This window comes from Methylotenera sp. E1MeOHC1 (assembly GCF_058745595.1).
In genome coordinates this window covers 980,413-1,211,098 of record NZ_CP196025.1, presented here as the reverse complement: position 1 = coordinate 1,211,098, position 230,686 = coordinate 980,413, and the positions used below count along the sequence as shown (strand labels likewise).

The 230,686-nt window shown below is 44.5% G+C and carries 194 protein-coding genes, 2 tRNA genes, 2 other RNA genes and 2 pseudogenes (1 of these 200 cut by a window edge); 125 read left to right on the top strand and 75 right to left on the bottom strand.

What is annotated here, in order from left to right; all coding sequences use genetic code 11:
- From ACSSU7_RS05460 to ACSSU7_RS05425, 8 genes are all read left to right on the top strand, one after another.
- Nucleotides 1-9,091, top strand: the 3' portion of a protein-coding gene (locus ACSSU7_RS05460) for an Ig-like domain-containing protein (RefSeq protein WP_492517698.1). The gene continues 7,109 nt to the left of window position 1, outside the view; the window shows 9,091 of its 16,200 coding nt (coding positions 7,110-16,200); its start codon lies beyond the left edge, outside the window; its stop codon occupies nucleotides 9,089-9,091.
- A 512-nt stretch (nucleotides 9,092-9,603) separates the two neighbouring features.
- The gene (locus ACSSU7_RS05455; protein WP_492517697.1) at nucleotides 9,604-11,514 is read left to right on the top strand and encodes a TolC family outer membrane protein; all 1,911 of its coding nucleotides are present in this window, start codon (nucleotides 9,604-9,606) and stop codon (nucleotides 11,512-11,514) included.
- Nucleotides 11,515-11,807: 293 nt separating this feature from the next.
- Nucleotides 11,808-11,894 (top strand) — tRNA-Leu (locus tag ACSSU7_RS05450).
- Between the two features lie 223 nt (nucleotides 11,895-12,117).
- The gene (locus ACSSU7_RS05445) at nucleotides 12,118-13,260 is read left to right on the top strand and encodes an efflux RND transporter periplasmic adaptor subunit (RefSeq protein ID WP_492517696.1); all 1,143 of its coding nucleotides are present in this window, start codon (nucleotides 12,118-12,120) and stop codon (nucleotides 13,258-13,260) included.
- A gap of 3 nt (nucleotides 13,261-13,263) precedes the next feature.
- On the top strand, nucleotides 13,264-13,992 hold the full coding sequence (locus tag ACSSU7_RS05440; RefSeq protein WP_492517695.1) for an ABC transporter ATP-binding protein: 729 nt from the start codon (nucleotides 13,264-13,266) through the stop codon (nucleotides 13,990-13,992).
- Entirely contained in the window at nucleotides 13,979-15,187 is a 1,209-nt protein-coding gene (locus ACSSU7_RS05435) for an ABC transporter permease (RefSeq protein ID WP_492517694.1), read from the top strand. Before ACSSU7_RS05440 ends, ACSSU7_RS05435 begins: the two co-directional genes overlap by 14 nt.
- Before the next feature lie 62 nt (nucleotides 15,188-15,249).
- Nucleotides 15,250-16,452, top strand: a complete 1,203-nt coding sequence (locus ACSSU7_RS05430; RefSeq protein ID WP_492517693.1) for an ABC transporter permease — start codon at nucleotides 15,250-15,252, stop codon at nucleotides 16,450-16,452.
- Between the two features lie 123 nt (nucleotides 16,453-16,575).
- Nucleotides 16,576-18,387, top strand: coding sequence for a GGDEF domain-containing protein (locus tag ACSSU7_RS05425; RefSeq protein WP_492517762.1), 1,812 nt, complete (start codon nucleotides 16,576-16,578; stop codon nucleotides 18,385-18,387).
- Between the two features lie 23 nt (nucleotides 18,388-18,410).
- On the opposite strand, the gene ACSSU7_RS05420 is transcribed toward ACSSU7_RS05425, so the two are convergent.
- The gene (locus tag ACSSU7_RS05420) at nucleotides 18,411-18,785 is read right to left on the bottom strand and encodes a DUF779 domain-containing protein (RefSeq protein WP_492517761.1); all 375 of its coding nucleotides are present in this window, start codon (nucleotides 18,783-18,785) and stop codon (nucleotides 18,411-18,413) included.
- Nucleotides 18,786-18,895: 110 nt separating this feature from the next.
- Nucleotides 18,896-20,416 (bottom strand): acetaldehyde dehydrogenase ExaC, encoded by a 1,521-nt coding sequence (gene exaC / locus ACSSU7_RS05415; protein WP_492517692.1) that lies wholly within the window; start codon nucleotides 20,414-20,416, stop codon nucleotides 18,896-18,898.
- Between the two features lie 399 nt (nucleotides 20,417-20,815).
- Between exaC and ACSSU7_RS05410 the strand changes: the two genes are divergently transcribed.
- The 6 genes from ACSSU7_RS05410 to cysK all read left to right on the top strand — a co-directional run bounded on the left by ACSSU7_RS05410 (nucleotide 20,816) and on the right by cysK (nucleotide 24,973).
- Nucleotides 20,816-22,063: an adenylate/guanylate cyclase domain-containing protein gene (locus tag ACSSU7_RS05410; RefSeq protein ID WP_492517691.1), complete on the top strand. Its 1,248-nt coding sequence runs from the start codon at nucleotides 20,816-20,818 to the stop codon at nucleotides 22,061-22,063.
- Nucleotides 22,064-22,126: 63 nt separating this feature from the next.
- A tRNA-Ser gene (locus ACSSU7_RS05405) sits at nucleotides 22,127-22,216 on the top strand.
- A gap of 308 nt (nucleotides 22,217-22,524) precedes the next feature.
- Nucleotides 22,525-22,830 carry a hypothetical protein gene (locus tag ACSSU7_RS05400; protein ID WP_492517690.1) on the top strand — a complete coding sequence of 102 codons (306 nt, stop codon included), beginning with the start codon at nucleotides 22,525-22,527 and terminating at the stop codon, nucleotides 22,828-22,830.
- 176 nt (nucleotides 22,831-23,006) lie between these two features.
- A complete protein-coding gene (gene pqqA / locus ACSSU7_RS05395; RefSeq protein ID WP_012777389.1) occupies nucleotides 23,007-23,078 on the top strand; it encodes a pyrroloquinoline quinone precursor peptide PqqA in 72 nt (23 codons plus the stop codon).
- Between the two features lie 234 nt (nucleotides 23,079-23,312).
- Complete coding sequence (locus ACSSU7_RS05390; RefSeq protein WP_492517689.1) at nucleotides 23,313-23,795, top strand: ASCH domain-containing protein; 483 nt, start codon at nucleotides 23,313-23,315, stop codon at nucleotides 23,793-23,795.
- Nucleotides 23,796-23,995: 200 nt separating this feature from the next.
- Nucleotides 23,996-24,973: a cysteine synthase A gene (gene cysK / locus ACSSU7_RS05385; protein WP_492517688.1), complete on the top strand. Its 978-nt coding sequence runs from the start codon at nucleotides 23,996-23,998 to the stop codon at nucleotides 24,971-24,973.
- A gap of 215 nt (nucleotides 24,974-25,188) precedes the next feature.
- On the opposite strand, the gene ACSSU7_RS05380 is transcribed toward cysK, so the two are convergent.
- Entirely contained in the window at nucleotides 25,189-26,187 is a 999-nt protein-coding gene (locus ACSSU7_RS05380) for a sulfate ABC transporter substrate-binding protein (RefSeq protein ID WP_492517687.1), read from the bottom strand.
- A gap of 289 nt (nucleotides 26,188-26,476) precedes the next feature.
- Between ACSSU7_RS05380 and epsC the strand changes: the two genes are divergently transcribed.
- From epsC to ACSSU7_RS05365, 3 genes are read left to right on the top strand one after another with little or no spacing between them, the layout of a single operon-like run.
- Nucleotides 26,477-27,412 (top strand): serine O-acetyltransferase EpsC, encoded by a 936-nt coding sequence (gene epsC, locus ACSSU7_RS05375; RefSeq protein ID WP_492517686.1) that lies wholly within the window; start codon nucleotides 26,477-26,479, stop codon nucleotides 27,410-27,412.
- Nucleotides 27,413-27,436: 24 nt separating this feature from the next.
- On the top strand, nucleotides 27,437-28,354 hold the full coding sequence (locus tag ACSSU7_RS05370) for a family 2A encapsulin nanocompartment shell protein (protein WP_492517685.1): 918 nt from the start codon (nucleotides 27,437-27,439) through the stop codon (nucleotides 28,352-28,354).
- Complete coding sequence (locus ACSSU7_RS05365; RefSeq protein ID WP_492517684.1) at nucleotides 28,341-30,206, top strand: family 2A encapsulin nanocompartment cargo protein cysteine desulfurase; 1,866 nt, start codon at nucleotides 28,341-28,343, stop codon at nucleotides 30,204-30,206. Before ACSSU7_RS05370 ends, ACSSU7_RS05365 begins: the two co-directional genes overlap by 14 nt.
- A gap of 83 nt (nucleotides 30,207-30,289) precedes the next feature.
- Here the strand turns inward: ACSSU7_RS05365 and ACSSU7_RS05360 are convergent, their stop codons facing one another.
- Together ACSSU7_RS05360 and ACSSU7_RS05355 are read right to left on the bottom strand one after the other, a co-directional pair.
- Entirely contained in the window at nucleotides 30,290-30,631 is a 342-nt protein-coding gene (locus tag ACSSU7_RS05360) for a DUF2325 domain-containing protein (RefSeq protein ID WP_492517683.1), read from the bottom strand.
- Nucleotides 30,632-30,744: 113 nt separating this feature from the next.
- On the bottom strand, nucleotides 30,745-30,939 hold the full coding sequence (locus ACSSU7_RS05355) for a YezD family protein (protein WP_492517682.1): 195 nt from the start codon (nucleotides 30,937-30,939) through the stop codon (nucleotides 30,745-30,747).
- A gap of 417 nt (nucleotides 30,940-31,356) precedes the next feature.
- Between ACSSU7_RS05355 and ACSSU7_RS05350 the strand changes: the two genes are divergently transcribed.
- From ACSSU7_RS05350 to parC, 3 genes are all read left to right on the top strand, one after another.
- Nucleotides 31,357-32,268 carry an ATP-binding protein gene (locus ACSSU7_RS05350; protein ID WP_492517681.1) on the top strand — a complete coding sequence of 304 codons (912 nt, stop codon included), beginning with the start codon at nucleotides 31,357-31,359 and terminating at the stop codon, nucleotides 32,266-32,268.
- Between the two features lie 363 nt (nucleotides 32,269-32,631).
- Entirely contained in the window at nucleotides 32,632-34,617 is a 1,986-nt protein-coding gene (locus ACSSU7_RS05345) for a DNA topoisomerase IV subunit B (protein WP_492517680.1), read from the top strand.
- A gap of 11 nt (nucleotides 34,618-34,628) precedes the next feature.
- Entirely contained in the window at nucleotides 34,629-36,902 is a 2,274-nt protein-coding gene (gene parC / locus ACSSU7_RS05340) for a DNA topoisomerase IV subunit A (RefSeq protein ID WP_492517679.1), read from the top strand.
- 125 nt (nucleotides 36,903-37,027) lie between these two features.
- Here parC and ACSSU7_RS05335 read toward each other — a convergent pair whose 3' ends face one another.
- The 3 genes from ACSSU7_RS05335 to ACSSU7_RS05325 are packed head-to-tail and all read right to left on the bottom strand — an operon-like array spanning nucleotide 37,028 to nucleotide 38,576.
- Entirely contained in the window at nucleotides 37,028-37,447 is a 420-nt protein-coding gene (locus ACSSU7_RS05335; RefSeq protein ID WP_492517678.1) for a DUF6691 family protein, read from the bottom strand.
- A 3-nt stretch (nucleotides 37,448-37,450) separates the two neighbouring features.
- Nucleotides 37,451-37,876: a YeeE/YedE family protein gene (locus ACSSU7_RS05330; protein ID WP_492517677.1), complete on the bottom strand. Its 426-nt coding sequence runs from the start codon at nucleotides 37,874-37,876 to the stop codon at nucleotides 37,451-37,453.
- 4 nt (nucleotides 37,877-37,880) lie between these two features.
- Nucleotides 37,881-38,576, bottom strand: a complete 696-nt coding sequence (locus ACSSU7_RS05325) for an MBL fold metallo-hydrolase (protein WP_492517676.1) — start codon at nucleotides 38,574-38,576, stop codon at nucleotides 37,881-37,883.
- 83 nt (nucleotides 38,577-38,659) lie between these two features.
- On the opposite strand from ACSSU7_RS05325, the gene ACSSU7_RS05320 reads away from it, so the two are divergent.
- Nucleotides 38,660-38,980, top strand: coding sequence for an ArsR/SmtB family transcription factor (locus ACSSU7_RS05320; RefSeq protein ID WP_492517675.1), 321 nt, complete (start codon nucleotides 38,660-38,662; stop codon nucleotides 38,978-38,980).
- A gap of 65 nt (nucleotides 38,981-39,045) precedes the next feature.
- Nucleotides 39,046-39,861 carry a sulfite exporter TauE/SafE family protein gene (locus ACSSU7_RS05315; RefSeq protein WP_492517674.1) on the top strand — a complete coding sequence of 272 codons (816 nt, stop codon included), beginning with the start codon at nucleotides 39,046-39,048 and terminating at the stop codon, nucleotides 39,859-39,861.
- Between the two features lie 526 nt (nucleotides 39,862-40,387).
- On the opposite strand, the gene ACSSU7_RS05310 is transcribed toward ACSSU7_RS05315, so the two are convergent.
- Entirely contained in the window at nucleotides 40,388-43,057 is a 2,670-nt protein-coding gene (locus ACSSU7_RS05310; protein WP_492517673.1) for an Rne/Rng family ribonuclease, read from the bottom strand.
- 814 nt (nucleotides 43,058-43,871) lie between these two features.
- On the opposite strand from ACSSU7_RS05310, the gene ACSSU7_RS05305 reads away from it, so the two are divergent.
- Genes ACSSU7_RS05305 through ACSSU7_RS05290 form a run of 4 tightly spaced genes read left to right on the top strand, consistent with a single transcriptional unit; the run spans nucleotide 43,872 to nucleotide 46,988 of the window.
- On the top strand, nucleotides 43,872-44,894 hold the full coding sequence (locus ACSSU7_RS05305) for an RluA family pseudouridine synthase (protein WP_492517672.1): 1,023 nt from the start codon (nucleotides 43,872-43,874) through the stop codon (nucleotides 44,892-44,894).
- Nucleotides 44,895-44,900: 6 nt separating this feature from the next.
- Nucleotides 44,901-45,557, top strand: coding sequence for an HAD-IIIA family hydrolase (locus ACSSU7_RS05300; protein WP_492517671.1), 657 nt, complete (start codon nucleotides 44,901-44,903; stop codon nucleotides 45,555-45,557).
- Nucleotides 45,558-45,569: 12 nt separating this feature from the next.
- Entirely contained in the window at nucleotides 45,570-45,932 is a 363-nt protein-coding gene (locus ACSSU7_RS05295; RefSeq protein ID WP_492517670.1) for a Rieske (2Fe-2S) protein, read from the top strand.
- A gap of 24 nt (nucleotides 45,933-45,956) precedes the next feature.
- Entirely contained in the window at nucleotides 45,957-46,988 is a 1,032-nt protein-coding gene (locus ACSSU7_RS05290; protein ID WP_492517669.1) for a S49 family peptidase, read from the top strand.
- Here ACSSU7_RS05290 and ACSSU7_RS05285 read toward each other — a convergent pair.
- The 3 genes from ACSSU7_RS05285 to glgB form a co-directional block, all read right to left on the bottom strand.
- A complete protein-coding gene (locus ACSSU7_RS05285; protein WP_492517668.1) occupies nucleotides 46,985-47,797 on the bottom strand; it encodes a polyphosphate kinase 2 family protein in 813 nt (270 codons plus the stop codon). The genes ACSSU7_RS05290 and ACSSU7_RS05285 overlap by 4 nt on opposite strands.
- 166 nt (nucleotides 47,798-47,963) lie before the next feature.
- Nucleotides 47,964-49,622 (bottom strand): glucose-6-phosphate isomerase, encoded by a 1,659-nt coding sequence (gene pgi / locus ACSSU7_RS05280; RefSeq protein ID WP_492517667.1) that lies wholly within the window; start codon nucleotides 49,620-49,622, stop codon nucleotides 47,964-47,966.
- 27 nt (nucleotides 49,623-49,649) lie between these two features.
- Complete coding sequence (gene glgB, locus ACSSU7_RS05275; RefSeq protein ID WP_492517666.1) at nucleotides 49,650-51,872, bottom strand: 1,4-alpha-glucan branching protein GlgB; 2,223 nt, start codon at nucleotides 51,870-51,872, stop codon at nucleotides 49,650-49,652.
- A gap of 181 nt (nucleotides 51,873-52,053) precedes the next feature.
- On the opposite strand from glgB, the gene glgC reads away from it, so the two are divergent.
- The 4 genes from glgC (at nucleotide 52,054) to ACSSU7_RS05255 (ending at nucleotide 57,703) form a co-directional block, all read left to right on the top strand.
- Nucleotides 52,054-53,346 carry a glucose-1-phosphate adenylyltransferase gene (gene glgC / locus ACSSU7_RS05270; protein ID WP_492517665.1) on the top strand — a complete coding sequence of 431 codons (1,293 nt, stop codon included), beginning with the start codon at nucleotides 52,054-52,056 and terminating at the stop codon, nucleotides 53,344-53,346.
- Between the two features lie 67 nt (nucleotides 53,347-53,413).
- On the top strand, nucleotides 53,414-55,147 hold the full coding sequence (locus ACSSU7_RS05265) for a glycoside hydrolase family 57 protein (protein ID WP_492517664.1): 1,734 nt from the start codon (nucleotides 53,414-53,416) through the stop codon (nucleotides 55,145-55,147).
- Nucleotides 55,148-55,193: 46 nt separating this feature from the next.
- Nucleotides 55,194-56,696, top strand: coding sequence for a 4-alpha-glucanotransferase (gene malQ / locus ACSSU7_RS05260; protein ID WP_492517663.1), 1,503 nt, complete (start codon nucleotides 55,194-55,196; stop codon nucleotides 56,694-56,696).
- Between the two features lie 5 nt (nucleotides 56,697-56,701).
- A complete protein-coding gene (locus ACSSU7_RS05255; protein ID WP_492517662.1) occupies nucleotides 56,702-57,703 on the top strand; it encodes an ROK family protein in 1,002 nt (333 codons plus the stop codon).
- Between the two features lie 57 nt (nucleotides 57,704-57,760).
- On the opposite strand, the gene queG is transcribed toward ACSSU7_RS05255, so the two are convergent.
- The gene (gene queG, locus ACSSU7_RS05250; RefSeq protein WP_492517661.1) at nucleotides 57,761-58,837 is read right to left on the bottom strand and encodes a tRNA epoxyqueuosine(34) reductase QueG; all 1,077 of its coding nucleotides are present in this window, start codon (nucleotides 58,835-58,837) and stop codon (nucleotides 57,761-57,763) included.
- Here queG and tsaE point away from each other — a divergent pair.
- Genes tsaE through ACSSU7_RS05235 form a run of 3 tightly spaced genes read left to right on the top strand, consistent with a single transcriptional unit; the run spans nucleotide 58,836 to nucleotide 62,163 of the window.
- A complete protein-coding gene (tsaE, locus tag ACSSU7_RS05245) occupies nucleotides 58,836-59,324 on the top strand; it encodes a tRNA (adenosine(37)-N6)-threonylcarbamoyltransferase complex ATPase subunit type 1 TsaE (RefSeq protein WP_492517660.1) in 489 nt (162 codons plus the stop codon). The two genes, queG and tsaE, sit on opposite strands and share 2 nt — an antisense overlap.
- A 3-nt stretch (nucleotides 59,325-59,327) precedes the next feature.
- Nucleotides 59,328-60,752 carry an N-acetylmuramoyl-L-alanine amidase gene (locus ACSSU7_RS05240; RefSeq protein ID WP_492517659.1) on the top strand — a complete coding sequence of 475 codons (1,425 nt, stop codon included), beginning with the start codon at nucleotides 59,328-59,330 and terminating at the stop codon, nucleotides 60,750-60,752.
- 49 nt (nucleotides 60,753-60,801) lie between these two features.
- Nucleotides 60,802-62,163, top strand: coding sequence for an MBL fold metallo-hydrolase RNA specificity domain-containing protein (locus tag ACSSU7_RS05235; RefSeq protein WP_492517658.1), 1,362 nt, complete (start codon nucleotides 60,802-60,804; stop codon nucleotides 62,161-62,163).
- A 7-nt stretch (nucleotides 62,164-62,170) separates the two neighbouring features.
- Here ACSSU7_RS05235 and ACSSU7_RS05230 read toward each other — a convergent pair whose 3' ends face one another.
- Nucleotides 62,171-63,709: a helicase-related protein gene (locus ACSSU7_RS05230; protein WP_492517657.1), complete on the bottom strand. Its 1,539-nt coding sequence runs from the start codon at nucleotides 63,707-63,709 to the stop codon at nucleotides 62,171-62,173.
- A 219-nt stretch (nucleotides 63,710-63,928) separates the two neighbouring features.
- On the opposite strand from ACSSU7_RS05230, the gene ACSSU7_RS05225 reads away from it, so the two are divergent.
- The gene (locus tag ACSSU7_RS05225; protein WP_492517656.1) at nucleotides 63,929-64,636 is read left to right on the top strand and encodes a type IV pili methyl-accepting chemotaxis transducer N-terminal domain-containing protein; all 708 of its coding nucleotides are present in this window, start codon (nucleotides 63,929-63,931) and stop codon (nucleotides 64,634-64,636) included.
- Nucleotides 64,637-65,084: 448 nt separating this feature from the next.
- The gene (mutL, locus tag ACSSU7_RS05220; protein WP_492517655.1) at nucleotides 65,085-66,917 is read left to right on the top strand and encodes a DNA mismatch repair endonuclease MutL; all 1,833 of its coding nucleotides are present in this window, start codon (nucleotides 65,085-65,087) and stop codon (nucleotides 66,915-66,917) included.
- Between the two features lie 49 nt (nucleotides 66,918-66,966).
- On the opposite strand, the gene ACSSU7_RS05215 is transcribed toward mutL, so the two are convergent.
- Both ACSSU7_RS05215 and ACSSU7_RS05210 read right to left on the bottom strand, forming a co-directional pair.
- A complete protein-coding gene (locus ACSSU7_RS05215) occupies nucleotides 66,967-68,667 on the bottom strand; it encodes a potassium channel family protein (protein ID WP_492517654.1) in 1,701 nt (566 codons plus the stop codon).
- A gap of 26 nt (nucleotides 68,668-68,693) precedes the next feature.
- Complete coding sequence (locus ACSSU7_RS05210) at nucleotides 68,694-69,068, bottom strand: DUF6394 family protein (RefSeq protein WP_492517653.1); 375 nt, start codon at nucleotides 69,066-69,068, stop codon at nucleotides 68,694-68,696.
- Nucleotides 69,069-69,275: 207 nt separating this feature from the next.
- Here ACSSU7_RS05210 and miaA point away from each other — a divergent pair, with 207 nt between their 5' ends.
- The 3 genes from miaA to ACSSU7_RS05195 are packed head-to-tail and all read left to right on the top strand — an operon-like array spanning nucleotide 69,276 to nucleotide 71,783.
- Nucleotides 69,276-70,232, top strand: coding sequence for a tRNA (adenosine(37)-N6)-dimethylallyltransferase MiaA (gene miaA, locus ACSSU7_RS05205; protein WP_492517652.1), 957 nt, complete (start codon nucleotides 69,276-69,278; stop codon nucleotides 70,230-70,232).
- Nucleotides 70,233-70,253: 21 nt separating this feature from the next.
- Nucleotides 70,254-70,844, top strand: a complete 591-nt coding sequence (locus tag ACSSU7_RS05200; protein ID WP_492517651.1) for a hypothetical protein — start codon at nucleotides 70,254-70,256, stop codon at nucleotides 70,842-70,844.
- Between the two features lie 9 nt (nucleotides 70,845-70,853).
- Nucleotides 70,854-71,783, top strand: coding sequence for a DUF2157 domain-containing protein (locus ACSSU7_RS05195; RefSeq protein WP_492517650.1), 930 nt, complete (start codon nucleotides 70,854-70,856; stop codon nucleotides 71,781-71,783).
- Between the two features lie 70 nt (nucleotides 71,784-71,853).
- Here the strand turns inward: ACSSU7_RS05195 and dapC are convergent, their stop codons facing one another.
- Nucleotides 71,854-73,056: a succinyldiaminopimelate transaminase gene (gene dapC, locus ACSSU7_RS05190; RefSeq protein WP_492517649.1), complete on the bottom strand. Its 1,203-nt coding sequence runs from the start codon at nucleotides 73,054-73,056 to the stop codon at nucleotides 71,854-71,856.
- Nucleotides 73,057-73,070: 14 nt separating this feature from the next.
- On the opposite strand from dapC, the gene ACSSU7_RS05185 reads away from it, so the two are divergent.
- Entirely contained in the window at nucleotides 73,071-73,967 is an 897-nt protein-coding gene (locus tag ACSSU7_RS05185; RefSeq protein ID WP_492517648.1) for a DMT family transporter, read from the top strand.
- Nucleotides 73,968-74,047: 80 nt separating this feature from the next.
- On the opposite strand, the gene ACSSU7_RS05180 is transcribed toward ACSSU7_RS05185, so the two are convergent.
- Nucleotides 74,048-76,174: an EAL domain-containing protein gene (locus tag ACSSU7_RS05180; protein ID WP_492517647.1), complete on the bottom strand. Its 2,127-nt coding sequence runs from the start codon at nucleotides 76,172-76,174 to the stop codon at nucleotides 74,048-74,050.
- Between the two features lie 349 nt (nucleotides 76,175-76,523).
- On the opposite strand from ACSSU7_RS05180, the gene ACSSU7_RS05175 reads away from it, so the two are divergent.
- A complete protein-coding gene (locus ACSSU7_RS05175) occupies nucleotides 76,524-79,064 on the top strand; it encodes a chemotaxis protein CheW (RefSeq protein ID WP_492517646.1) in 2,541 nt (846 codons plus the stop codon).
- A gap of 113 nt (nucleotides 79,065-79,177) precedes the next feature.
- Here the strand turns inward: ACSSU7_RS05175 and ACSSU7_RS05170 are convergent, their stop codons facing one another.
- From ACSSU7_RS05170 to ACSSU7_RS05065, 22 genes are all read right to left on the bottom strand, one after another.
- Nucleotides 79,178-80,281, bottom strand: coding sequence for a PilT/PilU family type 4a pilus ATPase (locus ACSSU7_RS05170; RefSeq protein WP_492517645.1), 1,104 nt, complete (start codon nucleotides 80,279-80,281; stop codon nucleotides 79,178-79,180).
- Nucleotides 80,282-80,401: 120 nt separating this feature from the next.
- Nucleotides 80,402-82,510 carry an O-linked N-acetylglucosamine transferase family protein gene (locus ACSSU7_RS05165; RefSeq protein ID WP_492517644.1) on the bottom strand — a complete coding sequence of 703 codons (2,109 nt, stop codon included), beginning with the start codon at nucleotides 82,508-82,510 and terminating at the stop codon, nucleotides 80,402-80,404.
- A 9-nt stretch (nucleotides 82,511-82,519) separates the two neighbouring features.
- Nucleotides 82,520-83,758, bottom strand: a complete 1,239-nt coding sequence (gene mnmC1 / locus ACSSU7_RS05160; RefSeq protein ID WP_492517643.1) for an FAD-dependent 5-carboxymethylaminomethyl-2-thiouridine(34) oxidoreductase MnmC1 — start codon at nucleotides 83,756-83,758, stop codon at nucleotides 82,520-82,522.
- Nucleotides 83,751-84,491: a tRNA (5-methylaminomethyl-2-thiouridine)(34)-methyltransferase MnmC2 gene (gene mnmC2 / locus ACSSU7_RS05155; RefSeq protein WP_492517642.1), complete on the bottom strand. Its 741-nt coding sequence runs from the start codon at nucleotides 84,489-84,491 to the stop codon at nucleotides 83,751-83,753. Before mnmC2 ends, mnmC1 begins: the two co-directional genes overlap by 8 nt.
- Nucleotides 84,492-84,601: 110 nt before the next feature.
- A complete protein-coding gene (locus ACSSU7_RS05150) occupies nucleotides 84,602-85,894 on the bottom strand; it encodes a class I SAM-dependent methyltransferase (protein ID WP_492517641.1) in 1,293 nt (430 codons plus the stop codon).
- Between the two features lie 16 nt (nucleotides 85,895-85,910).
- Nucleotides 85,911-86,705 carry a DUF1365 domain-containing protein gene (locus ACSSU7_RS05145; protein ID WP_492517640.1) on the bottom strand — a complete coding sequence of 265 codons (795 nt, stop codon included), beginning with the start codon at nucleotides 86,703-86,705 and terminating at the stop codon, nucleotides 85,911-85,913.
- Nucleotides 86,692-87,945 carry an NAD(P)/FAD-dependent oxidoreductase gene (locus ACSSU7_RS05140; protein ID WP_492517639.1) on the bottom strand — a complete coding sequence of 418 codons (1,254 nt, stop codon included), beginning with the start codon at nucleotides 87,943-87,945 and terminating at the stop codon, nucleotides 86,692-86,694. Before ACSSU7_RS05140 ends, ACSSU7_RS05145 begins: the two co-directional genes overlap by 14 nt.
- A 99-nt stretch (nucleotides 87,946-88,044) precedes the next feature.
- Nucleotides 88,045-89,001: an acyl-CoA desaturase gene (locus ACSSU7_RS05135; RefSeq protein WP_492517638.1), complete on the bottom strand. Its 957-nt coding sequence runs from the start codon at nucleotides 88,999-89,001 to the stop codon at nucleotides 88,045-88,047.
- Between the two features lie 62 nt (nucleotides 89,002-89,063).
- Nucleotides 89,064-89,570, bottom strand: coding sequence for a lipocalin family protein (locus ACSSU7_RS05130; protein ID WP_492517637.1), 507 nt, complete (start codon nucleotides 89,568-89,570; stop codon nucleotides 89,064-89,066).
- A 38-nt stretch (nucleotides 89,571-89,608) separates the two neighbouring features.
- The gene (locus ACSSU7_RS05125) at nucleotides 89,609-90,256 is read right to left on the bottom strand and encodes a DUF6134 family protein (protein WP_492517636.1); all 648 of its coding nucleotides are present in this window, start codon (nucleotides 90,254-90,256) and stop codon (nucleotides 89,609-89,611) included.
- 25 nt (nucleotides 90,257-90,281) lie between these two features.
- Complete coding sequence (locus ACSSU7_RS05120) at nucleotides 90,282-91,055, bottom strand: DUF1295 domain-containing protein (RefSeq protein WP_492517635.1); 774 nt, start codon at nucleotides 91,053-91,055, stop codon at nucleotides 90,282-90,284.
- Between the two features lies 1 nt (nucleotide 91,056).
- A complete protein-coding gene (locus ACSSU7_RS05115; RefSeq protein ID WP_492517634.1) occupies nucleotides 91,057-91,569 on the bottom strand; it encodes a DUF2878 domain-containing protein in 513 nt (170 codons plus the stop codon).
- Nucleotides 91,570-91,587: 18 nt separating this feature from the next.
- Entirely contained in the window at nucleotides 91,588-92,661 is a 1,074-nt protein-coding gene (locus ACSSU7_RS05110) for an SAM-dependent methyltransferase (RefSeq protein WP_492517633.1), read from the bottom strand.
- A gap of 205 nt (nucleotides 92,662-92,866) precedes the next feature.
- Nucleotides 92,867-94,021: a cardiolipin synthase ClsB gene (clsB, locus tag ACSSU7_RS05105; protein ID WP_492517632.1), complete on the bottom strand. Its 1,155-nt coding sequence runs from the start codon at nucleotides 94,019-94,021 to the stop codon at nucleotides 92,867-92,869.
- Between the two features lie 6 nt (nucleotides 94,022-94,027).
- Complete coding sequence (locus ACSSU7_RS05100) at nucleotides 94,028-94,783, bottom strand: endonuclease/exonuclease/phosphatase family protein (RefSeq protein ID WP_492517631.1); 756 nt, start codon at nucleotides 94,781-94,783, stop codon at nucleotides 94,028-94,030.
- Nucleotides 94,784-94,806: 23 nt separating this feature from the next.
- Nucleotides 94,807-95,481, bottom strand: a complete 675-nt coding sequence (locus ACSSU7_RS05095) for a hypothetical protein (protein ID WP_492517630.1) — start codon at nucleotides 95,479-95,481, stop codon at nucleotides 94,807-94,809.
- Nucleotides 95,482-96,411, bottom strand: coding sequence for an oxygen-dependent tRNA uridine(34) hydroxylase TrhO (trhO, locus tag ACSSU7_RS05090; RefSeq protein ID WP_492517629.1), 930 nt, complete (start codon nucleotides 96,409-96,411; stop codon nucleotides 95,482-95,484).
- A gap of 142 nt (nucleotides 96,412-96,553) precedes the next feature.
- A complete protein-coding gene (locus tag ACSSU7_RS05085) occupies nucleotides 96,554-97,363 on the bottom strand; it encodes a formylmethanofuran dehydrogenase subunit C (protein ID WP_492517628.1) in 810 nt (269 codons plus the stop codon).
- Nucleotides 97,360-98,268 (bottom strand): formylmethanofuran--tetrahydromethanopterin N-formyltransferase, encoded by a 909-nt coding sequence (fhcD, locus tag ACSSU7_RS05080; RefSeq protein ID WP_492517760.1) that lies wholly within the window; start codon nucleotides 98,266-98,268, stop codon nucleotides 97,360-97,362. Before fhcD ends, ACSSU7_RS05085 begins: the two co-directional genes overlap by 4 nt.
- 6 nt (nucleotides 98,269-98,274) lie before the next feature.
- Nucleotides 98,275-98,934: a pyridoxamine 5'-phosphate oxidase family protein gene (locus ACSSU7_RS05075; RefSeq protein ID WP_492517627.1), complete on the bottom strand. Its 660-nt coding sequence runs from the start codon at nucleotides 98,932-98,934 to the stop codon at nucleotides 98,275-98,277.
- Nucleotides 98,935-98,960: 26 nt separating this feature from the next.
- The gene (locus ACSSU7_RS05070) at nucleotides 98,961-100,637 is read right to left on the bottom strand and encodes a formylmethanofuran dehydrogenase subunit A (RefSeq protein ID WP_492517626.1); all 1,677 of its coding nucleotides are present in this window, start codon (nucleotides 100,635-100,637) and stop codon (nucleotides 98,961-98,963) included.
- Nucleotides 100,634-101,905 (bottom strand): formylmethanofuran dehydrogenase, encoded by a 1,272-nt coding sequence (locus ACSSU7_RS05065; protein WP_492517625.1) that lies wholly within the window; start codon nucleotides 101,903-101,905, stop codon nucleotides 100,634-100,636. The genes ACSSU7_RS05070 and ACSSU7_RS05065 overlap by 4 nt, the downstream gene beginning before the upstream one ends.
- A 139-nt stretch (nucleotides 101,906-102,044) precedes the next feature.
- Here ACSSU7_RS05065 and ndk point away from each other — a divergent pair, with 139 nt between their 5' ends.
- From ndk to der, 12 genes are all read left to right on the top strand, one after another.
- Entirely contained in the window at nucleotides 102,045-102,452 is a 408-nt protein-coding gene (gene ndk / locus ACSSU7_RS05060) for a nucleoside-diphosphate kinase (RefSeq protein ID WP_036303551.1), read from the top strand.
- Between the two features lie 77 nt (nucleotides 102,453-102,529).
- Entirely contained in the window at nucleotides 102,530-103,633 is a 1,104-nt protein-coding gene (gene rlmN / locus ACSSU7_RS05055; protein WP_492517624.1) for a dual-specificity RNA methyltransferase RlmN, read from the top strand.
- A gap of 16 nt (nucleotides 103,634-103,649) precedes the next feature.
- Nucleotides 103,650-104,447 (top strand): type IV pilus biogenesis/stability protein PilW, encoded by a 798-nt coding sequence (gene pilW / locus ACSSU7_RS05050; RefSeq protein WP_492517623.1) that lies wholly within the window; start codon nucleotides 103,650-103,652, stop codon nucleotides 104,445-104,447.
- Nucleotides 104,448-104,449: 2 nt separating this feature from the next.
- The gene (locus ACSSU7_RS05045) at nucleotides 104,450-105,466 is read left to right on the top strand and encodes a RodZ domain-containing protein (RefSeq protein ID WP_492517622.1); all 1,017 of its coding nucleotides are present in this window, start codon (nucleotides 104,450-104,452) and stop codon (nucleotides 105,464-105,466) included.
- Between the two features lie 15 nt (nucleotides 105,467-105,481).
- Complete coding sequence (gene ispG, locus ACSSU7_RS05040; protein ID WP_492517621.1) at nucleotides 105,482-106,774, top strand: flavodoxin-dependent (E)-4-hydroxy-3-methylbut-2-enyl-diphosphate synthase; 1,293 nt, start codon at nucleotides 105,482-105,484, stop codon at nucleotides 106,772-106,774.
- 18 nt (nucleotides 106,775-106,792) lie between these two features.
- On the top strand, nucleotides 106,793-108,058 hold the full coding sequence (gene hisS / locus ACSSU7_RS05035; protein WP_492517620.1) for a histidine--tRNA ligase: 1,266 nt from the start codon (nucleotides 106,793-106,795) through the stop codon (nucleotides 108,056-108,058).
- 53 nt (nucleotides 108,059-108,111) lie between these two features.
- Nucleotides 108,112-108,864, top strand: coding sequence for an SIMPL domain-containing protein (locus tag ACSSU7_RS05030; protein WP_492517619.1), 753 nt, complete (start codon nucleotides 108,112-108,114; stop codon nucleotides 108,862-108,864).
- A gap of 3 nt (nucleotides 108,865-108,867) precedes the next feature.
- On the top strand, nucleotides 108,868-109,758 hold the full coding sequence (locus tag ACSSU7_RS05025; protein ID WP_492517759.1) for an ATP-binding cassette domain-containing protein: 891 nt from the start codon (nucleotides 108,868-108,870) through the stop codon (nucleotides 109,756-109,758).
- Nucleotides 109,755-110,558, top strand: coding sequence for an ATP-binding cassette domain-containing protein (locus ACSSU7_RS05020; protein ID WP_492517618.1), 804 nt, complete (start codon nucleotides 109,755-109,757; stop codon nucleotides 110,556-110,558). The genes ACSSU7_RS05025 and ACSSU7_RS05020 overlap by 4 nt, the downstream gene beginning before the upstream one ends.
- 46 nt (nucleotides 110,559-110,604) lie before the next feature.
- Nucleotides 110,605-111,228: a tetratricopeptide repeat protein gene (locus ACSSU7_RS05015; protein ID WP_492517617.1), complete on the top strand. Its 624-nt coding sequence runs from the start codon at nucleotides 110,605-110,607 to the stop codon at nucleotides 111,226-111,228.
- 6 nt (nucleotides 111,229-111,234) lie between these two features.
- The gene (bamB, locus tag ACSSU7_RS05010; RefSeq protein WP_492517616.1) at nucleotides 111,235-112,413 is read left to right on the top strand and encodes an outer membrane protein assembly factor BamB; all 1,179 of its coding nucleotides are present in this window, start codon (nucleotides 111,235-111,237) and stop codon (nucleotides 112,411-112,413) included.
- 104 nt (nucleotides 112,414-112,517) lie between these two features.
- A complete protein-coding gene (gene der, locus ACSSU7_RS05005) occupies nucleotides 112,518-113,972 on the top strand; it encodes a ribosome biogenesis GTPase Der (protein WP_492517615.1) in 1,455 nt (484 codons plus the stop codon).
- 231 nt (nucleotides 113,973-114,203) lie between these two features.
- Here der and ACSSU7_RS05000 read toward each other — a convergent pair whose 3' ends face one another.
- From ACSSU7_RS05000 to ACSSU7_RS04990, 3 genes are all read right to left on the bottom strand, one after another.
- On the bottom strand, nucleotides 114,204-117,278 hold the full coding sequence (locus ACSSU7_RS05000) for a methyl-accepting chemotaxis protein (protein WP_492517614.1): 3,075 nt from the start codon (nucleotides 117,276-117,278) through the stop codon (nucleotides 114,204-114,206).
- A gap of 590 nt (nucleotides 117,279-117,868) precedes the next feature.
- Nucleotides 117,869-118,201 (bottom strand): hypothetical protein, encoded by a 333-nt coding sequence (locus ACSSU7_RS04995; RefSeq protein ID WP_492517613.1) that lies wholly within the window; start codon nucleotides 118,199-118,201, stop codon nucleotides 117,869-117,871.
- A 36-nt stretch (nucleotides 118,202-118,237) separates the two neighbouring features.
- Complete coding sequence (locus ACSSU7_RS04990) at nucleotides 118,238-119,041, bottom strand: outer membrane protein assembly factor BamD (RefSeq protein WP_492517612.1); 804 nt, start codon at nucleotides 119,039-119,041, stop codon at nucleotides 118,238-118,240.
- A gap of 38 nt (nucleotides 119,042-119,079) precedes the next feature.
- Here ACSSU7_RS04990 and rluD point away from each other — a divergent pair, with 38 nt between their 5' ends.
- From rluD to rimO, 4 genes are all read left to right on the top strand, one after another.
- Nucleotides 119,080-120,189: a 23S rRNA pseudouridine(1911/1915/1917) synthase RluD gene (gene rluD, locus ACSSU7_RS04985; protein WP_492517611.1), complete on the top strand. Its 1,110-nt coding sequence runs from the start codon at nucleotides 119,080-119,082 to the stop codon at nucleotides 120,187-120,189.
- 21 nt (nucleotides 120,190-120,210) lie between these two features.
- Nucleotides 120,211-121,005: a peptidoglycan editing factor PgeF gene (pgeF, locus tag ACSSU7_RS04980; RefSeq protein ID WP_492517610.1), complete on the top strand. Its 795-nt coding sequence runs from the start codon at nucleotides 120,211-120,213 to the stop codon at nucleotides 121,003-121,005.
- A 33-nt stretch (nucleotides 121,006-121,038) separates the two neighbouring features.
- On the top strand, nucleotides 121,039-121,941 hold the full coding sequence (locus ACSSU7_RS04975) for a ZIP family metal transporter (protein WP_492517609.1): 903 nt from the start codon (nucleotides 121,039-121,041) through the stop codon (nucleotides 121,939-121,941).
- Nucleotides 121,942-122,140: 199 nt separating this feature from the next.
- On the top strand, nucleotides 122,141-123,496 hold the full coding sequence (gene rimO / locus ACSSU7_RS04970; protein ID WP_492517608.1) for a 30S ribosomal protein S12 methylthiotransferase RimO: 1,356 nt from the start codon (nucleotides 122,141-122,143) through the stop codon (nucleotides 123,494-123,496).
- Between the two features lie 14 nt (nucleotides 123,497-123,510).
- On the opposite strand, the gene ACSSU7_RS04965 is transcribed toward rimO, so the two are convergent.
- Nucleotides 123,511-123,834 carry a hypothetical protein gene (locus ACSSU7_RS04965; protein ID WP_492517607.1) on the bottom strand — a complete coding sequence of 108 codons (324 nt, stop codon included), beginning with the start codon at nucleotides 123,832-123,834 and terminating at the stop codon, nucleotides 123,511-123,513.
- 73 nt (nucleotides 123,835-123,907) lie between these two features.
- A complete protein-coding gene (locus ACSSU7_RS04960; protein ID WP_492517606.1) occupies nucleotides 123,908-124,531 on the bottom strand; it encodes a TetR family transcriptional regulator in 624 nt (207 codons plus the stop codon).
- A gap of 180 nt (nucleotides 124,532-124,711) precedes the next feature.
- Here ACSSU7_RS04960 and ACSSU7_RS04955 point away from each other — a divergent pair, with 180 nt between their 5' ends.
- The 3 genes from ACSSU7_RS04955 to ACSSU7_RS04945 are packed head-to-tail and all read left to right on the top strand — an operon-like array spanning nucleotide 124,712 to nucleotide 130,605.
- Nucleotides 124,712-125,965: an efflux RND transporter periplasmic adaptor subunit gene (locus tag ACSSU7_RS04955; protein ID WP_492517605.1), complete on the top strand. Its 1,254-nt coding sequence runs from the start codon at nucleotides 124,712-124,714 to the stop codon at nucleotides 125,963-125,965.
- Between the two features lie 45 nt (nucleotides 125,966-126,010).
- The gene (locus ACSSU7_RS04950) at nucleotides 126,011-129,166 is read left to right on the top strand and encodes an efflux RND transporter permease subunit (RefSeq protein ID WP_492517604.1); all 3,156 of its coding nucleotides are present in this window, start codon (nucleotides 126,011-126,013) and stop codon (nucleotides 129,164-129,166) included.
- Nucleotides 129,163-130,605: an efflux transporter outer membrane subunit gene (locus ACSSU7_RS04945; RefSeq protein WP_492517603.1), complete on the top strand. Its 1,443-nt coding sequence runs from the start codon at nucleotides 129,163-129,165 to the stop codon at nucleotides 130,603-130,605. Before ACSSU7_RS04950 ends, ACSSU7_RS04945 begins: the two co-directional genes overlap by 4 nt.
- A 29-nt stretch (nucleotides 130,606-130,634) precedes the next feature.
- Here ACSSU7_RS04945 and ACSSU7_RS04940 read toward each other — a convergent pair whose 3' ends face one another.
- Nucleotides 130,635-132,338, bottom strand: coding sequence for a cyclic-di-GMP receptor FimW-related protein (locus tag ACSSU7_RS04940; protein WP_492517602.1), 1,704 nt, complete (start codon nucleotides 132,336-132,338; stop codon nucleotides 130,635-130,637).
- A gap of 216 nt (nucleotides 132,339-132,554) precedes the next feature.
- On the opposite strand from ACSSU7_RS04940, the gene gltX reads away from it, so the two are divergent.
- From gltX to ACSSU7_RS04860, 16 genes are all read left to right on the top strand, one after another.
- Nucleotides 132,555-133,949: a glutamate--tRNA ligase gene (gltX, locus tag ACSSU7_RS04935; protein WP_492517601.1), complete on the top strand. Its 1,395-nt coding sequence runs from the start codon at nucleotides 132,555-132,557 to the stop codon at nucleotides 133,947-133,949.
- A gap of 118 nt (nucleotides 133,950-134,067) precedes the next feature.
- On the top strand, nucleotides 134,068-134,304 hold the full coding sequence (gene hfq / locus ACSSU7_RS04930) for an RNA chaperone Hfq (RefSeq protein ID WP_135277501.1): 237 nt from the start codon (nucleotides 134,068-134,070) through the stop codon (nucleotides 134,302-134,304).
- Nucleotides 134,305-134,316: 12 nt separating this feature from the next.
- Nucleotides 134,317-135,444 carry a GTPase HflX gene (gene hflX, locus ACSSU7_RS04925; RefSeq protein ID WP_492517758.1) on the top strand — a complete coding sequence of 376 codons (1,128 nt, stop codon included), beginning with the start codon at nucleotides 134,317-134,319 and terminating at the stop codon, nucleotides 135,442-135,444.
- A gap of 107 nt (nucleotides 135,445-135,551) precedes the next feature.
- Nucleotides 135,552-136,760, top strand: a complete 1,209-nt coding sequence (hflK, locus tag ACSSU7_RS04920) for an FtsH protease activity modulator HflK (RefSeq protein WP_492517600.1) — start codon at nucleotides 135,552-135,554, stop codon at nucleotides 136,758-136,760.
- A gap of 9 nt (nucleotides 136,761-136,769) precedes the next feature.
- Nucleotides 136,770-137,642, top strand: coding sequence for a protease modulator HflC (gene hflC, locus ACSSU7_RS04915; protein WP_492517599.1), 873 nt, complete (start codon nucleotides 136,770-136,772; stop codon nucleotides 137,640-137,642).
- A gap of 42 nt (nucleotides 137,643-137,684) precedes the next feature.
- Entirely contained in the window at nucleotides 137,685-137,837 is a 153-nt protein-coding gene (locus ACSSU7_RS04910; RefSeq protein WP_492517757.1) for a DUF2065 domain-containing protein, read from the top strand.
- A 9-nt stretch (nucleotides 137,838-137,846) separates the two neighbouring features.
- Nucleotides 137,847-139,010 (top strand): ATP phosphoribosyltransferase regulatory subunit, encoded by a 1,164-nt coding sequence (locus tag ACSSU7_RS04905; protein ID WP_492517598.1) that lies wholly within the window; start codon nucleotides 137,847-137,849, stop codon nucleotides 139,008-139,010.
- 71 nt (nucleotides 139,011-139,081) lie between these two features.
- On the top strand, nucleotides 139,082-140,413 hold the full coding sequence (locus tag ACSSU7_RS04900; RefSeq protein WP_492517597.1) for an adenylosuccinate synthase: 1,332 nt from the start codon (nucleotides 139,082-139,084) through the stop codon (nucleotides 140,411-140,413).
- A gap of 174 nt (nucleotides 140,414-140,587) precedes the next feature.
- Complete coding sequence (locus ACSSU7_RS04895) at nucleotides 140,588-141,145, top strand: flavoprotein (protein WP_492517596.1); 558 nt, start codon at nucleotides 140,588-140,590, stop codon at nucleotides 141,143-141,145.
- A gap of 1 nt (nucleotide 141,146) precedes the next feature.
- Complete coding sequence (locus ACSSU7_RS04890; RefSeq protein WP_492517595.1) at nucleotides 141,147-142,562, top strand: DUF6513 domain-containing protein; 1,416 nt, start codon at nucleotides 141,147-141,149, stop codon at nucleotides 142,560-142,562.
- A 65-nt stretch (nucleotides 142,563-142,627) separates the two neighbouring features.
- The gene (locus ACSSU7_RS04885) at nucleotides 142,628-143,203 is read left to right on the top strand and encodes a DUF447 domain-containing protein (RefSeq protein ID WP_492517594.1); all 576 of its coding nucleotides are present in this window, start codon (nucleotides 142,628-142,630) and stop codon (nucleotides 143,201-143,203) included.
- A 53-nt stretch (nucleotides 143,204-143,256) separates the two neighbouring features.
- On the top strand, nucleotides 143,257-143,943 hold the full coding sequence (locus ACSSU7_RS04880; protein WP_492517593.1) for a (5-formylfuran-3-yl)methyl phosphate synthase: 687 nt from the start codon (nucleotides 143,257-143,259) through the stop codon (nucleotides 143,941-143,943).
- 125 nt (nucleotides 143,944-144,068) lie between these two features.
- A complete protein-coding gene (locus ACSSU7_RS04875; RefSeq protein WP_492517592.1) occupies nucleotides 144,069-145,163 on the top strand; it encodes an outer membrane beta-barrel protein in 1,095 nt (364 codons plus the stop codon).
- Between the two features lie 59 nt (nucleotides 145,164-145,222).
- Nucleotides 145,223-146,575, top strand: coding sequence for a TRZ/ATZ family hydrolase (locus ACSSU7_RS04870; protein ID WP_492517591.1), 1,353 nt, complete (start codon nucleotides 145,223-145,225; stop codon nucleotides 146,573-146,575).
- Nucleotides 146,542-147,270, top strand: coding sequence for a bifunctional 2-polyprenyl-6-hydroxyphenol methylase/3-demethylubiquinol 3-O-methyltransferase UbiG (ubiG, locus tag ACSSU7_RS04865; protein ID WP_492517590.1), 729 nt, complete (start codon nucleotides 146,542-146,544; stop codon nucleotides 147,268-147,270). Before ACSSU7_RS04870 ends, ubiG begins: the two co-directional genes overlap by 34 nt.
- A 2-nt stretch (nucleotides 147,271-147,272) precedes the next feature.
- Nucleotides 147,273-147,935, top strand: a complete 663-nt coding sequence (locus ACSSU7_RS04860) for an HAD family hydrolase (RefSeq protein ID WP_492517589.1) — start codon at nucleotides 147,273-147,275, stop codon at nucleotides 147,933-147,935.
- A gap of 161 nt (nucleotides 147,936-148,096) precedes the next feature.
- Here ACSSU7_RS04860 and recR read toward each other — a convergent pair whose 3' ends face one another.
- The 5 genes from recR to ACSSU7_RS04835 all read right to left on the bottom strand — a co-directional run bounded on the left by recR (nucleotide 148,097) and on the right by ACSSU7_RS04835 (nucleotide 152,067).
- Nucleotides 148,097-148,699 (bottom strand): recombination mediator RecR, encoded by a 603-nt coding sequence (gene recR / locus ACSSU7_RS04855; RefSeq protein ID WP_492517588.1) that lies wholly within the window; start codon nucleotides 148,697-148,699, stop codon nucleotides 148,097-148,099.
- Between the two features lie 20 nt (nucleotides 148,700-148,719).
- Nucleotides 148,720-149,028 (bottom strand): YbaB/EbfC family nucleoid-associated protein, encoded by a 309-nt coding sequence (locus tag ACSSU7_RS04850; protein WP_492517587.1) that lies wholly within the window; start codon nucleotides 149,026-149,028, stop codon nucleotides 148,720-148,722.
- Nucleotides 149,029-149,047: 19 nt separating this feature from the next.
- On the bottom strand, nucleotides 149,048-150,706 hold the full coding sequence (dnaX, locus tag ACSSU7_RS04845) for a DNA polymerase III subunit gamma/tau (protein WP_492517586.1): 1,659 nt from the start codon (nucleotides 150,704-150,706) through the stop codon (nucleotides 149,048-149,050).
- A 90-nt stretch (nucleotides 150,707-150,796) separates the two neighbouring features.
- An RNA gene (ffs, locus tag ACSSU7_RS04840) (signal recognition particle sRNA small type) lies at nucleotides 150,797-150,893 on the bottom strand.
- Nucleotides 150,894-150,996: 103 nt separating this feature from the next.
- Entirely contained in the window at nucleotides 150,997-152,067 is a 1,071-nt protein-coding gene (locus tag ACSSU7_RS04835; protein WP_492517585.1) for an HD domain-containing phosphohydrolase, read from the bottom strand.
- 252 nt (nucleotides 152,068-152,319) lie between these two features.
- Between ACSSU7_RS04835 and ACSSU7_RS04830 the strand changes: the two genes are divergently transcribed.
- From ACSSU7_RS04830 to ACSSU7_RS04740, 19 genes and pseudogenes are all read left to right on the top strand, one after another.
- The gene (locus ACSSU7_RS04830; protein WP_492517584.1) at nucleotides 152,320-153,819 is read left to right on the top strand and encodes a sensor histidine kinase; all 1,500 of its coding nucleotides are present in this window, start codon (nucleotides 152,320-152,322) and stop codon (nucleotides 153,817-153,819) included.
- Between the two features lie 33 nt (nucleotides 153,820-153,852).
- Complete coding sequence (locus tag ACSSU7_RS04825; RefSeq protein ID WP_492517583.1) at nucleotides 153,853-154,503, top strand: response regulator; 651 nt, start codon at nucleotides 153,853-153,855, stop codon at nucleotides 154,501-154,503.
- Between the two features lie 203 nt (nucleotides 154,504-154,706).
- Complete coding sequence (locus ACSSU7_RS04820) at nucleotides 154,707-159,698, top strand: tetratricopeptide repeat protein (protein WP_492517582.1); 4,992 nt, start codon at nucleotides 154,707-154,709, stop codon at nucleotides 159,696-159,698.
- Nucleotides 159,699-159,756: 58 nt separating this feature from the next.
- Nucleotides 159,757-159,957, top strand: a pseudogene (locus ACSSU7_RS04815) (N-acetyltransferase); the annotation flags it as partial.
- Between the two features lie 138 nt (nucleotides 159,958-160,095).
- A pseudogene (locus ACSSU7_RS04810) lies at nucleotides 160,096-160,194 on the top strand (N-acetyltransferase); the annotation flags it as partial.
- A gap of 27 nt (nucleotides 160,195-160,221) precedes the next feature.
- Complete coding sequence (locus ACSSU7_RS04805) at nucleotides 160,222-163,074, top strand: glycosyltransferase 61 family protein (protein WP_492517581.1); 2,853 nt, start codon at nucleotides 160,222-160,224, stop codon at nucleotides 163,072-163,074.
- A gap of 3 nt (nucleotides 163,075-163,077) precedes the next feature.
- Entirely contained in the window at nucleotides 163,078-164,604 is a 1,527-nt protein-coding gene (gene asnB, locus ACSSU7_RS04800) for an asparagine synthase (glutamine-hydrolyzing) (RefSeq protein ID WP_492517580.1), read from the top strand.
- A complete protein-coding gene (locus ACSSU7_RS04795; protein ID WP_492517579.1) occupies nucleotides 164,598-165,017 on the top strand; it encodes an FAD synthase family protein in 420 nt (139 codons plus the stop codon). The genes asnB and ACSSU7_RS04795 overlap by 7 nt, the downstream gene beginning before the upstream one ends.
- 56 nt (nucleotides 165,018-165,073) lie before the next feature.
- Entirely contained in the window at nucleotides 165,074-165,484 is a 411-nt protein-coding gene (locus tag ACSSU7_RS04790; protein ID WP_331018898.1) for a sugar 3,4-ketoisomerase, read from the top strand.
- Nucleotides 165,485-166,609 carry a DegT/DnrJ/EryC1/StrS family aminotransferase gene (locus tag ACSSU7_RS04785; protein ID WP_492517578.1) on the top strand — a complete coding sequence of 375 codons (1,125 nt, stop codon included), beginning with the start codon at nucleotides 165,485-165,487 and terminating at the stop codon, nucleotides 166,607-166,609.
- A gap of 52 nt (nucleotides 166,610-166,661) precedes the next feature.
- Entirely contained in the window at nucleotides 166,662-167,690 is a 1,029-nt protein-coding gene (locus ACSSU7_RS04780) for a methyltransferase domain-containing protein (RefSeq protein WP_492517577.1), read from the top strand.
- Between the two features lie 41 nt (nucleotides 167,691-167,731).
- Nucleotides 167,732-169,816, top strand: a complete 2,085-nt coding sequence (locus tag ACSSU7_RS04775) for a tetratricopeptide repeat protein (RefSeq protein ID WP_492517576.1) — start codon at nucleotides 167,732-167,734, stop codon at nucleotides 169,814-169,816.
- A gap of 334 nt (nucleotides 169,817-170,150) precedes the next feature.
- Nucleotides 170,151-170,948 (top strand): flagellin N-terminal helical domain-containing protein, encoded by a 798-nt coding sequence (locus tag ACSSU7_RS04770; RefSeq protein WP_135277445.1) that lies wholly within the window; start codon nucleotides 170,151-170,153, stop codon nucleotides 170,946-170,948.
- 72 nt (nucleotides 170,949-171,020) lie between these two features.
- Nucleotides 171,021-171,395 (top strand): flagellar protein FlaG, encoded by a 375-nt coding sequence (locus tag ACSSU7_RS04765; protein WP_492517575.1) that lies wholly within the window; start codon nucleotides 171,021-171,023, stop codon nucleotides 171,393-171,395.
- Nucleotides 171,396-171,541: 146 nt separating this feature from the next.
- Nucleotides 171,542-173,227, top strand: a complete 1,686-nt coding sequence (gene fliD, locus ACSSU7_RS04760; protein ID WP_492517574.1) for a flagellar filament capping protein FliD — start codon at nucleotides 171,542-171,544, stop codon at nucleotides 173,225-173,227.
- A gap of 21 nt (nucleotides 173,228-173,248) precedes the next feature.
- Complete coding sequence (fliS, locus tag ACSSU7_RS04755) at nucleotides 173,249-173,728, top strand: flagellar export chaperone FliS (protein WP_492517573.1); 480 nt, start codon at nucleotides 173,249-173,251, stop codon at nucleotides 173,726-173,728.
- A 15-nt stretch (nucleotides 173,729-173,743) separates the two neighbouring features.
- On the top strand, nucleotides 173,744-174,067 hold the full coding sequence (locus ACSSU7_RS04750; RefSeq protein WP_492517572.1) for a flagellar protein FliT: 324 nt from the start codon (nucleotides 173,744-173,746) through the stop codon (nucleotides 174,065-174,067).
- 11 nt (nucleotides 174,068-174,078) lie between these two features.
- Nucleotides 174,079-175,047: a flagellar hook-length control protein FliK gene (fliK, locus tag ACSSU7_RS04745; RefSeq protein WP_492517571.1), complete on the top strand. Its 969-nt coding sequence runs from the start codon at nucleotides 174,079-174,081 to the stop codon at nucleotides 175,045-175,047.
- Nucleotides 175,040-175,399, top strand: a complete 360-nt coding sequence (locus tag ACSSU7_RS04740) for an EscU/YscU/HrcU family type III secretion system export apparatus switch protein (RefSeq protein WP_492517570.1) — start codon at nucleotides 175,040-175,042, stop codon at nucleotides 175,397-175,399. The genes fliK and ACSSU7_RS04740 overlap by 8 nt, the downstream gene beginning before the upstream one ends.
- Here the strand turns inward: ACSSU7_RS04740 and fliE are convergent.
- The gene (gene fliE / locus ACSSU7_RS04735) at nucleotides 175,396-175,755 is read right to left on the bottom strand and encodes a flagellar hook-basal body complex protein FliE (protein WP_492517569.1); all 360 of its coding nucleotides are present in this window, start codon (nucleotides 175,753-175,755) and stop codon (nucleotides 175,396-175,398) included. The genes ACSSU7_RS04740 and fliE overlap by 4 nt on opposite strands.
- Before the next feature lie 204 nt (nucleotides 175,756-175,959).
- Here fliE and fliF point away from each other — a divergent pair, with 204 nt between their 5' ends.
- The 13 genes from fliF to fliR all read left to right on the top strand — a co-directional run bounded on the left by fliF (nucleotide 175,960) and on the right by fliR (nucleotide 187,173).
- Nucleotides 175,960-177,603 carry a flagellar basal-body MS-ring/collar protein FliF gene (gene fliF, locus ACSSU7_RS04730; protein ID WP_492517568.1) on the top strand — a complete coding sequence of 548 codons (1,644 nt, stop codon included), beginning with the start codon at nucleotides 175,960-175,962 and terminating at the stop codon, nucleotides 177,601-177,603.
- A gap of 6 nt (nucleotides 177,604-177,609) precedes the next feature.
- Nucleotides 177,610-178,608, top strand: coding sequence for a flagellar motor switch protein FliG (gene fliG / locus ACSSU7_RS04725; protein ID WP_135277427.1), 999 nt, complete (start codon nucleotides 177,610-177,612; stop codon nucleotides 178,606-178,608).
- An 11-nt stretch (nucleotides 178,609-178,619) separates the two neighbouring features.
- Nucleotides 178,620-179,291: a flagellar assembly protein FliH gene (locus tag ACSSU7_RS04720; protein WP_492517567.1), complete on the top strand. Its 672-nt coding sequence runs from the start codon at nucleotides 178,620-178,622 to the stop codon at nucleotides 179,289-179,291.
- Complete coding sequence (gene fliI, locus ACSSU7_RS04715; RefSeq protein WP_492517566.1) at nucleotides 179,288-180,736, top strand: flagellar protein export ATPase FliI; 1,449 nt, start codon at nucleotides 179,288-179,290, stop codon at nucleotides 180,734-180,736. Before ACSSU7_RS04720 ends, fliI begins: the two co-directional genes overlap by 4 nt.
- Before the next feature lie 42 nt (nucleotides 180,737-180,778).
- Nucleotides 180,779-181,225, top strand: coding sequence for a flagellar export protein FliJ (fliJ, locus tag ACSSU7_RS04710; RefSeq protein WP_492517565.1), 447 nt, complete (start codon nucleotides 180,779-180,781; stop codon nucleotides 181,223-181,225).
- A gap of 109 nt (nucleotides 181,226-181,334) precedes the next feature.
- A complete protein-coding gene (locus tag ACSSU7_RS04705; protein ID WP_492517564.1) occupies nucleotides 181,335-182,636 on the top strand; it encodes a flagellar hook-length control protein FliK in 1,302 nt (433 codons plus the stop codon).
- 163 nt (nucleotides 182,637-182,799) lie between these two features.
- Entirely contained in the window at nucleotides 182,800-183,291 is a 492-nt protein-coding gene (fliL, locus tag ACSSU7_RS04700; RefSeq protein WP_492517563.1) for a flagellar basal body-associated protein FliL, read from the top strand.
- A gap of 19 nt (nucleotides 183,292-183,310) precedes the next feature.
- A complete protein-coding gene (fliM, locus tag ACSSU7_RS04695) occupies nucleotides 183,311-184,315 on the top strand; it encodes a flagellar motor switch protein FliM (protein WP_492517562.1) in 1,005 nt (334 codons plus the stop codon).
- On the top strand, nucleotides 184,305-184,778 hold the full coding sequence (gene fliN, locus ACSSU7_RS04690) for a flagellar motor switch protein FliN (RefSeq protein WP_492517561.1): 474 nt from the start codon (nucleotides 184,305-184,307) through the stop codon (nucleotides 184,776-184,778). The genes fliM and fliN overlap by 11 nt, the downstream gene beginning before the upstream one ends.
- 42 nt (nucleotides 184,779-184,820) lie before the next feature.
- Nucleotides 184,821-185,291 (top strand): flagellar biosynthetic protein FliO, encoded by a 471-nt coding sequence (gene fliO, locus ACSSU7_RS04685; protein WP_492517560.1) that lies wholly within the window; start codon nucleotides 184,821-184,823, stop codon nucleotides 185,289-185,291.
- Nucleotides 185,284-186,039, top strand: a complete 756-nt coding sequence (gene fliP, locus ACSSU7_RS04680; RefSeq protein ID WP_492517559.1) for a flagellar type III secretion system pore protein FliP — start codon at nucleotides 185,284-185,286, stop codon at nucleotides 186,037-186,039. The genes fliO and fliP overlap by 8 nt, the downstream gene beginning before the upstream one ends.
- 43 nt (nucleotides 186,040-186,082) lie before the next feature.
- Nucleotides 186,083-186,352, top strand: a complete 270-nt coding sequence (gene fliQ, locus ACSSU7_RS04675) for a flagellar biosynthesis protein FliQ (RefSeq protein ID WP_019898894.1) — start codon at nucleotides 186,083-186,085, stop codon at nucleotides 186,350-186,352.
- A gap of 29 nt (nucleotides 186,353-186,381) precedes the next feature.
- Nucleotides 186,382-187,173, top strand: a complete 792-nt coding sequence (gene fliR / locus ACSSU7_RS04670) for a flagellar biosynthetic protein FliR (protein WP_492517558.1) — start codon at nucleotides 186,382-186,384, stop codon at nucleotides 187,171-187,173.
- 159 nt (nucleotides 187,174-187,332) lie between these two features.
- Here fliR and flgL read toward each other — a convergent pair whose 3' ends face one another.
- From flgL to flgB, 11 genes are all read right to left on the bottom strand, one after another.
- Complete coding sequence (gene flgL / locus ACSSU7_RS04665) at nucleotides 187,333-188,244, bottom strand: flagellar hook-associated protein FlgL (RefSeq protein WP_492517557.1); 912 nt, start codon at nucleotides 188,242-188,244, stop codon at nucleotides 187,333-187,335.
- 21 nt (nucleotides 188,245-188,265) lie between these two features.
- Entirely contained in the window at nucleotides 188,266-190,239 is a 1,974-nt protein-coding gene (gene flgK / locus ACSSU7_RS04660) for a flagellar hook-associated protein FlgK (RefSeq protein ID WP_492517556.1), read from the bottom strand.
- Between the two features lie 84 nt (nucleotides 190,240-190,323).
- Entirely contained in the window at nucleotides 190,324-191,310 is a 987-nt protein-coding gene (gene flgJ, locus ACSSU7_RS04655; protein WP_492517555.1) for a flagellar assembly peptidoglycan hydrolase FlgJ, read from the bottom strand.
- A 13-nt stretch (nucleotides 191,311-191,323) separates the two neighbouring features.
- Nucleotides 191,324-192,496 carry a flagellar basal body P-ring protein FlgI gene (locus tag ACSSU7_RS04650; RefSeq protein WP_492517554.1) on the bottom strand — a complete coding sequence of 391 codons (1,173 nt, stop codon included), beginning with the start codon at nucleotides 192,494-192,496 and terminating at the stop codon, nucleotides 191,324-191,326.
- A gap of 7 nt (nucleotides 192,497-192,503) precedes the next feature.
- Complete coding sequence (locus ACSSU7_RS04645) at nucleotides 192,504-193,286, bottom strand: flagellar basal body L-ring protein FlgH (protein WP_492517553.1); 783 nt, start codon at nucleotides 193,284-193,286, stop codon at nucleotides 192,504-192,506.
- A gap of 120 nt (nucleotides 193,287-193,406) precedes the next feature.
- Complete coding sequence (gene flgG / locus ACSSU7_RS04640; protein WP_135277399.1) at nucleotides 193,407-194,189, bottom strand: flagellar basal-body rod protein FlgG; 783 nt, start codon at nucleotides 194,187-194,189, stop codon at nucleotides 193,407-193,409.
- 94 nt (nucleotides 194,190-194,283) lie between these two features.
- Nucleotides 194,284-195,024 (bottom strand): flagellar basal body rod protein FlgF, encoded by a 741-nt coding sequence (locus tag ACSSU7_RS04635; RefSeq protein ID WP_492517552.1) that lies wholly within the window; start codon nucleotides 195,022-195,024, stop codon nucleotides 194,284-194,286.
- A gap of 27 nt (nucleotides 195,025-195,051) precedes the next feature.
- On the bottom strand, nucleotides 195,052-196,302 hold the full coding sequence (flgE, locus tag ACSSU7_RS04630; protein ID WP_492517551.1) for a flagellar hook protein FlgE: 1,251 nt from the start codon (nucleotides 196,300-196,302) through the stop codon (nucleotides 195,052-195,054).
- 56 nt (nucleotides 196,303-196,358) lie between these two features.
- The gene (locus ACSSU7_RS04625; RefSeq protein ID WP_492517550.1) at nucleotides 196,359-197,033 is read right to left on the bottom strand and encodes a flagellar hook assembly protein FlgD; all 675 of its coding nucleotides are present in this window, start codon (nucleotides 197,031-197,033) and stop codon (nucleotides 196,359-196,361) included.
- Between the two features lie 60 nt (nucleotides 197,034-197,093).
- Nucleotides 197,094-197,501 carry a flagellar basal body rod protein FlgC gene (gene flgC, locus ACSSU7_RS04620; RefSeq protein WP_135277390.1) on the bottom strand — a complete coding sequence of 136 codons (408 nt, stop codon included), beginning with the start codon at nucleotides 197,499-197,501 and terminating at the stop codon, nucleotides 197,094-197,096.
- 55 nt (nucleotides 197,502-197,556) lie between these two features.
- A complete protein-coding gene (gene flgB / locus ACSSU7_RS04615; protein WP_492517549.1) occupies nucleotides 197,557-197,964 on the bottom strand; it encodes a flagellar basal body rod protein FlgB in 408 nt (135 codons plus the stop codon).
- Between the two features lie 245 nt (nucleotides 197,965-198,209).
- Between flgB and flgA the strand changes: the two genes are divergently transcribed.
- From flgA to ACSSU7_RS04600, 3 genes are all read left to right on the top strand, one after another.
- Nucleotides 198,210-199,007: a flagellar basal body P-ring formation chaperone FlgA gene (flgA, locus tag ACSSU7_RS04610; protein ID WP_492517548.1), complete on the top strand. Its 798-nt coding sequence runs from the start codon at nucleotides 198,210-198,212 to the stop codon at nucleotides 199,005-199,007.
- Between the two features lie 159 nt (nucleotides 199,008-199,166).
- Nucleotides 199,167-199,505, top strand: coding sequence for a flagellar biosynthesis anti-sigma factor FlgM (flgM, locus tag ACSSU7_RS04605; RefSeq protein WP_492517547.1), 339 nt, complete (start codon nucleotides 199,167-199,169; stop codon nucleotides 199,503-199,505).
- A 7-nt stretch (nucleotides 199,506-199,512) separates the two neighbouring features.
- Nucleotides 199,513-199,986, top strand: a complete 474-nt coding sequence (locus ACSSU7_RS04600) for a flagella synthesis protein FlgN (RefSeq protein WP_492517546.1) — start codon at nucleotides 199,513-199,515, stop codon at nucleotides 199,984-199,986.
- A gap of 101 nt (nucleotides 199,987-200,087) precedes the next feature.
- On the opposite strand, the gene recQ is transcribed toward ACSSU7_RS04600, so the two are convergent.
- From recQ to guaB, 6 genes are all read right to left on the bottom strand, one after another.
- Nucleotides 200,088-201,923 (bottom strand): DNA helicase RecQ, encoded by a 1,836-nt coding sequence (recQ, locus tag ACSSU7_RS04595; protein ID WP_492517545.1) that lies wholly within the window; start codon nucleotides 201,921-201,923, stop codon nucleotides 200,088-200,090.
- 39 nt (nucleotides 201,924-201,962) lie between these two features.
- A complete protein-coding gene (locus ACSSU7_RS04590) occupies nucleotides 201,963-203,558 on the bottom strand; it encodes an ABC-F family ATPase (RefSeq protein ID WP_492517544.1) in 1,596 nt (531 codons plus the stop codon).
- 102 nt (nucleotides 203,559-203,660) lie between these two features.
- Entirely contained in the window at nucleotides 203,661-204,263 is a 603-nt protein-coding gene (locus tag ACSSU7_RS04585) for a nitroreductase family protein (RefSeq protein WP_492517543.1), read from the bottom strand.
- On the bottom strand, nucleotides 204,260-204,766 hold the full coding sequence (locus ACSSU7_RS04580) for a GreA/GreB family elongation factor (protein WP_492517542.1): 507 nt from the start codon (nucleotides 204,764-204,766) through the stop codon (nucleotides 204,260-204,262). The genes ACSSU7_RS04585 and ACSSU7_RS04580 overlap by 4 nt, the downstream gene beginning before the upstream one ends.
- A 16-nt stretch (nucleotides 204,767-204,782) precedes the next feature.
- Nucleotides 204,783-206,390, bottom strand: coding sequence for a glutamine-hydrolyzing GMP synthase (gene guaA / locus ACSSU7_RS04575; RefSeq protein WP_492517541.1), 1,608 nt, complete (start codon nucleotides 206,388-206,390; stop codon nucleotides 204,783-204,785).
- A 91-nt stretch (nucleotides 206,391-206,481) separates the two neighbouring features.
- A complete protein-coding gene (gene guaB, locus ACSSU7_RS04570) occupies nucleotides 206,482-207,942 on the bottom strand; it encodes an IMP dehydrogenase (protein ID WP_492517540.1) in 1,461 nt (486 codons plus the stop codon).
- Between the two features lie 172 nt (nucleotides 207,943-208,114).
- Between guaB and ACSSU7_RS04565 the strand changes: the two genes are divergently transcribed.
- Nucleotides 208,115-208,645, top strand: a complete 531-nt coding sequence (locus tag ACSSU7_RS04565; RefSeq protein WP_492517539.1) for a DUF4124 domain-containing protein — start codon at nucleotides 208,115-208,117, stop codon at nucleotides 208,643-208,645.
- 87 nt (nucleotides 208,646-208,732) lie between these two features.
- Here the strand turns inward: ACSSU7_RS04565 and ACSSU7_RS04560 are convergent, their stop codons facing one another.
- Nucleotides 208,733-209,056, bottom strand: coding sequence for an RnfH family protein (locus tag ACSSU7_RS04560; RefSeq protein WP_492517538.1), 324 nt, complete (start codon nucleotides 209,054-209,056; stop codon nucleotides 208,733-208,735).
- 12 nt (nucleotides 209,057-209,068) lie between these two features.
- Nucleotides 209,069-209,503 (bottom strand): type II toxin-antitoxin system RatA family toxin, encoded by a 435-nt coding sequence (locus ACSSU7_RS04555; RefSeq protein ID WP_492517537.1) that lies wholly within the window; start codon nucleotides 209,501-209,503, stop codon nucleotides 209,069-209,071.
- Between the two features lie 143 nt (nucleotides 209,504-209,646).
- Between ACSSU7_RS04555 and smpB the strand changes: the two genes are divergently transcribed.
- From smpB to ACSSU7_RS04535, 4 genes are all read left to right on the top strand, one after another.
- Nucleotides 209,647-210,096 carry an SsrA-binding protein SmpB gene (gene smpB / locus ACSSU7_RS04550; protein ID WP_492517536.1) on the top strand — a complete coding sequence of 150 codons (450 nt, stop codon included), beginning with the start codon at nucleotides 209,647-209,649 and terminating at the stop codon, nucleotides 210,094-210,096.
- A 113-nt stretch (nucleotides 210,097-210,209) separates the two neighbouring features.
- Nucleotides 210,210-210,574, top strand: a transfer-messenger RNA (tmRNA) gene (ssrA, locus tag ACSSU7_RS04545).
- Between the two features lie 162 nt (nucleotides 210,575-210,736).
- Nucleotides 210,737-211,753 (top strand): phage/plasmid replication protein, II/X family, encoded by a 1,017-nt coding sequence (locus ACSSU7_RS04540; RefSeq protein ID WP_492517535.1) that lies wholly within the window; start codon nucleotides 210,737-210,739, stop codon nucleotides 211,751-211,753.
- Between the two features lie 18 nt (nucleotides 211,754-211,771).
- Complete coding sequence (locus tag ACSSU7_RS04535) at nucleotides 211,772-212,620, top strand: hypothetical protein (protein WP_492517534.1); 849 nt, start codon at nucleotides 211,772-211,774, stop codon at nucleotides 212,618-212,620.
- A 191-nt stretch (nucleotides 212,621-212,811) separates the two neighbouring features.
- On the opposite strand, the gene ACSSU7_RS04530 is transcribed toward ACSSU7_RS04535, so the two are convergent.
- Nucleotides 212,812-213,168 carry a DUF6804 family protein gene (locus tag ACSSU7_RS04530; protein WP_492517533.1) on the bottom strand — a complete coding sequence of 119 codons (357 nt, stop codon included), beginning with the start codon at nucleotides 213,166-213,168 and terminating at the stop codon, nucleotides 212,812-212,814.
- Nucleotides 213,169-213,287: 119 nt separating this feature from the next.
- On the opposite strand from ACSSU7_RS04530, the gene ACSSU7_RS04525 reads away from it, so the two are divergent.
- The 5 genes from ACSSU7_RS04525 (at nucleotide 213,288) to ACSSU7_RS04505 (ending at nucleotide 219,747) form a co-directional block, all read left to right on the top strand.
- Nucleotides 213,288-213,620, top strand: coding sequence for a hypothetical protein (locus ACSSU7_RS04525; protein WP_492517532.1), 333 nt, complete (start codon nucleotides 213,288-213,290; stop codon nucleotides 213,618-213,620).
- Entirely contained in the window at nucleotides 213,617-213,790 is a 174-nt protein-coding gene (gene xisR, locus ACSSU7_RS04520) for an excisionase family protein (protein ID WP_492517531.1), read from the top strand. Before ACSSU7_RS04525 ends, xisR begins: the two co-directional genes overlap by 4 nt.
- Nucleotides 213,772-214,914, top strand: a complete 1,143-nt coding sequence (locus ACSSU7_RS04515; protein WP_492517530.1) for a tyrosine-type recombinase/integrase — start codon at nucleotides 213,772-213,774, stop codon at nucleotides 214,912-214,914. The genes xisR and ACSSU7_RS04515 overlap by 19 nt, the downstream gene beginning before the upstream one ends.
- A gap of 610 nt (nucleotides 214,915-215,524) precedes the next feature.
- Nucleotides 215,525-216,790 (top strand): HD-GYP domain-containing protein, encoded by a 1,266-nt coding sequence (locus ACSSU7_RS04510; RefSeq protein WP_492517529.1) that lies wholly within the window; start codon nucleotides 215,525-215,527, stop codon nucleotides 216,788-216,790.
- A 110-nt stretch (nucleotides 216,791-216,900) separates the two neighbouring features.
- Entirely contained in the window at nucleotides 216,901-219,747 is a 2,847-nt protein-coding gene (locus ACSSU7_RS04505; protein WP_492517528.1) for a sensor domain-containing diguanylate cyclase, read from the top strand.
- Between the two features lie 105 nt (nucleotides 219,748-219,852).
- Here ACSSU7_RS04505 and ACSSU7_RS04500 read toward each other — a convergent pair whose 3' ends face one another.
- A complete protein-coding gene (locus ACSSU7_RS04500) occupies nucleotides 219,853-222,039 on the bottom strand; it encodes a putative bifunctional diguanylate cyclase/phosphodiesterase (protein WP_492517527.1) in 2,187 nt (728 codons plus the stop codon).
- A 239-nt stretch (nucleotides 222,040-222,278) separates the two neighbouring features.
- Nucleotides 222,279-223,166, bottom strand: coding sequence for a LysR family transcriptional regulator (locus tag ACSSU7_RS04495; RefSeq protein WP_492517526.1), 888 nt, complete (start codon nucleotides 223,164-223,166; stop codon nucleotides 222,279-222,281).
- Between the two features lie 102 nt (nucleotides 223,167-223,268).
- Between ACSSU7_RS04495 and metE the strand changes: the two genes are divergently transcribed.
- Nucleotides 223,269-225,560 carry a 5-methyltetrahydropteroyltriglutamate--homocysteine S-methyltransferase gene (metE, locus tag ACSSU7_RS04490; RefSeq protein WP_492517813.1) on the top strand — a complete coding sequence of 764 codons (2,292 nt, stop codon included), beginning with the start codon at nucleotides 223,269-223,271 and terminating at the stop codon, nucleotides 225,558-225,560.
- Between the two features lie 243 nt (nucleotides 225,561-225,803).
- Here the strand turns inward: metE and ACSSU7_RS04485 are convergent, their stop codons facing one another.
- A complete protein-coding gene (locus tag ACSSU7_RS04485; protein ID WP_492517525.1) occupies nucleotides 225,804-228,017 on the bottom strand; it encodes a PAS domain S-box protein in 2,214 nt (737 codons plus the stop codon).
- Nucleotides 228,018-228,204: 187 nt separating this feature from the next.
- On the opposite strand from ACSSU7_RS04485, the gene ACSSU7_RS04480 reads away from it, so the two are divergent.
- The 4 genes from ACSSU7_RS04480 to ACSSU7_RS04465 are packed head-to-tail and all read left to right on the top strand — an operon-like array spanning nucleotide 228,205 to nucleotide 230,570.
- Nucleotides 228,205-228,537 (top strand): ArsR/SmtB family transcription factor, encoded by a 333-nt coding sequence (locus ACSSU7_RS04480; protein WP_492517524.1) that lies wholly within the window; start codon nucleotides 228,205-228,207, stop codon nucleotides 228,535-228,537.
- 5 nt (nucleotides 228,538-228,542) lie between these two features.
- Nucleotides 228,543-228,998 carry an ArsI/CadI family heavy metal resistance metalloenzyme gene (locus ACSSU7_RS04475; protein ID WP_492517523.1) on the top strand — a complete coding sequence of 152 codons (456 nt, stop codon included), beginning with the start codon at nucleotides 228,543-228,545 and terminating at the stop codon, nucleotides 228,996-228,998.
- A complete protein-coding gene (gene arsB, locus ACSSU7_RS04470; RefSeq protein ID WP_492517522.1) occupies nucleotides 228,998-230,056 on the top strand; it encodes an ACR3 family arsenite efflux transporter in 1,059 nt (352 codons plus the stop codon). Before ACSSU7_RS04475 ends, arsB begins: the two co-directional genes overlap by 1 nt.
- Nucleotides 230,057-230,090: 34 nt before the next feature.
- A complete protein-coding gene (locus ACSSU7_RS04465; RefSeq protein WP_492517521.1) occupies nucleotides 230,091-230,570 on the top strand; it encodes an arsenate reductase ArsC in 480 nt (159 codons plus the stop codon).
- The last annotated feature ends 116 nt before the right edge of the window (nucleotides 230,571-230,686 follow it).

Sequence of the window (230,686 nt, the reverse complement as noted above, 5' to 3'; positions counted from 1 at the left end):
CCTGGTGATCAACGGCAACACTTATACCGGCCTAGTACAAGCAGGTTTAACCTTCAGCATCCCAGTGGCAGGCGCAGACCTCGTGGCCGACCCTGACAAAACCATCGACGCCTCAGTGAGCACCACCGATGCCGCTGGCAACACCGCGACTGCGAGCGACACTGAAGGCTACAGCGTCGACACCAACAGCCCAAGCGTGGTGGTCAACATCGTTGACGCCAACCTCAACGTGGCAGACACCGTATCTAACGTCAGCTTCACCTTCAGCCAAGCGCCGGTAGGCTTCACGCTGACTGACATCAGCAGCACAGGCGGCGTCGTCACTAACCTGGTCGCCACCGCAGACCCATTAGTATTTACCGCCACCTTTACTGCCAATGCAGGCTTCGAAGGCACCGGCACCGTGACTGTAGCTGCAGGCAGCTACACCAACGCAGCCGGCAACGCTGGCACCGCCGGCTCTGACAATGTGGGTATCGACACCGCAGCGCCAGTACCGACCATCACCTTAACGCCTAACGTGACAGCAGATGACATCATCAATGCTGGCGAAGCGGCCGGTAACATCAACATCACCGGCACGGTAGGCGGCGACGCCAAAGTGAACGACGTGGTCACCCTGGTGATCAACGGCAACACTTATACCGGCCTAGTACAAGCAGGTTTAACCTTCAGCATCCCAGTGGCAGGCGCAGACCTCGTGGCCGACCCTGACAAAACCATCGACGCCTCAGTGAGCACCACCGATGCCGCTGGCAACACCGCGACTGCGAGCGACACTGAAGGCTACAGCGTCGACACCAACAGCCCAAGCGTGGTGGTCAACATCGTTGACGCCAACCTCAACGTGGCAGACACCGTATCTAACGTCAGCTTCACCTTCAGCCAAGCGCCGGTAGGCTTCACGCTGACTGACATCAGCAGCACAGGCGGCGTCGTCACTAACCTGGTCGCCACCGCAGACCCATTAGTATTTACCGCCACCTTTACTGCCAATGCAGGCTTCGAAGGCACCGGCACCGTGACTGTAGCTGCAGGCAGCTACACCAACGCAGCCGGCAACGCTGGCACCGCCGGCTCTGACAATGTGGGTATCGACACCGCAGCGCCAGTACCGACCATCACCTTAACGCCTAACGTGACAGCAGATGACATCATCAATGCTGGCGAAGCGGCCGGTAACATCAACATCACCGGCACGGTAGGCGGCGACGCCAAAGTGAACGACGTGGTCACCCTGGTGATCAACGGCAACACTTATACCGGCCTAGTACAAGCAGGTTTAACCTTCAGCATCCCAGTGGCAGGCGCAGACCTCGTGGCCGACCCTGACAAAACCATCGACGCCTCAGTGAGCACCACCGATGCCGCTGGCAACACCGCGACTGCGAGCGACACTGAAGGCTACAGCGTCGACACCAACAGCCCAAGCGTGGTGGTCAACATCGTTGACGCCAACCTCAACGTGGCAGACACCGTATCTAACGTCAGCTTCACCTTCAGCCAAGCGCCGGTAGGCTTCACGCTGACTGACATCAGCAGCACAGGCGGCGTCGTCACTAACCTGGTCGCCACCGCAGACCCATTAGTATTTACCGCCACCTTTACTGCCAATGCAGGCTTCGAAGGCACCGGCACCGTGACTGTAGCTGCAGGCAGCTACACCAACGCAGCCGGCAACGCTGGCACCGCCGGCTCTGACAATGTGGGTATCGACACCGCAGCGCCAGTACCGACCATCACCTTAACGCCTAACGTGACAGCAGATGACATCATCAATGCTGGCGAAGCGGCCGGTAACATCAACATCACCGGCACGGTAGGCGGCGACGCCAAAGTGAACGACGTGGTCACCCTGGTGATCAACGGCAACACTTATACCGGCCTAGTACAAGCAGGTTTAACCTTCAGCATCCCAGTGGCAGGCGCAGACCTCGTGGCCGACCCTGACAAAACCATCGACGCCTCAGTGAGCACCACCGATGCCGCTGGCAACACCGCGACTGCGAGCGACACTGAAGGCTACAGCGTCGACACCAACAGCCCAAGCGTGGTGGTCAACATCGTTGACGCCAACCTCAACGTGGCAGACACCGTATCTAACGTCAGCTTCACCTTCAGCCAAGCGCCGGTAGGCTTCACGCTGACTGACATCAGCAGCACAGGCGGCGTCGTCACTAACCTGGTCGCCACCGCAGACCCATTAGTATTTACCGCCACCTTTACTGCCAATGCAGGCTTCGAAGGCACCGGCACCGTGACTGTAGCTGCAGGCAGCTACACCAACGCAGCCGGCAACGCTGGCACCGCCGGCTCTGACAATGTGGGTATCGACACCGCAGCGCCAGTACCGACCATCACCTTAACGCCTAACGTGACAGCAGATGACATCATCAATGCTGGCGAAGCGGCCGGTAACATCAACATCACCGGCACGGTAGGCGGCGACGCCAAAGTGAACGACGTGGTCACCCTGGTGATCAACGGCAACACTTATACCGGCCTAGTACAAGCAGGTTTAACCTTCAGCATCCCAGTGGCAGGCGCAGACCTCGTGGCCGACCCTGACAAAACCATCGACGCCTCAGTGAGCACCACCGATGCCGCTGGCAACACCGCGACTGCGAGCGACACTGAAGGCTACAGCGTCGACACCAACAGCCCAAGCGTGGTGGTCAACATCGTTGACGCCAACCTCAACGTGGCAGACACCGTATCTAACGTCAGCTTCACCTTCAGCCAAGCGCCGGTAGGCTTCACGCTGACTGACATCAGCAGCACAGGCGGCGTCGTCACTAACCTGGTCGCCACCGCAGACCCATTAGTATTTACCGCCACCTTTACTGCCAATGCAGGCTTCGAAGGCACCGGCACCGTGACTGTAGCTGCAGGCAGCTACACCAACGCAGCCGGCAACGCTGGCACCGCCGGCTCTGACAATGTGGGTATCGACACCGCAGCGCCAGTACCGACCATCACCTTAACGCCTAACGTGACAGCAGATGACATCATCAATGCTGGCGAAGCGGCCGGTAACATCAACATCACCGGCACGGTAGGCGGCGACGCCAAAGTGAACGACGTGGTCACCCTGGTGATCAACGGCAACACTTATACCGGCCTAGTACAAGCAGGTTTAACCTTCAGCATCCCAGTGGCAGGCGCAGACCTCGTGGCCGACCCTGACAAAACCATCGACGCCTCAGTGAGCACCACCGATGCCGCTGGCAACACCGCGACTGCGAGCGACACTGAAGGCTACAGCGTCGACACCAACAGCCCAAGCGTGGTGGTCAACATCGTTGACGCCAACCTCAACGTGGCAGACACCGTATCTAACGTCAGCTTCACCTTCAGCCAAGCGCCGGTAGGCTTCACGCTGACTGACATCAGCAGCACAGGCGGCGTCGTCACTAACCTGGTCGCCACCGCAGACCCATTAGTATTTACCGCCACCTTTACTGCCAATGCAGGCTTCGAAGGCACCGGCACCGTGACTGTAGCTGCAGGCAGCTACACCAACGCAGCCGGCAACGCTGGCACCGCCGGCTCTGACAATGTGGGTATCGACACCGCAGCGCCAGTACCGACCATCACCTTAACGCCTAACGTGACAGCAGATGACATCATCAATGCTGGCGAAGCGGCCGGTAACATCAACATCACCGGCACGGTAGGCGGCGACGCCAAAGTGAACGACGTGGTCACCCTGGTGATCAACGGCAACACTTATACCGGCCTAGTACAAGCAGGTTTAACCTTCAGCATCCCAGTGGCAGGCGCAGACCTCGTGGCCGACCCTGACAAAACCATCGACGCCTCAGTGAGCACCACCGATGCCGCTGGCAACACCGCGACTGCGAGCGACACTGAAGGCTACAGCGTAGATAACACACTGCCTACAATTGCCAACCAAAGCTTTTCTTATGCAGAAAATCGCGCTGCTGGCGCAACGGTGGCAACCGTGGTGGCCTCTGACAACGTAGGTGTAACAGGCTATAGTTTCACCGCAACTGGCAGCAACTTAAGTGCTGACGGTTTCTACCAAATCAGCAACGCTGGCGTTGTGACGCTGACTGCCGCGGGCACTGCATCTGGCGTTAACGACTTTGAACAAGGCACCAATACTGGCAACTACGGCATTACGGTGCGTGATGCTGCTGGCAACAGCCGTAACGCTACCATCACGCTTAATGAGACTGATCTGGACGACACCTCACCTGTGGTGGCCAACCAAACCTTCTCTTATGCAGAAAACCGCGCTGCTGGTGCTACGGTTGCGACCGTGGTCGCTTCCGACAACGTCGGTGTTACTGGCTACAGCTTTAGCTCGACTGGCACCAACACCAGTGCTGATGGCTACTACCAAATCAGCAACGCTGGCGTGGTCACCCTGACTGCCGCGGGCGCTGCATCTGGCGTTAACGACTTCGAACAAGGCACCAACACTGGCAACTATGGTATTACAGTACGTGACGCTGCAGGCAACAGCCGTAACGCCACCATCACGCTTAACGAGACTAATGTCAATGAACCTGTTGTAGCGGTTAGTGATACATATACGATGAATGAAGATGGTGCAGCCATCACACTAACACCGTTGGCTAATGACACTGATCCGGATGGCACAACGCCAACAATCCAAAGTATCAATGGCACTGCACTCACGCCGGGTGTAGCACAGTTGATTGCAGTGACCGGCGGAGCTGTGAATGTAAGCGTTACAGGCGTCATTACTTTCACGCCTACGGCGAATTTTAATGGCACGGTAAGCTTCCCGTATGTGATTACCGATGGTATCAACACCGCAACAGCGAATCAGGTGATTACTGTTAATCCGCTAGATGATCCAAGCGTACTGGTTGCAGATACTAATACTGTGAATGAAGATAATCCAGCAACTGGCAACGTGCTCAGCAACGACACTGACGTAGATAATGCACTTACTGTAAGCAGCTTTACGATTGCTGGTGTGAACGGCAGCTTTGCAGCAGGTCAAATCGCCACTATCAGCGGTGTGGGCACTCTGACTATTGCCGCAAACGGTAATTATATCTTTACTCCGGTACCAAATTACAACGGTAACGTACCAGTTGCGACCTACATCGTGAACACTGGAAGCAGCAGTACGCTCAGTATCACCGTCACGCCGGTCAATGATGCGCCTGTAGGTGTTGCGGATGTATTTAACGGCGCGAATAGTGTGGTGGAAGGGGCAACGGTTGTTCGTGGCAATATTCTTGCCAATGACACTGATGTTGATTCAGCTACACTGACGGTTGCTCAGTTTGCTACGAATAGTGGCGCTACTGCAACTAGCGCCAATGGTACAAACTCAATTACTACAGCCTTAGGCGGCACGGTTGTGATGAATGCAAATGGCACATTTACTTATACTGCACCAGTACGTAACCATGCAGATGCCATCTCCGATGTAGATAGTTTTGTGTACCGCACTTCTGATGGTAGTCTGACTTCTAATTGGACGACAGTAAGCCTGAATGTTACAGATTCTGCACCAGTGGCAAATATAGACACAGATAGTGTTGGTGTAGGTTTACGTAACCCTACAACGAATAATGCTGCTAGCGTGACAGGTAACGTGATTACTGGCGCAGGTGATACCGGAGGCGCTGATACGCTTGGTGCTGATACTGCACGTGTATCTAGCATTGTATTTAATGGTACAACTTATAGTCTGAATGCGGGCAATACCAGTATCGTTACCAGCAATGGTACCTTACTCATCAATGAAACTGGCAGTTACACTTACACCTCTAGTTATCAGAATAAAGTGGTGCCAGTATCGCCAAGCAATACAGCAAGTACTGTTGCAAACTGGAATAGTGCTGGTATTAGTGCGTTTGGTTTTGATGGTAGCTCGCCACTGACAAATAGTAACAATACGCTTACATTAAGTGCGTTGACCGCTGCTGCATCCAACATCGTGCGACTTAGTGATAACTCAAATAGTAATAATGACGGTATTGGAGTGGAAACTACGTTGTCTGGAAGTGCATCAAATCAAAGCAATATTTCTCGTATTGAAAATGGTGAACATTTAGTGCTTAACCTAGGTATGTTAAGCCGTAATACAAATATCACATTGACAGATTTGACTGCGAGCGAAACTGCACAGTGGCGAGCCTATGATGCTAGCGGCGCGCTGGTGGCATCTGGTACCATTACAGGTAACAGCACTAGCATCGCAACTAATACAATCACCAGTACGGTTGCTTTTCAGTACATAGTACTTTCTGGATCAAGCTCTGCTAATTTCCGTGTAAATGGCTTAACTGCAACGCCTGATCTCACTGTCGTTACACCAGATCAATTTACCTATACGCTAACAGATGCTGACGGTAGCACTTCAACCACAACGTTAACGGTCAGCACCAACGGTAATCCAACTGCTGTTGCCGATAGTGCAACTGTGTACGAGTCTGGCTTGTCGACAGGAACACAAGCTGGTGTGCTAGCCACAACAGCAAGTGGTAACTTGCTTGTGAATGATGCAGGTATCAGCACCACCACCACAATCACTAGCATTAATGGTGTAACGCCTACTAGCGGCACTATTACTGTTACCAATGCTACTGGTACTCTGGTGGTGAATGCCAGCACTGGTGCGTACACTTACACGCTAAGTGCTGCTACAACAGAGGGTGTTAACGATAAGCCTACCTTTAGCTATGTGCTTACAGATAGTGTTACGGGTCAAACCACCAATGCTAACCTGACAGTCAATGTTGTTGATGATGTGCCAGTGGGCGGCAATATTACGCAAACACTACAGGCGGCAACATCAGCGCTTACCTTTAACGTGGTGATTGTGTTAGACCGCTCTGGTAGTATGGCGCAAGATGCTAATGGCTTATGGTCTAATCAATCTGGTTATGATGCAAGTACTAACCGTCTGGAAATTGCTAAAGAGGCGATTGCACAGTTAATTGCGCGTTATGATGGCTTGGGTAACGTCAACGTTAAGATTGTTAGCTTCTCGTCTGATGCGGTGGAAAGCGAATGGTACATTGATAACGTTACTGGCGCGGTGCGATATGTAGACAATGTTCAAGCAGGCGGCGGTACGCAATATTCAACTGCGCTCAATGAAACCATGTCTGGATTTACACAGCCAGTTGCAGACAAAACATTGTTCTACTTCATTACGGATGGTCAGCCAAATGCAGGTTATGAAGTTGACACAACTTTACAAACACAGTGGCAAAACTTTGTTGCCGCCAATGGCAATATCTCCTTTGGTATTGGTATCGGTACTGCTGCATTGAGCTCACTCACTCCAATTGCCTACCCTAATGTGGATGCTGATGGCAATGGTACTGAAGACTATGCAATTCGTGTCGATAACCCGGCTGATCTTGCTGATACTCTATTGTCTACGGTGGACGGCGGTGTTGTGGTCGGCAGCCTCTCTGTGCTATCAGGTAGCGGCACTAGTGGTTTCCTACTGGGCGCTGATGGCGGCAGGTTGAATAGTGTGGTCGTTGATGGCGTCACCTATGCTTACAGTGCGAGCGGTCCAAGTACTATCACTATTGGGACTAACAAAGGTGGTGAGTTAACTGTAAATTACCTGACAGGGGAGTATAGCTATCACTTGTTGCTCAATAAAACAGTACAAAATGAGCAAGAGTCATTCTTTGTTACCGCGGTTGATGGGGATGGTGATACGAAGAGTATCAATCTCAATATTAATCTAAATTACGTTGCCAATTTAGATCCTAACGCTGATACGATTTTGACGAACGTGGTTACGGGCTCACCAATTAGCGTTTCTGCAGCGGCGTTACTTCATAATGATAGCTTGCGTGGCACAGGCGCGATTACTAGCACGCAGAATGCCGTTAATGGCACGGTAAGCGGTACAAACACCGTGCAATTTACCGCCAATGCTGTTGCGGCAAAAACGATCCAAGTCGTTACAGAAGCGTCTTTTGACTCTACATCGCAAACGCAAAATAGTACCCGAGAGAATGCTGTCGATTTAACCGATCGCAGTAAATTTGGTACCGTAGTTTCTGGAACACCAACTTGGGCGGTAGATGTGGCAGGTGGCAGCTCTATCGTGTTTAGTGGCTTGCTCGATAATAGTGGTAGCGGCACGCGTGATGTAGATTACGTTAAAGTGAAAATGTATGCCGGCGAGCGTGTGTTTATTGACGTTGATAGTCAAACGCAAGGGGTGAATGCATTTGTAGAATACTTTGATGCAAATGGTGTATTGCAGACATTTACCGTAGGCACTACTGGCTCAGGTACTACCTTGGCGCCAAATGGCTATTTTACCGCGCCTGAGTCTGGTGAGTACTTTATTCGTATGCAAACAGTAGGTACCACAGACACGAGCTATAACTTAGTCTTAACCTTGACTGATATCGTTGGCCCAATGTCAGAAAGCGGTAGTTTTGAGTATACGGTTACCGAAAGCGGTGTTGCTAGCTCAGCATCAGCCACTGTTTACAATGTGGTGGGTAATACCATTACTGGTGGCGACGGTGATGAAATCCTCATTGGTGGCAATACTAACGATACCTTGATTGGCGGCGCCGGTAACGATGTGCTACTTGGCGGTGCTGGCAACGATACATTGTTGGGCGGTAGCGGAGCAGATCGTCTTGAAGGTGGTTCAGGTAATGACATCTTAAATGGTGGTACTGGCAACGATACTTTAATTGGTGGTACTGGTAGCGACACCTTGACGGGTGGTTTAGGTGCCGATGTATTTAAATGGTCACTTGCGGATGTGAGTGCGCCTGGTACACCGGTTACTGATGTGATTACCGACTTCGACACAACAGCGAATGGCGATAAATTAGATTTACGCGATTTATTGCAAGGTGAAATTGGTGATGGTGTTGGTGCTAACTTACAGAACTATCTACATTTTGAAAAAGTGGGTACTGATACAGTCGTACATATCAGTAGCAATGGTAGTTTCAATAATGGCTACAACCCAGCCGCTGAAGTGCAAACGATTACCCTACAGAATGTTGATTTGGTTGGTTCTTATACAAATGACCAGCAAGTGATTCAGAATCTGATAGATAATCAAAAATTAATCACGGATTAATCATTCGATAACACCAGCATTAATTTTAACTGCTTCAACCTAAGACCTTTAGTGACATCATGTCACTAAAGGTCTTTTTATTTTTTAAGCAGAATTTGTCGGAATATCATCATGTTTATTTCTTTCTAATAAAGTCTGGCATGATTAAAAATCATTTAATGTGTCAAAAAGCAGACACTTTTTTGTCATAGCTCAAGTTGTTGAGACGTAATATTCAGCTACTTGTTATCATTAAAAATGGCTTATTCAATAAAAATATCATGTAGGTGTGCATTGTAAATTTTTGTAATGTGCTTAAGTAATATCATGTAACTGATTGATAATCATCACTCTCTTATGTAACATCTGCGCTTTAATCTGCACCGTGTAAGATAGTTGAAGTGAACTGATTTAGGCTTCTGCTTACTAATCTGGTATATTTTTTGCTGATATGCATGCTGATTTTAAGTTGTTTAGTGCATACCGCAGACGCTAATAAGACTAAAAAGAGTTTCTAGAATTGGGAGAGTGAGTTGAGTCAGCAGTTTAAATATAAAGTAAGTTATTTGTTTTTGCTTGGCTTAAGCATGTTGGCAACTCATGTCGCGCATGCAGCAGAACCTTTAATTAGCTTAAAAGATATGGTTGAAAAAACGATCACTTCAAATCCTGAGGTTCAAGCTAGATATCACAAATTTTTAGAGGCAGGTTACGAGCAAGAAACTGCTCGTGGCGGTTTTTTGCCGAAGGCTGATATTGTTTCTACCTACCGTAACCAAGAAGAGTTGGTTAAGAATACAAATAATACGCAAATCCCGCGTATGAATAATGAGTTAGTACTAAAACAAATGATTTTTGACGGCTTTGCAACCAGCAATGAGGTTAAACGTTTAGATCATGCTAGTAGAGTTAGATATTTTGAACTGCAAAGTGCTATGCAGAGTGTTACGTTAGAGTTTGTGCGGGCCTACCTAGATACGCTGCGCTACCAAGAGTTAATTCAATACGCAAAAGACAACTATGTCATTCATAAGCAGTTGTTTGATCGTATTCAAGAGCGCGTGAATGCTGGCGTTGCGCGTAAAGTTGATTTGGAGCAGGCAGGTGGTCGTTTGGCATTGGCAGAGGCTAACTTACTCACTGAAACAACTAATTTGCACGATGTAACGGCTAGGCTGCAAAGGTTATATGGCGAATTGCCGCCAGCAACACTAGAGGCACCGGCATTATTCAATGGGGATTTGGAGGCAAGCCCCGAAACTGCACTAAAAGTGGCATTTAGACAAAATCCGGACTTGTTGTCGACAATTGAAGATATTCAAGCTAAAAAGAACGAGATTAAAACTAATGAGTCTCGCTATTATCCTAAGTTGAATTTACAAGCACGCAAGAACTTAGGTACCAGCTCTGATGGTCGCTACAGCAATAATGCGGCTGACTTGCTTGAGTTAACTATGAATTTTAATTTGTTTAACGGTTTCTCTGATAAAAGCTCAGTCAACACCGCTGCTCAAAAGCTCAATGGCGCACATGATCAGCGTGATAAAGCGTGTGTTGATACACGTCAGTTAGTTACCATTGCTTACAATGATGTTAACCAGCTAACCGAACAACGTCTTTACAGAGCCAAGCATAAAACATCGATTGAGAATGCGCGCGAAGCTTACCGTAAGCAGTACGATATTGGTCAGCGTACGCTATTAGATTTACTGGACTCTGAGAACGAGTATTTTCAGGCTAAGCGCAGTTTGACCAACACCGAGTATGACTTGCAGTTAGCACATGCGCGAACCTATGCTGGCCAAGGCGAGTTACTCAATAAAATTGGGGCGCAACGTGGTAACTTACCTGAATATGCACGTGAAGAGTACTTGGATAACGAAAATGTTTGCCAAGCTTTAGCGCCAGTACAAATTCAAATCGATAAAGCTGCGTTAGTTGCCGATGCTAAACCATTGGCTAATATTTACCCATCAATGGCTAAACCAGTAACCCCTGTTGCAACGCCTGCGGTGGCACCTGTTGCTGCACAAGCTTGTAATGTACAAGCGATTACTGATCGTGTGAATGACTGGGCTAGTTCTTGGCGTCAAAAAGATGCAGATCGTTATTTCCGATTCTATGCAGATAAATTTGCGCCAGAGGCACCGTTGGATAGGGCTGCATGGGAAAAGCAACGCCGTCAGCGTTTAAGCACTAATGGCAAAATTGGCTTGAAGATTGAAGATTTACAAGTGAGCTGTGATGGTGATACTGGTAAAGCCACATTTAAACAGGCGTATACCTTAACCACTTTTAAAATTAAGAAAGTGGCAGATACCTCTTGTGAGGTTTGCAATATGCAGCGTACACCAACCATTGCTTATCAAGATAATGCAAACAAAGAGCTACAGTTCCAAAATGAAAGCAGCGATTGGAAAATCATACGCGAGCTAGTGAAGTAACATAGCCAAGTAACTTTGCTTGCTTAAATCACTTAGTTTGAAGTTATTTACTTGCAGTGATTTAGAAGTAAAGCAGCAGTTCAATAAAAGCGCATCCTAATGATATTAGCGATGCGCTTTATTTTTTGAGTATATTGGGCGTGGCTAAGCGAGGTTTTTTGGTGTTGCGAGTGTAAAAATACGATTGAAAATACAAATGTAGCAAAATAATTAAAAAATGATGAAATAGTTTTGCAATATTTTCAGTAATTGTTATAGAATACGCACCGTTGTTTGTTCTACACCTTCCATCCGCCCGGGTGGTGAAATTGGTAGACACAAGAGACTTAAAATCTCTCGCGCGTAAGCGTGTGCCGGTTCGACTCCGGCCCCGGGCACCAAATATATTTCCCAATGTTTAAGTCATTTGCCCAAAAAGCTGATTGCAGCTTGGGTGATTCGTATTGTTAATGTTACTCCCTGATTGATATTGCTTAGTCGCACAGCTAAGTCTAGAATGAAGTTGACTTAGCGTGGTTATTGCGCGTGTTCGTGCTTTATCAATATTGATCACGTCACGCTTGATGCAGTCACCTTTTCTTACGTTTAACAGCAAGAGGGTCAATGCGGCGCATTCTGATATCGATTGGATTTATCCTGTTGGTTGGGGCTAGCGTTTGGTATTTTACAAAGCCGATGCCGCTACCTGTCACTCTTTTTGTTGTGCAGCCTGGGCTAGTCGAGTCCAGTGTTTCAAATACACGAGCAGGCTCGATAGAGGCATGTTTGCGTACCCGCTTATCTCCCATCATCGGTGGTCGTATCGCCTATCTAGGCGTTAAAAAAGGCGACCATGTTAAAAAAGGCCAAGTACTCATTCAATTATGGAATGAAGATCAGCAAGCACAAAGTGCGTTGGCGCTTAAGCAGGTAGATAGTGCACGTAAGCGTGTAGCTGAGGTATGCATCTTAGCTGACAACGCGGAGCGAGAAGCTGCGCGCAGTACGCAGCTTAAGCAGCGCGGTTTTATTTCCGAATCTGCAGAAGAAAAATCTCGTGCAGAAGCAAGGTCACGCCGTGCGGCATGCTTATCCATCAACACCGAGATTGCGCAGGCGCAAGCTAGGCTGAAACTAGCTCAGGTTGAGCAGGGCAGAACTGTGTTGGCTGCGCCATTTGATGGCGTGGTTGCTGATATCGTTGGTGAGTTGGGTGAGTACACAACGCCTTCGCCACCGGGTGTTGCCACACCACCAGCCATAGATTTAATTGATAGCTCATGCCTTTATGTGCAAGTGCCGATGGATGAAGTGGATGCCCCTAAAATTAAGCTAGGGCAACCTGCACGTATCGTGTTGGATGCGCTGCCGGGTAAAACCTTGTTGGGCCATGTTAAACGCGTTGCGCCTTATGTGGTTGCGGTGGAAAAACAGGCGCGTACGATTGATATTGATGTTGCATTGGATAATGTCTCGGATATCAAGCAGTTACTAGTGGGCTATAGTGCTGATGTGGAGGTGGTTTTAGACCGCCGTGACCACGTGCTGAGAATACCAACCTCTGCATTGCTGGAGGGCGGCAGGGTGCTGCTTTACCAAGATAAAACCAGGAAGTTGGAAGCGCGCGCCGTAAAAACAGGTATTGCTAATTGGCAATATACTGAGATATTGGATGGGCTTAACAAAGGTGATCGCATTGTGACCTCTGTCGATCGTGAGGGTGTACAAGCTGGCGCTTTGGTCAGCGTGGAGTCGTCGGGGAGCTAAGCCATGGCTGAGGCCGATACTCTTATCCGTTTAGCGCATATTGGCCGCACTTTTTATTTAGGTGACGGTCAGGTGCAAGCGTTGCGAGATATTGATCTTGATATACAGCAGGGTGAATATATTGCGGTGATGGGCCCATCAGGCTCTGGTAAATCTACATTACTAAATGTGCTGGGTTTGTTAGATCGTGCAGATACTGGCGTATATCATTTAGCTGGGCGAGATGTTACTACACTTGATGCAGATGAGCAGGCGCGAGTACGCAGTGAGCATGTCGGTTTTATTTTCCAAAGTTTTCATTTAGTGCCAAGGTTAACTGCCGCTGCCAATATTGAGCTGCCGCTGATGCTTGCAGGCATCAACCCCGATGAGCGTGCAAAGCGCGTAAAGCAGGCGTTGCATGATTATGGTTTAGATACACGCGCCGAGCATAGACCCAATGAGCTATCAGGCGGCCAGCGGCAGCGCGTGGCGATTGCGCGCGCCACGGTAATGCGGCCAACCCTGTTGTTAGCAGATGAGCCTACTGGTAACTTGGATAAAGTAACGGGCGAGGAGGTTGTGGCGTTGCTTGAAGCATTAAATGCGCAGGGCGTGACCTTGATTGTGGTGACGCACGACCATGCGCTAGGGGCTCGTGCACGCAGGCAAATCAAAATGGATGATGGTGCGATTGTGAGTGATACGGCAGCGAGCGTTACTGTTGGGACAACATACGATGAGAGTGCCTGATGCTTTACGTTTTGCCAGTTATGCCGCCATTGGCTCGCCCCTGCGCACGGCATTACTAGTGCTGGCAATGGCGATAGGTGTTGCTTCTGTTGTAGTATTGACCGCATTAGGCGATGGGGCAAGACGTTACGTGGTGGATGAGTTCTCTTCTATCGGTACAAATCTAGTGATTGTTTTACCAGGGCGCTCTGAAACGCGAGGATTTAATCCTGCCAATTTGGTGACAAGTACGCCACGGGATTTAACTGTTAATGATGCCCAAGCTTTACTGCGGCTGTCAGGCGTTAAACGGGTGTCACCTCTGGTGGTGGCAACAACCGAAATTAAGGCGTCCGGCAAGCTGCGTGAATCTATCTTAATTGGTACTAATGCTGATTATATCCAGCTGCGTAATCTTAAGTTGTCACTGGGGCGCTTTCTTACAAACACCGAGTTCGGTGGCGGCTCACCTGAGGTGGTACTGGGTGCAGTGATACGCAAAGAGTTATTTGGCACTGATAACCCCATAGGCAAAAGTGTACGCATCGGTGATAGAAAGTATCGGGTGGTAGGTGTTTGGGCTGAGGGTGGCCGTGGACTGGGCATTAGCAGTGATGATGTAGTGATCGTGCCTATCAATAGCGCACAGGCAATGTTAAATACCAATAGCTTGTTCCGCATTTTAATTGAAGCACATAGTCGCGAACAGATTAACCCAGTCAAGGCGCGCGTGTTAAAGACTATTATTGCTCGGCATGAAGGTGAAGAGGATATTACCGTCATTGCACAAGATAGCGTATTGCAAACCTTCGATAAAATATTAAACGTATTAACACTGGGCATTGCAGGTATTGCCGCAATCAGCCTAGCGGTTGCTGGCATATTAGTCATGAATGTCATGCTGGTTTCGGTGACGCAGCGTACTGCTGAAATTGGCTTGTTAAAAGCATTGGGGGCGACTACTGCCGCAGTGCAGCAGTTGTTTTTATTTGAAGCATTGCTGCTTTCTGTGGCAGGTGCCGTTGTTGGGGTGGGGTTTGGTTACTTAGGTGCAGCGTTTTTACGTTATTTATATCCTACGTTTCCTGCATACCCACCATTATGGGCAGTGGTAGCCGGCTTAGCTATTGCTTTGCTGGCTGGCTTGATATTTGGGGTGATGCCAGCAAGGCGTGCTGCCATGCAGGATGCAATTCAGGCATTATCTAAAAAATAATAGTGATTTAACGGCGATTATTCCTCGATGCGATTGAGAGTGAGTTTATTAAAAGAGCGTATATGTTAATCAGGGATTCTATACGGTTCGCTATTCAGGCTATTACGGCGCATCGGCTGCGCAGCATTTTAACCATGCTGGGTATTGCCGTGGGCATATGGTCCGTTATCTTGCTGACTTCTATTGGCGAGGGCGTGCACCGCTATGTGTTGGCAGAGTTTACGCAGTTCGGCACCAATGTGATTGCGATTGCACCCGGCAAGATTAAAACCGGTGGGCAGGCCCCTGCCGGGATTCCATCCACTGCACGTTTGCTCACCATGGAAGATGCGATAGCGCTCAAGCAGTTACCCAATGTGACTGGCGCAACGCCTACGGTATGGGGTAATTCGGAGCTAGCCGCCAATGGACGTTTACGGCGTTCAACGGTGTATGGGGTTGATGCGGATTTTACCAAGGTTTTTAGCTCATCAGTGCGTATAGGTAGTTTCTTGCCCCCACAAAATATGGGCAATTCACGGGCTTTGATTGTACTTGGTAGTAAGTTGCGCGATGAGTTGTTTGGTCATCAAAACCCATTAGGTGCTCGCGTCAAAATCGGAGGCCTGCATTTTCGCGTCATTGGCGTGATGGCGCCTAAGGGGCAGTTTCTCGGTATTGATCTTGATGACACGGCATTTATTCCCACAGAGCGTGCATTGGAGTTATACAACCGTGAGGGTCTGATGGAAATTCATGTGCTTTACCAAGAAGGGGTAGCCTCCACTGGCGTTGCTAACGCAGTGAAGTTTTTGTTGAAGCTACGCCATGGCGCTGAAGATTTTACCGTGACCACACAGGAGGATATGCTGAATACATTGTCCAATATACTCAATATATTAACAATGGCAGTGGGGGCGCTAGGCGGTATCTCATTATTGGTAGGTGGTGTGGGCATCGTCACGATTATGACCATTGCCGTGAGTGAGCGTACCAATGAAATCGGTTTGATGATGGCACTGGGCGCACAGCGTGCAACGGTGCTGTTTTTGTTTCTGGGCGAGTCTGTCGTTTTGGCGACACTGGGCGGCTTATTTGGTCTGTTGATTGGGGTTGTGACCGCACAGCTTCTGCAATTTTTATTGCCTAGCTTGCCGGTGCATACGCCGTGGAGCTTTGCCATCACTTCACTTTTAGTCTCTATGATGATTGGCCTGTTAGCGGGCGTAATGCCAGCCAGAAGTGCATCTAAGTTGGACCCAATCAATGCCTTGAGGGCAGAGTAGCTAGGTGAAAATATCTCAAGTATAAATAGCTTCTATCAGCTTATAATGATGCGCTGGGTCCACAAGTTAACTGATTGATATTGCAGCAGTAGTGTTTGCAACATAATGAATAGACAAAAAACGATGGAACAAAAAAACTCTCCTATTGAAGCTGCTCGCCAGACCTTGATACAACTGATGCAACGTAAGTTGCCACCAACACCTGATCACTTTCGTAGTGTTTACGATGAGATCATGGGGGTTAAGTCGATAGACCACTCTGTAGAGCTCGGCAAAGCGCTGGAAAAAGTACTCCAACAAGCCGGTAAGCAAAAGCCCAAATATATTGCGGTTGCACAGGCGCTTAATCCACTCATCGAAAAAGGGGACTGGCCTAAAGTAGAAGAGCAACTCACAAAGCTATTTCCATCAAGTGCCACAAGCGCAAATGTAGAGGAGGCCAACTGGTCTAACGTTATTCGTAACCTATTGAAACAGCTGGAGGTTAGCCACAAAGGCGTGACCTTAAGCCGTAAAAAAGAGGGGTTGAGTAAGGTGCTGGTTAATTTCGCCAGCGATTCAGATGTGCTCGCGCAAAAGATTCAAGCGTTAGTGAACTCTTGGGGGTTAAGCGGCACTGCCGATGCCGTGATGTCGTCAGATGCTACGGCTGTCGATGCTGCAGCCACGGCCAGTGTTGCAACACTGGCGCCGTCTGCTGGTTCTGTGATTGGCTCTAGCCAATGGCGTGACATGCTGTTACGCGCATTTGAGTTAGTGATTATTCCAAATTTAGAGGCAGCACCAGAGTTACATCAAAAAGCAGTCAACTTGCTAGGCCGTATGCAAAAGGCCAGTAATGAGCAAAGCCTAATCATCTGTGCGGCCGATTTGAAATCCATTTTATTATCGCTTGAAATGCAGCGCGATCAGCAAAGCCGGGTCCATGAGTCATTATTGCAGCTGTTGCGCTTGGTACTTTCTAGTATGGGCGAGATGGTGCAAACTGAGGATAAGTGGCTCTATGCGCAAACCACAGTCATTAGTGACATTGTGTCTAAGCCTGTTAATTTAAATACGCTATACGATGCGGAAAGTAGTTTAAAAGAGCTGGTTTATAAACAAGCCCAGATTAAGCCTGCGCTTACCGAAGCAAAAGACACTCTTAAAAAAATGGTGACGACTTTTGTTGATAGGCTGGTGGAAATGACAGAGAGCACCAGCGACTATCACGACAAGATTGAAGCGTATCAACAAAAAATAGCAACTACCGATAACATAGGCGAACTGAACGTATTGCTTAATAGTATTCTTGATGACACACGGTCTATTGGATTAACTGTGCAGCGTACTCGTGATGAGTTTATGAATAGCCAGAAACAGGCGCTTGCGGCAGAAAAGCGTATCCAGGAGCTCACAGCAGAGCTCGACTACATTGGGCAAGTAGCACATCAAGATTATTTAACAGGTGCGCTAAATAGGCGCGGAATGGACGAGGCGTTAGAACGTGAGTTTAGCCGCGCTGACCGCCACAACACCACTTTATGTGTTGCAATGCTGGACATTGACCACTTTAAAAAGCTTAACGACACATTAGGTCATGCAACGGGAGATGAAGCCCTGACGCATCTGGTTAAGGTGCTAAAAGATGTATTACGCACAACGGATGTATTGGCGCGCTATGGTGGTGAAGAGTTTATTATTATCTTACCTGCAACGGCGCAAGATGAAGCGGTGAAGGTGATTACACGCGTACAGCGTGAGCTTACTAAAAGCTTCTTTATGCATAACAATGAACGAGTACTCATCACCTTTAGTGCTGGTGTTGCTGAGCGTGTGGGGAATGAAACGCCTGAGGTGCTAATTCCGCGCGCTGATGCTGCACTATATAAAGCAAAGCATAGTGGGCGCAATCGTGTCATTGGTTCCGATAACTTGTCTGAGAGCTTGGTATAGGCCTTTAAAAAATCGTTAAGCCATTAGTAACCATAACGTACCACGGTGGGAAGTTGTTTAAGCTCCTCATCGTTATATAAACGACCGCGTGTAATAAACGCTTGGCCTGACCCGCAATCTAAAGAAAATGAGCCGCTAGAGCCTGGCACAGCGTCCAGTATCGTGTGTGTATTCTCTGCGAATGAGAAGTGACTATCTCCCATATAGAAAATAGCACCTGCTATTTCGCCAAGCACTACATCGGAAGGGCTAGGATGAAACTCTTTAGCCGGCATACATAATGGACCGCTACCCTCGCAGCAACCACCAGATTGGAAAAAAACAATAGGGCCATGCACAAGCGTGAGTTGCTCAATTAGTGCAATGGCTGACGGTGTGGCTGAGATACGGTCGATCATCATAAACCCCTAAAAAAAGAGGCGGGGTTAGCCGCCTCTCTGTTTCAATCATTTAGCGTACCTGTTATTTTATACAACAGGCTCGTCAACGACTAGCGATAAGCGCAATATTAGAAGAAGCCTAATTTTTTAGCGTTATAGCTTACTAAAAGATTCTTAGTTTGTTGGTAGTGATCTAGCATCATTTTGTGTGTTTCACGACCAATACCAGACTCTTTATAGCCACCAAACGCAGCATGCGCAGGATAAGCGTGGTAACAGTTAGTCCAAACGCGGCCAGCTTTAATACCGCGGCCCATACGGTAAGCACGGCTACCATCACGTGACCATACACCAGAACCTAAGCCAAACACGGTGTCATTAGCGATAGCCAATGCTTCAGCTTCATCTTTAAAGGTGGTCACAGCTAGCACTGGGCCAAAAATTTCTTCTTGGAACACGCGCATTTTGTTGTGACCTTTAAGTAAAGTTGGCTGAATGTAATAACCGTCAGCAAATGCGCCGCTCAGTACATTACGCTCGCCACCAATCAGTACCTTTGCGCCTTCTTGTTTACCAATGTCCATGTAAGACATGATTTTATTCAATTGGTCTTGAGAGGCTTGTGCACCAATCATTGTGTTAGGGTCTAATGGGTTGCCTTGTTTGATTGCGGCAACGCGCGGTAACACTCGCTCCATAAATTTGTCGTACACAGATTCTTGAATCAATGCACGTGATGGGCTAGTACAGACTTCACCTTGGTTGAATGCAAATAGCACCAAACCTTCAACTGCTTTGTCAAAGAAGTCATCATCAGCAAGTGCAATATCTTCAAAGAAGATGTTAGGTGATTTGCCACCTAATTCTAGTGTTGCTGGAATCAAATTGCTAGCAGCGGCTTGTGCAATCACGCGGCCTGTTGCGGTAGAGCCGGTAAATGCAATTTTAGCGATACGGCGGCTGTTAGCAAGCGGGGCACCCACATCACGACCATAACCATTCACGATGTTAATCACGCCAGGCGGTAAAATGTCAGCAATCAACTCCATCAGCACTAAAATGCTGATAGGCGTGAATTCAGCCGGCTTCATCACCACACAGTTACCAGCAGCAACTGCTGGCGCTAGTTTCCATGCCGCCATCAAAATTGGGAAGTTCCATGGGATAATCTGACCAACCACACCTAATGGTTCATGGAAATGGTACGCCACTGTGTTTTCATCAATTTCACTTAAGCTGCCTTCTTGTGCACGTAGACAGCCAGCAAAGTAACGGAAGTGATCAATTGCTAATGGAATGTCTGCATTCAGCGTTTCGCGAATTGGTTTGCCGTTATCAATGGTTTCAGCTGTCGCTAATAGCTCTAAGTTAGCTTCCAGACGATCAGCAATTTTTAATAGTAAGTTGGCACGTTGTGCTGGGGCCGTACGAGCCCAGCCATCTGCTGCTGCGTGCGCAGCATCTAGTGCGAGTTCAACATCTTCTGCACCAGAGCGAGCCGCTTGTGTGTAAGGTTTACCTGTAATTGGAGTAATAACATCAAAATACTCGCCTTTAACTGGTGCAACCCATTTGCCGCCGATAAAATTATCGTATTTTGTTTTGTAAGGTATTGTTACACCAAGACCTCTTAATAAATCTAAACTCATACCAACTCCTATAGTTTTTCTCTCGTTAATATAGTGATTCTTATTGTTATCCCGCAATTATTCATCAAGAAACTTAAATTCGCATTAATACCGCTAAAGTGCTTGTAAATAAAAGAGTTTTGTAAATGTCGCCACTCCAAAACAATAACGCTAAGGCGCTAGCAAATCAAGCATTAGTCGATAGCATTTATAAAATAAATGAATTTACGGAGATTAAAAATCCATCATTATTTATTCAATAATTTGGGTGATTTATTTAGCTAGTGTTTGATGCATGAATTGATTTTTGGTTGCAAAATGATTTAACACATTGATTGATTTAAAAATAGAAAAACACAGTTGCTTAAGTTATAGTGTGGTTGTGGTATTTATAAAAATTGCATATTCTATTGATCAAACATGGCGGCTGATTTAGCAAACTCATCAATATTTGCGCGTAGCTTTTGGGACGGTTTATTTAATCCAACCTCCTTAAGCTTGGGTAAAGCCATTTTATCCATACTGGTTGTTGCAGAGACCTTAGTCAGCTTCTTCTGGATATACACTTTGTCTGGTCTAGGTGAGGGGTATGCTGTTATTGCAGCCGTTCCTTACTTTTATCTGATTATTTCCTACTTTAGTTTATTCATTTTTTACCAGTTTAAGCGTTTTGAGTATTTTACTTTTACGCAGCTCATTATGTTGCTGGTGATGCCATTCTTTATGCAATGGATTATTGGCGGGTTCGAGGCCTCTAGCGGCGTTGCTATCTGGGCTATTTTGTCGCCAGTGGGTGCCTTAATGATTTTAGGCACGCGTCAGTCCACTCCATGGTTCTTGCTGTTTATCGGGTTAGCGTTTCTTTCCTGGAAGCTAAATAATTACTTCGCGATTAACGCCATGCCGATTCCTAACGGTGTTAAAGATGTTTTCTTCTTGATGAATATCACTGGCACAGCAGCTATTTTGTATGGTGTTTTGCGTTTTTTTCAAGTGCAGAAAGAACGCATCATGCACTCGCTTGAAGTTGAGCAAGCAAGGTCTGAAAAACTGTTGCTGAATATCTTGCCAGCACCGATCGCACAAAGGTTAAAAGACTATGACATGCGTATCGCTGACCATTACGAGAGTGTGACGGTGATGTTTGCTGATTTGATTAACTTTACGCACATGTCAGACAAAATGTCGCCTACACAGTTAATTGATTTACTGTCACAGATATTTCTACGGTTTGATCAGCTGGCAGATAAGTACCAAGTGGAAAAGATTAAAACGATTGGTGATGCATATATGGTGGTTTCTGGCGCGCCTATCGTTTGTGACAATCATGCGCATCGCATGATAGAGATGGCTTTGGATATGCAGACGGCATTGAAAGAACTGTCTGACACCACTGGAATAAACCTCAGCATGCGCATCGGTATTAACACCGGGCCGGTTGTTGCAGGCGTGATTGGTAGTAGTAAATTTAGCTACGACTTGTGGGGTGATACAGTCAATATGGCAAGCCGCATGGAAGAAACCAGCCTGCCTAATTCAATACAAGTCACGCAGGAAACGCAGCAGCTACTGGCGCAGGACTATGCATTCTCTTCACGTAAGGCGGTTGAAGTTAAAGGTAAAGGCGTTCTTGACACGTTTATTCTGTTGGGTAGGGCTGATAATTAACAAATAAAAAATATGGGGGCGTAAGTTTTTTATAGCGAATTGCACTATAATTCGCCCCCTAACGGAAGAGTGGATGAGCGGTTTAAGTCACCACCCTGGAAAGGTGGCATAGGGGTAACCCTATCGAGAGTTCGAATCTCTCCTCTTCCGCCAGGCTTCTTTCTTAAAAAATCATTACCAATCAATAATTTGTTGCGTAAGTGCACACTGAGACGTTTAAGTGGCGCCTCGTGCTTTTATCCCGTGACGACTTTGCATGCCGGCATCATACGTTGCGAAGCGCATCTATATCCAAACTAACCTATGTATGACCAAGCTATGTATAGGTTTGCTCATGGTTTTCAAGGTTTGATGAATGCTAGTTTCATATTTCTGCAATAAAACATAGTTACCTTAATGTTTAAAGATTTATCTGTAATGCAACAGTGATTAAATCATTAAACTTAAATAGGAGCTATGACATGGCAGCCCATCAATACATTGAGCAACTAAGCAAGCGTGAAGTCGTTTATAGCAAAAGAGTGCAGTATTGCTTGCTGTTAATATTGCTAGCAGTACTTCCACTCACGACGTTTTCAAGTGATGAAGGGGGCTTTCATGTAAAAAGCTTTAGTATCCTGATTAGGCAGTTTGGTGAGATAGGGCTTTCAATTCTTTTTACATTTATCATTGTTACCGCATTGGTTGGGCTACGTAGCTTATGGAAGCTACAGAAAACCGCCAGACTTAGAGCTAAGCACGAATGGAATGCGTACTCTTTAAGATAAGCAATATCATTTAATGCGTGGTGGGGGATTGCACCATTGAGATGATTGGCTATTCATGATTTTACGTAGTATTCATTCATGAACAATCATAGTGTTATTTTTTTACACAAGCCCATAATGGAATCACTCGAACAAGACATCATGTCAGTTCAAACCAAACACTTAGGAGAATGATTATGTGGACAACACCAGCAGCTACTGAAATGCGTTTTGGCTTTGAAGTTACTATGTACGTAATGAACAAATAATACTTGTTTTAAGTATGATAAAAACCCAGAATAATCTGGGTTTTTTTATGCCTGTAAGTTTCATCTGTATGCACTGCATATTTCGCTAAGTTGTTCTACCTATCAACGCTATACTTCTATCTTTCTCAGTTGCTGGCCTAATGTAGTTAATACACAGCAGGGGATACGCAAAACAATGACTTCACCGCAAATGGGCGATTGTGGAGCCTGCTAATCAAGAAAAGTTTTATGGTAATGAGTGATACCGAAATATTAAGAGCAAGCGCCGCTAACGGGCTGCATAAAGTACTTTCATTTAAACAGCCTTTTGCCTGGTTGATTACAAATGGCTATTTGATGGTGGATGACCGCACTTGGGGTACCACGTATCGTGGTCCAATACTCATTCATGCGAGCAAAGGCTTGTATGATGTGTACTATGATTATCTTAAGGCGAATACTGATATTCCGTTACCGGCTAAAGAAGAACTAGCGTATGGCGGGGTGGTTGGTATTGCTGATTTGGTGCTTTGTAGCAGGCCGGATGCACTGCCCGAGCATACAAGCCGCCAGCATCGTGCGCAGTTTAAAGGCGTTAGCAGTAGGCATTATGGATTTTTATTTGAACAATCTAGGCCTGTGCCTTTTATGCCATGCTCTGGGAAGCTTGGAATATTTGAAGTAGATATTGATGCGCTGCTAAGTGCACCGCCCGCCGCGCAGGCTGAGCTATTTTAGCGCTGCTTTCACTTACATAGCATAAGTTTTCTAAACGCAGCACGGTGCCGGCTACACCGATTTTTATCACTGTCTTTATGCTTTTTAGTTGTAATCTAATAGCTAAAAGTTATTGTAAGTTGATGATTTAAATTGCTAGACTTTCACTTATAATCTTTGGAATAACGCTTCCAGTCAACACAGAGTAAATAGGAATATTCATGGCAAATTGGTATGAAGACAACGCGCAATCTATTGGTAAAACTCCATTGGTTAAGCTAAACCGGGTGACGGATGGCGCACCAGCGCTGGTACTTGCCAAGATTGAAGGGCGTAATCCAGCTTATTCAGTTAAATGTCGCATCGGTGCTGCCATGATATGGGATGCAGAGCAGCGTGGACTGTTGGGGCCTGGTAAGGAGATTGTTGAGCCTACTAGCGGCAATACTGGTATTGCATTGGCTTTTGTTGCTGCAGCTAGAGGGATCCCGTTAACGCTCACGATGCCAGAAACCATGAGTGTGGAGCGGCGCAAGCTGCTGGTGGCTTATGGTGCAAAACTAGTGTTAACTGAAGGTGCTAAAGGCATGAGTGGCGCAATTGCAAAGGCAGAGGAAATCGCTGCTTCTGATCCTAACCGTTATGTATTACTGCAGCAGTTTAAAAACCCAGCTAACCCTGAAATTCATGAAAAAACCACAGGCCCAGAAATCTGGGAGGCTACAGATGGAAAAATTGATATTTTAGTGTCTGGTGTTGGTACTGGCGGCACTATTACCGGTGTGACCAGATATATTAAAAATACACAAAAGAAAGCCATCATTTCCGTTGCCGTAGAACCTGCCGCTAGCCCAGTATTAAGCCAAAAACGTGCTGGTGAGGAGATTAAGCCTGCCCCACATAAGATACAAGGGATTGGCGCTGGTTTTGTGCCTGAAGTGTTAGATTTATCGCTGGTTGATGATATTGCCCAAGTGACCAATGAAGAGGCTGTGCTTTACGCACAGCGCTTGGCCAAGGAAGAGGGCATATTATCTGGTATTTCTTGCGGTGCGGCAGTTGCTGTTGCTGTACGCTATGCAAAACGGCCTGAAAATGCAGGTAAAACGATAGTGGTTGTATTGCCTGATTCTGGTGAACGTTATTTGAGCTCGATTCTATTTGAGGGCTTATTTGACGAAAAAGGCATTGCAATATAAAGATTGCACTTGAAAAATAGAGTTACGATATTGAATAGGCCTCCCATGCTAGCGCTGCAGTATGGGAGGTCTAATTCATTGTTGTTGAGTATTTGTAATGCCTAGGCAACTTACTCACAGGTAACCATAGATCAACGCCTTCTTGCATGCTAAGCAAGAAGGCATTTTTAGTTTAGAAACAGGACTATTATTGAGTGTCGCTGCTGAAGAGAGCGTTATTTTTGGTAAATTTGGTCAAACAGTGCGCCGTCAGCAAAGTGTACTTTTTGTGCTTTGGTCCAACTCCCGAAAACATCATTCACACTAAATAGCTCGATGTTTTTAAAGCGTGCTTTATATTTATTGGCAACTGATGCTAGGCTTGGTCTCAGGTAGTGTTGGGCAGCAATTTCTTGGCCAGCTTCAGAAAAGTGGTAATCGACATAGGCTTGGGCAAGTACTTGATTTTTATGTTTGATTGCAAATTTATCTACAACGGCGATTGGGTTTTCAGCCAGAATGCTGGTAGATGGGTAGACCACGTCAAATTTGTCACCTAGTTCTCTTTTAATCAGGTTTACTTCATTTTCAAACGTCAGTAACGCATCACCAATCTCGCGCTGTGCAAATGTGGTCGTTGCACCACGACCGCCTGTATCTAATACGGGTACATTTTTAAATAGCTTGGTGACAAAATCTTTAGCTTGGGCGTCATCACCACCTTTTTTGATGACGTAACCCCAGGCTGCCAAATAGCTGTATTTACCGTTACCTGAAGTTTTTGGATTAGGAATCACCACACTAACATTAGGCTTAACTAGATCATCCCAGTCTTTGATGTTTTTTGGGTTGCCTTTCCGCACTAAAAATACGGTAGTGGAGTTGGTGGGTGAGCTTGCATTAGGCAAGCGCTTTTGCCAGTCTTTAGGAATCAACTTTGCGCGGTCGTACAGGATGTCAATGTCTGGTGCTTGGTTCATGGAGATAATATCCGCTTCTAGGCCATCGGCTACTGATCTCGCCTGTTTGCTTGAGCCTCCGTGAGATTGATTGATGGTGACAGTTTCGCCAGTTTTTTGCTTCCAATAGTTGGCGAAAGATGGATTGAAGTCTTTATAAAACTCGCGCGTCACATCATATGACACATTAAGTAACGTGCTATTGGCAAGCGCATTACCTGCGAAAAGTAAGCTTGAGATCGTCAGCAAGCCTGCAAAGAGAGATTTTTTATACATAGGATTTACTCTAGTTCAATAATTAGGAGTGCTTAAGTTAATCATCAAGGTTTAATAATGTAAAAGAATAAAAAGCTATATGTATATAATTTATAAATATTATTGAAATTTTTATGAGTACTATTTTAAATATTGAGACTGGTGTATATTGATTGCACAAAACAAGGCCATGATTAGCGCCTTGTCATTATTATTAGAATTCTTCAGTTAGCGAGTGCTGACCGGACAACCGGAAGCCAGTGTGTCGAGAGACCACTGGCTTTTTTTATTTTCTGCGACAGGTATTGATATGTCTAACATAACTACGATATTGCCAAATGAAAGTTTTGATATCCAAAGCATAGTGCAAGCGTTGCGTGATGTAAGGGTAACGTCTTTAGAGCATAGGCATCGACGTAACAAGCCACCCAAACTGCCTTCAAGAAAAGCATTGCAAACGGTGATTGATGGGCTAAGTGCTGCGCTATTTCCAAACCGACTAGGTGCGCCAGGCCTGAAAGACGAAGGCATCGACTATTTTGTTGGCTTTACATTAGACACTGCCTTGCGTGAACTCAATACGCAAATCCAGCTGGAACTACGTTATTCCGCAGACACCGAGCATGACAAAACGCCTAGCACTGAGGCTGCCTTAAACAAAGCACGTGCGTTTGCTAAGTCTTTACCCAAAATACGACAGCTTTTGGATACAGATTTAAATGCTGCATTTGAAGGTGACCCAGCTGCACGTAGTTTAGACGAGGTGCTGGTTTGCTACCCAGGCATATCAGCCATTATTCACTATCGTTTGGCGCATGAGTTGCACAAGTTGGGGCTACCACTGATTGCAAGAATCATTTCTGAGCTTGCTCATTCTGCTACTGGCATAGACATTCACCCCGGCGCCACGATTGATGAAGGGTTCTTTATTGATCATGGCACAGGCGTGGTGATTGGTGAAACCGCATTAATCGGGCGCCATGTCCGGCTGTATCAAGCCGTGACATTAGGGGCTAAACGCTTCCCCACCGATGAGCAAGGGCATTTGATTAAAGGGAGTGCAAGGCACCCGATACTTGAAGATGACGTGGTGATTTACGCAGGGGCTACGATTCTTGGGCGCATCACGATTGGTGCCGGTTCGGTAATAGGCGGCAATGTGTGGCTAACCCGTAGCGTCCCTCCCAATAGCCAAATTACACAAGCTAAAACGCAGGTAAGCGCAACAGATGATGTTGCGCAATAAATAAATTTTTAACAGGAGAAACAAATGACAGATATTCATCAAGCACATACCGCATTAGGCGATGTAGCTGCACGTACACTATCGAACGCGACCAAAACCGTCCCGATGATGGGTACCATCACGCCACGCTGGTTGGTGCATTTAATGCAGTGGGTACCGGTAGAAGCTGGTATTTATCGTGTGAATAAAGTAAAAAACCCTAGTGCCATTGAAGTGGATTGTTCAGCCAAAGATGAGCGTGATATTCCGGCAACGTTTGTAGATTATGAAGAGTGGGGTCGTGAGTATGTGCTCAATGCAGTGAATACGGCTGTGGATGTGCATACGCGTGTTTCTGACCTATACAGCAGCCCGCATAATCAAATTAAAGAGCAATTGCGCTTGACCATTGAAACGGTAAAAGAGCGTCAAGAGAGCGAGCTGATTAACAATAAAGAATATGGTTTATTGAACAATATTGTTGAGTCACAAAGAGTTAAGTCACGTACGGGCTTCCCTACGCCTGATGATTTTGATGAGCTACTCTCTAAAGTTTGGAAAGAGCCAGCTTTCTTCTTGGCGCATCCACAAGCCATTGCTGCATTTGGCCGGGAGTGCACGCGCCGCGGTGTGCCACCACCAACCGTAGCGTTGTTTGGGTCACAATTTATCACGTGGCGCGGCGTGCCGATTATCCCTTGCGATAAATTAAAAGTAACTAACGGTAAAACTAATATTCTGTTGTTACGTACCGGTGAGAGCCGTCAGGGTGTGGTGGGCTTGTATCAGCCTAACTTGCCAGGTCAGCAAAGCATGGGTCTATCTGTGCGCTTTATGGGCATTAATCATAAGGCGATTGCATCATACTTGGTTTCACTCTATTGCTCATTAGCGGTGTTAACCGATGACGCGATTGCGGTGTTGGAAAACGTTGATGTAGGCAACTACTATGACTACAAGTAATGGATATGCACCTGCATTAGGTGACTTATCATCTTTTGAGCCAGAGGCGATTCTAGCCTCTTTGCCGGGAGAGCATCCGCGTATGGCGGCTGGCTTGGCAGTTGGTAGGCAGGCGAGTGAAACAGGGCATTTTGATGTGGCCGAGTTAAGCCGTATTGCCAATGAGCTATATGCAGAAGGTTTCCCCGCTGGGGCGCCTTTTGCGCAGAAAGAAGAGTTTCCATCTAATGCTTCTTTAAATCCAGTGGCGGCAAATTCAATACTACCAAGTGCTAACCTAATATCTGACCCTGTGCAGACGCCTGCACCATCAGCGCTATCGGCATTGCCAAGTATCTTGTCTGGTGCATCAAGCTTTAATCAGGCAGATTACGCCAAGGCTGTAGATATACAGCATGTGCCTAGCTTTGAGTTTGCAGCGCTGAATCAGGCGATAGGCGGCATATATGATCCTTATCACCTAGAGCTTAATCAGCTATTAGGTGACTTGGGCGCTAACTCGGAGGAGCCGGCAAGTAATGCGACTAATCATGGGCATGCTACGTCACCCTATTATTTTTTGCAGGGTGCAACACATCAACATGATGCATCTGCGGCCAGCCAAGCAGCCAGCGCACATCCGCCATTTGATGTGCATTCGGTGCGTAAGGATTTTCCTATATTGCGCGAGTTGGTCAATGGTCGTCCGCTGGTCTGGTTTGATAACGCGGCGACTACGCAAAAACCACAGGCGGTAATAGATAGAATTTCTTACTTTTACCAACATGAGAACTCTAACATCCACCGTGCCGCACATGAGCTAGCAGCACGTGCGACAGATGCTTATGAAGGCGCACGAGAAGCGGTGAGACGCTTTATTAACGCACCGTCCGTAGATAATATTGTTTTTGTGCGCGGTACCACGGAGGCGATTAATCTAGTCGCTAAAACTTGGGGTAAGAAGCATATTGGCGAAGGTGATGAGATTGTAATTTCACACCTGGAGCATCACGCTAATATCGTACCGTGGCAGCAGCTATGCCAAGAAACTGGTGCTAAACTAAAAGTGGCACCGGTTGATGATAGTGGGCAGGTATTGTTAGCTGAGTATCAGAAGTTGCTAACTTCACGTGTGAAATTGGTGTCATTTACACAAGTGTCTAACGCTCTGGGAACAGTGACTCCAGCGGCTGAAATGATACAAATGGCACACCGTGCAGGCGCTAAAGTGCTGCTGGATGGTGCGCAGTCTGTGTCTCATATGCGTACGGATGTACAAGCGTTAAACCCTGACTTCCTTGTGTTCTCCGGGCATAAAGTGTTTGGCCCTACTGGCATTGGTGCACTGTATGGCAAACCTGAAGTGTTGGATGATATGCCGGCATGGCAAGGTGGCGGCAATATGATTCAAGATGTGACGTTTGACAAGACGGTTTACCATGAAGCACCGGCTAAGTTTGAGGCAGGCACAGGTAACATAGCAGACGCTGTAGGTTTAGGCGCTGCGCTGGAGTACGTAGAGCGTATTGGTATAGACAACATTGCACGCTATGAGCATGATTTATTAGTGTATGCAACGGCAGCAATGCAAAAAGTACCAGGCTTGCACTTTATTGGTACAGCTAAAGACAAAGCAAGTGTGTTGTCATTTAAGCTGGATGGCTTTAAAAGTGAAGAGATTGGTGCAGCTTTAAACCAAGAGGGCATCGCGGTGCGTTCAGGTCATCATTGCGCGCAACCAATTTTACGCCGCTTTGGGGTAGAAACTACGGTGCGTCCATCACTTGCGTTTTATAACACCACCGCTGAAGTAGATCTGATGGTGAGTGTGTTATTGCGTTTGGCTTCGCAGCGTACACCTAGCAGCTTATAAACGCAGTACTTTATAAGACTTAGCCCTGAATATAGGAAACTATATTCAGGGCTAATGTTTTGGAGAAGCAATATTAATCATGGTTATGCGTTTAACGGCCACCATTTCTTATGGTTAAACGCAGATTCAATGGTTGGTTTCAGTTCGTCTTTTTTAATGATATCAAACATTCTTTCTTTGGAGCCACTAGGGATGTAGAGGATCTTAATCCCACGTTTGGATGCATAGTTTTTTACTTTATGGGTGATAGAGTGATTAACCCATTTCGTCACTAATACAATCAATTTGGTATTTTGTGGAATCACTTTATTGCTGTCACCGCCATTGCGCCCAGACCAGTGATGGATATTATCTATGCCGTAATTACCAAAAACCTCTTTGATACCATCTACTTGGTCGCCACCTACAATTAATACTGAACTCATGATAAGAGCCTCCTGTTGTTCACAGCACTAAATTTTGTCTAGTGCTGCTATGTATGATTGATATAGTTAAACTGAGTTAATTAAGTTAAATCTGCGTTACGTGTTGCAAGAGTTTACTCTTGCGGTAGTCTGATTTTTTCGCGTTTTTCAATTTGGGTCACGCGTCCTTCGTGTAAGATGATTTCTACCGAGCCGTATCCAGAGCCAAGTTTCAGCTCTTCAACTGCGCGTAAAATGTTTTCTGATAAATCACGGTTTTTATACGCACTAATCGTAGTCGTTTTATGTTGTGCTTGGTTAAGTGACATGGCTTCTCCTTCAGAATATAAGTAATTGCAATGACCACACTGTATAGAGCTTACCTAACAATTAAAAATAATTTAAATTTATATTTTTATAACTAAAAAGAATATAGAGGGTGTGGATAGTCTTGGTCTGTACATGCAGTGATAAGTAAGCACGGTGAGCTTAGCGCATATTGCAGTGAATGCTTAAAATTGCTTCTATTCCTAGTTTCATAAACGCCCCAGTGACTTAGCGTTTATATCCCCATGCCTCCCACAGTGTTATCCACAGAAATTGTGGAGTGTTGTTTGCTGATAACTATAGGCGAGGTAAATGCAAGCATGCTGGGCATTTATCACGGGCTTGCTTAAATCAACACATTGCACGGCTTGATATGAACATATAATAAATACGTTATCTATTTAATGTGCACGATCATCATGACGAACCCACTATTAGCTCTAGAACAGATTGAACGCTTGCTTGATTCATTAGACCGAATCGCCTCGGCGCTTGAGGCATCTCCATCTGCCTCGCATGAACAAGCAACGGATTTTTCACAAGCCTTTGCTTACCGCTGGCAACGCAGCAGTGGTATTAATCATGTGCCTCATTTACTACCAGTCACTGCACCGCAACTCATCGCGTTTGATCAGCTATGTAATATTGAGCAGCAGATAGAAAGGCTGTATCAGAACACCTTACAATTTTTGCATGGCTATCCGGCGAACAATGCCTTGATGACTGGCGCCAGAGGGACAGGAAAGTCATCATTGGTTCGTGCTTGCCTAGATGCATTTCATCAGCAGGGGCTACGTTTAATTGAGGTTGAAAAGCAACATCTGGATGATTTGCCGCTGATTATTGAGCTGGTTTGCCAGCGTCCTGAGCGCTTTATTGTGTTTTGCGATGATTTGTCTTTTGAAGATGGCGAGCATCACTATAAAGCCTTAAAAACCGTGCTGGATGGATCTATTGCAGGCGCTGCCGCCAATGTGTTGATTTATGCAACTTCGAACCGCAGGCATCTGGTGACTGAAAAAATGGCAGATAATCTAGAGCAGCGTAGAGATAACCAAGGTGAGATACACCCAGGCGATAGCTTAGAGGAAAAGATTTCATTGTCTGACCGTTTTGGCTTGCGTTTACATTTTTACAGCTTTAGTCAGGATGAGTATTTAACGGCTGTTACGCAATGGGTAAAGAGCTTTGGTTTTGTAATGAATGACAGCGTGCGTGAAGAGGCACTGCGTTGGGCAACCGAGCATGGCTCTAGGTCTGGGCGCATTGCTTTGCAGTTTGCACGTGATTATGCAGGGCGTGCTTTGTTTAAAAATAAAGCACGGCTTTAGTCGAGCGCTAGTCGCTGTCCATGTGATCGTTCATTAAAGAGTCATTTTTTTAATTCAGTATAAATACTGCTACTTTGTTTAAAAATACTTCTTTTTGGCGTTTTCTATTCACACCAGTTACTTAGCACGTATATCCCCATGCACCCCACAATGTTATCCACAGAAATTGTGGAGCGAAACTAAATACTGGTGCGCCATTTAGGCGTAAACAGGCATGAAAATTATGATGATTTAATTCGGCATGACTGAATATTTACTGTCGTCGTTAATTTTTAATAGAATCCAGCGCAAAAAAGTTAATTAGTTTTATAAAATATCGCCAGATAAATTACACTTGAAGTATCAACGTTAAAGGCTAGATCAATGGCAGAAAAAGAATACGATGCAGATTCGGTAAAGGTATTAAGAGGGCTAGAGCCAGTGCGTGCCAGACCCGGCATGTACACCCGAACTGACTCTCCTACGCATATTGTTCAAGAGGTGATTGATAACGCGGCAGATGAAGCGCTAGGCGGGCATGCTACCAATATTCAAGTCACTGTGTTTAAAGATGGCGCGGTTGAGGTAACGGATAATGGCCGTGGTATTCCTGTTGAGATTCCTAAGGGGGAAACGCAGCCTGCGGTAGAGCTAGTATTTGTACAACTGCATGCAGGGGGTAAGTTTGATAAAGAGGATGAAAATAGCTCCTATCGTTTTTCAGGTGGCTTGCATGGCGTAGGTGTTTCTGTCACCAACGCATTATCCACACGCTTGGAAGTGAAAGTGAAGCGTGGCGGCAAGGTGCACGGTCTTGTTTTTGAGAATGGTCACTGTATCGAGCCTTTAACAGAGATAGGCAAGTGCCTGAAGCGCGAAACTGGCACCACGGTGAAGTGCTGGCCAGACCCTAAATACTTTGATTCGCCCAAGGTGTCGATTCAGCAGTTAGAGCATCTGATTAAATCTAAAGCGGTATTGTTGCGTGGCGTGAGTGTCACGCTTGCGATAGAGGGTGCAGAAGGCTTTGAAGAGCGCTCATGGACTTATGCCGATGGTTTGCCGCAATATCTGGATGAGCTCATTGGTGAGCGTGAAATAGCTGATGATGAAGTACCCGTGCCTATCATTGCAGGTGAGTTCTATCATCAGGAAAATACAGACGGCATTTCAAAAGGCGAGGGCGCCATCTGGGCATTATCTTTTGGCGCGGGTGGCGGCCGGGGAGAGTCTTATGTCAACCTGATTCCTACCCTCTCAGGCGGCACGCACGAAGCTGGTATGCGTAACGGGGTGTTTGAGGCGGTAAAATCGTTTATGGAGCATCACAGCATGATGCAACGTGGCGTTAAAGTGTCGTCAGAGGATGTTTGGAATAACGTTTACTATGTGTTGGCGGCAAAGGTATTAGACCCACAGTTCCAAGGCCAAACCAAAGAGAAGCTGACCAATCGTGATGCGATGAAAATGGTGGCATCTGCGGTGAAGCCAATGATGGAAACTTGGCTCACGCAAAACGTAGACCATGCAAAACGTATCTCCGATTTAGTAAACCGCAGTGCGGCTGCCCGTAATAAATCCACGCAAAAAATTGAAAAGCGTAAAACCACCGGCATTAACTTGATGCCAGCCAAGTTAACAGACTGTGAAGCGGCAGGCACGATGGAGGCTGAGCTGTTTTTGGTGGAGGGTGACTCTGCCGGCGGCAGTGCAAAAATGGGGCGTAATAATGAGTTTCAATCTTTATTGCCATTGCGCGGTAAGGTATTAAATACTTGGGAAGTAGACGCTGGACGCATCTTTGCTAACTCAGAAGTGCATGACATTTTTGTGGCCTTAGGTATTGAGCCGCATACGTTGAAAGATAACCCGGATTTTTCCGGCCTGCGCTACGGTAAATTGTGCATCTTGTCTGATGCGGACGTAGATGGCTCGCATATTCAGGTATTGCTGCTCACCATGCTGTTAAGGCATGCGCCTAAGCTAATTGAGCGCGGGCACGTGTATATCTCACAACCCCCGCTGTATCGCATTGATGTTCCTGCACAGGGCAAGAATAAGCCTTTGCGCAAAATCTATGTTTCAGACGATGTTGAAAAAATGTCGATGATAGAAAAACTGAAACGTGAAGGCATCGCTGAAGAAAGGCTTAGCATTCAGCGTTTTAAAGGGCTGGGCGAAATGAACCCTGAGCAGTTGTGGGAAACTACGCTGTGCCCTGATACTAGGCGTTTGGTACAAGTACGCTTGCCTGAGGGTGAGGTTAGCGGTGCGCTTAAAATGTTTGATATGTTAATGGCAAAAAATGAATCAGCATCTAGAAAAGAGTGGATGGAACGTCGCGGTAATGACGTGGAGGCTGACGTTTAATGGATACTAGTATGTTAGAAAATAATAACGAAGAAAACGCAGTGCCGATTGGCGAATATGCAGAAGAAGCCTACCTAGCCTATGCTGTATCCGTTGTAAAAGGGCGCGCTTTACCGTCAGTAGAAGATGGTCAGAAGCCGGTGCAGCGTCGTATTTTATATGCAATGAAGGAAATGGGCTTAGTCGCTGGTGTTAAGCCGGTGAAGTCCGCACGTGTGGTGGGTAACGTCTTAGGTATGTACCATCCGCATGGTGATAGTTCTGCTTATGAGGCGGCTGTGCGTTTAGCTCAAGACTTTACGCTGCGTTACCCATTGATTGATGGTCAAGGTAACTTTGGCTCACGCGATGGCGATGGGGCTGCGGCAATGCGCTACACCGAAATGCGTTTATCGCCGATTGCGGATTTACTATTGTCTGAAATTGACCGCGGCACTGTAGATTTTCAGAGTAACTATGACGGGGCGTTTCAAGAGCCAGTGCTGCTGCCGGCTCGTTTGCCGATGATGTTACTAAATGGTGCGTCTGGCATTGCCGTAGGTATGGCGACAGAAATAGTACCGCATAATATGCGCGAGATTGCCAATGCGGTGTTGCATATTATGGATAACCCCAATTGCACCACTGCCGACTTTATGCAGCATGTACCAGGGCCTGATTTTCCGGGCGGTGGTCAGCTGATCACACAAACGGCAGATATTCTTTCCACTTACGAAACCGGGCGCGGCTCATTAAGGCTGCGTGCACGCTGGGTGGTGGAGCCAATGGCGCGTGGTCAATGGCGCATTATTATCAATGAACTGCCGCATGGGGTGTCTGTAGAAACGATACAGGATGAAATTTTAGCAATATCCAACCCTAAGCCGAAAAAAGACAAAAAGACCATAGATCAAGACCAGTTGCTGATTAAACAGTCAGCCTTGAGCATGATTGATACGGTCAAGAGCGAAGGTAAGAAGGACGTGCGCCTGATTATCGAACCTAAAACCAGCAAGGTGTCCAGTGATGAGTTGATGGCGTTTCTGTTATTGCATACCAGCATGGAGGTTTCGTGCCCGGTCAATATGGTGATGATAGGCACCGATGGGCGCCCAGCACAAAAAGGCATGATTGCTATATTGAAAGAGTGGATCGCATTCCGTTTGAATGTGGTGCGCAGGCGCTGCCAGTTTGATTTAGATAAAATTAATAAACGCATCCATATTCTAGAAGGGCGCATGATTGCCTTTCTGCATATTGATGAAGTGATTAAGGTCATCCGTAATTCAGATGAGCCTAAAGCAGACTTGATTGCTGCATTTCAGTTAAGTGAGATACAAGCGGAAGATATTCTGGAAATTCGCTTACGCCAGTTAGCTAGGCTAGAAGGCTTTAAGATTGAAAAAGAGTTGAAAGATTTACGCGAAGAGGCTGATGGTTTGCAGACTATTTTAGGCAGCGATACCAAGCTGCGCAGACTGACTGCAAAGGAAATCAAACAGGATGCAGAAAAATACGGTGATGCGCGCCGCACCTTGATTGAGCCGGTAGAACGTGCGCAGGGTGGGCAGAAGGCATTTGTAGTGGATGAGCCGGTAACTATCCTCTTATCTAAAAATGGCTGGATTCGGGCGAGGCAAGGCCATGGTGTGGAGCGCGATGCCATCAACTGGAAGGCGGGGGACAGCGAGTTTGCTGTGATTGAAACGCGCACCACGCTACCGATCGTATTGTTGGATACCAACGGGCGCTGCTATGCGTTTGATGCTTCAACCGTGCCCGGCGGTAAGGGCGATGGTATCCCACTGAGCTCAATCATTGAGGTGCAAAATGGGGCGAAACTAGTGCATGTACTTTCAGGCAAGGATGATGACCGCTACTTGTTTGCTACCTCTAATAGTTATGGATTCATTGCTCCATTAAAAGGACTGGTGGCTAGACCGAAAGCTGGTAAAGCTTTTATGAAGCCAGAAGGTAAGGCCGCGATTCTGCAGCCGGTGGCACTGGATGATAGAACGCACCTTGCAGTTACTTCGTCAGAGAATAAATTGCTGGTGTTCCCTGTGAGTGAGATGAATGAATACCCCAATGGCGGTAAAGGCGTGCGCATCATGGATATTCCAGATAATGCCTCGCTGTCTCGTGTGGAATTAAGCGATGGGTTGTCTGCCAATATTCTGGTAAAAGGCAAAGCCAAAGTGATTGAAGGTGATGTTTTGGCTAAATTCATACAAAAACGTGCCAGAAAAGGCCAATCGGTACTAGACACTAAGCCTGTAGTTAAAAGGCAGGCAGGGCTTTTTTAGGCAGTGCTAATACGGTTCTGCTCAGCTAGATGTGCACTGTCTAGCTGAGTTTCAGTACCTTAGAATTGTGATTCCAGATGATTAAGCTATGTTTTGGCTTGCATTGAGGTTTTGTATTTCTCACCCTACGCTTTGTATTTCTCATATAGGTACTCATGTGCTGCCATTCCCAGCAGCATGGCGATGACAAATATAAGTGCCTGTTGATAGCCTGCCCCTAAGGCAACAATAGCCGGCCCCGGGCAAAATCCTGCTAATGCCCAACCTGCGCCAAACAGCATGCTGCCGATCACTAGCTCTTTGGTAATGTGTGTTTTTGCAGGTAAGTGCATAGGTTCATCAAACACGGTTAAGGCTTTAGCCTCTGCACGCCTAAACGCAAAGAACGCCACCGCGATAGCCCCTAACATCACGAAAGCTAGGCTAGGGTCCCATTTGCCAGCAAGGTCTAAAAAACCGATCACCTTAGATGGGTTAGTCATACCGGAAATTATCAGGCCTAATCCAAAGATTAGCCCGGCGCTGAATGTAATCATATTTTTCATGATTTAAACCACATGTAATATAAGATAACAAACTGCAAAACCTGTGAACATAAAGCACAGGGTGGCAATCAGCGAACGTAAAGATAATCTGCTAAGCCCGCAGACACCGTGACCACTTGTGCAACCAGACCCCATTTTGGTACCGAAGCCTACTAACAGCCCAGCGATGACTAGTGTGATAGTGGATGCTGAAATCTCGGAGGCCGGCAATGGTGCAAATGTTTCATATACCCTACTAGAAACGAGTAGACCTACAATAAACAGTATCCGCCACGTGTTGTGCCCTTTAGGCGTATTTTTAAACTGCAGTAACGATGCAATAATCCCGCTGATACCAGCAATTTTCCCCATGAAAAGAATCAGTATCGATGCAGACAAGCCTATCATTAAGCCACCAATAAGTGATGATATAGGGGTGAAGTTTTCCATTATTTTATCCTTGTTGTGGTTCCGGTGCACCACATCTGCGGTTGGCGGGTACAGCGATATCTATCATCTTAGGTTTAGGTAGGTTCAGATTTTCCATGATATGAATAAATTCATCTCTAGATCTATTGGCTAAACGTGGGTTAATTAATTTTTCTTGTGCAATAGAGCTTACCCTTCGGCCATCATAGTCGTGGCCTGGGTAAACTAAAGTTTCATCGGCTAAAGTGAACAGCTTGGTAGTGATACAGTCATAAAGCTTGCCAGCATCGCCACTTTGAAAATCTGTTCTGCCGCAACCGTTAATCAATAAACTGTCCCCAGTGAAGATTCTATCCTGCCACATAAAGCTCACACTACCTGCAGTATGACCGGGCGTAGCAATTACTTTTATTTGTTCGTGACCAAAAGTAATGACATCGTTATCTTTTAGCTGCATATCAGCCGCGCTCGCACCGCAGTCTTTGCTGACTCCTGTTTTGGCAGATGTCATTGATTTAAGTATACCGCCACCTGTAATATGGTCTGCGTGTACATGCGTTTCTAATGAGTAGAGTAGCGTTAAATCATGCTCATTAATGATATGTAGGTACTCATCGATGTTTTCTGTCACAGGGTCAATTAACACAGCTTGCTTACTATTCATATCGGCGATTAGGTAGGTAAGCGTAGAGGAAGCCTCGTCATAAAATTGCTTAAACATGATCGTCCTTTCAGAATTGGTTTCTATATTATAACTTAATATTATATAATTAAATATATTGTATATTAATAGAGTTTACTGAAATGCAAATACAAGCAGTTAATTTTGAAAAATTGCGGTCTTCAGCAGAAGTTGCAACGAGTTTATTAAAAGTGATGGCGAACAGCGACCGCTTAATGCTGTTATGTCAGCTATCGCAAGGTGAGAAATCAGTAGGAGAGCTAGAGGAGATTCTCGGGATAAAGCAACCGACCTTATCACAGCAATTAACCGTGCTCAGAAAAGCGGAGCTAGTGAGTACGCGACGAGAAGGTAAGTGCATTTATTACATGATCTCGAGCCCATCAGCATTGGCGATTATGAATGTGTTGTATCAAGAGATTTGTATGCAATCTGGAGTTTAATCGATCACGTTGGCAATCCAACAATGATGTTAATTACATATGTGTAAAGCCTATATTAGAAAACCATGACAGACCCTAATTTAATCGCAATCCTGTTAGGTGCCGGTATTGGCTTCTTAATGGCTATTACGGGTGCTGGCGGCGCTATATTATCGCTACCATTGTTAATGTATTTTTTTAATATGGAGATTCAAGACGCCGCCCCAGTTGCGTTGGTAGCCATTTTTATCGCTGCAGGATCAGCTGCGCTAATAGGGTTAAAGCAAGGTATAGTCAGGTATAAAGCTGCCGCACTTTTAGCTGTAATGGGTGTTTTGATGGCGCCACTAGGTGTTTATGTCGCGCATAGCGTAACAGTTTTTTGGTTGCACCTGTTATTCATGCTCTTGCTATTTTATGTAGGTACTCAAGCACTCGTAGCTGCAAAGAAAAGCAATCTTGTGCTGGATAGTTTATATCATCTCAGCGCAGCTCCTTGTGAAATAAACCCAGTAAGCGCTCAATTGTTCTGGACGGCATCCTGCACTAAAAAGTTGTTACTGACTGGCGCGGTGGCTGGCTTTTTATCTGGGCTGTTAGGGGTGGGCGGAGGCTTTATTGTCATGCCCGTCCTCCAGAAAATTAGCAACCTTAATTACCGTATGGTTGTTGCTACCTCGCTAACGATGACAGCCTTGGTCGCATTAGTCAGTGTTATCTCTTATGCAAGTTACTCTGCCATTCAATGGCATATTGCCATACCGTTTGCCCTTGCTACGTTAGCAGGAAGCTTAGCCGGTAAGTTCATGGCAACAACTATCTCAATTTCTCAATCTAGGCTTACATTTGGAATAGTCAGCTTATTCATTGCGCTAGCTATGTTGTTAAATATGCTTTTTTGAGTAGCCAGCTTAGCTCTAAGTTGAGCCTAAGACTCTAACTGGTTTGGGTTGTTAAATATAAGTTACAGTTTGTATACAAGTATGTTGATGCGTAGTTTTTGACTAAAGCACAGTACTCCACAAAATCTGTGGATAACTCTGTGATTACTTGTGGCTATTATCCGTAACTTACCAATCTATAAGGGTTTTTTGAAAAAGGTCAAACTTTACACTTTTAATTTAGTTAATATAAATCAATGGCTTACAGTTTTAGTGTTGATTTGTAAAGGTTTTTTGGCTGCCCGAGGTTAAAGGTTAAATTAGTGTGTATAAGTCAACCCGTATTTTGATGAAAATTGACGATTTTTAATGGTTTTTTTACTTGCAATTTGTAAATAAATTGTTATGTATCGTATATTCTACGGGTGTCGTAGCCTTGATTATGGATGGGTAGTTATACAGATTTATTGCATGCCGCTATAAAAACATAAAGCCCGATTAATCGGGCTTTATGTTTTAAACTACATGATGATTGAGAACGGCAGAATTATTTGTTCTGGGTTTCTACCATCACTAGCGGCTCACTGCTGGCCTCTTCTTTTTTCTCTTTTTGCCAAGAGGCTGGTTTACGAGCGCCGCGTTTTTCAACTTCAACCGCTACGATAGCATTTGCAGTATCTGCTTTCGTTTCAACTAATTGTAAGCCCGACTCAGCTAGATCAATTTTTTTCGGCTCAGCTTTTGCCTTGCGTGGACGCGCAGGGCGTTTTTTCTCAGCCTTTTCAGCGACCTCTGCCGTTGCTTCGTCAGCAACTTGGGTTTCATTAGGTGCTGATTCTTTACTGCTAGCCGCAGTTTTGTTTGCGACATTTTTTTGTGGTTTAGATTTTTTAGCCTCTTTCTCCACTGGCGCTACTTCAGCTACTTCCGCTACCTGAGTTGCTGCTGTCGCTTGCGGCGCAGACTCCTGAGCTTTAGTCTCTGTGATTTCAACCGCTGGTTTTGCCACTGCATTATTGCTTGTAGCTGCTGGTTGCGTATTTGTCGCTACATTAGCAACTTCTACAGTAATTGCAGCTGCGTTAAGCTCTTCATTTGGTACAAATGCGCGGGTGTTGTCACGTGCAGCATTTTCATCGCGGTCACGACGATTGCGGCGGTTATTACGATTACGACGGCTACTACGCTCACTACGTTGCTCTGTAGATTCATTTGCAGAAGCTTCACCTGCGTTTACCTGAGCAACATTACGTGTTGCTTCTTGGTTTTTGTTGTCATGACGTTGATTGTCATGGCGTGGTTGCTGTGGTTTTGGTTGGCGTTGCTCTTGAGGCCTACCTTCAGCTTGGCGTGGTTCCTGCGCTTTTTGGTCCGCATTTTTCGGCGTACGCTCTTGGCTTACATTTTTATCGCCACGCTCATTGCGGTTACGCTCGTTACGGTTACGGTTACGCTCGTTACGGTTGCGGTTGTTGCGAGGGTGATCACGACGTGCGTCGCTAGATTTTTCAGCAGCTTTTTCAGCTTCTGATTTTTCACCTAAACCCAAGAATTTTTTGATCTTAGCGAATAGTGATAGTTTAGGCTCAACCTTTTCAACTGACATCGGCGCCGGTGCAGCTGGTGTGATGCCTTTAACCGCAGCAACAGGTTTTACTGCTTTAGCTTCTTCAGCAGCTTTCGTCACATAAGTTGTTTCTGAAGGCAGTTCTACCATTTGGTAGCTAGCTTTGCTGGTGTCTTCGTTTACGTCATCATGCTTGATGCGAATAATGTTGTAATTTGGTGTTTCAAGGTGGATGTTAGGAATCAACACCACTTCTACGCCCATGCGCTCTTCAATTTTATGAATATCAGCACGTTTTTCATTGAGTAAGAATGTGGCAACTTCCACTGGCAACTGCACTTGAATTATCGCGCTGTTTTCTTTCATCGCATCTTCTTGCGTGATACGTAAAATATGTAGCGCTGTAGATTCAATACCACGAATATGACCAGTGCCGTGGCAACGTGGGCAAGGGATGTGGTTGGTTTCACCCAAGCTAGGGCGTAAGCGTTGGCGTGAAAGCTCTAGCAAACCAAAGCGTGAGATTTTGCCTGTTTGTACACGAGCACGATCAGCATGCAATGCATCGCGTAGTGCGTTTTCAACTTCACGTTGATTACGTTGGCTCTCCATATCAATAAAGTCAATCACTACTAGGCCGCCCAAGTCACGTAAACGCAATTGGCGCGCAACCTCTTCAGCCGCTTCTAAGTTAGTGTTGAATGCAGTGTTTTCAATATCGCTACCACGTGTTGCACGACCTGAGTTCACGTCTACAGAAACCAAGGCTTCTGTATGGTCAATTACAATCGCGCCACCAGATGGCAAGCGCACTTCACGTGCAAACGCAGATTCAATTTGGTGTTCGATTTGGAAGCGTGTGAATAGCGGAATTTCATCTTGATACAATTTAACACGGGCCACATTGCTTGGCATCACGTGGTTCATAAACTGTACAGCTTGCTCATGAATGTCTGGTGTATCAATTAAGATTTCACCAATGTCTGAGCTAAAGTAATCGCGGATTGCGCGAATCACCAAGCTACCTTCTTGATAGATTAAATAAGCACCTGCCTGCATCGCTGAAGCGCCATCAATCGCTGACCATAGCTGTGTCAGGTAGTTTAAATCCCATTGCAGTTCTTCTGCATTACGGCCAATGCCGGCAGTGCGTGCAATGATGCTCATGCCTTTTGGTACTTCAAGTTGTGCTAATACATCGCGTAGTTCGTCGCGGTCTTCACCTTCAATACGACGTGATACACCACCTCCGCGTGGATTGTTTGGCATTAATACCAAATAGCGGCCAGCGAGTGAGATAAATGTGGTTAGTGCAGCGCCTTTGTTGCCGCGCTCATCTTTATCGACTTGAACGATTAGTTCTTGGCCTTCTTTTAACGCATCTTGGATGCGTGCGCGGCCATCGGCACCTTCTTTGTAGTAGCTACGCGCTACTTCTTTAAATGGTAAGAAGCCATGGCGGTCTTGACCGTAATCCACAAAAGCGGCTTCTAAAGAAGGCTCGATGCGCGTAATCACGCCTTTGTAAATATTGCTTTTACGTTGTTCTTTACCTGCGTGTTCAATATCTAAATCGATGAGTTTTTGCCCATCTACAATCGCAACGCGTAACTCTTCAGATTGCGTTGCATTAAATAACATGCGTTTCATTGTTTGCTCCTAAGCGTAGCAAGGCGGGCAGGCGCAATGCATAAAGTGATGCAATGCTTTGAAAGCTGTATTTAAAGTGAAGTCGCTGAATTAATACCAAAAGAGACACAGTGTGTCAGATGAATTACGCCTTTGAATCAAGCTCATAGTGTAATGATGAGCTAGAGGCATTAACGATTTGCAATATAACAATGGTGCAAATTAACGAAGTCTTATTAAAAAGACATGGGTGGATAACCGTGCTTTTAGTTACTATACACACTAGGTATTACGCACACCCTATACATTAGAGATTCATCACTTCGGTCAATGGGACTGCGTCATATTGAATCGTCTAGTTTTATTGTTTTGACAGGTGCAACACGTGCCAAAACTGTTTATTTGTTCGTTAAAGCAAACTTATTGTTAAATTTATGCTTAAATGTGGCGAAGTATTCTGCCAGTTGCAGCTTAAATTCGTTAAAATTCTATCTTTAGTAAATTCTAATTTGTTTAAATTATTTAATGGCTTATGAGCTGATTAAATAATATGCCAAATTTAACTTTTCACTTTAAGTCGCGCTTTATGTTTATTTGTCTGCGGCGGCTTGAGCGCTAATTTTTACTTACCGCTACTTTATAATGTGGCGAGCGGTGTTAACCAAGTATTTAGTTGTCACTATTATTAACAAACACATCAAGTGCAAGTAATTGTCTTGATTAGATGTATTTATATTCAATAATTCTATTCTTATCAAGAATTTAACAGTGATTAAAATTGTTAAATTCATAAGAACTCGCAAAGTATAAGCTACATCAACCATTTAAGCAAAGCATGAACAATTTAATTACACATGAGCAAGGCAACCCAATATCAACAGTCAGTGAGTCTGCCGCTGCATTTTTAACCGTAGATGAAGCAAGCGAAGGTCAGCGCATTGATAACTTTCTGACCAAGACCTTAAAAGGCGTGCCCAAAAGCCACGTTTACCGAATTTTGCGTAGTGGCGAAGTGCGAGTAAATAAAAAACGTATCAATGCAGATTTCCGCTTAAGTTTGGGCGATGTGGTTAGGGTGCCGCCTACGCGCTCAACTGCAGTTGAAAAAATAGAGTCTGCGGTACCAGTCACCTCAAAATTTGAGCAGGCGATTATTTATGAAGATGATGCCATGCTGGTGATTGATAAAGCCGCTGGTTTTGCCGTGCATGGTGGCAGCGGTATTAGTCGTGGCGTGATTGAGCAATTGCGCCTAGAGCGCCCGCGTGCCAAGTTTTTGGAGTTAGTGCATCGTCTAGACCGTGAAACATCTGGTGTGTTGATGCTCGCTAAAAAAAGAAGCGCACTGGTGGCACTGCATGAAGCGATTCGCAATAACCAAACCGATAAACGCTATTTGATGTTGGTGCAAGGTGAGTGGCTAGAACCAAAAAAACGCGTGGTGCTGGATTTGCAAAAATATGTGCTGCCTAACGGCGAACGCCGTGTGAATGTGGTAACTGATGTTTCAAAAGACAAGTTTGGTGAGCGCCAAACTTCAGAAACCATGTTTCGCTTGCTTAAGAACTTTAACAGTCCTACAGTTGGTAAGTTCAGCTTGTTAGAGGCACAGTTGGTCACCGGTAGAACGCACCAGTTACGTGTACAGCTATCGCATTTGGGTTTTCCGATTGTTGGCGATGATAAGTATGGTGATTTTGCTTTAAATAAGGCTTTAATCAAACATGGCCTTAAGCGCATGTTCTTACACTCATCGGTCACTAAAATCCGCCACCCTTTAACTGCTGAGAAGTTAGAGTTAATTGCACCAACGCCACCAGAGTTAAATAAATTTTTACTAAAGTTAGAGAAAGAGTAAGTGGCAATGCCAAAGATGTTTGATTTAATTGTATGGGATTGGGATGGTACGTTAGCGGATTCTACCGGCATGATCGTCAATGCCATTTTAAAGGCAGCAGAGCAGGTGGGTTTACCTGCAATCACACGTGAAGCAGCGAGTGGTATTATTGGTTTAGGTCTACGTGAGTCGATTCAGGCACTCTATGGGGATATCCCTGCCACGCAGGCACAAGCACTTGCTGCGCAATACAATGCTAATTATTATGCTGAAGAGAGCGAGATACTCTTGTTTTCTGGTGCAGCTGACACCATTGTTGAGCTAAATAAACGTGGTTTCAAATTGGCAGTAGCAACAGGTAAGGGCCGTAGAGGCTTGAATCTGGCGTTGGAGCATGCAGGTTTGAGTCGTCAGTTTCATGCAACGCGTACGGTGGATGAGTGCTTCTCCAAGCCTCATCCGCAAATGCTGGATGAGTTGATGGATAATTTGGTAGTGTTGCCTGAGCGCACTTTAATGATTGGCGACACTAGCTATGATTTACAGATGGCTAAAAATGCCGGCGTCAGTGCTGTTGGGGTTACCTATGGGGCGCAGCCCGCAGAACATTGGCAGCATTTAGATCCAATTGCGCAATTTGATGCGTTTTCTGATTTACGTCAGTGGCTGTTAGAACAAGCTTAGAGAGTTAGCAGTATGCACATTGAGCAGGATATGATTGTGATTGACAGTGCGGCATTGCAGGATGGCGGCAAGGGTGTCAGGTTTCCACTGCCGGCATTGGGTGAGTTTGCAACAGGCTTTGTGGTAAGGTTTAATCAATTACCTTATGCATATGTGAACCAATGTGCGCATGTTTCTGTGGAACTGGATTGGAATGAGGGTGATTTCTTTACCGCGCAGGGTGATTATTTGATATGTGCTACGCATGGTGCACATTACCGTCCTGATAATGGTTTTTGTGTGATGGGGCCATGCAAAGGTAAAAGTTTAAAACCGATTGAGGTCATTGAGCAAAACCAAAAAATCATGATCAATATAGCTTCTATTTCTAAATAAAATCAATGACAAGTGAGTAAATAAATGACTGAGCAAAATCAATATACAGCAGGCACCAATACCGAAAGTATTGACTCGGCCAGCAAGCCCAATCCATCTGCGGCAGATGATGGTGCTTGGCAGCGTAATGTCATAGAAAAATTGGCGACAGCTGCACTAAGTGAGCAAAAAACAGCGCGACGTTGGAGTACTTTCTTTAAGTCGCTGACGTTTGGCTATGTTCTTATTCTTCTGCTGATTTTATTGGGTGTGTTTGGTGGCGATAAAAAATCGTTTGAAGCACATACCGCATTAATTGAGATTAATGGTGTCATTCAGGCTGGTGGTGACGTTACTGCGGATGCGGTGATCTCAAGTTTGAAAGATGCTTACGATAACAAAGGCACTAAAGGCATTATTTTAAGAGTGAATAGCCCAGGTGGCAGCCCAGTGCAGGCTGGCATTATTAATGACGAAATTAGACGACAAAAGAAATTGCATCCTAGTATTCCGGTATATGCAGTGGTTGAAGATATTTGTGCGTCAGGTGGCTATTATATTGCGGCTGCAGCAGACAAAATCTATGTGGATAAAGCCAGTATTGTTGGTTCTATCGGCGTGCTGATGGATGGCTATGGCTTCACAGAGGCAATGAAAAAAGTAGGTGTAGAGCGCCGCTTAATGACGGCAGGTGAAAACAAAGCCATGCTTGACCCATTCTCACCATTGAACCCGCATCATCAAGAGTTAGCGCAAGCAATGTTGAATGAAATTCATGAGCAATTTAAAACAGTAGTACGTCAGGGTAGAGGTACACGTTTAAAAGAAACACCTGAAACCTTTAGCGGTCTGTTTTGGAGTGGTGAGCAAAGCATCAAAATCGGTTTGGCAGATGCCATGGGCAGTGCTGAGTATGTTGCGCGAGAAGTCATCAAGCAGGAAGAAATTGTAGACTTTACCTACCAAGATGACTTTGCTAGCCGTATTGCTAAGCGTATTGGCGCTAGTGCGAGTGCTGCCGTCGGTGAGGTGATTTCAAAGCAGCTTGTTGAGTCTGGCCAAATCAGATTACGTTAATCATTAATCACGATAGATTTGAACTCCTCCGGCACCGGTGGGTAGTTCAAATCTAGTTTTTTCAGTGTGTTTAACAGCAGTTTAGAAATTAAAAGGTTCCGGTTGGTTTTTGAATCCGCCGGGACGATATACCAAGGCGCGTGCTCTGTAGATGTTGCGCTAAGCGCTTGTTCATAGGCGTCGATGTAATCTGGCCATAACTCACGTTCTTTTAGGTCGCCCGGGTTAAATTTCCAAGTCTTTGTCGGGTTGTCCAAGCGCTCTTGTAAGCGCTTCTTTTGTTCCTGTTTCGAAATATGTAAATAGCACTTGATGATCGTGGTGCCTGTTTCCACTAAAAGACGCTCAAAGTCGTTTATTTGCTTATACCTGCGCTCACATTCCGCCTCATTAATCCATTTGTGTACTTTTACAATCAGTACATCTTCATAATGGCTGCGGTTGAAAATCACCAACTCACCGATGCCAGGGACCTGTTGATGAACGCGCCATAGGTAGTCATGCGCCAACTCTTCGCTGCTAGGTGCCTTAAAGCTCGCCACGCGTATGCCTAAGGGGTCGGTTTCTCTGAATACATGGCGCACTGTGCCATCTTTGCCGCTAGTGTCCATGCCTTGCAGGATTAGCAGTACTTTGTGCTTTCCCTCAGCGTGCAAGATGTCTTGGAGTGCATTAATTTCGCTCGCCAATTCATACATTGCGGCTTCGTTCTGTTCTTTGCTACCACTGCGCTCGGTTTTATCTTTAGTGTCGAAGTCCTTGAGCGAGAATTTCTTAGGGTTCACACGATATTTATCAAGATTTGCCATATTTTTCTCAAATAGTATGCTCGCTATGTTTGATGGATAAGAGTATTAAGCATCAGATAACAAAAAAGCCCAGTAACATGCGTGACTGGGCTTTTATCATAGCAAATAAAACTAAATTTAACTCAGAGCTAATCTATTTTAATTAAATAGATTAGCTGCGTTTTGCTTAATCTGGTTTAAGGGCTTTGGTGTAGTTAATCAAACCGTTGGTTGAGCTGTCGTAGTTACCTACCACTTCATCATTGGTCAGTTGTGGCAGAATTTGCTGTGCAATTTGCTTGCCGTATTCAACACCCCATTGATCATAGCTGTTGATATCCCACATAATGCCTTGTACAAAGATTTTATGTTCGTACAGTGCGATTAGTTTGCCCAATGTGTTTGGTGTTAACTTGTCAAACAGGATTGAGCTAGTAGGGCGATTACCTTCAAATGTTTTGTGTGGTAATAACTCTTCTAATGCTTTTCCTGATAAACCTTGTTTTTCCAGTTCAGCACGGGCTTGTTCAGTAGTTTTACCTAACATCAGCGATTGTGTCTGCGCAAGGAAATTGGCCAGCAAGATTTTGTGATGCGCATAGCCATTGCTGCTTACTTTGTAGTGGCTATGCACTGGAATCAAAAAGTCAGCCGGTACAATTTGCGTCCCTTGGTGTATCAGTTGATAGAATGCATGTTGACCATTAGTACCAGCTTCACCCCAAATCACTGGGCCTGTTTTGTAAGCCACGCGGCTACCATCACGGCAAATAAACTTACCATTACTTTCCATATCTGCTTGCTGTAAGTAAGCAGGGAAGCGTGATAAACCTTGGTCGTAAGGTAAAATCGCTTGTGAATCTACATGGAAGAAGTTGTTATACCAAACACCTACTAATGCCATGATGACTGGCATGTTTTGCTCTAATGGTGCATTTTTAAAATGCTCATCCATTTCAAAAGCGCCGGTGAGCAAGTCTTCAAAGTTATCCATGCCTACGTAAAGTGCAATTGATAAGCCGATTGCAGACCATAATGAATAGCGACCGCCAACCCAATCCCAAAATGCGAACATATTAGCGGTATCAATACCGAAATCTTGCACTGCTTTAGCGTTGGTAGATAGCGCTACAAAGTGCTTAGGCACGTGTGCCTCATCTTTTGCTGCGTTTAAGAACCATGCGCGTGCAGAGTGTGCATTGGTCATGGTTTCTTGGGTGGTAAATGTTTTTGATGCCACAATGAACAGGGTGGTTTCTGGGTTACAAACATTCAGCGCACGCATGAGATGCGCACCATCAATGTTGGACACAAAATGTACTTTTAACTCAGGGCTTGCATATGGTTCTAATGCATCGCATACCATTACCGGGCCAAGATCTGAGCCACCAATACCAATATTCACAATATCTGTAATGCGTTTGCCTGTGTAGCCTAACCAAGTGCCATTACGTACTTTGTCTGAGAATTCGCGCATTTGGGCTAGCACAGCGTTTACTTCAGGCATCACATCATGGCCATCTACCATGATAGGCGTGTTGGCACGGTTACGTAGCGCAGTATGCAATACCGCTCTATTTTCAGTGATATTTATTTTTTCACCGCTAAACATTTTATCGCGCCACTGTTCAACGTTGGCTTCACGCGCCATTTGAAATAACAATGGTAGCGTTTCATCTGTGATGCGATGTTTTGAGTAATCCAGCAATATGTCGGAAAATTTAAGGCTATATTTGCTAAAGCGATTTGCATCATTTGCGAACATATCGCGCATATGGAGTGATGCTATTTTTTCTTGATGTTGGCAAAGTGATTGCCATACAGGGTGTTTGTTAAGTCTAGCCATTTATTTTAGTACTTTATTTTCAATAGGTTATTGTATTTTTAAAACTATACCAGCCAATGGTGGCAACGTGATGACCACTGATTGACCATAATGCATCCATGGTATGTTTTCTGTGTGTAGACCCGCGCCATTACCCTTGTTACTGCCGCCGTAGCAATCAGCATCGCTGTTAAATAGTTCTGAATAGCTACCGGCTTGTGGAACACCAATGCGGTATTCATTACGTAACACGGGTGTGAAATTTAGCACTATTATAACAAAACTATTGTCTAATCCGCTTCTTACGTAACTGATAATTGATTGTTCTGTATCGTGGCAGTCTATCCATTCAAATCCGTGCGCTTCAAAATCTAAGGTATGTAACGCATTGACCTCTTTATAAATACGGTTGAGGTCGGTGTGCAGTTGTTGAATACCTTTGTGCCATTTGCTGCCCGGATTATTATCGTTAAGTAAATGCCAGTCTAAGCTCGTGTTCACGTTCCACTCGCGGCCTTGCCCAAACTCATTTCCCATGAAGTTGAGTTTTTTACCGGGTGTAGTCATTTGGTAGGTGGTTAATAAGCGCAAATTAGCAAATTTTTGCCACGCATCACCTGGCATTTTGTCCAGTAATGATTTTTTACCGTGTACGACTTCATCGTGAGAGAACGGCAAAACAAAGTTTTCTGAATAAGCGTAGAGCTGGCCGAAGGTTAGCTTGTCATGGTAATAACGTCTGTGTACAGGGTCATTTTCGATATAGGACAATGTGTCATTCATCCAGCCCATGTTCCATTTCATGCTGAAACCTAGCCCGCCTAGATATACCGGACGAGACACCATCGGCCAGGCGGTGGATTCTTCTGCAATGGTGAGTACGCCGGCAAAATCTTCACCCACCATGATGTTGAGTTGTTTTAAGAAGTCAATTACATCTAGATTTTCTCTGCCGCCAAATTTGTTTGGTAGCCATTCACCAGGGTTGCGTGAGTAATCTAGGTACAGCATAGAGGCTACCGCATCTACACGTAAGCCATCGATGTGGAACTCTTGTAGCCAGAAATAAGCATTGCTAATCAGAAAATTACGGACTTCATTGCGGCCGTAATTAAAGATGTAAGTGCCCCAGTCTTGGTGCTCACCTAGGCGAGGGTCTTCGTGTTCATACAGTGCGGTACCGTCAAAGCGTGCCAGTGCCCAATCATCTTTAGGGAAGTGCCCTGGCACCCAATCTAGGATGACGCCGATATTGGCTTTGTGAAATGCATCGATTAAAAAGCGCAAATCATCAGGTGAGCCAAATCGGTTAGTGACGCCAAAGTACCCCGTGGTTTGATAACCCCATGATTCATTGAGTGGGTGTTCTGAAATTGGTAGCAGTTCAACGTGCGTATAGCCCATAGCTGCTACGTGCGGTACTAATGTTTTAGCTAACTCTCGATAAGTGAGAAAGTGTCCTTTGTCGTTGCGCTGCCATGAGCCTAGATGCACTTCGTAGCAATTGAATGGTGCATGCAGCCAATCACGTTTTTTACGTGCTTCTAACCATTGTTTATCTTCCCATTGATGGTTGCTCGTGCTGATTTTTGTTGCAGTGCCAGGCCGAGGTTCAAACTCAAAACCATAAGGGTCTGTTTTGACTAGAATATTGCCTGTATGTCGATTACGTATTTCAAATTTATAAGTGTCGCTGGTGGTTAGGTTTGGGATAAATATATCCCAAACACCACTAGAGCCATGTGCGCGCATGCTATGGATGCGGCCATCCCATTGGTTAAAGCTGCCAATTATGCTGACACGCTCTGCATTGGGTGCCCAAACGGCAAAGCGTACACCTGCAACATTATTTTGGGTGATGCATTGCGCACCTAGTGTTTTGTAGGCCAGTTTTAAACGGCCTTCTCCAAAAAGATGCAGCTCATCTTGGGTGATGCTGGAGCTAAATGTGTAGGGGTCGTGTGTTTCGTATGTTTGTGTGCCAACCGTAATTTGCAGTAAGCATGGTGTGGTCAATTCGACTTCACTGGTGTGTTCAAACAGACCATCCGTATGCGTTTTCTCTAAATCTACCCATGTTTTGCCAATCTTCAGTTTTACGCTAGTGGCGTATGGCAAAAATGCGCGATAAGCATAAAGTTGATGCTCATCAACTTTAATTGCATGTAGTCCTAAAAAACTGAAAGGGTCGTGATGACGCGCTTCTAAGATGCGGTGAAGCGCGTTGGTGTAAGCTTTAGATGTTGTCTGAATTGATTTGGATTTTAACAAAATATAACATCCCTAATGATTTTAAGGTTTTTAGCTTTTATTTCTGTTTTTTGCGCTACATTTAGCTAGATTATAGTGCTTTAAGCTGATTATAATGTAAACGAAAGCAGTCGTACGTAAAATAAGCTAGTGAGCCCAGCTAGCGTAACTTAAGTAACTATACAAACTTCAGGAGGGCACCATGTCGCAAACCCGACAAGCAGACCAAAATTCAGATCGTTTTATTAGTACCTTAACCAAAAATACCGTCGCGATGATTTTAGCCGGTGGTCGAGGCAGTCGTTTAAAAAGCCTAACAGACTGGCGTGCGAAACCTGCTGTTCAGTTTGGTGGCAAGTTTAGAATTATTGATTTCCCACTATCTAATTGCGTTAACTCTGGCATTCGCCGTATTAACGTAGCAACCCAATACAAAGCGCAAAGCTTAATTCAACACATCCAGCGCGGCTGGGGCTTTTTGCGTGGTGAGTTTAATGAGTACGTGAATATTATTCCTGCGCAGCAACGGATATCTGAAGAGTGGTATAAAGGTACCGCCGACGCTGTTTACCAGAATATAGATATTTTACGTGAGGGCGGTGCTGAATATGTGCTGATTCTGGCTGGCGACCATATTTACAAAATGGACTACGGCAAGATGCTGGCGACCCATGTGCGCAACAATGCTGATATGACGGTAGCATGCATTAATGTACCGTTAGAGGACGCCAAAGGGTTTGGTGTGCTAGCCGTAGATGATACCGATAGAGTGGTGGAGTTTGCTGAGAAGCCAGCTAACCCTAAACATATGCCTGGTGACCCGACTAAAGCTTTTGCGAGCATGGGTATTTACGTGTTCAATGCAAAGTTCTTATATGAGCAGCTAATTCGCGATGCAGGTGACTCTAAATCTAGCCATGATTTTGGTGGCGATATTATTCCGTACATTATCAAGAAATATAAAATCCAGGCACACCGTTTCACCGATAGTTGTGTAGGTGCACAAAACGGAAATTACTATTGGCGCGATGTTGGTACGATTGATGCTTATTGGGAAGCGAACATGGAATTAACGAAAGTGATTCCTGAGCTTAATCTTTATGATAGAGAATGGCCAATCTGGACCTATCAAGAGCAATTGCCACCAGCTAAGTTTGTATTTAGAGATGAAGGCCGCACCGGTAAGGCAACGGATTCACTTGTTTCTGGCGGTTGTTTAATTAGTGGATCATGCATTAGTAATACAGTTTTGTTTTCAGATGTACGCGTGCATAGTTATGCCACCATTGAAGGCTCGGTAATTTTGCCTAAGGCAATCATTAATCGGCATGTTGTTCTGAATAATGTGGTGGTAGACCGTGGTTGTGTGATTCCGGAAGGCATGCAAATTGGTGTGGATTTAGCATTAGATGCTAAGCGCTTTTATGTATCAGAAAAAGGTGTAGTGTTAGTGACGCCAGATATGCTGGGCCAAGATCTATATCGTGTAGTGTAAAAATGCGTGTTTTATGTGGCTAGCTGCTTTATTGTTTTAATTACTATTGTTTAAGGTTTATGTTGAAGTGAATACTGCGCGTCCAAAGTTATATCTTAATTTGTACTGGCATATGCATCAGCCAGATTACCGTGACCTAGCAACCAATCAATATGTGTTGCCATGGACATATTTGCACGCCATTAAAGATTATAGTGATATGGCGTATCACCTTGAGGTGAACCCTAAAGCCCGCGTGACTTTTAACTTTGTACCTATTTTATTAGAGCAGTTAGAAGATTACGCTGAGCAAGTTAAACACAACAAAGTTCGCGACCCATTACTCGCTTTGCTTACTAAAGAAAATCTGACAGATATTAGCAATAGTGAATGTCATTTGATTGTGCAAAGCTGCTTTAAAAGCCACCATGAAAAGATGTTGAGTCCCTTCCCGCATTACCAGCGCTTGTTACAAATGTATCAGCTGGTAGAGCCGATGATGACTAATGATCAGTTTCACTATTTATCAGGGCAATATAAAGCGGATTTACTGGTTTGGTATCACCTGGCGTGGTGCGGTGAAAGTTTGCGTCGCACCAACGCTGTTGTACAGGCACTGATGGCTAAAGGTGTATTGTTTACCCATGAAGAGCGTGTGCAGTTGTATGAGGTGATTGCGGAAACGATTTCTGGTTTGATTCCACGTTATAAAGCATTAATGCAAAGCGGCCAAATTGAGATTTCCACCACACCTTATTACCACCCAATTTTACCTTTATTGTTGGATTTTAAATCAACTTTAGATGCAATGCCGGGCGCACCTTTGCCAGAGAGCAAGGGGTATGCAGGTGGACAGAGTAGGTCAGTTGCGCATATTTTGTCTGCCAAAAAGGCGCATGAGCACTACTTTGGTGCCAGTCCTCGTGGTATGTGGCCTGCTGAAGGCGCAGTTTCTCACGCGGCACTTTCTTTAATGGCTGAACATAATGTGAGCTGGGCGGCGACCGGCCAGAGTGTGTTGGCAAATAGCCTGTTGAAGTCACAATTGAATGCGGATAATAAACAAGATTACTTGTATCAACCGTATCGAGTGACGAATGGTCAGAGTGATATTTTATGTTTTTTCAGAGATGATCAGCTCTCAGACAAAATTGGTTTTGAATACGCAAAAATGCATACACATGATGCTGTGACTGATTTTGTGCAGACCTTAGAACATATTCATGCCAGCAATAATGACAGCACATCTAAGATAGTCAGCGTGATTTTAGATGGGGAAAATGCTTGGGAGTATTTCCCCTACAATGGTTTCTACTTTTTGAGTGAGTTGTACGAGGTGTTGGCAAACCATCCTGACATTGTCATGACCACTTTTAGTGATATTGTTGATATGTATCAATCCAGTAGTGTGGTGAATGAGGGATTATCTGCACCCATATTGCCGCAGATTGCTGCGGGTAGTTGGGTATACGGTACTTTCAGCACGTGGGTAGGCAGCAAAGATAAGAATTTAGCTTGGGATTTGCTTTGTGCGGCCAAAAAGACTTACGACACGGTAGTCGCTAAAAATAAACTAAATAAGCAGCAGCTTGAAGCCGCTGAGCGCCAATTGGCAATATGTGAAGGCTCTGATTGGTTTTGGTGGTTTGGTGATTACAACGCATCCGATAGTGTTGCCAGCTTTGATCAACTGTACCGCCGTAATTTAATTAATTTATATACGTTGCTGGGTCAGCCCGTACCAGAGGTACTGCATCATCAAATCAGTGTCGGTGGCGGCAATGCCGATAACGCAGGCACAATGCGCCGTGGACAGGAATGATTAGTACAGTTTAAGTTTCAATGCCCTTAATTTTAAGTAGGTATTTATGACGTTACAGACTCAAGCATCACTTTTAAATCAGCGCCAAGCCGGTGTGTTATTACATATCAGTTCTTTACCGAGTGCTTTTTATACGGGTGACTTAGGCATTGAGTCTTATCGGTTTGTTGATTTTCTGCATGAAATAGGGGCTAAAGTTTGGCAGACATTGCCAATCAATATGCCGCATGCAGATAACTCACCTTACCAGTGTTTGTCCGCCCATGCCGGTAACCCGGATTTTATTAGTTTAGAAGCACTACAGGGGCAAGGGCTGCTGACCAAAGATGATTGTGCAGGTTTAATTACCAGTAAGCTAGATTTACTCAATCAGGCTTATCTTAACTTTAGTCAACAATCCATAAGCCTGCCAGAGCATAAGAAACAGCATCAAGCATTCGCACGTTTTTGTAAAAAGCAGGCAGGCTGGTTAGATGACTTTTCGTTGTTTCTGGCTTTGCGACATCACTTCAATCAGGCTGGCTGGAACCATTGGCCTGAGCCTTATAAAAATCGCGATAAAAAAACAATTAAACAGGTGCAAGTGCAGCTTGCACACGAAATTGCAGTAGTTAAATTTACTCAGTTTGTGTTTTTTAGCCAGTGGCTTGCGTTGAAACAGTACGCGGCCGAGAAAAATATCGCTTTATTTGGCGATATCCCCATTTTTGTTGCCTATGACAGTGTAGACGTCTGGGCGCATTCTGATTTGTTCAAACTTAACCCTGACAAAACCACGAGCGTAGTGGCGGGCGTGCCACCCGATTACTTTTCTGAGACCGGACAGCGCTGGGGTAACCCGCATTACAACTGGGATGCCATGCAGCGAGATGGCTTTGCTTGGTGGGTTTCACGCATGGCGACGCAAAGTGAATTGTTCGATATCGTACGTATCGATCACTTTAGAGGGTTGGAAGCTGCATGGGAGATTCCAGCAACAGAAGACACAGCCATTAATGGCGAATGGGTCTTGGCGCCGGGAGATGCGCTGCTGGGAGCGATTAAGCAGGCGCTGCCTGAAATTAATTTGGTTGCTGAAGACTTAGGCATCATTACGATAGAAGTCGATGCTTTGCGCAACAAATACCATCTGCCCGGCATGAAAATTCTGCAGTTTGCATTTAGCGGCGCAAGCGATAACCCGTATTTACCTGAAAATATTTCGGAGAATAGCGTGGTCTATACGGGCACGCATGATAATGATACGACTTTAAGTTGGTATAACAATCTGGATGATTATCAGCGTGGCAATTTGTATGCGCATTTGGCAGCAACGCATGCTGAGGGCTATGAGCCAAATATGCCTAATGATTTAGTTGATATGGCGTTAGAGACAAAAGCGCTATTGGCAATTGTTCCAATGCAAGACATTCTGGAGTTGAATGGCCACCATAGGATGAATACGCCAGGCACCGTCATCGGTAACTGGCACTGGCGCTTTAGCTGGCAACAGTTAACGCCGCAGCAGAAGAATTCAATCCGAGCCGCCATTGCGCGCACTGGTCGTTAATAGCAATGCCTATGTTAATCGGGATTGATGTTGGCGGCACTAATCTACGTTTGGGTGTGGTAGAGATTGATGCGGCAGGCTTAGCTAAGCCGCGCTTATTGGAAGAAATGCGGTTTCAGGCAGATTTTTCTAGTTTATGTCGGCAGCATCAGCAGGCCCCTGAGCTTGCATGGCAGCAAATACTTTCTACCATTGCAAGAGCAATTCACGCTGTCACTACCAAGTATCCAGCGGTGAGTGTTGTGGGTATTGGGTTTCCTGGGTTTATCGCACCGGATACGCAGCAGATTTTACAATCTCCCAATTTGCCCGGCTTGTGCAATGTAGATTTAAGTGCAGACCTGAGTGCATTAATCGGCTTGCCGGTCGTTACCGAAAATGATGCACTTGCTGCGGCTTATGGCGAGTACGTGATGCATCCTGACCGCCTTAGCAACTTAATTTACATGGGATTAGGTACCGGTGTTGGTGGTGGTCTAATTTTAAATGGTCAGCCATTTCAGGGGCAGCACGGCGTTGCGATGGAAGTTGGCCATATTATTGTGCAAGAAAATGGCAGAGCTTGCGGTTGTGGTAACTCGGGCTGTATGGAACAGTATGCTTCAGCCAGTGGCGTTGCAATCAGCTACTTTGAGGCGACTCAGCAACAACTCACTGCTGCCGAAATTGCACGCCTTGCAGAATCAGGTAATGAGGCAGCAAGTGCTGCTTATGCATTGGCAGGGAAGTCGTTGGCGCAAGCATTGTCACATATACTAAAGGTGATTGATGTGAGTGAGGTGGTGATTGGCGGGGGGGTGAGTGCCGCATGGTCATTGCTTGCACCGTCTTTTCAGCAGCAGTTAGACCAAGACTTGATTCCGGCTTTACGCGGTAAGATAAGCGTGAGAGGTTCTACGATGGGAGATCAGGCTGGTATTGTTGGCGCAGCAATGCTGGCGTCACGCTTAAGTCATCAAGCTTCTAATCTGCAGGGTGTTACGTATATTGAGCCGCGATTGGCTTAGCAGTTGTTCGGTATATTGACTGTGAAGAGAGATTTATTTATCTAGCCTTACAAAGTGTTAAGGTACATGGCGGCTTAGCGCCCAGCGCACGTGTTCTTGCACAATCTCATTCTCATGATGTAGATGTTGTTTAAGTGTGTTGATAATCTCAGGTGTGGTTGCTGCGTTACCTAGACCTACCGCAATATTTCTTAGCCACTGCACATAGCCGATTCTGTAAATAGCACTGCCCGCCATTTTTGATTTGAACTCATCTTCAGTCCAATTAAAGCAGTCGATAAGGCTAACGTCATCTAGGCCATGTTTGACTGCAAAATCTGTTTCTTTGGTGACTTCTGCAAATTTATTCCATGGACAATACAACTGGCAGTCATCGCAGCCGTAAACGCGGTTACCAATTAAAGGGCGATACTCCATAGGAATGCTGGTTTTAAGCTCAATGGTGAGGTATGAGATGCAGAGTCTTGCGTCAACTTCATACGGTGCCGTGATTGCCTGGGTAGGGCATATCTCTATACATTTGCTGCAACTGCCGCAGTGATTGGTGGCAGGCGCATCAATCACTAATGGTAAATTGGTGTAGATTTCACCTAAAAAGAACCAAGAACCATGGTTTTTGTTGATTAATAGCGTGTGTTTGCCGCGCCAGCCTAGGCCTGCTTTTTCTGCTAGTGCTACTTCAAGTACCGGCGCGCTGTCGGTAAATGCACGGTATTCAAATTGATCGATTTGGTAGTGCTGTAACTCACTTTGAATCTTTTCGCAGAGTTTTTGCAATTTATTGCGCATCACCTTATGGTAATCACGGCCCAGTGCGTAACGTGATATAAAAGCCTTGCTGCTGTCTTGCAAAACAGAATCGCTGTTTTTAGCCTGCGGCGGTAGATAATCTAAGCGTGCCGAAATGATGCGCCGCGTATTCGGGACTAATTCATCGGGGCGCGTACGTTTAACACCGTGTTTTGCCATATAATCCATATCACCATGGAAACCTTTTTCAATCCAAGCTTGATGTTCAGATTCTGCAGTTTGCAGGTTGGTGTCTGCAATGCCGATTTGACTAAAGCCCAGCGCCAGTCCCCAATTTTTAATTGCAAGACTCAGATCGCTCAAGTTTTTAGTAGAATTACTCATGGATAACAATTTTACACTTGAATTGGCAGATGAGGCGGCTACGCTCGCATTTGGATCTGCTTTAGGCAAAGCGATCATCCCTAACCTCACCATCTATCTACATGGGGATTTGGGTGCAGGTAAAACAACCTTGGTGAGAGGTTTGTTGCATGGCCTAGGGTTTACAGGTAAGGTGAAAAGCCCAACTTATACATTGGTTGAGCCTTATGAAAACATTGAGGCAGTACAAGGTGTGTTCAATCTATATCATTTTGATTTGTATCGGTTTAATGATGAAGAAGAGTGGGAGTCTGCGGGCTTTAGAGATTACTTTAATGCGGCAAGTGTTTGCTTAATTGAGTGGCCAGAAAAAGCCGAGCATATATTGCCAACACCAGACCTTGATATTTACTTTGAGATTAAGCCGGATGGGCGTAATGTGCGCGTTGTTGGGCACTCACTGTCTGCCCAAGTATGTGTGAAAAATATTAAAGAATTATGTAACTAATTTATGATTAAACATTATTTCTCTACATTGCTATCCTTAACGCTGTGCTTGATTTGCGTATTTGCAATCACCACGGCAGATGCTAATACCGTTACCGCAGTGCGTATTTGGCCTGCAGATATTTACACCAGAATCACCATCGAAGCCGAAAAGCCTATCCTGTATAAAATGACAGTGTTGAAAGACCCTGAGCGTGTGGTGGTGGATGTGGAAGACATTGACCTAAATACCGTTATTAAGGCGTTAGGTGAGAAGGTTTCAGAAAGTGACCCCTATATTGCTAAGATCCGTGTCGCTAACTTTAAACCTAAGGTGGTGCGATTAGTGGTGGATTTAAAGTCTGAGGTGAAACCAGCAATATTTACCTTAGCGCCAGCAGGAGATTACAAGCACCGCTTGGTATTAGACATTTACCCAACTAAAGATCCTTTAATGGCAATGTTAGATCAGCGTGATGCTACAGAGCCTGTTGTAGATGCCACAGTTATTAAAAATAACACACAAGCGGTGACAACGGCGCCACTCACAGATGCACCTGCAGTGACTGTCGCTAATAGCCCAGTACCGGAAGTTAAAGTTGAACAAACTGCTAAACCTACAGTCAATATTGGCAGCGTTGTTGAAGCTACGCCGCCAGTTAGTCAGCCGTCTGTAACCCCACCAGTCAATACTACCAAAGACATCATAGAGAATAAGCCAACCACTAAAGGCTTGCGTCAAATCACGATTGCGATTGATGCAGGGCATGGCGGTGAGGATCCTGGTGCAATGGGTGCAACGGGCAGCCATGAAAAAGAGATTACCTTGGCGATTGCCAAAAAGCTTAAGGCAAAAATTGATGAGGACCCAAATATGCGAGGTGTTTTAACGCGTGATGGGGATTACTTTATTCCGCTGCATATGCGCGTGATTAAAGCACGCAAGTTACAGGCCGACCTCTTTATTTCAATTCACGCAGATGCATTCACCAATCCAGCAGCGCGTGGTTCATCGGTATTTGCGCTGTCAGAGAAAGGTGCAACCAGTGCCAGCGCACGTTATTTGGCGAAGAAGGAAAATGAGTCAGATTTGATAGGCGGCGTGAGTTTGAATGTAAAAGACCCGCTGCTTGCAAAAACTTTATTGGATTTGTCACAAACCGCGACCATTAACGATAGCCTGAAGCTGGGGAAAGCGGTATTGGGCAATATTGGTGAGATTAATAAGTTACATAAAAACCATGTAGAACAAGCTGGTTTCGCTGTACTGAAATCACCTGATATTCCCTCTATCCTTGTAGAAACTGCATTTATCAGCAACCCTGATGAAGAACGTAGGCTTAATGATGAAGCTTACCAAGACAAACTGGTAGCGTCGATTCTGGCTGGAGTAAGGAAGTATTTCTCTACCAATCCCGCACTTGCTAAAACGAAACTTGCACTAGATTAAACTTACTAAACTAAGGCAGTACCCAGTGTTCATTTAAAAGGGAGATTCTATGGAACTCACATTTTTAGGTGCAACTGGAACCGTGACTGGTTCTAAGTATTTGTTAAAAAGTGGCGACAGGCAAATATTGATAGACTGTGGCTTGTTTCAAGGGCTCAAGCAATTGCGGTTGAGAAACTGGGCAAAATTGCCGGTCAATCCAGCAAAAATCGATGCTGTGGTTTTGACGCATGCACATATTGATCATAGCGGTTATTTACCTGTATTAGTTAAAAATGGATTTTCAGGTAAAGTCTATTGCAGCGAGGGGACGGCCGACTTATGTAAGATTATGCTGCCAGATTCTGCACACCTGCAGGAAGAGGAGGCTGAATATGCCAATCGCCGCGGCTTCTCTAAGCACCATCCAGCATTACCTCTGTACACCAAGGAAGATGCTGAAAATGCACTTAGCTTGCTCACGCCTATCCGTTTTGAGCAAGAGGTCGATCTGGGCGACGGCTTAACTCTTAGACTCTCACCTAATGGCCATATTTTAGGATCTGCATTTGTGCGGATTTATAACAAAAAAACCTCAGTACTGTTTTCTGGCGATATCGGGCGTGCCAATGATATTTTGATGCGTCCTCCAGTGCGGATTAAACAAGCCGATTATTTGTTAATTGAATCTACTTACGGTAACCGTTTACACCAGAACAACGACCCTAAAGTTAAATTGGCCGCCATTATTAATAAAACGGTAAAGCGCAAGGGCGTTGTGGTGATTCCGGTGTTTGCGGTTGGCCGGGCACAGGAGCTGCTGTATTACATTCACTTGTTAAAAACATCTGGTGAAATTGCTGCAGATACTCCAGTTTATTTAAATAGCCCGATGGCAGTAGATGCCACTGAAATTTTTAATCTATATCATGACGAGCATCGCTTGAGTGCTGACCAATGCAGTGCGTTATTTAGTACGGCTCATGTAGTGAACAGCATCGAGCAATCTAAAGCACTGAATGAAGCCAAAGGCCCCATGATTATTTTATCTGCCAGTGGCATGGCTTCTGGTGGGCGAGTGGTGCATCATTTAAAAGCCTTTGCCACCAATGCGAATAACACCATTTTGTTTGTTGGGTTTCAGGCGGCGGGCACTCGAGGCGCTGCGATGCTAGATGGCGCTGAGAGTATCAAAATTCATGGGGAATATATACCAGTGCGTGCGCATGTCGAGCTGATTTCCAATCTTTCAGCGCATGCTGATTATTCTGAAATTTTGGATTGGCTAGCTGGTTTTGAATCCGCACCGAAAAAAACCTTTATCGTGCACGGAGAACCAGTTGCGGCCGATGCGATGCGCCGCCATATAGAAGAGAAATTACATTGGCAGGTAGTGGTACCTGAATATTTGCAAACGGTAGAGCTGGCGTAAAAAGAAGTCAGTATTTTCTTCTTGTATTTAAGTAATCCAACTCTCTGCTGGTGTCGCCGTAGCCGGCTTGTGTGAGCAGGGCGCGCTCTATGTAACGGCTTACTTGTGAGCGTAGAGCGCTTACATGCGGACCATCTACAAAATACTGTGGGAACTTAAAGCTTAGCCATGCATATAAACTTAAGTTGTGGCTGAGCAATTCTGCGTCTTCTAAATGTTTAGGGCTTTGTGCATCTAGCCAGCTTGGTGCTGTAGGTAAATGCCTGATTGTGGATTCCGCAACACTTTTTAGACACAGCAGGTAGTAGTCTTTTTCAAATGCAACATTGAGGGAGATGGGCGCACATACAAAGATATATTTATCTTTTAGCGACATTTTAGGTGCATATTCATCCACAATAAGTGCTTGTGCGATTTGTGTGGCTAGGGGTGCCTGTTCAAAGAGTGGATGTGTAAACCGTGTTCTTTCCTGGTGGTAGCTGAGCACTTCAGCAATCCTGTTGGTGTGCATTTGGTGTGCAATGTTGCTAACTTGCTGTAAGTTAATACTGATGGGCAGTTTATTTAAGTCAGCGGTGTCGTCTGCCGAGAGCATATGCTCAACATGAGTCAGCTCATCATTTTCCAGCACGCTGACATAGCCAGTTGCGTAAATGCCAAATCTGCCGGCACGACCTGCAATCTGCCTTACCTCTGTCATGTTGAGTAGCCTAGACGCCACGCCATCAAATTTCTGAATATTTGCAAATATAATGCGGCGTATCGGTAAATTAAGCCCCATACCAATCGCATCGGTTGCCACTAAAATATCTGCTTGCCCAGAGTTAAAGCGCTCAGATTCGGTTCGGCGTACTTCAGGTGAGAGTGCGCCATAAATACTCGCTACGCTAAAGCCCCATTGACGGAATCTAGCGGCAAAAGTGAGTACATCTTTGCGGCTAAATGCAATGATTGCATCGCCTTTTTGTAGTTTTGGCTTGAGTTTCTGGCGGCTGTAATGTTTGCCACAAAGGCTATCTTGCTCTAAAACCAGCGGTGTTTTGCGTATTAACTGCGTAATATCATAAGTTTCACTTAATGCTTCAATGGTCGCAACGCAAGGGGCAGTGACTGCGGTTGAGCCGCAGATGTACACGGTTGAAGCGGGTACGCCCACCAACGCCGCCGTCCAAGCCGAGCCTCGGTCTGGGTCTTGCAGCATTTGAATCTCATCAATCACAGCGACCTCTACCTCTTTGTGCGTATTCATCATTTCAATAGTAGATGCCGTGTGTCGCGCATTATCCATGATGACGCGCTCTTCACCCGTGATCAGGTTGCATGGCACACCTGACGCGACCAATCGGTCCCTGATCTCCATAGCAAGCAACCTAAGTGGTGCCAGATATACGCCTGACTTTGCTTGCTCTAATGCTAATAGTGCCTGGTAGGTTTTACCGGAGTTAGTGGGGCCAAGGTAAAAGTGGTGGTGCCGGCTAAGCTTGCGCGCGAGGTGAAAACTGTCAGTATAGCTGTTAGGCGTTGGGTCTTGATTGGTAGATGTCATGCTGATGAGAATTTATATCAAAATCTGCAAAACACCAACATGCAAATGCTAACGACACATGATTGCTTAGTAACTTATCCCTACATCAATCTTTATTTATCTACCAGTGATTGATTGGAATAGAAATTGCTTATATGAACTTAAATATGAATGATGTTAAGTGCTGTGTATCTGTGCTAATGGCGTTCGTTGTGAATAATATGAAAAAGGGAGAATATCTTGTTAGCAGATTTAAAACCTCACCAAGGCGTGAAACATCATCAGGTTGCACAAGGTCACCATTTTAAAGTCAATAGTTTAGACGTTAGCGCAGAAACGTTTGGTGCGTTAATCAACCTAGCTGGGCGTCAACGCATGCTATCGCAACGTATTGTGCTCAATGCTGTACTTTCAACAATGGGCCACGAAACTGCATTGGAAACCGCGCGTGAAGCCTTGGCTTTATTTAAAGTGAGCCATGCAGCGCTGGTGCAAGGTAATAGTGAGTTGCCTGGTGTGTTTTTTGAAGAGCTACGCTTGGTTTACTTTGGCGAGATTGAAGGCGACCGGAAAATTATAGAGTTTACTAACTTGGTTGAGAAGGCAATTAGTGCTTGTGAATCAGGCTTTCGTACGGTACCTGATTTGCTTAATGAGCTTGGTAAGCAAGCTACGCCTATCGTTGCGCTACTTAATCGGATTACTGTGGTTTATGAGGATGAGTCTAAAAAGCATGCTAAGGTGCAGCGTAAGCAGCATCATGAATTGATGAGTAGCATTCAGAATATTGCTAAACAGGCACGCATCGTGTCAGTCAACGCGCAAATTGTAGCTGCGCGTGCAGGTGAGGTTGGGCGTGAGTTTGCCGTAGTGGCGGGAGAGCTGACAAATATCACTGCTAAAATCGATGAGTTGGTACGTGTAGCGGTAGGTAATGCTGCGATTTAATGCTGATAGCGTTACTGAAGTGTTAATCGTTTGTACTGTCTTATCTGTTGCTCAGTATGGTGTGTGAGTTGGTGGCTGCATAAGTTTTGTATGTCTGCATGGTAGTGCTGGAAAACTATTTAGCTGTATGCGAGGCACAACCAGCTGGTTCTCAGATTAGTGCGAAGGCACTATTTTAGTGCGTTCATCCTATGCTTGTTGGTGCGCTACAAGCTGTTCTGGTAGCTTGTGCTGCGTGGGTGGGCTGAATTTATATTGTTTATTTAATATTTCTATCTAAAACTCCCTCTAAGAAAATATCTATCCTAGCCCTGTCAGCCGATTGTACCTTTAGTATTTATTTGCCATTTGCTTACTATTTCCCCAGCTTAATAGTTAAATCGCCATAGTTAATTCTCTAGGGGCAAAGCAAGGTAAAATGTCAGCATTAAAAAAACACTAAAACTTTATGGCAACTATACGTTTACTCCCTGATCAGCTTATCAGCCAGATCGCCGCGGGCGAGGTGGTGGAGCGTCCGGCATCAGCCCTGAAAGAATTATTAGAAAATAGTTTGGATGCGGGTAGTACGGATATTCAAGTATCTTTGTTGCAAGGCGGTATTAAGCAAATGCGCGTCACTGATAATGGCGCAGGTGTCGCAAAAGAGGATTTGATGTTAGCGCTGACGCGCCATGCAACTAGCAAAATCGCAAGCCTAGAAGATCTTGAGTCGGTAGCGAGCTTGGGTTTTCGGGGTGAGGCATTGGCAAGTATTGCGTCAATTTCCCGCACACAGTTATTAAGCCGCCAAGTTGGCAGTAAACATGCATGGCGTATCGGTTCTGAAGGTAGTGATATATCTGCTGTAGAGCCTGCTGCGTTAGATGCAGGCACGGTGATTGAAGTGTCTGACTTGTACTTCAATACACCTGCGCGCCGTAAGTTTTTAAAAACTGAAGCGACCGAGTTTGGGCATTGTGAAGAGATGTTTACGCGTATTGCGTTGTCACGCCCTGATGTTAGCTTGATGCTGCAACACAATGGGCGCGCATTAAGCCGCTTTGCGATTGGTCAGCCTGAGCGCAGGTTCTCTGAGGTATTAGGGAGTGAGTTTGTTGCGGAGTCTATAGCTGTTGATGAATCTGCAGCAGGCTTACGTTTATGGGGGATGGCGGCGAAGCCTACTTTTAATCGCAATAGCCGAGACACGCAATATGTTTACGTGAATGGCCGCTTTGTACGAGATAAAGTGATTGCGCACGCTATCAGGCAAGCGTACCAAGACGTGCTGCACCATGATAGGCATCCTGCCTTTGTGTTGTTTTTAGAGCTGGATCCAAACTTGGTGGATGTGAATGTGCATCCGGCAAAGACTGAAGTCAGGTTTAGAGATAGTCAGGCTATCCATCGCTTTATCTTTCATTCGCTCCATAAAGCATTAGCGATTCCTACCGGTGTTTCTAACGCGGTCACTGCAAATCAGGCGCAATATAACCCGTTTAGTCCGCAGGCTTCAAATACGCCGTCTGCTAATAGCGGCATGCTGTACCCAACGCAGCAATCTCAAATTAACTTGAGCGCGCATGAGCCCCCAAGTTTTTATCAGTCCTTGTTTGGCAGCAATGTTAATCTGAATGCCAACGCCGCGCCATTGCCGCCAGACCTCTTGCCAAATCAGGCTATGGGTATGGAAAACATAAATGAATACCCACTTGGTTTTGCTGTTGGGCAAGTGCATGGTGTGTACGTGCTCGCGCAAAATAAAGAAGGTTTGGTGGTTGTGGATATGCATGCGGCACATGAGCGCATTATGTACGAGAAGTTAAAAAATGCTTTGGATAGTAAAACCGTGCAGATGCAGCCATTGCTATTACCGGTCAGTTTTAATGCAGATAAGCTAGAGGTAGCGACCGTACATGAAGCATTAGCGGGCAATCAGGCAACGCTACAGCAGTTGGGGTTTGATATTGCGATACTGTCACCGACCACACTTGCTGTGCGTGCAGTGCCAACGATGCTGCAAGATGCTGATGCCGTGACCTTGGCGCGAGATGTATTGCGTGATTTACGAGAGTATGGCGCGAGTCGAGTACTGACTGAGCGTAGAAACGAGTTGCTTGGCACGATGGCCTGTCACGCTGCTGTACGTGCAAATCGTAGCCTGACTATCCCTGAAATGAATGCTTTGCTACGTGATATGGAAGCAACTGAGCGTTCAGGGCAGTGCAATCACGGCCGCCCAACTTGGTTTCAAGTCAGTATGACAGATTTAGACAAGATGTTTATGCGCGGCAAATAGGCTGTGCGCTATGGTGTGTACCTGAATGTTTATTCACAATTCAGCGTGATTAACTTTTTCTTTTAAATTTCTTTTCTAACCAGCGCCAAACCAAGCTGTTTGGTACTTCTATCCCATCAATAATGTAAGTCAGTGTTTTAGTATTATTGAGTATAGAGGGCAGGGTAGATTTAGTCTCCGGGCTGCCGCAGAATAGGATTTTATCCCCAGCTTTTAAGCGGGTGTTAGGGTCAGGTACTAGGCTGGGCGTGTTGTTGCGCAATAGTAGAATAGGTACCAGCTCCAGTTGCTCCTCTCTATTGGCAGGGTCTTGCATTAGATGTTGCACGCTGACATTTAACCCAGCTTCCATGAGTTCGATGACTGCTGGCGTATCTTCTGTGTCAATTCTGATCGCCCAAGTTTCGGGTACCGTTTCGCCCATGGTCATTACTAACTGGCTAATTAATTTGTTTGCCCAGTCATTGGTTTGGCCACGCGCCAAACTTAAAAACTGTGCCAGCAAAGGTGAGATCATGTGTGCCAAACACTCATGGGCAATAATCTCGGTCGGCTGCATGGTAATGTCTGCGTTAAACTGCTTAAATAGCCGCCCGTTGTGGCGTCTGTTTTTGCGAATCACCACAAATAATTTGGGGTTTAGCTCAAAGGCGGTCATCACAATGGATAGGTTGTTCGTGTCGTTATCTGTGCCTGCAACGATACCTACGGCGTTTGTAATATCGGCTTCGAGTAAAGTTTTTGCCTCGGTACCGCTTCCTACAATGCAGTAATCGCAGCCTGTCAGTTCTGGCATGGCTTCAATGATTGTGGTGGTAATTTGCTCGCGTTCTAGGTTCTCTACTACCGATTTTCCGAAACGGCCATAACCACAGACCACCCATCTACCCTTTGGTGGGTTTTCTGGCGGCGGTAGCGTATCTCCAGGCACACCTGTTAGCCACTCATGCAGCAGATAGGTGCCTAGTGCATGTACGCGCATTGCCAATTGGTCGCCGAACAGTGTGTAGGGGTTGATGATATGGTCAGTACCGAAAGACGCCATATTCGCCGCAATATCATCGCGCTCTGCACGTGCAATCACCAATAGCTCTGGGTTCATGAGCTTCACGGCAACCGCTACTGCTAGGTTGACATTGTCGTCATCTGTCAGTGCAATCACGCCGCTGCATAGCGGGTGCAGCACGCCAGCCCTTTCCAGATTTTCTGGCAAGATTGCGTCTGCGCATAAGTAGGGAATGATGTTTCTGGTGTCTATCAGCTCCAGCTCATTGAGTCGTTCTTGCTGTGGCTCAATTACTACTACGCGCATGCCTTTTTCATCTAAGGCTTTAGCGAGCAGGTTGGATGATTGCCCATAACTGCAAAGTATATAAAATGGCTCTTGTAGCTGGCGTACCTTATTGGCAAAGCGTTCTGTGGTCACTGCTTGGCGTAACCCGGTGTCTTGCAGCAAAGTGATAATTTTACCGACAGCGTAAAACCAAGGAATCACCGTCAGGTAAATTGAAAACGTTAACCATAAACGCTGCGCTTTGCTATAGGCGTAAGGAATCTCGCCAAAGCCTATGGTGGTTGCCGTATAGCTGATGACATACAACGCATCAAAAATACTCATTTTCCAAGGGTGGCCTTGGTCATCCTGCCCCGGCATCAGGGTTAAGCCTATGATGGCAATGGCAAAGCTAACGATAATGAGTATCAGCGGGCGCCTTAAGCGGCGCAGTATCAGAAACAGTATGCTATCCATGCTGATCAACTTGCGATGCTAAGTGCTTAGCGTTTTTGGCTGATGGTTTCAGAAATTAACAGTACAACCGAGATAATGTTAGCCATTAATGCGCCACCTGATAAAGACACAATGTACACCGTTAAGCTAGATTCGTCATAAGTGCCACTGAGTGCTGCCCATAGAATGGCTGCTGCAATCAGCTGTAAGTCAGCCGCTAAACTGGTGGATAACAAGATGGCACCGACATGTGTGCGGTCGCCAAATTTAAGTACCGTAGCAATCAAGCTCACGATAATGGCTGCGTAAAGCTCATAAACATGGTGGTGGCTAGGGTTGTCAATATCGCCAATAAAAAATCCAAAATTCAGTGTCATGGCAAGAACGATGAAAAAACCAAAAACAACTTTTTCTAAATTCATGGATAATCCTAATCAACAAAATGAAGTGCAGGTGTATGGTGTAATCTGTAGCGAATATCGTATGTTTACAGCAAACTAACGCTAAATAATATTATACAGCTTTCATTTGTTATTGATTGTAAGAAGTAAGGCCCCGAAAGGGTCATTATGATGTTTATCGGCAAGTATCCAACCCTAGCATGCTGCCTTAAGTTAAGAATGTATTGAATGAATTTAACCACACTACCACCAGCCATTTTTGTGATGGGACCAACCGCAAGCGGTAAAACCGACTTAGCCGTTAGTTTGTATAAAAAACTACCGATTGAATTGATTAGTGTAGATTCTGCCTTGGTTTACCAAGACATGGATATTGGCACGGCTAAACCTAGCGCAGAAGTGCTGGCACAGGCGCCGCACGCTTTGATTGATATTATTCCGCCTACTGAAGTTTATTCTGCAGCGCATTTTAGAAGTGATACGCTTGAATTAATGGCTGATATTACAGCGCGCGGCAAGATTCCATTACTGGTAGGCGGCACTATGCTTTACTTCAAGGCGTTAGAGGAGGGGTTGAGTCAGTTGCCAGAGGCCGACCCTGAAGTTAGGCAGAAAATTGAACAAGAGGCGTCGGAGGTTGGTTGGCCCGCTATGCATGCCAAGCTGGCGTTAGTGGATGCTGAAAGTGCTGCACGCTTACAGCCTAACGATGTGCAAAGAATAGAGCGTGCTTTAGAGGTTTACCGCATTACAGGGCAATCAATGACTGCGCTACACCAAGCAACGAGAGGTGATACTTTGCCATACCGTTTGCTTAAAATCGCCTTGGTGCCGAGTGACCGTAAAGTGTTGCATGCGCGCATCGCATTAAGATTTGATCAAATGCTAGCCGATGGTTTTATACGTGAAGTAAAAGCATTAGTGGCGAATTATCCTGCGTTAACAGCGGACAGTACCTCCATGCGTTGTGTGGGCTACCGTCAGGCATTGGAGTATTTGGCAGGAGAGTATGGTGAAGCTGAGTTGCGTGACAGAGGCATTTTTGCGACTAGGCAGCTGGCAAAGCGCCAACTGACTTGGTTGCGCAGTATGAAGGACTTGCAACAAGTGGATTGTCTGGATCCGCTGATGCAGGAAAATGTGTTCAAGGCTGTCACTGCGTTTATTAATGAAGCAGTGATTTAAAGAATTAGTGATTAAAGGACAATGATGAAAAACTTTATTAAAGAAAACTTGGTTTTAGTTGTTGGTTTAACCTTTCCCTTGCTGTTGATTCTTGTTTTCTTCGCCTCGACGGTGATACCCAAGCTGATGAGTACACCGCCGCAATATGAAGTGTTATTTACAACTAGGTCGTATGACTATCAAAATACGGCGGACTATATGCTAGATTTTGCGGTTAAAAATCAGAAATTGACAGTTAAAGTAAAGAAACATGAAGGTAAAGATATCAATTACGATTTAAAACGGCTGATGGCTTACGATGCCAAGACAGGTACGGTTCGTGAGATTGCCATAGATATGCAGCAGGTGCTTGCTTCAGCAACAGATGGTGTTGCAGTGTTGCATGAAACTGAAAATATGCTGATTGATACGGCAATTGTTTCGCCAGATGGTTATACCTTAGATGGCCCCAGTTATGGCGGGGGTGGTTTGATGGGTGGGCTGTTTGGTGGCGGTAGCAGAGATAGCGGCTTTAGGCTTAAAAAGGGCAGTATCGGTTACAAGATTCCGCATACTCAGCAACATAATTACTATAACCAAGTGCAACTTATCGGATGGGTCATCAAAAAATAAGGGGTTGGTATGTCGCTCAAAGATGATGCTTTACAGGATATTGTTGCATTAGCGCAGCATAATCAGATCACGTTGGCAGAAATTGCACAGGCACTTGATGCGTCTTCAGTGCCGCCTAATGTTGCGCCCGCCAGTGTACTTTCCAAGTTGTTTGGCTATGTGGGCGGTATTTTTGTATTTGCAGGCATAGGTGTTTTCATCTCAATGTATTGGGATGATTTTGGCTCTGCATCGCGTGTGATTATCACGCTAGGCTCAGGTCTTGTGGCCTTTGTAATGGGTTTGGTCTGCCTGAGTGACCAAAAGTACGAGCGTGCTGTAACGCCGCTGTTTTTAATGGCATCGCTATTGCAGCCCACCGGTATCATGGTGATGTTGCAGGAGTATTCGTCAGGGGGTGATGTGCGCCATGGCTTGCTGTTTATGGCGGCTTATATGCTGATGCAGCAGGGAGCAACGTTTTGGGCAAAACAGCGCACGGTATTAGCGTTTAGTGCGGTATTGTTTGGCTGCATCTTTTTTGCAAATCTATTTGATATTTGGGGTGTTGATGAAAAACTCATTGGCATCGTAGTTGGCAGTTCATTGCTGTGCATCGCCTATGCTATGCAGCAATCCAAGCATATGGCAATTGCTGCGTTCTGGTACTTTGTGGGTGCGGTGTTGTTATTGTGGTCAATATTTGAATCAGTAGAAAACAGTTTGTTAGAACCTGTTTATCTTGGGGCTACCGCTTTTATCATATTTTTAAGTACCTATGTGCGTAGTAGAACGTTATTGCTGGTGGGTACACTGGCGATGCTGCTGTATATTGGCTACTACACGGCAGAACATTTTGCCAATACCGTGGGTTGGCCGATAGCCTTGGTGATTATTGGTATTGCCCTGATAGGCTTGAGTGCACTTGCTGTACGTTTAAATAATCAATACATCAAGTAGCTTGTGCGTGTAAAGCTAATGACAGCAAGGTTAATCTGTACTGATATAGATTAACCTTGCACTGCGTTGATTAGAAATGAGCGCTGATTCGGTGAGCTGCTTCTATACACTCTTCATGAGAAGCGACTAACGCCATACGGATAAAGTTCTTGCCCGGATTTACACCGTGGGCGTCACGTGCCAACAGGCTGCCTGGAAGCACAGTAATATTGAGGTCACGGTATAGTTTCACTGCAAACTCTGTATCAGAAATGCTAGTGTCTTTGATTTTAGCCCATAGGTAGAATGCCGCATCCGGCACTGCTACGTCTAATACATTACTTAGTAATGGGGTGACGTCTTTAAATTTAGCGGCGTAGAGCCTGCGATTTTCAATCACATGGGCTTCATCATTCCATGCTGCAATAGACGCTGCCTGCACGGCAGGGTTCATCGCGCAACCGTGGTATGTGCGGTAGAGCGTGAATGATTCAATGATTTTTTCATCGCCGGCAACAAAGCCTGAGCGCATGCCAGGTACGTTGGAGCGCTTGGAAAGGGAGCTGAACACAACCAGATTTTTATAGTCTCTACCCAATAGATGCGCAGCTTGTAATGCACCTAGCGGCGGTGATGCCTCATCAAAATAGATTTCTGAGTAGCACTCATCGGCTGCAATTACAAAGCCGTATTGGTCTGATAAGCTAAAAATAGTGCGCCATTGCGCTAGGCTCATGACCTTGCCGGAAGGGTTGCCCGGGCTGCAAACGTAGACCAGTTGTGTACGCGCTAATACATCAGCAGGCACGCTAGAAAAGTCCATGATGTGGTTATAGTTTGGATCTTGATGTGGCAGCGTATTTATAAAGTAGGGGGTAGCACCAGCTAAAAATGCAGCGCCTTCGTAAATCTGATAAAACGGATTAGGTGAAATCACGATAGGATCAGGTTTGGTTTGATCAATAATCACCTGAGCAAAAGCAAACAATGCTTCGCGGCTGCCTGTTACAGGCAAAATGGCTTTTTCAGGGTTGAGTGCAGGAACTTGATAACGACGTGAAATCCAATCGGAAATCGTGCTTCTTAGCTCAATAGAGCCTATAGTCGTGGGATAATTAGCTAAGCCACTTAAGTTATTGACTAAGGCGTCTTTAATTAATAAGGGTGTTTCGTGTTTGGGCTCGCCAATAGATAGGTTAATTGGCTTAAAAGCTGTATTGGGTGTAACACCTTTAAATAGATCGCGCAGACGTTGAAACGGATAGGGCTGTAATAAATTTAGATTTGGATTCATAAGGTAACATTATAGTGAGCAACGCCAATAATAAAAACTTTTTTGCAGTATTCGGCCTACTTTTTGGTGCATTTTGCTGGGGCATTATCTGGTATCCGTATCGCTTAATGTCCGAGGCTGGTGTGTCTGGGGTAGCATCCAGCTTTTATACCTACGCACTTGCGATTATCTTTGCCAGCGTTTTATTAGGTAAGCATTGGCGAGGTGCCAACAAGCTGCCATTAAGCATTGTATGGCTGGGGCTGGTTGCCGGGTGGACCAATCTCAGCTACGTGCTGGCGATTATTGATGGTGAGGTGATGCGGGTGATGCTGCTGTTTTATTTGTCACCAATCTGGACCTTAATTCTCGCCCACTTTTGGTTAAAAGAAAAAACCCGCTTCACGGGTTATATTGCGATTGTTGCTTCCTTAGTCGGCGCATTTATTATGCTGTATGACGCTAAGTTGGGTGGCTTGCCGCTACCGAGAAATATGCCAGAGTGGCTGGCGTTATCTTCTGGCATCGGCTTTTCTTTAACCAATGTGATTACGAGAAAGTCTAGCCATTTAACTTTGGTGGCTAAATCCTATGCGATTTGGATTGGCGTGATGATGGTTGCGCTATTGTTTGTGCCGATTATGCAAACAAACATACCAAGCCCGACTGTATTTACATTAACCGAGTGGGCCGTGATGTCATTAATTGCCTTGCTGTTAATCGCGGCAACTTTTTTTGTGCAATATGGCGTGGCAAAAATTGAGGCAACACGTGCATCTGTGTTGTTCTTGTTTGAACTGGTGGTGGCTGCCATCGCCTCTTACTACTTAGCGCATGAAACCATGGAGCTTAATGAGTGGTTGGGCGGAAGCCTTATTGTGATTGCAGCAATATTTGCAGCGATTCAACATCAGGATCAGGATGCCGCTTAACCAGCGTTAATCAGTGATGGCTGTGTTGTGAGTGGTGTGGCGTGATTGAAAATGGCGGGGCTTGTTGTCGTTTGGGGCGTTTAGTTATCTACCTGATTTAGCAAAAACTGTTCAAACTGCTGTTCCGGTAATGGCTTACTGTAAAAGTAGCCCTGCAGTTGATCGCAACCTATGGATTTGAGATAGTCATATTGATACTGTGTCTCTACGCCTTCAGCAATTACTTCTATGCCCAAGCTTTGACCTAGTACGACAATCGCTTTTAAGATGGCTTTGTTTTTAGGGTCTTCCTCTATGCTGCTGACAAAGACTTTATCGATTTTCAGGCGGTCAATTGGAAAATCCTTTAAATACGCCAGACTTGAGTAACCCGTACCAAAGTCATCAATTGCCAGTTTTACACCAATTTTCTTCAGTGAATGTAATGTTTCGATGAACTTTGATGAGTCATCTATCAGTGTGTTTTCGGTAATTTCAAGCTCTAGGTAGCTGGGGTCTAGCTGCGTCACCGCTAAGATCTTTTTGATGGTGTTGGCTAGGTTGGATTGTCTGAATTGTCTGGGTGATACATTGACTGCGATAGGGATATATTGACCAGTTTTCTGCTGCAGCGCTTTAGCTTTATAGCAGGCTGTAGCGAGCACCCATTCACCTATGGTTTCTATTAATCCTGTTTCTTCCGCAATGGTAATAAATTTTAAGGGGGATATGAGGTCTTGCCCCTCGGGCTGCCATCGAATCAATGCTTCGGCGCCACACACTTTGCCAGTTGCAAAATCCACCTTAGGCTGGTAGTGCAGTAAAAACTCTTCTAGTTCAATAGCTTGACGTAAGTTGTACTCTAGCGTGACACGCTCAGTTAATGCCGCATTCAGCGCTTGCGTGTAAATCTGAAAGTTGTTTCTACCGGCTTTCTTTGCCTTGTACATTGCTGTATCAGCGTTGCGCAGTAATACATTGGCATCAAGGCCATCATCAGGGTAAATGCTGACGCCAATACTACAAGTGACTAGGTAATCTAGATGGTTAATGGTTAATGGAACGGCAACTGCCTCCAGTATGCGCTGCATACTAAGAAAAATATCATTGATGTCGTCTATATTAGTGAGCAGGATAACAAACTCATCACCACCTAGCCTGACTACAGTGTCAATTTCACGCACCGCGCTGGATAATCTTTTTGCCATGATAATCAGCAATTGATCACCGACTTCATGCCCCATACTATCGTTAATCAGTTTGAACTGGTCTAAATCTAAAAATGCAACCGCCATTTTGTTTTTATAGCGATTAGCAAAATTAATGCACAACTGTAGTCTATCGTTGAGCATGTTGCGGTTTGGCAGCCCGGTTAGGCTGTCATGCATGGCTTGATATTCGAGTTTTTCTTCGTAACTCTTGCGGGCGGTGATGTCTTCAACCGTGCCTTCATAATAGAGGATGTTGCCTGACTCATCATTGACGACGCGTGCATTTTCAGAGATCCAGATGGTGCTTTTATCCTTCCGGTAAACCAATGATTCAAACTTCTCTACGCTGTCGTTTTCTTTTAGTAGCTGTACAAACTCTTCACGGCGTCCTGGCTTTACATAAAGCTGCTCTTGTATGTTGTTGAATGCATGAATAAGATCTTGCGGTGAACTATAGCCATACATGCGCGCAAGTGATTGATTAACAATTAAATAGTGCCCATCCGCAGTGGTTTGGAAGATGCCTTCTAGTGTGTTTTCAAAGATTGAACGGTATTTAAGTTCTGCTGCCAGCAGCGACTGTTCAATATCTTTGCGTTTTGCAATATTCTGGATATAGCCCTCTAGGGCGATGACTACGCCGGCATCGTTATAAATTGGGTTGCCACGTTCCAATACCCAAATCACTCTGCCATCTGCATGGTTGATGCGGTATTCAACTTCGTAGCGGTTACCTTCAGTGAGTGCGTTTTTAATGGTTTCACGCACCATCACTCTATCTTCTTCAAACGTCATGACTTCGTAAGAAATGTATTTGTTATGAAGCAGGTCTTCAGGCTGGTAGCCAGTCAGTTCTTTGCAGCCATTGCTTACAAACACCATGGTCCAGTCTTTGTCATACAAGCAGCAATATAGCATCCCTTCAAGGTTATGCATCAGTGCATCATGCATGTGCTTATCATTCTTAAATGCGACCATGGGTGCCCCAGATTGATGTGGTGAAGAAGCTAGTTTCATTGAGTGTTTGCCGTGCCCAAATTAGTGCTTTGTCTGAATAAGCATTAACTGTGCCATCTTGTATTAGATGTTGGAGCTAATGCGTAGCCATGCAAGATCCGCTTTTTGACAGGGGGGTCTTGAGAATGCTTACTGACGCTGAATTTAATGCACCAATTTGTTGCACCTATAAAGTGCGCGACATCACGTTTTGCACCATCTTGAGTTTAATCGTCAATGTAGTAAGTAGCTAGAATCTCTATACATATTCAACCCTGATGGATGGGTATTGCCGGTTGGCTTGTATTTTGCTTCATTGGTAAACATGCAACGGTGCATAAAATAAATATCATAATGATGTGAGTAAATAATGAATCAGATTTCTTCGTTTCAAATCGATAATTACCTGCCATTTATGCGCGACGTGGTGCGTTGTGAGCAGTCGTTACATGAGTTAAATTTAATGTGGAGAATTATTGAGTCTTCAGCAAAAATGAACTGCCCGGTCGAGGCAAAGAGCATACTGCCAACCATGGCTGCAACCCGCGCTGGGTTTAATCGTTTAGAAAAAGAGCTAGTGTTAAGCCTAGTGCAGGAGAAGGTAGCCACCGTGTTTAACGAGATTGGCACCAAGGCTAAATATGTGATTGATATCTTGGTGCGTAACCTTTATGAACGTACAGCAGATGTTGGGTTTTTAGCCACAGATCGTGAGTTATGTAGTTTTGTGGCTGGGCTTGGCGGTAGTGTTGATGATATACGCTTACGTTTGCGCGCTTATAGAAGCAAATATACGGTTTATGACGAAATTATCTTGCTTGATGTTTCCGGCAACGTTTTGGTGCAGATTAACCAAGAGACGCCAATTGAGGGCAGTTTAGATCCGTTGATTTATGAAACACTGCATTCAGAAGATTATGTAGAAACGTATCGCCATACTGATTTACGCCCCAATAAAGATAAAGCGCTGATTTATTCTAAGCGTATGCTTCACCCTGAAACTGGTGCGGTGATTGGTATTTTATGTTTATGCTTTAATTTTGTAGAAGAGATGGCTGGAATTTTCCACTCTCATCGTGACCCTAGTATGCGTTCGGTGATGCTGCTGCTAGATCAGAATCAGCATGTGATAGAAACCAGTGATGCACGCTGGGTACCAGTAGGCGCGGTAGTGCCGGTGAATCATGATGCTAAGTCCAGCTTAATGATCTATGGTGGGCGTGAGTATCTGGTGGCTACCTTTAAAGCCAATGGCTATCAAGGTTATATGGGGCCAAAAGGATGGCAAGGGCAGGTGATGACGCCAGTGGATATTGCATTTACCGGCCAGGAGACTAGCGCGTTAAAGTCGCTTGATGCCAAAGTTGCCAGAGGTTTGCTATCGCATGCGCAGTCATTTTGCCCTCCTCTTTACGAAGTGATGACTGCAGCTTCCACTATACGCAGGGTGGTATGGAACGGGCAGGTCATGACTGTCGGCCAGACTGGCGAGTTGTTTAAACTAAAAACTATCTTAGACCAGATTAGTGAGACCGGCACGCGCAGTAATGAACTATTTGCGCAATCCATCAATGATTTATACGAGACTGTGCTTGCTTCTAGATTACAAGATTCTGAATTTTTATCACATTTGCTGGTGGATTTATTAGACCGTAACCTATACGAGCGTTCTGACGATTGCCGCTGGTGGGCAGTAACGCCGGAGCTGAGGGTAGCGCTGGCTGCTGGGCGTGTAGATGCTGCGAGTGTGTCGCGTATTACAGAGATACTGAACTATATTAATCAGCTCTATACCGTATACACACGTATTTTTGTTTATGATAAACAAGGCGTTATCATAGCCAGTACCAATCCAATGAGTGAAAGCGGATCTATCATCGGCACCACTGTGGACGATGCCACCTTAGATGGTGTGCTGTCTTTATATAATGAACAGCAATACTATGTTTCACCTTTTGAGGCGAGTTCACTTTACAGTGATAGCCCTACCTATATTTATCATGCCGCCATTATGGCGCCTGATGGTACAGATGTGGTGGGCGGGATTGGTATTGTATTTGATGCCACGCCTGAATTTAATGCCATGTTGCTAGGTGGTATTGCAGAAAGTGAGTCTATTAAGGCTTTTTATATTGATCGGCAAGCTAAGATTATTTCTAGCACCGACCCTAGTCGACCAGTGGGTTCTACCTTAGATATTGACCCAGATTTACTGAGTATGCCTAATGGGAAAAGCGCATCCCGTATTGTGATCCGTGATGGGCATTATTGTATTCTTGGCTGCAGTGTCTCTAACGGTTATCGTGAGTTTAAAGTGTCTGACGGGTATAAAGAAGATGTGATTGCCGTGGTTTATGATGCGTTTGGTGAGGTGCGTAACCACTTTAGTTCCGGTAATGATTCCGCTTCGATTATACATAGCTCTCCTATTCAGTCGTCTGACCCTGAGTTTGCTACCTTCTTTGTGGACGAAACACTGTTTGCGCTGGAAGCTGAAATTGTTTTAGAGGCATTACCGGCATCAGAGATTTCTTCGGTATCTATCGGCAGCCGCTCTGAGCGGGTAGGGGTGGTTTCGGTGCAGCATGAAACCAAAGGATCACATTACGTTTGGGTGTACGACTTTAGCTATCTGCTAAGCGGTGTGCCTTCAGTGGTGGATAGTAATAGTCAGGTGATTGTCATTATGTGCGGCGAGCATAAGGTTGGCTTGCTGGTGGGGGCACTGCACTCTGTGGCGCAGTTCAGTGAAAACCAAATTAGCACGACACCGTTAGCGAATGACAAAAGAGGAAACCTGATTAAATGGATTATCAAAGCTAATGACGGTAATCTGTTTATTCAATGCGTGGATGTGGACTTTTTATTAAGAATGCTGACCAATCCGTTTGACCCAGTGAAGCAGCAATAAACTCAGTAAGTTTTAAACCATGATGTAACGCCTATCAGATGTTTGGGTAGGGGTTACATCATTTTATCTACTCATGATTGCGCAGTGGTTAAGCAGACCAAGATGCCTATATATTAAATACCTAGGCCACTGCCGCCATTACGCGTGCCTTCAGCAGAGAAACGTATTTTTAACGACAAGTCATTACGCGAGTCAGCATAAGCCAAGGCGTTTTCTTCGTCTATTTTGTCGTTTGAGTATAGTTTGAATAGAGATTGGTCAAAGGTATGCATGCCAATATCGGTATTCTCGGCCATGATCTCTTTAATTTCTCCCATTTTTTGTTTTTGGATTAGCTCGCTCATGTAGGGCGTGTTAATCATTACTTCCGTGGCGGCGATACGCTTACTTTGCTTACCGGGGATCAAGCGCTGCGATATGATGGATACGAGGTTCATTGATATGCCTAGCAACAAACCATTTCTGCCATCTTCTGGGAAGAAGGAAATAATACGTTCTAGTGCTTGGTTAGCGTTGTTGGCATGCAATGTAGCTAAACATAAGTGACCAGTTTCAGCATAAGCTAGCGCGTTTTTCATGCCGTCCATGTCGCGTACTTCACCAATCAGAATCACATCAGGTGCTTGGCGCATGGCATTTTTAAGTCCATTCTCAAATGAGAGTGTGTCGATACCAATTTCACGTTGGTCCACGACAGACTTTTTATGCGGGTGAATAAACTCGATGGGGTCTTCTAACGTCAGAATATGGCCATTGCTTGTTTCATTGCGGTAATCAATCATGGATGCCAGCGTGGTTGATTTACCCGAACCTGTTGCACCCACCACTAAAATCAGCCCGCGTTTGCGCGAGATTAAATCTTTAAGTACCGGCGGTAGCCCCAAGCTCTCTAATGAAGGGATATCAGTCTTGATATGCCGAATCACCATACCAACCTCACCGCGCTGTCTAAACACATTAACGCGGAAGCGACCAATGTCTTTTTTGCCTAAGGCAAAGTTGCATTCTAGTGTTGATTCAAACTCTTTGATTTGATCTGCACTCATCAGTGAGTAAGCAATTTCTTTAATCATGCCAGGCTGCATGATTTGTGCGTTGATGGGGGTGGTTTCACCTTCAACTTCTATATGGATACTGGTACCCGTGCTGAAAAATAAATCTGAACCACCTTTGTCCAACATGAATTTCAATACAGGGGTGATATCGATTGCTGCCATGGTTGTGTCCTGAATATTCTCAAATGTGTTTTGTTTTTTATAATTTAGTGCATTTGCACATCAATGACTTTAGCATAATTTTAATTGAACTCGTCAGTCTGCGTGGCATGGTGATACGAGTTACAACCTAAGGTCTGCAATTATCTTTAAATAGGCTTGCTCCAGTGATTGGGTGAACTGCACCGTATCAAATAAGGCAGATGTCATGTTCTCATTCTGTAGTTTTTGTTTGATAGCTGTCAGTGCGCTTGGGTTTTGAGCAAGTTTAATTGCAATTTCCTCATGTTCGGCTAATGAGGTGCTTATCAGTTGTGTGAGGCCTGCCGCCTGCAATAAACTGCCCGCAACACGTGATGCAAATGTATCACCTACGCAGGTTAACACTGGCAAGCCCATCCATAGAGCATCGCTACAGGTAGTGTGGGCGTTGTAAGGTTGCGTGTCTAAAAATAGATCGGCATGCACATGGCGTGCAAGGTGATCTGCAATATTGACGCGCGGTGCAAAAATAATGCGTTCAACTGCAATACCGCTGCGTTTAGCTTCACGCCACAAATTTTGCTTGGCCCACGTGTTGCAGTCTAGTAGCCAAAGCACACTGTTGGGTAGTTTGGTGAGTAGGCTCATCCAAACGCTAAAGATATCTGGTGTGATTTTGAATGACTGATTAAAGCTGCAAAATACAAAAGCGTCATCCGGTAGGTTGCACGCCTGACGCGTAGGCGTTTTTCCAATCGGGCGTTTGCGATCGTTAGGCTGGTAGCTGTGCGGTAATAATGCCAATTTTTCTGCGTAGTGGTTGGCAGTGTCAGCAGGCGTGATAAAGGCATCTGTTAATAAGTAATCGAACAGCGGAGTGCTAGGCGCATTGTGATGGTAAATTTCACCCATAGTGCCGGGAAAACCGAGCCAGTTAATGTTGATTTTGGCTGGGCGCAGGGCGGCAATACCGGTGCGGCTGGTTTGGGTAAAGCCGGTTAAATCCACCAAAATATCAATGTTGCAGCTATGTATTTTTTTTGCGGCGTCTATGTCAGTGAGTGCGCGTATATCGTGAAATTGATCAAACGCTTTTTCTAATCGGGTTCTGGCACTGGTTTTGTCATTAACCCCATAAGAAAACGCATAAGTCTCAAATCGGTTTTTATCATGTAGCTCAATCAACTCACTGATGAGAAAAGCGAGCGGATGTAATCTGAAGTCTGCAGATAGATAAGCGACCTTTATTTTCTTGTTGGGGGTGACTAGTGGTGTAAAGTTGAGCTGTTTGCCTAACTGGATCAGCTGCGTATAGCGGTTATTGGCCCAGTTGCTGGCACAGGTTTTTTGCTCTTCTGCGGTAGTAGTGGGCATTGCCAAAAAAGCGAAAGGCGATATTTGTGCGCTGGGTTCATGTGTGACCCAATGGCGAATTTGTTGAATGTCATGTTCCAGCCCATCCCAATCACACATATGCTGCTTTTGGTGCACCAAATGTACTTGGGCGTGATATAGCTTGGGGTTGAGTTTGAGCGCGGTTTGATAGCTTGCCACCGCTAAATCTAGCTGGCCTAACTCACGCTGTACGTTACCTAAGTTGTTATACGTATCTGCATCGCTGGGGTTGAGTTGAATCGCCTTTTGGTACTGTTTAGCCGCGTCATGCGGTTTACCTAGTTCGCGCTGGGCGTTGCCTAGGTTGTACAGCAACGTTGCGTCATGTGGGTTAAATTGCAAGGCCTCCTGAAAGCAGCCTTCAGCCTGAATAAAATTGCCAAGCAGATGCGCTTGATTGCCCATTGATGATAAACAGTGGCACAGTGCTTCACGTACATCATCAGCTTTTGGTCTTACTCTTATCACACGGCGGTAGTAGCCTGCTGCCTCTTCAAATCTGTTAGCGGCCAGCAGTGTGTTGCCAAGGTTAACTTGTACGTCTAAGTCTTTAGGCTGCAATAAAATCGCCTGCTGAAAGCTCTTGATGCTAGCCTCTATGTTGCCAACAGCGCGCAATGCTAATCCGTAATGATTTAAGTAATCTACTTCTTTGGGGTTAATGGCTAAGGCTTGCTCAAGTTGCATCACTGCAAGCGCATTGCGATTGGTTTGATAATACACAAGACCAAGCATGTGATGTGCGTCGGCTAGCTTAGGTTGTACGGCGAGCACCTGTTGGTAGAGCGCTTCTGCCTCTGCGTACTGACCTGCACGATGATATTGAACTGCTGTTAGATACTGAGATTGCGCCATGAGCTCATTTTAACCTGAAATTTTATGGGCAGAGGCTATCGTTTTTGCTAATTGTTTTAAACCCATTTCACGTAATAAGAAGCGATTGGGGTTAAGCAGGCACGCTAGTTCAGGGCTCAAGGGTAGCTGTTCATGATGAATCATGGTTGCTAATATCTCTGCACATAGTGGTGCACTGGTAAAGCCTTTGCTGCCATGGGCGGCGTTGATATATAAGCCGGATATCCACGGCAGTGTGGTTGACGGTGCACTGGGTCTTATCGGTTTTGCTTTTAGTGCAGCGTTATTAATAAGCTCACCCACCAAAGGCCAGTAATCACTAGTGGTACAGCGGTAAGATACACGTCCGCCTATGATATTGGATTGTAATTCTTGGTGTAACGCTGCGGAGATGTTGCTGAGCTTATTGAGATTGGCAGCATGGTCTTGCAGTGTAGGGGTTAAATCCATTGCGGCTGTAGATGGTGTATCTATGTTAGCAAATGAAGCACCTAAACAATGTGCTTGTTGTGAACCAGCAGACGGGCTCAGGTAGCCATCGCTGCAGAGTATGGTTTTAACGTTACGGCTGTTCGCTGTTGAGTCCAGTACGCTGACTTGACCACGCACGGCCTTGGTTTGCAGTGGCAGGTTAGGCAATAGCTGCTGCGCATCGTTAGCGTTGGCAATAATCAGTACCTGTGCCGTTGCAAGTAATTGCTCATGATTGTAAATCTCAAAGCCCTGAGTTTCTTTGCTGAATCTAGTTACTTGCTGCGTTTTCAGCACGCTAATATTGGGGTGCTGTGTTAAATGCTGACATAGGTGCTGCGGGTGCACCCAACCTGCTGTTGGGAAGTACAAGGCATCATGGTCAATCGTGATGCCGGCAATCGTGCTTGCCTCATGCTGGGCTACATAGCTGACTATACCGGCAGGGTGATTCTGCGCCGCAACCTTTTGAATGCGGGCGAGCTCTCTCGCATTAAAGCCCAGTTGCAGCATGCCACAGGCAGAGTAATCAGCCGCGGTGAGTTGCAGCGATTGATAGAACTCCAAACTAAATACATAGCTAGCTAGTGCAAATTGGCTGCTTAAATCATCGCCGCTCAAACGTGGGTACAACATCGCGAGCGGATTGCCCGATGCCTCATTGGCAATTTCTGCGTTGCGTTCTATCAGTGTGACTTTAACACCGCGTTTTGCCAATGCGTAAGCACTAGTGCAGCCAGCAATACCTGCTCCGATGACAATTGCCGTGTTAACCATTGTCAAAGCCTATAAATTCTCCACACAGCATTTCACGTTTTTTACCAAAACCGGGACGCTTGCTGACTTTGAAGCCTGCTGTGATTAAACCCCGTCTCACATCACCTGCGCTCGTAAATGTGGCAAAGGTGGTTGATATTTGGGCATGTTTTGCCATCTCGCAAAATAATCTGGCATGCCACATTTCTGGATTTTTGGCGGGGGAAAATCCATCTAAGAACCATGCATCTGCCATGTTGGTGATGCGTGCTAATTGTTCTGTTGCATCCCCAATATGTACAGATAGTTGAACTCTATCGTCATAAAGACTAATCGTTTGCTCATTAATTAAAGCGTGGTATTGATGCAATAGCGGGGTGCTTAATGCAGTGAGTTGAGGCCACAATGCTAATGCAGCTGTGATGTCATTTAATGTCAGCGGATATTTTTCTACACTAACAAAATGCAATGCCGCATGTTTTGGTGCATGTTCTAGCCATAGTTTAGCCGCACATAAGAAATTTAGCCCTGTACCAAATCCGGTTTCAATAATGGTGAAGTCTGATAAGTCAGGGTGTTGCCAACGTGCAGGTAAATCATTGCCTTGCAAAAATACATATTCGGTTTCTAATAAACCATTGTCAGTGGAGAAGTAAACATCTTGAAACTCTGCGCAGTAGGGTAAGCCATCTCGCCATGCCAACTTTCTGGCGTTTGTTTCATCTGGCAATATTGTGTTGTTGCGCTCTAACATGGTTTCATTATCAAATAAGATCGAGGCTGGTAAAGTTCTAGGCTAAACCGAGACGATTTTAAACGATAACACCGTGTGTCAGCTCATCAATAGCTTAAATCTTATTGAATTCAGTATAAAGACGCATTGCCAGTTCTGAGTGCGCCTCTCCTATTGTTTGGTTTTGCTAACAGTAAGTGAACATCACCTAGCGCTCGCTCTATAAAGCCACCTTCACAATAGCATAGGTAGAACTCCCACATTTTTATAAACTCATCCGAGTAGCCCAATGCGCGCACTTGTTGGAGGTGATGAAAAAAGTTTTCACGCCACATCCTCAGGGTAGTTGCGTAGTGAATACCAATATCTTCGAGATCAATCAATCGCATATCGCTCATCCGCGTAATGCTATTGAGCATTGCGGTATTGGAAGGAATACAAGATCCAGGAAAAATGTAGCGTTGAATGAAGTCCACCGAAGATTTGGCAGACTCATAACGCTGGTCTGTAATCGTGATTGCCTGAATCAATGCCAGCCCATCAGGCTTGAGTAATGTGCCTAGTTTTGCAAAATAAGTATCATAAAACTGGTGACCTACTGCTTCTACCATTTCAATTGAGACCAATTTGTCAAACTGACCATCTAAATGACGATAATCCTCAAGCAATAATGTGACTTTATCGCTAAGGCCAGCGGTTTCTACAAGCTGTTTTGCTAACGCATATTGCTGCTTGGATATAGTGGTGGTGGTTACGTGACAACCATAATGTTTAGCCGCATACATTGCAAAACCACCCCAGCCGGTGCCAATTTCCACTACTTTATCTGTTGGTTTTAAATCGAGTTTCTCGCATATTACTTTTAGCTTTAGCTCTGAAGCTTCTTGCAGCGTTTTTGTTTCAGAACTAAATATTGCGCTGGAGTACATCAGCGTTGGATCCAAAAAGAGCTGGAACAGCGGGTTGCCCAAGTCGTAATGGGCGGCAATATTTTTACGGCTTCCCTCAGTGGTGTTGCTATTTAGCCAATGTAATACTTTCAGAATGGGTTTGGTGAGCCATTGATAGCCACCCTCTAATGCGTCCATCACTGATTGGTTGATACACATCATCCTGATTAATGCAGTGAGGTGATCTGTAGTCCAATAACCTAGCATATAAGCTTCGCCAGCGCCAATACTGCCGCCAAATGCAATTTCCCCATAAAAGCGGCTGTCATGAATATGAATCACTGCATTCAGCTCAGATGATGGCTGACCAAAGACGTGCTTGTCATCGCCGTCAATTAAGGTTAACTGCCCAGTATGCAGATGGTTTAGTCGTGCCAGAATTTTATGTTTTGCCAAATCCTCAACCCATTTGGCACGATTCTTTTTGCGTAGGTTACGAGTTAATTGCTCTTGTCCTGCAGTTGGTGTCATCATAATGGCGGTATGTCAATTAGGGCTTGGTTGTAGAGGTAGGGTGTGAGTGAAACGGTACTTTTTTAAACCAGAGTTTTAAGGCATTCCAGTAAATCGCGAGCATGACTTTAAACGTCATAAAGGGGTATTTCAGCAACGCTGCATAAAGCGAGGCGTTGTTAATTTCACTGCGCTTCAGTGCAAGTGTTGCATTAAAGATTTCACGGCTATTTTGCATATTTTTCATGTGGGTATGCAGTTTCTGTTCGCCCAATTGAAATGCCCATTCATAGTCAATATTCATTGGCATAAACGGGGATACATGAAATTGTTTGCTAAAGCTAAAAACAGCATTGGCATCATGATTAGTAGAGCTGATAGATACGTTTTTGGAAAAATCATGCACGTAAGCAAAGGTTTCGTTCCAAGGGGTGTTGGTAATGTGGCTGACCATTGTCTGTAAAGTGTTGCCATCTTCTTCAAAGCAGTAATAAAAGGTTACTGGGTTAAAGCAATAACCAAAGTAACGCATATTGGTGAGCATGCAGATCGGGCCGCGTGGTTTTTGACCCGTAGACCGCTCAATCAATTGGCTAATTTCATCTTTTAGCGCTTTTTTGCAATCGCCAAAATAGTCGGCACGTTTAAACCATGCAATATTTCTAGATGCATAAGACCAAAAAAGGTTGGAGTGAAACAGCGTAGGCAATTCATCCAGATTTAAATACATCATGAATACTTGATAGCTAAACTGGTGCGGCTGCGGCTCTATTCGCTGGTGAGATACCCAGCCCTGATATATCGCGCTACTAGATAATTTATTTTGATGCATTTAAGTACTGCTCAAAATGTTTAAGTGCTGCTAAAGCACTTACTACGCCGTCTTCATGAAAACCGTTACGCCAGTAGGCACCAGCGTAGGCCGTGCGATTAACGCCACTGATTTCGTGGTGCCTTGCTTGGGCGGCAGCACCTGCTAAAGTGTATAGAGGGTGCATATAGCTAAGACGCTTAATTACTTTGTCAGGATTAATGTCGTGCGTATGGTTAAGTGTCACCAATAACGGTTCTGTTGATTGCAGGTTTTGCAAGATGTTCATGTTGTAGGTCACGGCAACCTTGTTAGCAGACGGTGTAGTGACATGGTAGTTCCATGCAGCCCAAGCTAACTTTTTCTTTGGTAAGAGCTTGCTGTCATGGTGTAAGAAAATGGTGTTTTCTTGATACGGAATTGCACCAAGAACTTCAGCCTCAGCCTCTGTCTTGTCTTTTAATAAATGAAGCGCTTGGTCACTGTGACATGCGAAAAATACAAAATCAAACTTTTCCTCATCGCCATTCACTGGTTTGATGCGTACAGACGTCTTAAGACGACGGACACTTTCAATTGGGGTGTTTAATCTCACCTTATGTTTGAATGGTGCCGTGAGCGCCTTTACATAGCTGGCCGAGCCACCTTTAATCGTGCGCCATTCTGGTCTGTTATTGACGGATAACATACCGTGATGGTGAAAAAATCTTACAAAGAATCTGGCAGGAAATGCAAGCATCTGCTCGGCATCGGTTGACCAAATCGCAGCGCCCATTGGCACGATGTAATGGTCTATAAATTGTTGGCTGTAGTTGCCTTGCCTTAAGTAATCTCCAAGTTTTATTTCATTACCATCTTCAAGTAGCGCTAGTGATGCTTGATTAAAACGCAAAATGTCTCGAATCATGCGATGGAATGAAGGCTTAAATAGATTAAGTCTTTGTGCAAATAGGCTATTTAGGCTAGTGCCGTTGTACTCTAAACCTGTTTTTTCGCATCGCACACTAAAGCTCATGCTACTAGGTTGCCATGCCACTTTGAGCTCGTTCAATAGCTTGATAAAGTTTGGATAAGTGCGGTCATTAAATACAATAAAACCGGTGTCTACATTAAATGTTTTACCCTCATGTTGTATTTGGTGTGTGTGGGTGTGGCCGCCAATATGGCTTTCAGCCTCAAATACGGTGATGTCGTGTGTTGCATGCAGATGATGCGCTATGGTATTACCCGCAATCCCACTTCCAATAATCGCAATTTTCAAACTGAACTCTTTCAAATGTATTAAAACAAAAAATACCCTGTTTACTACGTTGACATATCACCCAGTCACTATATGCATCATCTGACTCATCGCATTTATCTAGCTTAGGTTTAGTTTGCTGGATTCAGGTTTGATTTTACGGGACTCTCTAATTGATACTGGTACTGTACGTAAATCCCAAATGAGGCCACACATTGCCAGCAACTTTAACCCGTAATAAGTTAAATCGACTTCCCACCAGTAAAAACCTTGTTTGGCAGAGCCGGGATAATGGTGATGGTTGTTATGCCAGCCTTCGCCTAGTGTTGCTAAAGCGATCCAAAAGTTATTTCGGCTTTGATCGGTGGTGGCATAGCGACGCTGACCCCACACATGGGCGAGTGAATTAACCGTAAACGTTGCGTGATAAAGCACTACTGTGGAAATGGCAAACCCCCAAACAAGTAACTGCATTCCGTTAGTATTGAGCGCTGGGTAATGGTCACCGAGCCAATCGCCTAGCACATAAATGCTGATGGCTAACAGTATGGGAACGATGGCATCAAAACGATCTAAAAAACGGAGCTCTGCAAATTTAGAGAGCTCCTTAATATTCTCGGTATGCCCGGTAAAGTGTTTGGATGATAGAAACCATCCAAAGTGGCTCCATAAAAAACCATGCTGAACAGGGGAGTGTGCGTCTTCGGTTTCATCAGAATATAAATGATGGTGACGGTGATGAGATGCCCACCAGATTGGGCCGCGTTGCACTGCTGTGGCACCAATTAAGGCTAATATAAATTGAAAAGCGCGACTGGTACGAAATGCTCTGTGTGAAAAGTAGCGATGATAAAACGCGGTAATCGCGAACATTCTTATCAAATAAAGTGCAATAGCAAATGCCAATGCAAACCAGCTAAACCCTACGAAAATTACAGCAAAGCAGGCGAGATGTATCAAGGTAAACGGCACCACGCGTAGCCAATCGATGCTATGCCATTGATTTTCTGAAATAACAGCACTGGCATTAAGGTTGACGGCATGATTATCAAACCATGAAAGCAATTTATTAAACATAATGTTTATTCAGTTCTCGTAAACTTTTTTGATGATAGTTTGCTGTGAATGTTTAAATGCGCTTATTGATGATGAGGTACTTCACGCAGCTTACTCGTGTCATAACCTAAACTCTTAACCAGTGTCGTCAGCTTTTTGTAGTCATCCTCACTTATTTTGGGAGACCTGGCCATAATCCATACGTAATCTCTGGCATTGCGGGCAATCACGGTTTGTGTGTAATTTTCGTCAAGGTAAGCAATAAGGTACTCCGCCTTAATTGGCCATATAAACTGCATAGCCCATGTTGCATTACCAGAGTTTTTTACAACAAAACCATGAGGTTCATATCTTTTTTTAGGGCCGTTCAAACTACCTTTATTAAAGGTAAATGTGGTGGCGATAGTGCCATCATCTTTGAGGCTATAGTTTTCAATCGCATTGTAAGACTCAGTTTCAATGGCAGTTGGAATAGCAGCAATCACATACCAATCACCCATGAACTTAGATAAATCTACATGCGGTACAGTCTGAATGTTCGCCACTTGTTTGCTGGCGCATGCAGGTATTAGCGTTGCTAGTAAAGTCATCAAGATAAGCCTTTTAGTGATATTCATCATGTGGTTAATCATTTTAATTTGTAATAAATACGATAGCCCTCAGGGGTGGTGGACTTTAACCCAACCCACTCTTGCTTGTCTGCTGAGTACCATAGCTCAATGTTTAGTTTTTGTTTCCCCTGCAAACTGGCGTCAAGCTTGTAGTGAAGCGTCTCTATCGCCTTACCTTTTACCTCTAGCATGACTTTGCCTAACTGCTTGATTGAGGCGTCTAAAAATTCAGCGTTTTGCGGATTCAGCAATTTGGATTGCTCCAATATTTTTTGGTTCCAATAGGCAAACGTCATGGTACAAGCCGGAAGATTTTGTACTTCACTGCCGTTTCTCACCTCAAAATGGTCTGCCTGACGCTGACCTTTCACAATGGTTTTTGTCTTGTTTTCTAATGTTTCTGAGGCTAAGCTTTTAAGGCAGTTCTTATCCCAACTTTCTGTTGCTTGGTGGTCGTATTGATAAGCGTTGATAAACAGTAACTTGACATTAAACGTAGCTCGGCTAATTAGCGTGTCGTTTTCATTCAAGGTGAATGTATGTTCGCCGATTTTAGTTTTATCCAAGTACACATCAAACGCCCACTCTTTTGTATAGGCATTACCTGATGCTAATCCTAGCAACAGTGTAAACAGCATATGGCCGAACAGGCTGGGCAGTTTCATAGGGATATGTGCTCAGTGTTTAATATTAACGTTTAGGTTTGCCGGGTATAAACGCGTTAGTGGTTTTAATATAGTGCAAATACTCTGGGCGACGCTCGGCAATATCTTTTTCTAACAGCGCAACGCCGCTTACTTTGAGTAGTAATAATGTCATTAATATGACTGAAGGCAATGACCACCAAGCGCCACCTGCCAGTGCTATTAAGAAAAATCCCCACCATACACAGCACTCACCAAAGTAGTTAGGGTGGCGCGAATAACGCCAAACTCCGGTATTTAGAACTTTATGTCGATTAGCGTTAACGCGTTTAAATTTGGTCAGTTGCCAGTCTGCTATTGATTCCCAAGTTATGCCAAACACGGTCAACAATATACCGACAATATCGATGATGTTTAAAGAGTCGGTAGCGTTGATGCTACCTAATATTGGCAATGAAATTATCCAGGCTAATACGGCTTGTAAAGCAAATACGATGTATAGGCTAGTCCATTTAAAGTGTGGTGCATTGTTTTGGCGTATGGCTTCATAGCGATGGTCTTCATGCGGACCCCAGTTGCGATATGTTAAGTAAATAGATAAACGTAAAGCCCAGATTGTTAATAAGGATAGCGCGATTAGGCCTCTTGCATGGATAGCGCTAAACGAATCAACATACGCGAAACTTGCCAGTAAGAAAAATAAGCTCCACATACTATCTACGTGTGTAACGTTTTGCCTGAACACACTCAGTATCCAGCCCACTAGAGCAAATGCCAGCATCACGTAAAGTCCGTTTAGGTAAAGGTCTAAAACTGGCATGTCACACACTCTCTACGCTACTTATATGACGAGCAATCAACAGTAATAACGGCGTAATGATTGCCCAGCCTAGGGCGAGCGCAATATAGGAAAACTGGCTTGCTACGGTAACCGCACCCAGTTTCTCGGCAGCCAGGTAAGCTAATGGGCCACCTATCATGCCAAAAATAAAGCTTATCCAATAACGTTTATGCATCCACGCCAAGCTCATATTGAGCGTGGTGGCAAACGCTAACCATAACGCTAGAATCCATACAGGTACAATAGATATGCTCCAGCCATGATGCTGATAATCAATCAAATTCAATGACAGCAGTGATTGATCTAACAAAGCACCAATCATCATTGTGCTCACTAGGATTTTCAATTCACGATGTGCTTGATTTGTTTGATATAGGTGCCAAGCCAATACCATGATGGTGACGATTACGCCTAACCATGGCTGTGAGTTAGCCGCACCCATCACACAGGCAAACCATGAAACCTGAAACAGAACAAAATTGAGCAGTAGCATAGCTTATTTATTGGGGTATCAAGATTGGCGTTTAAACAGGTAATGTGAGACCCACCACTCTTGGCCATTTTTATACCCAAACAACTCAGCACAAGCCATGAAAAAAATACGCCAACGGTTACGCCATTGTTCTATCTGTTCTAAACCGTAGGTTTTACCCAAAATAGCAGTCATTTCTTCATGATGCTTATCCATGTTGTGCAGCCAGGCATTGGCGGTTTTTTCATAATGTGTGCCATCCCAACGCCAGCGATTCACTAATTTAAGGTCTGATTGAAAGTTGAGTGGCAGGTCGTCACTAGGCATCATGCCGCCAGAGAAGAAGAATTGGCTCATCCAGTCGTCATCGTTTTGAACTTCAAATAAGTAGGGGGTGCTTCTATGTACAAAAATATGCATAAAGAACTTACCGCCGGGGATGAGCCAGTCATGAATTTTCTTGTATAGCAGTTTATGGTTACGCATATGCTCAAACATCTCTACTGAAACCACGCGGTCAAAACTACCTGCAGGATGAAACTGTTCATTAACGTAATCTGATGGGTCAAAACGATTCATATCACAAGTAATGACACGAATATTGTTTAGTCCTCTTTCTTTCGCACGTGCGGTAATATATTCGCGCTGAGAGTTTGAGTTGGAGACTGCGGTCACTTTACTGTCAGGATATCGTGCTGCCATCCACAACGTGAGCGAACCCCAACCACAGCCTAGCTCCAGTATAGCTTGCCCATTTATTAAGTCTGCATGCGTGCAAGTTAAATCTAAAGCATTAGCCTCTGCTTCATCCAGATTTTTTGTTTCAGGTAGCCAAAAACAGCTGCTGTATTTTTTGTGTGTGCCTAGGCATAGCGAGAAAAACTCCGATGGCACTTCATAGTGCTGAGCATTAGCAAGTTCTGGCACGAGTGCAGCGGGGGCTGCATTCATAGCCTCGATAAACTTAGTTTGTAACTCTGTAGACTTCTCACAGTCACTAGCCTTAATTTCAGCTAAGCGTTGTCTTGAAAGGTGTCTAATGCCATATCGGATTAAATAATCTGGAAACTTGCCATTTTCCGCAAGATTAATCGCTAGGTTAGTAAGCTGCATAGATGTCTTTCTTTGTTTTATTTTTGCAAAAAACTACATGTTATTAAATTCGCTGTATGGCGTTGTTAACAAAGTGAATACGCTGTTGTTTTACAAACACTAGAGCAGGTTTGTCCTAAGTGGTGGGTTTAAGTTCAATGCAACTTAAGCGCTTAGATAAGGCGGTAGAAGGGTGGGGCGTAAATGCGTGACTTGAGGGCTTACTTTAGTGCTTGTCTGCGTAGCCAATAATGCCTAAAAAGACTCGTACTAGGCCATATGCAATCCAGGAAAGAAAGCGTTTTGCGCCATGGCCTTTCGCCCAGTCATTCGCTTCAATCTGGTAAGCCCCATTATTGATAGCAGCGGTAATATCTTGGTGTAGGGTGGCGGCAAAATGTTTGTTTTTTACAAATATATTAGCTTCACGTGCTAAAAATAAGCTAAATGGGTCAATATTGGATGAGCCGACTGTGGCCCACTCATGATCAATGACGGCTACCTTGCTATGCATAAAGCTCTTACGGTACTCGTATATTTCAATGCCATTTTTTAAGAAAACATTATAAAAAGCATGGGTTGCAAACATTAAAAAGTACTCTTTACGCCCCTGCAACAAGAGTTTGACTTTAACCCCCCGTACAGCCGCACTGATTAACGCTTTACGAAATCTTCTGCCGGGAATGAAGTAGGCATTGGCGATAATGATTTCATGTTTAGCACGATGAATCGCCTTTAGATAGGCAGCTTCAATATCTCGTCTGTGCAATATGTTGTCACGTGTGATAAAGGCCGCCTTAATGCTCCCCTTGGTGTAGCGCGCGGGGTGCTGCAAGCTGATTTTGGATAGAGGTTTACTGTGAAAGTGCAGCCATGCCAGATGTTGCCATAGTTTCTTCACGCTATTGGCGATGACTGGCAGTAATGCCCCTTGCACACGTACCGCGTAATCAACTCTAGGCGCAATCTGATGCGGCACATTGTTATCATCAATGATATTAATGCCGCCAACAAAAGCGGTTACATCGTCTATGAGCACCACTTTTTGATGTAGCCTGCGTAGCCGATTCTTTTTGAATGTCCACGGTGATATCTTCTGCCGATAAATCATGACATGAATACCAGCTGCTCTGAGATACTCAATGTAGACTTCTGGTAAGGTCTTGGAGCCAAAACCATCAATCAGTAAATACACGGAAACCCCGCGATTCACTGCTCGAATCATTGCCTCGCCAATTAGAGTACCAACTTTATCTGCTTCGTAGATATAGCTTTGCAAATACACTTCATGCCGTGCATGATCAATTGCATGTTCTAGCGCAGGAAAGTATTCAGCGCCACTGCGTAACAGCTGGATATGATTTCCGCTGATGAAGTGCATAGTGCCTCAATGCCCTTTGGTGAGTGTGGCAGATAACATGGCATGATCGGATAGTTTTAAAAAGCGCGCACCTGAGTGTACCTCTACATGCTGGATTTTAAATCCGCGTGTGTAAATGCGGTCCAACCTTAGAATTGGCAGCCATGAAGGAAAACTACGCGCAGGCTTACCTGTATGATGGGCAAACACTTCTTGTAAACCAACTTGGTGTGAGAAATGCCTGCCAGACCGCATGCCCCAGTCGTTAAAGTCACCAGCGACAATGAGTGGTGAGTTGGCTGGAATATGACGTTGAATATAGTCTTGAATTAATAGCAGCTGCTGTTTGCGCCAACGTGCAAACAGCCCCAGATGTACACAGATGGTATGTAGTGGCGTATCCCAGTTGGGGATGTTAATTTCGGTATGCAGCATACCGCGCTCTTCGCTACTATGCGCAGAAATATCAATGTTAGTTGTTTTGATAATGGGGAATTTAGACAGCAAGGCGTTGCCGTGGTGGCCGGCAGGATAGACCGCATTCTTGCCGTAGGCGTAATCTTTCCATATGGTATCGGCTAAAAACTCCATTTGCCCTGCCATTGGCCAAGCGTCAAAGCGCTTGCTGTGTTCGTGATGAACGTCGCGCACCTCTTGTAGAAACACTACATCAGCATGCAGTTTTCTAAGCAGATCACGCTGCTGGTGTAGCGATAAGTGAGTGTTAAAGTGCGTTAACCCTTTATGGATATTAAAAGTGGCAATACGGAGTGTGTTGTGCACGTTAATTTCACTTGATAAGGTGTTTATTCGATAAAAGTTACTTCAATGCCTTGATCTGAGCCTAGGTTTTTATCAGGATTATCTATCCAGTATTGATAAAACTCGCGTATCACTAGCAAAAACAGCTGTTTGTTCTCATCAATTTTAAATAAAGGCAACGTCATGTCTACGCCAACCCGATACACTCTGGCATCATCAGTAGGGGCGCCTTTTAATTGCAGTAGCAGTATTTTAGCCAGATTAACACGGTTATCGAGCAACTGTGGATTTGCACCTTTGTCTTTTAGTGCTTTTGTGTAGGCAGTTAAGTGCCTAGTTTCGGTAATGTTAAATTTAGCAGTATTTAAACGATCGGTCAGCGCTTTAAGCGTTGTCGGTTCAGGTTGCCACTTTAATGGCTGGATATCAAAACCGCCTTGTCTGCTAAATGCTGCGATGGCTTTAATATCCTGCATCCAAAACGGATAAAACTCCCTTGCAGTATTCAGGCTGTCATGCCAAATATCGGCTGGAAGGGTTTTAATGATTTTTTCTATGGCCTTGCTGTAGCTTGTACGCTCCAGAGCCTGGTTTTGTAACAGCGGTATAAATTGATCTAAAAACAACGAGCGTTTGTAAAGCATGCCACTTTTAGCGCCTTTTTTTTCAAGTAACTTGAAATAGGCGCTGATGGCTTCTTGTTCGCGTGAGTGGGTCATTTATTTTTGTTTTTCACCAATATGTGTTTCTCCGCGCTGTTTTGCTAGCGTCACTTGTTTTTGTCTTTCTAGCAATCTTGCGCGTTTTTCTTCTGAGACTTTATCGTAACAATGGGGGCAAGAGATACCGGCAGCGTATTGATCGCTTTGCATTTCAGCAGGGGAGAGCGGGTGTCTGCATGCATAGCACTGATCAAACTCCCCAACTTCTAGATTGTGTTTAACCGCAACGCGTTGGTCAAATACAAAGCATTCGCCTTCCCACATGCTTTGTTCTTCAGGTACGGTTTCCAAGTATTTCAAAATGCCACCTTGCAAGTGAAACACCTCATCAAAGCCTTGGTCCAGCATGTAAGATGATGCTTTTTCACAGCGAATACCGCCAGTGCAAAACATCGCCACTTTTTTATGTTTGGTTTTATCAAAGTGTTTCGTCACATATTCCGGGAACTCACGGAACGTGGTTGTTCTTGGGTCGATTGCACCTTTGAATGTGCCAATGTCTACCTCGTAATCATTACGCGTATCAATGAGTACAACATCCGGGTCTGAAATCAGTGCATTCCAGTCTTCTGGTTTCACATAAGTGCCTACTTTTTTAGTAGGGCTAACGCCGGGAACCCCAAGGGTCACGATTTCTTTTTTAAGTTTTACCTTCATGCGATAAAACGGATGTTCATCGGCAAAAGACTCTTTGTGTTCTAAATCTGCAAATTTTCCGGCAAATAGCGGGTCGGTGCGTAAGTAGTTAAGTACCTGTTGAATATCATCCGGTAGGCCTGCAATGGTGCCATTGATGCCTTCTTCTGCAAGCAGTAGAGTGCCTTTGATCTGATGTGTCTTGCACGCTTCCAGAATAGGCACTTGCAGTGCCTTGTAGTCAGGCAAGCTAACAAATTTATAAAGGGCGGCGGTCAGGTACTTAGGCATAGCAGCAAAATCTTAATGTAATACGCTATTTTAACAGATGATTTTACAAATCGATGCTTATCTCAAAAAGCTAGCTATTCGCTATACATGAACTTGTGGTTCTATGTAATTACCATATGACCAATGCACTTAGACTTAGTGCCTAAGCATTCAGAATAAGCACTTCACCATTGCCTTTGTAGGCCGCATCCCCTACAAAACGCTGTACGCGCTGTGAGCTTAATTGGCTAAATTGTGTGTTGTATTTTTTAAATGATTTAAATAATAAGCTCAGGTATGGCAATGTGTGCGTGCCACAATTTTGCACTGTTGCATGCAAGGTCGGTGCATTTTTTAGTAATAAGGTACCACGGTGCATATTAAATGCTGTGTAGGAGCCAACCTTACCTAATACTCCAATCGTGCCTGCAATCATACGGCTACCGCAGTAGTCGCCAGCATTGCCCTCAATCAAAATTAAGCCTCTACGCATCTGGTCGCCTACACGGTCACCGGCATTACCTTTGATAATCACAGTGCCGCCGCGCATGCCTTTGCGTAAGCCTTCAGAGCCAGCGCCCAAGAAATCACCTACGTTCGCATCAATTTTCAAGAGACCATTCACCATATTGCATGCAGCATAACCTTCAGCATTGCCTAGGCAATGGATTTCACCACTCTTCATGGTAAAACCTAAATAGGCGCCAGCATTACCGTCAATGGTGATTTTGCCAGATGACATGTGCGCACCGATGTAATCCATTTTGTTCGATGCATTTTTAAATATCACATGTGTTGCATCATTGCCACTGATTTCAAACAAATCGCCTACCAACACAGTGTTGTTGCCGTAAGTTAGTTTAATGCTGGCAATGTCAGCAGCTGATTTATTGGCTAAATTATTTGGGGTCAAAGCACAGCAATTAACCGAGAATTGAAGTGTATTCTTTAGTGTGAAAGTAAGCGCGTTCATGAGTTGCTGCCGTTTAAAATATCATGTAATTTGAAAAGGTGAGGGCCAAGTTTGCCGCCATAGTTACCTGCCGAAATGCGCTTCACGCCACTGTCCGCACCTAAGTTGCAAATGGCTTCGATGCCCACTTTCATTGAGAGTGCGATATCTTCAAAGGTTAAGCCATCAATCACAATTTCCATAACGCTTTCAATCTCAGGTGAAAGCTCGGTATTAGTGGCACCTTTTAGTGTAGGACAGAATGCATCATTGGTTGAAGCAAACATGGTTTTGTATTTACTACCGACTTTAGAGCCAGAGCGCACTACGCCACCTGGGAACGGCATAATCACGTTAGGCACTTTTTTCATGGCTTCAATCGCTACTTCAGCCGCAGCCAAGGCGGCTGGTTGTGATGTTGCTAGAATCAAAAAGTTACCGCCACCAATTGCACGCACCATGCTGGTGGTTTCTTCAGTAATAAACTCGCCATCCATCACTGGGATACGCCAGTAGCGTTTGCCATCAATCAGTTTAGAGGTTTGGAAGCCATCGCCAAAATAGCGCAGGTGTTTACCTAGGCTGATTTTATCTTCACCATCGATGCCGGAAAAAGCCGCAGCGGTTGGGCAAGTTAAGATACATTGCCCCATGCGGGTTTCTAGTTGCTGCATGAGCACTTTGCTGCCCATGGCAAACATTAAGATACTGACGCCAGGCCTACCGTCCGGTGTTTCTTCGGTTGATAATTCGCGCTCAATGCCAGCTTCAACGCCGCAACCGATGACTGAGGTTGCAAAACCGGTCATGGCGTTTGCGGCATGGTATGCCCATTTTAGGTTTTGCGCGGTAATAATCACGCGTGTGCCGCGCATATTAAATGCTTCAGCAAAAGTATCGTCAATTTGTATAGTATTTAGCAACATCATCATTTAGGCCGTAGGGTCAGCAGTTTTAATTTTATCAATCCATTCTTCAATTTGAATGGTACCTAGTTCTTTTACTTTGTTGAGGTCTGTCTCTGGCAGCACATCTTGTACTAAATCCAGGCGTTTCCACTCGGCAAGTGGTGTTTCACAATGTTCACGCGGTACGTAACGTGAATCACGCACTTTGGTGCGCTGGTGAATGTAGCGCGGGCAGTTTTGCCATAGCTCAGATAAGGTCACGCGAACGATAAAATCGGCTTCCTTGTACTCGCTCATCAGTGGGTCATTGCGTGAGATAGTGGCAGTGCCTTGCACGCGGATGCGATGCGGCGTTTCAAATGAGATAAACAGCAAGCCAACTTGCGGCTGTGTGCTGATGTTTCCCATAGAGAAAAACATGCCATTACCATCGTAGCTTGGGAAGGCTAAGGTTTTGCTATCAATCACTTTAACAAAGCCAGCATCGCCGCCTTTGTAAGACACGGTAGGGCGTCCCTGATGGTCTACCGTGGATAGGAAAAACATATCCATGTGTTCGATAAACCCTTTTGATTCATCATCAAACTCAGTTTTGCAAGCTAACTCTTCAACGCGGTCTGCCATTTTACGTGTGGCAAATTCATCTTGCAGTTGACGGTGCTGTTCGCCATATAGTCTACTCATATCGTTTCCTTTCAGTCGTGAGACTGTTAGTTTTCATTGACGACAACGCTACCTCTGCCGTCATCAAAGATCTCGGCATCGCTAATCTTGAAGTTATCTAAGCCTATGGTTTGGTAGCGGTCAAAGTATTCTTTTAGCTCTTTTTCTACACCAATATCAAAAGCTGGTTTTGCGGTATGGGTCGCACCCCAGACCACTTTAATCACTGCACCGTCTTTAACCACTAACTCACCATTTTTAAATACATAATCAGGCTTGGCAAACATCGCTTCGCGGTTTTCTTGGTCAGTATAAACCGTGATGTCTGCGTTAGCGCCTACGCCCAAATGTCCGCGGTCATTCATACCAATCAGCTTGCTTGCACCAGCACGTGTCATGATTGCAATGTCATATAGGCTGTATTCGCGGTCTAAGCTGGTGAGGTTGCTCATAGATTGCGCATCCAGATTAAGCTTGGCAAATGCTTCGTTTCTGAAAGATTTATCCATCAGTAAGCGAATCAAATGCGGATAACTGGTAAACGGTGCACCATTCGGATGGTCTGTGGTTAAGAAAATACGCCACGGATCTTCAACCGATAAGAAAATCTCTAAGCCGATTGCCCATTGCAAGGCGTTCACATAGTTTTGATCGCGATATTTAAACGGCAATACACCACAGCCCGCATCGCACTCAATATCCATAATCACGGATTTTTTAGGATTTGCATGCTTGGCATTTAAGTGTTGCATCATAGAGTCACCAGATGCAGTGACGGTTTGATTGAACAGGATTTGGCCAACATCGGCCGTGATGTTTTTGTTTTTATTGATGGCTTCCGCGATTTGCGCTGCCGCTGACGAGAACTTCTTATCGCCTTCTGTACCGTAACTATGGAACTGAATATGCGTTAAGTGCATAGGCAGGCCATTACTTGCAGTCATTGTGTTGAGCGTGGTTTCAAAGTTGCCAGCTGCGCCAAGATTGTTACAGTGTACATGCAGCGGTTTGGCAATGCCAAGTTCATGCACGGCACGGCTAAGGCTTTGCAGCACTTCACGCGGGCTTACTTGGTAGTGCTGATGGTTTTCGTCTAAATTCAGTCGGCGTTGATTGAATTTGAATGCACTAATGCCACCTGGATTTACGACTTTAATACCGATGGTCTGTGTGGCATGCAGAATCCAAGCAACGTAGTCGTTAATGGCTTTTTGGTCTTTTTTCGCGGTTAACATGCGCAAAAAGTAATCGTCATTACCTAGCATTGCATAGCCACCCTTGTCGATCATCGGGGTGTCGCCCATTTCTAGGTGAGCTTGGCGCGCGTTGATCGGTGAGATCGCAGGCTCAAACGCAGCGGTATAGCCCATTTCAATGTATCTAAAGCCGGTGTCAGTTGCAGTCGGTGTGGCGTGGTGGCTGCAATATGGCGTACAGATATGCGCTTCTGGTTCGCTCAGGCTTTTGATTTCCTGCATCTGTTTTTGTTGATATTCTGGCAGCATCATGCGTGCAATATTGACCTTGCCGCCACCGATATGGCTGTGCATATCAATCGCGCCCGCCATTACTACTTTGCCGCTCAAATCATAGGTTTGGCTGATTTTTGCGTTATCTAGCGGTTTGGGGACGATACGGCCTTGATTGATATAAATGTCTTCTACTACGCCATTTTTATTGTGCGCTGGGTCGTACAGTTTGCCGTTCTTGAGTAAAGTGATCATGCTAATTCTGCCTCAATTCTATTTATTACCTCACTCAAGTTGGGTAATTCATTATTACGTAATTTTTTTAGTGGTAGCGTGATAGAGCTATCCATGCGGAACATCGAGCCTACATGGTCAACGCCAGGGATGCCAACCGGGATAAATACATCCGGTGTGCAATCGAATTTAGTGTCTGGGTGTCCAATCACAATAGTAGGCAGTGCGGTTTGCGGTGCGCTGGTTGGATTAAAGGTACTTACCCACAGCAAAGCATCGCTGTTCTGCAATTGTTTTTGTGTGCTGAAATGGTAGTTGTCATATTCAGGTTTGCCATTCACGAAGCGGTTTCTGGTTGGGTAACCACTCAACCACGTGCTGGTGTTGTTCACGGATGAATCGCCATCTCCAGAGTTAAGTGGTAGGCCGGCAGCGCGCGTGGTTTCATTCAACTGATTTACAAGTTGAACGATGCTTTGGATGGTAAGTTCTGCGTGGCTGAATTTAAAACTACTGGCAGACCATACAACCACAGCGTATTTGGCAGCTTTTAATTTTTCTACCAAGGCTTGTAATGTTGCTACTGCAACGCTACCCACAGTTTCTGCATTAATTTTTTTGTTGATTAACAATGCGTTAAGCGCGTTCACAATTTCAGGCACTTGAGCTGGGTCGTTGCCTATCGCGCTGGCTAGTTTGCCTTCTGGTGAGGTAGCTGATTTGGTTTTTTCTGCAGGTACCCCTAGGTAAATTACCTCAGGGCTTGGTTTGTTAAACAGGCTGTCAGAGTCCCAAACCAGCTTTTCGAAGAAGCGAGGGTGGCTAGTGCCAATGTCTGTACCAATGGCTAAAATCAAGTCGGCACGATTTTTAACTTCTGACAGGGTGGTGGTGAGCCAGCCGCTATTTTGCATGGTTAGCGTGTTGCGCACGGATGATTCGCTATGCATGTGGTCTAACGTTGCATTACTTGTTGTGGCTAGGCGCATGATGGAACGCATCCCTTGTACTTCCGTGCCAAGACCGGCAATCAATGGTGCTTTGCTTTGCGCCAAGATGGCAGCAGCAGCTTTGACTGCAGTCTCTAGGTCAGTGGTTTTACCTGATACGCTAGGCGCCGTGTTTGAGCTACTTGAATGAAATGATTGCTCAAAAAAAGTAATGCTCTTGGCACATGCATTTTGAATGGCCACGGGCGCAGTACTTGTTAGTACTAAATCATCACAAAGCATGCCACAGGCAGGGCAGGTAATGGAGGCGGGGAGAGTTGGATTTAAATTGTTTTTCATAATAACGCCAATTTTGACACATCAAGAGTGATTCTAAAACTCATTTAATTAACACCATAACATAAAATGTTGGTTTATTTTAAGTGCTAAAAATGGTATTTTAACGGTCTTTTCAATAAGTTAATTTAATGGAGTAATTATGGCAGTTCAACGCACGCTTTCTATCATCAAACCAGATGCAGTTGCAAAAAATGTTATTGGTAAAATTTACACACGCTTTGAAAACGCTGGTTTAAAAGTTGTTGAAGCTAAAATGGCACAATTAACACAAGCTGATGCAGAAGGTTTCTACGCAGTACATAAAGAGCGTCCATTCTTTGCTGACCTTGTAAAATTCATGATTTCTGGTCCAGTAATGATTCAAGCATTAGAAGGCGAAAACGCTGTGCAAGTTAACCGTGACTTGATGGGTGCTACTAACCCTAAAGAAGCTGCTGCTGGTACTATCCGTGCTGACTTTGCTGAAAGCATCGATGCAAACGCAGTGCACGGTTCTGATTCTGCTGAAAACGCAGCAATCGAAATCGCTTACTTCTTCGGTAAGTAATTTAATTATTCAGGTTGCATAGGGTTGCCTTGCAATCTAAAGAATAGTTAATCGTTAATATTAAGGTGTAAACAATTTTGGTCAATCTGCTCAATTACAATCAAAAACAGCTCGCTCAATGGTTTGCTGACAGAGGTGAGAAACCTTTTCGTGCCAAACAGTTAATGCGCTGGATGCATCACTTTGGTGTGCATGATTTTGAGCAGATGACTGATATTGCCAAAAACCTGCGCGAAAAACTCGCTGTCGATGCAGAGATTACCTTGCCGACAGTGCAGTTAGCTCAGGTGTCTAACGACGGTACACGTAAGTGGCTGATCGGGACAGATACTGCAAATAGCATTGAGACCGTGTTTATCCCTGAGGATGATCGCGGTACTTTATGTGTTTCTAGCCAAGTAGGCTGTGCACTAGAGTGCACCTTCTGCTCTACTGGGCGTCAAGGTTTTAATCGCAACTTAAGCGTTGCGGAAATTATTGGTCAGCTTGCCATCGCAAATCAATCATTACGGCAAGAAACAGGCTACGACATGCTGCCTGCCGGTGATCGCATTATTAGCAATGTGGTGATGATGGGCATGGGTGAGCCTTTAGCCAATTACGATAACGTAGTTACGGCAATGCAGATTATGCTGGATGACTCGGCTTATGGCTTAAGCCGCCGCCGTGTGACGTTGTCTACTAGCGGCATGGTGCCGGCAATGGATCGTTTAAAAGAAGATTGTCCGGTTGCATTGGCGGTGTCTCTGCACGCGCCAAACGATGCTCTGCGCGATGTCATCGTGCCGATCAATAAAAAATACCCACTTAAAGAATTAATGGCAGCGTGTAATCGTTACCTGGAAAAAGCGCCGCGTGACTTTGTCACGTTTGAGTACGTGATGTTGGATGGCGTGAATGATACCGTTGAGCACGCACACCAGCTTCTGGAGCTAGTGAAGAACGTTTCTTGCAAATTTAATTTAATCCCGTTTAACCCATTCCCTAATAGCGGTTATGATACGTCTAAACCAAGTCATGTACGTGTGTTCCGTGATATTTTGATGCAGGCAGGTTATGTTGTGACTGTGCGTAAAACACGCGGTGATGATATTGATGCGGCTTGTGGTCAATTAGCAGGTAAAGTGCTAGATAAAACGAAACGTACTTCTAGGCATGTTCCTATAGAATCCGTTGATTAAACGAGGTGAATGTTAAATGAATTTAATCCAGTTACTTACTCAGCAACTTGAGTCAGTTAAATCTTTTGCACGTCAGTTGGGTTTTGTAGCTACGCTCACTTTGTTTGTTGCTGGGTGCGCTACTCAGCAACAGCAAGCCTATGATGCAGGTGCTTTAAAAGCACGTGCACGTGCGCACTCAGATTTGGGTTCTGTTTATTTACAGCAGCGAAACCTAGAAGTTGCCTTGGATGAATTTACGATAGCCACGAAAATTGACCCAACCTTTGCAATGGCTTACAACGGTTTGGGCATGGTGCATGGAGCACTTGGTCAAGATGCGCAGGCAGAGGCAAGCTTCAAGCAGGCCATACAAATTGAGCCTAATAATTCAGAGGCACATAATAATTTTGGTAATTTTTTGTGTTCGCGTGGTCGGGCCGATGAGTCCATCAAAGAGTTCATGGCAGCGGTGAAAAACCCATTGTATGCAACACCTGCAATGGCTTACACCAACGCTGGTGTTTGCTCGTTACGCAAACAAGATACACGTAATGCAGAAGTGTACTTTCAGCGCGCATTGCAGCTGGAGCCTTTGTTTCACTCTGCCGCTTATCAGTTGGCACTGATTCAATTTAACCGAAATGATGTCGTTAGCGCAAAAAATACCCTGCAAAATGCGATGTTAAGTAGACCTGGGCCTGAGCTGTTGTGGTTATCAGTAAGGATTGCGCGTTTGTTAGGTAACCGAGATGATGAGTCAAGTTATGCACTTGAGTTAAGACGTCAATATCCAGATTCAGAACAGGCTAAATTGTTACAAAGTGGAAATTAACAATGACAGATACACAACAGGTTGAAGAGATAGTCGAAGAAACTTCTGTGACTGCATCAGTAGGCGCAGTGTTGCAGGCAGCGAGAGAGGCAAAGAAATTATCGCAGCAAGATGTGTCAGATCACTTGCGTTACAGCGTTAAACAAGTGGATGCGCTAGAGCGTGATGCTTTTGATTTACTGCCAGACGCGATGATTACTCGTGGTTTTATCCGCAACTATGCACGTTTATTAGAGATAGATGCTGCACCACTATTGGATACTTATCGCCAGTTGTCACCAGCGCAGTCACCTAGTCTGCTCGCCATTAACCCTTCGATGCAGCCTGTGCAGTTAACTAAAGATAATCGACCATGGCTAACCTATATTTTAGGCAGTATTCTGGTTTTATTCTTTTTACTTGCATGGTTTGTGTACATTGAATACATGCCTCAGCAGTCCAAAGCTCCGGATGAAGCAGTGCAGCAAGCAGCAACGCCTGTGGCAGAACCGTTAGCCGAGACGCAAGATTCTACGGAAGTAGTTTTGCCCGAGACAACTTTGCCTGAGGCAGCTTTACCAGCCGCTGAGCGTCAATTTGCAGAAGATGCACTTTCAAGCCAAGACGCAGGCCTTGCTAACCCACCTGCAGTGAATGCGCCGCAGCCTAATGCACAAGCCATTGCGCCTGTGCAGCCAGCTACTACTGCAGCGCCTGCTAAGCCAGAACCGCAAGTTAAGCTAGAGCAGCAAGTTAAACCAGAGCCTAAGGCCAAGTCAGAGCCACAGGCACCAACTGCTGCTTCGAAAAAAGTAAGCATGACAGTGACAGAGAAAACCTGGGTGCGTGTGAGTGATAAGGCTGGGCAAGTGCTTTATGAAGCTACTTTAAATGCGGGCGACACGCAGTCGCTTAGCTTTCAATCACCGTTTAATGTGGTGATTGGCAATGCTAAGGCTGCTACAGTCAATGTTTCTGGGCAGGCTGTGGATTTAGCTGGTTATACTCGCAACAATGTTGCACGTATCAGTTTGGAGTAATCATTGAGTTTGTTTATGCAAAATAAAGCCCGTAATACTTTGCAAGTGATGGTTGGGCACGTGCCAGTAGGCGGTGGTTTGTTAGATACTTTGCCCGCACCGGTAGTGGTGCAAAGTATGACTAACACAGATACTGCTGACGCTGAAGCAACCATCAAGCAAGTGTATGAGTTATGGCAGGCTGGGTCTGAGGTGGTGCGTATCACCGTTAACTCCCCAGAAGCTGCTGCGCAAGTCGGCAATATTCGTCGTGGTTTAGATAAGTTAGGTTGCAATGTACCGCTGGTTGGTGATTTTCATTACAACGGCCATAAATTACTGGCTCAATATCCGGATTGTGCTGAATCGTTAGCAAAATATCGCATTAACCCAGGTAATGTAGGTAAAGGTTCAAAGCGCGATGAGCAGTTCGCCGCGATGATTGAGGCTGCGATTCAGTATAAAAAGGCAGTGCGTATTGGTGTGAACTGGGGGAGCCTAGACCAAGCCAAAATGGCGCAGATGATGGATGATAACGCGAAGCTGGCCGAGCCATTGACTGCGGATGCATTGATGCGTGAGGCTTTAATACAGTCAGCACTTGAGAGTGCTGAGCAGGCGGTAGCCTTAGGTTTGTCGCCGAATCAAATCATCATTTCATGCAAAGTGAGCGATGTGCAAGATTTGGTAAAAGTCTACACTGAGCTAGCAAGTCGTAGCGATTATCCCCTACATTTAGGTCTAACCGAAGCTGGTATGGGCTCTAAGGGTATTGTTGCTTCAACCGCGGCTTTAGCTTTATTGTTACAGCAAGGCATCGGTAATACTATTAGAGTTTCGCTCACGCCAGAGCCGAATGAGTCACGGACTAAAGAGGTGGTGGTAGCGCAGGAAATCTTGCAAACCATGGGGATTCGCTCATTTACTCCTTTAGTAACGGCGTGCCCAGGTTGCGGCCGCACTACTTCAACGTATTTCCAAGAGCTTGCCATGCAAATTCAAACTTACCTGCGCAATCAAATGCCTATTTGGCGCGATGCGTATGCCGGTGTCGAGAGCATGAGCGTAGCAGTCATGGGCTGTGTGGTCAACGGCCCCGGCGAGTCTAAATTAGCCAATGTCGGTATTAGTTTGCCAGGTACGGGAGAGGTGCCAGTGGCGCCGGTGTTCGTCGATGGTGAAAAAACCGTTACACTGAAAGGCGACCATATTGCCGAGGAGTTTCAGGCAATTGTGGAAGCTTACGTGCAAAAAAACTATGCCGAAGGTGGCAAACTGCGCCCAGCACCTGCACAAAAAATAATTCCAATACAAGCAGTCAATTCATAATAGGCAATTCAAAAGTTCATGAGTAACAAATTTCAAAGCATTAAAGGTTTTTACGACATTCTGCCAGAGGCCACGCCTCTATGGTTCAAACTGGAAGACACCGCACGCCGCGTACTTGCACAGTATGGCTATAAAAATATCCGTATGCCGTTGGTTGAATCTACCGATTTATTTGTGCGTAGCGTAGGTGAGCATACCGACATCGTAGAAAAAGAAATGTACGCATGGGAAGATGCACTCAACGGTGACAAGCTTACCTTGCGCCCTGAAGGCACAGCCGGTTGTGTACGTGCTGTAGTTGAAAATAATCTGACCTATAATGGCCCGGTGCGCTTGTGGTACAGCGGTGCGATGTTTAGGCACGAGAATGTGCAAAAAGGCCGTCAGCGCCAGTTCCACCAAATTGGTGTGGAGGCTTTTGGCTTTGATACCCCAGAAGTTGATGCTGAGCAAATTGTGTTGCTGGCAAGGCTGTGGCGTGAGCTTGGCATTCAAGATGTAGAGCTGCAAATTAATAGCATTGGTGACGCACATGAGCGTGCCGAATACCGCAATGTGCTGATTGCATACTTTGAACAGCATGCAGAGTTGCTAGATGAAGATGCTAAGCGCCGTTTGCATACTAATCCACTGCGTATTCTAGATACTAAAAACCCGCGGATGCAAGCTATGTGTGAGGCCGCCCCAAAATTGCTGGACTGTTTGGGCACTGAAACTCGTAGCCATTTTGAGGGTCTGTGTAAAAGATTGAATGATGCCGGTGTGGCTTATACGATTAATCCGCGTCTGGTGCGTGGTTTAGATTATTACAACCGCACGGTATTTGAGTGGGTGACCACCAAGCTAGGCGCACAAGGCACCATCGCCGGCGGTGGCCGTTACGATAGTTTGGTTGAGCGCCTAGGCGGCGATGCAACGCCTGCATGTGGCTTTGGTATTGGCCTGGAGCGTGCATTCTTACTTATGCAAGAGTATCAGGTTGAAGCAGATGATGCGCCTGATGTGTATCTGGTGAACGTAGGCGAGCAAGCAGAAGTTGCTGCGTTTGGTATTGCTGAGCGTTTACGCAATGCAAATATTCAAGTGGTGTTGCATGCCGGGGGCGGTAGCTTTAAGTCGCAGATGAAAAAGGCTGACAGAAGCCGTGCTAAGTATGCATTGATATTGGGCGATGACGAGGTAGCTAATAACGAAGTGGCATTGAAACCTATGTTGGCAACTGTGAAGGGTGAGCAACAGAAACTAAGCATTGAAGCCGCGGTTGCGTACTTAACTGGTAATTGATTTAAATAGTAGTAGCACCTAACACTTGAAGTACTTATTAAAAGGTATTTGCAATGAACGAGCAGAATAATCTATTTAAAGCTATGGTTGCATTGGGTATCTTTTTGGCAATTGGCATGTCTGCTGCTGCATTTATACTTGGCGTGCAGGGTAAGCGCGCCATGTCTGGCCAGCAATCAATCACGGTGAAGGGCTTGGCAGAGAAGCCAATCAAGGCAGATAGTGCTGAATGGGAGTTGAATGTTAGTGTTACCCAGCCTACACAAGCGGAGGCTTTGGAGAAGCTAGCTGTGGAACGCAAAGTGGTGGAGGAGTTTTTATTAGCGCAGGGGTTTGACGCTAAGACCTGGAGTGCTGATGTCGAAACCTTAAATCCGCATTACGACGAGGAGTTTATTAAAGACACGCCACGACAAGTGCAGCACGGTTTTGATGCCTATCAAACGATTCGTGTTGTGACTAAAGATTTAAATAAAGTGACCAATGCCAATAAAGCCTTATTGCAACTACGTGCAGAAAATCATCCTGTGGTCGCCAGAGCGCCATCCTACTTAGTGAGCGATTTAGAAAATATTAAAATGTCTTTAATTGCGGCGGCTACAAAAAACGCACGTAGCCGCGCCACCGAGTTTGTAAAGCAGGATGGGGTGCAAGTTGGCGTAATGAAATCTGCTTCGCAAGGTGCATTTTATATTCTACCTGTGGGCGGCGATGCCGGTGACGACAGTTATGGTGGTGTTTACGATAAATCAACCATTGATAAAACCGCTCGCGTTGTGGTGACTATTGTTTATAGTATCGAGTAAATGATGAGTACACCTACTGATACAGTCCAGCCATTATTACAGCTACAGCATGTCACTATCTCGCCCAAAAATACGCCATTGCGTTTATTGGTGAATGATGTGAGTTTTACCATTGAAGCAGGTAAGACTACTTGTGTGGTCGGTGAGTCCGGCAGCGGTAAAAGTCTGACAGCATTGTCGGTGATGGGTTTGTTATCACAACAGTTGCAACTCAACAGCGGTAAGGTTTTATTTAATGACCATGAAAGCGGTGTGCAAGATATTGGCTTGCTGACTGAAAAAGCGCTGCAAAAAATCCGTGGTGCTAAAATCGCCATGATTTTTCAGGAGCCGATGACCTCACTTAACCCGGTGCTGACTATTGGCTACCAAATTGGCGAAAGTTTGACTACGCACCTAGGGTTAAAGAATCATGCTTTAAAAAACAAGGTCGCTAGCTTGCTTGAAATGGTTGGTATTCCGCCTAGCCGTGCGGATAGTTACCCGGATGAGTTATCTGGTGGGCAGCGCCAGCGTGTGATGATTGCGATGAGCATTGCTTGCGAGCCGCGCTTGCTGATTGCCGATGAGCCTACCACTGCACTGGATGTCACGGTGCAGGCGCAAATTTTAAAATTGCTGGACGACCTCAAAACTCGTATGAATATGGGCATGTTGTTTATAACGCATGATTTTGGTGTGGTTGCGGATATTGCGGACAATGTCGTGGTGATGTTTAGAGGCGAGATTGTGGAGTCTGGCACTAAGCAACAGGTGCTCAACAACCCGCAGCATCCATATACCAAGGCATTACTGGCCTGTGTACCTGACGCGGAAGGTAAAAAAGATTTAAAACCGATTGATTATGCATGGTTGCCAGACAGCAATTCCCAATCGACGAGTGCGGCAATATGAGTGAATATATTCTAGAAGCTAAGCATTTAACCAAAACCTACACGCAGCGTAGTGGCAAGTTTGGTTTTGGTAAAACCTTGGTAAAAGCATTGAACGATGTCAGCATCAAGCTGCGTGCTGGCAAAACACTCGCGGTGGTTGGTGAATCTGGCAGTGGTAAATCCACCTTGGCAAGATGTCTGTTACAATTGCAGTCGATTGACAGTGGCGAAGTGACTTTTGCAGGGAAAGATTTAGCTAAGCTCAATGCAGAAGCGCTTAGGTCAATGCGTAAAGATTTGCAAATGGTGTTTCAGGACCCGTTTGCTTCGCTTAATCCACGTATGCGCATCGGTGATTTAGTCGGCGAGGGCTTGCTGATACATGGCTTGGGTGATGCTGCTGAGCGTAAAAGCAAAGTGATTGCTATGTTAAAGCGTGTTGGCTTAAGTGAGGCTGATATGCAAAAATACCCGCATGAGTTTTCTGGTGGGCAAAGGCAGCGCATCGGCATCGCTAGGGCGCTAGTACTGCAACCCAAGGTTGTGGTGTGTGATGAACCAGTGTCAGCATTGGATGTATCGATACAGGCACAAATACTGTTGCTGCTAAAAGAGTTACAGCAAGAAATGGCATTAAGTTATATTTTTATTAGCCATGATTTACGTGTTGTGCGTCATATTGCAGATGATATTGTGGTGATGCATCAAGGGCGAGTTGTTGAGTTAGGGAAAGTCGCTGATATTTATGAGCGGCCTCAACATGCCTATACACAGAGTTTATTGGCAGCGATTCCTGGTAAAAAAGTCGCAAATGGATGATAGGTGTAGCGTAAGTTTTTGAATTAAATATATATTAGGACTAAGAATGGCATACGATTTAGAAGAGCAAGAACAGTTAGATGAGTTAAAAGCGTGGTGGAAAACCTACGGAAAAATGGTCAGTAATTTGGTCATAGGCTTATTAGTTGCTTATGCCGCGTACCAAGGCTGGACATACTATCAAACCAAACAGGCTGTAAATGCTTCTACTGAGTATCAGGCATTACAAGTGGTTGATGCTAAAGATACAAAATCAATTCAAGCTAAAGCCGCTGTGCTAATGGAAAAATATAGCGCGACACCATATGCTGGCCGTGCTGCAGTATTGGCTGCCAAAGCAAATTACGAAGCCAACCAGATTAAAAGCGCTAAAGCGCAGTTGGAATGGGCGATTAGCAATGCGAAAGAAACTTCTGTGAGCGCGATTGCAGGTTTGCAGTTAGCCAACATTTTGGCTGAAGAAAGCAATTTCGACGCAGCTTTGAAAGTGTTAGAAGCAAAGCATGATGCTGGTTTTGATGGTTTGTTCCTTGATCTTAAAGGTGACGTACTACTTGGCTTAGGTAAACGTGACGAGGCTAAAGCAGCTTACGAACTTGCACTTACCAAGCTAGATGCCCAAGGTCGCTACCGTCATTTGACGCAACAAAAAATTGATTCACTAGGCTAATACTTAATGCGTTTTATTAAACAATCAACTGCATTATTGGCTATATGTGGCTTCACGCTGCTTTCTGCCTGTACCTCAATTACCGATCTGAAAACTGACTTGTCAGAACGTGTATTCGGTCGTGAGGTGGTGGATATGGAACCGTTGACTGAGTTTGAGGCGAACGCAACCGCCAAAATTGTGTGGCAGACTAAACTTGGCATATCCGGTAATTATGACCTTGCGCCAGTGGTCGAGGCTGGTTTTGCTTATGCTGCTAGCTCTGAAGGTGATCTAGTCAAGTTAGATGTAATTAACGGTAAGCAGCTGTGGCATGCAAAAGTAACTGAAAAACTTACCGGTGGTGTAGGTGTTGGCGGTAGCTTGGTGTTGGTTGGCACGCAAAAAGGTGTGGTTTATGCTTATGATTTATCAGGCAAGCTGCAGTGGATGTCCAGACTGAGTAGCGAGGTGCTAAGCGCGCCTAGATATTACGACGGTATGGTCATCGTGCGTACCGGTGATAGCCGCATTTATGGTATTAACGCGGATGACGGCAGTAGAAAATGGGTTTATGACCGTACTAGCCCTGCGCTCACAGTGCGCAGCAGTGCAGGCGTTGTGGTCGATGGCGGTGCGGTATATGCCGGCTTTGCCGGTGGTAAACTTGCGGCAATTCGCGCTGATAACGGCAAACTGCTGTGGGAAGCCTCCGTGGCACAACCTAAGGGCGTTACCGAGATTGAGCGTATTGCGGACATTACCAGCTTGCCGATGGTGGATGGTCCTTTAGTGTATGCGGTAGCTTATCAGGGCCGTATTGCAGCGGTTGACCGCGCATCTGGACGTGTTGTTTGGAATCGTGATATTTCAAGCTTGACGGGTTTAAGTCACGAAGATGCACGTATTTATGTATCGCATGCAATCGGTTCCATTTATGCGCTTGATTATACAACGGGTAAAACCTTTTGGCGTCAGGCAGCCCTTAAAAATCGGCAGCCTACTGCACCTTTACCCATGGGCGACCGAGTAGCGATAGGTGATGCTGAAGGTTATGTACATTTTCTTAAACGCGAAGATGGTGCGTTTTCCGCCAGAATAAAAACTGACAACACCGCAATCCTGCCGCAAATGGCCATCATTAACAGTGACACCTTACTGGCACAATCACGAGGTGGCAGTTTGTACGCGATTCAAATTAAATAAAATGTTTGGTTTGCTTTAATCGCTTATTATTAGAATTAAAAATTAATTGAGCTAATTGATGACTGAAATTATCAATTAGCTTCAATGCTTTATAGAAGGCTCACATGATACCTACCATTGTTTTGGTTGGTCGACCTAACGTCGGCAAATCAACATTATTTAACCGTTTAACCAAAAGTCGTGATGCGTTAGTCGCTGACTTGCCTGGCTTAACCCGTGATCGACATTATGGGCGTGGCATTGGTGCCAGTCAGCCGTATCTAGTTGTAGATACCGGTGGCTTTGAGCCAAATACAGACAGTGGCATTCTTAAAGCCATGGCTAAGCAAACGCTGCAAGCAATTGATGAGGCTGATGCGATTATCTTTTTGGTGGATGGTCGCCAAGGCGTTTCACCGCAAGACATGGAAATTGCCAATCGCTTAAGAAGAACCAAATGTCCAGTATTGTTAGCGGTGAACAAAACTGAAGGCATGCAAAAAGCAGTGGTCAGTGCAGACTTCCACGAACTGGGTTTAGGTTATCCGCTTTCAATCTCTTCAGCGCACGGCGAAGGTGTGCGCGATATTATTGAACTGGCGCTGGAAAACTTCACTGTCATTGAAGATGAGCCGGTGACTGATTATACCGGTGACAGAATTCCTAAAGTAGCGATTGTAGGCCGCCCTAATGTGGGTAAATCCACCTTGGTGAATGCGTTGTTAGGGGAAGAGCGAGTTATTGCTTATGATGAGCCTGGTACTACGCGTGACTCTATCCATATCGATTTAGAAAAGAACGGTAAACATTACACTTTGATTGATACGGCAGGTGTGCGTAAGCGTGGTCGTGTATTTGAAGCGATTGAAAAGTTCTCTGTAATTAAAACAATACAAGCGATTGAAGAGGCGAATGTGGTGATTCTTGTGGTGGATGCGCAAGAGGGCATCACCGAGCAAGACGCCCACGTAGCTGCTTACATCTTAGATGCTGGTCGTGCTTTAGTGGTGGCTATCAATAAATGGGATGGCTTAAAAGAGGATGAGCGGGATTGGATTAAACGTGAAATTGACCGTAAGTTACAGTTCTTAGACTTTGCTGAGTTTCACTACATTTCCGCTTTGCGTAAAAAAGGCCTGCCAGAACTGTTTAAATCAGTTGATGTGGCTTATAAAGCCGCTTTTGCTAAGCTTGCAACACCGCAGCTGACACGTGTACTGATTGATGCGTTACAACAGCACCAGCCACCTATCAGTAAAGGCATTCGTCCAAAATTACGCTACGCGCATCAGGGTGGTAGCAATCCACCTATTGTGGTAATTCATGGTAGCCATGTGGATGGTGTTAAAGATGCTTATACACGCTTTTTAGAAAAAACCTTCCGTAGAACTTTCCAACTTTCAGGTACGCCACTGCGTGTAGAGTATAAGCAGGGCCATAACCCGTTTGCTGAAGATGAAGATAAGCGTAAATCTGGCGAGGGTATTGTAAGTATGCGCCGTCGTAAGACTGCGCAACGTGCTGAGTTAAAAGCTAAAAAAGAAGTTGAAGACAAAGATCGTCGCGCTAAAAAGCACTAAAGCCCATCGTGCTCTAGCCAGCACTATCACAGCTTATAGCTGACTGGCAGGAGTGGATGTCCATCAGGCTAAGTATAATAGGCACCTGTCTTAATCGTTTATCTGTCACTGCATTGCGGTGACAGTGAATGGTTGATACTGTTCTACTATCAATCAAACATTGCCGCTTATGTTAAATTTAAATATTGCACACGCTGTGTAATCAATACACAGCGTGTGCAACTCTGACGCTTAGAACTCTTCCCAATCCCCGTTACCATTTGCCTGTTTGATTGCAATCATCCTTACCGGCTCTGCTTCAGGGCGACTTTTCATTACAGATAATGCCACATGATTGTGGTTTGATTTCAAGGGCTGATTTGCATGTGGGGTGTCTGTAGCATCGTCTAGTTTAAATGCACTAATAGCACTAGATAACTGATTAGCTTGTTCTACTAGTGATTCCGCTGCCGCAGCGGCCTGTTCTACCAATGCTGCATTTTGTTGCGTAGATTCGTCCATGCTGGTAACCGCCTCATTAACCAGATCAATGCCTGCTGCTTGCTCAATAGATGCAGCGGCGATTTCCCCGATGATATCGGCAACATGTTTCACTGATACCACTACCTCTTCCATGGTTTGCCCAGCATTTTGTACCAAGGTTGTACCTTCGGTAGTTTTGCTCACAGAGTCTGTAATCAGCTCTTTGATTTCTTTAGCGGCACTTGCTGAGCGCTGCGCCAAATTACGCACTTCACCAGCCACCACCGCGAAACCTCTACCTTGTTCACCAGCTCTAGCCGCTTCAACAGCTGCATTCAATGCAAGAATATTAGTCTGGAAGGCAATGCCATCAATCACAGAGATAATATCTTCAATTTTGCGTGCACTATCGTTGATGGCAATCATGGTAGTGACGACATCAGATACCACATTTCCGCCTTTAACTGCGATATCAGAAGCGCTGAGCGCTAGCTGATTCGCTTGTTTTGCATTTTCAGCATTGTGCTTAACTGTGCTTGCCAGCTCTTCCATGCTGGCTGCAGTTTCTTCTAGGCTGGATGCTTGTTGCTCGGTGCGGCTCGAAAGGTCATTGTTACCGGAAGATATCTCGTTAGCTGCTGTTGTAATGGTATCAACGGCGTCTTTAACTGCAATGATAGGCGCTACAATCGTTTCCAGCGTTGCATTCACACCTTCTACCACTTTACGGAAGTCCCCTTGGTGCTGGGTCACATCGGCTCTGGTGCTGATACGTCCTTCAGTAGCTGCTTGCGATAACATATTGGTGTCACTCACCAAGCGGTTGATTGCATCGACACAAGTGTTCAGGTTGTTCTTAATGACGTTAAAATCACCGTTGTATGGTTGAGTGATATGGGAAGGAATATCACCCTTGGATATACGATCCACATACTGTGCAGCCATATTCAGCGGGTTAATAACATAATCTAGGGTACTATTAATCCCTTCTACAATTTTGCGGAAATCTCCTTGATGCTGGCTTGCATCGGCACGTGTCGAGAGTTGGCCTTTTTCAGTAGCATTTACCAATAAGGCTGTATCTGCAATCATGGTATTCACCGCATCAATACATTGATTCAGGTTGTTTTTAATTGCGTTGAATTCGCCGTTGTATGTGTCGGTAATTTTGGGAGGGATGTTACCTTTGGCAATATCGTCCACATATTTGGCAGCCATGTTTAATGGGTTAACCACCGCATCTAGGGTATCATTGATGCCTTGCACAATTTTACGGAACTCACCATGATGACGTCTGGAGTCTGCACGTCTGGAAAGTTTGCCCAGAATCGTGGCGTTAACCAGCATGTTGGTGTCCACCACCAGCGCCTGAATATTAGCTCGTACTTGCTCAATGGCCGTATTAACAAATGCTTTTTTGCCTGGGAACTTCTCTAGTTGCGGTGTTAAGTCACCATCACCAAAGGCCTGCACCACGGCAATCGCTTTTTGGTTCATTTCAATATGGTCAGCCACCATTTTGTTAATGCCAGTCGCCATTTCGGCATAGACGCCGTGGAACTGCTGAGCATTTAATGTGGCGTCTATATCGCCAATAGAGTGCTGATGACTAACCCTTTGCAGGGCATCAATCAGATTTTTAATGGTTTGTTGCATGCTGTAGGATGAACGTATTACATCACCCATTTCATCACGGCTGAAGACCTTACTCTCATCATGCTCAACAACTTTGCCCTGCGCAAGATTGTTCATTAAATCCTTGGTCTCACTTGTGGCCTGAATAATGTTTCTGGCGACTGAGAACAGCATCAGGCTAACAATTAAAATCGTTAAAATGGTGATAGATACTACCAGCCAAAATTGCTGTTGCTGTTGCATCAAACGTTTTTCTAATGACTGGTCTAGTAACTTGCTAATTTCGTCATAGGCTTTATAGCCTTTGGTAATGGACTGAGTAGCAAAATTAAAATATTTTTCTGTATCTAACTCTATGGTTTCTGCATCAATAATCGATGTTTTTACTAGTGTGTTTAGCTCATTGATTGATTGTTGTAGCTCAGTCATTACTGGTTTTACTTGTGTGTAAGTGCTCTCGTAATTTTTAAGTACTGACATCACATGTTCGTAGCTTTTGAGCGATGCCTCAACTTGGTTAGTGAGTGCTGAAAGCTTTAGCTTTTCTTGATTCGTAACAAACTGCCTAGAGGTAATACCAGCACCTAAACCACGAATCTGTGCCGTGATTTCAACGACATTGATAGTTCTTAAATAGACAATATCCATGAGATAGTAGGTGTCCATTTGCGGGTCTAGCGTCAGTGTACTTGCGTCTGTGAGCTTTAATGAAAACTCAAGCAACTGATTGATTAGATTGCTATGATTTGTAAAGCTTTGCTGTGGCGTGATATCGCCTGATTTTGATTTAATTTGCGCCCAATCTGCTTTGAGCTTATCCCAGTTCTTTTTAATCTTACTCCAGTCTTCTGTAGAGCGAAATTGCTGACCAAGCTCTTTATCAATTTGGTCAATATTTACAATTAGCGTACTGGATTTTTTTTCATTAGCATCAATTTTTTCTGCAAAATCATCGTTTCCCGATAAATAGGAGTTGGTCATGCCGCGATGTGCTTGAACGCTCTCAATAAAATGGCGTAGGGGCATTAAATAGGTAATGCCTTGGCGTTCAATTCTGGTAATTTTTTGGTCAGAGTTCAGTAGCTGGATATTGAAAAACAATAGAATCAATAAAGGTACGAGCGCCACCGTGCCAAGTAAGGTAAATTTCTTTTTATAGCTCAGATTGTTTAATAAGTGACCGATTTTCCAGAAGTTCACTTTGCTCATAATTCTTTCCTAACCTAAATATATTCACAAACTACCGCGCTACAACAGTGTTGTATGCGCTTAATTGATAGCTTACACGGGGGCACTGCATAACTTGTAGGGTTATGTTTGGTGCGTCATCTAGACTTATTCCCACGTTGGAATAAATTTGGCTGATGTTATATGGCTCTGTAACCTCAGCCCAAACTCCCCTGCGTTGGGGAGCGGGTTAAAAGCAAATTACTCAATGCATTGTTGTCATGACGTTAATCTTGCACTTGAGTGCGTCGTTGCAAATAGCACAAGTATTAGCGTCTTGCTAATGATATTGTCGACAACAATTCAGTTAATTTTTAGTATGGCATCACAGCCATATTGTTTAAGCGTGCTCATCACGCTTAGTTTTGCATAGTTTAATATGGGAATTAAATAAATTAAACATAATTTATGCAGGAACCGCGGCAATATTAAACTTTGGGCTAGGTGTAGTGTAGTTTGCGAACCTAGCATCGATGGAAGCTTGGTAATTAAGCCCGTTAGGCAGGCCTGAGTGGCATAACGGCGTGGTGATTATCTAGGCGTGGCGACGTTTAATTATCTGCCAGTTAGCGCTACAAATAGGGGTATTGCTCTAGCGTTTTATTTTCGGTGGGTAACTCGTAAGGGTCCGCAACATAGGCAGGCCCTTTCATGATAGTGACGACAATGCAACCAATTGCAATAGCGCCAACAAAAAACCAGGCACTAAAAAGTACACCGAGTAATTGGTAGATGACCTGCTGTTGCTCTCGGCTTAGGGTTTCGTTACTTAGGTAAATAACTAGCATTGGAATGCATGGTGCGGCCGTTCCAATGCTAAAAATCAGGGGTAATTTTTTGAACAAAATCCACTCTAGGCCTGATGGCGTTTTAATGAAACCCGGTAATTTATTTAAGTACTTCATTAAAATAATGGATGCATTTAATGCAGTTTAGTTCATCTAGTATAGGCTTTCCCAGAACTTCCACCATACGCGCTCATCCTCAGGTGCATTCTTATTTAAAATCGCGCTATCTGGATAATTGGTTTTCAAAATGCGCAAGGTGTCATTTTTTAGGTCATCCAAGCCCATTAAGTCGTAAGCGCTAATCATAATGACCAGTGCTTCTTCTACATGTGGGGATTGTGGGTAGTATTCAATCACATATTTTGTGCGGTTAATCGCGGCAACGTAAGCTTTGCGTTTCATGTAGTAGCGTGCAACATGTAACTCATGCTCCGATAAGCTGTTTGCCAAGTAAACCATGCGCTGTGTTGCATCTTTTACATAACGGCTTTTTGGGTAACGTGTCACCAGTTCTTTGAATGTAGCGAAAGAGTCTTTTAGCGCACGTGGGTCACGGTCACTCACTTGCTGCTTGGTGAGCTTCTCTACAATGCCGCGCTCGTTAAATACTGCTAAGCCCTTTAGATAGTAAGCATAATCTACGTTAGGGTGGTCAGGGTGGAGTTTAATGAAGCGGTCGGCAGCAGCAACTGCGGATACTGGGTCTTGCTTTTTGTAATGGGCGTAGGCTGTTTCAAGTTGCGCTTGCGTAGCAAACTTGCCATGCGGATAGCGAGACTCAAGCTTTTGAAAGTAAACAATGGCTTTATCGTAGTCGCGGTCTTGCATTTTTGCCGCACCTTCTTGATAGATACGTTCAGCTGTCCAGCCTTTCGTATCATCAATCTCAGTTGGTGCGCCAAAAATCGCACATCCACTGAGGAGGAAGGTAAAAGCCAAAATTGAGATATACTTCATGCAAAACCACCTTTAAGAATTTCTCACAATTATAACCGATGACAGACGCTACTCAACAATCTCTTAACAACCTAATTCACCTCACAATTTCATCAGATTTGGGCGGCTTGCGTCTTGATGTTGCTTTGCAGCGGCTACTTCCTGAGCACTCACGCTCAAGACTGCAGGCTTGGATAAAATCCGGTTTGGTGACCGTCGACGGCAAGGCAAGTACGGCAAAAACCAAAGTTTGGGGCGGAGAGAGGGTATTGGTTGATGTGCAAGTGAAGCCTGAGACCTATGCATTCACTGCGCAAGATATCCCATTGGATATTGTGTATGAAGATGACCATATCTTAGTTGTGAATAAACCTGCCGGCATGGTTGTGCACCCTGCGGCCGGAAATTGGGAAGGTACTTTACTTAATGCCTTGCTATTTCATGCGCCGCAATTACACGATGTACCACGTGCCGGCATTGTGCATCGTTTAGATAAGGAAACCAGTGGCTTGCTAGTGGTGGCCAAAACATTAAACGCACAGACGCATCTGGTACGTCAGCTGCAAGCGCGCACCGTAAAGCGTGAGTATCGCGCCATTGTATGGGGCCAACTCTGGCGTAATGGCGTGGTTGATCAGCCGTTGGGTCGCGACCCACGCTCGCGTACTAAAATGGCGATTAACCGGATGGGTAAACCTGCCGTTACGCGTTACGAGATATTAGAGCGTTTTTCTGTACAAACTTATTTACGCTGCAACTTAGAAACCGGCCGCACCCACCAGATTCGCGTGCATATGCAGCATCTCAAGGCGCCTTTGGTTGGTGATCCAGTTTATGGTTTCCGTGGCATTGTGCCGATTCGCGCGATGACGCAAACGTTGCGTGATGCAGTCAGTCAGTTTCAGCGCCAAGCTTTGCATGCAATTAAGCTGGGTCTGGTGCATCCGGCCACCAATGAGTTTATGGAGTGGCAGATTGAGCTTGCTGACGACATGAAGGTGTTATTGGAAGCAATGCGTCATGAGGATGTGCGTGATGATGAAGAAGATTTTGAATTAAGCATGGAGCCTTATCTAGCTGATGAGGACTATGAGTATGACGATGATGATCTACTTGACGATGGCGATGAAGAAGATGATGCAGATTTTGATGATGAGGAAGATGTTTAGCTTTAAATGAGTGGAGTAACCATGGCTAATGCTGAACCTATTACATTAATCACCCCTAATTGGCCTGCACCTCACAATGTGAAGGCGTTGCAAACTACACGCGCTGGAGGTGTGAGCGTTGCCCCATACGCCAGTCTGAATTTAGGCACGCATGTGCAAGATAACCCAATTGCTGTTGCGAAAAACCGTCAACTATTAAGTTCGTATCTACCCAGTGAGCCAGTCTGGGTAAATCAAGTACATGGCACAGATGTGATTGATGCAGCCACTAGTACTTGTCTGCAAAATGCGGATGCCTCTTTTACGACTAAGCCAAATGTTGTGTGTGTGACGATGACGGCCGATTGCTTGCCGGTTTTGCTATGCGATAAAAAAGGTACTGTCGTTGCTGCAGCGCATGCGGGCTGGAGAGGCCTGTGTGACGGCGTGATTGAAGCCGCTGTGCAAAAGATGCAAGTGCCGCCTGACGAAGTATTGGTGTGGTTAGGCCCGGCCATTGGCCCCAATGCCTTTGAGGTAGGCGAGGATGTGCGTGACCAGTTTATTGCAAAAGATAATCAGGCGAGTCAGGCATTTAAACTGTTAGCGTCGTCCACATCAGGCGATAAATGGTTGGGTAACTTATACTTAATTGCACAGCAACGCCTTAACCGTATTGGCGTGAGTGCAATATATGGTGCTGGGGTTAATGAAGACTTTTGCACTTACACGGATCAAGCGCGCTTTTTTTCCTTTAGGCGCGATAACACCACTGGGCGTATGGCAAGTATGATTTGGTTGGAATCAGATACAGATGTTATAGCTGCTCAGTTATAATAGCGCTCTTTCATTATTGATCAAAAGTGTTGCATGACAATTCCCGAGTTACCTATTCTTGCATGGATTATTATCTCTAGCTTTACTGGCGGGGTGTTAAGCGTATCTTTGGCGGCATTGTTTGCACTCAATCTCCGCACGGCATGGATTCCTATGCTGGTTAGCTATGCTATTGGCGCAATGTTAGGTGCTGTATTTTTAGAAATTCTTCCCCATGCTTTTAATGAAGCGAGTAGTATAGAAAGTATCTCTGCAACCCTACTATTTGGGTTGCTGTTGTTTTTTGTGCTAGAGAAATTAGTGATTTGGCGGCATTGTCATGGCGACCACTGCGAAGTGCACGCGATTCATACCGAGGAAGATTGCCCATTAACGCATCCGCAATCTGAGGTTGCAGCAGATGGTGTGAAGTATAAAGCGGTGGCTGCAACAAAAGCGCCATCATTAACGCAGGTGCACAGTCATAGCCATGCACACCACCACGATAGTGGGCGCAGTGGCATGATGATTATGATTGGAGATACTTTCCATAATTTTGTGGATGGTGTCTTAATTGCGGCGGCATTTTTAGTGGATGTTAAATTAGGCGTGGTGACCGCGCTTGCCATTATTTCGCACGAAATCCCACAAGAGGTGGGTGACTTTTTAATATTGCTACACTCGGGTTACAGCAAAAAACAGGCACTGGTGTTTAATTTAGTGTCTAGTTTGGCAACCTTGGTTGGCGGGCTCATTGCTTATTATGCTTTGCAATATGTGATGAGTTGGGTTCCCTATATTTTAGGGTTGGCAGCAGCAAGTATGCTGTATGTAGCAGTGGCTGATTTAATTCCTAGTTTGCATAAACGTACGGAGTTAAAAGCAACCGTAAGTCAGGTGCTACTCATCGCTTTGGGGGTCGGTACCATCTTCTTGGTGGGTTATTTCATCCACTGATTGCTTGTTGTGTTGGTGGCGCCGATGTTTAACACCGAGTAGCCACAGTAGCAGGGCGCAGGGCAGTAAGCCGTAGAATATAAACGTGAGTAAACCTGCAACGACTGATTTTTCAGTGGCTGCCATGAGCACAACAACATACATCCAGGCAATAGCAATAATATACATTTGAATTAATTTTTAAGATTTATAGGTTTTTATGACAATGAGTACTACAAGCAAAAACTCCACGCCTAAAGTAGGCTTTGTATCATTAGGCTGCCCTAAAGCAGGCTCAGACGCAGAGCGTATTCTCACCCAATTACGGGCGGAAGGCTATGAAATTTCTGGAAGCTATGACGAAGCAGATTTAGTGGTAGTCAATACCTGTGGTTTTATTGATAGTGCCGTTGAAGAGTCTTTGGATGCCATTGGTGAAGCAATTAATAAAAACGGTAAAGTGATTGTTACCGGCTGTTTAGGTGCTAAAAAGGGTGTGGTTGAAGCTGCGCACCCAAGCGTATTGGCGGTAACAGGCCCGCATGCGCTGGAAGAAGTAATGACAGCAGTACATGCAAACCTGCCTAAGCCGCATGAGCCATTTATTGATTTAGTGCCGCCACAAGGCGTAAGGTTGACACCTAAGCATTACGCTTACCTTAAAATTTCTGAAGGCTGTAATCATCGTTGCAGCTTCTGTATTATTCCTAGCATGCGTGGCGATTTAGTCAGCCGCCCAATTGGCGAAGTACTTAACGAAGCTGAGAATTTAGTGAATGCTGGTGTGAGTGAAATTTTAGTGATTTCACAAGATACTTCAGCTTATGGTGTTGATGTTAAATATCGCCCAGGTTTCTGGAATGGTCGCCCAGTTAAAACCCGTATGACAGAATTGACACAAGCTTTAAGTGAGCTTGGTGTTTGGACACGCTTGCATTATGTGTATCCATACCCGCATGTAGATGAGGTGATTCCATTGATGGCGGATGGTCTGATTCTGCCTTATCTAGACGTGCCATTCCAGCATGCTAGCCCGCGTATATTAAAGGCAATGAAGCGTCCGGCAAGCAGTGAAAATAACTTGGCGCGCATTAAAGCCTGGCGTGATATCTGCCCAGACATTACGATTCGCAGCACATTCATTGCCGGCTTTCCCGGTGAAACTGAAGATGACTTTAAACAACTGCTAGACTTTATGGAAGAGGCGCAGTTGGACAGAGTAGGTTGTTTTGCTTATTCAGCAGTAGATGGTGCGGCAGCCAATGCCTTGCCGGATCAAGTGCCGGAAGAAGTTAAACAAGAGCGCTTAAGCCGTTTTATGGAAGTGCAGGAACGTATTAGTGCGGCGAAAGTACATGCCAAAATTGGTAGCATTCAAACAGTATTAGTTGATGAAATTGTGACCGATGTTGAAGGTAATATCGAGGCGATTGGCCGCACTAAAGCGGATGCGCCAGAGATTGATGGCGTGGTGTACCTTGAAGATGCTGAAGGCTTAACACCGGGTGATTTTGTCGAAGTGGAAATTTATAGCGCTGATGGGCATGATTTGCGTGGCGGTCCACCACGTAGCTAATAAAAGCTTATATATTAGCTAAATAAGTCCTGCATGATAGGTGCAGGACGTTCACTGTCAGCACGCTCCTCTAAGAAGTCAAATGTAAGCGGGCAGCGCATTGGTTTTTTTGCGGCTTTACGACGTTTCTGGGTAGTTGATTCTAGGTCGATAAATGGCGTTTGGCTAACACGGATATAGCCTGAGGCGTTGAGTTTTTGCTCAGTGGTTTCAAACAGGCTTAGTGGGTTATCTATATTTTGTAGGGTAACAACTTGCTTACTCACTTTTAGCACGTTGTACATCACAAACTTGCTTGCGGTTTGTTTACCGTAAATTTCACCAGTATAAATAGCCACAATGCCCTCCAACGCTTAATATCTGCGTATGGTATCTCTACAGTAACTGATCTACAAGATTTATTTCTACTATCTATTTTCTACGTAATTTGATGTGTGATTTAATCAGGTCAACTGCTTGGTACCTGAATTTGCTGCCATCAGCATCTTTTACCCACATGTGCAGTAATCCACCAAAAAACAAGTGGGTATCCAAGGCGAGTGCGCGTGGTGTGAGTGTAGTTGCTAACAGGTTTTGTGACTGCGCTCGCTCGTATGCACCTTCAATTTTTTCTATTAAGCTAGAGCAGTTGTTCATGATTTGATGCAGCACTAATGCAAACTCATCGACATATTCGCATTTAATCATCATGATTTCGTAGATTTCTCGCATCTCAATATTGTCATTTAGCTCTTGTATAGTGTGACACATACTCGCTTCAATTTGATCTAACGGATTTTGTGAGTTGTCCGCGGATATTGCCAGCGTGTCGTCCATGCGATCAATCAGTGGTAAAAACACTTGCTCACGAATGGCATGAAAGATCTCTGTTTTGTTCTTAAAATGCCAGTAAACGGCGCCACGGGTGACGTCTGCTTGTGAGGCGATATGCTCCAAGGTTGATTTACTTACTCCACGTGCAAGAAACACTACACGAGCCGCATCTACTATCTTTTGGCGAGTAAGTTCTGCATCTTCTTTGGTTTTTCTGACCATGTTTAATCTCACTAATACAACTTCAATTTTTGCGTATTTTAAATCAATTAGGCTTTACATACATTCCTGTTTGTATATAATATACATACAAATCTGTATGTAAGCAAGAGCAGATGACTTCTATTTTTAATAAAAACATAGAATAATTAGCAAGTTATAAAAACAACCGTGGAGTTTTAAATGGCAAATAAGACCGCAAGTCAGAATCAGCAACATATTCAAATACAGTCGTTTAACGCGCAGGCAGCACATGCGAAACGAACATTGATGACATCAGGCATGATGTTGGCGCTGATTAGCGTCCTTGTTGGCTCTATGCTGGCAGCATGTAGCAAGCAGGAAAACGGTGGGCAGACGCAAGGTGCGATGCCACCTATGCCAGTAGGTGTAATTACCATGGCTCCGGGCAGTGTGCCGTTAAGCGCAGAGGCTGTAGCGCAAACTGAAGGCGCAAAAGAAGTTGAAATTAGACCGCGTGTTGGCGGTATTTTGCTTAAAAAACTGTTTGAAGAGGGTGAGCCAGTAAAAGCAGGTCAGGCAATGTTTTTAATTGACCCTGTGCCTTATCAAATCGCGCTTGCAAATGCTAAAGCACAATTAGCACAACAAAAAGCACGGTTTGATCAAGCAAAGCGCGAAGCGCAGCGTTTGCAAGCATTGGTTGCAACGCAGTCAGTGAGTCAGCGTGAAGCGGATAATGCTAACTCTGATAATGCATTGGCAACAGCGAGTTTGGCGCAATATGAAGCAGCCGTGCGTGAGGCAGAGTTGAATTTATCTTATACCACTGTGACATCGCCTTTGTCTGGTGTGGCGGGTAGGTTCGAGTTATCAGAAGGTGCATTGGTGAGTGCCAATACTAGTTTATTAAGTACTGTAAGTCAGATTAGTCCAATCTGGGTACGCTTTAGTTTGTCTGATGCAGAATTGGCGCAATTGGGCGGCCCATTGACGCAGAAAAGTGTAAAAGAGGTAAGGTTGGTACTGCCTAATGGTGAAGAGTATTCAAAATCAGGTCAGCTCAACTTTGCTGCAAGTGGCATTGATCCGCAATTAGGTACACAACAATTGCGCGCAACTTTTGATAATGCTGATAAACGCTTGTTGCCAGGCCAGTTTGCCAGAATCAGAGTAATCACTGGGCAAAAAGATGGTGTGTTTGTAGTACCACAGACCTCAGTATTAAATAGTGATCAGGGCAAGTTTGTGTTTGTAGCCAATGATAAAAATGAAGTGGTAGTTAAGCCGGTAGTTGCAGGTAATTGGGTTGGTAAAAACTGGGTCATCTTAAGTGGCTTGGAGACTGGTGATAAAGTGATTACCGACAATATTATTAAGCTACGCCCTGGTGCAATTGTAGCGCCGCATCCTGTGGGTGAGACTGATGCTGCTGCAGCATCAGCAAAACATGAATCAACTGGTTCAGCAAAATAAGTTCATCACCCAATGCTAAATCGTCAGGCTTAATCGAGAATCCTTATGAGTAAATTTTTTATTACACGGCCTATTTTTGCAAGTGTACTGTCTATCATTATCGTATTGGCGGGCTTAGCTGCCGCCTTTAAATTACCGATTGCACAGTACCCGCAAATTGCGCCACCTACCGTATTAATTACAGCAACTTACCCTGGTGCAAGTGCGGATACGCTTTCTAAAACAGTGGCTGCCCCGATTGAGGAGCAGTTGAGTGGCGTTGAAGGCTTGCTGTATTTCAACTCCAGTGCCGACTCTAGTGGCACATTAACGATTACTGCTACGTTTGAAGTTGGCACTAATGTTGACCAAGCCACATTTAACGTAAGTAACCGTGTGAATATTGCTTTGCCACGCTTGCCTGATGAAGTGAGGCGTACCGGCTTAGTCGTGCAAAAACGATCAAACGATATTTTGTTGGTTGTGATGTTGACCGATAAGCAGAAAAAGTATGACACGCTGTTTTTAAGTAATTACGCTACCTTGAATGTGCTGGATGAGATTAAGCGTATTAAAGGCGTGGGTGATTCTGTTATTTTTGGCGCGCAAGATTACTCAATGCGTATTTGGTTGCGCCCTGACCGTATGGCGCAATTAGGGGTAACTACGACGGATATTGCTAATGCGATTCGTGCACAAAATGCACAATATGCTGCAGGTAAAATTGGTCAAGACCCAGCCCCATCTGATCAGCAGCTGGTGTACACAGTTACTGCTAAAGGCCGATTAATTGACCCATCAGAATTTGGCAACATTATTATTCGCGCGAATGGTCAGCGCGGCGTGCTGCATTTAAAAGATGTTGCACGTATTGAGTTGGGCTCACAAAGCTACAACGTACGTACTGCGTTAGATGGTATGCCTGGTGTAGGTATTCCTATTTTCTTGCAAACCGGTGCTAATGCGTTGGATACAGCGGCTGCGGTTAAAGCGAAAATGGCAGAGTTGAAAGTGCGCTTCCCAGAGGGAATTGATTGGGAAGTGCCATACGATACCAGTGACTTCGTAAAAGCTTCTATTTTAGAGGTGTTGAAAACACTGGGCGAAGCGATGGTGCTTGTGGTGCTTGTGGTTTTCTTATTCTTGCAAAGCTTCCGTGCGACATTGATTCCTATGATTGCGGTGCCTATTTCTTTAATTGGTACTTTTGCCGGTTTATGGATATTTGGCTTCTCTATCAACACGCTCACATTGTTTGCGATGGTGCTTTCTATCGGGATTGTGGTGGACGATGCTATCGTTGTGTTAGAGAACGTAGAACGTTTGATGGAAGAAGAGAAGCTGTCAGCGATTAAAGCTGCGGTTAAATCTATGGAGCAAGTGTCAGCGGCGGTCGTTGCGATTGTGCTAGTGCTGTGTGCTGTGTTTGTGCCAGTTGCATTCTTAGGCGGTATTGCCGGTGAAATGTATAAGCAGTTTGCTGTGACCGTTGCGGTGGCTGTTGTGATTTCAGGGGTAGTTGCACTAACCCTAACCCCAGCGTTGTGCGCAATATTATTAAAGAAAACACACGGCGAATCTGCGTTCTTTAAAGCATTTAACCGTATGTTTACACGTATCACGCATGTATATACAGGGGTTGTGAATTTAACCTTGCATCATAGAATCATCGGTACGTTTGTGTTTGCGGCAATCATTGCTGTCGTGGTTGTATTGTTGAGAGTAATCCCTGGTAGCTTTGTACCACCAGAAGATCAAGGTTATGTGATTTCTGCTGTGATTATGCCAGACGGTGCAACGTTGAGCCGTACCAGTAAAACCACTGAAAATGTGCGCGCTGCAATTGCGCAAGACCCTGCGGTAGCGCATGAGTTTGCTGTGAATGGTTTTGACTTGATTGGTGGCGGTAATAAAACCAGTGCAGCGACCATGTTTGTGCGTCTGAAAGATTGGTCAGAGCGTAAAACTACAGCTGATGATATTGTGAAAAAACTGTTTGGTATTGGCATGCAGCAGCCGGATGGCATGGCGATTGCATTTAATCCACCGGCGATTCGTGGCTTGGGCAGTTCTGGCGGTTTTGAACTGTATGTTCAGACACGCGGCGACTCTGATCCTGCACGTTTGTCTGCTGTGGTAAATAATTTGATCGATGCGCTTAAGCAAGAGCCTAGGTTAACTGAAATCAACACCTTCTTCCGACCAACTGTGCCACAGTTGTTTTTAGAGGTGGATGAAGCCAAGGCCCTGTCGCAAGGTGTGCCGGTATCTAGTATTTACGATACATTACAAAGCACTATGGGTTCCTTGTACGTGAATGACTTCAATAAATCTGGTCGTACTTATCGGGTGCAATTGCAGGCTGAAGCTGACTACCGTATGAAGGCTGAAGATTTAGGTAAGGTTTACGTGCGGTCTGATAAAGGCCTCATGGTGCCATTGTCAGCACTGAGCAAAGTGAAAGATATTGTAGGTGCTGAGCAATTAGAGCGCTATAACGGCTTGCTGTCAGCTAAAGTGCTAGGTAAAGGTGCATTGGGTGTGAGTTCAGGTGATGCCATTAAGATGGTTGAAAAAATTGCCGCACAGAACTTGCCAGATGGTTACCAAATTGCATGGACTGGACAGGCGTATCAAGAGAAACGTACAGGCTCAGCTGCGGTAATTGCGTTTGGTTTTGCCATTATCATGGTGTTCTTGATTTTGGCTGCACAGTTTGAAACATGGGCCTTGCCACTTGCAGTGATTATGGCGGTGCCTTTTGCTTTGGCTGGTGCGTTGATAGCCGTACTGTTCAGAGGAATGCCAAATGACATTTACTTCCAGATCGGTTTAATTACGCTGGTTGGTTTGGCGGCAAAAAATGCGATTTTGATTGTAGAGTTTGCAAGCCAAAAAATGGAAGAAGGGATGCCGGTTGCTGAAGCTGCGCTTGAAGCTGCAAGACTGCGTTTTAGACCGATTGTGATGACGTCAATGGCTTTTGTATTAGGTATTGTGCCATTAGTGATTGCAACAGGGGCAGGTGCAGCGGCAAGGCGCTCAATGGGTACTGGGGTGTTTGGAGGTATGTTGTTAGCGACTTTTGTAGCTACGATTTTTATTCCACTCTTCTTTACATGGTTGAGTAATAAAAATGTACATAGAAAACACCATGAAGTGCCTGACGATGCGCCAGTAGTTGAGACTTCAGTAAATACTGAGAATAAAGGTGCGGTATGAAACAAAATAAAAATAAATATTTAATAAAACCAGTTTTTTATCTTGTAGGTAGCTTAGTGTTGTCTGGATGCCAAACGATGGTTTGGCCAGACTACCTAAGACCAAAGGTCGAGACGCCGGATCGTTATGTGGAGTTGAGCCAAAATGCAGCGCAAAGCCATATTGCAAAAGATTGGTGGGCGCTGTATCAAGACGAAACATTGAACACGTTGATTGCCAGTGCGTTAAAGCATAATACGGATATCAAAGTAGCGGTTGCTAACATTGAGCAGGCCGATGCAGTGATGAAGGAAGCTGGTACTTTCTTGATTCCGTCGGTTAATCTGGATGCGGCTGGTACTCGCTCTCGTGTGACTGAGGCTGGTGCTTTCCCTGTATTTTCAGCTAACCCACGTAATAATTTCAATATTAAGCTGGGGACGACTTTTGAGCTGGATTTCTGGGGTAAGTTGGGCCGTGCTAAAGAGTCAGCACGTGCGTCAGCATTATCTAGCCGCTATGCTAAAGATACCGTGACACTGTCACTCACTGGCTTGGTTGCTAGCCAGTATTTGACGTTGCGTAGCTTGGAAAAGCAAATCCAGATTGCAGAGCAAAACTTGGTTAGCCGCGATGCTAGCCTTGCGCTCACCAAGCGTCGTTTAGAGGGCGGTATTGTTTCGGCGTTAGATGTATATCAAGCTGAGGTCGCTAACACTAATTTACGTGCGCAAATTGCAGATTTAAAACGCTTGCAGTCTTTAAGCTTGAACCAATTAGCGCTATTGACCGGAGACTTGGATTTAGCGGTACGTGGGTTAGGGCAAACTAAATCCGACATTATGGCGTTACCGGTTCCACCGATTCCGCCACTCGGGTTGCCTTCAAGTTTATTGGAGTCACGTCCTGACGTGCGTCAGGCAGAGCAACAAATGATTGCTGCCAATGCAAATATTGCCGTAGCAAAAGCAGCGTTATACCCAAGCATTTCACTGACCGCAAACTGGGGTGGAGAGAGCCTTGAGTTGAAAGACATCTTAAGCTCTGCAGCGCGTATTTGGACTGGCGGGCTTAGTTTGAGTTTACCAATCTTTAATGGCGGCAGGCTCGATGCTAGGGTTGATCAGGAAGCTGCTAAACAGAAAAAGACGCTTGCCACTTATGAGCGTACGATTCAAACCGCATTTACCGAGGTAAATGATGCATTGGTAAGCTTGCGTCAGCAAACAGAACGTGAGCAGTCTTTGCTGACTAGTCAAACTTCAGCGCAGAAAATGCTGACTTTGTCAGAGAACAGATACCAGTCAGGCTACTCCGCTTATATTGAAGTGTTAGATGCGCAGCGTACCTATAATGAAGCTAGCCTAGCTTTTGTACAGGCACGTCAGGCAAGGTTAGTTGCAACGGTAGATTTGTTTAAAGTGCTAGGCGGGGGCTGGGAGGCTGAGCCTACGAAATAGTGGTAACGTATATGGGTCGTGTGTGATGTTTACTGGTTAATGTCGGTGGTAAACGTTACACGCACCCAGTTGCCGTGACGCTCAAACGATTTTGTAAATCTAACTAATATTTCTTCACCTAATATCAGTACTTTGAAGATGTCGTTTTTATTGTATTGCAGCTTAGGAATAATCAGCGATTCTTGCTTGGTCAGTGATTGTTCTTTAGGTAAGTATAAACACATAAAGTTGCTTGGGTCGGTGCCAAAACTGCTATCTAAAAAACTAGTAGTATTGGCAAATACGGTGTTGGCAAAATAATTGTCTTTATTTTCATGCGCGCCTATTGATATAGCGACCTTAGGCGTTCTTAGGCTTATATTTTCCGCTTGAGAATAAAATCCAATATTACTAAGTAGTTCAACCCCTAGGTGCAACTCGCCTTGCGCAATTGGCCGGATATTCTTGATAATCCCTAATTTGGTATTGTTTCTGAGTTCTTTAGTAGATATGCCAATTAACATTCCTACACTTACGTCATGTGCATGTCTGCTCACATGTAAGCCTAAGCCTTTGCTAGACTCATCAATAATACTGGAGCGCTCACTGCTTATGTTCATGTGAATGATATTAGGCTCACTCCGATTGATATTGTGCGTTGCCAATCTTTCTTCAAATGACTTTTCACCTTGGTAGCCACGCTCTCCACGCTGCATCTTGATATTTTCATATTGCTTGATTTGATCACATACCTCTTTGAAGCCCAGGCTGGTAGTCGCTTGAGATACGTTTTTGTTTCGCTCTTCCAACCTGCGTTGACGGTTGTAATCAACGCGAGACCACTCGCTGTTTAATATTTCAAAAGTGGTGGAGGCATCCTTGTGCGAAATTAGCTCTTTCATAAAAGGCTGTTTTGGTGAAATATTGAACTCAATTAGTGAGATGCAAAGCTCTATTTTGGAAATTACACTATCCAAGTTCCAGTAACGATATGTGCTAGCTGGTTTAAAAGTACGAATACGTTTAGCCGGTTTGTTACCGGTAGTGTCTACGTAAAATAAATGCTGACTCTGATCAAACACACGGTCTACCGTTGTTTTGGATGTCCACATCATCAGCATTTTGCTCACGAACTCAATTTGTTCACATTTTAAGCTTAAGCTTTCTAGTGTGCCCAGCATGCATACGTGAATGTAAGCATTAGACAGTGAGATTGGCTCAAGCTCAGCGTAGGGCTGAATTTTTGCGTTGAGTAGAGATAGATTTTCGGCTAATAAGTATAGTTGTGATATCTGTGTCCAAACATTAGCCGGCGCGCTTTGGTAGTTGTAATAACGCCATTTAATCATTTGCGTTGCATTTCTGATTGCACGCGCTAAAAAAACATGAATATGTTTTTGGTATTGATCAGAAAAATTATCAATCAATGAAAAGTAAATCAAGAAAAGCTGGCGGTGGTAAAAAAAGACAGCATTCGTTACGCGCTCTTCTAATTCTGCGCTGATATGCTCAATGTGGATGAAATGCGTTGTGATTCTTTCGACAGCAATGTGTGTATTTTCGTCGATGGTGAAAAGTGCTTCTAGATTAGTAGGGTCGCTAAATGCATTGGTTTTAAATTCATCTCCTAATTTTGCTGTCGCAAATTCAATGGCAGAGATATCATCCATGCCCTTGATTTGATGCATCCAAGCCATAGATGTTTTCATCTTAGGTGTGGCTGCGCTCTTGAACAGATTGTGGAGAAATTCCATTTTTAGCTATATTCTTTCACTAGGTATAGTCTGAAAAGCAAGTAGTATGCCAGATTGTTTTCTTAATCCAAGCGCTATTCGCCATTGCACCAGTCATCATGCTGCTAGCAATGATGTATAGAGATTGTGTATTAATCTGTTTTTAATTTTTTAGACTTTATGTGAGCGTGATAAAATGTCAGCCTAACAATATAGATCGTAAAAAATTCAACAGATATGACAGTTCGCACACGTTTTGCCCCCAGTCCAACCGGATTCCTTCATATAGGCGGTGCTCGTACCGCTTTGTTCTCGTGGGCCTTTGCTAAAAAGCACAAAGGTGATTTTATTCTGCGAATTGAAGATACTGACGTTGCTCGCAGTACGCCGGAAGCGGTACAGGCAATTCTGGATGGTATGCAATGGTTAGGCTTGCATCATGACGAAGGCCCTTTTTATCAGATGCAGCGTATGGATCGCTACAAAGAAGTGATTCAAGCTATGCTGGCAGCAGGTAGTGCCTACTATTGCTATTGCAGTAAAGATGAGCTGGAAGCCCTGCGTGAAGCGCAGATGCAGCAAGGTGTTAAGCCACGTTATGATGGTCGTTGGCGCCCAGAAGAAGGTAAAGTGTTGCCTGCGCCACCACAAGGTGTTCCGCCGGTCATTCGCTTCAAAAACCCAAAAGATGGTTCTGTGGTATGGAATGATTTAGTCAAAGGCGAAATCAGTATTGCCAATCAGGAGTTGGATGATTTAATCATTGCGCGTGCTGATGGTACCCCCACTTATAACTTCTGTGTGGTAGTGGATGACTGGGAGATGGGCATCACGCAAGTGATTCGTGGTGATGACCACGTGAATAACACGCCACGCCAAATCAATATGCTAATGGCACTTGGTGCAACCATTCCACAATATGCGCATTTGTCCATGATTTTAGGTGATGATGGCCAGAAGCTATCTAAGCGTCATGGTGCTGTCAGTGTGATGCAGTACGATGATGATGGTTACCTGCCAGAAGCTGTGCTGAATTATTTAGCACGTTTGGGTTGGAGTCATGGTGATGAAGAGATCTTTAGTATGCAGCAGTTCTGCGAGTGGTTTGATCTAGACCACATTACACCATCTGCGGCGCAATTTAATACTGAAAAACTCCGCTGGTTAAACGCGCATTATATTAAACAAGCGGATTCGGGCTATCTGGTGAACGATCTGACCAAGCGCCTTGCTAAGCTGGGTGTGCAAGTTGGCACAATGCCAAATCTGGCTGCAGTCATTGATTTATACAAAGAGCGTGCGCATACGTTAAATGAGCTTGCTAGCAGCATTGCATACTTTTACCAAAAACCAGTGATTGACCAGGCGGCAGCTGAGAAGCATTTAACAGTTGAAATCAAGCCGGCTATGCTGAAGCTGACGGATGCTTTGGCTACAGTTGAGTGGCAGGCAGAGGCTATTCATCATGTTTTAAACGATGTGGTGACTGAGTTTCAATTGAAGTTTCCAAAAGTGGCGATGCCGTTGCGTGTGATGTTGACAGGCATTGCGCAATCTCCAAGCATTGATCAGGTAATGGCGTTGCTTGGTAGGGATGAAGTCATTGCGAGAATGAACGAAGTTAAATTTTAATTTTAATTAAAGAACGAATTTGGTTGTTCTATATCTTAACGAGAGTAAGATATTTGTATGTGGCTATAAACAGCGACAGGTAGTCAATTTTATTTAACTCCAAACAATAGGAGACATCATGAATCAAAAAGGGCAAATGTTACAAGACCCATTTCTCAACGCACTACGCAAAGAACATGTTGCTGTATCTATTTATCTCGTGAATGGTATCAAATTGCAAGGGCAGGTGGATTCGTTTGATCAGTACGTGATTCTGCTCAAAAATACTGTGACGCAAATGGTGTATAAGCATGCTATTTCAACAATAGTGCCGGCGCGTGCAGTGAATATAAATATGTCTGAAGGTGATGATTAAGCGTTGAAAGATTTGTTTGAAAGACCAAGTGGCGGTGATGCTGCTATATTGGTAAGTGTTGATTTTGGCGAAAATGATTACCAAGAAAGCTTGGAAGAGCTTCGCCAACTGAGCTTGAGTGCGGGTTTGGCAGTGCTGGGTAAGGTGGAGGGTAAGCGGTCTGTCCCGGACGCTAAGCTATTTATTGGCAGTGGTAAGGCTGATGAATTAGCGCAGATGATGCAAGCGGTTGAATCCCATGTTGCCGTCTTTAATCATGATTTAACTCCATCGCAGCAGCGTAACTTAGAGCGTCTGTTGCAAGCGCGTGTCGTGGATAGAACTGGGTTGATTCTAGATATATTTAGCCAGCGCGCTCAAACCCATGAAGGTAAATTACAGGTTGAACTTGCGCAACTTGAGCATCTGTCTACGCGCCTAGTGCGTGGTTGGACTCACTTGGAGCGTCAAAAAGGCGGTATTGGCGTGCGTGGCGGCCCTGGTGAAACACAGCTTGAGCTGGATAGGCGTATGTTGCGCGTGCGCGTTAAGCAGCTGCGTGAAAAATTACTAAAACTTAAAGCACAACGTGGTATGCAGCGTAGGGCGCGTAAGCGTTCTAACGTAATGACTGTGTCACTGGTTGGGTATACCAATGCCGGTAAGTCTACGATTTTCAATCGCCTGACTAAAGCTAATATCTATGCCGCCGATCAGTTATTTGCAACTTTAGACACAACCACGCATAAGATTTATATTGAGGGCTGCGGATCGGTAGTGCTTTCAGACACGGTTGGTTTTATTAAGCACCTGCCTCACGCGTTGGTCGAGGCGTTTGGCGCCACACTGGAGGAAGCAGTGCAGGCTGACTTGCTATTGCATATTGTGGATACGGCCAGTACTAACCGTGATGAGCAAATCGCACAAGTGAATAAAGTGCTGCATGAAATCGGTGCCTCAGAAGTGCCGCAGATTTTAGTGTATAACCAAATAGACCGCGTGGGTTTAGAGCCTGCGATTGGCCGTGATGAATATGGTAGAATTACGAGCTTGCATGTGTCAGCAAAAACAGGTGAAGGACTTGATTTTCTGAGATTGGCGATGGCGGAACACTATCAGTATGTACAAAAGCAAAGTACTGAAGAGAGTGCGTTTGTTTAAGTACAGTTAAATTACGCAGTATAAAAGTTTGGTGTGCTTGATTTCTAATCGTTGCATTGCCTGAATCAAGATTTAAAGTAATTCAATTTTTAGTGTTGGAGTGATGAATGATTAAATTCCCTGGTTGGAGACAGCAAAATAATGAAGGGCCGCCTGATCTTGATGAGGTGATGCGTGATTTAAGCCGCAAAATTAATGCGATGTTTGGCAAGAACGGTGGTAATCAATCTAACTCTCAGCCAAGACGTCCATCATCTGGCGATGTTAATTTGCCGATTCTACCAATCTTAGGCTTAGTGTTCCTTATTTGGCTGGCCTCTGGATTTTACATTGTTGATCAAGGTTCTACTGGTGTAGTGATGCGTTTTGGTAAGGCTTTAGATGAAACTACAGAGCCTGGGCCACGCTGGCATTTACCATACCCAATTGAATCTGTAGAAGTTGTGAATATGGAGCAAGTGCGGAGGCTGGAAGTCGGCTATAGAAGCAGCGCGGAGGGTTCTGGTGGTGGTAAGACTAAATTGCCTAAAGAAGCGTTAATGCTGACCGAAGATGAAAATATTATTGATCTGCAATTTGCGGTGCAATATAACCTGAATAACGCGAAATATTACTTATTCAATAACCGTTCCACTGACACAGCAGTGATGTCTGCTGCTGAATCTGCAATTCGTGAAGTTGTTGGTAAGAATAAATTGGATGATCTGTTGCAAAAAGGTTTGGCTGACACATCTGAGCGCATGCAAGTGATATTGGATAGTTATAAAACTGGTGTGAAAATTATTAGCGTATCGCTACAGAGCGCTCAACCGCCAGAGCAGGTACAAGAGGCTTTTGAAGACGTTAACCGTGCTAACCAAGACAATCAACGCCAAATCAATGAAGGTCAGGCTTACGCTAACGACGTGATTCCAAAAGCGCGTGGTACTGCTTCACGCCTATTGTCAGAAGCAGCAGGCTATAAGTTGAAGGTTGAAAGTGAAGCAAGAGGTAATGCAAGTCGTTTTGATCAAATTCTAGCGCAGTACAATAACGCACCAGAAGTGACACGTCAGCGTTTGTATCTAGATGCGCAAGAGCAGATTTTATCTGCTACAAGCAAAGTGATTGTTGATCAAAAAGCGGGAAATAGCTTGTTGTATTTGCCATTAGATAAATTGATTAATGCAACTAGCGCAACATCTACTGCACCGCAATCTCAATCCGTCCAGTCATTAAATCCGCAAACTGAATCAGGCGCAGCTTTTGATTCATCAGCCGCTACTACCGAGCGCTCGAGAGAAGCTTTTCGCAGCCGTGATAGAGAAAGTAGATAAGGAACAATAATGAATAAGGCAAAAAATATTATTTTCGTGGGGATTTTAGGTTTGATGTTGCTATCAGCCTCTGCATTCACCGTGAAACAAACCCAGTATGTGGTCGTGCAAAGGTTAGGTGAAATCGTCTCTGTGAAAAAAGAGCCCGGTCTTTACTTTAAAATGCCATTCGTGGATAACCTCAAGTACTTTGACAATCGTATATTGACCCTAGATTGGGAGCAGCCTGCTAAGTTTATTACTAGCGAAAACAAATACATGATGGTGGATTCTTTCGTCAAATGGCGCATTGTTGATCCTGTTAAGTATTATGTATCAATTAAAGAGGGCGGTGAGGCTGCTGCAGAAGATAGATTATCTAAAGTAGTGAATGCTGTTTTACGTACGGAGTTTGGTAAACGTACAGTGCGTGATGTGATTGCCGGTGAGCGTGCTGCGGTCATGGATAACCTACGTAAGACTGCCGATGCGGAAGCTCGCCAAATGGGTATTGCCGTGGTTGATGTACGCCTGAAACGTGTAGATTATGCTGAGGAAATCAGTAAATCAGTATTTGACCGTATGATTGCAGAGCGTAAACGCCTAGCAAATCAATTACGTTCAGAAGGTGCCGCTGCATCAGAAAAAATTCGTGCTGATGCTGATAAGCAACGTGAAGTCATTATTGCCGAAGCTTATAGTGAAGCCCAAAAAACCAAGGGTGAGGGTGATGCCAAAGCTGGCGAGATTTATAATCAGTCTTATAGCCGTAACCCAGAGTTCTATGCGTTTTATCGCAGCCAAGAAGCATATAAAAACAGCTTCAAGAGCAAAAGTGACGTAATGGTGCTGGATCCAAATTCAGAGTTCTTTAAATACATGCGCAGCCCTAACAGAAAATAGTAAGTTGTGGTGAGTGACTATGTGTTAACTGCTTTAGGTTTGATGCTAGTGTTTGAGGGGCTGCTTCCTTTGCTGATGCCTCAAGCCTGGCGCGAAACCTTTATAAAGATGGTGACATTAAAAGATGGGCAACTTCGCTTCGTTGGCTTGATATCCATAGTTGGCGGTTTGCTCTTAATTTTATTAAGTAAATGATTGATAAATATGCGTAATTGGTTGTTACCCGAATATATTGAAGATGTGTTACCTGCTGAGGCTTTACGTACTGAAGTCTTGCGTCGTAAATTGCTAGACTTATTTAAAGTGCATGGTTATCAGTATGTTATTCCACCGATGTTGGAGTACATGGAGTCCTTAATCACTGGTGCAGGACATGATTTGGATTTAGCCACATTTAAAGTGGTTGACCAGTTAACTGGTCGGCTTATGGGGGTGCGTGCAGATATGACCCCGCAAGCCGCTAGAATAGACGCGCACTTGTTGAATCATCAAGGCGTGACGCGTCTATGCTATGCAGGCAGTGTGTTACGCACTAAGCCTGATGGCTTGGCGTTGACGCGTGAGCCTTTGCAAATTGGCGCTGAGTTATATGGTCATGCCGGTATCGAAAGCGATATTGAAATTCAGCGTTTATTGATTAAAGCATTGCAAGTCATTGGCATTGATGAAATTCATCTAGATTTTAGTCACGTCAACGTGTTTGGCAGTTTGATTGAAGCAAGCCAGGTTGATGCCCAGTTAGAGCAGGATTTATACGCAGCTTTGCAAAGCAAAGATCAGCCTGCGGTAGCCGCATTGACCAAGGCGCTGGATCACACAACGCGTGAGGCGTTATTGCACTTAACTGAGCTTAATGGTGATAAATCTATTCTGACTAAAGCATTCCAAGTGCTGCCAGCTACGCCTGCGATTAAGAAGGCATTGGATAGTTTACAGCAAGTAAGTCATGCGATTGACCAACTAGGCGCTAGCGTCAGCTTCGATTTAAGCGAATTGCGTGGCTACCATTACCATAGCGGTATAGTGTTTGCGGCGTACGCAAAAGGCTACAAGGGGCCACTTGCATTGGGTGGTCGCTATGATGAGGTCGGGCAGTCTTTCGGACGTGCACGCCCGGCGACAGGATTTAGCCTTGATTTGCGTGGGGTGGTCAGTGCTTTACCCCCAGCACAATCTAATATGGCCATTTATGCACCGGTATCAACAGACCCTGCGCTTGCGAGTAAAATCGCAAGTCTGCGCAATGAAGGGTGCGTTGTAATTGAGGCCCTTGATGGTGCTGATGCAGATTTAAACGAACTCAATTGTAATCAGAGGCTAGAGCATTACAATTCTGGCTGGCATGTAGTTGATGTAGTAAAAAACTAAAAGTTGCACGTGATTTTGCTGTAGGCAAAATCACTACTCCAAAAAATTAATATTTAATCAAAGTAAACGTTATGGCAAATAAAGCAGCAAAAAATGTGGTCGTCATTGGTACGCAGTGGGGCGATGAAGGCAAAGGTAAAATTGTTGATTGGTTAACCGATCATGCACAAGGTGTGGTGCGTTTTCAGGGCGGTCACAATGCTGGTCACACATTAGTGGTTGGTCAGGGTGATGCGCAACGTGTTTATAAACTCAATCTTGTGCCTTCTGGTATCGTGCGTGCTGGCGTTAATTGCTATATTGGTAATGGCGTAGTGTTAGATGCTGGGCATTTGCTTAAAGAAATTGCCGCTTTAGAAAAAGACGGCCTAGAAGTAAGTAATCGTTTAAAAGTAAGCCCAGGCTGCCCGTTGATTATGAGCCACCATGTGGCGGTAGACGTGGCCCGTGAAGCAAAACGCAGCGCAGAGAAAAAAATCGGCACCACAGGTAAAGGCATTGGCCCAACCTACGAAGACAAAGTGGCGCGCCGTGCCCTGCGTGTGTACGACTTGTTCTACCCTGAACGTTTCTCAGAAAAGTTACGTGAAGTAATGGATTACCATAACTTCGTGTTAACCAATTATCTTGATGCTAAACCTGTAGATTTTAATCAGCAATTCGATGCAAGCATGCAGCAGGCAATTGCATTGAAACCGATGATTGCAGACGTTTCTGCAGAAATTTATGCAGCGAATGCTAAAGGTGAGAATTTGTTGTTTGAAGGCGCACAAGGCACCTTGCTAGATATCGACCACGGTACTTATCCGTACGTGACTTCAAGCAACTGTATCGCAGGTCAGGCATCGGCTGGTACAGGTGTGGGCGCTAATATGCTGCACTATGTATTAGGCATTACTAAAGCCTATACAACGCGCGTGGGTGGTGGCCCATTCCCTAGCGAGCTAGATATTGAGACACAAGGTTTACCTGGTTATCAGATGTCAAATAAAGGCCAAGAGATTGGTACTGTGACCAAACGTAAGCGTCGTTGTGGCTGGTTTGATGCAGCAGCATTGCGTCGCTCAGCGATGATTAACGGCCTAACCGGTTTGTGTATCACTAAGTTAGATGTATTGGACGGCATTAAAGAGCTCAATATCTGTACAGGTTATGAGTTAGACGGCAAAAAAATTGATTTGCTACCTATCGGTGCAGACGATGTGGCTGGATGTAAGCCTATTTATGAAACTGTACCTGGTTGGACTGAAACTACGTTTGGCGTAAAAACGTGGGATGGCTTGCCTAAAAATGCACAAAACTACTTAAAACGCTTAGAAGCATTATGCGGCGTGCCAATTGCTATTGTTTCTACAGGCCCTGAGCGTGATGAAACTATCGTGATTGAGCATCCTTTCGCTTAATCGTCATTACTATTAATGCCTATGCATTAATAGTAACTAGCGCCACTCATGTGCGCTGATCAATATGAATCATGCTTCTACTAAACGTTACATTCTTGACGTTTAGTGGGGATGCGCATAGTAGTCATGGTGCTAATGGTTGTGGTGTGTTTTTAAGTACAAATTTGGTTAAAAATGATAGATAAAAAAAATCAACGTTTGGCATGGGCGATTACCGGCTCTGGTCATTATTTACGTGAGTCTATTGAGATTCTGAATACATTAGAGAATGTTGATATTTTTCTAAGTAGCGCCGGTGCCGAAATTATTCAGCAATACGGTTTTCAGCAAGCGTTAAACGCTGCTGGCCATCGCGTTTATCAAGATAAAACAGCTAGCAGCGTGCCTGTGGGCATGTTTTACAAAGGTAAATACCACGGGTTAGTAATTGCACCGGCAACCTCAAACACCATTGCGAAAATGGCGTATGGCTTCTCTGATAGCTTGGTGACTAATTTATACGCACAGGCTGGTAAAACACTTGTGCCTAGTATCGTATTTGCGTGCGATACCGCGCCCGAGCTGGAGTCTGAAGCGCCACGCGATAATATGGTTAAAGTTTATCCGCGTAAGATTGATTTAGAGAATATTGCCAAGCTCAAATCGTTTGAAATGACGAGTGTGGTAGAGGATATGAACAGCTTAAACAGCTGCATCCAGCAGCATTTGCAGTCGCTAAAAAATACCGACTAGCATGACGAAAAATCTACTTTTTTTAACGGGTAAGCTTGCCGAAAAAAGTTTGAACAAAGTACTAAGTGAAGTGCAAAGTAACCCTAAAACACAGCCTTTTAAGTACCGTGTGGAGCAGATTGGGGTTTCGGTTGCGGCGCTGATGACGCCAGATTTAATCGCGCGTAGAGTAAAAGAAACTGGTGATGCAGATAAGGTGATTGTGCCAGGTTTGTGCCAAGGTGATTTAACTATGCTAGAAGCCAAATACGGGGTGCCTGTTGAGCGTGGCCCAGCAGATTTAAAGGATCTTCCCCAATACTTTGGGCACCAAGGTATTGCGCCTGATTTAAGCCAGTACCAAGTTAAAATATTCGCAGAGATTGTAGATGCGCCATATTTAAGCGTAGAAGGCATTCTGCAAAAAGCCTTGCAATATCAAGCGCAAGGCGCCAATGTGATTGATCTTGGTTGCTTGCCCGCTGTACCTTTTCCTCACTTGGCGGAAAGCATTCAGGCACTTAAGCAGCAAGGTTTAAATGTCAGTGTGGACTCTTTAAATACCGATGACTTGCTCGCGGCGGGGCATGCGGGCGCTGATTACCTGTTAAGCCTTACCGAGAAAACACTTTGGATTGCACAAGAGGTCGCCTCTACCCCAGTGTTAATTCCTGCAAAGCCACATAGTTTACCTTCGTTATATCGTGCGATTGAGGGTTGTATTAAGTTAGGTAAGCCTTTTCTGGCTGATGCAATTTTGGATCCTATCCATTTTGGTTTGACCGACTCCATCGTGCGTTATCATCGTTTGCGTAAAAAATACCCTGATATTGAAATTATGATGGGGATTGGTAATCTAACAGAGCTTACCGATGCAGATACCACAGGAATCAATGCATTATTGTTTGGCATGATTAGTGAACTCAATATCAATGCAGTGTTGGCAACCTCAGTCAGTACCCATGCTGTGAATGCAATTGCAGAAGCTGATATTGCTAGACGCACCATGTTTGCTGCTAAGCGAGATGAGCGTTTACCGCGCGGCTATAGCAACGGTTTATTAGGGTTGCATGATAAGCGGCCGTTTACCTATAGTGCTGAAGAAATTAATGAAATCGCATCACAGATTAAAGACCCAAGCTTTCGTATTCAGGTCAGTGAGCAAGGTTTGCATATATACAATCGGGATGGCATATATGAAGCGTTAGATCCCTTTGTGTTGTATCCGCATTTAAAAGTGGGCGATGATGCTTCCCATGCTTTTTATTTAGGCGTGGAGTTGGCGCGTGCGCAAATTGCATGGCAGCTAGGAAAGCGTTACGCGCAAGACCAGGAGCTGGAGTGGGGTGTTAGCACTAAGCGCACTGATGTTGGCGGTAAAGCCGCACATCGTGAAGCCTCTATCAAAGAAAAGCGCGCAAAAAAAGACGCGCAGTAAGTTTTTAAGTAAATTGCTGTAGGTGCGAGAAAGCGTAAAACTCGCCACAAGTAGAAAGTTAATGCATGATTTATGAAACCATAGTTAGTTCAGTAAATGCCGAAGGCGTCGCGCATGTCACGCCTTTTGGCATACGCATGCAAGATGGTTTGGTGGTGATTGCCCCGTTCAAACCATCGACAACGCTAGCCAATATATTGGCTACAGGTCATGCTGTTGTGAATTTAACTGACGATGTACGCGTGTTTGCTGCGGCGTTAGCTGCAAAATCTGTGGCTGACTTGACGCCTGCCACCAAAATAAATGGGGTTAGATTAGCCGAGGTGTTGGCACATAAAGAACTTAAGCTAGTTAAGTTTGAAGACGATGATGTGCGTCCGCAGCTATTTCTAGAGATAGTCTATGAAGCACAGCACCAGCCGTTTCAGGGATTTAATCGGGCACAAGCGGCAGTCATCGAGCTGGCGGTTTTGGTCAGCCGTTTAAAAAGACTGCCGTTAGAAAAAATCTGCCAAGAAATAGGTTATTTGACTATTGCTATCGATAAAACAGCTGGTCCGCGAGAGTTGGAAGCCTGGGGTTGGTTGATAGAAATGGTTGAAAATCATAAAGCTGCACTTAATCTTGAGAACTTGGCTTAGCCAGAGCGTTCGACTTAATTTATGGACTATATTGGCTTGAGCGTAGTATTCGCATGACACAATTATTAATTAGCGTTACAGATATTAATGAGGCAAAAATTGCCTTGGCACACGGTGCAGATTTAATTGATTTAAAAGATCCGCATCAGGGTGCGCTTGGTGCGCTACCCATCAATACCATTCAAGACGTGGTAAGTTTTGTCAGTATCAATCGCACTGGCCCGCAGCAATATACCAGTGCAACCGTTGGTGATTTGCCAATGCAAGCGGATTTAATTTCACAGCAGGTATCGAATATTGCCAATACCAAAGTCGATTTCGTCAAAATTGGTTTTTTTGAATCAGAAGACTATCAGCCATGTTTGGATGCACTTAAGCAAATTACGCAACACGGTGTTAAGTTAATTGCAGTCCTATTTGCTGAGATGCAGTACCCAACACACTTGATTGATGACATTAAAGCCGCAGGTTTTTATGGTGTGATGCTGGATACAGCCCAAAAGAATGGGGGTACGTTCATGGATTATTACACGCATGAGCAAATGGCGTTATTCGCAACACGTGTTAAAAATCATGCAATGGCTTTTGGTTTAGCTGGTTCACTCAATATACAGCATATAGAAAAAATCAGCGCTTATTCCCCAACCTATATTGGTTTTAGGGGTGGGGTTAGCGTGTCTAATCAGCGAAAATTAAGCTTGGATGCAAGCAAAATAAAAGCAATCCGCGCAATGTTGTAAGTTTGTTGTAATTTTGCAACAAAAGCGGCTGTGGGCTAATATCTGCATGATGTTATAAGTTGCGTTACCTTATGTATATGCGTATTATTGCCAACATAAAGATTCATTAACAAGGAGTAATAAGAATGAAAAAGAACATGTTAACTTTCGCTGTAGCCGCTACATTAGGCTTAGCAGCGTTCGCTGCAACTGCAGAGGATATGTACCGTGGCGCTTGGTATGCAGTACCAGGTGTTAGCTATATGAATACAGATAGCGATCTAGAGGCTAACAATGGCGGCGGCGCATTTCTAAAACTTGGTAAAGAATTGTCTGAGCATTGGGACATTCAAGGTGGCCTAGGCTACAATCGCGCAAGCGAAGATACTGGCATCGCTGGTGTAGGTGGTCGTTACAAACAAACAACACTAGGCGTTGATGCTTTATACATGTTTAGCCGTGATAAATTCCGTCCATTCTTATTAGCAGGTTTAGGCGTAGCACGTAATGACGTTGATTACACTCACCCTACATTAGATGTTGATGGTAAGAAAACATCTTGGTTAGCTAACGTTGGTTTAGGCGCACAATACCTATTTAATGATACATTCGGTTTACAAGCTGACTTGCGTCATCAATGGAGCCGTGCATCAGTTAAAGTAAGCGATGGTGTAACTACAGCTAGCGAAACTGACACAATCGGTAACACACTATTAAGTCTAGGCGGTATCTTTCGCTTTGGCGCACCAGCTCCAATGCCTGTAGCTGCAGTTGAGCCTGAGCCAGCACCAGTAGCGCCAGTTGCTGTTGCACCAACTCCAGAGCCAGCACCAGCGCCAGCATGCGTGCCACAATACGAAACAATTACGATTGAGGCTTCTAAATTGTTTGCGTTCGATGAAGCTAAATTGAAAGATACTAGCGTTCTGGATAACGAAGTTGTGCCGAAAATGAAAGAAAACAAAATTTTCGCAAGCGTAAAAGTAACTGGTCATACAGACAAGCTTGGTAGCGAAGCTTACAACCAAAAACTATCAGAAAAACGTGCTAACCAAGTGCGTGATTACTTGATTAGCCAAGGTATCGAAGCTGATCGTTTAGTTGCTGTAGGTAAAGGTGAGTTAGTGCCAGTGGTTAGTTGCGATGGTGTAAAAGGCCGTAAAGCATTAATCGAGTGCCTAGCACCAAACCGTCGTGTTGAGATCGAAGCTACACGTTCAATGGAAAAAGGTTGCAAATAATTTCCTTGATTGTAAAAAGCCCCGCTTGCGGGGCTTTTTTATTGGTAAAATAAGCCTCTATGACAAAATCTGATCAGTTGCCGATGCAAGTCACCCATGTAGAGTTAGTGATAGAAGCGCGTTGGGTTGTGCCTGCCGATTCAAATAATACCTTGCATGAGTTTTACTCAGTAGTGATTGATCATCAGCTAATTGTTGATGTGTTACCAACAGAGCAGGCGCGTGTGAAGTATGCTGCGGCTGAGTTGGTTGAGGTCGATGAGCATGTGCTGATGCCCGGTTTAATTAATGCGCATACGCATGCGGCAATGACATTAATGCGAGGGATTGCAGATGACCAGCCTTTAATGGTTTGGCTTAACTCGCATATTTGGCCGGCAGAGCGCGCGGTTGTGACAGAGCGCTATGTAGAAGATGCTTCTTTGCTAGCCTGCGCTGAAATGTTAAGTGGCGGCACTACTTGTTTTAATGATATGTACTTTTATCCGCAGGCAACTGCGATGGCTGCCAATAAGGCGGGAATTCGTGCACATTTGGGCTTAACGGTATTGGAGTTTCCAACCAATTATGCGGCAGACGCCGATGATTACTTGCAAAAAGGTTTTGAAGCGCATGATAGCTGGCGTGGTAATGCGTTAATAAGCTCAGCGTTAGCGCCACATGCACCATACACAATTTCTAATTCTACTTTCGAAAAAGTACTGACTTACGCAGAGCAGTTGGGTTTGGGTATCCATACGCATTTGCATGAAACACGTGATGAGATTAGCCAGAGCGAGGCGACTTATGGTGTAAGGCCGATACAAAGAATTGCCGAACTTGGTTTGTTAGGCCCAGGGTTTATTGCCGCACATGGCGTGCATCTATTGCCGCATGAGATTGATATGTTGGCTGAGTATGGGTGCCATATCGCGCATTGCCCAGCCTCCAATTTGAAATTGGGTAGTGGTATTGCGCCGGTGCATGCTTTATTGAAAAATAATGTCAATGTATGTGTAGGTACTGATGGCGCCGCGAGTAATAATCGTTTAGATATGTTCAGTGAAATGCGGCTGGCGGCCTTGTTGTGCAAAGGGGTGAGTGAAGATGCTGCAGCATTGCCTGCGTATCAGGCGCTGAAAATGGTGACAATTAATGCAGCTAAAGCGATAGGGCTGGATCATAAGATTGGTAGTATCGAAAGAGGAAAACATGCAGATTTGGTGGCTGTGAAGTTGAGCGACTTTGCAATATCCCCTTGTTATGACCCAGTTTCACATTTAGTGTATAGCTGTGGTCGTGAGCATGTGACCCATACTTGGGTAGCAGGTACATTGCGTTACAGTAATGGTACTTATGCGAATATAGAACCAGTAGAGTTAAAGGAAATTATCCAAATATGGCAACCGAAGCTAAGACAATACAAACATTAAACGCAGATGTGCTGGAGTTGCAAAAATTTGGCGAACTTGCACATAAGTGGTGGGACAAAAATAGCGAATTTAAACCGCTGCATGAGATTAACCCATTACGTTTAAACTATATCGATAGCTTAGCCAGTTTAAGTGGTAAGCGTGTGTTGGACGTAGGTTGTGGCGGCGGTATTTTGTCTGAATCTATGTACTTTAAGGGTGCTGACGTGACCGGGATTGACCTCGGTGAACAAGCGCTTAATGTTGCTAAATTGCATCAGCTGGAAAGCGGTGCAAAAGTAAAGTATGAGCTTATTTCTGTCGAGCAGTTAGCGCTGGAGCAACCTGCAAGTTTTGACGTGGTGACCTGTATGGAAATGCTGGAGCATGTGCCTGACCCTGCATCCATTGTGGCGGCATGTGCGCGGCTGGTAAAGCCTGGCGGCTCTGTATTTTTCTCAACCATTAACCGCAACCCTAAAGCTTATTTGTTTGCGGTACTGGGTGCCGAGTATATTTTAAATATGTTGCCTAAAGGCACACATGATTATGCAAAGTTTATTAAACCATCTGAGCTTTCTGGCTGGGTGCGTCAATCCGGATTGAATGTTTCTGGTATGCGCGGTATGAGCTATCAGCCACTGACGCAGCATTATTCGTTAAGCGATGATGTCTCTGTGAATTATCTTTTACACACCGAACTTAGTGGTTATTAATCATGATTTTATTTGATTTAGACGGTACTTTGGTTGATACAGCACATGATCTTGCCTATGCGCTTAATTTACAACGGATGCAGCACGGCCTTGCCGAATTACCGCTAGATGTGATCAGGCCTTATGCCTCGCATGGATCTAAAGGTTTGTTGGCCATTGGATTCGATTTAAGTGACGAGGATGATGCTTTTGCCAGTATGCGCGATGAGTATCTGGCTATCTATGACCAAGTGTTAACGCGAAAACCAATTTTGTTTGATGGAATCTCTGAGCTACTAGTAACGTTAGAAGCGAACAATATACCTTGGGGCGTAGTCACGAATAAACCGCGACGCTTCACGCAACCCTTGATGCAAAGCATTGGTCTGTTAACACGTGCGGCATGCGTGGTGAGCGGGGATGATGCCGCACGCCCAAAACCGTATCCTGATACATTATTAATGGCTTGTAAGCAGGCTGGTGTGAACCCTCAGCAGTGCTGGTATGTCGGTGATGCAGAGCGTGATATTCAAGCCGGTAAAGCCGCCGGCATGCAAACTGTGGTGGCATTGTATGGTTATTTGTCGGATACAGACCAGCCGGAGGCGTGGGGCGCAGATCAAGCAATACAAGCACCTTTAGACCTGCTGGCATTTGTTAACCTTAAGCTCTCGGCAACTTGTTGATGCAGTTGGCTGTGTTGGATCTACTAGCGTCACTTGTGTAAATTAGGCGCGCTGCACAGTGATAATAGGCCAGGTATAGCTTAGTTTGGAATTGGTTCGAATGCTCGTCATGAGATGACTGTGACTTTGGCATTGCACAGCTATACTGAACGGCTTGGAGCCTATTTAAATACGCTTCTGCGCTCCAGCATTGCTTGTGCAAGTGTTCCGGTGTCAACGTATTCAATTTCACCGCCCATGGGCATGCCGCGTGCAATACGACTCACTTTAATGCCACGGGCACGTAGTAGCTCACTAATGTAATGCGCGGTTGCGTCGCCTTCTACCGTATAATTGGTTGCGAGGATGACCTCTGTAACAATGCCGTCATTTGCGCGCTTAATGAGCTTATCTAGATGAATTTCTTTAGGTCCAATTCCATCAAGCGGAGATAGTCTACCCATCAACACAAAATACATGCCAGTGTAAGCGCGTGTGTTTTCCAGCATAATCAGGTCGGTTGGCATTTCAACCACGCATAGCACAGTTTTATCTCGTTGTGCTGATTCACATAGCGGGCAGATGGGTTGTTCACTAAAGGTGTTGCATAGCTTGCAATGGTCAACGACTTGTAACGCATTGTTCAGCGCCAAAGCCAGACCGCTTGCACCTTGCCTGTCGCGCTGTAGCAGGTAGTATGCCATGCGCTGCGCCGATTTTGGCCCCACGCCTGGTAAACAACGTAAGCTATCGATGAGTTGTTCAAGCGCAGGCGGGTTTTTCATTGCAATATTATGGGCTTAATTTAGAATGGCAGTTTCATGCCTGCAGGCATAAAGCTTGATAGGCGTGCTGACGAGGTAGCTTCAGCTTTGGCTGCTGCGTCTTTTAAAGCGATGACCAATAAGTCTTCTAAGGTTTCTTTGTCATCCATTACGCTGTCATCTAGAGTGACGCGTTTTACTTCATTTTTACAGGACATTTGTACTTTAACCAAACCATTGGCCGCAATGCCTTCAACGTCAATGTTAGCAAGCTCTTCTTGTGCTTTTTGCATGTTAGCTTGCATTTGCTGGGCTTGTTTCATTAAATTGCCCATGCCACCTTTCATCATCTTGTTCTCCTTAACTTGATTAAATTGGTTTGATACTGTTCGGAATAATTGTCGCACCGAAATCATCAATCAACGCTTGTACAAAGCTATCTTCTTCAATTGCGTTTTCTGCGTTGGCTTGTGCTTGTGCTTTTTCTTGAGAAATTTGTTTGGCAGGGGTGTTGCCTGTGCCGCCAATGCTAAATTGCAGCCTAATTTTTCTATCAAAGTGCTGTGTGATTGCCGTCGTTAACTTTTCTTGATAATTGGCTGAAACTAAGTGTTTTTGGCCTTCTGGCACGCTAAGTGTAATGCTGTCTTCGTCATACGCAACCAGTTCGCAGTGCTTGGCCAACTCTCTGGCAAGCCCAAGTTTTAGTGCATCGACTAATGCCCGCCAGTTTCCATTAAAACTAGTACTGCCTGTGTGAGGCGCGTCTGTCGTGCTTGCAATTGGCGCTGTTTCAGCAGTATCTGCCGTTACTGTGGCTGAAACAGTCGTTGCTGCCACAGTAACGGCTTCAGGTTTAATTGGGGTTTCAATTGGCGCGGTGGGCGCTACAGGACGTACATTGTTGACTGGGCTTGGTGTTTTGGCTTTTTGAGCGCTATTCTCGCTTGGGGTAAATGCCAGCATGCGTAGCAGGCTCATGGTGAAGCCAGCAAACTCATCAGGTGCTAAGCCTATGTCACGGCGCCCTAATAAGGCTATTTGATAATAGAGCTGTAAGGTTTCCGCTTGGATTCTTTGTGCTAGGCTCAGCAAAGCTTCACGTTCCGGAAGGTCGTTTGCAACGCTCTCTGGTACTGTCTGCGCAACCGCGATTTGGTGCAGCAATTGTGCGAAATCATTCAAGGCAGCATCAAATGATATGCTGCGCTCCTCCATTGCCTTGGCCTGATTAATCAGGCTGTTGCCGTCATTGGCTAGCAGTGCATCTAATAATTGGTATAAGTAGCTTTGATCAATAGCGCCCAGCATTGCGCGCACTTCTGACTCGTGTACCGTTTGGCCGCCGTAAGCAATGGCTTGATCGGTAAGTGAGAGTGCATCGCGCATGCTGCCAGCAGCTGCGCGCGAGATTAAGTGTAGCGCTGTTGGTTCAAATGCAATGTTTTCTTGCGTCAGGATGTTTTGCAGGTGGCTGGTGATAGAAGTGCCAGCCATTTGGCGTAGATTAAACTGCAGGCAACGCGACAATACAGTTACCGGTACTTTTTGCGGATCTGTGGTAGCGAGGATGAATTTGACATGCGCTGGTGGTTCTTCCAGCGTTTTTAACATGGCATTAAATGCACTTTTTGACAGCATGTGCACTTCATCGATGATGTAAACCTTGAAGCGACCAGCAGTGGGTGCGTATTGTGCGTTATCCAGTAAATCACGCATGGCATCTACCTGCGTGTTACTAGCCGCATCCACTTCAATTAAATCAACAAAGCGGCCTTTATCAATTTCGGTACAGGCATTACAAACGCCACAAGGCTTTGCGGTGATGCCGGTTTCGCAATTGAGTGATTTTGCCAGTATGCGTGCTAAGGTGGTTTTGCCAACGCCGCGTGTGCCGGTAAACAAGTAAGCATGGTGTAAGCGATTTTGTTCAAGGGCATTGGTGAGCGCACGTACGACATGATCTTGACCGACCAACGTTTCAAACGATTTTGGGCGCCATTTACGCGCTAGCACTTGATATGACATAACCTAAACTTTAGCTGAAAATTGTATTTTCGTCTTTAAATTATTAGGAGGTTCTTTGGCTTTTAACATGTGCTTTAGCTAAAGAAAAGAAGAGGCGAGCCTTTACCCCGGCACTTGCTTAATAGTTGTGGCTGCTTGCTTCCGCACCTGACCAGGTTGGCTACTTCACAATGCGGGGAGGCCCGCCGGACGTAATTTTACAATACTTTGCCGGATTTACGTTAGTGCTTTGTTGATATTTGTGTTGCTGGCTAAAATTTTGTGGTGGTAAGTATTGCTGCTTAAATTGCTTAAGCCTCGAATTGCGCAGGATTTTCTTCTTCGTTAGGTTCATCCAAGAATGCATTTTTGATGGTGATGACTTCACCAAAGTCACTCAAAAATGCCTCTACGCATGCTGGGTCAAAGTGTTTGCCGCTGCCATCTCGCAGTAGTTGGCAGGCCTCTTCAATAGACCAGGCTTTTTTGTAGGGGCGTGCTGAGGTAAGCGCATCAAATACATCTGCCACTGCAACAATGCGGCCAAATAGCGGGATGTTTTCACCAGATAGACCATATGGGTAACCATTGCCATCATATTTTTCATGATGAGTCAGTGCGATTTCGGCTGCAACTTGTAGCAACGGGGAACTGCTAGCGCTAAGTAGCTCGTAACCAATTTCTGCATGCCGCTGCATGATGGCAAACTCTGCCGGAGTGAGGCGGCCAGGCTTAAGTAAAATGGCGTCAGGAATACCTACTTTGCCTATGTCGTGCATAGGGGCAGCCTCAAGCAGTAGTTCCTGTTCTTGCACTGATAGCCCCAGTACATGTGCAATATGCTTAGAATAATGCGCCATGCGCTGAATATGGGCGCCAGTTTCCGGGTTGCGATACTCCACTGCCTTTGCCAGACAGAAGATGGTTTCGCGTTCTTGATCTTTAACTTTTCTGGTTGCTTTGCGTATTTCGTCTGTTAGCCATGCTGCACGGTCGATTAATTTTTTCTGGTTTTGGCGTAATGCCAGCATGTTTCTGGCGCGGGTAATGAACTCAATATTATCTAAAGGCTTATTCAGAAAGTCGGTAACCCCGCTGCCAAGCGCTTTTTGGCGGACAGTACTATCGTTATTGGCGGTCACCATTAATACGGGAATGTCTTCGTAGTTAACAAAGCCTCTGAATTGCTGGGTGAACTGAATGCCGTCCATTTCACGCATGGCATAATCTACTACAACCAAATCTGGCTCATTATCTCTACACCATAGCAGCGCTTTAACCGGGTTGGTAAATGCGATTGCCTCATACTCTGGGATCTTTTTAATGAGATGTTTCAGTAAAGTGATATTGAGTTCGGTGTTGTCAATTAATAATATGCGCATGTTCTTTCATTAGCCATTGATTAAAGCACCCCGCAATTATGTCTTAAAATAGGGTGGGTAGAACAGTATATTGGTACTATTTTGAATAAGTGCCATTTATGTGAAAATAAAGCTGGGCTTGAGTGGCAGCAAGTTGGGTGGGGGATTAATCCTTTTGTATGGGTACTTAAATGTATAATGGATTTATCTGTAGAAGGCTGTTTTTGTGATGTTGTATTTATATAACTTATTGAAAAGATAAGGTTTAATCAAATGACTGTTTCAGCCAATCTGCCTATTGCTTCTCTGCCGGCATTTTTAAATGAGGGCTCGCCGTTATTAAATGAGCTGCTGCACGCAGTTGCCGATGAAATTTACGTGTTCGATGCGCCTGATATGAAGCTGGTGTACGCAAATGCAAGTGCATTAAGCAATACTGGTTATGATCTGGCTGGTTTGCAAAAGCAGCAGTTATCCGATGTGCTGGGTGTGTCCAAAGCTAAGCTCCATGCACATTTGCATGCACATGGCGGTGAAGCTAAGTTTTTACGTTTAATGCAGGATCAGGCGCCCGTAATCGGGCGTATTAGCCATGAACAGCTACGCGTTAAAATCATTATCATAGAGCAGGCCACTTTTTTGTTATTGATTAAAAGTGATCTGTCACCCATTTCAGGCAGCGATTGCCATGATTGCGCACAAACTTTCAATCAGGTGCTGATGGATAGTGAGTCTAGAGTAGAGGCGATTATCTCCAATACGCCGGGTTTGGTATTTCAGTTGCAGCTTGATCCGCGCGGCGATATTGTTTTTACTTACCTTAGTGAGGGCTGCAAGGCGTTATTAGGGTTTAATGCCGCGGACCTGATGCAGGAGTCAAAACTGTTTTTTGCGATGATGAATCCTAGGGACAAGGCTTCATTAAGAAAGCGCTTAGTGCAGTCTGCGGATGGGCTTACCCAGTTGGATTGGGAGGGAAGGGTGTGGATTAATGACTGGCAGGATAATAAGTGGGTAAATCTGCGTGCAATTCCCAAGGTGTTAAATGATGGTGTGATTCAGTGGGTTGGTATTATGATTAATATCACTCAAAGCAAGAATGAGAAACTTGAACTGCAGGAGTCTCGCCATGAGTTAGCGCAATTAACCGCGCATATGAACCAAATCAAAGAGTTGGAGCGTACTCGGATAGCGCGAGAAATACACGATGATTTAGGTGGGAATTTAACAGCGATTAAAATTGGCTTGACGTCTATTATCAATCGCTTGGCGACGGGTCTGCCAGTATCTGCTGAGCAAGCAAAAGGTTTGGAATCAATTGTAGACAATACATTTGAGGCTATACATAAAATATCGAGCGATTTAAGACCGAATATATTAGATTTAGGTATTGTGGCGGCGCTTGAGTGGCAGGCTAAAGAGTTTGAAAAGCAGGTGGGTATATCGTGTACTTTTACTACGAATCAAGCCGATATTGTGGTGACGCCGGATCAGGCCATTACTTTATTTAGAATATGTCAGGAGTCGATGTCTAATATTGCTAAGCATGCCAATGCGACCTTGGTACATGTCGATTTGCATTTACATTATGGTGAAATAATCATGAAAATTAGTGATAATGGTATTGGTATTAATACTGCCGATACTTATAAGCCTAATTCTTTTGGTTTAAGGGGCATGCAGGAACGAGTTTCCGCTTTATATGGTAGCTTTGACATAGACCAATTGGCTGATCAAGGTACGGTTGTTGCGGTCACTTTGCCAATAGAGTAGGGTGGTTGTTCAGAGAATGAAACGATGGTGTGAATGATGAGTAAAAAACCTAAAATAAAAGTCATTATCGCAGATGATCATGCCATTTTAAGGGCTGGCCTCAAGCAAATCCTGTCTGAAACTGAGGATATATTGGTGGTTGCAGAGGCGCAAAATGCAAACGAAGCCATTAAGTTAGGCTCGCAGCCTGATGCGGATGTGTTGTTGCTGGATATTTCGCTGCCAGATAGAAGCGGCATGGAGGCGCTTAAGTATATCAAGCGAGAGAACAGTCATATTGCCGTGCTGATGCTTTCTATGCATAGAGAAGATGAATACGCGATTCGCGCTCTAAAATCTGGTGCTGCCGGTTATTTATGCAAGCAAAGTGCTTCATCAGAATTAGTAAATGCTATTCAGACGGTGGCTAGAGGAAAAAAATACATTACCCCAGAGGTGGCGGAAATCTTGGCTAATCAGATCGGCCGAGATGATCAAAAAGCGCCACATGAATTGCTCTCGGATCGCGAGTACCAGACCTTTATCATGATTGCTTCCGGTTTATCTGTGACGGATGTCGCCAACAAGCTTTCGCTTTCAGTCAAAACGGTCAGCATGTATCGCGCTCGTTTACTGGAAAAAATGCAGCTCAAACACAATGCAGAATTAACACATTATGCTTTTAAGCATCATTTAGTCAGTTAAGGCGAGTGCTTAGTGGATTTGCTTGGAGTGATGGTAGGTGTTCTGCCAAATTACTCCAAAATTAGTCAAAGTAAGCTGCTTTTATATATTTATTTCGGGTATCAAACGTGTAGTGGTTTCAGAATAATGTCATTATCTAAAATTAGCGGCAATCACATGTTATATTGCTATTTGCTTGTTAAAACTATGGCTGAAATAGGGTAATGGTTAAAACTAAAAATAATACAAATCCTGCTTTAGATGAAATGAACGCCTTGCTCGCGTTGTTTAATCAAAGAAAACTCTCTGAAGCGCTGGCCTTAGCCTTATCCATGGTTAAGCAATATCCTAAACATGGTTTTGTCTGGAAGGTATTGGGCGCTATTTATCAAAATCAGGGTGCAATGGATTTGGCGTTGCAGGCATTAAAAAATGCAGTGCTATTTTTAGCGGATGACTATGAGGCGCAATACAACCTAGGTAATTGTTTTTATGATCAGCAGCAATTAGATGCGGCGATTGACTGTTACCAAAAAGCGATTCAGCTTAACCCTGGTTTTGCACAAGCACATTACAACCTAGGCAACGCATTTAAAAAACAAGAGTTATTGGAGCAGGCAGAGCTAAGCTATAAAAATGCTTTGCGTTTTGATGCTAATAACATTTGGATTTTTGATAATTTAGCGCATGTACTTTACGAGCAGGGCCGCTTTGCTGAGGCAAAAGCTTATTACGATAAAGCATTAGCCATACAACCGGATTTTGTTGCGGCACATATTGGCTTAGCTGCCGTAGCTAAGGCTTTAGGGCAACTGCAAGATGCAGAAGACGGTTTTAATAAGGCGATTGCAATTGGTGCCGAATTTGAGGCGTATAGCAATCTAGCAGACCTGTTACATGCCGATGGGCGGCTTGCAGAGGCAGAGGCATGTATACATGCTGCAATTCTGGCGCATCCTCAGTCCGTTGATGCATACGTCAAAATGGCGGTGTTTTTAAGGACTCTGGGCCGAGTGCCTGAGTCTATTCCATACTTTATTCATGCGTTATCTATTGACCCCACACGTAAAGACGTGCACGTTGACCTTGGCTTGGCAAAAGCTGAGCAAGGTTTCTTCTCAGAGGCTGAGGTATGTTACCGCCGCGCCATCGAATTAGCTCCAGATTATTGGCTGGCATATAACAATTTAGGCCTAGCTTTACACCGAATGGAGAGGTACCAGGAGGCTGAGCTGGCTTTTAATCAGGCCATCGCGCTTCATCCCGGCGAAGCCTTACTTTACAGTAACTTAGGATTAACGCTAGCCGCACTAGGGCAAATTAAAAAGGCAGAGGCATCGCTCATTAAAGCGATTGAAATCTTGCCAGAATATGTGAATGCGCATATCAATTTGTGCACCAATTATATTGCGCAAGGCCGCCTAGATGAGGCTGAGCAAGAGTGCTTTGAAGCGCTTAAATATGACCCTGCCTCCAATAAAGCCAGAAGTAATTTATTGTTCGCCATGAATTACTCTGGGCATCATAGTGCCGAGTATCGCCTGCAACAGGCGCTTGAGTTCGATAAGATGGTTACCGGTAAGGTGGAGCAAGTGTTCACCGCTTGGCATACCAATACTCAAGCCAAGCGTTTACGTATAGGCTTGATGTCTGGCGATTTGCGTCAGCATCCAGTGGCCTATTTTTTGGAGCATTGGGTCAAAAATATTGATTTCTCTAAGTTTGAACTGACTGCCTATTTGACAGACACTCGTGAAGATACGTTTACCGGACGCCTTAAACCAAACTTTGCGCATTGGAAGTCATTAGTTGGTATGACCGATCAAGCTGCTGCTGAGCTGATTCATGAAGATGGCATCGATATTTTATTTGACCTTTCAGGGCATACATCAGGCAATCGCATGCAGATACTCGCTTGGAAGCCTGCACCGATTCAAGTGAGTTGGCTGGGTTACTTTGCAACGACAGGAATGAAGGCGATAGATTACTTTATTGCAGATGAAGTTGGCGTGCCGCCAACTCATCAAGCGCATTTTGCTGAAAAAGTAAAATATGTGCCCGATACCAGGTTGTGCTTTACCGCACCGCATGTGGCGGTAGAGGTTTCAGTTTTGCCTGCACTCGCCCGCGGTTATATTACTTTTGCCAGCTTTCAAACCTTGGCAAAAGCGGGCGATGAAGTATTGGCGTTGTGGGCCGAGGTGATGCGTGCTGTACCTAGCTCCAGGTTGCGCTGGCAGTGTAAGTCGTTTGGGGATGCTGATGTGGTGGCTAATATGGTCGCCAAATTTACCAAATTAGGGGTTGATGCAGATAGGCTGACGCTACTCGGTTCGGTATCGCGTGAAGCTTACTTTGCCTCGCATCACGATGTAGATCTGATTTTAGACACATTCCCTTACCCAGGCGGCACTACTACTTGTGAGGCGCTGTGGATGGGGGTTCCTACCCTTACACTGGCCGGTGATAGTTTAATTGCAAGGCAAGGCGCCAGTATGCTCACCGCTGCTGGCCTTGCTGATTGGGTGACAGAGACTAAAGCAGAGTATCTGTATAAAGCGTTGATGCATTGTAGTGACTTGAGTCGGCTGTCTGACTTAAGAGCGGGGCTTCGGGCACAGGTGCTTGCCTCACCCTTGTTTGATGCAGAGCGCTTTGCCATGAACATGGAAACTGCAATGCTTGAAATGTGGCATGCACATATCGATAAGATCGGCCGTGATAGTGTAATGCCGCAAGTACTGAAAACTCAAGAGACTCAAGTGCAGCAGGAGCGTTATGTGCAAGTTATTAGCGCTACTCGCTATTCGGAAGAGGATTTTTGGCACAAGTCTGCGCTCGGTCTCTCCCTGCATCGGCATTTAAAACAAGATAGCGGCATCACTACGAAAGTGGCTTTTAATAACACGCTGGGGCTTTCTACAGTATTTAACCAAGCGATAGAGCAGGCGGATGATCGCGCTATTCTGGTATTTGTGCATGATGATGTATGGATCGATGAGGCAAACTTTGTCGACACGCTGATTGCCGGGCTAACGCATTTTGATGTGATTGGGGTGGCTGGTAATAAACGCAGATTGCCCAATCAGCCAGCGTGGTTATTTACCGATACGGCCCTCACTTGGGATGAGCCTGAGTATTTGAGCGGTACGGTATGGCATGGCCCACATGCCTTTGGTGAAGATAAATTTTATGGAGAAGTACCTGCTGCGTGTGAGTTGCTTGACGGCGTATTTTTTGCTGTAAGGAAGTCAGCACTCAATACTGCGCATGTGAGATTTGATCCGCAGTTTGACTTTCACCTGTACGATATAGATTTTTGCCGCAGTGCTAGAGAAGCAGGTTTAAGCTTGGGTACATGGCCTATTAAGCTAACGCATCAGAGTAAAGGTGCCTTTGGTTCAGCGCATTGGGCACAGAAGTGCCAGCTGTACTTTAATAAGTGGGAAAGCAATACGCCCCAACAGCAGGCGCTACATGATGCAATGAACGGCGTGATGCAGATGGCTCAGCAGCACGAAACGGACGGTCAGTTGGAGCAGGCTGCGACTCTTTACCAAGAAGTATTAAATATCCAACCCGACAATGCAGAAGCCAATTATCGGCTGGGTATTCTAGCGTTTAACCTGCATGGCGTTAATGAAGCAATACCGCTGCTTGAAAAAGCCGTGCAATCTAAACCGGAAGATGAGCAATATTGGGTCACTTATATTGATGCGCTCATGCAGTCTGCAGATGTTGCAACGGTATTAGAAGCTTTGGAACTGGGGCAGAGGTTTGGTTTAACTGCAGAAACCGCACAAGTGATTGCTGAAGATTTTCTAGCGCAAATTGACGCCCAGGCGCAACCCGTTACAACCAACCCTTTATGCTCAAATGAAGCCATTAAGCAATGCCTGATTGAGGTGTTGGGCACCAATATCAAAGCAATTAACGCAGCATCGTCTAAAAGCAGTATCTCTCCACATTTAGATTTGTCTGCATTCGAACCCACAATGAATGCATTGCTCAACGGCAATCAGCATAACGAAATTCTGTCGCTCATCTATAAGTCGCTTAGTGCCATCAAGCTGCAACCGGAATTTATTGGCACCAAAGTTTTTACGCCATATTTTGATCAGGTGTTAGAAGCAATAGCACTTGAGTTGAGTGATGTTGTTGCTAGAGAGCAGAAGCTGGCAAATGTAGTGATTGCCTCAGAGGTTTACGATTACGGTGGTCATACCAAAGTTATACAAGAGATTTTAGCGTCGGTTGAAAACCCAATTTTAATCATCACCGACATATATGACCGCTTTGCCAAAAATAATTTATTTGAAAAAGTTGCCTCGTTATTTAACTGCCCAGTATTAATTCTGCCAAGCGAAGCTTATTTAGATAAAGCCAGAAGGTTAGCGGCCTTTATCAACACTTGCGCAAAAAATGTATTTATTCTGTCTCACCATGAAGATGCCGTGGCAATCGCAGCGTGTCAAAAAACATTGGATGCTAAGTATTACTTTGTGCACCATGCAGACCATAACCCGGCATTGGGTAATACAGTCTCGCACTTTAGCCATGTGGATTTATTTGAGCCTATGGCTAAACTTTGCGCAGAAGACTTAAATAAAGCAGTGGTTTGCCTTCCTACATCTTCTAATGATTTAGGTGCAAAGAAGTTTGATTATCCTATCCAACAACTCTCTACTGTGACTGCAGGTTCTGCTAGCAAGTTTTTGATGGCTGGTGAACTTAGCTTGAGTGGCATAGTTCGAGCGTCACTGCAAATCTGTGGGGAAAAACATTACCACTTTGGTGAGCTTTCTGCTGAGCAGGTACAGATGATTCAAAATGACTTAACGCAGGCTGCGATAGACCCTACGTTATTTGTGTATTTGGGAAATGTGCCATCTCTATGGGAAGGGCTACTTGCGATAGATGCCCATATTTTTCTAGGCTCAGCACCAACTCCTGGTGGAAAATCTAATCTAGAAGCTGCAGGTGCTGCGTATCCCTTACTTGCTTATGTACCAAGCGATGCGCCACGCTATTTGTATGTAGGTGCAGAAGCAAAAATTGGTGTAACGTGGTCTACGCTAGATGAACTGGGGTTAGGTTTAAGGAAAATTATGGCGGAGCATGCGCAGTTCTCTCAACAATCTAGGCAGTTTTATGTATCAAATTGCTCTAGTGAAAAGTTTAAACAAAAGCTAATCCAGCTTTGTGATGCAGCTTAACTGCCTATTTTTATTAATTTATGCCAGTGACAATGTGTAGTAGTAATTAGGGTTATTCATGTCAAAAAATATTCATCCGCTCGCCGACTGCCAATCCCAATATATCGGTGAAAATACGCAAATATGGCAGTTCACCGTGGTTTTGGCTAACGCAACAATAGGCGATAACTGCAATATCAACGCACATTGCTTTATCGAAAATGACGTAGTGATTGGCAATAATGTCACGGTTAAATGTGGTAACTATCTATGGGATGGCATTACGATAGAAGATGATGCTTTCATCGGCCCTAATGTCACCTTCACTAATGATAGATACCCAAAATCTAAAAATACTGCATTTAAGTTAGAAAAGACTATCGTTTGCAAAGGTGCATCTATCGGCGGTGGCGCCGTGTTGTTGCCCGGCATTAGAATTGGTGTCGGTGCAATTGTCGGTGCTGGTTCAGTGGTGACAAAAGATGTTGCTGATTATGAGACAGTGATCGGTAACCCAGCAAGGCCAAAGAAGGGCTAGCATTAAATGAGTGATCTTCTAGATAAATCAAAATTTGAGATTTTCGAGCTGGGGACTGTTGATGACACGGTTGCTAAATTTGGCGGTATCAAGCTAAAAGAGCAGGTTACCTACGTTACGCCTGCGATTCCCATGTTTGGGGAGCCATGCTCAAATGTTGGTGTGTTTGAGGCGCATGCCTTAACGCATCCTGCAATTTATTGCGCTGTAGTGAGTGACTTTAAGCTGATAGGCGCCGCAGCTTTCCCCATTATTCAAAATAAAAGCATCTGTCATCAATACTTTTCTACAGAGTATTGGGAAACCTCAGAGCAAGCTACATTGAGTTGTTATATTAAGCAGGATCAAAACATGATCGGCTATCGTCATATAAAAGAACGACACAATTACACATGTAGCGTTATCAATCTTGTCGGCAATGGATCATACAACTATGCACACTGGATGACTGAATTTCTACCGCAGCTTGTATTGCTGAAAGAGCAAGGCGTAGACTTATCAGCCTATAAAATAGTGGTTGATTCAAGATCATACCCAAGTATGTTAGAGGCACTGTTTTTATTAGGGGTCACAGAAGACCAGCTGGTTAAAGTAGATGCCATGTCGTTAAATACCTTCCCTGAAGCACTGTGGGTGAGCCCTGTGGCAAATGTCGTATTTCAGCGCCCCAATGCTATTTCTTCGGATGCCTTACATCAACTTGCCGAGCCACAGCATGCCATTTTTCACCCTGATGCTTTAATCGCAACTAGAAATACTTTTCTAGCGTTAGTGGCGCAGGAGGGGTGTGAAACCGCACCCGAGAAAATTTTCATCAAAAGATTTTCAGGTAGGCAGTATCACGCACGATCTGTGGTGAATGAGGCTGTGATACAGAAAAAACTGGAGTCAGAAGGTTTTGTTAGTATTGACCCTAGTACTTTAAGTTTTACAGAGCAAATCAGAGTATTTAGCAAAGCAAAATATATTGTGTCAGCCTCTGGTGCGGCTTTACTTAATATGATTTGGGCGCCAATAGGTGCAAAAATTATCGTGCTGATGAATGATGCCAAAGTGGTCAATTATTGGTATTTCAGCAATATCGCTTTTGCAGTTGGGCATCAACTGAGTTATGTACTGGGTAAGGCAGTGAATACAGGGAATTGGAATGATATTAATCATGCGGACTTTGTGATTGACTATCAATGTGTTTACCAAGCACTTAATGCAGCAGGGCTTAGTGTAGCGTTTGCCGAGATTGCTTCCCAAGAAGAACTGGAGAAATTACCTGTAGAGGAAGTGCTTAAGCATGCTGTACAGCTTCAGCATGACAGTTTATTTGAGCAAGCGATTATTGCGTATAAAACTATTTTAGCGAAAGAGCCTAGTCATGCAGAGGCTAATCATCATTTAGGTGTCATTGTTGCGCAAACTGTAGGTGCCGTAGACGCTTTGCCTATGCTGGAAGCAGCGATTACAAGTAAGCCAGAGTGTGAGCAGTTCTGGGTAACCTACATTGATGCGTTGGTGATGTCAGATGCAATAGCACAAGTGGTTGATGCATTGGCATTGGGGCTGAATTTTGGTTTAGCTTCGACAACGGCAGAAATCTTAGGACAGGACATTTTTTCTCAGTTAGATATTACGCAGGTAGATGAAGATAAGAAGCGCTTGCTTGCTTTAGTTATGCGCTTAAAACATGCAAGGTTGCTCAACGAAAAGCAACAGCAATCTAAAATTAAAGTGGTGTTTCTAGTATTGCAGGAAAGCGTATGGAAGTTAGATTCTGTCTTTCAGGCGATGTTAGGTGATCCACTGTTTGATCCAGTAGTCCTAGTTTGTCCATGTATTTCGTTTCAACATGAGGAAATGTTGGCAGAGTTAGCAACTACCTATCGTTATTTTCAGAAAAAAGGCTACCCTGTTATTAACTCATATATTCAGAATACGGATAGCTGGGTTGACTTGCAGGCACTAGCCCCGGATTTAATTTTCTTTACCAACCCGCATGGGATTACCCGATCTGAATATTATGATTTAGCGTATCTGAGTTACTTGTCTTGCTACGTCCCCTATGACCATCAGGTTTCCCAGTACAAAGATAATCAAGATCAGTATAACCAGTATTTTCACAATGCAATGTGGCAGATATTTGTGCCGCATGCTGAGTCTAAAGATATCTTCACGCACACGGCTACTACGCAAGGTGTCAATGTGAGCGTGACAGGTTACCCTGCTTGTGAGCCCTATATTGATATTGCCCCGCAAGGTAAATCTGCTTGGAAGCCGCAAGACAAAAATAAAGCCAGATTAATTTGGGCACCACACCATACTATTGACTCCCCTGAGTTGCCATATTCAAACTTCTTGCAGTATGCAGACTTGTTCCAGCAATTGGCTCAGCAGTATTCAGATGAAGTGCAGTGGGCGTTTAAGCCGCACCCCATGCTGAAATTCAAGCTTTATGAGCATGCAGGATGGGGTAAAGAGAAAACTGATGGCTATTATGCATTTTGGGAAAGCCAACCCAACACGCAGTTTGAGGACGGTGAATACCAAGATTTATTTATACAGTCAGACGCGCTGATACATGACTGCGGTTCGTTCCTTGCGGAGTACTTATATTTAAGAAAACCGGTGCTGTATTTGGTTGCAACGGCTAATATTAAAAAATATCTCAACCCATTTGGCGTAAAAGCATTCGATGCTTGTGAGCATGCTTATACAAAAGAAGAGATTGTTCATTTCATCGATACTTTTTCAACGATATCAATGAAAAAGGTAAATGCATTTTATCAAAACCAAATCGCGCCTTATTTTGAAGGGGATAAACCTTCAGCAAAAATAATAGCTAACATCAAACAGGGTTTTGCCCATTAATCTATGTGCGGTTTTTTATTCCAAGTTTCTACATCAGCCCCTGTCAATGAGCCGCTTTTCTCACAGGCCCTTAACTCAATGCGTTGGCGTGGCCCAGATGCGCAGAGTTTAGTATCTGAGCAAGATGGAAAAGTTAAAATTGGACACTGTCGTTTATCCATTATAGATCCGCTTGCACGGTCAGATCAGCCGATGCTATCCAGCTGTGGTCGATATCTGATTGCTTTTAATGGTGAAATTTACAATCATTTGGCTCTAAGGCGGGAGCTCGGCCTCCAGTGTAAAACTACTTCAGACACTGAAACAATATTGGAAGCATACGTAAAAGTAGGTAAGCAGGTTTTTCAGAGGCTTGATGGTATGTTTGCCTTAGTTATTTACGATAAGCAGACATGCAAGTGGATTGCCGCCAGAGATGCTTTTGGAATCAAGCCCTTATTTATTTCTAAGAATAAAGACAATGTAATCTTGTCGTCGGAAGCCTCTGCTATCGCATTGATGACTAAGGCTAATGTTTCGCAGCAGTCTCTAGATGAATGGCGTTTGATTCGACGCCCGATACCAGGTAAGACTTTTTTCGAAGGGATTGATGAGCTTCTGCCCGGCACTATTGTAGATAGTGATGGTTATGTGGGCAGTCACTGGCATTGGGAGCCATCAGAGCACGTATTTAATCAGGAAAAATTCGAAGATTTATTAACCAGCTCAGTAAAAGCACATGAGTTAAGTGATGTGGAGAATGTGTCATTACTGAGTGGAGGCTTGGATAGTGCTCTTATTTCTGCGTTATCAAGTGTAGAAAAGTGTTATACAGTAGGTCTTATCCAGAATAATGAGTTCTTAGGAGCCGAGGATACTGCACAGTATCTACAGCGTGATTTAATTAAAGTAAGTTTGCATGAGGATGAGTTAGTAGAGGCTTGGCAATATTTAACCAGACTTCGAGGGGAGCCCATAGGCTTACCAAACGAGGGCTTGATCTATAGCGTCTGCAAGGCAATGAGCCCGAATCAGAAGGTGGTGTTGACGGGTGAAGGGGCTGATGAATTGCTATTTGGCTATGATGGGATTTATCGATGGGCATTAGGTAGTGCGCCGCTAGATCCCGTTAGTTTTTTGAGCCGTTATGGGTATTCGGCAAGTGCGGCAACAGAGAGATTGTTGGACTATGTAAGCGATTTGATGCGTAAAAAGCCAGCGATTGATTTTGTTGAAGACTTTTTCTATCAGCTACATTTGCCTGGCTTGCTACGCAGAATGGATTTTGCTTCAATGGCTGCTTCAAAAGAGGCGCGTGTGCCATTTGTGGGTAAAGAGTTAGTGGCTTACATGTATCGTCAATCCGCACAGATTAAAATTGATGGTGAGTATTCAAAAATTCCACTAAGGGTGTTTGCAAAAAAACTAGGTTTGGATGGCGCCTTGAGTAGAAAAAAAATAGGCTTTAGCGCACAGTTAAATCAAGCAGCTTCAAGATATGATGATTATGGCAGTTTTCAAAAGATAGTATTGGAGTCATTAAAATGGTAGTTGGCTATACAACCGGTGTATTTGATTTGTTTCATATTGGGCATGTCAATGTGTTGAGAAACGCCAAGTCGATGTGCGATCGGCTGATTGTTGGCGTTACTACGGATGAGTTGGTTGCTTACAAGAATAAGAAAGCCGTCATTCCGTATGAAGAGCGGGTGGAAATCGTTAGAGCCTGTAAATATGTGGACTTAGTTGTGCCACAGCAAAATATGGATAAGATGGATGCTTACGATCGGTACAAGTTTGACATGGTGTTTGTCGGTGATGACTGGTATAAATCTGACAAATGGAAAGAGTTTGACGATGCGTTTACCTCTAAAGGGGTGCGAGTGGTTTATTTCCCTTACACACAAAATGTTTCATCAACTCTCATCAATGAGACATTGCTAAAACTTAGAGGCATTGAGTAATCGTCTTTCATTCACCGAAAGCCGTTCATTAAGATTAATTTTTAAAGAGTCCTGTCATGCCATTAGAAGACTGCAGAATCATTGAACTTCCCAAAATCCACGAGCCTCGCGGTAATTTGTCTTTTGTGGAAAGCAATAACCACATCCCCTTTGGTATAGAGCGTGTGTATTATGTTTATGACGTGCCCGGCGGCTCAGATCGTGGTGGGCATGCGCATAAAGGATTGCATCAGCTGATTATTGCAATGTCCGGAAGTTTCGACATTACGCTAGATGACGGCAAGGATAAAAAGAAATTTCATCTGGCACGTTCCTATTACGGCTTATATGTATGCCCGATGATCTGGCGGGAGATGGATAACTTTTCATCAGGTTCTGTATTGATGGTGTTAGCTTCTAATAAGTATAGTGAAGACGACTACTATCGTAATTATGATGATTTTATGAAAGCCAGATGGGTAAAGTAAGTGAGCGAGATACGAGTACCATTTTTAGACCTTAAAGCCGCTTATAGCGAGCTAGAACATGAGTTAGATGGCGCTGTGCTTAGAGCTAGCCGCTCTGGCTGGTATATCGGCGGTAGTGAGGTGGAAAGCTTTGAAGTAGACTTTGCTGTTTATACTGAGGCCAAATACTGTGTAGGCGTGGGTAATGGCTTAGATGCCTTAACGCTGGCATTGCGTGCTTTAGATATAGGTGCGGGTGATGAAGTGATTGTACCTTCGCACACCTTTATTGCTACATGGCTGGCGGTGAGCGCTATAGGCGCTAAGCCGATTCCTGTTGAGCCGGCAGAGGGTGGCTATAATATTGACGTTGCTAGCATCGAGCGTTTTATTACACCTCGTACCAAAGCCATTATGCCCGTGCACTTATATGGCATGCCTGTGGATATGGATGCGATTTGTGCGTTGGCTAAAAAGCATGGCTTAGCCGTGGTGGAAGATGCAGCACAAGCGCACGGTGCTAAGGTGCGTGGAAAGAAAATTGGTAGCCACGGTGATGTTGTCGCCTGGAGTTTTTACCCTGGTAAAAATTTAGGTGCATTAGGTGATGGCGGGGCAATCACCACCAATAATGAAGCCATTGCATCACGCGTGCGCGAACTGGGCAATTATGGCTCGGCCGTTAAATATTACAATGAAGAGCGTGGCGTCAATAGTCGTTTGGATCCAATTCAGGCCGCAGCGCTTTCGGTAAAGCTCAAGCATCTTGATGCATGGAATCAACGTCGTCAGGATATCGCAAAAATCTATAGCCAAACTTTGAGTGGTTTGGCATTAGGGCTGCCTCATGTACCCACATGGGCAGAGCCAGTGTGGCACTTATATGTGGTTGCTACGCCTGAGCGTGACGTATTGCAATCACAGCTGGCGTCAGCTGGCGTACAGACCTTGATTCATTATCCCGTGCCACCGCATTTGCAAAAGGCTTATCAGGTACTTGATATCAAAGCTGGTAGCTTGCCTGCTGCTGAGCGGTTAGCAAAGCAAGTGCTGAGTTTGCCAATTGGGCCGCATTTAGCCGCGGCTGATATCGAGCATGTGCTCTCGGTGTTAACATCAGTTTGTCCTGTTGTAAGCCAATCATAATTTTTTATTAAGCTAATTTATATACAAGTAATTTTAAAAAGAGAATCTTTGAATGAAAACTTTTTTACATGTGGGCTGTGGTCCTCTTTATCGTGACCCAGTAACGCAGCAACCTAACCGCCCACAGGGATTTGATCTCAATAGTTGGAATGAATTGCGCTTAGACATTAACCCAGCAGTGAATCCTGATGTGGTCGGCACTATGACTGATATGTCTGCAGTGCCATCAGGCAGTGTAGATGCTATTTTTTCATCGCATAATATTGAGCATCTTTATCCGCATGAGGTGCCAATTGCGTTAGCCGAGTTTAAGCGCGTGCTCCGCCCTGAGGGTTTTGTTGTGATTACTTGCCCAGATTTGCAGTCAGTCTGTGCATTGGTAGCGCAGGGTAAGTTAACTGAACCTGCCTATATTTCTGCCGCGGGGCCAATTGCCCCGCTGGATATCCTGTATGGCCACCGCCCACCGATGAGTCAAGGTAATCTTTATATGTCGCACCGTTGCGGTTTTACACTAAATGTATTACTCGGCACTTTAGAGTCAGCGGGTTTTGCTAAAGTGGTTGGTACCTGTAGGCCTGATTATTTTGATTTATGGGCGCTCGCTTGCGTGTCAGATATTGGTAACGAGCAATTGTTAAGTCTGGCAAGGCAGCACCTGCCAGAGCAGCCTGCTAATGCAGGCCAAAGTGAGCAAGCAACGCAAGACATGCAGCAGGCAATTCAGGATGTGTTAACCCTTGCGCAGTCACATCAGCAAAATGGCAATTTGGCAGAGGCGCAAAACTTGTATTTGGAAATATTGAATATTGAGCCACGACATGCAGAAGCTAACTATGGTTTGGGTTTGATCGAGGCGAATCAAAAAACCGCGGCGGACGCGCTGCCTCGCTTAGAGATTGCCGTAGAGTCTAATCCAGCCATTGAGCAGTACTGGGTATCTTATGTAGATGCCTTAATGTTATCTGGCATTACGCATTCTATCGCTGATGTATTAACACTTGGCCAGCAGCATGGGCTTCAGCCTGAAACTGCACAGGTATTAGCTAATGAGCTAGCTGAGCTACTGAAGGCTAAGTAATTTTCACGTATGGTGATGTCTGATAGATGTGATGTATTTATATGACTAAAAACACTGAAGACATTACCTACACGCTGCAGCGTGCGCTACAGTTACATGAGTCTGGTCATTGGCTTGAAACTGAGCAGCTATTACACACCATACTAGCGGTTAGCCCTCATCAACCTCAAGCCAATTACCATTTAGGCTCGCTATTGCTAGAAAGTCTACGCGCTGCAGAAAGCTTGCCCTATTTTAATGCGGCACTAGAGCAGGACCCTCAAGAGGCCCAATACTGGCTGGGCTATATTAGTGCTTTGATTGACGCTAGCCATTATGAAGATGCTAAGCTCGTGCTTACTTATGGGCGTGATGCTGGTCTTACTGGTGAGCCGGTCGAGTATTTGGAACAGTTACTAGCAGAGCGGGAGGTGGAGAGCTTGCAGTTAGCAGCAGTGACTGCTGAACCAGTGCCGGCTGCGAATGTACAAGAAAAGCTGATTCAACTGTTTCTAAATAAGCACTACCCAGCGGCTGAAGCTGCATTACAACAGTTACTGACAGCTTACCCCAAATGGCTCGTTGGCTGGAAAATGATGAGCGACATACTTTTGGTGCAAAAAAAGGATGCCAGATTGGCTGCGAGTAATGCCTTGGCATTAAATCAAGATGATGCGCAGGAGTATTGTTATTACGGTTTAGTGCTCAAAGGGCAGGGCGATTTGGTGAACGCTGCCGTCGCTTTTAAACATGCAATCAAACTTCAGCCCGATTACGCTGCTGCTTACAATAATTTAGGCATCGTTACTAAAGATATGGGCGATGTGCCGACTGCTGTGGCTTATTATCGTAAAGCACTAGAAATTAACCCTGGTTACGCTAGCTGTTACAGTAATTTATTATTTTGCCTTGCACATGCTGACATAGTGAATGCTGGAGACTTATTTGCGGAACACCGTAAATTTGGATCTCGATACGAGGCGGTCTATAAGTTAGCTTGGCCCAAACACTCTCATCAATCTAGTGTGACTAAATGCTTGAATGTAGGGTTTGTATCTGCTGATTTCAGAGAGCACTCATTAGCGAATTTTTTTGAGCCTGTGCTCCAGCATCTGTCACAGGAGGCAGATATTACATTGCATGCTTATGCAAACAATGCGATAGAAGACGAGGTAACGCAGCGACTTAAGCCTAAATTCAAATATTGGATTAAAGTTGATGAACTAACCGATACAGCGCTTGCTGAAAAGATTAGGGCAGATCAAATTGATATTCTCGTGGATTTGGATGGACACACCGCAGGCAATAGGCTGATTAGCTTTGCCATGAAACCTGCTCCCATCCAAATTAGCTGGCTTGGCTATCTTGCCACCACGGGTTTAACGGCGATGGATTACTATTTGGCGGATGCACACCTTCTTCCGCCAAGCATGTTTGATCAGCAGTTTACGGAAAAGATTGTTCAATTACCCGCTAATGCACCGTTTACTCCATCCGCATTGTCCCCAGCAGTGTCTGCTTTACCAGCACTTAATAATGAATTTATTACTTTTGGGTGTTTTAATCGCGTGGAGAAAATCACACCAAGCGTTATTGAGTTATGGGCAAAGTTATTAAACGCAGTGCCAAATTCAAAGCTCTTATTAGGCGCAATGCCTAAAGATGGTAGTTATGACGGCGTGATTAATCAACTTTCCAGCCATGCAATTGGTGTGGATAGGCTGGTTATTTATCATCGCAGTACCATGGAGAATTATCTAACATTGCATGAACTCGTGGATGTTTGCTTAGACACCTTTCCATCCAATGGGGTGACTACGACTTGTCATGCGGCGTGGATGGGAGTGCCAACTATATGTATAGAGGGGCAAAGCCTCATGAGTCGCGGCGCAATGGCTGTGATGCTGCATTTAGATTTACCTGAGTTTGTGGTGAAGTCGCATGAAGACTTCATTAGTAAAGGTGTTTACTTGTCAGAGCATTTGCAATATTTATCTGAAGTGCGCGTTGCTTTACGCAAAAAATTTAATGATTCTGCACTGAATAAGCCCAAGCTTATTAGCGATAATTTAACGCTGGCACTACGCTTTATGTGGGCTAGATGGTGCAATAATCAACCTGCCATCTCATTCAAAGTGCCAGATTGATTAAAGTTGATTTTATTTATTTAACATTTAAAATCAATATGTTAAATGTATCTAATGTATCTTCTCTACCGCAGTTATCTATATTCTTGTTAAATCCACATTAAAGATTTTTTTAATTGAACCGATATCCTAAACATCAGGATTGCTTATTCAACAGCTGATAAAGAAAGTGTAAATAAGGAAATTCAGAATTTAAAAAATATTTAAATCTGCCCCTAAACTTTCTAAAAAACTGTCCGATAACAGAAATAACAGCAGCGCAAATTGAACTGAATCTGCAAAGCTAACGGCAATAAGATGTAGTTGTAATTAACTAAATATTAGGAGAATTAACATGGCTTCAGTTATCAATACAAACCTTGCGTCATTAAACACACAACGTAACTTATCAGCTTCACAAAGCTCATTAAACACATCATTACAACGTTTGTCATCAGGCTTGCGTATCAACAGCTCTAAAGATGATGCTGCTGGCTTGGCAATTGCTACACGTATGGACTCACAAGTACGTGGTCAACAAGTAGCGATCCGTAACGCGAATGACGCGATCTCTTTTGCACAAGTTGCTGAGGGTGGTTTGTCAAAACAAACTGACGCATTGCAACGTATGCGTGAACTAGCTGTTCAATCAATCAACGGTACTAACACAAGTACAGACCGTGCAAACTTAGATGCTGAGTTTACACAGTTGTCAGCTGAGGTTTCACGTCTTTCAACAGCTACAAAATTCAACGGTACTTCAGTATTCGGTGCTGCTCAAACTTTCCAAGTTGGTGCTGACGCTGGTGACACCATCACTACTGCCTCTGTATCTGCAGCTACCATCACAGGTAACGTTTCATCAGTGGCTTCTGCATCTACTGCGATTACCGCGATTGATGCTGCGCTAACTGCTGCAAATACTAGCCGTGCAACACTGGGTGCGATTCAAAACCGCTTTGAATCTGTAGTAAGCAACCTACAAATTTCAGTAGAGAACCAATCTTCAGCTAAATCACGCATCATGGATGCTGACTTTGCGGCAGAAACAGCTAACTTGACACGTGGTCAAATCTTGCAACAAGCAGGTACAGCGATGTTAGCGCAAGCAAACTCACTACCTAACAACGTGTTGTCACTGTTAAGAGGTTAAGTTTTAGTAGCGTAAAAGCCCTTATCACCCACAGGACCGATCATCCTGTGGGATTTTTAGGAGGATGAAATCATGTTTAATTCACCAATAGATGGTTATGGTGCAGTAAAAAATCAGGCCGCCGCGCAAAATATTGCCGGGGGCCAAAATGCCATTTCAGGCCCGACAAGTGCTAAAGCGGTAGAAAGTGTCAAACCGGAAACTAGGCGATCCGCAGAGATTGATAAAACGGCCTTATCAAATGCAGTAAATAAACTGAATGAGCTTGTTGCACCAGCGTTGCAAACAGTTCAGTTTACGATGGATGAAGAGTCAGATCGTGTGATTGTTCAAGTTGTTGATACTGCAACCGATAAAGTATTAAGGCAAATACCTAATGAAGAAGTGTTAGCATTTTCTAAAACTTTAGGTAGATTGCAAGGTCTAGTAGTGAGAGAACAAGCCTAATTTGTAATAAGAAGCTTATTTTGATGCTTTATTAGGTAAATGAATTGTTGTTTATAAACTATGCTTGTTAGATTAAATGTAGTTGTATTGTTGATGTGTAAAGAGTGACAAGCATTTAACGAGTAATTTTAACGAGGAGAATCATTATGGCTACAACTTCAGGAATAGGCTCTGTCCTTGACGTTAACACCATTGTGAGTAACTTGATGAGTGTTGAAAAAGCCCCTTTAACTAAAGTGGCTACACAAAAAACGGCATATCAATCACAAATCTCAGCATACGGTACGCTCAAAAGTGCGTTGTCTACGTTTCAAACTTCCGTTAATGCACTTTCAAGCTTATCTAAATTTAATGCGCAGAGCGTAACATCAAGCAACACTAGCGTGTTAACCGCCACTTCAAGTGGTAGTGCTACAGTGGGTAGTTATGATATTAGCGTTAGCCAGTTAGCTAAATCCCAAAAATTAAGTGTTGGTGGTTTTTCCAGCGTTTCTGATGTAGTTGGTACCGGTAGCCTCACTATTTCGTTCGGTACGTTTACGCCAGAAGTAGCTGTTCCATTTGCTGCGAGTTCTTTTACGCCAAATGCAGCTAAAGCTGATCTTAATATCACCATTGATAGTTCTAACAATACATTGGCAGGTGTGCGTGATGCGATTAATGCAGCCGATACTAGTGTGACTGCCACTATTGTTAATGACGGGACCACTAATCGCTTGGTGATTACCTCAAAAGATACTGGCGAGGTTAACAGCCTTAAAATTGCAGTGGCTGATGGTGACGGAAATAACCTTGATGCGTCAGGTTTGTCTAAGTTGGCATATGATCCGCAGGCAACAGCCGGTAATGGTAAAAATTTGTCCGTATTGCAAGATGCTAAAAACTCTATTTTAAAAATTGATGGCATTGATATTGTAAAGTCCAGCAACTCAATCACCGATGCAATCGAGGGTGTGACACTCAATCTAGTTGGGTTGACCTCAGGTAGTGCGCTGAACTTATCTGTCGCAACTAACCAAGATGCAGTTAAAACCTCAGTGACTTCTTTTGTAGACGCTTACAATAAGTTAGACACCACTTTACGTAACTTGACCAAGTTTGATGAAACTGGCCAGGCGAATGGTGCTTTATTAGGTGACTCTACCGCACGCTCTGTGATTAATCAGATTCGCGCTGTGATGAATACTGCGATTGCTAACGGCAGTTCGATCAATTCACTTACACAGATTGGCGTGACCTTTCAACGTGATGGTAAATTGAGTTTAGATAGCACTAAATTTGCCAGTGCTGTGAGCAGTAATTTTAATGATATCGCAAGCCTGTTTGCTGCTACCGCTAGAGCAACAGATCCTCAAGTGAGTTTTGTGAGTAGCACATCCAAAACGAAAGAGGGCACTTATGCTATTTCGGTAACGCAGCTTGGATCTACTTTATTGAATGCGCAAGGCACTATTAATGGCGTAGCGGCTGCAGGTAGTAGCACTACCTTACGAGGTGCGTTGGGTGATGACAGTGAGGGTTTAACCGTTAATGTAGCGGGTGGCGCATTAGGTGCGCGCGGCACTGTTAGTTTTAGCCAAGGCTACGCCTCTAAGTTAAGTACGCTATTAGATAGCTTGCTTAGCGAGGATGGCATCTTGGCAGCAAGAACCGATGGTATTAATAGTTCTATAAAACGTTTAGATACTCAGACTGAGCGCATCAACTCTCGTTTGACGGCAATTGAAGAGCGCTATAGAGCGCAGTATTCAAGACTGGATGTTTTGCTCACGAGCATGTCGTCTACTAGTGCTTTCCTTACACAGCAAATAGCAGCACTTAATGCAAATTAATCAACAGTAAAGGTTATCGTTATGTTTGGACTAAACCAAAAAGGTGTTAACGGATATGCCAAGGTTGGTGTAGAAACTGGGGTGCTGGCGGCGAGCCCGGTTAAGTTAATTGTAATGCTTTACGATGGTGCTATTTCTGCATGTCATAGTGCTATTGCCTCTATGCAACGTAAGGATATTGAGCAAAAAGGTGCAATGTTATCTAAGGCTATCATGATTATTGAAAGCGGCTTACGACTTAGCCTAGATAGAAAAGCTGGTGGTGATATTGCTGAAAGCTTAGATGCGCTTTATGCCTATATGAGTAGTAAATTGGCTTCTGCTAATGTACGTAATGAACCAGCGCAAGTGCAAGAAGTGATTAAGCTACTGCTGGATTTAAAAGGGGCATGGGAGGCGATTGATAATAACAAAGCAACGGCTCAGGTGTTGAATCAAGCAAAAAGTAACCAGCAAGGGTTAGGTGCTGCGCAAGGGTATGCGCAACAGGCTAAAGTTTAGTGAGGGATTAAAGTAATGGAATATCAAAATACTATTCAGCTTTATGAGACGGTTGCTAAAATTATGCAGCAGATGTTGCTCGCAGCAAAAATGGAAGATTGGGACAAACTGACAGAGTTAGAGGCTTTTTGTGCGCAACATGTTGCAACATTGAAGACCATTGAAGATGCACAGCCTTTGCCAAGCGATGCATTGAAGCGTAAGGTCGCGAGTATAAAAAGTATCCTCGCAGATGATCGTGAAATTCGTAATTTAATTTCTCCATGGATGGCAAAATTGAACGCCTTAATGAGTACAAATCAAACTGAAAGAAGGCTGACGCAAGCATATAGTCAGTAATTGTAATTCTTATGCTTAAACTACCAGACAATCTAAGTATTAGTCCTGGTCCAGTACCAGTTGGTAGGGTAGTACCTGTGTTGGCGGTCGATAGCATTGGGGCTACATTACAAGAGTTAAATGCCAGAGCTACCCAGTTTGTGATTGGTCGTGAATATGCAGCACAAATCGTTTCCAAAGTTGATGACAAGGCTTACCTAGTAAAAATAGATAATGCAGTATTAAAGATGGAGCTTGGTGAAACTGCGCAGGCTGGTCAATCCATTAATCTGCGTTATATCAAAGATGGTCCTGCCCCAACTTTCTTCTTCATGCCGCAAGCGAGCTTGCCTGCAGATGGTGCGCCTGATATTAGCCAAGCTGCGCGTTTAATCGGGCAGTACTTGCAGGAGGCCGAAAAAAATGGCGTGTCAAATAAGTATGAGGCGACTGCTATCGTCACTCATAGCCCCAAAGAGCCGCAAATGGTGGCTCAAGGTTTAAAACAAGCAATTGGCAATAGTGGTTTGTTTTATGAGTCTCACTTAAGCGAAATGCTGCAAGGTGGGCGCTCTGTGGCGACTATTATGCAAGAACCACAAAACCAACACCAGAATTTGACACAGATAGCTGCATTGACTTCGCAACAGTTGACTGTTTTGGAGCAGAATCGTATCAATTGGCATGGTGAGGTGTGGCCAGGGCAGATGATGGATTGGGATATATATGCAGAGCCGCGCGATGAAGATCGCAGTGACAGATCTGGCGAGCCACAGGAGGATGAGGTAAGGCCTGTGGTCAGTGAGCTGAAGTTGAGCTTCCCAAATTTGGGGGTGGTTGCCGCCAAATTAACCATTATCAATGGATATGTTTCCATTAATTTACGTGCAGAGCAAGAAGCAACTATGGATGAGCTTAGGAGTAAAAGCCGTGCTTTAACTCAGGCAATCAATAATACTGGGTTGAAATTAGACGGTTTGATTATTTCAGCATATGAATAAAGCCGACGAAAATAAACGATTGAACCCGACCTTAGGGTTGGCGCCAAATCGGCATGCACCTCACAATCCAAATCAGCAAGCCATTGCGTTAACATATGCTACTGGTGATTATGCGCCACGCGTAGTGGCTAAAGGTCGCGGTTTAATTGCTGAAAAAATCATTGCTAGAGCAAAGCAGCATGATGTTTTTGTGCACGAATCTAAAGACTTGGTCGCGCTACTTATGCAAGTGGATTTGGATGATCATATTCCACCTGCACTATATCAGGCAATCGCTGAGATTTTATCGTGGCTCTACCGTCTGGAAGAAGGTAAGGCTGATGCGATCAATGACGAGTTGCTTAAAGGCTAAATCTGCATACTCATGATGTCCTGATAAGCAGAAACTAGCTTGTTACGCACTTGGATTGTTGCCTGGAATGAAATATTTGCTTTTTGTCCGGCAATCATTACGTCAGATAAGCTAACGCTATCATCGCCCAAAGCAAAGCTCTTGCCCATTGTTTCAGCATTCTTCTGTACTTCATTCACTTGATTCAGCGACGCTTTTAGTGCGTCTGCAAAATCAATCTTTCCGGTACTTTTATTATCTGCACCGATGGGAGAGGCTAAATTTGCGATGCTATCTGTTTGTGGACGTTGTGCTGCAGCCCTCATTTGCGCAAGCATAGACTCTATTCTGCTTGAATCAATACCACCTGCCTTCATGATTGACCTCCTGTTAATATCTAACCTAAAATTTCTCATTGCTAATGTAACATTTAATTCAAATACCAAGTTGGTAAATAAGAAGAGTAAAATCACTCTATTCGTGGGTTAGATGTAATGTGGAGTTGGCATAATATGGTTTAACTTGTGGTTAAACCGCATTGATTTGTAGTAATGTGTTTAGAAGTCTAATGGAGAAATTAAATGGCAGCAGCTGACGCCGCCCTGGCGAATGAAGGTAGTACTGGTGTGTTCGCCCAGATGGGAGGTAAATTGCTCTTAGTAGCAGGGATTGCTGCTGTCGTAGCTGTGATGGTCGTGTTTTGGTTGTGGAGTCAGCAGCCAGATTATCGGGTGTTATTCTCTAATTACACCGATAAAGATGGCGGGGCCATTGTGGCTGCGCTAGAGAAATTGAATGTACCTTATAAATTCTCTGATAGTGGCACAGCCATTATGGTGCCAGCCGCACAGGTGCATCAGGTGCGATTGAAATTGGCGGCAGACGGATTGCCTAAAGGCGGTAATATCGGCTTTGAGTTGTTAGAGAATCAAAAGTTTGGCGTGTCACAGTTTGTTGAGCAGGTTAACTTTCAGCGTGGCCTAGAAGGCGAGCTTGAACGCAGTATTCAGTCTATCGCGGCAGTAGAAGTCGCAAGAATCCACTTAGCAATACCTAAGCCATCCGTGTTTGTCCGTGATCAGCAAAAACCTACTGCTTCTGTATTATTAAACCTCCGCCCTGGTAGAACGCTAGATGCGCAGCAGGTAAGCGCTGTTGTGCATTTGGTTGCGAGTAGCGTCCCTAATTTGCCTACAACTAACGTTACCGTGGTCGATCAAAATGGTAACTTACTTTCAGATACAACTAAAAAAATGGGTGCAAAGAACTTAGACCCAGAGCAGCTAAAATATGTTGAAGAGATTCAGCAAAGCATAGTAAAGCGCGTTGAGTCAATTATCAGCCCAATTGTTGGGCCTAAGAATGTGCGTGCGGAAGCTAGTGCTGAAATTGATTTTTCTGTTCAAGAGCAAGCGGCTGAGACTTATAAGCCGAATCAGCAGCCGGATGCTGCGGCTGTACGCAGTATGCAAAGTAATGAAACTAAGTCTGCTAATGGAGAGGCTGCTGGCGTTCCTGGTGCACTTTCTAACCAGCCGCCACCAGCCGCTACCGCACCAATTACAACAGAAGCTACCAATGCTGATGCCAATGGTCAGCCTGCCAATAGCGCACCGCCAACCAACACTGAGAAGAACCTTACCACCAACTATGAAGTGGATAAAACAGTGAGTTATAGGCAGCAGCCGATGGGGGGTGTTAAACGCCTGAATGTTGCCGTGGTTGTTAATAACATGCCTGTGGTAGATAAGAAAACGGGTAAGGTGAGCTATAGGGCTTTAACTGCGGCTGAAAAAACGCAGATCAATGACCTTGCAATGCAGGCGATGGGCTTTAATAAAGAGCGCGGAGATTCATTGGCTATTGTAAACACACCATTTGCAGGTGAGCCACAGGAAGTGCTGCCAGCAATCCCACTTTGGGAGAACCCGCGCGTGATTGAAAATGCTAAAGATGTATTGCGCTTTTTGGTTGGTGTAATCGCACTCTTTATTATTTACCGCAAAGCTTTAAAACCATTGTTAAATAAATTAACTACGCCTGCTAAAGCAGCAGCTAGCCAAGGCGAGGCGCCTGATGCCGTAGTGAATATTAGTGCAGACGGTAGTAGTGCGGCAGATAAGCCAGCTTATACGCAAAAAATAGAAACAGCTAAGCAAATCGCAAAAGATAACCCTAGGATGGTTGCGAGTGTGGTGGCTAACTGGACCAATGGAAACGAGTAATAAAAGATGAGTGATGCAGGTGTAATGAGAAGTGCAGTGCTAATGCTGGCTTTGGGGGAGGATGAAGCGGCAGAGGTGATGAAGTTTCTGAGTCCTAAAGAAGTGCAAAAGTTGGGTGCTGCAATGGCAACCTTAAAGTCTGTAGGTCGTGAGCAAGTAGAAACCGTGGTGAGTGAGTTTCTTGCAGAGGCAGAGATGAGCAGTAATTTAGGCTTAGATTCTGATGAGTATATTCGCTCTGTATTAACGAAGGCGTTAGGTGACGATAAAGCTTCTAGTCTATTAAACCGTATTCTACAAACGCGAGACGCTAGCGGTATCGAGAGTTTAAAATGGATGGATGCACATACTGTTGCAGAGTTTATTAAGAATGAACATCCACAGATTATTGCCACAATTTTAGTGCATTTAGAGCCAGACCAAGTGGCTGAAATTTTTGGTCATTTTACTGATCGTTTACGCCAAGATGTTATGCTCCGCATTGCAACACTCGATGGCGTTAAGCCAGTCGCACTACGCGAACTGAATGACGTGATGACAAAGTTGCTTACAGGCAATGAAAACATTAAGAAACAAACCATGGGTGGAGTCAAGGTTGCTGCCAATATCATGAACTTCATGAATGGCGAAACTGAGGCTGTCGTGCTAGAGGGCCTTAAGAATTACGATGACGAGATGGCTCAGCGCATTATGGATGAGATGTTTGTGTTCGATAACATCATGGATATTGATGATAAAGGCATTCAGGTTATGTTGAGAGAAGTGCAGTCGGAAACACTCATTATTGCGCTTAAAGGCACTACCGAAGAAATGCGCGAGAAAATATTTAAAAATATGTCATCTCGTGCTGCTGAAATGATGCGTGAAGATTTGGAGTCCAAAGGGCCTGTCAAACTTTCAGAGGTTGAGGCGCAGCAAAAGCAAATACTGCAAATTGTGCGTAGGCTCGCTGATGAGGGGCAAATTCAGTTGGCAGGTAAAGGTGGCGATGACCAATATGTATAAGGCAGCCTCGCATGGCTAACAGCAATATACCTAAAGAGCAACAGAGTGCTTATGAGCGCTGGGAAATGGCTTCATTTTCAGACCTTGATCATCGCGGCAGGGGGATGGTTGCAGCTAGTCAGCCTAAGAAAAAGGAAGTGCCATCTGCTAATCCTGCAGATATAGCGTTGGTTTTTGAAGCGACTCGTAAAGATGCCTACAATAAAGGCATGCAAGAGGGCTTTGCCGCAGGGATGACTCAGGCTAAAGAGTTAGCCCAAGTCGAAAGAGAGCAATTTTTAACGCTCATGAATGCATTTAGTAATGCACTAGAAAATTCTGACGAGCAAATTGCTGAAGATGTGCTTTCTTTAGCGCTGGATATTGCAAAGTCTATGCTGAAAGTTAAGTTGAACGTAGATGAGAAAGTTTTACTTCCCGTTGTACTGGATGCGATTCATTATTTACCGCAAATTCAGCGGCCAGCTAGAATTTTAGTCCACCATGATGACATGCACTTATTGCGAGAACACATGGCGGACGAAATTGCCAATGACCATTGGCAAATACATGAAGATAGCAGTATAGAGCGCGGTGGTTGCCTAGTGGAGACCGGTGCAAATCAAGTAGACGCAACTAATGCTACACGTTGGAAAAGAATTACCGAGGCGTTGGCGCAGAATAATGATTGGCTGCTACCATGAGTGATGAGGTGCTGGAGGTTGCTGAAAGTAAGCATTTAAATGTGCATCAGCAGCGCTGGCGTAACCATATTCGTGATTGTAAAGAAATATTACGTATTGTTGAGCCGTTGGAGATTGCCGGACGTATCGTTAAGCTTACAGGCCTTGTCATGGAAGCAGTCGGCATTAAGTTGCCAATCGGCAGTGCCTGCTATGTTCCATTAGTAGAGGGTAGGCGAGTGGAGGCTGAAGTGGTTGGCTTCGACGGTGAGCGTATGTTGTTAATGCCACAAAGCAGTGTAGATGGTATTACGCCAGGCGCAAAAGTGTTTGCATTAGAAATTGCAGAGAGCTTGCCCAAACCACATCATGGCCAGCCGCCGCGTCGCCGTGCTACGGATAGGGCGCGACATTTACCTGTGGGTGCTGACTTGCTGGGCAGGGTGGTCGATGGTGCAGGTAATCCGTTAGATGATTTGGGTGCTATTAATTCAAGCCAAAGCTCTGCATTAAATGCCCGGCCAATGAACCCACTAATGCGCGCGCCTATAGAAGATGTTTTGGATGTTGGCGTTCGAGCAATCAACAGTATGTTGACGGTTGGACGTGGTCAGCGGATGGGGCTTTTTGCGGGGTCTGGTGTCGGTAAAAGTGTACTGCTAGGTATGATGGCGCGCTATACCACTGCCGATGTGATTGTGGTGGGCTTGATCGGTGAGCGTGGGCGCGAGGTGCAGGAGTTCATTGAGCAGATTTTAGGGCCAGAAGGCCTAGCGCGCTCAGTGGTGGTGGCAGCGCCCGCTGATGCCCCGGCTTTGATGCGTTTGCAGGGGGCAAGTTATGCAACCACTATTGCAGAAAGCTTTCGTAACGAGGGTAAAAACGTACTGTTGATTATGGATTCGTTAACGCGCTATGCAATGGCACAGCGTGAAATTGCCCTAGCGATTGGTGAGCCACCTGCTACTAAAGGTTACCCGCCTTCAGTATTTGCCAAGCTACCGGCATTGGTAGAGCGTGCTGGCAATGGCCGCAGGGGTGAGGGCTCGATTACCGCTTTTTATACAGTGCTGACAGAAGGTGATGATCAACAAGACCCAATTGCAGATGCTGCGCGCGCAATTTTAGATGGTCATATCGTATTAAGCCGTAGCTTGGCTGAGAGCGGGCATTACCCAGCGATTGATGTTGAACAGTCGATTAGCCGTGCAATGCATAATATTACTAGTCCTGAGCATCAAAAGTTAGCCCGTAAATTAAAGCAGCTAAACTCACGTTATGCACGTAGTGTGGATTTAATTAACGTAGGTGCTTATGAAGCTGGCAGTGATGCTGTGTTGGATATGGCCATTTCTAAGCATGAGTTAATAGAAAGGCTTTTGCAGCAAGATGTTGCGGAGCGTTCTGGCTGGGACGAGAGTTTGCAGTTTTTAGCAGCAGTCATGCACGGCGTTCCATTAAGTTGATTGTTAGACATTACCCTAAGCGAGTATTACTAGGAGCCTCTTATGACGACAAAATCTAGCAACGTGTTAAAAATGTTAGAAGAAATTGCAGCCAAGGAAGTTGAATTGGCAACGGAAGCATTAGCTAAAGCAATGAAGCTTGTTGATGAGGCACAGGGAAAGTACGATATGTTGCTGGAGTATCGTAAAGGTTATCAAGATAATTTGGCAGCGAACCTCACTAAAGGCATGACTGCTGAGGCGTATCAAAATTTTCAAAATTTCTTTAAGAAACTTGATCATGCCATTGCAGGTCAGAAAGATGTAGTGCTGATTGCGCAGCAGCAGGTTAAGGTGCACCGTACGTTGTGGCAAGAAAGCCAGCGCAAAAAGCTGTCTTACGATGTGTTGATTTCACGTTCGGATAAACGCGTCGCCAAAGTTGAGCAAAAAAGAGATCAGAAATTGATGGATGAATTTGCAACACGAATGACGCGTACCAAGCGTTAAGCTTGGCGTTAAATTTGTGGAACTGGCAATGATTTAGTGCTCATATCAATGAATTGAATCATGATGCCTAAGTTTAATATGTAACTATGTATTTAATAGGTGGATTATCATGCAGTCATTACCAACACCAGTAACGCAAACAAAAGCGCTAAATTTGGCTGATGTCGCGAGCAAGAATGGTTCGCCTCTAAATAAATCATCAACAGAAAATGCTAAAGCAACTTTTCAAGCTGAGCTGAACAAGCAAGTTAGAGCTAAGCAAACCCAAACGCAAGTTAAGCCGGATAATAGTGCTGAATCTGCAAAAAAATTGGCACAACAAAACTCGTCTGTAAAAGATTCGTCTGAGGCTGATCAAGCGGCTCAGGCAGGTAAAGATTCAAACAATGCACCGATTGATGCTTCTTTCTTAGCTGATTTAAATAAACAACTAGATGCTGCACGTGATATGGCTAACCAAGCTGGCTTGGTTGATGCTAAAAATCAGCCGTCAGCCACGCTACCTGCTGGCACTGAAAATAAAGAAGCTATTGTCACTGAATTGATTTCATCATTAGGCATTGCTCCGGGTTTGCAAAACGCTGCAAATAATGGACGAGTGTCAGTAGCGACAGAGGCTGGTGGTGCTGTGCCGACCAGTACAGATGCCGCTATGCAGCAAAAGAATTTCATGGCTACATTTAACAACGTAGCTGCATCAGCACAGTCGCAATTGCAGCAGTCCGCGACGGATGCTGATATTAGTGCTAAACCTCAGGGTGAAAGCTTAGCTGATGTTCTGACAGCTAAGCCTGATATGAAGTCAGCGGCTGAGGAGTCTACTTTTAGTAAAGCTATGGCGAATGTTGCAAAAGACTTGCCAGCTAAAGATTTGCTAGTCAAGGATGTTGCGCCTAACGTGGCGCAAGTGCAGACTGCATCAACTAATGCGGTGCAAAATAACAACAATGTTGCGGCACAACAATTAGCGAGTACGAACGTTATTAATGTTTACCCAGGTAAGACAGGCTGGGATCAAGCTATTAGTCAAAAAGTAGTATGGATGGTCGGTAATGGGCAGCAATCTGCCTCGCTTACATTAAATCCGCCGGATTTAGGCCCGTTAAAAGTTGTGATTAATGTGCATAACGATCAAGCAGATACTACATTTATCTCCGATAATGATGAGGTAAGAAAAGCGCTTGAGAGCGGTATGTCGCACTTACGCGAAAAAATGAATGAGTCTGGTATTCAGTTGGGTCAGGCCAATGTAAGTACTAGTCAACAATCGCAGCAGGAGTTTCAGCAGGCTGCACAAGGCCGGGTATTTGAAGGTGCAAAAAACCAAGCAAATACAAAAGCTGTGGAGATTGACAGCCATGCCAAAGTGAGTGTGCGCGTATCTGATGGGCTGGTTGATACCTTTGCTTAAGGGTAATTGCACCCGTAACCGCTGTATTCAGTTAAATAGTGATCTAAAACACTTTTTTCCCTTTAATTCCTGTATCTTGTAGTTTAATTTTTTTGCATAATGTAGCCATAACATAGCTATGATTGCATAATATGCAACCTAAGTTAAATTAAAGGAAAAGTTAATGGCTCAAGATCCAGTACAAGCACCAGAAGAAGCGGCTCCAGCCTCCAAGAAAAAGCTTATCATTATCATTGTCGCTGTTGTATTAGCATTAGGTGGCGGTGGTGCGGCATGGTTTTTTACCCAACAAAAATCACACACAAAAAAAGAAGAAGTGAAAAAAGAAGAGCCAGCAAAAGCACCTGTTTTCTTAACTTTAGACACATTCACCGTTAATTTACAGCCAGACCCGGATGAGAAGTTCTTGCAAGTGGACATTTCTCTGCAAGTTGCTAGTGCTGAGGCTGCCGAGGCAATTAAATTACATATGCCTGCAGTTAAAAACCGCTTATTGTTGTTGTTAACCAGTAAAAGTGCGGCAGAGATATCTACTGTTGAAGGCAAGCAGGATTTGAGCAATGAAATTATCGCAGAGGTGAAAAAACCTTTTGCACCTAACGCTAAGCCGCAAGAGGTCTTAGATGTATTTTTTACTTCCTTTGTGGTTCAGTAATCTGCATTAAATATAAATTATGGCCGATAAGTTTTTATCACAAGACGAAGTTGATGCACTGTTAAAAGGTGTAGGGGGAGATAATGAGGATGATAAGTCCACCTCTGAAGCCGAAGGTGTTCGTGACTATAACCTAGCTACGCAGGAGCGTATCGTGCGTGGGCGTATGCCTACGCTGGAGATTATTAATGAGCGCTTCGCTCGTCTTGTGCGTATTGAGCTGTTTAACTTTTTAAGGCGGACAGTTGAAGTCTCTGTTGGCCCTGTGCGTATTACCAAATATAGCGACTTTATTCGTAATTTAGTTGTCCCTACCAATTTAAACCTAGTGCAAATGAAGCCATTACGCGGTACTGCGCTGATGGTGTTTGATCCAACCTTAGTCTTTTTGGTTGTTGATAATATGTTTGGCGGTGATGGCAGGTTCCATACGCGTGTGGAGGGTAGAGATTTTACCCAGACTGAGCAACGGATTATCCAACGTATTTTGGCTATTGTTTTTGAAACATATGCAAAATCATGGGAGCCAGTGTATCCCATAGAGTTTGAGTATTTACGTTCAGAAATGAATACACAGTTTGCCAATATCGCAACACCAAATGAGGTAGTTGTTGTGACTACATTTAATGTGGAGCTTGGCCCTGCGAGCGGTGAAATTCACTTTTGCATGCCTTACTCTATGGTTGAGCCTATTCGTGATTTATTAACTTCGCCATTACAGGGCGAAGTCCTTGGTGCCGATAAGCGTTGGGTTAAACTCATGACTCAACAAGTGCAAGCAGCTGAAATTGAAATTGTTGCAGATTTAGCGACAACAGATATGCGTTTGGGTGCAGTTCTCAACATGAAAGTTGGCGATGTGATTCCCATTAGTATGGAGGACTCCATCGAGGCTAAGGTAGATGGTGTGCCCGTCATGCTTTGTAAATACGGATTGTTTAATGGGCAATATGCATTGCGCGTTGAGAAACTTTTGAGATCAAACTCTACAGAATATATTAAAGGAGAACCTTATGGCGACTGATCCAGTGGATGAGAGCGGTATTGATGCCATCGCTGAAGATGATTGGGGCGCAGCAATGGCAGAACAGGCATCGTCTGAGACTGCGGCGGATGATTGGGGTGATGCAATGAATGAGCAGGCCTCAGCGTTACAGGCCGATAAAGCTGAGAAGGCTCAAGTGTTTACAGAATTTACAGCGAAGAATAAATTGCACGAAACTCAGAACGATATTGACTTCATTCTAGATATTCCGGTACAGCTTACGGTTGAGCTGGGCCGTACTAAAATTGCGATTAAAAACTTGCTACAACTAGCTCAGGGTTCAGTTGTTGAGCTGGATGGCATGGCTGGTGAGCCCATGGATGTGTTGGTGAATGGCTGTTTAATTGCGCAGGGCGAGGTGGTTGTAGTTAATGACAAATTTGGTATTCGTTTAACAGATATTATTACGCCTGCGGAACGCATACGAAAAATTAATCGTTAATTATCTTTTATTAAACCAAGAACCTAGAAACTGCTGAACCCAATGAAGTTTAAATTATTATTTATCCCCATGCTTTATTGGGCCTCTAGTTTAGCGTACGCTGCAGAGCCTATAGCCAAGGCTTCGCCTACCGGTGGTCTGCTTAAGATGATGCTAGGGCTTATATTAGTATTAGGCGTTATGGCAGGGGTAGCGTACCTTGTGAAGCGCATGTTGCCTGGTATTGGTCATCAGCAGTCAGCCATTCATGTTGTGGGCAGTGCCAGCGTAGGTACGCGTGAGCGCGTGGTCGTATTGGAGCTTGGTGATCGATGGCTAGTAGTGGGTGTGGCGCCAGGGCATGTGAGTGCCATTGCTAACTTAGAAAAGGGTGTTGCCACAAATGATGATAAAGCAGATAGCGTAAAAGTTAATGCAGATGCACAGGCTAGCACCGCAGGAACACTTGCTTTATCGTTTGGAAAAATTTTAAAGAATTCGGCAAGTAAATTTACTGAGAAAACTAATGGTTAAAAGTTGGGCGGTCTGTTTAAAGGGGTTGTTTTTTCTAGGCTTGGTGTTACTACCATTTTCAGTATTAGCTGCAAATGCTTTACCTTTAGTAAACGCTACGCCAAGTGCAGGTGGCGGCCAAGACTACACATTAAGTTTACAAACCTTAATCTTACTCACATCGCTCACATTCTTACCTGCCATCGTGTTAATGATGACGGGTTTTACGCGTATTATCATCGTGCTTTCATTGTTGCGTCAGGCATTAGGTACGCAGTCTGTCCCACCTAATCAAGTGATGATTGGTCTGGCTTTATTTCTCACCTTTTTTGTGATGTCACCGGTAATTGATAAGATTTATGTGGATGCATATAAGCCGTTATCTGAAAATCAAATCTCAATGCAGGAAGCAATGGATAAAGGCGTCGCGCCACTTAAAGAGTTTATGCTCAAACAAACGCGAGAGGGTGATCTTGCCCTGTTTGTAAAAATGGCAGAGGTCGAGAAAATTGAAACCCCTGATCAAGTGCCACTTAAAGTGCTGGTGCCGGCATTTGTTACCAGTGAGCTAAAAACAGCTTTTCAGATTGGTTTTGCCATATTTATCCCATTTTTAATTATTGATATGGTGGTTGCAAGCGTGCTGATGTCTATGGGGATGATGATGGTATCTCCTGCCATTGTGGCACTGCCATTTAAGCTTATGCTGTTTGTATTGGTGGACGGTTGGCAATTAATACTTGGCTCACTAGTGGAAAGTTTTTATTAACCGTGTTGACATTTAATAAAGCTAAAGTAGCGAGGAGTATCTAATGACGCCAGAAAGTGTAATGACGTTAGGTAGAGATGCAATGGGCATCACTTTAATGATTGCTGCCCCTATATTGCTCACTGTATTGGCGATAGGCTTGTTAGTCAGTATCTTTCAGGCGGCAACCCAAATTAATGAGCAAACCTTATCTTTTATTCCTAAACTTGTAGGTGTGTTTGTAGCACTGATGTTTGCTGGCCCATGGATGCTAAGCACGATGGTTGACTATATGCATTTGGTATTTACGAGCATACCGGCTATGGCCAATTAACGCTGGCTGGCAGTCATCGCTTTTAAATCATGATTACATTTAGTGGTGAGTTTCTACAAACGTGGGTGATCACGTTATTATGGCCACTTACTCGTATTTTGGCCGTTGTTGCGATCGTACCTATTTTTAGCCACACTACGATACCAAATCGCGTTAAAGTGGGTTTGAGTGTCCTGCTTACGATTATCATTGTCCCCACCATTCCGGCTATTCCTCAATTCGAAGTCTTCTCATTAGATGGTTTACTGGTGCTAGTCCAGCAGATGATTATTGGGTTTGCCATCGGTTTTAGTATGCGGATGGTCTTTTCTGCAGTGGATTTAGCTGGGCAACTAATTGGCTTGACTATGGGTTTAGGTTTCGCTCAGTTTTTTGACCCTCAAACAAACGGCCAGTCAACTGCTTTAAATCAGCTTTTAGTGTTACTGGCGATGCTTATTTTTTTAAGCTTGGATGGGCATTTAATTATTGTGACAGCGATGGCTCAAAGCTTTACCACCATGCCGATAACACTAGGTGGAGCAGGCATTGATTTCATGCAAATTGCGTCATGGGGTAGCACTATTTTTAGTGCGGGTTTAATGCTGGCATTACCTGCTGTATGCGCTTTGCTAATTACTAATATGGCATTAGGTATATTAACGCGCACTGCGCCGCAACTTAACTTATTTGGGATTGGCTTCCCAATTACGTTGAGTATGGGCTTTGTAGTGGTGGCATTATCACTAACCAGTATGCTACAGCCTATTGTGAAATTTATTGAGCAAGGCACGGAGAATATGATGCAAATCGCTGTGCCTAAGCATACTGAGAGAAAATAAGGCACTGAGTGGTTTTATTGTTTATATACAGCCAATAGATGACATTACTTTAGGGTTGATTGACACGTGCTTTAGCAGGAACTAGAGTAACTTGAAGTTCATTCAAAGCCTAATGCATAGGCTTTAAATGAGAAGTGACTTCTTAAGTTTAAGTGTAACTTAAATAAAATTAAACAAAGATAAATTGGTTGTTGCCACAAATGACTTTTGTGCAGCTTCCATAATTGTCTGGTTTTTAGATAAATCAGACAACGCTGCTGCATAGTCTAAATCTTGAATTTCAGATAAGGACTTGCTGTATTGTAAGTCTAAATCACTACCAGAAATGTCCAATTGGTCTAGCTCGTTTAGTCTTGAGCCAATGCTAGCACGTACTGTGAGTACATTATCTAAACCTTGTCGCATGCTGCTAAGACCAGTGGCAATCCCGGTGGAAAAGGCCGCTTGGTTTGCAGGTGTTAATGGTGTATTTAATAAGGTGATCAAGTTTTGCAAGGTGGCAAACACATCATTACCGCCAGCTTTAAATACATCATCTCCTGTGGCGTTTACTACCATTTGTCGCTCTGCATCCACTTGCAGCAATTGATTGTTGCTGTCACCTACATATGCAGCGCCAGTGGCATTGGCAACAAATGGCGCTGTGTCAGTTTGAAACCCAGCGTATAAATAATTGCCTGAAGCGTCTTTTGTATTAGCGAGGCCAACCAAACCATCTAGCGTTGTTTTCAAATCTGCCGCAATAAAGCCTCGCTCCAAGTCAGAGTAGGTAGCATTGCCTGCTGAAACTAGTGATGATTGTATTGAAATCATCATGTTTGTTACGCTAGTGAGGTTTGACTCTAGCGTATTGAGTTTGAGTTGTGCGGTTTGTCTGGTATCTGCAAATTTTGAGTTGATACTTTTCGCGTGTGCAATCTCTAATGCTCTTGCTGCGCCCACAGGGTCATCTGAAGGTGAGGCAATGCGTTGCCCAGTAGATATTTGTTGCATCAGTTTAGTTTGCTCTGATTGCAAGTTGGATATTTTAGAAATACCGGATTGATATATAGTATTGGTGCTGATTCGCATGGTAACTCCTTAAGCTATTGACTAGGTGCCAAGTTGCAATAGCACATCAAATAGTTGACTCGCAATTTGCATCATTTTACCTGCAGCTTGATAAGCTTGCTGGTAACGTATCAGATTGGTTGCTTCTTCGTCTAGATTCACACCAGACTCGGACTGAACTGAGGCATTGATTTGCTCCAGCACTTGTCCCTCTGATACGCTTAATATATTGAGTTCGCGTGTCTTGTTGCCCACGCCATTGACCATTTGGCCAAAAGCGTCTGAATAACTCTTGTTACCGGTAATGGTGTCAGCGTTTTGTAACTTGGCTAGTAATAAGCCGTTAGTATTGTCACTAGGGCCAGTAGCACTGCCTGGAGTGATTGTAAATTGGTCACCATTGCTTGGCGTTCCTGAAATCACAAAACTTACACCAGCAGTACTGATTGTTGCGCCGTTAATAAACGTAACAGGTGCGCCTGCCGCATAAGTGACAGATGTTCCGTTAGAAGTGACAGTCACTGGTTCTGTCGCAATAAAGCCAGTCAGCGTGTTAGGTGCCCCAGCATTGTAAGTAACATTAAATGGGCTGGCGATAGGGCTTGATGCATATGTGCTGCTAGCAACTGGGCTACTAATGCTGGCTGAGCCTGTATTAGCTAGATTGGCACTGGAGCTGAGTATGCTACCGCCAACAGCAAGCTTTCTTGCATCCGTAATTGCTAATGTAAGTTTAGTTGCAGCATTTTGCGTTGGTTTGATTAAAAAGTTATCACCAGCCAACATGGCGCCTGAAGTCTGGCTAATCGTTAAGCCATCTATATTTGCAGGCAGGCTGCTAAAGCTTTGCGTTGTGTTGTCACTTAACCTTGTAACACTATAGTTAGTGCCGTCATACTGTAGTTTGTAGTCACTGGTGGTCAGCGCTTTAGCATCCACTATCTTGGCAGCCACTTCCGCCGGAGTTGCATTTGCTGGCGTTGTGGTAGGGCCTGAGTTGTATGCATTTGAGTTGACCAAGGGGTCAGGGATGCTAAACAGCGCTGACCCAATGTTGCCGTCTAAGTCAAAACCCTGCATAAGCTGTGAGTTGAAAGTATCGCCCAACACTACTGCAATCTGACCTATTTGATTTTGTACAGGGTCTAAAGATTCTGCTCGGAATTGCAATAAACCACCGATGACCCCGCCCGGTAAGCTATTGGTGCCAAGTACAGTTGTTTTATTGTTAGATTGGTATGCAACTTCAAGGCGGCTAGGGTCAGTAGGTGAGGGGGTTGTCAGGATGTTAAAGGTTTCTTTACCCACAACCAATGGTAAGCCGTTACCTACGTATACGTTATAGCCACCTTGCCCTTGAGACACCACGGTAGTTTTGATTTGCTTGCTTAATTCTAAGACCAGTTGATCTCTTTGGTCCATTAAGTCGTTAGGCGTGCTACCGTTTGCACTGACGGCTTTTTCAATTACATCGTTTAGCCCAGCAATTTGTGTTGCATAGGTATTAACAAGGCTTACGCTAGATGTAAGCTGCGTGTTAACACTGTCGCGGATTTCATTTAGGCGATTGTTGGTGGTCTGGAAGCGACTCGCAAGGGATTGTGCATATGACAGCATGGACTGGCGAGTAGGAATATCACTCGGATTTGCACTTAATTTTTGTACCGCCCCAAAAAAATCACTCATTGCCGGGTTAAGGCCAGCGGTCGAGTTGGACAACATATCGTTGATAGATGTCATTTGTGACAGGTAAGTATTAGCGCTTGAGCTGTTAGACTGACTGCGCACGGCCTGTGCCGCTAAGATGTCATTAAAAATCCTGGTTACTGAGGCAATTTCAGTACCTTGGCCAACAAAACCATATCCGAAGTTTTGTGATTGCGCCGCTGCTTGCACCACTACTTGTCTTGAGTAGCCTGGTGTTGAAGCATTTGCGATATTGTGACCAGTCGTGCTGATGCCAACCTGTGCAGCAGCAAGGGCACTTTTCCCGATATTTAAGATGTTAGAGGCCATGGTAGCGTCTCACTTTAACTAATTTCATATATTGTATGACGGCATCAAATGTTAAAACTTTAGGCCATGGATGGTGATTACTTTTTATGATGATGACACTTTTTTAATTACGTTAGTGAGCTTTTCTGCATAATTTGGATCGGTTGCGTATCCTGCTTTTTGCATGGCTTTTGCGTAGCCTTGCACGTTATCCAAGTTGGCCATTACGTTTTCATAACGCGGAGTATTACGCATTAGGTTAGCAAAGTCTTTAAATGAATCTGCGTAGCTATCGTATGCGCGGAACTTCTCTATGCGCTTTTGTTTAATACCATTTACATACTCTGTAGTCACAGCTTCCACAACCTTGCCGCTCCAGTTGCCAGTGGCCTTGATGCCAAATAGGTTGTTACTTGCTATGCCATCGGCACCTCTAAGCTCGCGCTTTCCCCATCCACTTTCTAGCGCAGCTTGACCCAGCATTAAGTTGGCAGGGATGCCAGTAGCTCGGCTGGCAGCTTCAGCATGTTGAGCCATTTTTCTTTGGAAGCTGTCAGCGCTACTGTCGTCACTGAGTGGTTTAAACTCAGAAGCGTCTTTAGTGGTTCGACCTAAACGACTAGCATTTTGTTGCAGTGCAATTTGTGCTTGATTGAGAAACGGATTGCCGATTAAGTTTTCATTTAATCTGGATTGTTTATCCGTAGGAGCTGTATTGTTATCTACTGCCTGTTCAAGCGCGCTATTTGTGCCGTAGCCATTTTTGCTCAATTGCCTTGCCAGCACGTCTGCTAAGCCTAAGCCTTTATTTGAGAGATTGCTCGTCAGCTGTTGGTCTAGCATACTGATAAACGTGCGGCTTTGGTCGTTATCTAATAAGCTATCTTGCGGTGTGGCATCACGCATGCTTTTTAGCATCATGTTCATGAATATAGCTTCAAATTGCTTAGCTACACCCTTGATTGCCTCAGGTGAGTTTTCTTTTGCTGCTTGTTTCAGGTTATTTAGGCTGTTTGCATCTATTGCAAGGTTGCCTGATAAATCTGCTTTGTTTGCTATGCTGCTATTATTGGTGTTGATGTTGTTAGTCATGGCTTGCTGGTGGTTAAATGACTTCTAGCTCGGCACGCAGTGAGCCAGCAGCTTTCATCGCCTGTAATATTGCCAGTAAGTCTTGTGGCGTTGCACCAATCGCGTTCAATGCTTTCACAACGTCAGAAAGATTTGCGCCACTGTCCAGTTTAACTACTTGTCCTGGGTCTTTCTTAATATCGATTTCAGAACGTGCGGTTGCAACAGTTTGACCGCTTGCTAATGCACCTGGTTGGCTGATTACAGGGTCGGTATTGATAGTGACAGTTAAATTGCCATGTGATACTGCGCAGCTTTCAAGTGTTACCGTCTGATTCATCACCACCGAGCCGGTACGCGCATTGACAATCACTTTTGCATAACTTGCTGCTGGCGCTACATTTAGGCTCTCTAGGGCTGCTAAAAATGCAACACGGCTATAATTGGCCGGTGGATTGATTTGAATCACGCGACCATTTTGTGCAAGTGCCGTATTTTGACCAAACTGGCGGTTTATAGCATCTACCACTAATGATGCGGTAGAGAAGTCTGAGTCTTTTAACTCTAGGTTAAATGTGTTGTTCTGGCTGATATTGGATGGCACAGCACGCTCAACTGTTGCGCCAGCAGTAATTCTACCTACACTCAAGTGATTGACTTGGGTTTGTGCGCCGTTGGCTGACGCGCCAACCCCACCTACAACTAAGCTGCCTTGCGCCATTGCATACACTTGACCATCTGCACCTTTTAATGGGGTCATCAGCAGTGTGCCGCCTCTAAGGCTTTTGGCATTACCCATGGACGAGACAGTGACGTCCAAATTTTGCCCAGGCTGTGCAAAAGCAGGCAGGCTGCTGGTGACAATGACGGCAGCTACGTTTTTAAGTTGCAATGATGTGCCTGGTGGTAAATTTACGCCCATTTGCTGCATCATGCTGATAATACTTTGTACAGTAAATGGTGTTTGTACGGTTTGGTCACCGGTACCATCTAAGCCAACCACCAAGCCGTAACCGATGAGCTGGTTGGTACGTACGCCTTGAATAGAAGCCAGGTCTTTCAGACGCTCTGCATGTGCAAGCGTGGCTGTTGTCATGCATATAATTGAGCTAGCCAGTAGTGCGCAGGGTAACGCTAAGCTCCTAACAGCTTGCTGAAAGCGTTGTATCTGTGTTGTTGAAGCATTCATGTTGAATAGTTGTGCCATATGATTTCTACCATGGGCTCACGCTTAAGAAGAAGCGAGCGAAGATTGATGCAACCGCTGCGCCATCAATTTTACTGTTGGTTCTATATTCTATTCTTGCATCAGCAACTTTTGTAGAGGGCACGGTGTTGCCTAAGCTAATAGTGTCTGGGTTAACCACCCCTGAGAAGCGAATGAACTCTGTGCCTTTATCCAGTGCTACTTGTTTTTCACCGCTAACAACCAGATTGCCGTTTGGCAGTACATCAACCACTGTTGTGGTTAGGGAGCCGCTGAATACATTTTTTGCATTGGCGGCAGCATCATCTGTATAAGAGTTATCTGAGCTAGCTGAAGCGGAGCCTAGTTTTGCAAATGGTAATCGTGATACCAAGCCGCCAACAACTGGTATGTTATCTCCGAGTTTTGCGTTGGTTTCAAAATTTACAGAACCTTGCTTGCTGCCGGCGCTACCATTTGCTTTGGTGGCGGAGGTGTTTTCTGTAATATTAATCGTCACAATATCGCCGATAAAGCGTGGGCGGTGGTCTTCAAACATCGGGCGATACGACGAAGCACTATAAATGCCGCCATTATTATTGGGGGCATTGCCGATTGAGGGCGCTCTCGCTGTTGTTGGCTGGTTGACGATGGATGTGGGCGTTACTGCGCAACCGTAGAGTAATGTTGCCGCAAATATTGCAGCAACATTGCGGCTAAATTTATTGTTCACAGTCACTAGGTATGTTTTTGTATTCACTACCGGTTTGATTGTCGTGTTTAGCAATTTATCTTGCGTGGTATTCAGCATGATTGCCTCTTGATGTTCTGACAATAAAACCTTAAAAATGCATCTTTGTATATGTTGGTTTGTATATATGCTTTTTTAAAGTTTGTTAGATGATCCTTTAATTTTATCACCAGTTTAAATTTACATCTGTGTTAGTTTCTGTAGCATTTGGTCGGATGTCGTAATTGCTTTACTGTTAATTTCGTATGCGCGTTGGGTTTGAATCATATTTACCAACTCTTCAACTACATTAACGTTTGATGTTTCCACAAAGCCTTGTGTGAGCAAGCCTGCGCCGTTTGTACCAGGTGTATTTGCGTTAGCCGTGCCAGATGCGGCAGTTTCAACATATAAATTTTCACCGTTACCTTGTAAGCCGGCCGGATTAATAAATGTAGATAATTGCAATTGACCGATTTGGGTCACCGCTGTAGAGCCAGCGAGTGTGACTGACACGGTGCCATCACGACCAATAGTCAGTGTTTGTGCGTTAGTTGGTACGGTAATTGGTGGTTGTACAGAAAAGCCGCTAGACGTCACTAACTGGCCTTGAAAGTCCACTTGAAACGCACCGTCTCTTGTGTAAGCGGTTGTGCCATCTGGCAGTAAAACTTGAAAGAAACCAGCGCCTTGGATAGCTACGTCTTTATCATTACCGGTTTGCTGTAAATTGCCTTGTGTAAAAATGCGTTCAGTAGCCACTGGTCTAACGCCTGTACCCAATTGCAGGCCGGAAGGTAGTTGTGTTTGTTGGGATGTTTGTGCGCCAGGCTGTCTAATGGTTTGATATAGCAGGTCTTCAAACACCGCACGTGATCTTTTAAAGCCATTGGTGCTAACGTTGGCCAAGTTGTTTGAGATCACGTCCATTTGCGTCTGTTGAGCATCTAGACCAGTTTTAGATATCCATAGTGAGCGTATCATTTTGTTTCCCTTTAATCACAGCCAATAGTTAACTGTTTTTGCCTAAAGTGTACTGACAGATTATTACAATAGCTTCATCATAACCGATATACGGTTAAGTCAATTGCAGGAGTTGACTTGCTTTATTGGCGTTATTCTCAGCGGTTTGAATCAATTTCATTTGCATTTCGAACTGTCTAGCTAGGCTAATCATCGTGACCATAGCGTCCACCACATTCACATTGCTGCTTTCTAGCGCAGCTTGCACTACACTGACGTTAGCATCTGCCGTAGCGGGTTTGCCATCTTTGGTGGTAAATAAACCATCGTCAGCTCGTACTAAATTTGCTTGCGGCGGGTTAACTAGCTTAATGCGGCCGATAATATTAGAAGGGCCGGGTAGGGTTAAGTTATTCACCGTAGAAACCGTGCCGTCTTTGCCGATACTAACTGCTACATCAGGTGGAATGGTGATTGGCCCGCCATCACCCATGATGGTGAGTCCGGTCGCTGTTTGTAGCAAGCCGTTAGGGCTGGTTTTTAGCGAGCCGTTACGAGTGTAGGCTTCTGAGCCATCTGCACGCTGTACGGTCAGCCAGCCATCGCCTTTTACTGCAATATCTAGGCTACGATCGGTTGATTGAATTGCACCTGAGTTAAAGTCACTGCCGCTGGTAGAGTCCACCACAAAAGCGCGTGTGGGTAAGCCTTCACCAATGACGGGAACAGCTCTAAAAGCATCTATCTGCGATTTAAAGCCAGTAGAAGTGGCATTGGCCAGATTGTGGCTGGTTGTGGCCTGTTTCTCGAGGATATGTTTCGCACCGGTCATTGCGGTGTATATCATGCGATCCATTGCGGCGTTCCCTTTAGCGGCTAACTATTAACGAAGGTTCACTAGCGTTTGTAAGACCTGATCCTGCGTTTTAATTGTCTGCGCATTCGCTTGGTAGACACGCTGTGCTGTAATCATATTCACAAGTTCAGCAGTTAAGTCCACGTTAGAGTCTTCTACCGCAGATGATTGCAGCACGCCTAATAGACCGCTGCCTGGTGCGCCAGTGAGTGCTGGGCCAGAACTTGCGCTGACCGACCACGCATTGCCGCCTAATGATTGCAAACCATTAGGGTTGGTAAAGCTAGAGAGTACCACTCGACCTAAGTTTTTGGATTGACCATTGCTATAACGGCCAACGATAGTGCCATCGCTTGATGTGTTGAAGCCAGATAAACGACCGGAGGTAAATCCATCTTGCGATAAGCTGTTGATACTAAAAGCTGAGCCAAACTGGGTACTCTTAGAGTAATCGATTGTGGTGGTAACGTTAGCAGCACCGTTTGCAACAGCTGGTGTTGCACTGTTCAATGGTGTAAATGTCACAGAAGGTAATGCTGGCACAATAGTTGGTGAAACTCCTGTGCCTGTAAAGGTCATTACGGCAGTAGTTGCCGGTAATGCTGGCGTTGATACACCATCTACCGTTGTGTAAACATTCCAAGTGTTGGCAGATGTTTTACGGAAGAAATTTTGCAATGTATGTGAGTTACCTAAGCTATCGTAAACAGTTACTGCTGTTGAGTTGTTGTAGGTAGTCGGGTCGGTCGGGTCAAATGCAGGTACAGCAGGCATTGGATTGTTTCTGGAATCAAGATTAATCGTACCTTCGATCTCAGTGGTTGCCACCGGTTGAATATCTGCGGTGTTGATTTGCAGGTCTACTGCAGCACCGCTTAAGATGTTGCCGTTAGTATCTGCTGCGTAGCCAGTTAAGCGTTTGCTTGCAGAGTCTACAATGTAACCAAATTTATCTAATTGGAATTGCCCGTTACGCGTGTAGGTAACTGCGCCGTTTGATGACATACGGAAAAACCCGTTGCCATTAATTGCAATGTCTAAAGAGTTGTTAGTAGAAGTAATGTTGCCCTGAGTGAATTGCTGAGCTACGGTAGCTAAGTTGGTACCAATACCAATCTGGCTTCCGCCACCACCGGTAATTGAGTTTGCAAAAACATCGGCAAATTCCGCTCTAGATTGCTTAAAGCCTACAGTGTTTGCATTAGATACGTTGTTGCCAATCACTTCTAGTTGTTTAGAAGCTGCGTTAAGACCGCTTAAACCTTGTTGAAAACTCATGCTATTCTCCTTGGAGCTAAATTATTTATTTGCTAACGCCTAAATGTATGTAGAGCTTAAAAAATTTCTTTTACTGCGCTAGTATCAACTGTCATTAGGTTGCTCAAATTCAGCTTAACGCCTGTTGGATAGTTGGAAATGCTTAACACTTTTGCAAAACTTAAAGCGGTAGACTCAGCTGTATTAGTGCCTATGGTTGCGCTTACTTCAAACTTATAGTTGCCAGTTGCTGCAACAGTGCCGTCATCTTTGAAGCCATCCCATGTTAAAGGCACAGTGCCTGCATCTTGTTTGCCTAAATCTATGGTTCTGACGGTGGCGCCTGCGCTGTCTTTAATATTTACCGTCACTTTGTCTGCGCCGATAGGTAATTCCACGCCAAAATAACCACCTTCACCAGCGGTTTGAATTGTATTGCCTGGGGTGAGTATGCTGCGGCCTATCATGCTAGAAGCTTGGTATGACTGCCCCAATTGCACATTACTGATTAATGTTTCCAATGTGTTGTTAAGTTTATCGATGCCAGTGACAGTGGAAAGCTGTGCCATTTGGCTGGTCACTTGCGCATTGTCCATTGGGTTGAGCGGGTCTTGGTTCCGCATTTGCGTAACGAGCAGCTTCATAAAGCGGTCTTGTGCATCGTTCACCGATGTTGTTGTTGCGCTCTGCTTGTTATTCACAGCGTCTAACAGGGCTTGTGATGCGGTATTGGTAGTGTTTACTGTTGTCATTTAGAGGCTCCTAGTTTGATGTGCTTAGTCGGGCGTCAGTTTCATTCAATGATTGAATGATTAACCTTGGCCGATGGTTAGCGTTTTCATCAACATCGTTTTTGTTGCATTCATGGTTTCCACATTATTTTGGTAAGCACGAGAAGCAGAAATCATATTTACCATTTCCTCGGTAACATTGACATTTGGCATGCTGACATAGCCTTTGTCATTTGCTAACGGATGCTTAGGGTCATACAGCATTCTTGGCGCTGAATTGTCCTCAACAACTTTTGTTACTTTTACGCCGCTTACGTCAGGAGATTTGCTTGGCATTGCGCTAAAAACGACTTGTTTTGATTTATAAGGAGTGCCATTGGCGCTGGTTGCGCTATCAGCATTTGCAAGATTGCTGGCTACGGTGTTTAAGCGCTGCGCTTGTGCGCTCATCGCTGAACCAGAAATATTAAACACATTAAATAATGACATCGATTTCTCCTTAAACTTTTACCGTACCAACCATCTGTTCAGCTAGCTTCGGTACTTACTGCCCTTGTATAGCTGCGAGCATTTTTTTGAGCTGCCCGTTAATCATAATAATACTCGCTTCGTAGCGAATCGCGTTATCTGCAAATTGATTGCGCTCTACATCCATATCAACTGTGTTTCCATCAACGCTGCCTTGTATGATTGGTCTAAACATAGCGCCACCGCCAATGCTGGACGGGATGCCATCCAGATGTTTGTCGGAAGTTTTATTGGTGTTGAAAGCCTCTTTGTTTGCTACGCCTGCCATGGCACTTTTCATGGCGGCGCCAAAGTCTAAATCACGCGCTTTGTAATTTGGAGTATCTGCATTGGCAATATTTGCGGCAATTAGTTCTTGGCGCTGGCCACGCACTCTCAGCGCATTTTGATGAAAGCTTAAAGCTGCATCTAATTTATTAATCATGTTCGTTTCCCTTTTTCGCTGCTTAAGTTTATGACTTTTTCTTAATAGTACCTATTTAATTAAAAGCCTAAAGCAAAAGAAAATACTTTTATTGCCGATAACATACTTGTAAACAATTCTAATGAGTTGGCATAAGAATTGATTGAATAAGAAGAGGGGTATTTCTTGCCCTTTTCTTAGTTTTGCTAGACAACTGTGTCCGTAGAATGCATGTTGAATCTTTGTAAGCTGCATAGGAATTCAATATGCCTAATGTTAAGTGTCATTTACCGTTGCAATTCTTTGCAAATATTAGTTTGAAAGTGCGCATGAGAAATGCTTTGTTAAATTGCCTAATGGTGTTCACTGCTCTGGTGCTTGGCACCAGCCATACATTACATGCTGCTACAAATCAGGCTACATTAAATAAGCAATACCCAAAGCAAGATTTATCGCTATTGAACGCAAAAGTCGTTGAGTTTTTGCAAACGCAAACAGTCGGGTACCCTGGTAAGGTTACAGTGCAGGCTGGAGCTATTGATCCCAATTTGAAATTAGCGCAATGTCAGGATGTTCAAGTTTTTTTACCTGCGGGCAGTCGGCCTTGGGGTAAAACGAGTGTTGGTATTCGCTGTAGTACGCCTAGTGCGTGGACAATCTACGCACAGGCTACCGTCAATGTGGTGGCGCAATACTTGGTTGCGGCACTGCCGCTGGCGCAGGGTAGGGTGGTCACGGCTGAAGACTTGTTGTTTCAGACCGGAGATTTAACGCAGTTACCTGCTGGCATATTTACCGATGTAGTACAGGCGCAAGGGCGTATTGTGAATATATCCATGAGTGCTGGTACTGTACTCAGGCAAGAGATGCTAAAGGTTTCGCCGGTAGTGCAGCAAGGGCAAACTGTGATGATTACTTCCGCTGGTAAAGGTTTCCGCGTTTCTGCTGAAGGTAAAGCAATGGCTAAGGCAAATGAAGGTCAGGTTGTGCAGGTTAAAGTTGCTAGCGGGCAAGTGGTTAGCGGCATTGCGCGCCAAGGTGGTCAAGTTGAGGTTGTGTTTTAATCGGCCGAAATTAGCGATGGCGAGATGCTTGTTTTTAATTATGCATAAACATTGTTTTATTTTAGGTAAAAGGCTAAAGTTCGCTTAAACTATGCCGATATTTGCATTAAGGATGCGTGTATATGCATTTAAGCAAGTTAGCAAAAAGGATGAAATGCCATGAAAATCAATGAGACAATTAAAAACGCTGCTGGGCTAGGTCTTGATAAAGCCAGTATCGAAAAAGCGAATGCTGCAAAGGTTGAGACCGATGCTAAGCAAAAGGCCGGAAAGTCACCATCAGGTGAGAGTGCTTCAGGTAACGTAACGTTATCACCGCTATCAGCTAAATTACAAACTTTAGAAACTAAAGTAAAAGCAAGTAATGTGTACGATGCTGAAAAAGTGGATGCAATTAAATCAGCAATTGCTGGCGGTCAGTTTTCTGTTAATTCAGAAAAGGTGGCTGAAGGCCTGATTGAAACTGTAAAAGATTTACTCACAAGCCGGTTCGCTTAACGCTATTATGGTTAATACATCTTCCAGCCAGCCAGTTACCTTTACGCAAGATACTCAGCTGGTGGCCGAATTAATCGCTCTGCTAGAGCTTGAGCAATCGCATTTAGTAAAAGCGGATGTGGCTGCAATTGAAGCTATTCTGGAAGAAAAATCATTATTGTTGCAGCGCTTAAACCTTGCGGCAAAAGCCCGCTACCAGCAATTGCAAGCGCATGGTTTCCAATCTAATGAGTCTGGCATGACTGCTTGGGTAGAGAAGCAAGCCAAAAAAGATATCAAGACTGCTTGGATTAACTTCCAAAAATCTCTTGCGCAAGCTAAAGAGCTTAATCGGCTAAATGGTGTGTTGATTAGCAAGCACTTTAATCGTAACCAAGAGCTACTGAATCATCTGCAGGGCAATAATGATGCAAATTCAGTTTATGGCCCAGATGGTCAAGCTAAATCCAAAGGACCATCGCGTTCTGGTTTGATAGTCTAGTTTTACGTCTAACCCGCTCACGTTTTGTAACTTCAGTGTTACTTAAAATCACCTGCTAATTTGTTTGATTAATTGATGATTATCAATTAACCGTAGTTTTTCTAGCCCTCTAATACCTCTAAAAATGCATCACCGTAGCGTGTAAGTTTGGCTTGGCCAATACCGCTAATCTTGCCCATTTCTATCAGACTTTCTGGTCGATGATTTAAAATCTCAAGCAGTGTACTGTCGTGAAAAATCAGGTATGGCGGTACGCCTTGCTCTTTTGCCAGTTCGGTACGTTTGGCCTTGAGCGCGTGCCACAGCGGGTCATCTGCAACGCCTGCATAGGCTTCTTTCGCACGAGCGCCACGCTCAACTTTACTCACGCGTTTAGGTGCTTCCTGATCTTGCCGTAGCCATATCATCACTTCACTGCGTAGCACTGGGCGAGCGGCCTCGGTCAGGCGTAGTCCGCCAAATGCATCCATGTCAGTTTCCAAGTAGCCACTGGCAACTAACTGCCTAAACACGCTGCTCCATTGGGCTTGTGATAAGCCTTTGCCTATACCAAAGGTGCTTAATTCCTGATGGTTAAATTGTGTAACTTTAGGGCTGGATTTTCCAAGTAGCACGTCAATCAGATGTACAACACCAAATCTTTGCCCGGTGCGATATACGCATGATAGTGCCATTTGCGCTGCCTGAGTACCGTCCCAAGTATCTGTAGGTGTTAGGCAGTTATCACATTGCCCGCAGTCGCCTGGATGTGCCTCTCCGAAATAACGTAAGATGGTTTGATGGCGGCATGCCGTCGATTCGCAAAAGCCGAGTAAGGCGTCCAGTTTTTGTCGTTCCACATGTTGGCGTTCGGCAGGAGCATCGCTATTTTCTAGCATTTGCTTCATGCTGACTACATCGCCCAAGCCGTAGGTCATCCATGCATTAGCTGGTAGGCCATCCCGACCGGCACGGCCTGTTTCTTGGTAGTAACCTTCCATGCTTTTAGGTAGGTCCAGATGTGCGACAAAGCGCACGTTAGGTTTATCAATACCCATGCCAAATGCAACTGTAGCTACCATAATCACACCTTCTTCGCGCAAAAATCGCTTTTGGTTGGTGTTGCGTATGTCTGCATCAAGCCCTGCATGGTAGGGCAGAGCATCCCAGCCCTTTGCTTTAAGCCACTCGGCGGTCTCTTCTACTTTACGGCGTGATAGGCAGTAAATAATGCCAGCGTCATTAGGGTGTTCAGACTCAATAAACGCCTCTAGCTGCTGGCGTGCATTTGCCTTAGCCAGTACGCGATATTTAATATTGGGGCGATCGAAACTGGAGACAAATTGGCGTGCTTTTTCAAGTGCTAGCCGTTCAATGATTTCGGCTCTGGTGGGTGCGTCAGCTGTTGCTGTGAGAGCGATTCTTGGTATGCGCGGAAAGCGCTCGTGCAACATGGTGAGTTTGCGGTATTCCGGCCTGAAGTCATGACCCCATTGAGAAACGCAATGCGCCTCATCAATCGCAAATAGTGCGATGCCGATGCTGTCTTCAATCTGTTCAAGCAAGGAGATGAAATTGGGCATGAGCAAACGCTCTGGCGCAACGTAGACTACTTGTAAATCACCACGAAGCAGCGCTGCAGTAATCTCGCTAAAGGCCTCTGCATTTAGGCTGGAGTTCAGGAAAGCAGCTTTTACACCAAGCTGTTTAAGTGCATCCACTTGGTCCTGCATCAGTGCGATAAGTGGTGATACCACAACACCAACACCTTTCCGTAAAAGTGCTGGTAGCTGATAGCACAGTGATTTTCCGCCACCGGTGGGCATTAACACCAGTGCATCACCGCCTGCCACCATGTGTTCAACAATTTCTTGTTGTTCACCACGAAAGGAGCTGTAACCAAATACGTCCTGTAAACAGGCTTGTGCAGTTAAATGGCGTACTGATGAGTTTAACAATTTAACTGCGCCAACGATTGGGTGATGAAGGCTCGGATGTTATTCAACACCTTGGCTTAACAGGTAATCTTCATAGTTGCCAGTAAAGTCTACAATGCCATCCGCTTTGATTTCGATGATGCGTGTAGCAATTGAACTTACGAATTCACGGTCATGGCTGACAAAGAATAGGGTGCCTTTGTATTTGTCTAGCGCAGTATTCAGTGCTTCGATAGATTCCATGTCCATGTGGTTGGTTGGTTCATCCATCAGTAAGACATTTGTTTTAGCCAGCATCAATTTGCCGTATAGCATGCGGCCTTTTTCACCACCAGAAAGTACTTTTACCGATTTTTTGGTGTCGTCACCAGAGAACAGTAGACGGCCGAGCATGCTACGCACAGTTTGGTCATCATCGCCTTGCTGGGTAAACTTGCTCATCCATTCGAACAGTTCATCACCATCTTCAAACTCGTACTCATGGTCTTGTGCAAAGTAGCCGATTTTTGCTTTCTCAGCCCATTTTACTTCACCATGTTTAGGCTCTAAGTCACCAGCTAAACAGCGTAAGAACGTAGTTTTACCGATACCGTTCTCACCAATAATCGCTACTTTTTCACCAGCTTCAAACATTAGGTCAATATCATTAAACAGCGGGCGATCAAAGCCGTGGCTGAGTTTTTTCAACTCAACTGCATTACGGTGTAGTTTTTCACGCTCATCGTATTCAAAGCGAATAAACGGATATTGACGAGAAGATGGTTTAAATTCTTCAATTTTGATTTTATCAATTTGCTTGGCGCGGCTAGTTGCTTGTTTTGCTTTAGAAGCGTTGGCAGAGAAGCGGCGAACGAAATCTTGTAAATCGGCAATTTGCTGTTTAGCTTTTGCGTTATCTTTAGCTTGTTGTGCGCGAGCAGCGGTGCTAGCTTCCATGTAATCATCATAATTGCCTGGATATACAGCAATCTTACCGTAGTCCATGTCGCAGGTATGCGTGCACACTTGGTTTAAAAAGTGGCGGTCATGAGAAATAATAATCATGGTGCAACTGCGGTTATTCAATACGTCTTCTAACCAGCGGATGGTATTAATGTCCAAGTTGTTGGTTGGTTCATCTAGCAGCATAATATCTGGGTTTGCAAACAACGCCTGTACTAGCAATACGCGTAATTTCCAACCAGGCGCTACGGCACTCATTGGACCGTTATGCTGCTCAATAGGGATACCAACGCCCAGTAGCAGTTCGCCAGCGCGCGCTTCAGCCGTGTAGCCGTCATATTCAGCAAATACAGCTTCTAATTCAGCCGCACGCATGTAGTCATCTTCAGTAGCTTCTAAGTTGGCGTAGATTGCATTTTTTTCTACGTTAGCTTTCCACATTTGTTCGTGGCCCATCATCACAACATCAAGCACGCGTTGGTCTTCATAGGCAAACTGATCTTGGCGTAAGAAAGCCATGCGCTCATTGTTATCTAGGGCGATATTACCTGAGGTGGGCTCTAACACCTTTGCTAGAATCTTCATATAGGTTGATTTGCCGCAACCATTGGCACCAATTAAACCATAGCGATTACCATCGCCAAATTTAACCGAGATGTTTTCAAAGAGTGGCTTTGCGCCGAACTGCATCGTGATATTGTTAGAAATTAACAAAATTTAGACCTTAAAAATAAATTAATTACAAAAGATAGTGCGTTATATGTGCTTAATGCTTATCCACTATGTTGCAAGCGGTACTAAGTATTAAATCAACACTTAAAATTGATTATAAATAACCACTTCATCCATAGGTAGCTGACCGCCGCGTGGCATGGCTTCTTTTAGTGCTTTGCCAACTACAACAAACATTGCTGGGATATGGTCTTCAGGCAGATTTAATAGCTGGGCTACTGCATCAAAATCAAATCCATCCATCGGACAGGTATCGTAGCCCATTTCTTTAGCTGCTAGCATGATAGTTGTGGCTGCCATTCCGCATGAGCGCATGGCTTCATCCCGTTGTACTTGTGAGTTGCCGTCGTAATATTGACCAATGGCCGGTACTAAATAGTCTTGCACAGGCTTGGCTGCGTTAGACCAGTAGCGCTCAGGCTGTTTTGCCCATGCGTTTAAATCCGCAGTCAGCACAATCAGTAGTGATGCCTCTTCCACTTGTGCCTGATTCCAGCTCACGCTGCGAATTTTTTGACGTAGTGTAGGTTCAGTCACTACGACGAACCGCCAGTTTTGGATATTAAATGCGGTTGGAGATAGTATTGCTAATGACATGAGTTTAGATATTTCTTCCTCACTCATTTTGTGTTGCGGGTCATACGCTTTAATTGAGCGTCGTTCGATAATGGCTTGGCTTACTTTCATGATTGGTAGAGAATGTCCAGAATTTCTAAATTGATATTACCTGCAGGGCGTTGCCAAATGACGGTATCGCCAACTTTTTGGCCAAGCAATGATTTTGCAAGTGGTGAAACCCAGCTAACCTTGTTGATGCTTGCGTCTGCTTCATCTTCGCCTACGATATGAAACGTATGCTGTGCACCTGTATCATCTTGCACTTCAATGGTTGCGCCAAATAACACGGTTTCATGGCTTTGCTTGGTGGGATCTACTAATATTGCAGAATCCAGCCTTGCTCGCACGTAACGTAGATCACGTTCGATTTCAGCCACTTTATCTTTTGCAAACGTGTTTTCTGCGGTTAGTTTTAAGTGATTAAGTTCCGCGATGAGTGATTCTTCCAATGTTTGCAGCTCAAGTGCACCGGTCGGTGTCACGTAATTAGGATGCTCACTAACCGGACGTTCAACAAGCTCTTTTCCATTAGCTTGTTCAAATCTTTCTTCGTTAACGAATGCGCGGCTCATAATCACTGACCTCCTGTTATTCCCACTCGATGGTTGCTGGCGGTTTGCCAGAAACATCATAAACAACGCGGTTAATACCACGAACCTCATTGATAATTCGGTTTGAAACACGGCCTAATAATGCATATGGCAGTTCCGCCCAGTGCGCAGTCATAAAGTCGCTAGTGACCACAGCACGTAAAGCCACCACGTAATCGTATGTACGGCCATCACCCATCACCCCTACAGATTTAACCGGTAAAAACACAGTGAACGCTTGGCTTGTTAATTCGTACCAAGTTTTACCTGTGGTCTCATCTTTGGTGTTGCGTAGCTCTTCAATAAAAATTGCATCTGCACGGCGCAGTAAATCAGCATACTCTTGTTTGATTTCGCCTAAAATCCGTACACCTAGGCCAGGGCCTGGGAATGGATGGCGATAAACCATGTCTGCAGGTAAGCCTAGCGCTACACCAAGTTCGCGTACTTCATCTTTAAATAAGTCGCGTAGCGGCTCTAAGAGTTTAAGACCTAATTGCTCAGGTAAACCACCTACATTATGGTGACTCTTAATGGTGACAGCTTTTTTAGATTTAGCACCGCCTGATTCAATCACGTCAGGGTAAATCGTACCTTGCGCTAAAAATGTTGCACCTTTATGTCCGCCTGTGCCAGCTTTTAGCTTAGCAGCCTCAGCTTTAAATACTTCTACAAACTCACGGCCAATAATTTTACGTTTAGCTTCAGGGTCGCTCACACCTGTTAGATGCCCCATAAATTGATTTGTTGCATCTACGCGGATGACATTGACATGTAGCCGTCCTGCAAACATATCCATGACTAAATCACCTTCATTTAGGCGTAGTAAACCGTGGTCTACGAATACACAGGTGAGTTGGTCGCCAATCGCGCGGTGAATCAGAGCCGCAGCAACGCTAGAGTCAACACCGCCTGATAAGCCTAAAATCACTTCTTCATCGCCAACTTGGGCTTTGATTCTTGCAACGGCTTCTGCAATATAGTCGCCCATAATCCAGTCAGGTTTTGCACCGCATATTTCAAGCACAAAGCGATTGAGCATAGCCTGGCCTTGTTTAGTATGCGTTACTTCTGGGTGAAATTGCACTGCATAGAATTTACGAGTTTCGTCTGCCATGGCTGCGATTGGCGTAGTTGCATTGCTTGCAATTACTTTAAAGCCTGTGGGCAACTCCGTTACTTTGTCACCATGACTCATCCATACATCAAGCAAGCCGTGACCTTCAGCATTTGTACTGTCCTGAATGTCGCGGAATAGGGCGGAGTGACCATGTGCGCGTACAGCTGCATAGCCAAATTCGCGCTTATGCCCAGCCTCTACCTTACCACCCAATTGTTGCGCCATGGTTTGCATACCGTAGCAAATGCCTAACACTGGCACATTCAGTTCGAACACAGCTTGTGGCGCTCTATCTGTTTCTTCTTCGTACACACTCGCATGGCTGCCAGAAAGGATAATGCCATCGGCACCGAAATTACGCACAAAGTCATCTGTGACATCACATGGGTGAATTTCACAATAAACATGTGCTTCACGCACGCGGCGAGCAATCAGTTGAGTAACTTGAGAGCCAAAGTCGAGAATTAAAATTTTGGAATGAGTCATTGTTTAGTCACAAAATGCACAGAGAACACAATGTCAGAATAAATTTCTCTGACATTGTGTTCTCTGTTGTTAAAGTTAATATTAAATTGAATTAGTCAACGCGGTAGTTAGGCGCTTCTTTTGTAATTTGCACATCATGTACGTGCGATTCACGCATGCCCGCGCTTGTAATTTGTACAAACTCTGCACGTGAGCGCATTTCTTCAATCGTAGCGCAACCAGCGTAACCCATTGAAGCACGTAAGCCACCCATGAGCTGGTGAATCACAGCGAGCACACTGCCTTTATATGGAACGCGACCTTCAATACCTTCTGGTACCAATTTGTCAGCATTGCCATTGTTATCTTGGAAGTAACGGTCGCTAGAGCCTTTTTGCATTGCGCCGATAGAACCCATGCCTCTGTAAGACTTGTATGAACGGCCTTGGAATAGCTCGATATCGCCAGGTGCTTCTTCTGTACCTGCAAACATACCGCCTAACATCACGCTGTAAGCGCCAGCAGCAATCGCTTTTGAAATGTCGCCAGAGTATCTAATGCCACCATCCGCGATGAATGGTACACCAGTACCGCGCAACGCTTCTTCAACGTTAGCAATTGCACTAATTTGTGGAACGCCTACACCAGCAACGATACGTGTTGTACAAATTGAGCCAGGGCCGATACCCACTTTCACACCGTCAGCACCTGCATCAACTAAGGCTAATGCTGCGCTGGCTGTTGCAATGTTGCCACCAATCACATCAATTTGCGGGAAGTGTTTTTTAACCCAAGTTACGCGGTCTAAAACTCCTTGTGAGTGACCATGTGCTGTATCCACAACAATCACATCAACACCGGCTTCAGCAAGCGCTGCAACGCGCTCTTCAGTACCGTCACCCACCCCAACCGCCGCACCAACACGCAGTCTGCCATGAGCATCTTTGCAGGCCATTGGATGGTCTGTTGATTTTTGAATATCTTTAACAGTAATTAAGCCTTTTAATGTATCTGCGTCATCTACAACTAAAACGCGCTCTAGGCGGTGTTGGTGTAGTAAGCGAATTACATCATCTTTAGCCGCGCCTTCTTTAACCGTGACTAATCTATCTCTAGGCGTCATGATGTTTTTGATTGGCTGGTCTAAGTTGGTTTCAAAGCGAAGGTCACGGTTGGTGACAATGCCAACAATCTTGCCGTGATCAACAACAGGAATACCTGAAATCTTGTGTGTGTTGGTAAGGTTTAATACATCACGCACCGTCATATGGCTTTGAATCGTAATCGGGTCATTCACTACACCAGATTCAAAGCGTTTAACACGTGCCACGTGCGCAGCCTGTTTCATGGCTGTCATGTTTTTGTGGATGAAACCCAAGCCACCTTCTTGTGCCAATGCAATCGCTAGAGGCGCTTCTGTGACGGTATCCATCGCGGCAGAGATGAGAGGGATGTTTAAACGAATATTTCGTGAGAGTTGTGTGGTAAGCGAAACTTCGCGTGGCAGCACATTAGAGTAGGCCGGCACTAGTAAAACATCATCAAAAGTGAGAGCTTGTTGCAATAAACGCATGCGTAAATCCTTGTACCCAAAACGAAATTATACAGACTTATAATTGACTTTGCGAGAGTGTCAATCATTTATTTGTAAACTATAAATGCAAATAGCCGTTAATTGTGCTACTTGCTAGTAATTTAGATTAGCAATAATATGACCGAATACCTATAAATTTAAGGGATGTTTTATGTTAGCTCGTTTACTGTTGCTCTGCTTGGTAACGTTGCCATTGATGGCAAGTGCTGAGATTTACAAATGGAAAGATAAAGATGGGGTTACTCGCTATAGTGACGTGCCGCCGCCTTCTAACGTGAAACAAGAGCCTATTCAGGGTAAAAGAGTGGTTAAGCCAACTGGTCAGCCAGCTTTGGCGCCAGTTGCAGGTGATATCACAACGGCTACTAGTAAAAATAAAACACCGGACAACATCAATAAAGCACCGGACAAGGCTAAGGAGGGTGGTGCTACTCAAGATGATGCTGCAAAAAAACGCGCATATGATGCAGAAGTGCAAAAGGCAGCTGATCAGCAGAAGCAAGCAGAGTTAACAGTTAAGCAAGAGAATTGTACGGCGGCCAAAAAGAATTTAGTGATTTATACAACAGGTGGCAGAATTTCGAGAGTTAACGATGCTGGTGAGCGCGAGTATCTTGGCGAGGAAGATTTGGCTCGAGGTAAAGCTGACGCACAAAAAGATGTAGATGCTTACTGCAATTGAGATTTAGGCTAATTTATTCTCTTTGGGCGCGTAGGCGCCCATTTTTTTAACATCATAGCCTCCTATTTGAGGCGCTGGACGCTAAGTTTAGGTCGCGATATCACCGCCGCCTTTTTTCATTATTTTTCCATCGGCGGCTCTTTGTTTTCTCACTTCTTTGGGGTCTGCAATGAGCGGGCGGTAAATTTCCACGCGATCTAAATGACGTAGTTTTGTATCCAATTTGGCTAGTTTGCCAAAAATACCTATTTTATTGATGCTTAAATCAATGTCAGAGAATTTGCCTATGATGCCTGAAGCTTTGATAGCTTCCTCCGCTGTTGCGCCATTTGCTACTTTGATTGGAATGATTAATTGCTCATTAGGTAATGCATAAGCAACTTCTACAGTAATTTCAGTTGATAGGCTCATGACAGTTTTCCATTATTTAGCGTAGATAGCATTGGCACGTTTCACAAAGCCATCTACGAATGTATTGGCAATATGGTTAAATACTGGCGCAATAATTTTTTCTAGAAAATGATTTTCAAACTCATAGTTAAGTGAAAACTCAACTTTACAGGCATCATCGCTAAGCGCTAAAAAATTCCATGAACCGTTTAAATGCTTAAATGGCCCATTCTTTAATTGTATTTCCATGGCTTGAGGAAAGATCTTATGGTTTTCTGTTGTAAAGTTCTGACGTAGGCCGTGGTAGTCTATATGCAAGGTTGCAATCGTGCTAGCTTCATCTTGTTGGATTAAATCAACCCCTCCGCACCAAGGTAAAAACTTTGGATATTGCTCAACGTCATCCACTAAATGAAACATACGACCTGCAGAGTGGTTGACTAAAACGGTTTTTTTTACATGAGCCATGCTTACCTTTAAACATTACCTTAAATCTGATTGGCTCAAACACGAGCAAATTACTTTTTATTACTCAACATGTTCAACCAAACAAACAAGAGAGTAGAGTAAAATGACGATTTTAAGCTATTCGCCAAGAAATTTTTAGTTTTATGAGCATCGCACAAAATAAAAAAGCCTTTTTTGATTACTTTATCGAAGATAAATACGAAGCTGGCATCGTTTTAGAGGGCTGGGAAGTAAAAGCGATACGAGATAATCGTGTCAATATTAAAGAGGCCTACGTCATTATTCAGCGTGGCGAGATCTATTTGATCGGATGCCACGTCACGCCGCTAGGTGCTGCCTCTACGCATATTCGTCCAGATGCCATAAGAACGCGTAAGCTACTGTTGCATAATGAAGAAATATCAAAGCTAATTGGCAAAGTAGAGCGTGCGGGCTATACCTTGGTGCCGCTAGATATGCACTTTTCTAAAGGGCGTGTCAAAGTGCAAATTGGCCTTGCAAAAGGTAAGAAGCAGCATGATAAACGTGACACTGAAAAAGCCAAAGATTGGGAGCGCGAAAAAGGCCGAATCATGCGCGCACATAATAAATAGTTTTGTTGGCTATTTTAAAAGCGTATAATCAACATGCTTTTGGAGTTTCAGCATGTTGAACTGTTGATATTTTCATCTGTCAGATTGTGACTGTTTTTAAGTTACAGGCTTATGGGGCTGACCAGGTTTCGACGTGGGTTGCAAAGCAGTGCAGGGCATACCGAGGGCTAGTCACCTCGTAAATAAACTAGAAAAAGTATAGTCGCAAACGACGAAACTTACTCTCTAGCAGCTTAGTTCTGCTGGACGCTGCACCATCTCTCCCGTGGGGTGGATTGGGGTAACCCATACGCAGTGTCATATACACGGGATACGTGTTGTGTTGGGTTACTTAGCACTTCATTAACCTTTAGGTAGCTCGCGTGCAAACTGCTTGTCTGTTGGTGTGTTGCACGTTAAATTAAACAACAAGGCTAAGTATGTAGAACTGTCTGTGGAGGGCTTGCGGACGCGGGTTCGATTCCCGCCTGCTCCACCAAACTTAGATTTAATCTAGACCACTCTAGACAACTCAAAACCCTTGTAAGTAAAGGCTTTGAGAGTATCTTGAAAGAAGACCACTCCGTCTGGGGTGGTCTTTTTTTGTCTGTATTTAGCCACATTTTGGTCACAAATTGGTCACTAGGATTGGTGGCTAAAAATGATTGACTGGATAACGGCAATTATTCCCTGTCACCATGATGAAAAAATTTATGGTGGCTCTATTGCTTCGGTCACACTTGATGGTGAAATTGAATGGCGTGTCGAAAAGAAGCAACAAGTCCCTGGTTCGCATGAATCAAACCTAAACATCAAATCATTAGATGACCGTCATATTCTTTTTGATGGCAATCCAGCCAAATGGCTACAAGGTCATAATGTATTTGGTACTGACAATCTAATTGGATTAGTTCAAGCTGTAATGCTTAAACTCATTCCAATACTCAACCTAACACCCACTGATCTAGACTTTCAGTCATGGAAAACTGGCACGTATGACTTAAAGCGTGTTGATTGCACCGCTATGTGGGACTTACCACGTAGAGCTGATGTAAGAGCTTGGTTAAGAGCGGCTGAAATGCAATCTAAAAGCCGTCATGGTCGCCCTGTAACAACAGGTGGAACACTCTACTTTGGTAAAAACTCAAGACGCTGGTCAATTAAGTTTTACTGCAAAGGCGATGAAATAGAAGCAAGAGGTCACAAACTGCCTAATGATATCGAGCTACGTGACAACCTGATTGATTACGCTGATAATAAGCTTCGTGGTGAATTAACCCTAAGAAGTATTCAGCTAAAAGAAAAGAATCTTTCTATTGCAAGCCAATGGAGTGAATCAACACCAATAGAACAGCTGATTACATACATAGAAAGCCTTAATATGTCTGAACAGTTCAGTATCACGCCAGTTGATCTAGAGGGGCTTCCTGCGCGTTTAATTGCAGTCTATAAGCTATGGAAAGAAGGCGAAGACTTACGCGCTTTATATCCAAAAGCTTCATTCTATCGCTACCGTTCTGAATTCTTAAAACTTGGAATTGATATTGCAATTCGCCAGCCCTCAAAACCTGAAAATGTCATTCCACTAGTAAGAGTTTTAAGACCTGAGGCGATTTCTCAGATTCCTGACTGGGCAATCGGTACATCTCTATACTTTGACCCTAAAAAACAAGCTTGATAATAATAGGTACATTAAATGTTATCTGATTTTTATATTTCCAATGAGAAGTTTTCTGAAGAACTTAAACAATGTAATCGTGAATTAAATATGTGGAAGGATTTAAATTTCTTTCAAAGCACTCAAATGTTTAGCTTGGGTGAAGACATAGTTAGCCTTAGTGATAACTATGTTCGAGCCCACATAAATGCAACTATGTGGATGGTTGATGAATTTAATGAAATGAGTCGAATTTCATCACGAGAACGCCCCGACCATCAACACTTAATGGATTATTTGTCAGGCACTAGTAGCTCTACTATGCCAACAGAAACAAAACATGCTATTGAAGCCTATTTAACATCTAGCCAACAAGATGTTGAAAGAATGATAAAACGAAACAAATCACAAGCAGGCATTCAGTCTCAACAATCAGTAGCACAACTAAAAGTTGCCTATAAAACTTATTTTTTATTTATACGCGCTTTTCACGATGCTTGTTATAGAGTTTTATTAAACCTCAACGGCCAAGATGCTGGTGGTTATTCAAGTATGAACAAATGCGTCACTAATGAAAATTCTCAGCTATACGCTGAGATTACAGCTATCAGTGGATATGTGGAGTGGTTTAAAGATTTCAAGAAAAAGAGAGACCGAATTAAAATTGGGGTAGGGTTTTCGCTATGCGGTCCTGAAAATGACGTAGGCATTAACTTTAATAGCGTTACTGCTCAAAGAGGAATTGAAGTTAATGTAAGTGAGGATGGCAATAAATGTCGTATTAGAGACATCATAACGGCAATTAATTATTCCACGACATTACTTCAAGTCATTAAAAATAAAATCCCTAACAATTCTAATCCTGCAAGCTTGACGGTTCAAAGCTAACCATAGCAACTTTAGCTGGCCGCGGAGCCGCGGCGCGACGGGGAACCCAATTAGGTCGGCCGGAGCGCGTCAGCGCCCGCCCGTTCTAATTGGGGGAGAGCGCGAAGCCAGCGCCTCGCAATCTTGAAAGTGCGTATATGTGATACTGCACTTTTGTCTCAATATGAGACTACTTAAAGATAACTTTAAAATTATTTTTTGTATTGCTTTATTTCTTCCATAAAATTTATCTTGAAAGAAACCGCGAATGCAATAATTGCCAATACATCAAATATAACCCAAACGGTTCTTGTCAAATATATTGGGATGAACGGGTTGTACAAAATCATGAGTACAAAGAATACTGTTTTGTATCTATCATGCCCTTTCCCTGAATTAATAGCCGCATATGACATAGCTCCAATTGAAACTACAATTCTTAACCAAGCATAAAAACTCTTAGAATGATTGGATTCGATTGCAAACAACAACATTATGATTGGCACAAGAGCCAATCCAGTCAAGACAGCTAAGTCCCTTACATCATTTGTCTTTCGCTCGATTTCCATAAAATTATTATCTTAATTTAGTTACATTAATTTTATTCTATTCCATGAAATAAATATTTGACACAACATTTTAAGATGGGTTACATTATGTAACACAAAACAAACCCACAGGAATATATATGGCAGAAATTCACGAAAAACCTACAGAAGCTGAATTGTTAGCGTCCTTGATAAAGCGTAATGGTTCGATTGAAATGTACTCAGCAAGCGTGCAGCGTAGCCATAGATTTCCATTGCACTTATTCACTCAAATTGAAAATATGGCACGTATGGCGGATGTATCAGTTTCCACAATCATCAACCAATTGTTATCAGCTGGGATTGAGGCTGTTCATCAAAACTTAACAGCAGAAGAGATTGAGAAAGTTACCTTTGTTTCCAAGGAACAAATAGAACGTCCAATTAAGCAATTAAAAGTTAATACAAAAGCAAAGAGTAAAGTAGAAAAATGAAATGGGTTTTAATCAACAAGGTGATTGAGCTAATCGGTTACACCGACGATGCTATTCGCTCAAAAATTTCAAAAGGTGTTTGGCTTGCAGGTACTCACTGGAGAAAAGCTCCTGATGGACGCCTAGTATTTAACTTAGAGGCTATTCAAAAATGGATAGAAGGCAAGTAGTCAAAGTACGTGGGAGTAGTCTATATCTAGACTTCTACTACCAAGGCATTCGTCAAAGACCATCTCTTGGTCTAGAGGATACAAAAGCGAATAGATTACATGCTGAACGACTACACTCTGCAATTGAGCATGAGATTTCAATTGGCACGTTCGTTTTCGCTAAACATTTCCCCAATAGCAAAAAAGGCATCAATCAAAATAAATCTGCTAATAAAACTGTATCTCAAGCATTAGATGATTTTATTGAAGCCTCTAGACGTACATTACAAAAAAGCACGTGGCGTGATTATCGAAGCTCTATTGAGCATCATTTAAAACCACAATTTGGTGAGATGCGTTTAGTTGATGTGACTTCATCAGCCATTAAGACTTGGATTGGTGGTTTAACAATATCAAATAAAAGAATCAATAACGTTTTAATTCCACTTAGAACAATTTTTGATGACGCTTATTCAGATGGTGTTATTGATCGCAATCCAGTATCACGTATTAGTAATTTATCAGTAAGAACTGATGAGCCGAATCCATTTAAGCCAGATGAAATTAAATCAATACTAGAGGTGCTATCACCTCAGGGAGCTAATCTTATTCAATTTGCAATATGGACAGGTTTGAGAACATCCGAGTTAATTGCTTTGGAGTGGGGCGATATAGATTGGAAAGCTGGCTTTGTAAGAGTTAGACGCGCAACAGTAAACAAGCACACTAAACAACCTAAAACAAAGGCTGGTGAGCGTGATGTTAAATTGTTTCCACCGGCAATAGATTCACTTAAGAATCAAAAGCAATTTACTTTTATAGCAGGTAGTAGGGTGTTTAATAACCCTAGAACTAATACGCCTTGGGAAACTGACGGGCAAATCAGAAAAACAATGTGGACTCCTGCACTTAAAAAAGCTGGTGTGCTATATCGTAATCCTTATCAAACAAGGCACACATACGCTAGCACCTTACTTTCTGCTGGTGAAAATCCTTTATGGGTTGCTCAGCAGATGGGGCATAAAGATTGGGGCATGATTCGCAAGCGTTATGGTCGCTGGATACCTGATGTAGATACATCAGCTGGAGGAAAAGTAATGGCGTTTTGGTCACAAGTTGGTCACAAGGATATTGTAAATGATTGAATATAAACAAATCACTGCGGTTTCGATTCCCGCCTGCACCATTTTAGTGTTTCACCAAGTATCAAAAGCCTAGTAAATTCAAAGTTTCTAGGCTTTTTTTACGTCTATTGCAATCGCATAGTGTTTCTTTACACACCATGATTTTGTGATTACGCGGTATTTTTGATAAAACGTATCCGCAGAATTCGATTAAAGGCTGTAGATATTCTGAGAAGTCCAGTGGATAGATTAGGAACGTTTGATAATTATCAAAATTAATTGGCTATTTTAGTTTTAAAGTGTGCAATTGAAGTTTATAGGTTTTATTGGGTACGTTTGTGAGTATGGGGGTATTTTAATAGAGTGGCTTATTTGTGGTTTTATGGATTTGTTTGATGCCTGCTTACCAACTTTAGTATCAAATAAAAGTGTTTTTGGGTTTATTAATAGGTTGTGCAGTTTTCCCTTAACGCTTATGAAACCTGCTTTAACGCAGGTTTTTTTTCGTCTGAATTTTATTTAACTGTGCAGGGTTGTTGGTGATTGTTCAATTGAAACCGTAATTAATTGGCGGTAGAATCAAACTGGATAGTGTCGATACAACAATAAATAGTGTTAGCTCAATATAGCGATGATGACGAGTCAAACTAGCGATACAAATCTAAATATTATTGAAAATATCATATCTGCGTCTGAGAGCTCGGAATTTTATCTGTCCGAAGATGTTTATGATCAGGCAGGAAACAAACTACTGGGTAAGGGGTATAAGGTTACTCCAAGCATCAAAGATAAATTGATTAATCGGGTGCTTAAAAAACCGCTAGAAACATCAATCTCCTCAGATTCATTATTAACTGCTCAGGATATCCACATGGAGGCTGAGGGGTTAGTTAACAACAACCCATTTTTGCTGAGCTTTAACGCTGAATTAAAATTAGATGTCTCTGTCGTTAAGTCTTTAGCATTAGCGCCATTAGCAGCATTGTTACTTACGGTTCAGAAAAATAATAGCAAGGAAGCATTTGAGCACACGCTATTTGTGATGCTTATTGCAAGACAGATTGCTAAAAGACTGCATTACGACGCTAAAAAAGTCGATGATTTAACGATTGCAAGCCTGCTTCATGATGTTGGGGAATTGTATTGTGTTATCCCCAATACTAAAAATCTCTCATTAGAGCATTGGCGTAGTATTATGACGCACCCCATCATTGGCAGTTCGGTGGTGAGGCAGCATATGAGCTATTCTGCCAGTGTCTATCAAGCAATATTAGAGCATCATGAAAGAAATGATGGTTCAGGTTACCCGAATCATTTGTCTGCTGAGCGCTGTAGTGATATCGGTAAGGTGTTGCTTGTCGCCGAAGCGTTTTCAGGAATGGTCAGGCGGCAATATGACCTAAGTAATTTGATTACTACATTAAAGCTGGTGAATCATGATTTTCCATCTTTACAATTTAATGCCTTAATTGACTTTTTATCTTCTACAAAGAAACTTGAGAACGTAAAAGCGACCAACCCCATACTGGATCATCTTCTTGTGCAATTGAAAAATATAGAAGAAATGATTGATCTGCTTAAGATGCTTCAAGGTTCGCATCCTAAGCTAAAAACACTTGCAACTTATTTGATCTTAAGACTAAGCCGAATTTGTCAGACCATTTATGCTTCTGGTCTGACTGATTGCATTGAACTTGGTATGTGGGAGCAAATAAAGCTTGATGAGGAAGTTAATCACGAACTTTTTATCACCATTAATGAAGTTGAGTGGAAGTTGAAGGATGTTTTTAGAGATGTCAGTTTAAGAGTGATTAAAGACGACATTGAAAATAGTGATGAGATATTACAAATCATTCAAAAAATCAAGGGTGGAGAACAAGCTTTACCTACGACGTAATAGCTCAGTAACCTTGTAGCATCGTAATCTCTCTTTTATCGTGTATCAACAGACTTGGTGATCATGTAATCAAATGGTTTTAAATTCCAATCTTAAAGAAAATATGTTTGATGATTAATCAACTACCTACACAAAAGAAAGTCATTGTTTATAGCTTGCTGCTGGTAGTGGCTTATATTGTCACTGGCAAGTTAGGGCTCATGTTAGCGTTGCCCCCAGGTTATGCTTCTGCGATTTTCCCTCCTGCAGGTATCGCAATCGCTGCGGTTTTTGTTGCTGGGCGCGCCGTGTTGCCTGCTATATTTTTAGGGTCACTTCTACTCAATATTTTAGTGGGTTACAGCGCTGGTCATCAGGTTGAAATGACTGATGTGGAGGTGGCGCTGCTGATTGCTGTTGCCTCTGCACTGCAAGCGTATTTGGGCGGTTGGTGGTTAAAGCATAAGATTCACTATCCAACTACTTTAGATAGTCCTGTCGATGTAGTGACATTTTTCATTTCAGCACCCGTCATCTGTTTGATTAGTGCCACTATCTCTGTGACGGGTTTGCTCTCACTTGGCATGATTGGGGAGTCTCTGTTCTTTACAAGCTGGGCATCATGGTGGATAGGTGACACATTGGGCCTGATTGTTATGTTGCCGCTCACTTTGGTTGCCATTGGCAAACCCAGAGACATATGGAGAAAACGCGCCCTCACCATAGCCGTGCCGATGCTTATTACGTTTGCATTGCTCATTATCACGTTTGTGGTTGTCAGCAGATGGGAGCGCAAGGAGTCATTAGTAGAGTTTGATGCTTTATCTAACCAAGTATCTGAACAACTGCGTGTTCGATTTGAGTCTCAAGAGGCTGTCATCGGACAAACGAGCGCTTTGTTTAGCTATAGAACTAGCGAAAAGATAACAAGGCAAGATTTTTATCATTTTGTGAGTGCCGTCAAGCGAGAGTATCCAATGACCTACGCAATAGAGTGGGCGCCTAAAGTCATGCATCATGAGCGGGCTTCATATGTAAAACAGCTATCAAAAGAATTTAAAGATTTTGAAATTAAACAGCTGAATGCGCAACGGAAGTTAGTTACGTCAAGCAACAAAGATTTTTATTTTCCTATTACTTATATCGTGCCGCTTAAGGAGTCAACGCGCGCAATATTGGGTGTTGATTTAGCCTCGCTCCCGGATCGTAAAGAAGCGATTTTACGTGCCATCAACCTGAAAAGAGCCATTGCTTCACCGCCAACCAGGCTGATTATTAATGACGGTGCCGAGCTTGGCTTAATGTTAATTTATCCAATCCACGGTACAAGCCAAGATGGTGTTTTAACAACAGTGCTTAGTGCTAGTAGCTTCTTTGGTGAGCTTTTTACGCCATTCGCGCATACTATACATGTACGCTTAACCGACGTTCAGTCCGGCAAGTATTTATACAATGACTTTGCAGATAATCAAATAGAAGGTTTGTATACAAGAGACTTTAAGTTTGGCGGCAGGTATTACCGTCTGGATACTTCACCAACAGCGCTATACTATCAGCAGCACCGTGGCTGGCAGAGTTGGAATATGCTGGCTGTTGGGTTGTTTGGTACTGGTTTAATGGGCGCGCTCCTGCTAATTGGTACTGGTTATACTGCCCGTATTGAGAACTTAGTTAAGCAAAAAACGGAGGAGCTAAAAGATAGCTTTTATCGCTTTCAGGAAATTACCTCTACGCTTGGCGAGGGAATCTATGTAACGGATATCAATGGCGTAATTACTTTCACCAATCCTAAAGCGCAGGAGCTGTTAGGGCGTAGTGAGTCAGAGTTGTTGGGTCAAAATGCACATTTGTTATTTCATCACAGACCCATTGAAGAGTCTGGCCACCTAGAGCGTGATTGCCTGATCAGCAATGTGATTCATTCAAAACAACCTTATAAGTCAACGGAAGAGGTTTTCTGGCATAAAAATGGCTCGCCAATTTACGTTTCTGTAAACTCTGTTCCATTTTTCAGAAATAATGAAATTATCGGGACTCTCGTTGTGTTTGATGATATTTCTGATCGTAAAAAGATTGAGCTTGCCTTACGTGCCAGCGAAAAAAGCTTTAAAGAAATTATTGAATACGCGCCAATTGGTATCGCCATCGTTTCTTTGGATGGGCGATTTACTGTTGTGAACCAAACACTATGTAATATCGTGGGGTATACCAATGATGAGTTGATTAGGCGTACTTTCCAGGAAATCACTTATCCAGATGACTTATCTCTTGACCTTGAGCATGTGCAGCGGTTGCTAGATGGTGAAATCGATACTTACCGCATGGAAAAACGATACGTTCGCAAAGACAATGTGCCAGTGTGGGTTCAGCTTTCTGCCAGTATTTTTAGAGATGAATATTTAACGCCTCAGTATTTTATTGCACAAATCGAGGATATTAGTGAGCGCAAGATTCGTGACAATGAAGTGCACCAGCATGCATATTTTGACACGTTGACCAAACTGCCTAATCGCCGCATGTTGATGGAGAAGCTCACTCAAACTTTATCTCAGTCTGAACACTATCAACGCAAATTTGCTTTGTTCTTTTTAGATTTGGATCATTTCAAACAAATTAATGACACATTAGGCCATGATGCTGGCGATATCATCCTTAAAGAGGCAGCCTCACGCCTATTATCGTGTGTGCAAAGTAGCGATACCGTTTCACGACTAGGAGGCGATGAGTTTGTGATTATACTTACAGAGATTTCTGGCGCGCATGATGCCGAAATGCTTGCGGAAAAAATTCTTAATAAGTTTAGCGAGCCGATTGATGTGAACGGTAGTGAGCTATTTATTGGCACCAGTATTGGTATTGCAGTGCATGTGGGCGATACAAAAACTACCATGAGAGAACTAATGAAGAGTGCGGATTCAGCCATGTATGAGTCCAAGGCTGCGGGTAGGAATAGGTACAGTTTTTATACCTCAACTTAAGTTGAAGTAGCTTTAATTAGCACTTAAACTCTGCTTAACGTTTGGTTTTTTTGTTGCCCAATCCGTTTTCGATGCTGCTCATTAGCACGCAGTTGGTTGGCTATGTCAGGCAGTTTCTTTTAAAAGTTTATTTGATTCAATCAATGCAGAGAACTGCGCTGCGGGGATAGGCTTGCCGAATAGGTAGCCTTGCCCCTCCATGCATTCTTTTTCTAGCAAATAGGAGCGTTGGCTTTCTGTCTCGATACCTTCTGCAATCGTTTCTAATTTAAAACTGCGTGCAATATCTAAAGTGGCGCGTATTACAGATGCATCTTGTTCGTGCTCAAGCATGCCATGTACAAATGATTGATCAATCTTGATACGTGTTAGTGGATAGGTTTTGAGTAAGCTTAATGAGGCGTATCCGGTACCAAAATCATCCAAGGCGATACCAACTCCATAATCATGGAGTTGATGCAGGCAGTTAAGGACGACGTCATCGTTGTCCGGTGCGATATTTTCTGTAATCTCCAACTCTAGAGCTTCTGGCGGCAGGCCATGCCGTTTTAGTGCTGCTATAACTTCAGTCACTAGGTTACCGACATGAAATTGGGCACCAAAAAGGTTAACGCCCATGCGTAGGTTGGGGGCGCCGTTTCTACGCCAATATGCAGCTTGTGCACACGCTTCATCCAGTACCCATGACCCAACGGTTGCGGCCAGCGTGCCGCGCTCTAATGCTGCTAGGAACGCAATTGGCGACAATATGCCTCTTTCAGGGTGGTGCCAGCGTAGCAAGGCTTCGGCGCCTGTGATTTCACCTGTGATTAAGTCTACCTGTGGTTGATAAAAAAGCAGGAACTCACCATCATCGACAGCACGGTGTAGCTCCAAAGCATAAAGGCGGCGTACTACTGCCTCGAGGCGTAACGCTGTGACAAAAAGAAAAACCTGCCCGCGACCAATACTTTTAGCCTTGAATAATGCTAAGTCTGCGTTGCTGATGAGCTCCAATGCTTCTTGTGCTTGGTTAGGTGCGATTGCTACGCCGCAGCTTGCTGCAACGCGAACCTCCTGCCCATCAACGTTGATGGGTATCGCGATGGTTGCAACAACGGCCTCTGCCAACTGCACCGCTAGGCTAGGGTTTGTCATTTGTGGCCACATGATTGCAAACTCATCACCGCCCAACCTTGCAGCCATCCCCACTGTATCTACCAGTTTAAGCAGCCGGCTTGATACTTCTTTGATAATGCTATCTCCGACTGCATCTCCTAGCGTATCGTTCAAGTCCTTAAAGCCGTCAAGGTCAATCATCAGCACGGTCATTGGCGAAGGTATAATCATTGCTGACTCTACCGCACGGTAAAAGCTGGCACGATTTTCCATGCCAGTGAGTGGGTCAATATTTGCCTGTTGGCGAAGCTCAACTTCCTCAAGACGTTGTGCTGTAATATCTTTAAGTACAGCCTCAAATTGAATACGGCCTGCGTCCTTCCAACTGAATAAAGAAAAACCCAGTATGAATTGTGATCCGTCTTTACGAAGGCCACTTATTTCTGATGGGATAACCAGTTCATCTAAGGATCCTGCTGTAATCGCTTTGCTGATGATTTCATGGAAGATAGGGCGAGAACGCTCAGGTATTAATTGCTCAACAGGTTTACCTATACCTTCCTCTAAGCTATAGCCATGAGATTGGGCCGCTGCATTGTTCCATGCGGTGATGCAAAGTGTCTGGTCAAACCACACGACAGGTGTAGTGGAGTTGCCGGCATACTCTTCAAAATTAGGTCTGGATCTATTGCCGCTCACTTCAATGCGACGCAACTCCAGTCTGTCGGAAGCCATTTTGGCAAGTTCTTGCAATCTTAATTGATCATCCGCAGAAAAGTCGGTATGTGGCTGATTGTCTACTATGCATAGGGCGCCAAGGGCTAGCCCTTCTGGAGAAAAAAGTGGAACACCTGCATAGAAGCGAAGGTTGGATTCGCCGGTGACTAAAGGGTTGTCATGAAAGCGCTCATCTAAGGTGGCATCTGGTACGACCATCACGCCCGACTGATTGATGGCGTGGGCGCAGAAAGAGACATCGCGGCTCATGTCAAATTTGCCAGCGCCGGCGTAAGCTGCGAAAAAAACGTGATCGCTCCCGATCATATTGACTGCAGCTACCGGCATGCCGAACATGCGTGCAGCAATATGAACAACAGGGTCCAGATTCGGAATCAGACTTTCGTTATCTAATCCATGATTCGATAAAGCAGTTAGTCTCTCTGACTCGGTCGGTAGTATCGCCGGACATTTCATCCAAGGCCTCCTTTATTTTTATTCATAGCCAGGATGACCTTGCATTCCTAGCTTAGAGCCGAACACAGTTGATTCTATTAATATATTTTGAAAATTGCAAACAGATTTGTAAGTAACTCTTCTATATGATTAAAATTTAAATGAATGGAGTTAGGTCTTGGGCGTTGACTAAAGTTACACAGCGTTGCCAGATTTAAGCCGCCGCCTGTAATTAGTCGCTTGTGATTCGATTTATTTTTTTAAAAAGGGGCAGAGCGCGCTGTTTGAAAAAATGCTTTTAAGTAGTCTATATTCACATCAGCTTCGCGTGCGCCTAGAAAAATTTGTTTAGCAATGCCTTGTTGCCCTAGCTGTACCGGAGCAATGGCTATTTCATGCGCATACTTTTCTACGAGCCATCGCGGTAGAGCGGCAACTCCTCGGTTAGAGGCTACCATTTGCAGCATGATGTCAGTAGTCTCAATGGTTTTGTGGCGTTTAGGATTAATGCCAGCGGGCTGGAGAAATTGGTTATAAATGTCCAGTCGATTGATTTCTACCGGATAAGTAATCAGCGTTTCGTGGCTTAATTGTTCTGGTTCTACATAACTTTGCTTAGCCAAATGATGATGACGGCTAACGACCAATACTTGCTCATAATCAAACACCGGTTCGAAATGCAGCCCTGGCTTATACAAAGGGTCTGGCGTGACCAGCATATCAATTTCATAACCAAACAGTGCACCAATGCCGCCAAATTGAAATTTCTGTTTGACGTCTACATCCACATCGGGCCATGCCTCTAAATAGGGCGATACCACTTTCAGTAACCATTGGTAGCAGGGGTGGCACTCCATGCCAATGCGTAGCGTCCCGCGTTCTCCTTGGGCAAATTGGCGCAGTTGTTCTTCCGCTAATGATAGTTGCGGCAATACCCGATTAGCTACGGCCAGCAAATATTGCCCAGCTTGCGTTGGGCGTAAGCTACGACCCTCGCGTAACCAGATATCTGTTTCTAGTTGCTGTTCTAATTTTTTGATCGAATGGCTTAATGCCGATTGTGTTAAGCACAAAGTATTGGCTGCAGCGGTCAATGACCCTTGTCGATCAACCTCGCGAATAATGGCTAAATGGATGCGCTCTAACATTTTATGTATGAGTATAATTAATTGATTGTTGAAATATTACCATTTTACTTCATGAGTTGTCTTTTCTACAATTCCTCAACTTTCAAAATGATAGGAATTATGATGGTATCAACACACAATCTTGGTTTTCCGCGCATTGGCGCAAAACGAGAGCTTAAATTTGCACTGGAGTCTTACTGGAAAGGTTTATCGACACGTGACGAATTGAAGGCGCTTGGGAAGGATTTGCGTCAACGTCACTGGGGTCTGCAATCAGCATTGGATTTAGCGCCTGTGGGTGATTTTTCTTTTTACGACCAAGTGTTGGATATGTCTTTCACGCTTGGTAATTTACCAGAGCGCGTGAGTGGCTTTCATGGGGAGCAGTTGGATAATTACTTTCGCGTAGCACGTGGTCGCTCAGCACAAACTGGTGATGATAATACACAGTGCTGCGGTGGCGTAGCCGCTGGTGAAATGACTAAATGGTTTGATACCAATTATCACTATATTGTGCCTGAATTCACAGCAAAAACGACGTTCAAACTGGATGCTACGCGTTTGCTGGAGCAGTTGACCGAAGCTAAAGCGCAGAATGTGAAGGCTAAGCCAGTGATTATTGGCCCGGTAACTTATCTGGCGATTGGTAAAGCCAAAGACGATTCAGACCGATTAGCCTTATTGCCACAATTGGTGCAAGTGTATATTGAGTTGCTAGAAGCCTTGGCGGCGCAAGGCGTTGAGTGGGTGCAGATTGATGAGCCAATTCTAGTGACTGAGCTGGATGCAGATTGGCAGCATGCATTTAATCTGGCATATCACCAGTTAAAGAGCAGTCGCGTCAAATTGTTGTTGGCAACTTATTTCGGGCAATTAGCTGATAATCAATATTTGGCTGCTAATCTTCCGGTAGCTGGTTTGCATGTGGATGCGATCAATGGTCGTAACGAAGTAGTATCTCTGATTGGCATGTTACCTTCTCATAAGGTGCTTTCGATTGGCGTGATTAATGGCCGCAACATTTGGAAAACTGACCTGACAGCCACATTGGACTGGCTAGAGCCACTGGCTGAGCGCTTGGGTGACCGTTTATGGATTGCACCTTCTTGCTCTTTATTGCACGTGCCGGTAGACCTAGATAGTGAGCAAAAGCTGGATGATGAGATTAAATCTTGGCTGGCATTTGCGAAACAAAAGTTGGAAGAGGTGCATATTCTATCCGTTGCCTTGAACCAAGGTCGCGAGGCAGTGAGAGAGCAGCTGGAAAGTAATCATGCGGCGGTTGAAGCACGTTGTCATTCACAGCGTGTGCATAATCCAGAAGTTAGAGAAGCGTTGGGTAAACTAACGCCACAACTTGGTCAGCGCCAGAACGTGTACGCACAGCGTGCCATGAAGCAGGCTGCATTGCTCAACTTGCCTAAGTATCCAACAACGACTATCGGCTCATTTCCGCAGACTGCAGAAATCCGTTTGGCACGCAGCCAATTCAAATCGAGTGCGCTGAGTCATGCCGGTTATCAGCTGGCGATGAAAGCTGAAATAGAGCGTAGCGTTCGCGAGCAAGAGGCACTTGGGCTAGATGTGCTGGTGCACGGAGAAGCTGAGCGTAACGACATGGTGGAATACTTTGGTGAGCAATTAAACGGCTATGCATTCAGCCAATTTGGTTGGGTGCAGTCTTATGGCTCCCGCTGTGTAAAACCGCCTATTTTGTTTGGTGATATTAGCCGTCCGCAAGCGATGACCGTAGAGTGGATTAAATATGCCCAATCATTGACTAACAAGCCCATGAAGGGCATGTTGACCGGCCCGGTGACTATCCTTAACTGGTCTTTTGTACGTGATGATCAGCCACGAGCGGTGAGTTGCTATCAGTTGGCATTGGCGATTCGCGAAGAAGTATTGGACTTAGAAAAAGCAGGTATCAATGTGATTCAAATTGATGAAGCAGCTTTGCGTGAGGGTTTACCACTACGTAAATCACAGTGGAAAGAGTACCTGAATTGGGCGGTTGAATCATTCCGCATTACTGCCAATGGCGTGCAGGACGAAACACAAATTCATACGCATATGTGCTATTCCGAATTTAATGACATCATTGCGGCGATTGCGGATATGGACGCAGATGTGATTACGATAGAGACTTCACGTTCTGATATGGAGTTATTAGATGTTTTTGATCACTTCAATTACCCGAACGAGATTGGGCCTGGTGTGTACGACATTCACTCGCCAAATATTCCAACGCAAGAACACATCATTCAACTGATGAAGAAGGCTGCGGAACGTGTGCCGGCTGAACGTCTATGGATTAACCCGGACTGTGGTTTGAAAACTCGCCAATGGGCAGAGGTGTTGCCTGCATTGACCAACATGGTTGCAGCAGCCAAAACGCTGCGTGCCACGACTTAACTTAAATACTTTGCTGTGGGTAATATGCCTTGAGATGCTACTCACTGTACTGACTCAAAGCCTTTAAAAACAAAGACTGTCCAATGTTTATTGGGCGGTCTTTGTTTTTAAATCTCTATTTTTTAGCAAAGGTAAAAGTGATATATGCAAATAGTTAAAATGACCGTGTTTGGGATGGCACTTGCTACTTAGTGAAGGCTTCTTTTAGACTCACCTCAAGCTAAAGCAAGAGGGGCGTTAAACTTAATCGTGAAAACAATATCTGTTTCGACCGGCACCTTTAGCCTCATACATCGCCTTATCTGCGTGTTTTATTAATTCATCTGCTTTAGATGCCTTGTCGTGGGCACCAACTGCAATCCCAATGCTTGTGCTCATGATAATTTCATGTCCGTTAGCTAGGATTGGTTGCTTAAAGCTTTCTATGATTTTTTGAGCCACAAGCTCCGCATCTTGCGTGTGTGAGATTTCTGAAAGAATAATGACGAATTCATCACCACCTTGTCTAGAAACGGTGTCGGCAGAGCGTACGCATTTCAATAGTCGGTTGGCTACTTCTTTAAGTAACAAATCCCCCACATCGTGGCCTAATGAGTCATTGATATTTTTAAAATGATCTAAATCGAGAAATAGTAGTGCCATGGAGCGATTGAAGCGTTCGGTATTCAGCAGTGATTGATGTAGCCTGCTTAATAGCATTCTGCGGTTAGGCAAATTGGTCAGAGGGTCATGATATGCAAATTGCTGGGCTTCCTCATGTTGATATTTGCGTTCGGTAATGTCTTCTATTTGAGCAATCAAGTAGTTGGGGGTGCGGTCCTCATCTCTGGAAATGTTCACAGACAACTGAACCCATACGACTCTTTTATCTTTATGGATGTAACGCTTCTCTATTTGATAAGTGTTGATTTTATCTTCAATTAACTGGTTGACACGTTCTAAGTCCGCTTCTAAATCATCTGGAAAAGTGATTTCTTGAAAGGTGCGTTGCATCAACTCTTCAGCGCTGTAACCCACAATATTACATAAAGCTTGATTCACTCTGGTAAATCGGCCTTCTAGTGACACGATAGCCATGCCAATCGGCGCGTACTCAATGATGTCATTAAAGCTTTTTTCACGTGCTTTTAATGCGTTTGCAACCGTTTTTTGCGCTGTAATATCTTGAAATGCACCAATTAGCGTAATGGCTTTGCCTTCGCGCATGACTGCTGAGCCTTGTGTGCGCACCCAAATGTGATTGCCTTTAGCTGTGGTAAGCGGTAACTCCATATCCCATGGCTTGCCTGTCTGTATGGCAAGCTTCATCGTAGCTTCCAGTTCGCGTCTTGATTCTGGAGGATAAAACGAAGTGGCTTGCTCCACTGAGGGGAGTGCAGGCGGGTCTAGCTCATGGATGCGAAACACCTCTGTCGTCCAATGTTTAATCTGCATGCTTGCAATATCAAGCTCCCATCCGCCTACTTTAGCTAACTCTCCGGTGCGCTCTAATATATCACCCATGTAACTTGCTGCCTGCTCTGCCTGTTTACGCAAACTGATATCGTGACCAACACCAAGGTAGCCAAAGAGTGCGCCTGTGTTGTCGTACATGGGCGTAACGGTCAAGCTGACAGGCAGCGATGTGCCATCCTTGCGAATATACGTCCACTCACGCGTTTCTGATTTTCTTTGCAGTGCTTGCGATATAAAAACGTAGAAGCTGGTTTCAATCGGCTTATTCAAAATCTGGCTCAGCTCATGAGCGCGTTGATGCATTTCGTTGGCATCATGAATGATAGCGGGTGTTTTTAGGCCAACCAACTCTTCGGCTTTGTAACCCAGCATGTTTTCAGCCCCTCGGCTAAAGCTGGTAATTAATCCATTAAGGTCGGTTGAAATGATGGATTGATCCGCACTCGATAACAGTGTGTTTAGAAAAGCTGTTTTGTCGAATAACGCTACACTCACTTCTTCCAGTTTTTGGCATTGGATACGTGTTTCAATTAAGGTTTCGACAAGATTCCCTAGTTTTTTTAGTGCATTACGCTGTTCTACCGATAGTTCACGTGCCGTCCTGTCAATTACGCAGAGCGTCCCAAGCGCATAATTGCTACTGCTAATAAGTGGGATGCCTGCATAAAAACGTATGTTTGGGTCGCCAGTCACTAGCGGGTTGTCGTTAAATCTATCATCGTCTAAAGCATTGGGGATTTCAAATATGTCATCTCCAAGAATGGCGTGCCCACAAAATGAGATATCTCTGGGTGTTTCAGTGGCGGCTAATCCAACTTTGCTTTTGAACCATTGGCGGGTTTCATCTAGCAGCGTAATGATTGCAATCGGCGTTTTGCAGATTGCTGATGCAAGGCTTGTCAGGTCGTCAAAGCTTTGCTCTGGCAAAGAGTCGAGGATATCGAGTCGTTTGAGGAACTCAAGTCGATCAACTTCATTGTGTGGGATGCTAGGAGTTTTCAAATTATTGTAGCTTCTAGTGTAAGTAAATACATCACAAGGCAATACTACCTAAAAAGTATATTGATTGCTAGATTGTAAATGAGAGTTATTTATTGTAAATGGATAAGTGTGCTTTGGTCTGTTATTTTTCATGAATCAATTTATAAAGTGATTGACATTAATTTCATATTTATGGAAATATGGAATTATGGATAATAAATTAGCAGTCACGCAGTTGGCATCTATAGCGCAAGAAGCGCGATTAGATATTTTTAGGCTTTTAGTGCAAGCCGGATTTGATGGTTTGCCAGCAGGAGCTGTGAGTGAGAAGCTTAAGATACCAGCAAGCACACTATCTTTTCACTTAAAAGAGTTGAGTCGTGCTGGGCTTTTGAGTTCGCGTCAGGAAGGACGTTTTGTTTATTACACGGCAAATTATGATGTGATGAACAGCTTGGTTGCGTATTTAACAGAAAATTGTTGTGCAGGGCAGTCGTCATGCTGTCCTGATGTGACTTGCGATGTTGATGGAAAGGAGTAGTAATCATGAAGCGTATGCATTTACATGTATCAGTGGATGATCTAAATAAAAGCATCAGTTTTTACAATACGATGTTTGGTCAGGAGCCGACGGTGATTAAATCTGATTATGCGAAATGGATGTTAGATGACCCGTTGGTGAATTTTGCTATCAGCCAGCGTGGTGCAAAGGTTGGTTTGGATCATGTAGGTATTCAAGTGGATGGTGAAGATGCCTTGTCTGAAATGAAGGCTAGGTTAGACGCAGCAGAGCTGAGTGTGTTGACGCAGGAAGGTACAACTTGCTGCTATTCAAAATCAGATAAGCATTGGGTGCAGGATCCATCAGGTATCGCTTGGGAGACTTACCACACATTAGACAGTGCGCCTACGTTTAATGATGCACATAGTCAGGCAGATTCTGCTTGTTGTGCGCCTAGTGCGCAACAGGTTCAATTTATTTCACGTAGAAGCAAATCATAATGACAACAGCATCTAAAGTTTTAACTGGTAGTCCAAAAATTGGCACTTTTGAACGTAATTTAACATGGTGGGTATTGGGTTGTATCCTTGTTGGCATTGGTCTGGGTGAGTTTAGCCCAAAAGCATTTCAAGCAATAGGCGATATGAAGGTGGCAGAAGTGAACTTGGTTGTCGCCACACTTATTTGGTTGATGATTATCCCTATGCTGTTAAAAGTGGATTTTTACGCGATGCGAGATGTATTGCAGCATAGTAAGGGCATTGGCGTCACATTGTTGATTAACTGGGTGGTAAAGCCGTTTTCAATGGCTTTGTTAGCTTGGGTCTTTATACGGCACTTATTTGCAAGCTATCTGCCAATTGATCAATTGGATAGCTACATTGCCGGGTTGATACTACTAGCTGCGGCACCATGCACTGCCATGGTTTTTGTCTGGAGCAACTTGTGTGGAGGCGAGCCAAAATTTACTTTATCTCAAGTAGCGATTAATGATGCCATTATGTTGTTTGCATTTGCACCTTTGGTCGCGCTGTTGCTGGGTTTGTCTAGCATCAGCATTCCATGGAATACCTTGTTCTTGTCAGTAGTGCTATTTATATTGGTGCCTGTCTTAATTAGTCAGTTAATGCGTAAATATTTATTAGCAAAAGGGCAGCAGGTATTTGATGGTGTCCTTAAGCAACTGCATCCAATTTCTTTGGGCGCGCTGCTTGCTACCTTAGTGCTGTTGTTTGGTTTTCAGGGGCAGCAAATCCTAAAGCAGCCTTTGGTGATTGGGTTGTTAGCGGTGCCTATTGTTATTCAAGTTTACTTTAATTCAATGCTCGCATACTGGTTAAATAAGAAATTGAAAGTAGCGCACTGTGTAGCGGGGCCGTCTGCGTTGATTGGCGCCTCTAACTTTTTTGAGCTTGCAGTTGCAACGGCAATTGCGCTATTTGGTTTTAATTCAGGTGCGGCGCTTGCAACGGTGGTGGGTGTGTTGATAGAAGTGCCAGTCATGCTGTCTGTGGTGCATATTGTCAATCGTAGTCGCCATTGGTATGAGGCTAACTAAGCTCGTCATTGAAACTTAAACTGAGAAAATTAAGATGAATGTTCTATTTTTATGTACAGGTAATTCGTGCCGATCAATATTAGGTGAGGCGACTTTCAATCACCTTGCGCCAGTTGGATGGCGTGCAATGAGTGCTGGCAGCAAGCCTGCTGGATACGTACATCCACGCTCATTAGCCTTATTGGCACGTGAAGGTATATCGACAGCAGGTTATTTTAGTAAATCTTGGGAAGATTTACCTGCTACGCCTGATATTGTGATTACGGTGTGTGGTAGTGCAGCTGGTGAAACTTGCCCCGCCTATTTAGGCCCAGTGCTACGCACGCATTGGGGGGTGGAAGACCCAGCACATGCGACAGGTACAGATGAAGAGGTCGATGCCGCGTTTGTAAAAGCGTACAGTATTTTACGTGCTCGCATTGAAGCTTTTTTTGCGTTGCCGTTAGCAACACTAAAGCAGGATAAGATTGCCCTTAAAGCTGAAATGGACAAAATCGCGACTATTCTTGCTTAAGGGCGGTTGAAAAAATAAACACTTAAATGTTTTTCTAGTTAAGTTTCTCTGGAATAGCCAATTTCGTAACCATTTGCGCGTCATTTATTGGTTTGATAAACCTTTTCTGCGATAAT

What these genes read in the sequence shown, in the direction of transcription:
- ACSSU7_RS04805 (WP_492517581.1), top strand. Translation starts at nt 160,222, where the DNA reads ATGAGTGATCTTCTAGATAAATCAAAATTTGAGATTTTCGAGCTGGGG.
- dapC (WP_492517649.1), bottom strand. Translation starts at nt 73,056, where the DNA reads ATGAATCCAAATCTAAATTTATTACAGCCCTATCCGTTTCAACGTCTG.
- ACSSU7_RS05435 (WP_492517694.1), top strand. Translation starts at nt 13,979, where the DNA reads ATGAGAGTGCCTGATGCTTTACGTTTTGCCAGTTATGCCGCCATTGGC.
- ACSSU7_RS05095 (WP_492517630.1), bottom strand. Translation starts at nt 95,481, where the DNA reads ATGACCCACTCACGCGAACAAGAAGCCATCAGCGCCTATTTCAAGTTA.
- ACSSU7_RS04635 (WP_492517552.1), bottom strand. Translation starts at nt 195,024, where the DNA reads ATGGATCGCATGATATACACCGCAATGACCGGTGCGAAACATATCCTC.
- ACSSU7_RS05360 (WP_492517683.1), bottom strand. Translation starts at nt 30,631, where the DNA reads ATGAGTTCAGTATTAATTGTAGGTGGCGACCAAGTAGATGGTATCAAA.
- ACSSU7_RS05355 (WP_492517682.1), bottom strand. Translation starts at nt 30,939, where the DNA reads ATGTCACTTAACCAAGCACAACATAAAACGACTACGATTAGTGCGTAT.
- ACSSU7_RS05145 (WP_492517640.1), bottom strand. Translation starts at nt 86,705, where the DNA reads ATGCATCAAAATAAATTATCTAGTAGCGCGATATATCAGGGCTGGGTA.
- ACSSU7_RS05085 (WP_492517628.1), bottom strand. Translation starts at nt 97,363, where the DNA reads ATGAACGCGCTTACTTTCACACTAAAGAATACACTTCAATTCTCGGTT.
- fliD (WP_492517574.1), top strand. Translation starts at nt 171,542, where the DNA reads ATGGCTACAACTTCAGGAATAGGCTCTGTCCTTGACGTTAACACCATT.
- fliL (WP_492517563.1), top strand. Translation starts at nt 182,800, where the DNA reads ATGGCTCAAGATCCAGTACAAGCACCAGAAGAAGCGGCTCCAGCCTCC.
- parC (WP_492517679.1), top strand. Translation starts at nt 34,629, where the DNA reads ATGTTAGAAAATAATAACGAAGAAAACGCAGTGCCGATTGGCGAATAT.
- flgK (WP_492517556.1), bottom strand. Translation starts at nt 190,239, where the DNA reads ATGGCCTCTAACATCTTAAATATCGGGAAAAGTGCCCTTGCTGCTGCA.
- gltX (WP_492517601.1), top strand. Translation starts at nt 132,555, where the DNA reads ATGACAGTTCGCACACGTTTTGCCCCCAGTCCAACCGGATTCCTTCAT.
- ACSSU7_RS04795 (WP_492517579.1), top strand. Translation starts at nt 164,598, where the DNA reads ATGGTAGTTGGCTATACAACCGGTGTATTTGATTTGTTTCATATTGGG.
- ACSSU7_RS05130 (WP_492517637.1), bottom strand. Translation starts at nt 89,570, where the DNA reads ATGACTTTACTAGCAACGCTAATACCTGCATGCGCCAGCAAACAAGTG.
- ACSSU7_RS05210 (WP_492517653.1), bottom strand. Translation starts at nt 69,068, where the DNA reads ATGAATTTAGAAAAAGTTGTTTTTGGTTTTTTCATCGTTCTTGCCATG.
- ACSSU7_RS05170 (WP_492517645.1), bottom strand. Translation starts at nt 80,281, where the DNA reads ATGGCAGCAATCGATATCACCCCTGTATTGAAATTCATGTTGGACAAA.
- ACSSU7_RS05015 (WP_492517617.1), top strand. Translation starts at nt 110,605, where the DNA reads ATGGCATACGATTTAGAAGAGCAAGAACAGTTAGATGAGTTAAAAGCG.
- ACSSU7_RS05315 (WP_492517674.1), top strand. Translation starts at nt 39,046, where the DNA reads ATGACAGACCCTAATTTAATCGCAATCCTGTTAGGTGCCGGTATTGGC.
- ACSSU7_RS05350 (WP_492517681.1), top strand. Translation starts at nt 31,357, where the DNA reads ATGACGAACCCACTATTAGCTCTAGAACAGATTGAACGCTTGCTTGAT.
- ubiG (WP_492517590.1), top strand. Translation starts at nt 146,542, where the DNA reads ATGGCAACCGAAGCTAAGACAATACAAACATTAAACGCAGATGTGCTG.
- tsaE (WP_492517660.1), top strand. Translation starts at nt 58,836, where the DNA reads ATGGATAACAATTTTACACTTGAATTGGCAGATGAGGCGGCTACGCTC.
- ACSSU7_RS05325 (WP_492517676.1), bottom strand. Translation starts at nt 38,576, where the DNA reads ATGTTTAAGCAATTTTATGACGAGGCTTCCTCTACGCTTACCTACCTA.
- smpB (WP_492517536.1), top strand. Translation starts at nt 209,647, where the DNA reads ATGAGCATCGCACAAAATAAAAAAGCCTTTTTTGATTACTTTATCGAA.
- flgJ (WP_492517555.1), bottom strand. Translation starts at nt 191,310, where the DNA reads ATGACTAACAACATCAACACCAATAATAGCAGCATAGCAAACAAAGCA.
- ACSSU7_RS04775 (WP_492517576.1), top strand. Translation starts at nt 167,732, where the DNA reads ATGACTAAAAACACTGAAGACATTACCTACACGCTGCAGCGTGCGCTA.
- queG (WP_492517661.1), bottom strand. Translation starts at nt 58,837, where the DNA reads ATGAGTAATTCTACTAAAAACTTGAGCGATCTGAGTCTTGCAATTAAA.
- ACSSU7_RS05235 (WP_492517658.1), top strand. Translation starts at nt 60,802, where the DNA reads ATGGAACTCACATTTTTAGGTGCAACTGGAACCGTGACTGGTTCTAAG.
- ACSSU7_RS04740 (WP_492517570.1), top strand. Translation starts at nt 175,040, where the DNA reads ATGAATAAAGCCGACGAAAATAAACGATTGAACCCGACCTTAGGGTTG.
- fliG (WP_135277427.1), top strand. Translation starts at nt 177,610, where the DNA reads ATGAGTGATGCAGGTGTAATGAGAAGTGCAGTGCTAATGCTGGCTTTG.
- flgG (WP_135277399.1), bottom strand. Translation starts at nt 194,189, where the DNA reads ATGATACGCTCACTATGGATATCTAAAACTGGTCTAGATGCTCAACAG.
- ACSSU7_RS04580 (WP_492517542.1), bottom strand. Translation starts at nt 204,766, where the DNA reads ATGAGCCGCGCATTCGTTAACGAAGAAAGATTTGAACAAGCTAATGGA.
- ACSSU7_RS04895 (WP_492517596.1), top strand. Translation starts at nt 140,588, where the DNA reads ATGATAGATAAAAAAAATCAACGTTTGGCATGGGCGATTACCGGCTCT.
- ACSSU7_RS04560 (WP_492517538.1), bottom strand. Translation starts at nt 209,056, where the DNA reads ATGAGCCTATCAACTGAAATTACTGTAGAAGTTGCTTATGCATTACCT.
- ACSSU7_RS05445 (WP_492517696.1), top strand. Translation starts at nt 12,118, where the DNA reads ATGCGGCGCATTCTGATATCGATTGGATTTATCCTGTTGGTTGGGGCT.
- ACSSU7_RS05135 (WP_492517638.1), bottom strand. Translation starts at nt 89,001, where the DNA reads ATGTTTAATAAATTGCTTTCATGGTTTGATAATCATGCCGTCAACCTT.
- ACSSU7_RS04880 (WP_492517593.1), top strand. Translation starts at nt 143,257, where the DNA reads ATGACACAATTATTAATTAGCGTTACAGATATTAATGAGGCAAAAATT.
- miaA (WP_492517652.1), top strand. Translation starts at nt 69,276, where the DNA reads ATGAATTTAACCACACTACCACCAGCCATTTTTGTGATGGGACCAACC.
- ACSSU7_RS04525 (WP_492517532.1), top strand. Translation starts at nt 213,288, where the DNA reads ATGGCAGAAATTCACGAAAAACCTACAGAAGCTGAATTGTTAGCGTCC.
- ACSSU7_RS04945 (WP_492517603.1), top strand. Translation starts at nt 129,163, where the DNA reads ATGAAACAAAATAAAAATAAATATTTAATAAAACCAGTTTTTTATCTT.
- ACSSU7_RS04790 (WP_331018898.1), top strand. Translation starts at nt 165,074, where the DNA reads ATGCCATTAGAAGACTGCAGAATCATTGAACTTCCCAAAATCCACGAG.
- ACSSU7_RS05410 (WP_492517691.1), top strand. Translation starts at nt 20,816, where the DNA reads ATGGCGGCTGATTTAGCAAACTCATCAATATTTGCGCGTAGCTTTTGG.
- epsC (WP_492517686.1), top strand. Translation starts at nt 26,477, where the DNA reads ATGTCTAACATAACTACGATATTGCCAAATGAAAGTTTTGATATCCAA.
- ACSSU7_RS05065 (WP_492517625.1), bottom strand. Translation starts at nt 101,905, where the DNA reads ATGAAAAACAATTTAAATCCAACTCTCCCCGCCTCCATTACCTGCCCT.
- ACSSU7_RS05390 (WP_492517689.1), top strand. Translation starts at nt 23,313, where the DNA reads ATGAGTGATACCGAAATATTAAGAGCAAGCGCCGCTAACGGGCTGCAT.
- pgeF (WP_492517610.1), top strand. Translation starts at nt 120,211, where the DNA reads ATGGCTAATGCTGAACCTATTACATTAATCACCCCTAATTGGCCTGCA.
- ACSSU7_RS04770 (WP_135277445.1), top strand. Translation starts at nt 170,151, where the DNA reads ATGGCTTCAGTTATCAATACAAACCTTGCGTCATTAAACACACAACGT.
- ACSSU7_RS04875 (WP_492517592.1), top strand. Translation starts at nt 144,069, where the DNA reads ATGAAAAAGAACATGTTAACTTTCGCTGTAGCCGCTACATTAGGCTTA.
- ACSSU7_RS04960 (WP_492517606.1), bottom strand. Translation starts at nt 124,531, where the DNA reads ATGGTCAGAAAAACCAAAGAAGATGCAGAACTTACTCGCCAAAAGATA.
- ACSSU7_RS04905 (WP_492517598.1), top strand. Translation starts at nt 137,847, where the DNA reads ATGCGTAATTGGTTGTTACCCGAATATATTGAAGATGTGTTACCTGCT.
- ACSSU7_RS05365 (WP_492517684.1), top strand. Translation starts at nt 28,341, where the DNA reads ATGACTACAAGTAATGGATATGCACCTGCATTAGGTGACTTATCATCT.
- flgM (WP_492517547.1), top strand. Translation starts at nt 199,167, where the DNA reads ATGAAAATCAATGAGACAATTAAAAACGCTGCTGGGCTAGGTCTTGAT.
- ACSSU7_RS04885 (WP_492517594.1), top strand. Translation starts at nt 142,628, where the DNA reads ATGATTTATGAAACCATAGTTAGTTCAGTAAATGCCGAAGGCGTCGCG.
- fhcD (WP_492517760.1), bottom strand. Translation starts at nt 98,268, where the DNA reads ATGTTGCTAAATACTATACAAATTGACGATACTTTTGCTGAAGCATTT.
- xisR (WP_492517531.1), top strand. Translation starts at nt 213,617, where the DNA reads ATGAAATGGGTTTTAATCAACAAGGTGATTGAGCTAATCGGTTACACC.
- ispG (WP_492517621.1), top strand. Translation starts at nt 105,482, where the DNA reads ATGCAAAATAAAGCCCGTAATACTTTGCAAGTGATGGTTGGGCACGTG.
- ACSSU7_RS05310 (WP_492517673.1), bottom strand. Translation starts at nt 43,057, where the DNA reads ATGAAACGCATGTTATTTAATGCAACGCAATCTGAAGAGTTACGCGTT.
- metE (WP_492517813.1), top strand. Translation starts at nt 223,269, where the DNA reads ATGGTATCAACACACAATCTTGGTTTTCCGCGCATTGGCGCAAAACGA.
- ACSSU7_RS05165 (WP_492517644.1), bottom strand. Translation starts at nt 82,510, where the DNA reads ATGGCGCAATCTCAGTATCTAACAGCAGTTCAATATCATCGTGCAGGT.
- fliI (WP_492517566.1), top strand. Translation starts at nt 179,288, where the DNA reads ATGAGTGATGAGGTGCTGGAGGTTGCTGAAAGTAAGCATTTAAATGTG.
- fliJ (WP_492517565.1), top strand. Translation starts at nt 180,779, where the DNA reads ATGACGACAAAATCTAGCAACGTGTTAAAAATGTTAGAAGAAATTGCA.
- ACSSU7_RS04955 (WP_492517605.1), top strand. Translation starts at nt 124,712, where the DNA reads ATGGCAAATAAGACCGCAAGTCAGAATCAGCAACATATTCAAATACAG.
- ACSSU7_RS04495 (WP_492517526.1), bottom strand. Translation starts at nt 223,166, where the DNA reads ATGTTAGAGCGCATCCATTTAGCCATTATTCGCGAGGTTGATCGACAA.
- flgC (WP_135277390.1), bottom strand. Translation starts at nt 197,501, where the DNA reads ATGTCATTATTTAATGTGTTTAATATTTCTGGTTCAGCGATGAGCGCA.
- ACSSU7_RS04465 (WP_492517521.1), top strand. Translation starts at nt 230,091, where the DNA reads ATGAATGTTCTATTTTTATGTACAGGTAATTCGTGCCGATCAATATTA.
- ACSSU7_RS04480 (WP_492517524.1), top strand. Translation starts at nt 228,205, where the DNA reads ATGGATAATAAATTAGCAGTCACGCAGTTGGCATCTATAGCGCAAGAA.
- ACSSU7_RS05255 (WP_492517662.1), top strand. Translation starts at nt 56,702, where the DNA reads ATGCCTATGTTAATCGGGATTGATGTTGGCGGCACTAATCTACGTTTG.
- ACSSU7_RS04835 (WP_492517585.1), bottom strand. Translation starts at nt 152,067, where the DNA reads ATGCGCATATTATTAATTGACAACACCGAACTCAATATCACTTTACTG.
- rimO (WP_492517608.1), top strand. Translation starts at nt 122,141, where the DNA reads ATGACAATGAGTACTACAAGCAAAAACTCCACGCCTAAAGTAGGCTTT.
- fliK (WP_492517571.1), top strand. Translation starts at nt 174,079, where the DNA reads ATGCTTAAACTACCAGACAATCTAAGTATTAGTCCTGGTCCAGTACCA.
- ACSSU7_RS04780 (WP_492517577.1), top strand. Translation starts at nt 166,662, where the DNA reads ATGAAAACTTTTTTACATGTGGGCTGTGGTCCTCTTTATCGTGACCCA.
- dnaX (WP_492517586.1), bottom strand. Translation starts at nt 150,706, where the DNA reads ATGTCATATCAAGTGCTAGCGCGTAAATGGCGCCCAAAATCGTTTGAA.
- ACSSU7_RS04940 (WP_492517602.1), bottom strand. Translation starts at nt 132,338, where the DNA reads ATGGAATTTCTCCACAATCTGTTCAAGAGCGCAGCCACACCTAAGATG.
- fliF (WP_492517568.1), top strand. Translation starts at nt 175,960, where the DNA reads ATGGCAGCAGCTGACGCCGCCCTGGCGAATGAAGGTAGTACTGGTGTG.
- ACSSU7_RS04950 (WP_492517604.1), top strand. Translation starts at nt 126,011, where the DNA reads ATGAGTAAATTTTTTATTACACGGCCTATTTTTGCAAGTGTACTGTCT.
- ACSSU7_RS04650 (WP_492517554.1), bottom strand. Translation starts at nt 192,496, where the DNA reads ATGGCACAACTATTCAACATGAATGCTTCAACAACACAGATACAACGC.
- rluD (WP_492517611.1), top strand. Translation starts at nt 119,080, where the DNA reads ATGACAGACGCTACTCAACAATCTCTTAACAACCTAATTCACCTCACA.
- flgB (WP_492517549.1), bottom strand. Translation starts at nt 197,964, where the DNA reads ATGATTAATAAATTAGATGCAGCTTTAAGCTTTCATCAAAATGCGCTG.
- ACSSU7_RS05345 (WP_492517680.1), top strand. Translation starts at nt 32,632, where the DNA reads ATGGCAGAAAAAGAATACGATGCAGATTCGGTAAAGGTATTAAGAGGG.
- ACSSU7_RS05420 (WP_492517761.1), bottom strand. Translation starts at nt 18,785, where the DNA reads ATGATCGACCGTATCTCAGCCACACCGTCAGCCATTGCACTAATTGAG.
- ACSSU7_RS05175 (WP_492517646.1), top strand. Translation starts at nt 76,524, where the DNA reads ATGAATCAGATTTCTTCGTTTCAAATCGATAATTACCTGCCATTTATG.
- ACSSU7_RS04540 (WP_492517535.1), top strand. Translation starts at nt 210,737, where the DNA reads ATGATTGACTGGATAACGGCAATTATTCCCTGTCACCATGATGAAAAA.
- ACSSU7_RS05440 (WP_492517695.1), top strand. Translation starts at nt 13,264, where the DNA reads ATGGCTGAGGCCGATACTCTTATCCGTTTAGCGCATATTGGCCGCACT.
- ACSSU7_RS05305 (WP_492517672.1), top strand. Translation starts at nt 43,872, where the DNA reads ATGAACAATTTAATTACACATGAGCAAGGCAACCCAATATCAACAGTC.
- mutL (WP_492517655.1), top strand. Translation starts at nt 65,085, where the DNA reads ATGGCAACTATACGTTTACTCCCTGATCAGCTTATCAGCCAGATCGCC.
- ACSSU7_RS04515 (WP_492517530.1), top strand. Translation starts at nt 213,772, where the DNA reads ATGGATAGAAGGCAAGTAGTCAAAGTACGTGGGAGTAGTCTATATCTA.
- hflC (WP_492517599.1), top strand. Translation starts at nt 136,770, where the DNA reads ATGAATAAGGCAAAAAATATTATTTTCGTGGGGATTTTAGGTTTGATG.
- ACSSU7_RS04860 (WP_492517589.1), top strand. Translation starts at nt 147,273, where the DNA reads ATGATTTTATTTGATTTAGACGGTACTTTGGTTGATACAGCACATGAT.
- hfq (WP_135277501.1), top strand. Translation starts at nt 134,068, where the DNA reads ATGAATCAAAAAGGGCAAATGTTACAAGACCCATTTCTCAACGCACTA.
- fliQ (WP_019898894.1), top strand. Translation starts at nt 186,083, where the DNA reads ATGACGCCAGAAAGTGTAATGACGTTAGGTAGAGATGCAATGGGCATC.
- ACSSU7_RS05320 (WP_492517675.1), top strand. Translation starts at nt 38,660, where the DNA reads ATGCAAATACAAGCAGTTAATTTTGAAAAATTGCGGTCTTCAGCAGAA.
- ACSSU7_RS04870 (WP_492517591.1), top strand. Translation starts at nt 145,223, where the DNA reads ATGACAAAATCTGATCAGTTGCCGATGCAAGTCACCCATGTAGAGTTA.
- ACSSU7_RS04565 (WP_492517539.1), top strand. Translation starts at nt 208,115, where the DNA reads ATGTTAGCTCGTTTACTGTTGCTCTGCTTGGTAACGTTGCCATTGATG.
- ACSSU7_RS04475 (WP_492517523.1), top strand. Translation starts at nt 228,543, where the DNA reads ATGAAGCGTATGCATTTACATGTATCAGTGGATGATCTAAATAAAAGC.
- hflK (WP_492517600.1), top strand. Translation starts at nt 135,552, where the DNA reads ATGATTAAATTCCCTGGTTGGAGACAGCAAAATAATGAAGGGCCGCCT.
- ACSSU7_RS04995 (WP_492517613.1), bottom strand. Translation starts at nt 118,201, where the DNA reads ATGAAGTACTTAAATAAATTACCGGGTTTCATTAAAACGCCATCAGGC.
- ACSSU7_RS05290 (WP_492517669.1), top strand. Translation starts at nt 45,957, where the DNA reads ATGACTGAGCAAAATCAATATACAGCAGGCACCAATACCGAAAGTATT.
- ACSSU7_RS04585 (WP_492517543.1), bottom strand. Translation starts at nt 204,263, where the DNA reads ATGAAAGTAAGCCAAGCCATTATCGAACGACGCTCAATTAAAGCGTAT.
- ACSSU7_RS04530 (WP_492517533.1), bottom strand. Translation starts at nt 213,168, where the DNA reads ATGGAAATCGAGCGAAAGACAAATGATGTAAGGGACTTAGCTGTCTTG.
- ACSSU7_RS05120 (WP_492517635.1), bottom strand. Translation starts at nt 91,055, where the DNA reads ATGCCAGTTTTAGACCTTTACCTAAACGGACTTTACGTGATGCTGGCA.
- bamB (WP_492517616.1), top strand. Translation starts at nt 111,235, where the DNA reads ATGCGTTTTATTAAACAATCAACTGCATTATTGGCTATATGTGGCTTC.
- ACSSU7_RS04500 (WP_492517527.1), bottom strand. Translation starts at nt 222,039, where the DNA reads ATGAAATGTCCGGCGATACTACCGACCGAGTCAGAGAGACTAACTGCT.
- ACSSU7_RS04975 (WP_492517609.1), top strand. Translation starts at nt 121,039, where the DNA reads ATGACAATTCCCGAGTTACCTATTCTTGCATGGATTATTATCTCTAGC.
- ACSSU7_RS05295 (WP_492517670.1), top strand. Translation starts at nt 45,570, where the DNA reads ATGCACATTGAGCAGGATATGATTGTGATTGACAGTGCGGCATTGCAG.
- ACSSU7_RS05430 (WP_492517693.1), top strand. Translation starts at nt 15,250, where the DNA reads ATGTTAATCAGGGATTCTATACGGTTCGCTATTCAGGCTATTACGGCG.
- guaB (WP_492517540.1), bottom strand. Translation starts at nt 207,942, where the DNA reads ATGCGTTTATTGCAACAAGCTCTCACTTTTGATGATGTTTTACTAGTG.
- ACSSU7_RS04510 (WP_492517529.1), top strand. Translation starts at nt 215,525, where the DNA reads ATGATGACGAGTCAAACTAGCGATACAAATCTAAATATTATTGAAAAT.
- ACSSU7_RS05110 (WP_492517633.1), bottom strand. Translation starts at nt 92,661, where the DNA reads ATGCAGCTTACTAACCTAGCGATTAATCTTGCGGAAAATGGCAAGTTT.
- flgA (WP_492517548.1), top strand. Translation starts at nt 198,210, where the DNA reads ATGCCTAATGTTAAGTGTCATTTACCGTTGCAATTCTTTGCAAATATT.
- fliN (WP_492517561.1), top strand. Translation starts at nt 184,305, where the DNA reads ATGGCGACTGATCCAGTGGATGAGAGCGGTATTGATGCCATCGCTGAA.
- mnmC2 (WP_492517642.1), bottom strand. Translation starts at nt 84,491, where the DNA reads ATGTTAGAGCGCAACAACACAATATTGCCAGATGAAACAAACGCCAGA.
- ACSSU7_RS05240 (WP_492517659.1), top strand. Translation starts at nt 59,328, where the DNA reads ATGATTAAACATTATTTCTCTACATTGCTATCCTTAACGCTGTGCTTG.
- ACSSU7_RS04820 (WP_492517582.1), top strand. Translation starts at nt 154,707, where the DNA reads ATGGTTAAAACTAAAAATAATACAAATCCTGCTTTAGATGAAATGAAC.
- pgi (WP_492517667.1), bottom strand. Translation starts at nt 49,622, where the DNA reads ATGGCTAGACTTAACAAACACCCTGTATGGCAATCACTTTGCCAACAT.
- ACSSU7_RS05150 (WP_492517641.1), bottom strand. Translation starts at nt 85,894, where the DNA reads ATGATGACACCAACTGCAGGACAAGAGCAATTAACTCGTAACCTACGC.
- ndk (WP_036303551.1), top strand. Translation starts at nt 102,045, where the DNA reads ATGGCAGTTCAACGCACGCTTTCTATCATCAAACCAGATGCAGTTGCA.
- fliR (WP_492517558.1), top strand. Translation starts at nt 186,382, where the DNA reads ATGATTACATTTAGTGGTGAGTTTCTACAAACGTGGGTGATCACGTTA.
- ACSSU7_RS04750 (WP_492517572.1), top strand. Translation starts at nt 173,744, where the DNA reads ATGGAATATCAAAATACTATTCAGCTTTATGAGACGGTTGCTAAAATT.
- hisS (WP_492517620.1), top strand. Translation starts at nt 106,793, where the DNA reads ATGAGTAACAAATTTCAAAGCATTAAAGGTTTTTACGACATTCTGCCA.
- ACSSU7_RS05300 (WP_492517671.1), top strand. Translation starts at nt 44,901, where the DNA reads ATGCCAAAGATGTTTGATTTAATTGTATGGGATTGGGATGGTACGTTA.
- glgC (WP_492517665.1), top strand. Translation starts at nt 52,054, where the DNA reads ATGTCGCAAACCCGACAAGCAGACCAAAATTCAGATCGTTTTATTAGT.
- malQ (WP_492517663.1), top strand. Translation starts at nt 55,194, where the DNA reads ATGACGTTACAGACTCAAGCATCACTTTTAAATCAGCGCCAAGCCGGT.
- ACSSU7_RS04765 (WP_492517575.1), top strand. Translation starts at nt 171,021, where the DNA reads ATGTTTAATTCACCAATAGATGGTTATGGTGCAGTAAAAAATCAGGCC.
- ACSSU7_RS04535 (WP_492517534.1), top strand. Translation starts at nt 211,772, where the DNA reads ATGTTATCTGATTTTTATATTTCCAATGAGAAGTTTTCTGAAGAACTT.
- ACSSU7_RS05030 (WP_492517619.1), top strand. Translation starts at nt 108,112, where the DNA reads ATGAACGAGCAGAATAATCTATTTAAAGCTATGGTTGCATTGGGTATC.
- ACSSU7_RS05230 (WP_492517657.1), bottom strand. Translation starts at nt 63,709, where the DNA reads ATGACATCTACCAATCAAGACCCAACGCCTAACAGCTATACTGACAGT.
- ACSSU7_RS05370 (WP_492517685.1), top strand. Translation starts at nt 27,437, where the DNA reads ATGACAGATATTCATCAAGCACATACCGCATTAGGCGATGTAGCTGCA.
- ACSSU7_RS05285 (WP_492517668.1), bottom strand. Translation starts at nt 47,797, where the DNA reads ATGGCAAATCTTGATAAATATCGTGTGAACCCTAAGAAATTCTCGCTC.
- arsB (WP_492517522.1), top strand. Translation starts at nt 228,998, where the DNA reads ATGACAACAGCATCTAAAGTTTTAACTGGTAGTCCAAAAATTGGCACT.
- ACSSU7_RS04850 (WP_492517587.1), bottom strand. Translation starts at nt 149,028, where the DNA reads ATGATGAAAGGTGGCATGGGCAATTTAATGAAACAAGCCCAGCAAATG.
- ACSSU7_RS04890 (WP_492517595.1), top strand. Translation starts at nt 141,147, where the DNA reads ATGACGAAAAATCTACTTTTTTTAACGGGTAAGCTTGCCGAAAAAAGT.
- fliS (WP_492517573.1), top strand. Translation starts at nt 173,249, where the DNA reads ATGTTTGGACTAAACCAAAAAGGTGTTAACGGATATGCCAAGGTTGGT.
- ACSSU7_RS05400 (WP_492517690.1), top strand. Translation starts at nt 22,525, where the DNA reads ATGGCAGCCCATCAATACATTGAGCAACTAAGCAAGCGTGAAGTCGTT.
- ACSSU7_RS04830 (WP_492517584.1), top strand. Translation starts at nt 152,320, where the DNA reads ATGACTGTTTCAGCCAATCTGCCTATTGCTTCTCTGCCGGCATTTTTA.
- flgL (WP_492517557.1), bottom strand. Translation starts at nt 188,244, where the DNA reads ATGCGAATCAGCACCAATACTATATATCAATCCGGTATTTCTAAAATA.
- recR (WP_492517588.1), bottom strand. Translation starts at nt 148,699, where the DNA reads ATGAAAAACCCGCCTGCGCTTGAACAACTCATCGATAGCTTACGTTGT.
- ACSSU7_RS04645 (WP_492517553.1), bottom strand. Translation starts at nt 193,286, where the DNA reads ATGCTGAATACCACGCAAGATAAATTGCTAAACACGACAATCAAACCG.
- ACSSU7_RS05425 (WP_492517762.1), top strand. Translation starts at nt 16,576, where the DNA reads ATGGAACAAAAAAACTCTCCTATTGAAGCTGCTCGCCAGACCTTGATA.
- ACSSU7_RS04505 (WP_492517528.1), top strand. Translation starts at nt 216,901, where the DNA reads ATGATTAATCAACTACCTACACAAAAGAAAGTCATTGTTTATAGCTTG.
- ACSSU7_RS05115 (WP_492517634.1), bottom strand. Translation starts at nt 91,569, where the DNA reads ATGCTACTGCTCAATTTTGTTCTGTTTCAGGTTTCATGGTTTGCCTGT.
- ACSSU7_RS04720 (WP_492517567.1), top strand. Translation starts at nt 178,620, where the DNA reads ATGGCTAACAGCAATATACCTAAAGAGCAACAGAGTGCTTATGAGCGC.
- ACSSU7_RS04555 (WP_492517537.1), bottom strand. Translation starts at nt 209,503, where the DNA reads ATGGCTCATGTAAAAAAAACCGTTTTAGTCAACCACTCTGCAGGTCGT.
- ACSSU7_RS05045 (WP_492517622.1), top strand. Translation starts at nt 104,450, where the DNA reads ATGACAGATACACAACAGGTTGAAGAGATAGTCGAAGAAACTTCTGTG.
- pilW (WP_492517623.1), top strand. Translation starts at nt 103,650, where the DNA reads ATGAATTTAATCCAGTTACTTACTCAGCAACTTGAGTCAGTTAAATCT.
- ACSSU7_RS05020 (WP_492517618.1), top strand. Translation starts at nt 109,755, where the DNA reads ATGAGTGAATATATTCTAGAAGCTAAGCATTTAACCAAAACCTACACG.
- ACSSU7_RS04900 (WP_492517597.1), top strand. Translation starts at nt 139,082, where the DNA reads ATGGCAAATAAAGCAGCAAAAAATGTGGTCGTCATTGGTACGCAGTGG.
- fliO (WP_492517560.1), top strand. Translation starts at nt 184,821, where the DNA reads ATGAAGTTTAAATTATTATTTATCCCCATGCTTTATTGGGCCTCTAGT.
- ACSSU7_RS05125 (WP_492517636.1), bottom strand. Translation starts at nt 90,256, where the DNA reads ATGAAACTGCCCAGCCTGTTCGGCCATATGCTGTTTACACTGTTGCTA.
- exaC (WP_492517692.1), bottom strand. Translation starts at nt 20,416, where the DNA reads ATGAGTTTAGATTTATTAAGAGGTCTTGGTGTAACAATACCTTACAAA.
- der (WP_492517615.1), top strand. Translation starts at nt 112,518, where the DNA reads ATGATACCTACCATTGTTTTGGTTGGTCGACCTAACGTCGGCAAATCA.
- ACSSU7_RS05380 (WP_492517687.1), bottom strand. Translation starts at nt 26,187, where the DNA reads ATGTATAAAAAATCTCTCTTTGCAGGCTTGCTGACGATCTCAAGCTTA.
- ACSSU7_RS04600 (WP_492517546.1), top strand. Translation starts at nt 199,513, where the DNA reads ATGGTTAATACATCTTCCAGCCAGCCAGTTACCTTTACGCAAGATACT.
- ACSSU7_RS04910 (WP_492517757.1), top strand. Translation starts at nt 137,685, where the DNA reads ATGCTAGTGTTTGAGGGGCTGCTTCCTTTGCTGATGCCTCAAGCCTGG.
- ACSSU7_RS05180 (WP_492517647.1), bottom strand. Translation starts at nt 76,174, where the DNA reads ATGAAACTAGCTTCTTCACCACATCAATCTGGGGCACCCATGGTCGCA.
- fliE (WP_492517569.1), bottom strand. Translation starts at nt 175,755, where the DNA reads ATGAAGGCAGGTGGTATTGATTCAAGCAGAATAGAGTCTATGCTTGCG.
- ACSSU7_RS05025 (WP_492517759.1), top strand. Translation starts at nt 108,868, where the DNA reads ATGAGTACACCTACTGATACAGTCCAGCCATTATTACAGCTACAGCAT.
- ACSSU7_RS04825 (WP_492517583.1), top strand. Translation starts at nt 153,853, where the DNA reads ATGATGAGTAAAAAACCTAAAATAAAAGTCATTATCGCAGATGATCAT.
- ACSSU7_RS05330 (WP_492517677.1), bottom strand. Translation starts at nt 37,876, where the DNA reads ATGGAAAACTTCACCCCTATATCATCACTTATTGGTGGCTTAATGATA.
- ACSSU7_RS04625 (WP_492517550.1), bottom strand. Translation starts at nt 197,033, where the DNA reads ATGACAACAGTAAACACTACCAATACCGCATCACAAGCCCTGTTAGAC.
- trhO (WP_492517629.1), bottom strand. Translation starts at nt 96,411, where the DNA reads ATGCCTAAGTACCTGACCGCCGCCCTTTATAAATTTGTTAGCTTGCCT.
- ACSSU7_RS05215 (WP_492517654.1), bottom strand. Translation starts at nt 68,667, where the DNA reads ATGGATAGCATACTGTTTCTGATACTGCGCCGCTTAAGGCGCCCGCTG.
- ACSSU7_RS04705 (WP_492517564.1), top strand. Translation starts at nt 181,335, where the DNA reads ATGCAGTCATTACCAACACCAGTAACGCAAACAAAAGCGCTAAATTTG.
- mnmC1 (WP_492517643.1), bottom strand. Translation starts at nt 83,758, where the DNA reads ATGGTTAACACGGCAATTGTCATCGGAGCAGGTATTGCTGGCTGCACT.
- cysK (WP_492517688.1), top strand. Translation starts at nt 23,996, where the DNA reads ATGGCAAATTGGTATGAAGACAACGCGCAATCTATTGGTAAAACTCCA.
- ACSSU7_RS05000 (WP_492517614.1), bottom strand. Translation starts at nt 117,278, where the DNA reads ATGAGCAAAGTGAACTTCTGGAAAATCGGTCACTTATTAAACAATCTG.
- ACSSU7_RS04990 (WP_492517612.1), bottom strand. Translation starts at nt 119,041, where the DNA reads ATGAAGTATATCTCAATTTTGGCTTTTACCTTCCTCCTCAGTGGATGT.
- ACSSU7_RS05195 (WP_492517650.1), top strand. Translation starts at nt 70,854, where the DNA reads ATGTCGCTCAAAGATGATGCTTTACAGGATATTGTTGCATTAGCGCAG.
- ACSSU7_RS05070 (WP_492517626.1), bottom strand. Translation starts at nt 100,637, where the DNA reads ATGATCACTTTACTCAAGAACGGCAAACTGTACGACCCAGCGCACAAT.
- ACSSU7_RS05075 (WP_492517627.1), bottom strand. Translation starts at nt 98,934, where the DNA reads ATGAGTAGACTATATGGCGAACAGCACCGTCAACTGCAAGATGAATTT.
- fliM (WP_492517562.1), top strand. Translation starts at nt 183,311, where the DNA reads ATGGCCGATAAGTTTTTATCACAAGACGAAGTTGATGCACTGTTAAAA.
- clsB (WP_492517632.1), bottom strand. Translation starts at nt 94,021, where the DNA reads ATGCACTTCATCAGCGGAAATCATATCCAGCTGTTACGCAGTGGCGCT.
- ACSSU7_RS05200 (WP_492517651.1), top strand. Translation starts at nt 70,254, where the DNA reads ATGATGAAAAACTTTATTAAAGAAAACTTGGTTTTAGTTGTTGGTTTA.
- fliP (WP_492517559.1), top strand. Translation starts at nt 185,284, where the DNA reads ATGGTTAAAAGTTGGGCGGTCTGTTTAAAGGGGTTGTTTTTTCTAGGC.
- flgE (WP_492517551.1), bottom strand. Translation starts at nt 196,302, where the DNA reads ATGAGTTTTCAACAAGGTTTAAGCGGTCTTAACGCAGCTTCTAAACAA.
- asnB (WP_492517580.1), top strand. Translation starts at nt 163,078, where the DNA reads ATGTGCGGTTTTTTATTCCAAGTTTCTACATCAGCCCCTGTCAATGAG.
- guaA (WP_492517541.1), bottom strand. Translation starts at nt 206,390, where the DNA reads ATGACTCATTCCAAAATTTTAATTCTCGACTTTGGCTCTCAAGTTACT.
- ACSSU7_RS05335 (WP_492517678.1), bottom strand. Translation starts at nt 37,447, where the DNA reads ATGAAAAATATGATTACATTCAGCGCCGGGCTAATCTTTGGATTAGGC.